The following is a 226,638-nucleotide window of genomic DNA, read 5'->3' on the forward strand; positions in this document are numbered from 1 at the left end:
GCCGCCGATCCGGCCGCCTCGCACGACGCCCGGCTGGCCGCCGCCTGTGAGCGGATCGAGGCCGCCGTACACGAACTGGTCGCCCCCGGAACGGAGTTCGCCCTTCCTGGGGCGGCCCCGCTCGTCTCCCCGTATCTGTCCCACCATCCCGGGGCCGAGCGCGCGCTGGCCCATCTGCACGGCCTGGAGCGGGCGCTCACGGGGCTCTCCGCGCCCCTGCGCACCTCACCGCGCGCCCCGCTCGTACCCGCCTGATCCACCCGTAAGGGCGCACCGGGGCCGGGATCCGGCCAGGACGGCCTGCTACGGTTCGGCCGGACGATCGGCGGGGCGTTCGGCGGGCCGGTTCGGCCGGACGACCGGAAGGCCGGGCCGCGGGGCGGGACGAGAGGGCACACACGGTGGGTGGCGACAGCGGCGGACGCGACCGCGGACGGGCCTTCATCGGGTCGTTCACCTCGGCAGGGGGCCTCGGCGTCATCGCCGCCGCCGTGGACGCGCGGACCGGGGCGCTGACGGCGCGCGGCGCGACGGACGCCGTGCCGGATCCCTCCTGCCTCACGCTCTCACCGGACGGCACCGTGCTCTACGCCGTCTCCGAGACCGACGAGGGCGCCGTGGCCGCCTTCCGTACCCCGGACACCGACGCCGCGGGGCACGCGGCGCCGCGCCTCCTCGCGGACCCCGTGCCGGTCGGCGGCTCCGGCCCCACCCATCTCACCCTCGCCGCCGGGCATCTCCTCACGGCCAACTACGGCTCCGGCAGCGTCTCCGTCCTGCCCGTCGCCGCCGGCGGACGCCCGGGTCCCGTCACCGGGCTGCTCCGGAACCGGGGCGCCGGGCCGCACCCCGACCGGCAGCGCGGACCGCACGCCCACCAGGTCATGGCGGCCCCCGGCGGACGCTGGATCCTCAGCACCGACCTGGGCACCGACACCGTACGGATCTGCACCCTCGACACCGCCGCAGGCGCGCTGGTCCCGTACGGCGAGACCGCGCTGCGCCCCGGCACCGGCCCCCGCCACCTCGCCTTCCATCCGGCGGGCGGCCATGTCTACGTCCTGGGCGAGCTGGAACCGGTGCTCACCGTCTGCCGCTGGGACCCGGCGAACGGCGTGCTCGAACCGGTCGGTGAGGCGGCCGTCCTGCCCGACGGCGTGGGCGGCGCGAACTTTCCCTCCGAGGTGGTCGTGGCGCCGGACGGACGGTTCCTCTGGGTCGCCAACCGGGGCCACGACAGCATCGCCGTCCTCGCCCTCGACCCGACGTACGAGAAGCCGGAACTCGTCACCACCGTGCCGTGCGGCGGGCACTGGCCGCGCGATCTCGTGCTGGACCCGACGGGCCGCAGGCTGTACGCCGCGAACGAGCGCTCCGGCGACGTGACCTGGTTCGACATCGACCCGGCCACCGGCGTCCCGGCCCCGGCCGGCGCCCTGGAGGCGCCCGCCGCCTCCTGCGTGATCTTCGGCTGAGGCCCTGAGGTTTCCCCACCTTTCCCCGCCCGCCGCACGCACGGGAAGGGCCCGCCCCGGAGCGATCCGGTGCGGGCCCTTTCCACACGTACGGGCGCGAGAACGGAGCCTCCGTCCGTACGCGGGCGCGTGTCAGTGCGCGGGCGTCCCCTGCGGCTGCGGGGTGATGCCCAGCGTGGTGGCGTACTTCGACAGCACCAGCTTGCCGATGGCCGGGTACGCGCCGAGCGGCTCGGCCGTGGCGCAGTCGGCCTCCTTGACGGCCGTGTCGAGCAGGCCCGCGGGCAGCTCGGGGCCGACCAGGTACGGCGCGAGCGCGAGCTGCGTCGAACCCGACTCGCGGAGCTGCTCGGCGATCGCGGCGACGGAGCCCTCCGTGTCGAGCGCGGCGGCCATCACCGGTACGGCGAGCCGCGCGGCCAGCAGCATTCCGGTGATCCCCGCGGTCTGGACCGCCTCCTCGCCGCCCACCGTGGCCAGGATGATCCCGTCGGCCGCCGTGGCGACCGTGAAGAGCCTGGCGCGGTCGGCGCGGGCCAGACCGGCCTCGGAGAGGCGTACGTGCAGGCCCTCGGCGAGCAGCGGGTGCGGGCCGAGGACATCGGTCAGCTCCGCGGCGGCGCCGCTGTCCGTCACGGCCTCGCTCATCCGCTCGATCAGCGCGCCCTCCGGGCCCGCCAGCAGCGGTACGACCACGGCGGCGGGGCCCTCGGGCTCCGCGACCTCACGGCCGGCGGCCTTGGCCATCTCGTAGCGCTCCGTGCGCAGCGCGGCGGTTCCGGCCAGTACGGCCTGGAGCGTCGGGTACTCGGTGTCGTCGCCGTCCAGGTAGCCGATGTAGGCGTCGAGGCCGGGAAGCTCGGAACGGGCGATGCTGACGACCTCTTCGGCCAGCCCGCGGACGGCGCTGGACGGGGGTCCGGGAACGGCGAGAACCAGCGCGGGCGCACCTTCGGGGGCCGCGACCGGTTCGGGACGGCGGTGGCGCCCCGACTGGCGGGGTCGCGGCATTCGTACAGGCAGGCCGGATGCGGGCCCAGTGGGGGTGCTCATGGCGTCGAATGCTACTGGTTTTGTGGGCGCGGCTGTTCGGGGAGGGGGCGGCTGCGAGCCATCTGTCCTTATATATCCGTTAGGTATTTTTCAGCTCATCTGTGCTGTTCTGTCGAGACGTTCAGTAGTCGCGGTTCGTGCGGCAGCCGGAGCGAGCCGGTGGCGAGCGCCGCGGCGATGAGCAGCGCCCCACCCAGCGGATCCGTGGCCGCGGAGACCGCCGCGGCATGCGGGAGGCGGGCGGACAGCTCGGCGCGCACCGGGCCGAGGAGCGGTTCGCCGAGTTTGAACAGACCCCCCGTGAGGGCGACTTCACATTCACCCGATGGTGGGCAGACGGCCACGGCGGCGTCCGCGATGTGCTCCGCCGCCTGCGCGAGAATCGACCGTGCGACCGGATCGTCGGCCGCGTGTCGGGCCACTTCCGGAGCGAACGAGGCGAGCACCGCCGGCCGGTCGGAGCGGGGATAGAGCAGTCCGGGCAGGTCGCCCGCCGGACCGAAAAATGTCTCCATGCCGGACAGGAGCGCGGCCGATCCACCGCGCCGCCCGTCGTGCGCCCGCAGGGCGGCCTCCAGTCCCGCGCGGCCGATCCAGGCGCCCGAGCCGCAGTCGCCGAGGAGATGGCCCCAGCCGTCCGCGCGGTGCCAGCCCGCCGGTGTCATGCCCAGCGCGATCATGCCCGTACCCGCGGCGACGACGGCGCCGGGGCGCTGGCCGAGCGCGCCCGCGTACGCGGTGACCGCGTCGGCGGCGAGCGCGAGGCGCCGTACCCCGAGGGAGCGCTCCAGCGCGGCGGGCAGCGCGGCGCGGAGCCCGTCGCCCAGCGTCGCCATTCCGGCGGCGCCGACCGCGACCGCCGACAGGCCCTCCGTACCGGCCGCCGCGCCCGCCCCGGCCAGCAGTGTCCGCGCGGCGGGCAGCAGCAGGGCGAGGAACTCCTTCGGATCGATGCCCGCGGGTCCCGTACGCACCGGCTCGGTGGAGTGGGTGGACGAGATGGCCGTGACCGCCCCGCCCGGCTCCGCGGTGCCGAGCGCGAACCGTACGCCCGAGCCGCCCGAGTCGACGCCCAGGACCCAGCTCACCCGGGCTCCCGGCTCATCACCCGCGCCGGCTCACGGCGGTCGCCGGTCGGCTCACGGCAGTTGCCAGTCGACCGGCTGCGCGCCCTGGCCGATCAGCAGGTCGTTGGCCCGGCTGAACGGCCGTGAGCCGAAGAAGCCGCGGTCCGCCGACATGGGGGAGGGGTGGGCCGACTCGATCGCCGGGTGGTCGCCGAGCAGCGGACGGAGGTTACGGGCGTCGCGCCCCCACAGGATGGACACGAGCGGCTTGCCGCGGGCGACCAGCGCGCGGATCGCCTGCTCGGTCACCTCTTCCCAGCCCTTGCCGCGGTGCGCGGCGGGCTTGCGGGGCGCCGTGGTGAGCGCCCTGTTGAGCAGCAGGACCCCCTGCCGCGTCCAGGGCGTGAGATCGCCGTTGGACGGGCGCGGATGACCCAGGTCCGTGTGCATCTCGCGGAAGATGTTGTCCAGGCTGCCCGGTACGGGGCGCACTTCGGGCGCCACCGAGAAGCTCAGCCCCACCGCGTGCCCCGGTGTCGGATAGGGGTCCTGTCCGACGATCAGCACCCTCACCTCGTCGAAGGGCTGCTGGAAGGCGCGGAGGACGTGGGGCCCCGCGGGCAGATAGGTGCGCCCGGCACCGATCTCCGCCCGCAGGAAGTCGCCCATCTCGGCGATGCGCCCGGCCGCCGGGGCCAGCGCGTCGGCCCAGCCGGGCTCTACGATTTCGTTCAACGGTCGTGCTGCCACGGGGCGTCACTCTACCCGTCAGGTTCCCGGGGTCGGGCCTCCCGCATGTGGTTCCGTTCCGTCCGCCGTCAGGTTCCGTTCCATCAGCACGGTGTCGATCCACCGCCCGTGCTTGTACCCGACCTCCGTCAGCCGCCCGGCGTGCGCGAAGCCGAACCGCCGGTGCAGGGCGGCCGACGCGTCCTGGCCGGTGTCCGCGATGACGGCGACCATCCGGCGCCGGCCCGCCCGCGCGCACCGTTCCACGAGAGCCCCCAGCAGCGCGCCGCCCAGGCCCTTGCCGGTGTGGCCGGGGGAGAGGTAGATCGTGTCCTCGACGGTGTTCCGGTAGGCGGGCCGGGGGCGCCAGGGGCTCGCGTACGCGTACCCGGCCACCTCGCCGGCCACCTCGGCGATCAGGAACGGATCGTTCCGGGAGGCGAAGTCCTGGAGGCGCCGCAGCCAGTCGTCGGCGGTCGGCGGCACCTCCTCGAACGTGATCACGCTGTGGAGGACGTAGTGGGCGTAGATTCCGGCCACGGCGGGAAGATCCGCGGGCGTGGCCGGCCGGACGACGGTCTGCGGAGCCAACGTTCCCATGGCTCGTTCTCCTTGCTCGCGGGCTGTCCGGCCGGGCTGTCCGGCCGGACAGCCCGTGTCTCAGACGGCGCGGTGGTACTGCGGCGGAGTGTGCACCGTACCGCCCAGCTCACCGGCGGCGCGGCGGGCCCAGGACGGGTCGCGCAGCAGCTCCCGGCCGAGCAGCACGGCGTCGGCCTCGCCGTTGGCGAGGATCTTCTCGGCCTGCTCGGCGTCGGTGATCAGACCGACCGCCGCGACGGGCAGCCGGGTCTCGGCCCTGACCCGGGCCGCGAACGGCACCTGGTAGCCGGGGGTGACGGGGATGCGTACGCCGGCGGCGTTGCCGCCGCTGGACACGTCGAGCAGGTCCACGCCGTGCGCCAGTAGCTCGTCCGCGAGGCGCACCGTGTCGTCCACCGTCCAGCCGCCCTCGTCGAGCCAGTCGGTGGCGGAGATACGGAAGAAGACGGGCAGCTCGTCGGGCCACTCCGCGCGGACGGCGTCCACGACCTGGAGGGCGAAGCGCGCGCGGTTCTCGAAGGAGCCGCCGTAGGCGTCCGTACGCCGGTTGCTGTGCGGCGAGAGGAACTCGCCGATCAGGTAGCCGTGCGCCCCGTGGACCTCGACGACCTCGAACCCCGCCTCCCGGGCGCGCCGGGCCGCCGCCGCGAACTGGCCGACGATCCCCTCGATCTGCTCCACCGTCAGCTCGGCGGGGAGGAGATGGCCGTCGGCGAAGGGCACCGCGCTCGGTGCCAGCGGCTCCCAGCCGTTGGCGTCGGGGCCGACCGGGCCGCCGCCCTTCCACGGCCGGTCGGTGGATGCCTTGCGCCCGGCGTGGGCGAGCTGGATACCGCTGGTGGTGCCCTGTTCGGCGAGGAAGCGGGTGATCCGGCGGAAGCCCGCCACCTGGGTGTCGTTCCAGATCCCGAGGTCGGCCGGGCTGATGCGGCCCTCCGGGCTGACGGCCGTGGCCTCGGTGAGGATCAGCCCCGTACCGCCGACGGCGCGCGCCGCGAGATGGGCGAAGTGCCAGTCGCCCGGCACACCGGCGTCGGGGCCCGTCTCCTCGGCGCTGTACTGGCACATGGGCGCCATCCAGATCCGGTTCGGGACGGTCAGCGACCGCAGGGTGTACGGCTCGAACAGTGCGCTCACGGCAGGCTCCATTCACCACGTAGGGGAGGGGCCGGTACGGAGGGGGCCGGCCCACGCTTCGTACGGTACCCACCGTAGTACGGTAAATGTCAAACTACGAAGAGTCTCGTACCATGGAGGGACATCCCGAAACGAGTGGAGCCGCCGTGACCGCCGCGACCAGCACCCGTGAACTCGCCCACCCACCCTGTACGGAGATCCGTCTGGAGGGCGTGCTCCACGCGCTCGCCGACCCCCTGCGGCTGCGGGTCGTCCGCGACCTGGCCGTCGCCGACGGCGAGCTGTCCTGCTCGCACTTCGACCTGCCCGTCACGAAGTCGACCACCACCCACCACTTCCGGGTGCTGCGCGAGAGCGGGGTGATCCGGCAGGTCTACCGGGGGACGGCCAAGATGAACGGGCTGCGCCGGGACGACCTGGACGCGCTCTTCCCCGGGCTGCTCGGCAGCGTCCTGGGCGCCGCCGCCGCGCAGGAGGTCCGGCTCGGCGCTCCGGTGCTGTGAAGCCTTGCGCGCAGGTGTGGTGCGCCGGTGCTATGAGCCGACAGGGTGCCGTACGGACCGGCGCGTGCGCGCCATAACCATAGGGGCGGATTGCCTGATTAAGTTGTGAATGTGTCGGAACACAGACTGATGTCCGCCCAGGAACCCCCTGACCGCGACGCCCGCGAGTGGCCCGTGTGGGAAGTGCAGGGGCACGGCACGGTGACCGCCGTCGGAGACCCCCGGGACGGCGCCGAGCGGCGCGAGATCCTGCCGCCGTGGGTCGATGTCCGCCTGACGTTCCAGGACGGTGCCCGGATCGATGTCCTCGCGGTGGTACGGGACGGCCGGATCGCCATCGAGGACGCGCAGGCCGATCCGCCCCTGGCGCTCGACGGCTTCGCGGCACTGGCCGACGCGATCGAGGCACCGCTCCAGAGCGCCTGCCAGGTGGTCGCAGGGCCGCACAGACCGCCCGTACCCCAGCCGGCCGCCGCGGTCCCGTGCGAGACCTTGCCCGACGTGGTGGAGGCGATGGACGCGGTGGAGGTGGGGACGCCGCCCGAGGAGCCCCGCGTCACGCCCGGCTCCGGGGCCGGTCCCGGCTCGGGTGCGGACCTCGCCACGGGTCCCGGCCCAGGTCCCGGCCCCGACCTCGGCTTCGGCCCCGTTGTCGACCCCGCCACCGACCCCGCCCCCGACCCCGACCCTCACCCCGGCTCCGCGCCTCGGCCCGGCTGTGGGACCCGGCCCGAGCCGCAGGCCGTGACGGAACCCGGGCCCGCGCCCGCGGTGGCGGCCCCCGGGGCAGCTTCCGAGGGGCCCTCCGGCGGCGAGGAGCGGGCGCCCGCGGAATCCGGCCGCCACCGTGCCCGTACATCCGTTCCGCGCGGCGGGGCCGCCCGGCGTGGGGTCGCCGAGATCTACCGCGCCGCCCAGAGCGCCGGCCAGGACCCCGTACTCGCCGTCATGTCCGCCACCGGGTTCAGCCGCCGCAAGGCGCTCAGGCTGATCGCCGGGGCCCGCGACGACGGTCATCTCAGCCCCCGTCACCACCGCCGCTGATCTGACGCGGGGTCACCGGGCGCCGCCGGGGATCACATCGAGCGCATCCGGTTCATCTCGACGGTCTGCTGGGCGATGACCTCGTTGGCCATCTCCCCGACCAGGATGTTGTTGCCCTCGGAGACCGCCTCGGTCGCCATCGTGACCGCGCCCTGATGGTGAGTGATCATCAGCTTCAGGAACAGCTCGTCGAACGCCTTGCCCTTCGCCGCGCGCAACTGCGTGAGCTGGGCCTCGGTCGCCATGCCGGGCATCGTCGCATGGCCATGGCTGTGTTCCTTCTTTGCCCCGCCATTGTTTTTCAGCCACGCTTCCATGACCTCGATCTCCGGCTTCTGCGCGGCGGAGATCCGCGCCGCGAGCCGCTTCACCTGCGTCGAGTCGGCCCTCTCCGGGACGAGTTCGGTCATGTCCAGCGCCTGTGCGTGGTGGACGATCATCATCTGCGCGTAGGTGAAATCGGCCGAGTTGGGGGTGTCGTCGGGCGCGGCCTTCTTCGCCTCCTCCGGGGAGAGCGTCTTGGCCGGTTCGCCCGGTTTTCCGGGCGCCACCACGCCAGGGCCTTGCTCCGCCTTGGTCTCCGCGGCCTTGTCGTCCCCCGAGTCGCAGGCTCCCAGGGCGAGTACGGCGACGGCCACCGCCGCCGCGACGGCGGACCGGCGGGCCCGCGGATTCCGGTGGCGGATCAACACAGTGACCTCCTACAACACAGGGGCAGGACTGAACACGTTCCTAACACGCTTCCGCGTGAGAGTGATCAAAAACTTTCATTACGTCTCTGTTGCCATCTGTTGATATGTACATGGGAGGGACGATACTGCCGAGGTCCGAGACCCGTTCAACTCTGGACGGATACAAGGGAGGACGTAGTGACCTCGTTGCACACCACCCGCGTGCGGCGCAGACGTCTGGGCGTGGCGGCAGCCGCGGCCGGGCTCTTCGCGACGCTGCTGACCGCCGGGCCGGCGGTCGCCACCCCCGACCCCGGCGACGCCCCGGCCAAGGAGAAGATCTCCAAGAGCCAGGCCGCCGAGGTGAAGGAGGCCATCGCGCAGGGTGACATACCCGGCGTGGACGAAGTCGTCCACAGCTCCAACATCACCCACGTGACCAACGTCCCGAAGGACCTGATCACGGGGACCAACTCGGATCTGGCCTTCCAGGGCAAGTACGCCTTCTCGGGGAACTACGACGGCTTCCGGATCTTCGACATCAGCAACCCGAAGTCCCCCAAGACCGTCGCGCAGGTTCTCTGTCCCGGATCGCAGAACGACATCTCGGTCTCCGGCAACCTGCTCTTCCTCTCCACCGACTCCTCCCGCAGTGACAACTCCTGCAACAGCGTCGCGCAGTCGGCGGCGGTCAAGGAGTCCTGGGAGGGCATGAAGATCTTCGACATCAGCGACAAGCGGAACCCCAAGTACGTGGCCGCCGTCGAGACGGCGTGCGGCTCGCACACCCACACGCTGGTACCGAAGAAGAAGGACGTCTACGTCTACGTCTCGTCGTACTCGCCCAGCACGTCCTTCCCGGACTGCCAGCCGCCGCACGACGGCATCTCCATCATCAAGGTGCCGCGCAAGGCCCCGCAGAAGGCCGAACTCCTCAAGTTCGAGGTGCTGTTCCCCGAGGGCGGCAACCCGGGAGCACCCACCAACCCGGGTGTCTCGGCGACCACCGGCTGCCACGACATCACCGTGCTGCCCTCCAAGGACCTGGCGGCCGGTGCCTGCATGGGCGACGGCATCCTGATGGACATCAAGAACCCCGAACGCCCCAAGGTGATCGACCGGGTCCAGGACAACGTGAACTTCGCGTTCTGGCACTCGGCCACGTTCAACCAGAAGGCCAACAAGGTCATCTTCACCGATGAGCTGGGCGGCGGTGGCGCCGCCACCTGCAACGAGGCGATCGGTCCGAACCGGGGCGCCGACGGCATCTACGACATCGTCGGCAAGGGCGACCAGCGCAAGCTGGTCTTCCGCAGCTACTACAAGATCCCCCGGCACCAGGCCGACACCGAGAACTGCGTCGCCCACAACGGCTCGCTGATCCCGGTCAAGGGCCGCGACATCATGGTCCAGTCCTGGTACCAGGGTGGCGTCTCCGTCTGGGACTTCACCAACTCCTCGAAGCCGAAGGAGATCGCGTACTTCGAGCGCGGTCCGATCTCGGCCGAGACGCTGGTGGGCGGCGGCACCTGGTCCGCGTACTACTACAACGGCTACATCTACTCGAACGACATGGTCAAGGGCTTCGACGTGCTGAAGCTCGACGACCGTCTCACCGATCCCGCGAAGCGGGTGCGGATGGACGAGCTGAACGTCCAGACGCAGCCCGACTACTTCGGCGGCTTCGGCCACTGAAGGACGATGCCCTGAGACGTTCCGCCGGGCGGACTCACGCCCGGCGGAACGCCCAACTCCCAGTCGAGGTGGTAGCGGTCGAACAGCTCCGCCCGCAACCGGGGCAGCGGCATCGGCGCGCCCGGCATCAGCGCCGCGAAGACCGCGCCCATCAGCAGGGCACGCAGCATCGGATAGTCACTGTCCGGGTCCGCCGAGCCGTACCGCTCCACCGTCTCGCGCAGCAGCCCCGCCAGCCGCTGCTGCTCCGGGCACTGCACGAACCCCTCCGCCTGGAGGATGCCCGCCATATGGGTCCGCATCAGGACGGGGCTCTCCACCGTGAGCCCGAGGATCGCGTCGATCGCCCGCGCCAGCCGCTCCCGGCCGTCCTCCGGCACCGGTTCGCGCTCCAGGGCGGCGGCGAGTGTGCGGTGCATCAGCCGGTGTACGGCGGACTGGAGGAGCTGGCGCTTCCCCGGAAAGTAGTACGAGACGAGCCCGCGCGCCGAACCGGCCCGCTCGGCGATGTCCGCGAGCTTCGTGGCCTCGTAACCGCGTTCGGCGACCAGCTCCACCGTCGCCTGGAGCAGCCGCTCCCGTGAACGGCGGCGCAGCTCTTCATTGACCGACGCGCTCCGCGGGGACATGCTTGACTCCTGCGTTGACTGGCTCTGAGCCAGTATACTCAGGACGTCCCGCCGAGGGCCCCTGCGGGCCTGCCGTACGGGGCTGCCGCCGGTCTTGGGCGACGCGGGGGATCGTCCAAGACCGGCGGCGTCTTCTCCGGTTTCCCGGAAACCGGGAAGGACGGATGTGCGGCCCACCGGTACCTGATGGGGGATTACCGATCGGCGCCGATTCCGGGCTGACGGCACGTGGAAGAACGGGTGGGCGTCACGTCAGTTCCCTTCCCTCGTACGGAAATCGGCGGCCCACCGCGCCGTGGGCTTGAGCCCGCCGAAGGTGTAGAAGTGCAGCTTCAGAACGCCGTGGCGACGTCCGTCGTAGCCGTCGGCCAGGGCGTGGACGAAACGGTCGGGACCGGCGGTGCCCATCAGGTTGGTGATCGAGAATCCGTACTTCTTCGCGATGGCCGCGCTCGTGCCGACGCCGAAGCGCGCGGCGTACGTCATCAGCCGTCCGATCCCGGCGGGGCCGGGGACCCCGACACGTATCGGTACGTCGACACCCCGGGCGCGTACAGCCTCGATCCAGGCCAGGACCGGGGCGGCATCGAAACCGAACTGGGTGATGATCCCGCCGGACAGTCCGTACCGTGCGAGGTCCGCGGTCTTGTCCTCGATCGCCGACCAGAGCACCGGGTCGGCGATCGAGGGGTGTCCTTCGGGATAGCCGCTGATGCCGACGTGCCGCACGCCGTACTCCTGGAGGAGCCCGGACCGGATGAGCGCGAGGGCGTCGTGGTAGGGGCCGTGGGGTGTGGTGGGGTCGCCGCCGATGACGAAGACGTGGTCGGCGGTGCCGTCGGAGCGGAGTGCGGCGAGGAGTTCCTCCAGCTCCGGCCGGGAGCGCAGGCGCCGGGCCGAAATATGCGGTACGGGGGTGAACCCGAACCGCCGGACGGCGCGCGCCGCGGCCAGTCGCGTACCCGGGTCCTCGTTGCCGAGGAAGGTGATGTTGATCCGGGTGCCGGCCGGAATGAGGTCGCGGGCCTCTTCGAGCCTGACGATGTCCTTGCCCGTCATCTCCAGGGAGAAGTCATCCAGAAGAGGGGCGACGGCCGAGGCAGAGGCCGTGGAGGGGCAGTCCATGGTGCTCCTTGTTCGCGTGGTTCCTCCCGGGCACGGAGTGCCGCCGGGGCGAGGTGGGGCGCGCGGTCCCCGCGCACGGCCGTCGGGCGGCGCACGGGGACCGCTGCCGGGCGCTGAACCGGGGTGTCGCGCTCAGGCGTTGCGCCGGTACCGGGTCCGTGCGTGGTCGTCGTACGGCGCGGGATGGACGGTGGCGCGGATGCGCGGGAGGCCGAGGTGGGCGCCGGGGTCGGTACCCGGCCCCGGGTGGTCGCCCCACACCACCGACACCTCGGTCCCCGGTTCGGCGTACTCGTGGTCGACCAGTGCCAGGGAGAGGACCGTACCCGCCCGGTCGAGGGAGTCCGACTGGAAGGTGACGCCCGCCAGGGCGGAGCCGGTCTCCACCCGGTTGCGGGCGTAGGTGTGCACGAACCCAGGCTCCTGCCCGAGGGTGTTACGGAGATCCTCGGCGTCGAGGACGAGGGTGACCTTCGTACGCCGGACGCTGTCCCTGGCCGCGAGGAGTGCCTCACGGCCGATGAAGTCGTGGTCGAAGGAGATCGCCTTGCCGTAGCCCAACTCGTACGGCGAGCAGTAGAAGTCCTCGATGTTCTCGGAGAAGAAGCTTCCGTGCAGCGGCTTCTGCCCCTCGACCCCGTACAGGGGCAGGTACGCGCGGTAGTCGGCCAGATCCGGGTCCGTGTAGACGGCCGGGGTCGGTGTCGCGATCCAGCCGCTCTCCATACTGGCGGTGGGGTAGGCGAGCGCCCCGACATGGACGAGGCCGAACGGTCCGCCGCCGGTCATCAGCGCCTCCTTCACCGCCTTCGCGTGCTGCCACGGGCCGACGAACTCGAAGCCTGGCCGGCCCGCCATGCCGTGACGCAGTGCGCGGAAGCGCATCGGGCCCAGCGACACCGGGGTGGAATGGAAGAACTTCGTCGGCGGTATCGGACCGCCGAAGACCTCCTCCACGAGGGCGCCCGCCAACGGCCCCTGTATCTGGTAGCGGAAGAGCGTCGGGTCGCCCCCGTTCCGGAACGCCGAGGAGGGGTCGGTGACGAAGGTGACGTCGTACGCGCCCTTCCGGGCGTGGTACTTGACCCAGCTCTGCGCGGCGGGAATGCCGCTGAGCGTGTACGTGTGCTCCGCGTCGCGCAGCAGGATGCCGTCCGTGACGAGGTTGCCGTCCGGCGCCACGGGAACGAACTGCTTGGCCTGGCCGACCGCGAATCTCTCGTAGTCGTTCGCGCTCACCGCCGCCAGCAGACGGGTGGCGTCGGGCCCCTCGACGCGGGTGTCGGACATGTGGTGGGACAGGTCCGAGAGCGCCACAGCGGTGTGCCACGCGGCCTGCTCCTGCCGCCAGCCCACGTATTCGGGCTCGATGACCTCCGGCGTCCAGGGAGCGGGGTCGGGCTTCCACAGCAGCTTCACGGGCGAGCCCGCCCGGTCGATGCCGTTCTGGAGACTGGGTGCTGTCACGTTGTGTGCCTCTCGCTTTCGCCTGCCCGCGAGACGCGGCGCAGATGTGTTCTCCGGTCGGCCGTCGTCATCCGTGTCGCCACGCCTGGGCCCGGCCGCCTCCAGGGACGGCCCCGACCACATCGGTGGCCGCGGAAGTGGCGGAAGAGGCGGGAGACGGGGGAGACGTGGGATCGGGGGCGGGCCCCGAACGGGTCGCGTCAGCCGTGGCCGGGGCGGTGATCGGCTTGCGCGGGCCGCGCAGCAGGATCGCGGCGACGAGGGCGGCGAGCAGGGTGAGCGCCGCGGCGACGATCAGGCACAGGCGGAGGCCGTCGAGGAAGGCATCCCCCACGGCGGCGAGCGCCTGGCCTGTCCCGGCGTCCGGATTCATCCGGGCGACCGCGCCCAGGCCGCCCGCTTCGGCGGTCTCCACGATGTTCCGCCGGGCCGCTCCCGTGATTCCGGCGTCGGCGAGATGACCGGGGAAGGTGTCGAGGGCCCTGGCGGTGAGGAGCGAGCCCAGGATGGCCGGGCCGAGCGCGGCACCGACCTGCCGGAAGGCGTTGTTGCCGGCCGCGGCCATGCCGGCCAGGTGCGGGGGCACCGACGCGACCGCCGTGGCGGTCATGGGCGTCAGGACGCCGCCCATCCCGACGCCCAGCAGGGCCAGACGCCACATGATGGAGAGGAACGACGTGCCGGCGTCGACGCTGGTCAGCGAGAGCAGGGAGCCGGTGACGACGAGCAGCCCCGCAGTGATCAGCGTGCGGGTGGGGATCCGGTGCATGAGCCGCCCGACGGGGCCGCCGACGACGATGGCGGCCGCGGTGACCATGAGGAGCCGCCAGCCGGCCTGGAGGGTGTCGAGCTGCTGGACCATCCCGAAGTAGAGGCTCAGGAGGAAGAAGAAACCGATCAGCGCCAGGAAAGTGATCATCGCGACCAGCGTCGTGGCCGTGAATGCCGGGCTGCGGAACAGCGTCAGATCCAGCATCGGGCTGTCGCTGCGCCGTTCGACCAGGACGAAGGCGACCGAGCCGGCCACGGCGACGCACAGCGCGACCAGCACCTGGACGTCGCTGAAGGAACCGGCGCCGCCTTCGATCACGCCGTACACCAGCGCGGTGATCGACGGCGCGGCGGTGAGCTGGCCGGGCCAGTCCAGCTTCCGTCCGTGCGGGGCCCGCGAGTCGGCCGGCAGCCATGCGGTGAAGACCGTCGCGAGCAGCGAAACGGGAATGACCAGCAGATGGATCCACCGCCAGGCGGCGTGTTCCAGGATGACTCCGGCGATCAGTGGGCCGATGGCCAGCGCCATCAGGAGCGAGGTGGCCCACAGACCGATGAACTTTCCGCGCTCCCGGTGGTCGGGCACCACGTGACCGATCAGCGCCAGCGTCGTGGGCAGCAGCGAGGCGGCGCCCAGTCCGGCGAGGGCCTGGCCGACCCACAACGCCTGGATCGACTGAGCGGTCAGCGCGACGGCGGCACCCACGGCGGAGAGCAGCAGGCCCGCCTGGAACACCTTCTTGCGCCCGTGGACGTCGCCGATCACTCCGGCGGTCAGGATGAACGCGGCCATGGGCAGAACGAACGCGCTCTGCACCCAGGCCAGTTGGGACGTCGACGCGTTCAGGGCCGCCTGGATGGCCGGCAGGCTCACGGCGACGGTGGTCACCGGCAAGTAGGCGACGAACACGCCCAGACAGGCCATGACGAGCGTTGCCGCCCGCCGGTCGGTCGGCCCGCTCGCCGAAGGTGTGACGGTCACGAAAACACTCCCTTGCGGCGCACCGCGCCGCGATTGATGTCCAGCGGGTCTCGGCGGGATGCCGGCTGCCTCGGCCCCTTCGGCCCCTCGGCTCCCTCGGCCCCTCGGACGAAACCTGAGCCTCAGCATCGGCGAAACGATGCGGAATCAACGAAGCGACGGCTCATATTGAAGAGAAACCACTACCACCGTCCCGCCACATGACACACTTCCCCCGTGATCGACGATGTGGACAGGCAAATCCTCCGCGCGTTGCAGTGGGCACCACGCGCGCCGTTCCGGCTCATCGGCGAAGTGAGCGGAGTGTCGGAACAGACCGCGGCCCGCCGCTGTCACGCCCTGCGCCGCAGCGGCGTGATGCGCGTGGTGGGCCTGGTCAACCCCGCCGTGCACGGAGCGGCGCAGTGGGTCGCCCGTATCCGCTGTCGTCCCGACCGGGTCGGCCCGCTCGCCGATGCCCTCGCCCGGCGCCCCGACATCGCCTACGCCAGCATCGCCTCGGGAGGCTCGGAGATCATCTGCGTCATCCGCTCACCGCTCGACATCCGGCGCGAGGACATGCTGCTGCGGCAACTGCCCAAGTCCGCCTCCGTGCTCGACGTGAGCATCGATCTGCTCATCCATCCCTTCGGCGGCACGGACACCGCAGGCTGGACCGGCTACGGCGGACACCTCACTCCTGAGCAGAAACACGTGCTGACCGGCGGGCCGCCCTCCGCCCCGGTCGGCCCCCTGCTGACCCCCACCGCCGAGGACGCGCCGCTCCTCGACACCCTCGCCGAGGACGGCCGTACCACGCACACGCAACTCGCCGAGCTCACCGGCTGGTCCAAGGGGCGCGTCGCCCGTCGGCTGGACTCCCTGGAAGCCTCCGGAGCCCTCTCGTACGACATCGACCTGCTGCCCGAACGCCTCGGTTACCACCTCACCGCCACCCTCTGGCTGCGCGTCGCCCCCGCCCATCTGGAACGCGCGGGGGAAGAGATCGCCCGCCACGACGAAGTCGCGTTCACCGGAGCCACCAGCGGCGACCACAACGTGATGGCCATCGTCGTCTGCCGTGACACCGAGGACTTCTACCGCTATCTGACCACCCGCCTCGCCGCCACCCCCGGTGTCGACGCCTACGGGGTCAGCATCCGCACCCACCGCCTCAAGCAGGCCGCCTCCCTGATCTCCCACGGCCGTCTCGTCCGTCCCGCACCCGCGTAGCCTCAGCCCGATCCGTCTTCCGCGACCGACCGCTTCGTGCGTCCAGGGTGAAGTCCCGGCTCGGGTATGGACGGCCCTGAGCCCGTTCTCGGGAATGACGTGTTCGGCACCGGGACCACGGCCCTGCAGCGCGTCGAAGCCGCCGTTTCCGAAGTACAGATCAAGGGCGAGCGGTACACGGCCCAGCAGCAGAAGTCCATCAACCGGTAGGACGCCGGCCCCGGACCGACAGGGACGGGCCACAGCAGAGGCCGACTCGCGCGTGCACCAGCTACGGCGTTGACCCGCACGTTCGACTCGGCGAACTCCGCCGCCCAGGTACGGGTCAGCGATTCGAGCGCCGCCTTGGTCGCGCCGTAGACGGCCATGCCCGGCATGCCGAGGCCGGCCGCGGTGGAGCTGATGACGATGCTGCCGCCGCCGGCCGCCGCCATCTTCTCCGCGAACAGCGCGGTGAGCAGGAACGGCGTGCGCACGTTGACGGCGAAGACGGCGTCGCTTTCTGCCCTGCGCTCCCGACTCGGGGCGCTCCTGGCCGCCCCTGGAAAGAGGTCACATCACGGCGTCGGTCTGGAGCGGGCCCGCGGTGATGCGGAGCTCCCGGACGCGAACCGGCTCTTCCTGGTCGAGGTAGAAGATGTGCATGAACGGGGCGCGCACCACCCGGTCCGGCTCGCTCTTCTTGGCCATGGTCGCCTCGCCGCGAAGCAGGCGGACGCCTTCGCCGGCGGCCCAGTACTCCAGGACCTCATGGGTGATGTTCAGCGGTGCGTCGATCTTGACGAAGAACGCCTTGATGGCCTCGACACCGTGAATATGCTCGGTGCCGAAGTACATGTCGGTGTCCTCGGCCAGTGGCGCGAAGCCCTCATCGAAGTTCAGGGTGTCGATGGCATCCATGAACTTCAGGACCCAGTCGGGTACGGGAGTCGCGTGTGCGGTGTCTGTCATGGTGGTGGTCTCCTGATTCGGGCCGCGGCGGGCAGGGCGGCGAGGAACGCGTCGATCTCGGCATTGACGGCCTCGGGGTTCTCACCGGCGAACGCGTCACGCGCGGCCTTGGCGGCCAGCGGCGGCATTTTCGCGTGCAGTGAGAGGTAGGTGGACAGTGCGGTGGCCCAGATGCTCCGCCGACGCGGACGTTGACGAGTCCGAGCGAGGTGGGGGCCGGCTTCTCGGTGAGCCCTCGACCCAGTTGGTGGTCATGATCGGTCCTCTCCGCGGTCAAGGAGGAATAGAGTCTCCAGTAGCGTATTGCTACTAGTATCAAGATGCAACCACTGCCTTCTGTGTCGCATCGAGGTGATCAGCGAGGTCCGTCCTCGGCGGGTACCGGTCGCAGGGCAGATGCCTCGACCGGCCGATGACAGCTGCTGCACGCGAGGTACGGGTTGGTCGGATTCCCGCACTCCGTGTGCACCAGCAGGTGATGTGTGTCGCCGTCCGTCGCGTTGGTCTCGGCCCACCGTGTGATGGTCACAATGGCGGGGACGACGAGTTCGCGGGCGCTGTCGGTGAGCTGGTACTCGTACCACGGCTTGTCCGGCCGGTAGGCGTGCTTGGTGAGCAGGCCCAGTTCGGTGAGGCTGTTGAGCCGCGCGGTGAGGATGTTCGCCGAGATGCCGAGGGCCCGCTTCAGTTCGCCGAACCGGCCGACACCGAAGAACACCTCCCGCAGGATCTGGTAGTTCCAGCGCTCGGAGATCGCGGCCAGGAACTCCTGCCCGTGCTGAAAGGTGACGTGACTCGTGCGTTCGGACACGGCTTCTCCTCGTCGGTCATTCGGTAGTAGTGTTGAATTGCAAGTAGTTCTCCGATGTTACTAGTTGGCAGCCTGTCGGCAGCACGCGAGGTCCTGGCGCGACACGAAGCGGCCACCCTGCCGGGTGCCCGGACCTGTGGGAAAAGATCGACGCCCTGGAAACCGCCGTCCCGGAACTGCGGCGCTTCCTTCTCGACGTCAGGGCGGCCCGTCGGCAGACCGCATGGTCGGCTACCGGAACCCGGCGCTGCTCACCCTGCGAGCAGCCGCAGCACGATGCCACCGACGACGAGATCGCCGACGTCGTCAGCGTGGTCGCCGCCTACGCGGGCGCGCCGCGCACGGTCAATCCCGCCCGGGTCCTCGGCCGCCGACCCGCCGAGCTGCGGGCCACACGCCTGCCCGACATCAGTGGGCGGCGGCCTGGCCCAGGGGCCGGCTCCCGGGTAGGCACGGTCGGCGAGGACTGGTTCGGACCGTCAGCGACGCGGAAGACAGGCCGTCACCGCGGTCGCCCTCTGGCACCGGGCCGTTGCCTTCTTCGCCGCCCACGGCATCACACCGATCCGCCGCTGCCTCACCGACAAGGGCGCGTGCTACCGGTCCGCGACCTGGGCTGACGCGCTCGCCGCGACCGGTACGAACCCCAAGCGGACCAAGCCGTGCACGCCGCGCGCGAACGGGAAGGTGGAGAGGTGTCGCGGGACGCTCTCCCACGAGTGGGCGTACGTCCGCGACTGCACAACCGAGCGTGAACGCCGCGTCGCACCCCCGGAGTTCGTGAATTACTACAACCACGAACGGCCGCCCGCCGCGCTCGGCGGCCGACCGCCCGCGCCTCCCCTGCTGTGTCCTGGCCGAATCGTCCAAGACCGGCGGTGCGGGTCAACGGCGCGGAACGCGCTGACGCGCCGTCAGGGGCGAGCAGGACGCTCGCTCGGGACGAATGGGTGGGGCCGGTCGGGGGCGGTTGTCCATCCGGCTGGCACCCGTACGCGCACGGGCGTATCCCGGATGGCTGAGGGCCCCCGCCTTTCCTAGCCTCGGGGCATGATCCTTCGAACTCCGTGGATATCAGCGGTCGCGCTCGCGCTGGCCGTGTCGACGCTGCCGTCCGCCGCGGCCTCGGCCTCGGCCACGCCACGCCACTCCGCCACGAGTTGGTCCGTGCAGCGTGACGCCGACGCGCTGCGCGACACCGGGGTCACCGGCGTGGCCGTCCGCCTGGAGACCCCGCGCGGGACCGTCACGGCCCGCTCAGGGGTGGGCGACCTGGTCACGCGCCGCCCGGTGCCGAAGGACGGCTACCTGCGTCTGGGCAGTGCCACCAAGACGTATGTCGCCACCGTCCTGCTGCAACTGGTGGGCGAGCAGCGGATCTCCCTCGACCGGACGGTCGAGCAACTGCTGCCCGGGGTTGTGTCCGGAGCCGGAAACGACGGCCGGGCCATCACCGTCCGCGATCTGCTGCAACACACCAGTGGCCTGTACGACTACGTCTACGACGTCTTCCCCGACCCCGGTGCCCAGACCTACTTCGCCGAACGATGGCGCGCCTACCCGCCTGAGGAACTGGTCGCCCTGGCCATGCGCCATGAGCCCGACTTCCCGGCGGGCACGCGCTGGGCGTACTCCAACACGAACTACGTGCTGGCCGGAATGATCATCGAGAAGATCACCGGTCACACCTGGGAACAGCAGGTCCACACCCGTGTCCTGCGCCCACTCGGTCTGCAACACACCGACACCCCCGGCACCCGGCCCTTCCTGCCGCGTCCGCACGCGTCCAACTACCAGCAGTTCACCGCGGACGGCCCGATGGTCGACACCACGATCCCCTACCGTCCCTTCGACAGCGGGGCGGACGGCTCGATGACCGGCACGGCCCGCGACCTCAACCGCTTCTTCACCGCCCTGGTCGACGGACGGCTGCTGAAACCCGCCGAACTCGCCGCCATGCGGACCACCGTCCCGGTGCCGCCGGACAGCGGGCACCCGGCGGGCACCCGGGACGGACTGGGTCTCTTCTTCACCCCGCTGTCCTGCGGCGGCGGATACCTCGGGCACGGCGGAAGCGGGTTCGGATACGTGGTCCGGGCCGCGACCACCACGGACGGACGGCGCAGCATCACCGTCTCCGCGCACAGCCGCGCCGGGGATCCGCGGAGCGCGGCCCGGCAGGAGGACGCGCTGCGCGACCTCGTCGACCACGCCCTCTGCCGCACCGCCTGAACGACGGGGAACCTCCGAGTCGGGTTCCCGCCGTCCCCATCGAGTCAGACGGTGCCGAACAGCAGCTCGGCCAGCGGGTCCTCGCCCAGGAACGCGGCCAGTTGGGCACGGTCCGGTGCGGTGGCCGGGCCGCGGCGGCCCACCGCGTAGGCCGCCGCGGCGTTGGCGCCCCGCGCGGCTGTCAGGGGGTCCTGGCCCTGGGCGAGCAGGGCCAGGAACGACCCCACATGGGCGTCGCCCGCCCCGTTGCTGTCGACCGCCAGTACCGGGAAGCCGGGGACGTGCCGGGCGGGCTCCCCGGGGGCGGCCAGCCAGCAGCCGTCCTTGTCGGCCCGTACGATCACCCCCGCGCCCGGCGCCAGCCGGTCCCGCAGTGCCGTCGTGGCCGCCGCCGGGTCACCGTGGCCGGACAGCAGCCGGGCCTCGCGGGCATTGGCGCTGAGCCAGTCCGTACGGGCCAGTACCGGTGCCAGGACCGCGTCGGGAATGTCGGCGACCAGCGGAGCCGGGTCGAGACAGACCGTGACGTCCGGGCCCAGCGCGGCCGTGAAGCGGGACAACAGGGGGCCGCTGCCCGGAATCGCCAGGCCGTATCCGGAGAGCTGCACCAGGTCTCCCGGCCGCAGACGGTCGGCGACGGCCGCGGTGTCCGCCTCCGTGAGGTGCGCCTCGACACCGAAACTCGTGATGAAGGTACGTTCGCCGCCCGCGTCGATCAGGGCGACGGTGAAGCCGGTGTCCCCGTCGGCGCGGGCCGGCAGAAAGGCGCTGACACCTTCGGAGGTGAGTGCCTCGCGGACGAGGTCGCCGTAAGGGCCGGTGCCGTGGAGTCCGGCGAAGACCGCCTCCGTACCGAGACGCCGGGCGGCGGCGAGGGTGTTGAAGCCGCCGCCGGCGGTCAGCCGGGTTCGCGAGCCGATGACGTCCGCGCCCCGTTCGGGCAGCGCGGGGACCTCGATGACCAGGTCGGCGATGACGTTGCCCGCGAGGACCACACGGCGGCTCATCGGCCGGCCTCGTTCAGGGCGGACACGGCCGGGGCGTTGCGCGGGCTTTGGTCCAGGCGGCCGAGGAGCGCGTACACACCGGCGCCGACGGCCATCGAGATCGCCCAGCCCAGACCGTTCACACCGAGCCAGGTGCCGGCGAGGGGGCCGGAGAACCACACGTCCTTCTCGCTCGTCCCCGCCTCGGTGAAGAGCAGACCGGCCACGATGGCCACGGTCCAGCCGGTGACGGCCGGCAGATGGAAGCCGCCCGTGTACCAGTACCGGCTGCCCCGTGTGGTGTCCATCAGCGCCGCGGCGTCGTAGTCACGGCCACGCAGGGAGTCCATCGCGACCACCCCGATCCACGCGGAGACGGGCACGGCCAGAAGCGTCAGGAAGGTGGTGAAGGGGCCGTAGAAGTCCTTCGCGATCAGCATGAAGTACAGACCGCCGGCGAACATCAGCACGACATCGATGGCCACGGCCACCGGACGCGGCACCCGCAGGCCCAGCGTGATCATGGTCAGACCGGCGGAGTAGGTGGAGAGGTGGTTCGACATCAGCAGGCCGCCGAAAGCCGCGACGAGATACGGGACGGCCATCCAGGACGGCAGCATGGCGTTGATGGCCGCGACCGGGTCGGACGCGGTGGCGAGCGCCGGGTCACCGGCCGAGAGCAGCGATCCGAGCGAGATCAGCAGTACGAGAGGGACGCCCGCGCCGAACGCGGAGGCCACGACGAGGCGCCGCCCCGGGATCTCGCGCGGCAGATAGCGCGCGTAGTCGGCGCCCGCGTTCGCCCAGCCGATACCGGTGCCCGCGGCGATGAAGCCGATGCCCGCCACCACTCCGGTGGCCGGTCCCGCCGGTGCGTCCAGCACCTTCGTCCAGTCGACCGTCGCGACCAGGAAACCCATCACGATCAGATTGAGGACCCCGAAGACGACGGTCGCCCACTTGTTGATCCACATGATGGTGGCGTGCCCGAGACCGCTGATCAGCAGCGTGCAGACGATGAAGACCAGCAGACAGACCAGGGTGAGCACGGTGTTCCGGCCGACGCCGAACGCGATCGCCAGCAGCGCCAGCAGGGCGTAGGCCGCGGTGGTCGTCGTGATCGTCTCCCAGCCGATCCTGCTCAGCCAACTGATCAAGGTCGGGCCGGCGTTGCCGCGCTGCCCGAAGACCGCGCGGGAGAGGGTGAGAGCGGGCGCCCCGCCCTTCTTGCCCGCCAGGCTCAGCGCGCCGACCAGCGCGAAGGAGCCGAACGAGCCGACCAGGGCGACCAACGCCGCCTGCCAGATGTTCAGCCCACGGAAGGCGACGAGCGTGGCACCGAGCGGAAGCCCGAGGATGCTGATGTTGGCGGCGAACCAGGTCCAGAACATCTGACCCGCGTGGCCGTGTCGTTCGGCATCCGGGACCGGTTCGATCCCTCGGGTTTCCACGGAACCGACAACGTCGTGGGTTCTCGAAACGGTCATCACGGACTTCCTTGCGTGGTGCGAAGAGACGTGTGGGGCGGGTGCGTGCGGTGGACACCCGGAGGCCGACCCGTGGGAACGGGTGGGCGCTGACCGGGCGTGTGCTGACCCGGTGTGCGGTGGCCGGACGCGTGGTTGTCCGGCGTGCGGCTGCCGGGTGTGCGGCTCAGGCGGCCGGCGCGGGCGCGGGGCCGGATTCGCGGAGACCGAGGAGGCGTACCGTCAGCGGCTCCAGTTCGAGTGCGTTGACGGTACGGAGGGTCCGTACGGCCTCGGCGGGCAGCGCCGAGAGCCCGGCGACCGAGCCCGCGACCGCTCCGGCGATGGCGCCGATGGTGTCGCTGTCGCCGCCCAGACTGGCGGCCAGCAGCGCACTGCGCCACGGGTCCCCGCCGGCCACCGCGAGCACGGCGAACGCCGCGGGTACCGACTCCTGGCTGGCGACGCTGGTGCCTACCAGCGCGCAGATCCGGTCCAGGGCCTCGGCCTGCGGCAGGCCCTCCACCAGATGCCACGCCCACTCGATCCGGGCCGCGATGTCCGCCCCGGCGATCCAGTGCCCGCGCCGGGCGCCGGCCCGCGCCGCGGTGACGGCCGCGGCGACGGCCTGGTCCAGGGTGCCCCCGCCGACCCCGGTGCTCACCGCGGCGGCGACGGCCGCGGCTCCCGCGATGCCCACCGTCGTGTCATGGGTGACCTGGCAGGACTCCACGACCCGGTCGAGGAAGCCGGCCGACGGCTCGGCCGCGAAGGCGATGCCGACCGGGGTGACGCGCATCGCGGCGCCGTTGGTGGAGCCGTACCTGCCGGCCTCCGCGGCCGGTACGCCCCGGGCGACGGCGTCCAGGGCGGCCTTGGTGGACGGGCCGAGGAGGTCGAAGGACCCCTTGGCCTTCATCTCCTTCTCCCAGGCGAGGAGTTCGTGGGCGAGGCGGAGCGGATCGATCCTGCCGCGCCCCTCGGCGAGGAGCTTTCCGACGATGACCGCCTGGTCGGTGTCGTCGGTGACCGATCCGGCGGGCATGCCCGCGCTGACCGGGTTGTCGGGCAGGGCGGGTTCGAAGCCGGTGACGGTTCCGTAGACCCGTACGACGTCCTCCCGGGACATGACCTGGGTGGGCATGCCCAGCGCGTCGCCGAGGGCGAGTCCGTAGTAGGCGCCCAGGGCGCGGTCGAGCTGATCATTCACGAGTGGCCTCCTCGGCCCGAGCGGACGTGCAGTTGGAACCGGACCGGGTCGAGCAGGCTGGTGACCTGCTCGACGACCGAGCCGTCGGCGGCCCGGTACACCTGGGCCAGGTGGAGGAACGATTCGCCGGGGGAACGGTTCAGCAGGGCGGCCTCCGCCGCGTCGAGCCCCCGGACCGAGACCAGTCCCTCGCCGGAGTCGGTGATCCGGCCCGCGGCGACGAGCGCCGTGCTCAGCGAGCCGCCGCCGAGACCGCGCCGCGCGAGACCGGCCAGCTCGCCGACCGCGGGGACCCTGCTGCGTTCGTACGAGACGCCCCGGCCGTCGGAGAGGCGCCTGACCCGGTCGAGCGCGATGAAGGCACTCGACTCCAGGGCCAGTTCCCCGGCCAGTTCCCGGTCGGTCACCTCCTCGAAGCGCAGGATCTCGACGGGCAGCTCGATGCCCTGCTCGGCGAGCGCCTGGGCCCAGCCGAGGCGGTTGTCCAGGGGCGTACCGTCGAAGGTGACGAAGGAGCCGATTCCGGCGTGGGTGGAGATCAGCCCCTGCTCGCCGAGGACCTGCAATGCCTGCCGCAGCGTGGTGCGGCTGACGCCGAACCGCTGGGTGAGGGCGTGCTCCCCGGGCAGTCTGACGCCGTCCGAGTGCACGCCGGAGCGGATCTCGTCGGCGAGAACGCGGGCGATTCGATGATGCTTCTGTACCTGTCCAGGCATGTCCAGAACGTACGCGGACCTTCCCCCGCAGGTCCATGGCCGTGACCGAATCTTTGCGTACGGCGTTGGCGGGCCGACGTCGGCGCAGCGGCGTCGGGGCGGGCCGTGCGCCGGCCCCGACACCCGCTCACACGAGGGTGCGGGAGCGCGGCGCCGTCACGGCCCGGTGCACGGTCTCCGGATGTCCGAACAGCCCGGGAAGCCCGCCGGTGTGGCGAAACACACTGCGCTGACCTGGGCAGATGTCCCGATCCCGGACAGCGGCGAAGAGTCCGGCCATCGCGCGCCCGCTGTGGACGATGCCCTCGGCGGCCGCGGTCGTCCTCATCGCCTCCAGGGCGGGTTCATGCTCTGGCCGCCGTCGACCTAAGCGTCCGACACGTACGCCGAAGAACCGCCTCCGCTGATGCGGAGGCGGTTCCGCGTGTCTGTCCCGATGTCTGGATCCCACCCCCGTGACGGATCCCTTACATCGCTCCATCGCTACATCGCTGCGGCGCTCACCAGAGTGCCGGGCAGCTCCTCGGCTTGTCGTTGGCGCACAGTCCCCGCCTGCTTAGCGCAGCGTCCCAGCCCTGACCGGGTCGCCGACGGCTCCCGTTCGACGGAGCTCGCTCGGCGGAATGCCGTAGAGGGTGCGGAACGCGCGCGTGAAGTCGGCCGGGCGCGGAAAACCCCAGCGAGCGGCGACGGCATGGATCGGCATGGTGCGCAGAGTGGGGTCGGCCAGGTCACGCCGGGCGTTCTTGAGCCGCTGCTCCCGGATGTACGCGCCCACACTGAGGCCATCGGCCTGGAAGAGGCGGTACAGGTGGCTGCGCGAGATGTGGTGTGCTGCGGCGATCTGGTCGGGTGTCAGCTCCGGGTCTCCCAGATGCCGGCGGATGAATGCCTTGATACGCAGGACCAGGGTCCGACTGCGGGTCTCCGGGGGCATCAGGAGATCGGCGTCCAGAATGTGCGCGAAGACCGCGGTCACCAGATCGGCGACGACGGTTCCCAGCAGGGACGCGTCCTGTGGCTGATACGTGTCGGTGTCCGAGACGAACTGGGCGAGGAACTGCGACAACAGCGCGCCGACCCCCGCTCGGCCCGACACAGGGTGCCCGACCACCTGTTCGGCCCGCCGCCCGGGCAGCGCCACCAATGCCCGGGGGACCTCGACTCCGACGATGGTGACCGGTTCGGATCCGGTGAGTATCTCGTACGACCGTGAGGAGCTGTTGATGTGGATGTCGCTGTTCCGGTAGGTGGTCTCCTGCTTGTCCCAGGTCGCGCCGGCCTGCCCTTGCAGGAGCAGGGAGAGGTGGTAGACCTCGGGATCGGACTGGCGCACGAGCTTCGGTGTCCGGCGGAAGGCCAGGGAATCGAAGGTCGCCGGCCACACCGCCACATCGCCGAGTTCGATCAGGCGCTGGTGTGCGTGGTAGTCCGCCGCACGGTCACTGGACAGGTGCAGGGGAGCGTGTGTCCGGCCCATGCGCTGTGTCCACGCCTCGAAGCGGTCCTCCGTAGGCAGATCCATGGTGCGGAATACCGACTCGTGCAGCATTACGGCAGTCAATCACAGCGGACAGGGCGGCTTGGGTGAAGGAATCGAGGAGAGCGATCCAGTGCCTGCTGACCTGTGGAGGGGAGCCGCACCGACCCAGTGGTGATAAGCGTCCATGTCGACATTGCTGCCGCACACGATGACGACGACATGCCGGCCGGCGAAACGGTCACGGTCTTCGATGATCGCCGCGATGCCGAGCGCGGCCGACGGTTCGACGACGAGGCCGGCGTGGTCGAGGAGCATCCTCATACCGGCGGTGATCGACGCCTCCCGGACCAGGACGGCGTCGTCGGCGACCAGGAGGAGGTCGTCCAGGACGGCCGGGACGGGACGCCGGCCGGCCACGCCGTCGGCGATGGTGTCGGTCGAGTCGGTGGTGACGACACGCCGCTGGCGCCACGAGTGTGTCATCGCCGGTGCGCCCAGCGGCTGGACGCAGATCACCTCGACTCCGGGTGCCCGTGCCTTCACCACATGACCCACGCCGGTGGCCAGCGCCCCGCCACCGAGAGCTATCAGGACGGCGTCGAACGACGGCACCGTGTCCACCAGTTCCAGGCCGATGGTCGCCGCGCCCTCGCAGGTCTCGATGTCCAGGCTGTCCTCGACCAGCCGGATGCCGTCGTACCGCGCGATGGCCGCCGCCCGCTCGCGAGCCATCTCGTGGTCGCCGTCCACCAGCTCCAACCCGGCGCCCAACGCGCGGATGCGATCAAGCTTGGCCCGGGTCGCGGAGCGGGAGGCCACGACGGTGACGTCGAGCCCCCGGGCGCGGCCGGACCACGCGAGGGCCTGGCCCAGGTTGCCCGCGCTGGCGCACACCACGGCCGGCGAGCCATGGCGGGCGAGCAGACTCGTGACCACCTCGGTGCCGCGGGCCTTGAAGCTGCGGACCGGGTTCGCCGTTTCGAGCTTGATGCTCACCGCGCACCCGAGCTCGGGCTCCAGCGCCTCGCAGCGGTACAGCGGTGTGTCGAGAAAGACCGGGTCGATGACCCGGCGGGCCGCCCGGATCCGAGCGGTGTCGAGGCGCGTCTCCTGCACGGCACAGCAGCGTAGTGCCGTGCGCGCCGCTCCATCGAGTAATGGTCAATTCCCGCTGCCCCAGGTGGGATTCAGCCGGATGGGGAGCACCGTTCTACTCCCGGCGCGCCTGCCCCTGTACTCTCACCCGTAGCCATTAGCACACAATTCCCCCACCCAGGTTGCGCGCTGGCGCGGGCGACACCCACACCACTCTGCCCCACGCAGCCGGGTTCCCCATTCGCCGCCTCCAGGAGGGTCACGGTGAAAATTCGCACCAGAAGCTCGGCGATCATCGGCACCATCTGCCTCATTGCCTCCCTCGCTCTGACCACGGCCTCCGCCGACGAGCGGGCAGCCCCACGCGATGCGGCGGAGGTCGTGCTGAAGGAAGTGGCCACGGCCCAGAACCCCATCGCCGGTGCCGCCGGACCCGGCGACACGGTCTGGATAGCCGAACGCGCGGGCACCGTAAGGGTTCTGGACGATCAGGGGCTCGGCGAGCCCGTCCTCGACATATCCGGCGAGACCACCACCGACGGTGAACGCGGCCTGCTGGGAATCGCGTTCGACAAGGAGCTCGCGCACTTCTACATCTCGTTCACGAACCTCGAAGGCACCAGCACCGTGGACGAGTTCGCCGTGCGGGACGGCGAACTCCAGCCGGACACCCGGCGCACCGTCCTCACCCAGACGCAGCCGTACGCCAACCACAACGGCGGCGACATCCAGTTCGGCCCCGACGGCTACCTCTACATCGCGTTCGGCGACGGCGGCTCGGGCGGCGACCCGCACGACAACGGGCAGAACCTCGACACGCTGCTCGGCAAGATGCTGCGCATCGACCCGAGCGGCGGCGAGCCGTACGCGATTCCGCCGGACAACCCCTTCGTGGGCGTCCCGAACGCGAAGGGCGAGATCTGGGCGTACGGGCTGCGCAACCCGTGGCGCTTCTCCTTCGACGCGGGTACGGGGGACCTGCTGATCGGCGACGTGGGCCAGAGCGCCTGGGAGGAGATCGACTGGGCCCCGGCGGACAGCAAGGGCGGCGAGAACTACGGCTGGTCCGAGATGGAGGGCAACCACTCCTTCCGGGGCGGCACGGAGCCCGCGAACCACGTGCCGCCGGTCCACGAGTACGACCGTAACGGGCTGGGCTGCTCGGTGACCGGCGGCTATGTCTACCGCGGCGACGCGATCCCGGACCTCACGGCGCAGTACGTGTTCAGCGACTACTGCGACGGCACCGTCCGCGCTCTGCGGATGGAGAACGGCAAGGTGACCGGCGAGAGCGACCTCGGGGTCAACGCCGGCCAGGTCATCTCGTTCGTGCAGGGAGGCGACGGCGAGCTGTACCTGCTCGACATCGGCGGCCGCGTCTCCCGCATCGACCCGGCGTAGCGCGGAGGTAGCACGGAGGGGGCCTTTCGGGCCGGTGCGGGCAGCGCCATGCGTACCGAACCCGGAAGGCCCTCACCCGTTCAAGCCGCACGGACACGCCCGTCAAGGGCTACGTCGCAAGTCAGGGGGCGGGTTCCATCGAGGATGCGGCCGTCTGCTCGTCGTGCTCACGCGGCATGCGCATGACGGTGGCGGGCGACGGGTGTTGGCCCTTTTTCGAGGAGCGGATCTCCCCGGCGAGCTTCACCGCGGCCTCCAGCTCTGGGCGCCCGGTGGCGCGGGTGGGGATCTTCTCCGAGAAGACCCGCGTCATTCCGGCCTCGGAGAGGGAGTCGAGCTGCGCGTCCAGAGACTGCCGGGCGGTCGAGGCGCGGGCACGGCCGAAGCGGACGTGCCCGACCGGCTTGGCGCCGGCGCTCGCAGGCCGGGGCGCTTGAAGACGTCGCTCACGCCCCAGGCCGTTTCATGAGGGTGTTTCATGAGCGGCCAGCTATACGACAGCCGCCCGGGACCCAGGACCCAGCGGCCCAGATCACGGACTGTCAAGACTTCTGACAAGAAGATCGGTTTCTTACTCCGTTCCTACCGGGACCCCGGGTCGGCCGAGCCGGTGGTCGAGTGCGGCACCGACATCGGGGCAGTTCGTGCGGATGACGTCGAGGAAGGCGTTCAGTGCCGGGGAACGGTCCCGGGCGCTGAAGGACAGGACCAGATCGGGCAGAGGAGTGCGCGGGGTCACCTCGCAGAACCACGTGCCCCGTCGTGGGGCCGCCAGCATGCGGGAGGGCCCCAGGCCGACGCCCACCCCGCAGGCGGCGAGACCGATGATCGTGTGGATGTCCCTCGCGACGGTCGCGCCGGAGAGCGCTGGGGAGTCCTGCCCCATCAGGGTCCGCAGCCCGGTGGCGACTGCGGGCTCATCCTCGCCCGGCGCTACGATCAGCGGCTGTCGCCGCAGCCGGTCCACGTCCACCGACGGCTGCCCCGCGTACGGGTGCGTGCTGCTCACGACCGCGACCAGGTGGTCGTGCCCGATCGGCACCGACACCAGATGCTCGGCCCCGACGCCCCGTGGCCGGCCGAGGCCGATCGCCACGTCCAGTTCGCCGGCGACGAGCGCGGCCGTGCTGCGGCTGGTCGCCATCTCGTGCAGTTCCAACCGCACGTCGGGCCGTTCACGGCCGAACCGGCCAAGGACGTCCGGCAGGGGTTCGAGCAGCGCCGAGGCGATGAAACCCAGGCGCAGTCGGCCCGTCTCGCCGCGCGCTGCCCTGGCCGCGTCGACCGAGGCCGCCCTGATCTCGTCGAGCGCCCTGCGCGCCCGGGAGAGGAAGGCCGCGCCCGCGGCCGTCGGGAACACCCCCTGGCGGGTGCGATCGAACAAGCGGGTGCCCACCTCTCGTTCGAGGTCGGCGATCTGCTTGGACAGCGGAGGCTGCGCGATGCCCAGCGCACCGGCCGCCCGGCCGAAGTGTTCGTGCTCGGCGAGGGCCAATGCGTACCTCAGGTGCCGCGCCTCCATGCCATCCTCCCGCCATATTCCATAAGTATCGCCGACCAGCTTGTCAGATCTTTCACTGGATGACCGGGACCAGGGCGCGTGGAATGCGGTCATGACTGATTCTTCCTCCCCAGGCACCGTCTTCGTCTTCGTGCACGGGGCCTGGCACGGCTCCGGGCAGTGGGCGGCGACGCAGCGCGCACTCGCCGGACTCGGTGCCGCGAGCATGGCCGTCGACCTGCCGGGGCACGGCTTCGACGCACCGCTGCCCAGCGGATACCTACAGCCGGGCCAGCCGGGCCTGCTGACCGAGAAGTCCGCGCTCGCCACCACGACGATGGACGACAGTGCCGAGGCCGTGCTGGACACGCTGCGCCAGGCCCGCCACCACCGTCGTGTCGTGCTCGTCGCACACAGTGCGGGCGGCGGCCCCGCGTCACTGGCTGCCGAGCGGGCACCCGAACTCGTCGACGACATCGTCTACCTCTCGGCTTTCGTGCCCGCCGGACGGCCCCGATTCTTCGACTATCTCGGCTCGCCCGAGAACGCCACGGCACGGGGCCAGAGCCTCAATCTCGGCGACGCCGGGGAACTGGGCGCCGTGCGGATCAACCCGCTCTCACAGGACCCCGCCTACGTCGAGGAATTGCGGCAGACCCACTACCACGACACCCCCCTGGACCGCTTCGACCGCTGGCGCTCGGCACTGAGCCCCGATCTGCCGCTGGCGATCCCCACCACCCCGGTCATCGTGACCCCGGCACGGTGGGGGCGCGTCCCACGGACCTTCCTACGCTGCGCGGACGACCGGGCGCTGCCGACGGCGGTGCAGGATCTGATGATCGCGGAAGCCGACCGGGCCGTGCCCGGCAACCCGTTCACCGTGCGCACCCTCCCGGGCAGCCACAGCCCGTTCGCCGCCCGGCCCCGTGAGCTCGCCGCGGCTCTGCTTCCATGAGCGGCGGACGCCTCGTGCTGCCGGTGGTGCTCAGCGCCACCTTCGTCCAGTTGCTCAACGTCACTGTCGCCCAGGTGGCCGCTCCGGCGATCCAGGCCGGTCTGGGTGCCGGTCCTGGCGCTGTGCAACTGGTCCTCGCCGGATACACCCTGACGTACGCGTGCCTGCTCATCCCCGCCGCGCGGCTGGGCGACCGGTACGGCTACCGTCGGCTGTTCATGGTCGGCACCGTGGTCTTCACCGCAGGCTCGGTGGCCGGAGCATGCGCCCCCGACGCCGCGTCGCTGATCGCGGCCCGGCTGGTGCAGGGCGCGGGCAGTGGCCTGGTCGCCCCCCAGGTCCTGTCGCTCATCCAAGCCGCTACCCCCGCGGCACGCCGGCCGCGTGCCCTGGGTCTGTACGGCGCCACCATGGCCGTCGCGTCGCTGGCCGGGCCACTGATCGGCGGCCTCGTCCTCAGTGCCGATCTCTTCGGCCTCGGCTGGCGGCCGGTGATGCTCCTCACCGTGCCGGTGGCGCTCGCCTCGCTGGCCGGAGCGACCGCGCTGCCCCGCGCCCGCGGGGCGGACGGACTCCGCGTCGACAAGCTGGGGGCGCTGCTGGTCACCGTGGGAGCCGGCGCGTTGGTCATGCCCCTGGCGCTGGGGCGGGAAGCGGGCTGGCCCTGGTGGACATGGGCAGGTTTCGCCGTGGCTGTGGCCGCCCTCGGCCATTTCGTCCGGAGCCTCCCGCACCGAGCGGACCCGCTGATCCATCCCGCGGTGCTGCGTGACCGGTCGGCGCTCAGGGGCACACTGCTGGTGTTCGCGTTCAACACAGGGGTGCCCTCCTTCACCTACCTGCTCTTCCTCCACCTTCAGTCCGCCGTCGGGTACTCGGCGTTGTCAGCCGCACTGACCTCGGCACCGTTCGCCGCCGCCGCGGTTCTGGGCAGCAGAGCCGCACCCGCTCTCACTCGCCGTCACGGACCGACGGTGCTCACCGCCGCGTCGCTGGTGCTGGCCGGGATGTGCCTGGCACTGGCCCCGCTCGTCGGCTCGCCGGCGGGACGCCAGGCGGCACTGCCCGTGCTGGCCATCGGCGGAGCCGCGTTCGGCGCCTTCACCGCGTCGGTGTTCACCCTGGTCCTGGCCGAGGTACACGGCCCCGCCGCCGGTTCGGTCTCCGGGCTGCTGCCCACAGCACAGCAGCTCGGCGGATCCATCGGAGTGACCGCGGCCGGCCTCGCCTACTACGCCCCTGCCTCCGACGCGGACACCGCGTTCCGGCACGCCATGCTCTACCAGGTCGCCGCCTTCACGATCACCGCGCTGATCAGCCTCCGGCTCCGCGACCGGCCTGGCCCCAAGGCTCCGAGCAGCCACAGCAGCCACAGCAGCCACAGCAGTCACGGGAGAGGGGCACGTATGTAGAGCACGGTGCTGGACGGCGCAATACGTCGCCCGACCCGCTCGCCGAGCTCTGGACCAGATCCGCCGGGGTGGTTCCCGACCGGGAATCACCCCGCGTCCAACGTCCCCCGCAGAAGACGGCCGAGCCGCCGCTGATGGCACTCGTTGCAGCGGTGCGAAGAGTCAACCGGGATGCCGCCGGGCTGGGAACGCCGAAGTAGCGGATCAGCTCGTCCTTGCCGGTCGCGGGGAAGGACCGTAACCCCTCCAGCTCCTCCGCGTCACCGGCCCTGCGCGATCGGTGAGGTTTCGGCGCATGAACCGGACCGCGCGGAGGTAGGGATCTCGGCTGATGAGCAGGGCCCGGTGGGGGCGACCCGAAGGAGAGGTCTGGGCGATGGCGTTGATCATCAGCGGTGGGTGTGCCGACCGGGGCCGGGACACCGGGTGAACGCGCCGGATCCGTACGGGGCCACGGCGGTTCCGGGCCAGGAGGCCGAGCGGTTCGTGGCGGCCTCGGCCGTGCTGACGGGGTTCGACGCCGCCGAACTCGCCGCGACCGGCATGGCCGAGATCTACCGGGAGTTCGTGACCCGGCGGGTGGCGCCGCCCCTCTACGCAAGGCTGGTGGACCGGCTGGCCGGTGCGACGGCCGATGCCCACACGGCGCTGGGCGGCGATGCGGAGCTGGATGAGCTCGCGCGGGCCGTGTGCCACCTCTGGTACCTGGGGGAGTGGCCGGGGCTGGTGGGCGAGGACGGCGGGGCGGCGCCCTGCCTGGTGTCGGGGCGGGCCTACGCCCGTGGACTGGTCTGGCGCACCTTCGGCGGCCACGCGCCCGGCACGGGACGTCCCGGCTACGGCACCTGGGCCGATTCCCCCGCTGGAGTGACAGGGGGCGGGGGCCGTTGACCGGCGGTGAGGACTTCGACGTGATCGTGGTCGGCGCGGGTGTCGCGGGATCGCTGGTGGCACGGCAGTTGGGGGATCGCGGCTGGCGCGTCCTGGTCCTGGAGGCGGGGCTGGGCGGGGCGCCCGAGGCGGACGCGGAACGGTTCCGGTCCGCGCCGGTGAAGGTCCCCGGCGCCGCGATCGCGGACAATCCCCTGGTGCCGTCACCCGACGTACTGGACCTCGGCGGCCTGGCCGGTGGCGGGTACCGGGCCGACGGACACCTCGTCCAGAACGGCCGACTGCCGTACGCGAGCGGCTATCTCCGGGTGAACGGAGGTACGGGCACCGCGTGGACGGGGCTGGCCCCGCGGATGCATCCGGAGGACTTCCGCACCTCGGACTTCGGGTACGGCCGTGACTGGCCGATCGGTTACGAGGAGCTGGAACCGTACTACCGGGCCGCGGAGCGCGAGTTGGGGGTCGCGGGCGACCCGGAGGAACAGCGCGACCTGGTCGGTCTGCCGCTCGCGGACCGCTACACCTTCGCGCACCGCCCCTTACCCGCGAGCCACCTGGACCGGCTCATGGCCGAGCGGCTCGACGGACGGAAGATCACCGATCCCTCGTATCCGCACCGGGTCGAACTGCGGGTCGTCGGGACGCCCCAGGCCCGCAACAGCGAGACCACCGAGGAGCACGGCGCTGTCTGCGAGGGCAGCGCCAGTTGCATCCCCATCTGCCCCACGGGGGCGAAGTACACCCCGCTGCGGACACAGCGGCGCTGGGGACCGGGCGTCACCCTGCTCACCCGCGCGGTGGCCGGCCGTCTGCTGGCGGACCCGGCCGGCCGGATCACCGGAGTCGAGTACCAGCGCTACGACGACCCCGCCCGGCCCTCCTCGGCCACCGGGCACGTGGCGCGGGGGACCACGGTCGTGCTGGCCGCGCACGCCATCGAGAACGCCCGGCTCCTGCTCTCCTCCGGCCTGGCCAACTCCAGCGACCAGGTGGGCCGGAATCTGATGGACCACCCCGTCCTGCTCACCTGGGGCCTCATGCGGGAGCGGACGGGCCCCTACCGCGGGCCCGGCTCGACCTCCGGTCTGGAGGGATTCCGGTTCGGCCCTGCCCGCACCGCCCGTGCCCCCTTCCGTGTCGAGATCGGCAACTGGGGCTGGACCTGGGCCGTGGGCCCGCCCGGCCACGAAGTCGCCGCCCTCCTGCGCCCGGGGGATCCGGCGGCCACGGGGGCGGAGGAGCAGGGCAGGGGGCTGTTCGGCGCGGAGCTGCGGCAGGCCGTCGGGGACCGGGTCGGGCGGCAGTTCGCCCTGCAGTTCGAGATGGAGCAGAGCGCCGACCCCGCCAACCGTGTGACGCTCGACCCCCACCAGCGTGACCTGCTGGGCCATCCGCGCCCTGTTCTGACCTACGACCTGTCCGACCACGTGAAGAAGGGCATCGTCGCGGCCAAGGCCGTGTCCGACGAGATCTTCGCGCTTCTCGGGGCGGAGGATCACAGCCGGTACGCATCGGGCCCGTCCCAGCCCGGCTGGTTCGAGTACGGCGGCCGGCCCTACGCCTACCGCGGCGCGGGCCACGGCGCCGGCACGCACATCATGGGCGAGCGCCCCGCCGACTCCGTCGTCGACTCCTGGCAGCGCGCCTGGGACCACCCCAACCTCTATGTGGTGGGCTGCGGCAGCATGCCCTCCCTCGGTACGTCCAACCCGACGCTCACCATGGCCGCGATCACCCTGCGCAGCGCCGAGCGGATCCATCGCGACCTGTCCGCGGAGCGCGTCACGATCCGCTCGCAGGCCCCCGGGAACACCCCCGGCCACACCACTCCAGAGGAGACAGCCGCCCCATGACCGACGATCTCTCCCTGCCGCCCGTCGCCGCCCCGTACCAACTGCCCTTCCACTACGGGGCCCTGCACAACATCGGCCTCGACCACCTCGTCGATCCCGCCCCGGTGCACAAGGCGCTGGCCGAACATCATCCGGACCTGAGTGCCGCCGACTTCGACGGCCGGGCCTGCGTCACCCTCAACTACCAGCTCTACTTCGCCCAGTACCCGAACGGCGGCGGCATCACCCAGGAGATCGAGTACAGCATCGTCGCGTACCCCACCGCCGGCGCCGACCGCCTCGCCCGCCTGACGTACGAGGAGTACGCCCACGGCCACGACCAGACCAAGCTGCTCGGCATCGCCCGGCTGCATGTGCTGTGCGACAACCCGCTGGCCATCGAGGCCGGTACGAAGCTCTTCGGAGAGCCGAAGTACCCCGCCTGGTTCGAGACGACCCTGCCCTCGCTCAACGGCCCGGCCGGCGACATCTGGACCGTCGCCTGCAACCAGGCCACACACGCTCCCTCGGCCCCGGCCGTGGACCGCCAGGACCGGCCTCTGTTCTCGTTCCAGGCCGACCTGACCGGGCTGTCCCGTACCCCCGTCAACAACACGCCCATCACCGGGTACGGCACCGACCCCGCCGGCCGGCCACTGGCCGGTCCCATGAACGTCTACCAGCCCTACCAGTACGTTTCCCTGGCCGATGCGCCGGAGCGGGCGGAGCTCACGGTTCACGACCGGACCTCTTCCATCGGCGCCGACCTGACCGCCCACATCGGCACGGCCCCCGCCGCCGGGGTGTGGACGTACCAGTCGGCCCCCGTCGCCGCCCACAACCGCCCCTACTACGTGCCACGCGCGCGCTGAGCCCCGGCCTTCGCGCTCATGTCGCTCCGGGACCCCCGCTCGCGACGGCGCGGGCCCTGAGGGCGGCCAACTTGCCCGCGTCGGCCGAGCCCGGCTCGGTGGTGTAGATCAGCATCTTGAGATCGCCCTCGGGGACCGCCAGGACATTGCCGTCCATCCTCACCGGCCCGACGTCGGGATGGTCGACGATTCCGCGGCGTCGCTCGAACTTCGCGGTGGCCCCGCTCTGCCACAGGTCGGCGAAGGGCGCGCTCGCTGTGTGGAGCGCGGTGACCAGGGAAGTGAGGCCACGGTCGGACGGGTAGCGGCTGGCGGCCTCCCGTAGCTCGGCGACCAAGGACGCTTCGAACTCCTCGGTCTCCCGCTCCGACTCCACCTCGCAGTTGGTCGTGTTCGTGAAGTATCGCCACGCCATGTTGCGATCACGACGGGTGTACGGGGTGGGGTCGCCGCAGAGTGCGCTGCCCAGCGCGTTGTACGTCAGAAGGGTCCAGGTGGCGTCGAACACCGCGACCGGCACGCTCTCCAGGCGGTCGAGCAGTTGACGGGTGGCGGGGCCGATACGCCGATTGACCTGCCCCGGCTGCGCGATCGCGTGACCGGTGAGGATGCACAGGTGCTCGTACTCGGCCCGTGACAGGGCGAGTGCTCGGGCCACCGCGTTGAGGACCTGGAGCGAGGGGCGGGCGCGGCCCTGCTCCAGCCGTTTGATGTAGTCCTCCGACACCTTGCTCAACTCGGCCAGGTCCTCCCGCCGGAGGCCAGGGGTACGGCGGCGTGAGTCCGCGCTGCCACCGAGGGGCTCGGCGGGTGGCACCCGGCCGCGCCACTCGCGGAGCAGCGCACCGAACCGGCGGAGTTCATACATGGGTTCATTGTAGGAACTGGCGTACCCGCGCTCGGCCCGAGCGCCCCTGAGCCGCCTATGGCGTGGCCGCCGAGCTCATCACTCGGTCGAGCTCATCACTCGGACGGGGCGGTGGCGAGGAAGTCCTCGTCGTGATCGTCCCCGATCAGGTGCGCCACCTCGATGAGGCGGGCCACCCTGCCGCCGTCGATCCGCGCGAAGAGATGGGATTCGAAGGTCAGGGCCTGTCCGTCCGCCGGGACCATACGGAACAGGAAGCGGCCGGCGATCCCACTGCCCGTGCTGATCTGTTCCAGCACCTGCAACTCGCCTCCGCCTGTCACCATCTGGCGCATCTCGCGCACATGCGCGGTGTACTCGGCACGCCGGTACACCCGCCCGCTGATGCGCTGGACGAAGTCCGGGGTGATCAGCTTGTCCAGAGTCCGTTCGAGCGGCTCGGCGCTCTCGTCGCCGTACAGCAGCTCGGTCAACACGGCAGGCAGATCGAATACGTGGGTCATCGGTGATTTTCTCTTCTTGCTCAGTGGAATGGGGATGTCGGGGGACGGGAGCCCCGTCCGGCACGTCGTGGGCCGGGGCGCTCCACGTCCCGGCCCGGACACGACTCCATGGTGGCCCCGCCCGACCGTCCGCAACCAGGGCCAACCTGTCCCACCCAGGAGCCCCACCACGAGCGAACCGGCCGCCCCGGCACTTCCTCGGAGGTCGGGGCGGCGGTGGTTCAGTGGCTGCTCCCGGCTCGCGGCGGCTTGTGGTGGTCCTTGGGCTCCACCAGTCTGGTCAGTCCCCTGCGGAAGTCGCATTCAGCGGCCGACAGCCGGTCGGTGATGCCGTCGGCGAGGTCTTTGGCGTCGTCGAGCATGTTCTTCAGGAACTTGCCGAAGCCATGGGGCTTGTGTGGTTTGGTCACGGTCTCTCCTCCTGTGGGGGATGGCCGAGGTGTCCGGCCCGTGGTTCTCCTCCGACGTGGGTGTGGGAACTGGGGGGAAGCCTTGGGGCCGCGCCGGGAGGCGAGTTGAGGGAGTTCAGGGCATGCCCATGACAGTATGTGATGAACGGTTACGGCGCGTGCAGGTGGCACGGGGTCGGCGCGCGAAGCACGCCACGGTCCACAAAGTGCGCCCAGGCACACGTGGATGAGGGGCGCCTACTTGGACTCGACCCGTCCGAGCGGGTCGGGACCGGCCGTCAGCGCGTCACGCGCCGCCTGCCAGGCGTGGTCCCCGGGGTGGAGCTCCGTGCGGAGGTAGGCCCAGGTGAGCCGCTGGACCGCGGCCACCCGGGCGGGGTTCTCGTCCGTGGTCTCGGCGACGTCGTATCCGGAGACCCCGCCGAGCCCGTGCTCCGCGTCGAACAGGGTGAGCAGGGACTTGGGGCCGGGGGAGAGGGTGTACGGGTCGGCGTGCCAGTCCGGGCCGCGAACCGTCAGGTGGGTGGAGGCGTCCTTGTCGCCGGCGACCACGAGCGTGGGCGTCGTCATCCCGGAGAAGTCCGTGGTCAGGAAGGAGAGGTACCCCGCCGCGGACTCGCTGAGGGCGTCGCCGCCCCTGCCGGGCGCGGCGAGCAGTACCCCCGCCTTGACGCGGGGCTCGCTCAGGTTCACCTCCGTCCCGTCGTCCGGATCGGTGAGCCGGGCCCCCAGCAGCAGGCTCGCGGTGTGCCCGCCCATGGAGTGCCCGGCCACGGCGACCTTGCTGTGGTCCAGGCGCCCGAGGAGCTGCGGGACGGCGGCCTCGATCGCGTCGAGCCGGTCGAGGACGCGCTTCATGTCCTCGGCCCGTGACCGCCAGTACAGCGGGGCACCAGGGGTGCTGGGATCCAGGTGCAGCGTCGTGGAGCTCAGATGGGTGGGCTGGATCACGACGAAGCCGTGCGCGGCCCAGAAGTTGACGAGGGGGGCATAGCCGTTCAGTGAGGAGAGGTGGTTCGAGTGGCCCTGTCCGTGCGAGAGCAGGATGACCGGCAGGTCCGTCCCGGTCACGGGCGCGGAGACCCGGACCTCCAGGTCCACGGCTCGGTCGGGGGTCGGCAGCACCACCGGCGCGACGGAGAGGACGGGCGTGGGCGGGCCGAAGGTGCCGGCCGCGTAAGTCGATTCGCTCATGATGTGCACTTCCCTTGACTGGCCTCGGCGACGGCTTCGCCCATGCCGAAGCGGAACGCTGTTCCGATTACGATACGGATCAGCGTTCCGCTTTGTCAACGACCGTGGGAAGGGGTGAGCGGGCTCCTCGATCGCGCCGACGGCATGGACACGTCGTACGGGACGTGCCCATGCCGTCGGGGCGGGGTCAGGTGGGTTACGGAAGCGGGTCCGCGCCCGCGAGGGTGATGACCGGGCGCAGGCCCGCGGGGCGTTCCTCCACCGGGAGGTGGTCGACGAAGTGGACCGCGCAGCCGAGTTCGGCCGCGCCGCCGTCCGCGTCCCGGTCGTCGCCGACCATCAGGACGTCGTGCGGATCCTGGCCCAACTCCTCGCAGGCGGTCCTGAAGAGGCGGGCGTCGGGCTTCTGGATGCCGTGTTCGTAACTGAGCACGTACGCGTCCACGAAGGCGTCGAGGCCGTGGGCGCGGAAGACGGGGCGCAGGTCCCAGCCGATGTTGCTCACCACGGCGACGCCGATGCCGGCGCGCCGCAGCGTGCCCAGTACCTCGGCCGCGTCCGCGTAGGGGCGCCAGGCGTCCGGTGTCATATGGCGGTCGTAGAGCGCGTCGTACAGGTCGGGGCTGGGCAGCTCCACCTGCCGGGCGACTCCGGTGTACGCGGCGCGGTGCCGTTCGGCGCTCTCGTCGCGGGTCGCCCACAGCTCGGCCAGATCCGGCGGCACTTCCTGCGGGGAGGGCAGTCCGGGCAGCGCGCCCACCACGGCCAGCCGCATCGCGTATCGCCGTACCTCGATGGGGGATACGGCGACACCCGCCTCGTCGAGCACGGCGCGCAGCCATGAACTCGCGGATTCGATACGGAAGAGGGTCCCGGAAAAGTCGAAGAGCACAGCCTTGAAGGTCATGTACCCGATCCTTCCCGCGTCACGGCTCCCTGGACAAGGTCACGCGCCTGAACAGCGCGATCGAGAACGCGACGACGGCGCCACCGAGCAGCCAGCCGCCCAGAACGTCCGAACTCCAGTGCACGCCCAGCCACAATCGGGTGATTCCCACGCCGACGACCGACACCGCCGCGACCGCCACGGCCGCCCGCCAGGGCCACCGGCCCACACCGTGGCGCCGCATCAGCCACAGCAGCAGCCCGCAGGTCACCGTGGCCGCCATGGCGTGTCCCGAGGGGTACGCGGCGAAGTGCGCGGAGTCGACCGGGTCGGGCCACTGCGGGCGCTCCCGCCCCACGGCCCACTTCAGCCCCTGCGAGACGGCCGCCCCCAGCGCGCTCGCCGCCGCCACCCACAGTGCGAGCAGCCGCTCGCCGCGCAGCCACACCGCCACCACGGCCACCGCCGCCAGCAGCCGCATCGTCCAGGGGTCCCAGATCCAGTCGGTGAGCAGCCGGTTGGCCCGGGTGAGCCCCGGTTCGGCCACCGCCGGGCGGTGCAGTCCCTCCGCGACCGTCCGGTCGAACGCGATCAGCGGCCCCCACCGAGCCGCGACGAGCGCCGTCAGCAGCCCGGCGGCGACGGTGAGCAGCGCGGCCGTACGACCGGGTCCCAGCCACCGTGTCCTGCGTGGACGAGGCGAGGGCGGGGGAGCGGACGGGGGAGGGGAGGGGGTCCGGGCTGCGGAGGTCGGTGGGGGGTGCATGCGGTGATCCTCGCTGACGGAACCCCCGCCGGGCCACCCGGCGGGGGTTCCGGAGGTCATCCGAGCGCGCGCAGCGCCGGTACGAAGGCGATCAGCAGCGGGACGACCGGCACCAGCGAAGCGGCCGCCGTCAGCCGCAGCCGGCGCGCCGCGGTCAGCCGGGGAACGGGTGTCAGCAGCCGGTTCACCCGCTGCGGCACCTGTGCGTCCGGAGTGGTGCCGGGGCCGAACACCCCCCGGTCCTCGTTGAGTTCGACCAGGGCGAGGGCGATCGTCAGCCGGCCGAAGCGCCGTGAGGCGACATCGTCAGCGGCCAACTCGACCAGCCGGTGCATCTCGTCGCGGAACGCGGCGAAGACCGGGATCTGCGGGAAGCCGTTCGCGAGCGCCCCCGAGCAGTGCAGCAGCCAGTCGTGCCGCGCCCGCGCGTGGCCCTGCTCATGGGCGAGCACGGCATCGAGCTGACGGCCCTTCAGGCGGCGCAACGCGGCCGTGGTGATGACCAGTTGGGGCGCCGTGCCGGGCAGCCACCAGGCACCGGGGCGCTCGCCCTCCAGCACCACGAGCGGTTCACCGCCGGGCTCCTCGCCGGGCAGCACCGGGGCGCGTACGAGGAGTTCCCCGCGGCGCTGCCGGCGCCTGCGGCGGGCCCGGTGGATCTCGCGGGTGAGCATCGCCACCGTCCACAGACCGCCGCCCGCCAGCAGGACGGCGAGCACGGCGGACCACGGCCGGTTCGGCCCGAAGGCGTACGCCTCCACCACGCCGCTCGGCGCGGGCGCGAAGACATGGCCCCGTACGGCCAGCCAGGCGGCGGCGGCGCTGAAGACCATGGAGAGCGCGAAACTCAGCAGGACGGCCCCCACGACGCACTGCCAGACCCACAGCGCCACCACGGGCTCACGCTCCGGCCATTCGGCGCGGGACAGAATCCGCGGCGCGACGACTGCGGCCAGTCCACCGATCAGCAGCAGCGCCAAGGAGACCATCATGGCGCCCAGAGTATGAGGGTCGTGCCGCCCAGGGGTATGACCTTGACCGGCAAGTGACCTACGACACGTTTCGCGGCCGGTCCGGGCGATCACAGGAAATCGGAGAGAACCGGCCGGAATTCAGAGCGTGAGCAGCATCGTCAGCATCGCGATCCCCATGGACAGCCGGCAGGCCGGCACCAACTCCGTCCGGTCGGCCCAGCCGACGGCCCCCGGACCGCCGGGACCCGGACCGGCGACCGCACCGGCCACAGCACCGGGAACGGCACCCCGCGCGGGACCGGACGCGGGTCCGGACAGGGCGGGCAGCGGCAGCAGCCGGGCGCCCGCCCACAGCACGTAACCGGCGTAGTAGATCAGCAGCGCGGCGGTGACCAGCGGCGTCCCCGCCGCCGTGTGCGCGGCGCCCGGCCCGCCCGTCACGGTGGCCATGGAGCCCGCCATGTAGACCATCGCGAGCATGCCCAGCAGATGGTGCACCTGGTGCGTCGAGCCGCGGTCCACGACGAGCGCGCGCAGCGCCGCCCCGCCGAAGACCACCGCGTACCCCAGCCAGACCCAGCGTGGTGGTGTCACCACCGTGGCGGGCACGGCCATCGCCGCCATCCCGAGCCCCATCAGCGCCTCACCGCCCGCCGGGCCGTGCCGGGCCGCGCCGCCGGCCCGCAGCCGGAGCAGGCAGTACCCCCCGGCCGTCGCGCAGAGCGCGACGAGCAGCCATCCGGCCGTCACTGATCCGTGCACCGCGCACCTCCCCCGTTCCGTGGTGTCGGCGAAGTGATGCCCGGCGCGGCGGGTGCGCAGACACGCGCAGAGGGACACGGGGGGCGCGCGGACCCGGCGGGGGAGATGGCGGGGACGACCGCGGGGAGCCGGCGGCGGAGGGGGACGCGTACCGCGCCGCGCCCCCCCTCGTACGAGCCGTACGGTGGCCGACGTACGGCTACCGCTCCACCGGATCGGGGCGGGCGCACCTGCTCGCCACCCGCAGCGCCCTGTCCTCCCGCGCCGCGTCGAGGAGCGTCAGCATGATGTCCAGGACGTGCCGCGCCAGCTCGGCGGAGGCCCGGTGCGGGCGGCCCTCGGCGAGCGCCCACGCCAGATCCGCGAGCCCCGTGCCGCGCTCGGCCCCGGCGTACCCCGCCGAGACCGGCAGGGTCTCCCACTCCCCGCCGGGCCGGTGGAGTTCGACGGGCCCGTCGAAGCCGTTCGGGTCCGGTACGGAGAGGGAGCCGCCCGTGCCGTACACCTCGATGCGGGGGAGTCGCGCGGCGTGGATGTCGAAGCTCATCACCAGTGTGGTGAGCGCCCCGTTCGCGTGCTGGAGCACCCCGCTGACATGGGTGTCCACCTCGACGCCGAACCGCTCGCCGGCCCGTGGCCCGCTGCCGATCTCCCGTTCGGCGCGGGGCCGGGAGGCCGCGCCGGTCACCTTCACGACCGGGCCCAGGAGATGGACGAGCGCGGAGAGGTAGTACGGGCCCATGTCGAGCAGCGGTCCGCCGCCGGGCCGGTAGTAGAACTCGGGCGCCGGGTGCCAGCGTTCGTGTCCCGCCGTGGTCATGAAGGCCGTCGCGGCGACCGGGGCGCCGATCAGCCCGTCGTCGACCGCCTTGCGCGCCGTCTGGACCCCCGTACCCAGAACGGTGTCGGGCGCGCAGCCCATCCGCAACCCGCTGCCGACGCCCGCGTCCGCGGCGGCGGCGAGCAGCGCGTCGGCCTCCTCCCGGGTGGTGGCGAACGGTTTCTCCCCGTAGACGTGCTTGCCCGCGGCGAGCGCCGTCAGGGCGACGTCCGCGTGGGCCGCGGGGATCGTCAGGTTGAGTACGGCGTCGACATCGTCCCTGGCGGCCACTTCGGCGGCGGAGCGGGCGACGGCCGCTCCCGGCACCCGGGCCGCGACGGCCGCGGCACGGGCGGGATCGAGATCGGTGACGGCGGTGAGCGTCACGTTCTCCAGCCGCTCCAGGGTGTCCAGATAGGCGCCGCTGATCGTGCCCGCGCCCACCATGCCGATTCTCAGCGGCTCGCCCACAGCAGTCCCCTCTCGGTGAGTGTCCGTACCTCGGGTACGTCGAAGTCGTCGGGCTTGTGGCCGACGGCCGAGACGAAGACCCGTCCCGCGCCCCAGTTCCTGGTCCACACGGCGGGCATGGTGACCGGCCGCGCGCGCTCCTCGTCCGCGGCGAACCCGACCGTGGCGAGTACGTCGACGAGTGGATCGGTGGCCAGCCAGTACTTCTCCGTGTGGACCCGGAAGGCGCCGAGGCCCGCCATCACCGGGTGGTCGGCGCGCTCCCCGACCGGGGTGATCTCGTGGTCGGAGAAGCCGGCCGGGTGCATCAGGAACTGGCCGCCGGTCAGAAGCTGGTAGCCGAGGTCTCCACGGAAGGAGTCGACGATCCCGCCGTGCCAGCCGGCCAGCCCGGTCCCGGCGCGTACGGCGGCGGCGAGTCCCGCGCTCTGCTCCCCGGTGATCTCACCCATCGTCCAGCACTGGACGATCAGATCGGTGGCGGCGAGCAGTTCGGCGTCGGCGTAGACGTCCAGGGTGCCGGAGACCCGTACGTCGTAACCGTGGGCGCGCAGGAAGGGCAGGAACAGCTCCGTGATCTCCACGGGGCGGTGTCCCTCCCAGCCGCCCCGGACGACCAGAGCCCGTCGTGCGTCGGATGTCTCGGGTGTCACAGTCGTTGCACACTCCCATCGGTGTCGCGGGCCCGTCGGTGGCACGGGGCGGGGCGATACGTCCGAACCGGCCCGTACCGCCGCCCCCTCGCACCCCGTTGTGCCCATCCGTACCCGCGTTAGGCTGCTGCTGCCCCCCCACCGGCTCACCGGCCCACCGGCCGTCCGCGAGGAGACAGCGCACCATGGACACCGTCCCGAGCCCCGTCGGAGCGCTCACCTACCGCGACGCCACGGCGGCCGACGCCGAGGCCCTGGTGGCGCTCATCGAGTCGGCCTACCGCGGCGACAGCAGCCGCACGGGCTGGACGACGGAGGCGAACCTCCTGGAAGGGCAGCGGACCGACCGGGAAGGGGTGCTCGCGGTGATCGAGGCGCCCGGCAGCCGGCTGCTGGCCGTCGAGCGGGACGGCCGGCTGATCGCCTGCTGCCAGCTCGAACACCGCGACGAGGCGGCCTACTTCGGCATGTTCGCCGTGTCGCCGGGGGCGCAGGGCGGCGGACTCGGCCGGCTGATCATCACGGAGGCGGAGCGCACGGCCCGCGCGACCTGGGGCGTGCGGGAGATGCACATGACGGTGATCTCGCTGCGGGAGGACCTGATCGCCTGGTACGAGCGGCGCGGCTACCGCCGTACGGGAAAGCGGTTCCCCTTCCCGTACGGCGACGAGCGCTTCGGTATCCCGCTCCGGGCCGACCTGGAGTTCGAGCTGCTGGTCAAGCCACTGACCGAGCTGTAGCGACCCCCGCGGGACCCGCGCCGTGCTCAGGCGGTGAAGCGGCCGGTGCGCCGGATCTCCGGGTGGTCGGTGGTCACGGCGTTCAGCTCGAAGGCGCGCGCGAGCCGGAGCTGCTCCTGCGTGTTCACCACCCAGCCGATGACGCCGAGACCCCGCCCGTGCGCGCGCTCCACGACCTCCAGGGTCAGCCTGCGCAGGTTCAGGGCGAGCGAGGCGGCGCCCACCGCCGTCGCCCGCTCCACCACGTCCTCGCCCCAGCGACTGGCGATCAGCACCGTCCGTACGCCCGGCACCAGCGCGGCGATCTCGGCGACCGCCTCGTCGTGGAACGACGACACCTCGACGCGCTCCACGAGACCGCGCTCCCGCATCACCCGGGCCAGCGCGCGGGCCGCCGCCACGTCCTTGATCTCGGCCTGGAGCGGCGACCGTACGGCGTCCAGGACCTCCTCGAAGACCGGGACGCGCTCGCCGTCGCCCGCGTCCAGCTCCCGCAGCTCGGCGAGCGTCCGCTCGGCGATCGCGCCCGTTCCGTCGGTCGTACGGTCCACTTCCGTGTCGTGCATGACGACGAGGGCGCCGTCCTTGCTCAGATGCAGATCGAGCTCGATGGCGTCCATACCGGCACGCTCCGCGTGCGTGAAGGAGCGCAGGGTGTTCTCCGGTTCGACACCCATCACTCCACGATGACCGATGATCTGGAAAGTCAAGACAGTCTCACTTTCGTCGACAGCGGCTCCCGCGCGCAGCCTAGAGGCGATGGGCGGCCCTGGCTCCCCCCGCCGTCCCCATGCCAGGTGAAGTTTCCGGGGCTACGCTGAATCAAGGCGTCAAACCCGGAAACCGCAGGAAAATCAGCGGTGGCCAGGGGGTATCGGCAGGACGATTTGTTTGATCTTCGCTTGTGGTGGAGATCAGGACACCTATACAGTTCCTTGACTGTCTTGACGCCAAGATATTCTGCGGAGGAAGTGACATGACGGAAATTCTTGTGCAGGACACCCCTGGGCCCGGCATAAATGACGCCGACCGCGTGATCGCGCACCCGGCGTGGCCTCAACTCAAGAGTGCCGTCGAGGAGATCCGCCCCTGGCAGTCCCCGGACGGCTCGATCGACTTCGACGCCGAGGGCGCCCCGGCGCGCGCGCTCGTCGAGGGGACACTCGACCGGGTGATCGCCGCGGTCGAGCGGCTCTCCCCGCTGCTCCCGCACGACGCCGCCTACCACGCGGCCCTCGTTTCCGACCTGCGCCGATGGGCCGACGACGGCTTCGCGGTCCCGGACTTCCTGGACTCGCTGCTCGCCTTCCGGCCCGCCGCCGACCGGACGGACGGCCGCCAGCACCTCGCCGTCTTCCCCATGTACACGCAGAACGGCAACCCGGACCGGAACCTCGAAGCGGTCGTGCTCCGCATGGTCTGGCCCGAGTGGCTCGCCGAGCTGGAGCGCACGCGCTACGACAACCCGCTCTTCTGCGGCATCACCTTCGGGGACTTCACCGCCGGGTACGACACCAACTCCGCGGTGTTCTTCCCCGAGACCATCGCCGTGCGCGAGGCCCCCGAGCGGTTCACCTGGGGCGGGATCTTCTGCGACCGCGAGGCCGCCCGCTTCCGCCGGGTCATCGACGCGGCCGTCGACACCCTCGGGGTCGAGCTGCCCGACGACATCCGCGCGCTCGTCGCCGACCAGGGCCGCTGCCAGCAGGCGTTCGTGCTCTGGGACATGGTCCACGACCGCACCCACAGCCACGGCGACCTGCCCTTCGACCCCTTCATGATCAAGCAGCGCCAGCCGTTCTGGATGTACGGCCTGGAGGAGCTGCGCTGCGACCTCACCGCCTTCCGCGAGGCCGTACGGCTGGAGGCGGACGGCTTCCCGCAGGGCCGCGACGTCCAGTACGCCGTGCTCTTCGACCGGCTGTTCCGCTTCCCCGTCACCGGTGCGCGCGAGCGCAACTACGACGGTCTCGGCGGCCAGCTCCTCTTCGCCTACCTCCACCGGCACGACGTGGTGCGCTGGACGGACAACACCCTGCGCATCGACTGGGAGCGGGCGCCCCAGGTCACCAACCAGCTCTGCGCCGAGATCGAGGAGCTCTACCGGGCGGGGATCGACCGGCCGAAGCTGGTGCACTGGTTCGCGGCGTACGAGCTGGTCTCGACCTATCTCGCCCCGCACCCCGGATCCCGCTGGGCCAAGGGCCCCGACGCCCTGGACCTCTCGCAGCCGCCCAGGAAACTCGTGGACGACGTGCTTCCCGACGAGTTTCCGCTGAGCATGTTCTACGAGGCGCTCGCCAAGAAGCTCAAGCACGTGATCGCCTCGACCCGGGGTATCACCGCGGAAACCCCTGAGCCCACGGAAACCCCTGAGCCCACCGACACCACCGGAACCGCCGGAACCACGGCGACGACGGTGGCGACCGACCGGACGGCGGCGTGAGCGCGCCGAGGCAGGAGACGGCGCCCATGACGGCGAAGCGGGAAGCGAACACCGAGCCGGCCCCCGGCACACACACGGACGGGCGCGGCGCCCTGGACGGCGCCGTCGTCGCCGTGGCGGGCGCCGGCGGCCCCGCCGGGCGGGCCACGCTGCTGCGGCTCGCCGAGGCCGGCGCGACCGTCATAGCCGCGGACGCGGACCCCGAGCGGCTCGCCGCGTCGGTGGACGCCGCCCGGTACGCGCACGGCGGGGCCACGGTCACCGGCGACACCGTCGACCTCTTCGACCTGGCCGCCACCCGGGCGTGGGCGGCCAGGACCGAGAAGGAGTTCGGGCGGATCGACGGGCTGGTCCACCTCGTCGGCGGCTGGCGCGGCAGCGCCACCTTCGCCGAGACCGACCCGGCCGACTGGGAACTGCTGGAGAAGCTGCTCATCCGTACCGTCCAGCACACCTCGCTGGCCTTCCACGACGGGCTCCTGCGCAGCGACCGGGGCCGGTATCTGCTGATCAGCGCCGCGGGCGCCTCGAAACCCACCGCGGGCAACGCCGCGTACGCCGCCGCCAAGGCCGCCGCGGAGGCATGGACGCTCGCCCTCGGCGACGCCTTCCGCAAGGCGGGGGGCGAGGAGGGGCCCCGGGCCGCGGCTGCCATCCTGGTGATCAAGGCACTGGTGCACGACGCGATGCGCGCCGAGCGGCCGAACGCGAAGTTCGCGGGCTTCACCGACGTCACGGAACTGGCTGAGGCCATCGCCGGGGTCTGGGACAGGCCCGCCCGGGAAGTGAATGGAAACCGCCTGTGGCTGACCCCAGGACCGTGAGGTCCCGTACGACGGACGCGCGCCGCCACCACGACCCCGAGGTACGCGGCTTCGCCAGCGACAACTACGCGGGCGCCCACCCCGAGATCCTCGCGGCGCTCGCCGTGGCCAACGGCGGCCACCAGGTCGCGTACGGCGAGGACGAGTACACCGGCCATCTCCAGCGGATCATGCACAGCCACTTCGGCCCGACGGCGCAGGCGTTCCCCGTCTTCAACGGCACCGGCGCCAACGTCGTCGCGCTCCAGGCGCTCACCGACCGCTGGGGCGCCGTGATCTGCGCCGAGTCCGCGCACATCAACGTGGACGAGGGCGGCGCGCCCGAACGCGTCGCCGGGCTCAAGCTGCTCACCGTACCGACGCCGGACGGCAAGCTCACGCCCGAGCTGATCGACCGGGAGGCGTACGGCTGGGACGACGAGCACCGTGCCATGCCGCAGGCCGTGTCGATCACCCAGAACACCGAACTGGGCACCGTCTACACGCCCGACGAGATCCGCGCCCTGTGCGCGCACGCCCACGGGCTCGGCATGAAGGTCCACCTCGACGGCGCCCGGATAGCCAACGCCGCCGCGTCGCTGGACGTCCCGATGCGGACCTTCACCAACGCCGCCGGTGTGGACGTCCTCTCCTACGGAGGCACGAAGAACGGCATGCTCTTCGGCGAGGCCGTCGTCGTGATCAACCCGGACGCCGTACGGGCCATGAAGCACCTGCGGAAGTTCTCGATGCAGCTCCCGTCCAAGATGCGGTTCGTCTCCGTGCAGTTGGAGGCGCTGCTCGCCGGTGACCTGTGGCTGCGCAACGCCCGGCACGGCAACGCCATGGCCCGGCGGCTGGCGGACGGCGTCCGCGCGGTCGACGGGGTGGAGATCATCCACCCCGTCCAGGCCAACGCCGTCTTCGCCCGGCTGCCGCACGCCGTGAGCCTGCGTCTCCAGAAGCGGTTCCGCTTCTACTTCTGGGACGAGAACGCCGGGGACGTCCGCTGGATGTGCTCCTTCGACACGTCCGAGGACGACGTCGACGCGTTCGTGCAGGCGCTCAAGGAGGAGATGGCCGCGTAGGCGCCGCGCGGGGGCGCGAGGGGCGGGCTCCGGGCCGGCCTCCGGCGCACGGGCCGGTTCGCGGGGGTCAGGCGCCGGACGGGCGGTCCCCGGCCACCGCCCATTTCGCCCGCGTGGACAGCCGGCTGAGCGCCTTCGCCGACTCCTTGCCGATCGTGCCGAGCAGGAGCCTGGTGTGTGCCATCGTCGCCCGCGCGAGTTCCGTGTCACCCGCCTCGACGGCGGCGAGCACCAGCTCCAGATGCTGCTCCGTGATCAGCCGGCCGAGCCCCCGGCGGTGCCACTCGACGACCGTCGCGTCCGGCGTCCCGCCCCCGGCGCCGACCGCGGCCCTGGCCTGCTCCAGCGCCCGCCCGGCCGCCGCGAGATCGCCCTTGCGGCGCTCCAGGCGCGCCAGGGCGTACGCCGCCGAGGCACGGTCCCGCGCCGTGTCCCGCAGCGCCAGCAGGGCGGACTGGGCGCGGGCCGCCTGGGCGTGGTCGCCGACACGCTCCAGCGCCCGGCTCAGCTCCCGGAGCCGGTCCGCGTCCGGGCCCGTGTCGTCCAGCAGACGGATGAGGGCGATCCGGGCGTGCTCGCCGAGCCCCTGCCGAACGGCCTCCTCGATCCAGGTGAACTCGTCCTCCGCGCCCGCCTCTTCCGGTGCGCCGGAGCCGAGGACGACCTCGCGCAGGGGCCGCCGGCAGGACTCGTCCAGCCGGTACGCGCGCAGCTCACGGGAGTTGAGCAGGACATGGTCCGGATCGGTGCGCAGGGCGGCCGACTCCGACCGGGCGAGGAGTTCGGTCAACGGCCGCTCCGGCAGGCCCAGCCCGCGGATCAACGCCGCCCGCCACGCGTCCAGTTCGGGGGCGAACTCCTCCCGCGCCGCGTCGTCCGCCGCACGGACCGCGGCGAGCAGGTCCTCCTCGCCCAGGCCGGCGGAGAGGTCCTCGCACCACCAGGGCAGCCGGACGAGGACTTCGAGCGCTTCGCCGACACTGTCCGCGAGCAGCACGGCGCTCCCCTCGGAGGAGGCGTGGAGCACGGCCGTTCCCCCGCACAGGAAGTACGTGCCCCCGGTGTCGTCCCCGGCGATCGGCTCCAGCGACGCACCGGACGCCAGATGCACCGCCTCGACGTGGTACGCCCTGTTCACATCGAAGTCGAAGGGGAACGCCGCCAGATCCGCCAGCTCGGGGCGGGCGCGCAGGACTTCCAGAAAGCGGTCGGTCATACGGCCGCACCCTAAGGGCTGCTCCCCGGTCTCCCCGGAGGAGGAGCGGCTGGCCTGGACCGTACGGCCGGAGTTCAGCGAGGTGGACTATTCGGTACTCTACGATGCACCGCATCCCGCTGTGCCGGGGGCGCTGAAAGCCGCCTCGGACCGGAACCACCCGGGGCGGACGCTCCCCACGGTTCTCTGACCGCATCCGGTCCTGCCTGCCAGGACCACGGAAGACTCCAAGGCAAGGCAGACGAAGACCATGACCGGCCTGACGCTGACCGTGTCCGACGAGGTACGCGCCCTCGCCCCCGGCTTCACCCCGCTCGTCGTGGAGGCCCGGGGCCTGGTGAACGGCCCCAGCAGCGAGGCGAGCGCCGCCCTGCTGGACGACGCGTCCCGCCGGCTCGCCGCCCGCCTCGGCGGACGCGCCCCGCACGAGGAACCGCACCTCGCCGCCTGGCGTGCCGCGTACACCGCCTTCGGGGCCAAGCCGTCCCGTACCCGCAACTCCGCTGAGGCGCTGGCCCGGCGCGCGCTGACCGACGCCGGGCTGCCGCGGATCAATCTCCTCGTCGACCTCTACAACGCCGTGAGCGTCGCGCATCTCGTGCCCGTCGGCGGCGAGGACACCGACCGGATCGCGGGCGCCATGCGGCTCGTACGGGCCACGGGCGAGGAGCCGTTCCTGACCGCCGCGGACGGGGCGAGCGCCGTCGAGCACCCCGAGCCCGGCGAGGTCGTCTGGCGCGACGACGAGGGCGTCACCTGCCGGCGCTGGAACTGGCGCCAGGGGGTACGCACCCGGCTGGCCGAGGAATCGGTGAACGCCGTCTTCCTGCTGGAGGGCCTCGCCCCCATGACCGCCCCCGAGCTCGACGCGGCGGGCGCGGAACTCGCCGAGAACCTGGCGAAGCTCAGCCCCGGGGCCCGGATCACGGTACGCGCCGCCCACTGACCCCGGGACGACGTACGGCGCCGAGCCCCCGAGACCCCAGCAGAGACGTTTCCTCGCTCGGCGCCGCTCAGCTCAGCTCGGCCGCGCGCGCCTCGGCCGGGGTCGGCGCCGTACCGCCCAGATGTGCCGGCACCCACCAGGTGTCGCTCGCGTCCTTGGGACGTACGGGATAGGCCCGCTGTGCCGCCTCCAGCAGCTCCTGCACCCGGTCGCGCAGCCGCCGCGTGATCGCGCCCGCGTACTGGTCCGCCGCCGCCTCGATCTGCTCGCCGACCCGGATCGTCACCGGGATGTGGCTGCGCTTGAAGTTGCGCGGCTTGCCCTTGGTCCACACCCGCTGGGTGCCCCACAGCGCCACCGGGACCAGCGGGACGCCCGCCTCCTGCGCCAGCCGCGCCGCACCCGACTTGAAGCTCTTGAGCGTGAAGGACTGGGAGATCGTCGCCTCGGGGAAGATCCCGATGATCTCGCCGGCGCGCAGCGAGTCGAGGGCGTGGGCGTATGCCTGCTCACCCTGCTTGCGGTCCACCGGGATGTGCTTCATGCCGCGCATCAGCGGGCCCGAGACCTTGTGCTTGAACACCGCGTCCTTGGCCATGAAGCGCACCAGCCGCTTCTGCGGGAGCGCCGCGAGACCCGTGAAGATGAAGTCCAGATAGCTGATGTGGTTGCTCACGAGCACGGCGCCACCGGTGCGCGGGATGTGCTCGGAGCCCTGCGTGTCGATCTTCAGGTCCAGCGCCTTGAACATCGTGCGAGCGGCGCCGATGACCGGCCGATAGACGAGCTCTGCCATCTGGGGAGGACCCTTCTGTTCCGGGGAGGGTTCTCCCGGCGGAAGTTACGCAGCCGTAGGTTTTCGGCATTGCGCCGATGTTGCCGTATCAGACGCCTGGTGGCCAGTCCTGGTGTATCCGCGGGGCGAGATTCTCGTCACGTCGCCGTGAACACCACCGTAGACGCCGGGCCCCCGGGCCGGCCAGGGAGAACGCGCGAGCGCCCCCGGGAGCGGACCTCGCCCCCGGAATATTTCCCGGCCACGCGGACGCTGCTCCCGGCGGTGACGGCGGTCGGGAGGGCGCGCCGCCGGGACGACGGGAGGCAGAAGGTGCGGACGGACGACAGGGGCGGTACGCCGCCTGCGGACGACGGCGACGACGGGGGCGCCCGGCGGCTCGGTGCGGCCGAGCTGGGCGCGGGGCTGGGGGAGCGGGCCACGCTCGTCCAGTTCTCCAGCGCGTTCTGCCAGCCCTGCCGGGCGACCCGGCGCACGCTCGCCGAGGTGGCGGAGATGGTCGAGGGGGTCGCCCATGTGGAGGTGGACGCCGAGGAACGGCTCGCGCTCGTACGGGAGCTGGGCATCGTCACGACCCCGACCGTGCTCGTCCTGGACGCCGATGGCCGGATCGTCCGCAGGGCCGCCGGGCAGCCCCGCAAGGTGGATGTGATCGCCGCGCTGGGCGCGGCCGTGTGACCCGGCACCGTACGCGGCGCTGTGACCCACGCACTTGACGGTGTGTACCGCCCGTGGTCACCCTGACGAAGTGCCCCAGGAACTCCTTCTCCACGGGCGGGCCGATGTCGACCTGGCCCGCAACGCGAGCGCGCGCTGTCCGGCTCTCTGAGCAGCCACGGACCCGTTCGTCACCCCTCGCAGAAGGATCTTGCCATGACGGCGACCCCTGACCTCGGCACGCACCGGCTTGCCTCCCCCGACCTGCTCCGCTCCGTCTTCCGGCAGCACGCCGCGGGCGTCGCGGTCATCACCGCGCGGGGCGAACACCCCGTCGGCTTCACCGCCACCTCGCTCAACTCGGTCGCCGCCGAGCCGCCGTTGGTCTCCTTCGGCGTCGGAGTCTCCTCGTCGAGCTGGCCGGTCATCGCCGAGGCGGAGCACGTCGGCGTCCACATACTCGGGGAGCACCAGGCCGGGCTGGCCGCGACGTTCGCGCGCAGCGGCGCCGACCGCTTCGCGCCGCCCACCGCCTGGCGGACCGGACCCGAGGGCGTGCCCCTGCTCGACGGCGTACTGGCCTGGCTGGTCTGCCGGGTCGTCGCCCGCGTCCCCGTCGCCGACCACCGGCTGGTCGTCGCCCAGGCCGTCGTCGGCGACCCCTCGGGGGCGGGCCGGCCGCTCCTCTACCACCAGGGTCGCTTCAACGCGCTGCGCGACTGAGAGTTCCCTGGCCCGGCCCCTGTCGTACGTTGGCCATGTCACAGTTCCAAGCGCTTGCTCAGCGGGCACGCTCTGGATGTACTGGTGAGTAATATTAACTCCGTGGCTCCGGTCCTCCCGACCGGAAACAGCCCGGCAGGGCGCCTATGCTGCGTGCAACAAGGCAGCCAGAAATGACGATGCGGTAGGAGAGCCGGCGTGAGCCTGAGGATCGTTGTCTGTGTGAAGTACGTGCCCGACGCCACCGGCGACCGGCACTTCGCCGATGACCTGACCGTCGACCGGGACGATGTGGACGGCCTGCTGTCGGAGCTGGACGAGTACGCGGTCGAGCAGGCCCTCCAGATCGCCGGGGAGTACGACGGGGACGGCGACGCGGAGATCACCGTACTGACCGTCGGCCCCGAGGACGCCAAGGACGCGCTGCGCAAGGCGCTCTCCATGGGCGCCGACAAGGCCGTCCACGTCGAGGACGACGACCTGCACGGCACCGACGCGCTCGGCACGTCCCTGGTGCTCGCCAAGGCCGTCGAGAAGGCCGGTTACGACCTGGTCGTCTGCGGCATGGCCTCCACCGACGGCACGATGGGCGTCCTGCCCGCGCTCCTCTCCGAGCGGCTCGGCGTCCCGCAGGTCACCCTGCTCTCCGAGGTCTCGGTCGAGGGCGGCACGGTCAAGGGCCGCCGCGACGGCGACACCGCGAGCGAACTGCTGGAGGCGTCCCTGCCGGCCGTCGTCTCGGTGACGGACCAGTCGGGCGAGGCGCGTTACCCCTCCTTCAAGGGCATCATGGCCGCCAAGAAGAAGCCGGTCACCTCCTGGGACCTGGAGGATCTGGAGATCGACGCCGACGAGGTCGGCCTCGAAGGCGCCTGGACCCTGGTCGACTCGGCGGACGAGCGCCCGGCCCGCACGGCGGGCACGATCGTCAAGGACGAGGGCGAGGGCGGCAAGCAGCTCGCGGCCTTCCTCGCGGAGCAGAAGTTCATCTGAGCCCCGGTCACCACCGCCTTCGGCGCCCCGGTCACCCGCCTTCGGGCCCCGCGGGCACCAGATCCTCACGACCCCTCGCATCCGCAGGAGTGCAATCCCATGGCTGAAGTTCTCGTCTATGTCGACCACGTGGACGGCGCCGTCCGCAAGCCCACCCTGGAGCTGCTGACGCTCGCCCGCCGGATCGGCGAGCCCGTCGCCGTCGCGCTCGGCGCCGGTGCCGAGGCCACCGCGCCCACGCTCGCCGAGCACGGCGCGGTGAAGGTACTCACCGCCGACGCCGCCGAGTTCACCGACTACCTCGTCGTACCGAAGGTCGACGCGGTGCAGGCCGCGTACGAGGCCGTCTCGCCCGCCGCCGTGCTCTTCCCGTCCTCCGCCGAGGCCAAGGAGATCGCGGCGCGCCTCGCGGTCCGTATCGGCTCCGGCATCATCACCGACGCCGTCGACCTGGAGGCCGACAGCAAGGGCCCGGTCGCCACGCAGTCGGCGTTCGCCGCCGCGTACTCCACCAGGTCCCGGGTCTCCAAGGGCACCCCGGTCATCACCGTGAAGCCCAACTCGGCCCCGGTCGAGGCCGCCCCGGCCGCGGGCACCGTCGAACCGCTCTCCGTGAGCTTCGGCGACGCCGCCACCGGGACGAAGGTCGTCTCCCGCACCCCGCGCGAGTCCACCGGCCGCCCGGAGCTGACCGAGGCCGCGATCGTGGTCTCCGGCGGCCGGGGCGTCAACGGCGCCGAGAACTTCGCGGTCATCGAAGCGCTCGCCGACTCGCTCGGCGCGGCCGTCGGCGCCTCGCGCGCCGCCGTGGACGCGGGCTGGTACCCGCACTCCAACCAGGTCGGCCAGACCGGCAAGTCGGTCTCGCCGCAGCTCTACATCGCCTCCGGGATCTCCGGCGCGATCCAGCACCGCGCCGGCATGCAGACGTCCAAGACCATCGTGGCCGTCAACAAGGACGCCGAGGCGCCGATCTTCGACCTGGTCGACTACGGCGTGGTCGGCGACCTCTTCGAGGTCGTCCCGCAGCTCACCGACGAGGTCAAGGCCCGCAAGGGCTGAACCGACCCCTCCGGTACGCCCCGGGGCCGCGCGGTGGACTCCACCGGGCGGCCCCGCGCCGTTTCCCGGCCGTGGTTCCGGGCCGCCATTGACGCGGCCGGGACCTGCGGCTTAACTTCCGGCAACGGATTGTTGATTCCGCAGGGCGGAAAAGAAGAAGGGTGCGGGAATGGGCCAGCACGAAAAGATCGCCACGAGCCTCCCGGCGGCGGTCACCGAGGCCGTCGGCGCCTCCCTCGCGGGCGTCGACGCCGAACTGGCCCGCCGCTACCCGGGCGACCCCGGCACCCGCCAGCCCGTCCACACCGTCTACGTGCCCGCCGACGCCTACACCGCGGGCACCGTCCGCTCCTGGGGCGACCAGGCGCTCGCCGCACTCGACGAACACGCCCCCGACGCAGCCTCGCTGGCCCGCGTCCTCGGCCTCTCCGACGAGCTGGCCGGTCCGGTGTACGAGCGTGTACGGGACAAGCTGGTCCGCGAGCCCGTCGAGGATCTGCGGATCGACTTCGAGGACGGCTACGGCCCCCGCCCGGACGCCGAGGAGGACGAGGCCGCGGCCCGCGCCGCCCGGCTCGTCCACGAGGCGTACGCCACCGGCACGGCGCCCCCGTACACGGGCATCCGCGTGAAGTGCCTGGAGGCGGCCGTACGCGAGCGTTCCATCCGGACCCTCGACATCTTCCTCAGCGGGCTCATGGCGGCGGGCGGCCTCCCGGACGGGCTGGTGCTGACGCTGCCCAAGGTGACGTACGTGGAGCAGGTCGCCGCGATGGCCCGGCTGGCCGGGGAGTTCGAGACGGCGCACGGTCTGGCGCCCGGCCGGATCGGCTTCGAGATCCAGATCGAGACCAGCCAGGCCATCCTGGCCGCCGACGGCACCGCCACCGTGGCCCGGATGATCGACGCGGCGGGCGGCCGGGCCACCGGACTGCACTACGGCACCTTCGACTACAGCGCCTGCGTCGGCGTCAGCGCCGCCCACCAGGCGAGCGACCACCCGGCCGCCGACCACGCCAAGGCCGTCATGCAGGTCGCCGCCGCCGGCACCGGCGTCCGGGTCAGCGACGGCTCCACCAACGTCCTCCCGGTCGGCCCGACCCCCCAGGTGCACGAGGCGTGGAGGCTGCACTACGGCCTCACGCGGCGCGCCCTCGCCCGCGCCTACTACCAGGGCTGGGACATGCACCCCGGCCATCTCCCGACCCGCTACGCCGCCGTGTACGCCTTCTACCGCGAGGGCCTGGAGCCCGCCGCCGCCCGGCTGGCCGCCTATGTCGCCAAGGCGGGCGGCGCCGTCATGGACGAGCCCGCCACCGCCAAGGCGCTCAGCGGCCATCTGCTGCGCGGGCTCGACTGCGGCGCCCTCGACCACGACGAGGTCACCCGGCTCACCGGGCTGACCCGCGCCGACCTGGAGGGCTTCACGCTCCCGAGGGACCGGGCCTGACCCCGTGACGGGTCAGCCGTCCGCCGGCGGCGGGATCTCCCCGGAGCCCCGGGCGATCAGCCGCGTCGCCAGGACCACCTGGGACGGCGCGTCGGCCGCGCCGTCCAGCCGGTGGAAGAGCCGCTCCGCCGCCGTACGGCCCAGGGTCGCCGCGTCCTGCGCGACGACCGTGAGCCCCGGGGCCAGCAGATCGGCCAGTTCGATGTCGTCGAAGCCGACCAGCGCGACCGGCCGGTGATGGGCCGCCAGGACCCGTACCACCGTCACCGTGACGCGGTTGTTGCCGGTGAAGATCGCCGTGACCGGCTCGGGGGCGGCGAGCATCGCGACGACCGCCTCCTGGACCCGGCGCGGCGCCGTCGTGCCGAGCGAGACCCAGCCGTCGTCGATCGCGAGACCGGCGTCCGCCATCGCGGTGCGGTAGCCGCGCAGCCGCTCGCCCGCCGTGTGGATCCCGGGCTGGTCGCCGATGAAACCGATCCGGCGATGGCCGTGCGCGATGAGGTGGGCGGTGCCCGAACGGGCACCGCCGAAGCTGTCGGAGAGCACCGCGTCCGCGTCGATCCGGCCCGCGGGCCGGTCCACGAAGACGGTGGCCACCCCGGCCTTTATCTCCGGCTCCAGATAGCGGTGGTCGTCCCCGGCGGGGATCACGATCAGCCCGTCCACCCGGCGCGCGCAGAGCGCCAGCACCAACTCCTGCTCGCGGTCCGGGTCCTCGGCGCTGGAGCCGTTGATCAGCAGCGCGCCGTGGGCGCGGGCCACCTCCTCGACGGCCCGGTTCAGCGGACCGTAGAACGGGTCCGCCAGATCCTCCAGGACCAGCCCGATGCTCGCCGTACGGCCCTTGCGCAGCACCCGCGCCGAATCGTTGCGGCGGAAACCCAGCGCGTCGATGGCCTCCTGCACCCGCCGCTCCGTGTCCGCCGTGACCCCGGGTTCGCTGTTGACCACCCGGGAGACCGTCTTGAGCCCCACGCCGGCCCGTGCGGCCACGTCCTTCATCGTGGGCCGGTTCCCGTAGCGGGGTTCTGTGCGGCGGGCGGTATCGGCCACAGTGCGCTGTCCTGTCGTCGTACGGTCGGCGGGTCGCCCCGGGGGCGCCGACGTGCGCCGACCGGGCCGTGCGGACGAGCATAGGCCCTGGACAACGTTGTCAGGGGAATGGAGACTGTTGGTCGACGCCGCGAACCCGTATCCGCTCCGCGCCGTCCCCACGGGGGACGCCTCATTCCCAGGAGATTCCACACCGATGCATACCGACTCCGTCGCCGCACTCGACATCGGCGGTACCAAGATCGCCGGGGCGTTGGTGGACGGCAGCGGCAGAATCCTCGTACGGGCACAGCGCCCGACCCCGGCGCGCGAGGACGGCGAGACGGTGATGCGCGCCGTCGAGGAGGTCCTGGCCGAGGTGGCCGCCTCGCCGCTCTGGGCGACGGCCACGGCGGTGGGCATCGGCAGCGCCGGCCCCGTGGACGCCTCCGCCGGGACGGTCAGCCCGGTCAATGTCGCGGGCTGGCGCGGATTCCCGCTGGTGGAACGGGTACGGGCGGCCACCGGCGGGCTGCCGGTGAAGCTGGTCGGGGACGGCGTCGCGATGACCGCGGCGGAACACTGGCAGGGCGCCGCCCGCGGCTACGACGACGCGCTGTGCATGGTGGTCTCCACCGGGGTCGGCGGAGGGCTGGTGCTGGGCGGGAAACTTCACCCCGGCCCCACCGGCAACGCGGGCCACATCGGCCACATCAGTGTGGATCTGGACGGCGACCTCTGCCCGTGCGGCGCGCGCGGCTGCGTGGAGCGGATCGCCAGCGGCCCCAACATCGCCCGCAGGGCGCTGGAGGGCGGCTGGCTGCCGGGCCCCGACGGCGACAGCTCGGCCGCGGCCGTGGCCGCCGCCGCACGGGCCGGCCACCCGGTCGCCATCGCCTCCTTCGAACGGGCCGCCCGGGCGCTGGCCGCCGGCATCGCAGCGACCGCCGCGCTCACCGAGATCCGGATCGCGGTCATCGGCGGGGGTGTCGCGGGCGCGGGCGAGGTCCTGTTCGCGCCGCTGCGCCGCTCGCTGCGGGAGTACGCGACGCTCTCGTTCGTCAGGCGGCTGACGGTGGCCCCGGCACTGACCGGGACGGACGCCGGCCTGGTGGGCGCCGCGGCGGCGGCCCTGCTCGGACAGCGGGACGACACGGCGGCGCCGGTGGGCGGCTGACGGAGCGGGGCGGGGGCGCTGACAGGCGCTGACGGCGCACCACGCGGCCCGATCCCCGGTTCCAGGACTCCGATCCCCGGTCTCCGGCCGTGGCGACCGGAGGCGCCGGTCAGTGGGTGGTCTGGCAGGCGAGACGTTGGCTGCCGCGGAACTGTACGCACAGCTCAGTACCGCTCCCGGTGTCCCCGGCCGGCCAGGTGTGCGTCAGCGCCTTGCCCGACCGCGTGGCCGTCGCCGTGTCCACGAGCCGCCCGTCCCGCAGCAGCGACACCGGGTGCGAGGCGAGATCGTCCGGCGGGTTGGTCCAGATCCCGGTGACGGAGTTCCTGGCGCCGCGCCCCTCCAGCCGGATGCAGATCTGCGGCCCCGAGAAGTGATGGGTGCAGGCGCTGCTGTCCGCCGCTGCGGGGGTGGCGGTCAGCGGCACGGCGATCCCCGCCAGGGCCAGGGACAGGGCGAGGAACAGGGCGTCGGCGCGTACGGCCGGTGTTCTGGGCATCTCGGGCTCTCCACGTCGTACGGTTCGCGGGGCTGGGGCGCCGGCGGGGCTCAGGAGGCGGGGTCGGGCGCCTGCTGCTGCGGTACGACGACCAGGAAGACGTCGGAGTCGAGATCCATCACGACCTCGGCCGGAGTCCCCTCGTCCCGCCGCGCCCGCGCGAACTCCTCCGCCGGCCAACTCCCGCGCGGCCCGCCCGCGGGAAACTTCTCCAGTACCGTGCGGCGCATCCCGTACCCCCTTGTGACATCGAGCGTTCCAACGACGCGCCAGGGGTTTCTGTTACGGCCCGGCGTTCATCAGGCACGTGCGCTGTCGGGCAACGAGGTGTCGGGCAACGAGGTTTCGGCTGCTTTCGGCCGTGGGGGCACCCGACGGGTGCTGACCTCTCCCGAGCCCGGATCACTGGCGAAGCCGAGAACGGTACTCGCTCGGGGCCGTGCCCCGGGCACGTCTGAAGGCACGGCTGAAAGCGTGCGGGGAGCCGTATCCGACCGCGCCGGAGATCGACTCGACCGGCTCGTCGGTGTCGCGGAGCCGGACGGACGCCAGGTCGATGCGCCACTGCGTCACGTACGCGCCCGGCGTCTGTCCGAGGGCGGACCGGAAACGCCTGGACAGCGTCGCCCGGGAGACGCTCGTCGCGGCGGCCAGGGTCTCCGTGGTCCAGGGGTGTTCCGGTTGGGCGTGGACACATGCCAGAGCGGCGCGTACGACCGGATCACGCATGGCTCCCAGCCATGAGCCGGACCGCTCCTGCGGGTGGCGGGCCAGCCAGGCGCGTACGAACTGGACGAGCAGAAGGTCGACGATGCTGTTGATGGCGGCGGTGGTGCCGATCTGCGGCTGCGCGAGCTCGGCGGCGAGAAGTTCGACGGCCCTTCTGAGCTGCGCGTTCTCCTGGGCTGTGACGTGCATCGGCCGAGCGAGGGAGGTAAGCACCGGTGTGCGCACCTCCGGGTCCTGCTCATAGTGCAGGACGATCACTTCCGTCTGTACCGGCGCCGAGCCCAGCCGCAGGGCCCGGCCGTCGCCGAAGGCTCGGGCCGCCGCCTCACGGTCGCAGGAACCCATCGTCACGTCGGCGCCGCCGGCTATCCCGTGTGCGGTGCCCGGCGACACCAGGACGGCGTCTCCGGCCTGCACCTGAAGCGGTTTCTCGCCTGGGACGTGGAGCCACATGGTGCCGCGGGACACCACGTGCAGTGCCGCTCCTGGAGAGGAGTCCAGCCGCAGGCCCCAGGTTCCTCCGGCCTTCAGCATGACCCCGAGCGCCCCACGCGCACCCGAAACACGCAAGACCTCCGCCAGCACATCCATGGGTCCATTCTCGTCCACCACGGCGAACCGCCCACCGGCGGGCGAGGTGCGTGTGTCCTCGTCCACAGCGTCAGGCCACGTCAAGAATGACCTTTCCGTGCACCTTCCGCGCGAACAGCGCCCGGACGGCGTCGTCCACGTCCTGCCAGTCGCCTCGCAGTCCGACCGGTGCCGAGAGCTTTCCGGCGGCCATGAGGCCCAGCAGGTCCGTCAGTTCCCCGCCGGTCGGCGTCATGTCGCCGTAGGTGGCGATGGTGCGGGGCTCACCGAAGCCGAACAAGGCCCCTGGCGGGAAGGTGGTCTCCTGCCCCGAGGAGTAACCGACCAGGTGGATGGTGCCGCCCTCGGCGAGGGAACTCCACGCCTGGGCCACCAGCGGCCCGCCGACCGTGTCCAGGACGAGGTCGAACCGGTCCCCGGTCTCGGCCAGGTCGGTCAGGACCTGGTCGGCGCCGAGTTCACGGAGCCCGGCGGTCCGCTCCGGCGAACCGACGAGTGCCGTCACCCGGGCGCCCGCCAGCGCCGCCAGTTGGACGGCGAAGTGCCCCACGCCCCCGCTGGCGCCGGTGATCAGAACGTCGCGCGCCAGCAGGGAACGCTTGCGCAGCACCCGGAACGGGGTGACTCCGGCGATCCCCAGCGCGGCGGCGTCGGCCAGGTCCACGCCCTCGGGGACGGTGCCGAGCGAGGCGGGGCTGACCGCCACCCGCTCCGCCCACGCGTGGGGAGCCATTCCCACCGCGACGCGGGTACCTTCGGGCGGCCCCGAGCCGTCGGATGCGGCGCGCACCACGACGCCCGCCGCGTCGTGACCGTGCACGGCGCCGGCCGGCCACTGGTCCACGTAGTTCAGCTCTCCGAAGTTGAGACCGATGTGCCGTATCTCCACCAGCGCCTCACCGGTGGACGGTACGGGCTCATCGACATCGGCGAACCGGACGGGTCCGGCCTCACTGTGATCGACCACAAGGGCGCGCATAAGGGGTGTGCTTCCTTCTCTCGTGGGTGCGCCTGAACACTTGGCGCGGCAGCAGATCGAGTGCGCGAATGCCGCACTGCCGCCTTCTGGAAACCCTACGCAGGACCGGGACAGCGACCAGACCCGTGAGAATCAATCAGTTGACGATCTGTGTCAGCGTGGCTCGCGGCGCGTCGAGCCCTGCGCCCATCCTGTGGCTGACGCTGTGACGGGCGGACACGCCCGGCACCGCGTGAACCGCGTCCACAAGAACCGGCGGACACATCGACCGGAGCGGCGCTCTGATCCCGCGCGGGTTTCCGTGGCAGGGTGTTGCGGGCAGTCCACTGGGGGCTTTCGCGACACGCCCAGGCCCTACGGAAGAGGGGGAACCGTGATCGTCTGGATCAACGGTGCGTTCGGAGCGGGCAAGACCAGTACCGCACGCGAACTGATCGACCTGATCCCGCACTGCACGCTCTACGACCCCGGGCTGATCGGCGGGGAACTGGAACGGCTGCTGCCGCAGAAGAAGCTCGCGGAGGTGAGTGACTTCCAGGACCTGCCGATCTGGCGGCGGCTGGTGGTCGACACGGCGGCGGCCCTGCTGGCCGAGGTGGGCGGGGCGCTCGTCGTCCCCATGACCCTGCTGCGCCAGGAGTACCGGGACGAGATCTTCGGCGGGCTCGCCGCGCGCCGCATTCCCGTACGGCACGTGCTGCTGTCGACGGATGAAACGATCCTGCGCGGGCGTATCGCGGCACGTGAGGACGCCGCCGACGATCCCGAGACGAACGAGCGCAACCGCCGCTGGGCCTACGAGCACATCGAGCCCTACCGGACGGCGCTGGGCTGGCTGACCGGGGACGCCCACGTCATCGACAACACCGTGCTGACGGCGCGGCAGACCGCCGAGTCGCTGGCCGAGGCGGTACGGGACGGTGCGGCGGGGGTCTGCGAGATCGTCCAGACACCCGAACCGACCGCCGAGACCGTCGCGGCCGGGGTGCTCCTCTTCGACGAGCAGGACCGGGTGCTGCTCGTCGACCCCACGTACAAGCCGGGCTGGGAGTTCCCCGGCGGCGTGGTCGAACGGGGCGAGGCGCCCGCCCGCGCCGGGATACGGGAGGTCGCCGAGGAGATAGGCATCGAACTCACCGAGGTGCCCAAGCTGCTGGTGGTCGACTGGGAGCCGCCGCGCCCCCCGGGGTACGGAGGGCTGCGGCTGCTCTTCGACGGCGGCAGGCTGGCCGCCGAGGAGGCCGGAAGGCTGCTGCTGCCGGGACCGGAGCTACGGGGCTGGCGCTTCGTCGACGAGGAGGAGGCGGCGCGGCTGCTCCCGCCCGTCCGCTGCGCGCGGCTGCGCTGGGCGCTGCGCGCCAGGGAGCGCGGGACGGTCCTCAACCTGGAGGACGGAGTCCCGGTCGGCTGACCCGCCGGCGCCCCGGCTCCTGGTGTCCCGGCTCCCTGGCCTCCCGGTGCGGCTCAGGCGCGCCGGGAAGCGGCGTAGTTGACCAGGAAGTGCGCCTCGGCCACGGACAGGCGCTCCAGCTCGTCCGGGGAGACGCTCTCGTTCACCGCGTGGATCTGCGCCTCCGGCTCGCTCAGCCCGATCAGCAGGATCTCCGCCTTCGGGTAGAGCGCGGCCAGGGTGTTGCAGAGCGGGATGGACCCGCCCTGGCCCGCGATCTGCATGTCCTGGCCCGGGTACGCGACCCGCATGGCGTCGGCCATCGCCGCGTACGCCGGGCTGGAGGTGTCCGCGCGGAACGGCTGCCCCTGGCCGACCTGTTCCACCGCGACCCGCGCGCCCCACGGGGTACGGGCCTCCAGGTGCGCCCTCAGCAGCTCGGTGGCCGCCGCGGCGTCCTGCCCCGGCGGTACGCGCAGGCTGACCGTGGCCCGCGCGTGCGCCTGGACGGACGGCGTGGCGCCCACGACCGGCGGGCAGTCGATGCCGAGGACGGTCACGGCGGGGCGCGCCCAGATCCGGTCGGCGACCGAGCCCGCGCCGATCAGCCCGACCCCGTCGAGCACCTTGGCGTCCTTGCGGAAGTCGGCCTCCGCGTACTCCAGCCCCTCCCAGACCGCGTCGGCGGCCAGCCCGTCCACCGTGGTGGACCCGTCCTCGGCGCGCAGCGAGTCCAGGACCCGGATGAGAGCGGCGAGCGCGTCCGGCGCCGCGCCGCCGAACTGCCCCGAGTGCAGGTTGCCTTCGAGGGTGTCGACCGCCACGCGCAGCATCGTCATACCGCGCAGCGTGGCCGTCACCGTGGGCAGACCGACCCGGAAGTTCCCGGCGTCGCCGATGACGACGGTGTCGGCGGCCAGCAGTTCGGGGTGCTCCTCGGCGTACCGCTCCAGACCGCCGGTGCCCTGCTCCTCCGAACCCTCCACGATCACCTTGACGTTCACCGGCACGCCGCCGTTCGCCTTCAGCGCGCGCAGGGCGAGCAGATGCATCAGCACGCCGCCCTTGCAGTCGGCGGCGCCGCGCCCGTACCAGCGTCCCGCGCGCTCCGTCAGCTCGAACGGCGGGGTCAGCCAGGCGTCCTCGTCGCCCACCGGCTGCACGTCGTAGTGGGCGTACAGCAGCACCGTCGGCGCGCCCTCGGGGCCGGGGAGCAGACCGTACACGGACTGGGTCCCGTCAGGGGTTTCGAGGACCGCGACATCCTGGAAGCCCTCGGTGCGCAGCGCCTCGGCCACCCAGTCGGCGGCGGCCTCGCACTCGCTCCGCGGCGAGACCGCCGGGTCCGCCACCGAGCGGAAGGCCACCAGTTCCGCGAGCTCCGTACGGGCACGGGGCATGAGGGACGCCACGGTCCCGGCAATCGGATTCGCGGTCATGGGCACGCTCCTGGTGGGTACATCGTTGTCTCAGTCGGATGTATGTCGAGCTATGTCTGCGGTGTCGAGGGGTCTTGTCGATCCTCCCACAACGGGCCGGGCGCGCCAGCGCCGTAGGATGCCGTTCGACAGCAGGGGCCACCGGTCGGATCAGGAGCAGAAGCACATCGTGAGCAGCGAGAACGCAGACGCCGGAAGCGTGCACGACGAGCCGGTGTGGGATGTCGTCGTGGTGGGCGCAGGACCGGCGGGAGCCTCCGCGGCGTACGCGGCGGCGGTCGCGGGCCGTCGGGTGCTGCTGCTGGAGAAGGCCGAGTTGCCGCGCTACAAGACCTGCGGGGGCGGGATCATCGGTCCCTCGCGGGACTCGCTGCCGCCCGGCTTCGACCTGCCGTTCAAGGAGCGCGTGCACGCGGTGACGTTCTCCCTGAACGGGAAGCTGACCCGCACCCGCCGCTCCAAGCGCATGCTCTTCGGGCTCATCAACCGCCCGGAGTTCGACGCGAGTCTGGTGGAGCACGCCGAGAAGGCCGGGGCGGTCCTGCGTACCGGCGTGACCGTGTCCCGCGTCGAACAGCACGGCCCGGCCGTGCCGGACCGCCGTACGGTCGCGGTCGTCCTGTCGGACGGGGAGACGGTGCTGGCGCGGTCCGTGGTCGGCGCCGACGGCAGCGCCAGCCGTATAGGCGCCCATGTCGGCGTGAAGATGGACCAGGTGGACCTGGGCCTGGAGGCGGAGATCCCGGTACCGCCCACGGTCGCCGAGGACTGGGCGGGACGGGTGCTCATCGACTGGGGCCCGCTGCCCGGGAGTTACGGGTGGGTCTTCCCCAAGGGCGACACCCTCACCGTCGGGGTGATCTCGGCGCGCGGCGAGGGGTCAGCCACCAAGCGCTATCTGGAGGACTTCATCGCCCGGCTCGGGCTCGCCGGGTTCGAACCGTCGGTCTCCTCCGGCCATCTCACCCGCTGCCGCAGCGAGGACTCGCCGCTGTCCCGGGGCCGGGTGCTGGTCTGCGGCGACGCGGCGGGGCTGCTGGAGCCGTGGACGAGGGAGGGCATCTCCTTCGCGCTGCGGTCCGGTCGGCTCGCGGGGGAGTGGGCGGTACGGATCGCCGAGGCGCACGACGCCGTGGACGCCCGCCGTCAGGCGCTGAACTACGCCTTCGCGATCAAGGCGGGCCTCGGCGTGGAGATGGGGGTCGGGCGGCGGATGCTCGCGATCTTCGAGCGCAGGCCGGGGGTGCTGCACGCGGCGATCACGGGTCTGCGCCCGGCGTGGAACGCGTTCGCGGACATCACCCGCGGTTCGACGACCCTGGCGGGCATCGTACGGACGCGTCCGCTGGCCCGGCGCGCCCTGGACGTGCTGGACCGCCGGCAGACGTCCGGTCAGCCGGAGCCGGCCGCGCGCGAGGAGGGCGCTCCGGCGGAGAGCGACCCGACGGGCGTCCCGGAGACCGGCGCGCGGGAGTGACAGACGTACGGGAGTCAGACGTACGGGAGTGACGGCCGTACGGGAGTGACGGATTCGTCGGGGCGTGACGGGCGTACGAGGTCGGTCCCGTGGGGCAGTGACGGCGTAGGGGAGTGACCTCGCACCCCGCTGGGGGGCATGCGGATCCGCATGCCCCCAGAGCCGCGTCAGGTCGACTTCCGGCCGTCGAGTGTCTCGCGCAGGATGTCCGCGTGCCCGGCGTGCTGGGCGGTCTCGGCGATGAGGTGCGCCAGCACCCGGCGCACGCTGTACGTCCCTCCCTGTTCGTTCCAGGGGGCCTCCGGCAGCGGGTGCGTCGCGGACAGGTCGGGCACGGAGGCGATGATCTCCTCGGTGCGGGCGGCGACCCGCTCGTAACGCGCGACGATCCCGGCCAGCGTGTCGCCGGGCAGCATCCGGAAGTTGTTCCCGTGGTCGATCACCCACTGCGGGATCTCGCGAGCGGTACCGGCCTCGATGTCGGCCCAGGTGACACCGTCGGGCAGGTCGTAGCGGAGCGCCGACGGGCCATCGACGACGAAGCGTGTCCATCCGTCCTCGATGGCCGCGGCATGTTTGACCAGCCCGCCCAGGCTCAGCGCGCTGACCGTCGGGCGCACGCCCGCGCGTTCGTCGTCGAGCCCGCGTGTCGTGTGGATCAGGGAGCTTCGCGCGGTCGCGAGCGCGGCGAGCAGGTCGGCCCGCTCGGCGTCGAGGATCGAGGGGGGTGCGGTGGTGGTCATGGCGTTCGGACCTTTCGCGTCGTTCTCGTTGTCCTGCACGAGAGGACAGTCGCAGGAGAAGCGGCCAGGGTGTGGCCGCTTCTCCGGGCAGGATGGAGCCATGCAGAAGACCTCTGCGCGACTGCTGTCCTTGCTCTCGCTCCTCCAGGCACGCCGGGACTGGCCGGGGGCGCTCCTGGCCGAGCGGCTGGACGCCAGTCCGCGCACCGTGCGCCGCGACATCGACCGCCTGCGCGAACTCGGCTACCCCATCGTGGCCTTCAAGGGGCCCGACGGCGGGTACCGGCTCGACGCCGGCTCGGAACTGCCCCCGCTGCTCTTCGACGACGAGCAGGCCGTGGCCCTCGCCGTCGCACTCCAGGTCGCCGCCACCACCGGCGCCGGCATCGGGGAGGCCGCGGCCCGCGCGCTGAACACCGTCCGCCGGGTCATGCCGGCCCGGCTGCGCCACCGCATCGACATCCTTCAGGTCACCGCCGTCGAGCGGCCCGCGAACCGGTCGGCCCCCCAGGCCGACAGCGGCGTGCTCATGGCGCTCAGCGCCGCCGTCCACGCCCGCGAGGTGCTGCGCTTCGACTACGTCCCCGTAACCCGGCAGGAAGGCCCCGACGACGGCCCCGAACCCCCTCCGCGCCGGGCGCAGCCCCACCACCTCGTCACCTGGAGCGGGCGCTGGTACCTCGTCGCCTGGGACCTCGACCGCGAGGACTGGCGCACCTTCCGCGCGGACCGGATCACCCCGCGTACCCCCACGGGACCCCGTTTCACCCCGCGCGAGGTCCCCGGGGGCGACGTGGCGGCCTTCGTCGCCGGCCGGTTCCAGAGCTCCGACGGCTCGGGGGAGTGGCCCTGCCGCGGCGAGGTGATCCTCGATCTGCCCGCCGCCCATGTGTCCCGCCACACCTACGACGGGCTCGTCGAGGAACTCGGCCCTGACCGCTGCCGGCTGGTCATGGGCTCGTGGTCCTGGCCCGGTCTGGCCGCCACCATCGGCAGGTTCGACGCCGGCATCGAGGTCGTCGGGCCGGCCGAGCTCAAGGACGCCTTCGCGTATCTGGCCCGCCGCTACGCCGACGCCGCGACCCGGTCCGACTCGTCGTGACCGGGTCCGACTCGTCGTGCCCGCCTACGCGTCGGGGTGGGTACGACCGGCCAGACCCGGCCGGGGCGCGGTCCCGTCCGGGGTCCCCGGGGTGAAGCGCCACAGGACCTGGACGACACGCGCCACGAAGGCGAGACACCCGGCGACCCCGCCGATCCGCAGACCGGCCGCCGACAGGTCCAGAGACCACGCGGTCCCGGCGACGAGCCCGAACACCAGCGCCGCCGCGAAGGCCCCCGTCACGACCGCGAAGGCGATCTCGACAGTGACAGCGTCCCGTTCGGCCCCGCTCCGTGTCCCCATGGCCCGAGTCTGACCGAGGCGCCGCCGTGGTGCAAGGAGCGTCCCGGGACGCCGGTGGTGGCGCCGGACGGCGGAGGTCACGCCTCGCGGGGGTGCCCGGTCGCGGTGGTCGGGCGGTGACGCAGCAGCCGTACGAAGGCGCCTATGGCGACCGCCTGGACGAGGACGGAGACGATCAGCGCCGGGTAGAGGAACCCGGCGGAGGAGGCGAAGCCCTCCCCGACGGCCCCGCCGCCTATGAGGAAGACGAAGACGGTCGGTGCCGCGAGGGAGAACAGCCACACCCCGGCGAACGAGGCGTCCTCGTGGTGCACGAAGAGGGTGTCGACCGTGACGAACACCGTCGCGGCGGCGACGAGGGCGAGATAGACCTGGGAGGCACGGTTCTTGAAGGCGAGTCGGGCGAGTCCGGTCAGCCGTTCTGAATTCATCATGTTCTCCCTGGAGTTCATGGCTCTTTCCCTTGAAGTGGAGTGCTCGTGCGACGCGGGGTGCTCGTGCGTCTCCTTCCAGGGTGCGGGAGTTCGAACGGCTGTGCCTGAGTACTCCTACTCATCCTTCTCGGGTGTGGACCGCGGGGCCGTTCGCCGAGGCGTCGCGGGCCAGGTGGGCGATGAGGGCCGCGGCGCCCGCGAGCAGCGCCACCGTGGTCAGGGCGAGCGGCAGCGAGAACCAGTCGGCGAGGAAGCCGATCGCGGGCGGCCCCAGCAGCATCCCGCCGTAGCCGAGGGTGGACGCGGCGGCGACCCCGCCGGGCCCCGCCAGCGCGCCCGCCCGGCCGATCGCGACGGGGAAGATGTTGGCGAGGCCGAGTCCGGCCACGGCGAACCCCGCCAGGGCGAGCCAGGCGGTGGGCGCGAGGGCGCCGAGCAGCATGCCGAGGGCGGCCGTGACCCCGCCCAGGACCAGGGCGCGGGTCTGGCCGAGCCGTTCCACCAGGACCGTGCCGGAAAGGCGTCCCGCCGTCATCGTGAGGGCGAAGAGCGAGTAACCGGCCGCGGCCACCCCGGGGGTGGCGTCGAGGTCCTGGGTGAGGTGGAGGGCGCTCCAGTCGGCCATCGCGCCCTCGCCGTACGCCGTGCACAGCGCGATCACGCCGAAGAGGGCGACCAGTCGGCGGGTGCGGAGGCCCGGCCCCCGTCCGTCCGGGTCGCGCTTTTCCGCACCCGTACCCGTACCCGCACCCGTACCCGCACCCGTACCCGTACCCGCACCCGCACCCGCACCCGTGCCCGTGCCCGTACGGTCGGCCGTGTCCGTACCGGCCGTGACCGGTGCCGGGAAGCGCAGCAGCGTCCGGCCGGCCGTGGCGCTGACCAGCAGGCCGGCGGCCGACAGAAGGGCCAGGTGGACGGCGGGGGACAGGCCGCCGGCGAGCAGCCCGCCGAGCCCCGCCCCGACCATGCCGCCCAGGCTGAACGCGGCGTGGAAGCTGGAGATCACCGGGCGTCGCAGGGCCGCGACGAGATCGACGGCGGCGCTGTTCATCGCGACGTTCAAGGCACCGTAGGCCCCGCCGAACGGGAGCAGCACCAGGCCGAGGGTGAGCGCCGAGTGGGTCTGCGGCGGCAGCAGGACGCTCAGCGAGAGCAGCACCGCGCAGCCGACCGTCACGAGGTGGCTGCCGAACCGGCGGCAGAGCGCGCCGGTGACCATCATGGTAGCCACGGCGCCCGCGGAGACACCGAGCAGGGCGAGGCCGAGCTCGCTCGCCGACGCCCCGGTCTGCTGCTTGATCGCCGGGATACGGACCACCCACCCGGCGAACAGGAAGCCGTCGAGGGCGAAGAACACGGTCAGGACGGTCCTGAGGCGGGTGAGCGGGGAGCGGGCTCGGGGTGGTCCCGCGGCGCTGCCGGAGAGGGCCGTCCGCATTTTGTTTAGAAGCGGCACAAAGTGAGGATAGGGGCCCGGAGCCGTCCGTACAAGGCGCCGTGGGGCGTCCCGCACGGCGCCGTGGGGCGTCCCGCGGAGTCCGCCGTTCCTCCGGATCATGGGAGACTCGCCCCCATGAACGGCAAGGGGACCACGGCCAGGACACGGCTGGAGAGAGGCCGCGGCGCGCTCGGCCCGGCACTGGAACTGGTCCACACGGGCCGCGCGCCCACCCGCGCCGTCCTCACGGCGGAGTTGGGCGTCACCCGCGCCACGGCCGGCGCGGTCGCCGCCGAACTGGAGGCCCTCGGCCTGATCCGGGTGGACTCCAGGCCCGGCGCCGCCGCCGGCTCCCAGGGCCGCCCCTCGCACCGGCTCTCCGTCGACGAGGCGGGCCCCGTCGTCCTCGCCGCCCAGGTCCACGCCGACGGCTTCCGGGCCGCGCTGGTCGGGCTCGGCGGCCGGATCGTCGCGACCGCCCCCGGACGCGGTACGGCCTCGGCGGACCCGGCGCAGGTCCTCGGCGAGGTCGTCGAGACGGGCGCCGGGCTGCTGCGGGCCGCCGGACGGCGGTGCGTGGGCGCGGGCCTCGCCGTGCCCTCCGCGGTCGCCGAACCGGAGGGCACCGCGCTCAACCCGCTGCACATCGCCTGGCCCGTCGGCTCCCGGGTACGGGAGATCTTCGCCGAACGGGTCCGCGCCGCGGGCATCGAGGGCCCCGCCTTCACCGGCAACGACGTCAATCTGGCCGCGCTCGCCGAGCACCGGCACGGCGCGGGACGCGGCGCCCAGCACCTCCTCTGCGTCGCCACCGGCCACCGCGGCGTCGGTGGCGCGCTCGTCCTCGACGGCCGTCTGCACACCGGCAGTTCGGGCCTCGCCCTGGAGGTCGGCCATCTCACGGTCAACCCCGAGGGGCGCTCCTGCTACTGCGGCAGCAAGGGCTGCCTGGACGTCGAGGCCGACCCGCTCGCCTTCCTCACCGCGGCGGGCCGCGCCCCGGGCCCCGAGAGCTCGCTGCTCCAGCAGTCGCGCGACCTGCTGCGCACGGAGCACGCCGACCCGGCGGTACGGGGCGCAGCGGCGGAGCTGATCGACCGGCTGGGCCTGGGCCTCGCGGGCCTGGTCAACATCCTCAACCCCGACCGGATCATCCTCGGCGGACTCCACCGCGAACTGCTGGACGCCGACCCGGACCGGCTGCGCGCCGTCGTCGCCGACCGCAGTCTGTGGGGCCGCAGCGGCGGGGTGCCCATCCTGCCCTGCACGCTCGACCACAACAGCCTCGTGGGGGCGGCGGAGTTGGCGTGGCAGCCGGTGCTCGACGACCCGCTCGGCGCGCTCGGCCGCTGACGGCGCTCGGCCGCCGACGCGAGGGCGGCTGTCGACGCGAGCGGGCGCTCCCCGATCCGGCCGCTGGTCCGGCCGGATCCGGCCGGAAGTCCCGGCCGCTGGTCCGTTCGGGTGACTCTGCGCCCGGGGGCACGGCTCGGCCGTACGAACCGGGTGTACGCCGGTTCGTACGGCCGAGCCGCGGATCCGGTCAGCCGACCACGGCCGACCGGACGGTGCCGGGGGCGTACGTCCCGGCCACCATGCCGAACTCCCTTGCGGGGAAAGGGCCGTCGGTGGTCGCGCCGTACACCGGACGCAGGGGCAGGGTCAGGGCCACCGGCGGGGCGGGCAGCGTGAACCAGATGCTCTTGCCCGTATCGCCCCGGGGATGGATGCCCCAGCTCTCGCTCACGGCCGCGATCAGCGCGAGGCCGCGGCCACCGGTGTCGGACAACTCGGCGTGGTGCACCGTCGGCAGGCGCGGATCGTGGTCACTGACCGAGACCGTGAGCCGTTCGAGCAGCAGCTCGATGTCGACGGTGCATCTCTTGTCCGGCTGTGCGTGCCGGTGGACATTGGTCAGCAGCTCGGTCACCCCGAGAGCCGCTGGGTCGATGAGAAGATCGAGGTGCCAGTAGCGCAGTTGCGCGGAGATGATTCTGCGGATCTGACCGATCCGTGACGGCAGGGCCTGGAGCTCCACCGTGCAATGCCTGCTGGGCTGGCTGATCACGGCTGCGACTCCCCGAATGAGGTCCGGAAGAAGACGAGGGTGCGGAACCAGCGACCGGCTCGCCGCCGTTTCCCGCCCGGCGGGGCTGGGTCACAGTGTCACCGCCGGGAAACACTGAGTGATGTGTGACCAGAGTGAACCCGGGGACCCGGCTCCGCAACTCGCGGCGGACCGCCTGCGTGGCAGGGGTTTCGCAGCCGTTCATGACCTCGGCGTCGGGTGCCGTGCCGACGCTCCTCCCGACGCCCGCGCGCCTACGGCTTCGAGTGGCCGGCCCTGCTGACCGCCTCCATGATCCGCCCGGTCAGCGCCGTCGCGTCCGGACGGCGCCCCCGCTGCCCCAAGGTCAGCCGGTAGCGGGTCCCGTTGACGGTCGCGACCATGCTGCCGCTCCCCGCGAACCACGGCCGGGCCGCCCGGACGGCGCGCAGCGGCGCGCTGTCGATCACCCGGCCGTAACTGGTCAACAGCGCCAGCCTGCCGTCCTTCACCAGAACCTGACCGGCCCTGGTGAGCGAGCGGGGCCACCGCTCGATCCGCACGCCGCGCACGTCGAACTCCGGTTCACCCATGGCGTTTCAGCCCCCTCCGTACCCATTCCCCGTACGTCCCCTCAAGGCAGTTTGCACAAGTATGGCGCCCGGCACCAGAGCGCATGGAGCGCACTCGCCAGAAGCGATTCCTATGGATACCCAAAGCAAGCGTTTACGCAGGTGGTGGGGGTACGGTGCGGCTGGGGGCCGGTGCGGGGACAGCGAGGAGCGGCACGCATGAACGGGCGAGAGACGAGCGGACGGCCGGAAGAGCCGACGGAACCGGCGGACGGGCCCCCTCCCGGGACCACCGGCGCACCGGCCACGCCGACCCTCGACGTGGACCGCAGCGACCCCGGCTACCGCGCCTGGCTCAAGGAAGCCGTACGCAAGGTCCAGGCCGACGCCAACCGTTCCGCCGACACCCATCTGCTGCGCTTCCCGCTGCCCGAGGAGTGGGGCATCGACCTCTACCTCAAGGACGAGTCGACGCACCCGACCGGCAGCCTCAAACACCGGCTCGCCCGCTCCCTGTTCCTGTACGGCCTGTGCAACGGCTGGATCAGGCGCGGCAAGCCGGTCATCGAGGCGTCCAGCGGCTCGACGGCCGTCTCCGAGGCGTACTTCGCCAAGCTGATCGGCGTGCCGTTCATCGCGGTCATGCCACGCACCACCAGCGCGGAGAAGTGCCGGCTGATCGAATTCCACGGCGGCCGATGTCACTTCGTGGACGACGCGGGCATGATCTACGAGGAGTCCGCGGGGCTGGCGGAGCGGACCGGCGGCCATTACATGGACCAGTTCACCTATGCGGAGCGCGCCACCGACTGGCGCGGCAACAACAACATCGCCGAATCGATCTATCAGCAGCTCCGGCTGGAGCGCTACCCGGAGCCCGCGTGGATCGTCGCCACGGCGGGTACGGGCGGCACCTCCGCGACCATCGCGCGCTACGTCCACTACATGCAGCACGACACCCGGATCTGTGTGCCCGACCCCGAGAACTCCTGTTTCTTCGACGGCTGGACGCGCCACGACGACCAGGCGCGCAGCGACCCCGGCTCCCGGATCGAGGGGATCGGCCGGCCCCGGATGGAGCCGAGCTTCGTGCCCGGCGCCATCGACCGGATGATGAAGGTCCCGGACGCCGCGAGTGTCGCCGCCGTACGGGCGCTGGAGCGGGCCATCGGACGCAAGGCGGGCGGCTCCACCGGCACCGGACTGTGGAGCGCCCTGAAGATCGTGGCGGAGATGGTCGCGCGGGGGAGCACCGGCAGCGTGGTCACCCTGCTCTGCGACCCGGGCGACCGCTACCTCGACAAGTACTACGCGGACGCCTGGCTCGCCGAACAGGGCCTGGACATCGCCCCGTACACCCGGACCCTCGACCGCTTCCTGGAGACCGGGGTCTGGCCGGACTGACCCCCCACGCCGCCTCACCGCCGCCGCACGCCCTGACCGCGCAGCAGCCGGTCGACGGCCCGGCCGAACACCAGGCGTCCGGCGCGCGCGGTGAGCGGGTCGAGGCGGCGGGGGAGCGGTCCGATACGCAGCTCCTCCTCCCAGCGCACCCGGGCGGGGCCACCGTACGCGTCCTCCTCGGCGTCCTGGCGCACCTGGATCTCGGCCCAGCCCGTGACCGCCCTCCCGCGCTTCTCCAGGCGGCAGTGGCCGGGGCGGCCCGGCGCGGGCGGCTGCCAGCGGACGACCTCCATCGGGTCGTCGAACGCGGCGCGGCCGAGCCCGGTCCGCGCGACGAAGACCGTTCCGGTACGGGTCGGGCCCGGCGTCAGTACGGTGATCCGCGTCAGCGGCACCTGGGCGGCGTGCGCGGGCCAGTCCGTGAGCCGCCGCCAGGCTTCCTCGGCGGAGAGCGGGGTGGTCCGGTCGATACGGAAGGCGCTCATCCGGTGATCGTAGGCCGGGAGGGGCGGGGCAGGCGTGACGCCGCGTCAGGCGTGGTCCGGCCCCTTCGCGGATCCGTCGCCCTTCGCGGACCCGTGACCCTCCGCGGAACCGTCGCCCTCCACGGACACCTCACCCGCCTCGGACCCGTCACTCTCGGCGGGCTCGTCCCGGTCGCCCGCCACCACCAGCCCCGGCAGCAGCTCGGCGATCTCCGCGCGGTCCCGCGCCGACAGCCCCGCGTCCGTCACCAGTGTGTCGACCTGGTCCAGCGTCGCGAAGGAACTCAGACCCACCGTGCCCCACTTGGTGTGGTCGGCCACGACCACCACCCGGCGCGCCGACCCCACCAGCCGCCGGTTCGTCTCCGCCTCGCCGAGGTTGGGGGTGGAGAGCCCGGCCTCCACCGAGATGCCGTGCACCCCGAGGAAGAGCACATCGAAGTGGAGCGAGCGGATCGCCTGGTCGGCGACGGGGCCGACCAGCGAGTCCGACGGCGTCCGCACACCGCCCGTGAGCACCACCATGGCCGCCCCGGGGCGGCCCGCACCGCCCGGCTCCGTCTGCCGCGCCGTGTGGAACACATCGGCGACCCGCATCGAGTTCGTCACCACCGTCAGATCCGGCACGTCCAGCAGCAGATGCGCCAGCGCGTAGGTCGTCGTCCCGCCGGAGAGCGCGATGGCGCTGCCGGGCACGACCATCGCCGCCGCCGCCCGCGCGATGTCCTGCTTGGCGGTCAGCTCCAGCGCCGACTTCGCCTCGAAGCCCGGCTCGTGCGTACTCGCCTCGGCCACCGGCACCGCGCCGCCGTGCACCTTCTCCACGACGCCCTGCCGGGACAGCGCGTCGAGATCCCGGCGCACCGTCATGTCGGACACATTGAGCCTGCGGGTCAACTCGTTGACCCGCACCCCACCCCGCCGGCGCACCTCGTCCAGGATCAGCGCACGACGCTGCTCCGCCAGCAGGTTCAGGTTGTCGCTCACCGCCGCGCCGGCCTTCCGTCTCGTCGTGGACCACCGCCGTGCACCGGCATCGCGCGCCCCCGTCCTGTCCGTTGTGGAACCCATCCTCCCACGGGGGCCGGACGGCCGCCCCGGTGGCCGCAGGACGAGGGAGCCGGGGAGATTCGGTGACGGGACGGCGTCGAACTGCCACAATCCGGGACTCTGGATCCCGCACGGGTTCCCCGCACCGTTCCCCGTCCGCCCACGCGAGAGAGAGCATCGAAGTGTCCTCACCAACAGCGGAGCCGCACGGTGGCGGAGCCGCACTCGAACTGCTGGTCCACGGCGTCGGCGGGGCCACCCCGCAGGAGATGCTCGACGACCCGCGCACGGTCAGGGTCACCGGCGACAAGACCGCCGCGGTGTACCGGCGGGCCGACGACGCCGACGCCGAACGGCACCCGGCGGACTACCGGGACCGGCCGATCCCCGAGGCGTACTGCTGGTCCAACCTCACCTCGGGCAACGGCTCCCGCGCCCTGTGGCTGCTGCTCCTGCCCTTCATGGTGGTCAACCTCGCCCACTGGATGCGCCCGGCCACCAAGGGGCTCGGCAGGTCCCAGCGGCTGTACGGCCTGCTGGTGCGCCTGGTCGCCCTCACCCTCACCGTGCTGCTCACCGCCGCCGCCTGCGAGGTCGCCCTCGATCTGACGGCGTGGCAGTGTGCCGGCTCGGCGGCCTGTGTCGAACAGCGCTCCTGGCTCGGCTTCCTCTCGCCCGAGGCCCACGGCTGGTGGTCGCAGCCGGGCCGGCGCCTCGCCCTCGCCGCCGTCGTACCCACCGCACTGGTCACGCTGTTGTGGTACCTCTCCAACCGGACCTGGAGCGCGTACGAGGCACAGCGCCCGCCCGTCCACGGCACCGCCGCCCCCGAACCGTCCGCCCGGGACGCGGCAGCCGCCGACGCCGCGGAGGCCGCCCGTACCGCGGACGTCCCCGATGCCGCCACCGACGACGACGGGCGGGTGAAGGTGCGCCCCGCGCTCGGCAGGCCCGGCTTCTGGTACGGCCGCCGCCTCGTCGCCCGGCTGCGCGCCGCGCACACCGCCGCCGGGTTCCTCACCGTCGCCGCCGCCCTCGTCGCGGCGGGCGCCGACCACGACCGGCGCACCGGCGTCCAGCCGCTCGAACCGCTCGGTCCGCTGCTCCAGATGGCGCTCGTCGCCGGCCTCGGCGCGGTGCTGTACGTCGTGTGCAGCCGGGGCCGCAGCGAGCGCCGCCGCGACGGCTCCCTCGACCGGATGGTGACCGGCGGACTGCCCACCGGCTCCCTCGTCGTGCTCGCCCTGGCCGTGGTGTACGCGGGCTGGTCCAGACCCGGCTGGGTCTCCTCCGGCGCGCTCCCCGGCAATCTCTCCTTCCGGGTGCTCTCGCTCGCCCAGGTCGCCCTGATCGTCGCCCTCGCCGTCACCGCCCATGTGCTGTACCGCCGCGCCGCCCAGCCGCGTACCGCGCTGCGCGGACTCGCCGGGCCCGCCGTCGCGATGCTCGCCTGCGCCCTCGCCGGTGTGATGACCGGTGGCGTCGCCCAGCGCGTCGCCGACTGGCTGGACGGTGACGCCACGCCCGGCATGGGCGGCGGCGCGATCGCCGGCCCTCCGGCGCTGCTGAGCTGGCAGGCGTCGGTCATCCCGGTCCTGCTGGTGCTGCTGGTGATCCCCGTCGCCGTCCTGTGCGTCCGTACCGTACGCACGACGCGGGCCCTGACACCGGCGGTGGAGAAGGAGTACGGGGAGGACGCCCCCGACTCCCCGCGCACCCGTCATGTCGCGGGCGCCCGCGCGCGGGCCGAACTCACCGACTTCGTACCCCGGCTCGTCGGACTGGTCGCCGGCGCCGCCCTGTTCCTCGGCGCCGGCGCGGTCGCCGGATCCTGGATCAGCGGCCAGGTGCCGGGCAAGGCGATGCTGGGCACCTCGTCGTTCCTGGAGTCCGCGGCGCAGACCGCGCAGGCGCTGGGCTCCTGGTTCGTGGGCCTCGGCTTCATACTGCTGGTCACCTGGGGCCGACGGGCCTACCGCGACCCCTCGGCCCGCCGCACCATCGGCATCCTCTGGGACGTCGGTACGTTCTGGCCGCGCGCCGCCCACCCGTTCGCGCCGCCCTGCTACGCCGAGCGCGCCGTCCCCGACCTCACCTGGCGCATCGCGTCCTGGACCGAGCGCACCGGCGGCCGGCTGGTCCTCTCCGGCCACTCGCAGGGCAGTGTGCTCGCCGCCGCCGCCATCTGGCAGCTCGCGCCCGCCACCCGCCACCGGGTCGCGCTGCTGACGTACGGCTCCCCGCTGGAGCGGCTCTACGGCCGCTGGTTCCCCGCGTACTTCGGAGCCCAGCAACTCAGCGACCTGAGCGCGGAGTTGCACTGCTGGCGCAATCTGTGGCGCGCCACCGACCCGATCGGCGGCCCGGTGCTGGTGCCCGCCGACGGCGACGGGTCCCAGGTCGACCGGGGCCCGCTGAAGGACCCGCTCGCCTACGGCCGTACGGTGCTGCATCCGCTGCCCGAGCCGATCCTCGGCCACTCCGAGTACCAGGCCGACCCCGTCTTCGCCGAGGAGCGCGCCGAACTCCTCGACCGGTTGCCGCCGCTGCTCCCGCCGCAGCGCACCGACGGGACCCGGGCCCGGCTCGTGGGGCCACCGGCCGACGGTGGGGGTCAGGGCAGCTCGGGCAGGTCGTCGGCGTAGAGCAGGGTCAGGTCGTCCGTGCTGGTCTCGGGGAGCTGGGCGACCCGGCCCGCGTGCCGCTCCACCATCGACTCGAACGTCTGGCGCGCGGTACGGCCGTTGCCGAAGGCGGGTCCCTTCGGCAGCTCCGTGAAGTACGTGAGCAGGGCCTCGGCCGCCCCCTCGCCCAGCCGGTACTCCTGGTCCTCGGACTGCTGCTGGACGATCCGCAGCAGCTCCTCGGGGACGTAGTCGCTGAAGGTGATGGTCCGTGAGAAACGGGACGCCACACCGGGGTTGACGGTGAGGAACCGCTCCATCTCCGCGGTGTACCCGGCGACGATCACCACGACCGCCTCCCGGTGGTCCTCCATCAGCTTCACGAGGGTGTCGATGGCCTCCTTGCCGAAGTCACGCCCGGAGTCCTCGGGGGAGAGCGCGTACGCCTCGTCGATGAACAGCACACCGCCGCGCGCCCGGTCGAACGCCTCCTGCGTACGGATCGCCGTCGACCCGATGTGCTCGCCGACCAGGTCCACCCGGGAGACCTCGACGAGGTGGCCGCGCTCCAGCACCCCGAGGGAGTGCAGGATCTCGCCGTACAGCCGTGCCACGGTGGTCTTGCCGGTGCCGGGGGAGCCGGTGAAGACGAGATGACGGCGGACCGACGCCGCCTTGAGGCCCGCCTCCTTGCGGCGCCGGCCGACCTCGATCATGTCGGTGAGCGCCCGTACCTCGCGCTTGACGCTGTCCAGGCCGACCAGCGAGTCCAGCTCCCCGAGGACCTCCTCCGAGCCGCGTACGGGCTCGGTGGTGGCGGTGACACCGGGCGGAGTGGCGGGTGCGGGCGGCGCCAGGACCGGCCCGAGCAGCCCGGGGGACTGGGTGGCCGTCAGCTTCGCCGTGGCCTCCGCGGACGGCGACGGCGCGGCCAGCACACCGCTCTCGTCGCTGGTGCAGTCCTCGGCGGTCGGCCCGTCCTCCGCGAAGTCGTAGCCGCCGCGCGCGCAGCGCTCCGTACGGCAGCGGGTGAGCGTCGTACGGCAGCCGTCCATGACGTGGAAGCCGTAACCGCCGCTGCCCGTCACCCGGCAGTTGTGGAAGGTGCCGCGGCCCTCGGCGGACACGTAGAAGCCCGCCTCGGCCGGCGAGGTGACCGTACAGCGCTCGATGGTCGGGTCGGCGCCCTTGGTGACGATGACCCCGGTCTGGACGGCGTCGATGGTGCAGGAGCTGAGGGTGCCGCCGCTGCCGTGGTCGCGGAACCAGGCGCCCGTGGATGCCTCCCTGATCCGGCAGTCGTCGAGCTGGGCGGTCGCCCCGTCGCTCACCGACACGGCCGTGTTGCGCACCTGGGAGATGTCGCTGTCGACGACGTCGGCGCGCGAGCCCCGGTCGAGGACGAAGAGCGCGTCGGGCACGTCGTGGAGCCGGCAGGAGTCGAGCACGACGGTCGCGCCGTCGCTGACCCAGACCGCCGGGTAGTCGCCGGTGCTGTCGTGGATCTCGCACTGGTTGGCGTCGACCCGGGTGCCCGGGTCCCACACGGAGAGGCCGTTGCGGCCGAAGCGGCGCACGGTGGAGCGGGTCAGCGTCAGCACCGAACGGGAGCGCAGGTCGACCGCGTTCTCCGGGATGTCGTGGATGTCGCAGTCGGAGAGCGTGAGGACGGCGTCGGTGTCCAGGGTTATCCCGTCCGCCGAGGTGCGGTGCACGGAGGAGTCGGTGAGGTGGACCGCCGCGCGGGACGCGATCTGCACACCGGTGCCCTTGATCTCGTACACCTCGCAGCCGATCGCCTCCAGACCGCTGCCCTCGCCGGTGACGGCCAGACCGGAACCGGAGGCGTGGTGGATCCGGCACCGCTCCAGCCGGGGGTGGGCGCCGCCGTGCACCGAGATGCCCGCCTGGCCGGCCGCGACGATCTCGCACTCCTCGAACACCCCGCCGGCCCCGTCGAGCACGGCTATGCCGACCCCGGCCGGATTGTCGACCGTGCACCGCCGCACGGTCGGGCGGGCCGCGCCGCGCACCTCCAGCCCGGCCGCCGAGCGGGTCACGATCCGCAGATCCGTCAGATCCGGGGTGCCGTCCTCCACGAGCAGCGCGGGCGCCGTGGCGTCCTGGCCCTCCACGTGGAGGTCCTGGACGGTGGCCGAGGCGCGCACGATCAGCGGGACGCCGTCGACGGGAGCGATCCGTACGGAGCCGAGCGAGCCCTCGGCACCGCGCAGCGTGACCGCCCGCGTGACGACCAGATTCTCCCGGTAGGTCCCGGGGGCAATGGTGAGGATGTCGCCGTCACCGGCCGCCTCAAGGGCGGCGGCGAGGGAGGCGTACTCGCCCGTGCGCCGCCGCCAACGCGATGTTCCGGTGTTGGTCACCTGGACCGTGCCCTGTGCCATGGCGTTGTTCTGTCCCCACCTCGTGCGTGTGCCCGTGTCGTGCCGTCCCGGGTGCCGGCCCCGGCCCCCGGTCAGTGCGGCGTACCGGGCGGCACCACCGTAGCGCGCGTGGCGGCGCCGGGTTGACGCGAACAGCGGGTCCGGAAGGCCGCTTTCCGCCGTGCCCCGGACATGGCGGACAACTTCCCGGTCGCGCCACCGGCCCCGGACCTGTGCCAGGGCCGTGCCAGGGGGAACGGGAGGTCCTAACGGGAGGTCCTAACTCCCCGCCCCGGTACGGCCCCAGTCGGGACCGGCCGCGGCCCACGCGCGGTCGAGCCGCTGGTACCGCCGTTGTACGAGCCGCCATACGATCAGCCGCCTGACCCCCTCGACCAGCCCGGCGGCCAGGACGGCGAAGCCGAAGCCGGCCAGCACGGCGTGGGCGCGCCCCGCCTCGGCGTTCATCGGGGCCCGTACGTGCCTGCCCCGCTCGTCGGCCCAGATGGCGAAGGTGTCGCCCGCGTGCGGGGTGCGCAGCGAGGTGGGGACCGTGCCCGTGCGTGCCGTGCCGTCGGGCGCGCGCCAGTTCGCGACCACCCGGGTGCCCGTGTTCTGCTCCGTGACCGCCTCCGCGTCGTACGCCAGGAACGGCCGCTCCGGCGCCGGGGAGACGACCGCGGCGGTGGTTCTGTGCCGCTGTTCGTGCTGGACCCGTACGGTCTCCCGCAGCGCCGCGTCGACCCGGTCGCCGCCGAGCCAGCCGATGGCCGGCGCCGCCAGCGCGAAGAGCAGCACCGCCGTCAGCGCGACCCATGCCTCGGCCAGATCGGTGCCCCGGCGCAGGGGGTTGCGCCGCCAGCGCCAGAGTCCCACCATGGTGCGCACAAGTGCGCACCCCCTTTCCGTGTCCTTCCCCGTCCTTCTCTGTCCGTCTTGGCAGGGGCGGCGCTTTCCACGCGTCGTCGGCGGGAAGAGAGAGCAAGCTCACTTCGGTGCCCTATGCACCGACATGCGCCCGCCCGCTCAACGGACGGGCCGGTACGCCGTGTTCCCGCGAGCGCGGGGCGTCGCGGCACGGAGGGGACTTTTCGGCCGTACGGAGGGTCCCTCGGGTCACTCCAGCACCGTCACCGGATCGCCCACCCGGACCGTGCCGGTCGACTCGGGGACCAGGTTCTGCCCGAAGACGAGCTTTCCGTCGATGCGGCGGTGGCGCCCGAGTGTCCGCAGCGGCTCCCGGCCGCGCTCCGCCGTGCGCTGGTCGGTGGTGGTGATGACACAGCGACCGCAGGGCTTGGCGATCCGGAAGGTGACCTCGCCGACGGCGAGGCGCCGCCAGCCGTCCTCGGCCCAGGCGTCCGTGCCCGACACGACGAGATTAGGCCGGAACCGGTCCATCGGCAGCGGCCCCTCGTCCGGGTGGTCGCCGTGCGCGATCAGGGTGTTGAGGGCGTCGAGCGACGCCGTGGTGGTGACGAGCAGCGGGAAGCCGTCGGCGAAGGAGACCGTCTCGCCGGGGCGGGCGAAGAGCGGGTCGACCGGGCGGCGCGTGGCCGGGTCGTCGAGATGGACGAGCCGGACCTCCTCCCCGAGGTACGCGCTCAGCCGGCGGTCCACCTCCCACGAGGCCGGACCGGCCGGCACCGACTCGACCTTCGTCCCGAAGATGTCCGCCACGACGAGGACCGCGCCGTGCGGCTCGGGAACCTCGATGTCCACCGGGCCGGGACCGGGCCCGCTCAGCCGGATCCCGCCGCCCGGCAGCGGCTCCGCGCGGACGAGCGCCAGCCCCGGACGCTGGCGCTGCGTGACCACCTTCCCCGTACGGTCGACCAGGGCCCAGCGACGGTCCCCGGCGAGCCCCCAGGGCTCCACCACGGCGCTGCCGGGCGTACAGCCGGCCATCGACTTGACCGGATGGACCCCGAGGGCGTGCAGGGCGGCGTGGAGCGGCTTCGGCATGAAGCCATCCTGCCAGCCGCCGCCCGTACGACGGATCCTGTCCCCGGCCCCGCCGGCGGCCGGACGCCGCCGGTTGTTCCTTCCCCGCCTCCTGCCGATGCCTCCGACCCGGAAGAGGCTGTCTCAGTAACCCCGGCTCTGGTAGGGCCGGTTGTACGGGTCCTCGTACTGCTGCTGCTGCGGCGGGGCGGGCGCCGGGCGGGCCGCCGCCGGACGCATCGCCTCGTACCCCGTACCGGGCATCGGGCGCTGCGGCTGGGGCTGCCCGTACTGCTGGGGCGGGGCCGCCTGGTAGCCGCGGGGCGCCGCGGCCTGCTGCGGGATGTACGGAGCCGGCGCCTGCTGGAGCGGCATCGGCTGCGGCATCTGCTGCATGGGCTGCTGCTGCGGGTAGCCGCCTCCGTAGGACGGGGCGGACTGCGAGGGACCCGCCGGGAGGGCGGGCAGCGCGGCGGGCAGGGCCGGCAGATAACTGTTGCCGGAGTCGTAGGCGGCGGGCACTCGGATCGGCGCGATCTGAGGCGTGCCCCGCTCCGCGACCAGGGAGTCGTAGATAGGGGTGTCCGGGAACGCCGGGGCGGTGTAGTAACCGCCGCCGTAGGTGGCGCGGGGGGAGGTCATGGAACATAAGTTAAGCCCAGGACGCGTCGGTTGGGGAGTCGGGAAAGGGGGTTCTTTGGGGAGCTCTGTGCTGCTTCGCATCCCCAATGCGAGCGAACTTGGGAAAATCGGTCGTCCTGAGGCGTTGAGATCGTGTAAAAGGCAAGTTCGCGGGGGGTTACCAGTGGGTCCCGCGGTGTTCACGCTGTCTGCGGTGTCCGCGCTGTGAGCGGGTTCACCGCGGCGACGGCTCGATTAGGTTTGACGGGACCGAATCCTCGGACTCAGCGACGCGCGATGGGGGCGAGCATGTCCATGCTTAAAGGAGCCAATCTTCCGGTGACGGCGTCCGCCGTTCGCGTCGAATTGGGATGGCGTTCAGGACCGGGGGTGCCGGACGTCGACGCTTCGGCGCTTCTGCTCGTGTCCGGAAAGGTCCGCTCGGACGCGGACTTCGTCTTCTACAACCAGCCGCGGCACGCGTCGGGGACCGTACGGCACGAGGGCAAGAAGCCCGGCGGCGCGGAGGTCACCGACACCCTCGGGGTCGATCTCGCCCGGGTCGAACCCGCCGTCGAGCGGATCGTCCTCGCGGCCTCCGCCGACGGCGGCACCTTCGGCCGGGTACCGGGACTGCGGGTACGGCTGCTGGACGCGGCCACCGGCGCCGAGATCGCGCGGTACGACTCCACGGACGCGACCGTCGAGACGGCGTTCGTCCTCGGCGAGCTGTACCGGCGCCAGGGGCAGTGGAAGTTCCGGGCCGTCGGACAGGGCTACGACAGCGGACTCGCCGGTCTGGCAACGGACTTCGGCATCTCGGTCGACGACCCGGCCCCCACTCCCACTCCCGCCCCCACGCCGCCCCGGGCCGCGCCCGCCGCCCCGCCCGCGCGCCCGGTGCGGGCCGCGCCTCCCGCGGCCCCCACGCGGCCCAGCCGCCCCTCACCGGCCCCCGCGCCCGCCGCCCCGACCATGCCGTCCGTCTCCGTCCCTCCCGTTCCCGTCACGCCGCCGCCCCCGGCCCCGGCCCCGGCGCCCGCCCCGCAGGCGACGCCCGCGACGCCCGTACGCCTCAGCAAGGTGACGCTGACGAAAGAGGCGCCCTCCGTCTCCCTCGCCAAGCAGGGCGGAACCTCGGGTGCGATGCGGGTGAACCTCAACTGGCAGGTGCGTAAACAGTTCAAGGGCTGGGGCGCCAAACTCGGCCGGGCCGTCGCCATGCACGCGGATCTCGATCTCGACCTGTGCGCCCTCTACGAACTGACCGACGGCCGCAAAGGCGTCGTCCAGGCGCTCGGAAATGCCTTCGGGGCGCTCAACCAGCCGCCGTACATCCATCTCGACGGCGACGACCGCACCGGCGCCGTCTCCAGCGGCGAGAACCTCACCATCAACCTCGACCACAAGGACCGGCTGCGCCGCGTCGTCATCTTCGTCACCATCTACGAAGGCGCCCGCAGTTTCGCCGATCTCGACGCGACGGTCACCCTCCAGCCCCAGCACGGCGCCGCGATCGACTTCTCGCTCGGCGAATGCACGGTGGCCTCGACGGTCTGCTCACTCGCGCTGATCACCAATACCGGTTCCGACCTCGTCGTCCAGCGCGAGGCGCGCTTTCTCGTACCGGAACGCGGCGTCAGCCCGCAGCGCACCATCGATTACGCCTATGGCTGGGGCATGAACTGGACACCCGGGAGGAAGTGACTACGCCGGTGGCGGACCTGCCGGTCCGTCAGGGGCCGGGGGCGGTCCGGAGGCGGGGGCGGTCCGGGGGCGGCTGTACGTCCGCCCCTTCCAGGCCGCCCCGCGCCCCCGGTAGTGCTGCACCGCGGAGTCGACCGTCATCAGCAGGTAGAGCAGCGCGGTGAACGGCAGCAGCGGGGCCAGCCACAGGGACAGCCGGTAGTAGCGCAGTATCGGCACATACGTCCCCGTCATCACCGCCCACGCCGCGAACCCCAGCCACCCCGCGGCCCCGTTCCCGCCGAACGCCCCCACGAACAGCGCCACGGGCGGCGCCAGATAGACCACCACCATCCCCGCCACCGTGCCCAGGAGCAGCAGCGGATTGTGCCGGAGCTGGGCGTACGCGCTGCGCGAGACCATCCGCCACAGATCGGCCAGCCGCGGGTACGGCCGCACACTGTCCACCCGCTCCGCCAGCCCCAGCCAGATCCGGCCGCCGCCCCGCCGCACCGCGCGGGCCAGGGACACGTCGTCGATCACGGCCTGGCGGATCGACTCCGGCACCCGGGCGCGTACGGCGGTCTCCGTACGCAGCAGGACACAGCCGCCCGCCGCCGCCGAGGTCCGCGCGCCGGGACGGTTGATCCGGCGGAACGGATAGAGCTGCGCGAAGAAGTAGACGAACGCGGGGACGACGAGCTTCTCCCAGCCGCTGGTCACCCGCAGCCGCGCCATCTGCGAGACGAGGTCGAGATCCTGCGACCGCGCGGAGGCCACCAGCTCCCGCAGACTGTCCGGCTCATGGGCGATGTCCGCGTCCGTCAGCAGCAGATACTCCGGGTCCCGGGCGCGGGCCAGCGCGATGCCGTGCCGCAGCGCCCACAGTTTGCCGGTCCAGCCGGGCTCGGGCTCCCCGGGCGACGACACCGTCAGCGGCAGCCCGCCGTGGCGCGCGGAGAGGTCACGCGCCAGAGAGCCGGTCCCGTCCTGGCTGCCGTCGTCGATCAGGAAGATCTCCGCCTTGCCGGGATACACCTGGGCCAGCAGGGACGGCAGGGACTCGGGCAGTACGGCCGCCTCGTCCCTGGCCGGTACGACCAGGGCGACCGACGGCCAGCACCGGCCGTCGTCCCCCTCCCGGCCCTTGGAATTCTCCCGGTACTCCTCGTGCTCGGGCAGCCGTTGATCCGTACGCCAGAAGAACCCCTGACCCAGCAACAGCCAGCCCCACGCGGCCAGCGAACCCACGGCGATCCAGACAACGGCGCTCATTCGCCGCAGTCTGCACCACATGGGGAGGACCGCAAGGGCCGTCGACTATGGTGACCGGGTGAAGATCGCGCTCATGGACTCCGGCATTGGCCTTCTCGCGGCGGCGGACGCGGTACGGCGGCTGTGCCCCGACGCCGATCTCGTCCTCTCCTCGGACCCCGACTCGATGCCCTGGGGACCCCGTACCCCCGAGGACGTCACCGAGCGGGCCCTCGCCGTCGCGCGCGCCGCGGCCGAACACCGCCCCGACGCCCTGATCATCGCCTGCAACACGGCCTCGGTCCACGCGCTGCACACGCTCCGCGCCGAACTGGAACCGGGGCTGCCCGTCATCGGCACCGTCCCGGCGATCAAGCCCGCGGCGGCCGACGGCGGCCCCGTCGCGATCTGGGCCACCCCGGCCACCACCGGCAGCCCGTACCAGCGCGCCCTGATCCGCGACTTCGCCTCCACCGCCGAGGTCACCGAAGTGCCGTGCCCGGGGCTCGCGGACGCCGTGCAGCACGCCGACGAGGCGGCGATCGACCGCGCGGTGGCCGCAGCCGCCGCACTGACCCCCCGGGACATACGGGCCCTCGTCCTCGGCTGCACCCACTACGAACTGGTCGCCGGGCGCATCCTCGCCGCGGTCCGCAGGGCCGGTCTGCCCGAGCCCGCGCTGTACGGCTCGGCCGACGCGGTCGCCGCGCAGGCGCTGCGCCGTATCGTCGGGGCCCCCGCCGGAGCCGGGCGCTCCGACGCGGCGCCCTCGGGCGCCGCAGGGCGGCTCACGGTCCTGCTGGGCGGGCGCGAGTCCGCGCTGCCGCCGTCCGCGCTGGCGTACGCGGAGGGACGGGCCCTCGCGGGCCTCGTACGGGCCGAGTAACCCGTTCGGCGTATCCGCCGGCCGCTGTCCACAGGGACTCCCCGACGCGCGGAATCTGAGTACGCTGCATGGCATGAAGGACCATCCCGGGCCCGAGGGCCAGGTGGCCCCTCCCCCTCCGGAGACCTGGAGCGGGCGCGCCACCAATCGTGTGCAGTGGCTGCTGGCAGCCGCGGGCGCGGCGTGTATCGCGCTCGGTGTCGAGCTGGCCGTCGAGTCGAACTGGCACAGCGGGCCGGTGGCCCTGCTGATGTCCGTCGTCGGCTGTGTGGCGGCCGGCCTCCTGATCCTCTTCGGCACGCTGGCCTTCGTCCACGTGGCGGTCAGCGTCGACGAGGAGTGTTTGGAAGTGCGCTGCGGCCATATAGGGCTGCCGCGCCGCCGTATCGAGTTCGCCCAGGTGGTGGACGCCGACTTCGCGCCCCGGGTCACCCCGCGCCAGTGGGGCGGCTGGGGCTACCGCTGGCGCCCCGAGATGGGCACGGCGGTGGTGGTACGCCGGGGCGAGGCCCTGGTCCTCAAGCTGGGCGACGGCAGAACGTTCACGGTCACCGTGGACGACGCCGAGTCGGCGGTACGGATCATCCGCCACCGGCTGGGCCTGCTGCCCGCGACCGGGACCGGCACGGCCGGCGCCTGAGCACGGAGGCCCGCACCCGGTACGCCGCCGTTGTCGGAGTCACTGGAGTGGAGCAGGGCGAGCGCCCCGGTACGGACCGTGGCCGGCCGAACCCGGTGAGTGAGAGACCGGTTTCCGTCCCGCACGCCCGCGATGGCGGAAGTGCGCAGGTCTCACCCCCGGCACCCGGGGCGCCACCGTAGACTCCGCCGGGTGAGCGCCACCATGACCACCGTCGAACCCCCGCAGCCCGCCGCCCCGACCGGTCCCGGGCGGTCCCTGGCCCGACGGTTCGCCCGACCGGCCGGAGCGGCCGCGTCCGGTCTGCTGCTCTACGCGAGCTTCCCGCCCCGCACCCTGTGGTGGCTGGCCCTGCCCGCCTTCGCCCTGCTCGCCTGGAGCCTGTACGGGCGCCGGCCGCGCGCGGGCCTCGGCCTGGGCGCTCTCGCGGGGCTCGGCTTCCTGCTGCCGCTGCTGTACTGGACCGGCGCCGAGGTGGGACCGGGCCCCTGGCTCGGCCTCGCGGTGGTCGAGGCCGTCTTCATCGCGTTCACCGGGCTCGGGATCGCCGCCGTCAGCCGACTGCCGCTGTGGCCGGTCTGGGCCGCGGCGGTCTGGATCCTCGGCGAGGCGGTCCGTGCCCGGGTGCCGTTCGGCGGCTTCCCCTGGGGCAAGATCGCCTTCGGCCAGGCGGACGGCGTCTTCCTGCCGCTCGCCGCGGTCGGCGGCACCCCCGTGCTCGGCTTCGGCGTCGTGCTCTGCGGCTTCGGGCTGTACGAGGCCGTCCGCCAGGCCCTCGTGTACCGCAGGACCCGCACGGTGCCGCGCGCAGCGGTCGCCGCCGCTGCGGCCACCGTCCTCGTACCGGTCGTCGCGGCGCTCGCCGCGCTGCCGCTCGTCAGCGACACGGCCGAGGACGGCACGGCGACCGTCGCCGCGATCCAGGGCAACGTGCCGCGCGCCGGTCTCGAATTCAACGCCCAGCGCCGGGCCGTCCTCGACAACCACGTGCGCAGGACCCTGGAGCTGGCCGCCGATGTGAAGGCGGGCAAGGAGCCGAAGCCCGACTTCGTGCTGTGGCCGGAGAACTCCTCCGACATCGACCCGTACCGCAACGCCGACGCGTACGACGTGATCGACCGGGCGGCCAAGGCGATCGGCGTGCCGATCTCCGTCGGCGCCGTCGTCACGCCCGACTCCGGTCCGCTGTACAACCGGCAGATCCTCTGGGACCCCGAGCGCGGCCCGACCGCCACGTACGACAAACGGCAGATCCAGCCGTTCGGCGAGTACCTTCCGCTGCGCTCCGTGCTGAACCGGATCACCCCCGGCTACGCGGAGATGGTCCGCAGGGACTTCGGGCGCGGTACCAGGACCGGTGTCTTCGACCTCGCGGGCACCGAGGTCGGCCTCGCCACCTGCTACGAGGCGGCGTTCGACTGGACCGTACGGGACGTGGTCACACACGGCGCCCAGCTCATCTCCGTACCCAGCAACAACGCGACCTTCGACCGCAGCGAGATGACGTACCAGCAGCTCGCGATGAGCCGGGTGCGGGCCGTCGAGCACAGCAGGACCGTCGTCGTCCCGGTCACCAGCGGGGTCAGCGCCGTCATCCAGCCGGACGGCACGATCACCCGGCGGACCGGGATGTTCACCCCGGACGCGCTCGTCGCGAAGGTCCCGCTGCGTTCCTCGCTGACGCCCGCGACCCGGCTCGGCACGCTCCCCGAGGCGCTGCTGGTGGCCGTCGCGGTCGCCGGCCTCGGCTGGGTGGCGGTCGGTGCGGTACGCGCCCGGCGCGCCCGTACGGCGGCCTGACCCCGGTTAGGGTCGGTGGCATGGGAACCCCTGACTTCATCCGTGAGATCCGGGCCGACGCCGGCCACCAACTGCTCTTCCTCCCGGGCGTCAGCGCCGTCGTCCTCGACGACGAGGGGCGCGTCCTGCTCGGGCGGCGCGCCGACACGGGCGGGTGGTCGATCATCGGGGGGATCCCCGAGCCGGGGGAGGAGCCCGCTGTCGCGGCGGTGCGCGAGGTGGAGGAGGAGACCGCCGTACGGTGCGTGGCGGAGCGGGTCGTGCTCGTCCAGGTGCTGAAGCCGGTCGTCTATCCCAACGGCGACAAGTGCCAGTACATGGACATCGCCTTCCGCTGCCGGGCGGTCGGAGGTGAGGCGCGCGTCAACGACGACGAGTCGCTGGAGGTCGGGTGGTTCCCCGTGGACGGGCTGCCCGAGCTGGAGGAGTTCGCGCTCTTCCGGATCAAGCAGGCGCTGAACGACGAGCCCACCTGGTTCGCGCCCGCCGCTCTCGACTGACACCACCCTTCCGCCCCGGACCCGCGCGGGCCCGTACCGGCGCCCGCGCGGACGGGTCTCAGCGGGTCGCCCCCCGGGTGAAGCCGTTGTAGATGTAGCGCTGGAGGAAGAGGAACGCCACCAGCGTCGGGACGATGACCAGCACCGCGCCCGCCGAGATGTTCTCCCAGTGCGCCCCGAAGGGCCCCTTGAAGCGGAACAGCGACGTGGAGATCGTCCCCAGTTCCTCGGACGGCAGGTAGAGGAACGGGATGTAGAAGTCGTTGTAGACGGTGATGCCCTTGATGATCACCACGGTGGCGACGGCCGGTTTGAGCAGCGGGAAGATGATCTTGCGGAAGATCGTGAAGGAGTTGGCGCCGTCCAGCCGCGCCGACTCGTCGAGCGAGACCGGGATCCCGCGGATGAACTGGAGAAAAATGTAGATCGAGACGATGTCGGTGCCCATGTAGAGCACGATCGGCGCCCAGATCGAGTCGAAGAGCCCGAAGCTGTTGACGATCTGGAAGGTCGCCACCTGCGTCGTCACCCCGGGCACCAGCGTGGCGACCAGGAAGAGCGCCACCACCAGCGCGCGGAACCGGAAGGCGAAGCGGTCGATGGCGTACGCCGTCATGGAGCCGATGACCACCGTCCCGGTGATCGCGAAGAGCAGGATGAACGCGGTGTTCCCGAAGGCGCCGAGCATCTTGCCGTCCGAGAACGCCGTCGCGTAGTTCGCGAAGTTGAGCAGGTCGCCCGGTAGCGCCAGCGCGCCGCTGCCGTCGGCCATCTCCTTCTCGGTCTTGAGCGAGGTCAGGAACACCACCCCGAGCGGCAGCAGGACCACCACAGCGGCCACCACCAGGGAGAGGTACTTCAGCGAGCCGGCCAGCCGCGCACGGGCGCTCATACGAGATCCACCTTGTCGTCCGGGACGAGACGGCGCTGCACCCAGGTCACCGCCAGGATGATCAGCAGCAGGACGACGGCCGCCGCGGAGGCCAGCCCCGTCTTGTCGAACTGGAACGCCAGCTTCACGGTCTGGATCACAAAGGTCTCGGTGCCGGTGGCCCCGCCGGTCATGATGTACGGGATCTCGAAGACCGAGAGCGAACCGGAGACCGCGAGGATCACACTGAGGCTCAGGACCGGCCGGATGCCCGGCGCGATGATGTGCCGGAACTGCTGCCACCGGCCCGCCCCGTCGAGTTCGGACGCCTCGTACAGCTCACCGGGGATCGACTGGATCGCGCCGAGGAACAGCACGAAGTTCAGCCCCATGAAGCGCCACACCGAGACCCCGGCCAGGGAGATGTTCGCCGAGGTGGAGGAGGAGAGCCAGGCGTGCTCGCCGGAGGCCCCGACGAGCCGCAGCACCGAGTCGAGCGTGCCGCCGTCCTGGAAGAAGTAGAGGAAGACGAAACCGATCGCGACCCCGTTGATCAGGTACGGGAAGAACAGCACGCCCTTGAAGAAGGCGCGGAAGCGGGTGTGGAAGCTCAGCACGGTCGCGAAGTAGAGCGCGGCGGCGATCTGCACCACCGACGCAGCCAGGTAGTAGCCGCTGACGAAGAAGACCTGGAACAGCTCGGGCCGGGTGAAGATCTCCACGTAGTTGCCGAGCCCGGTGAACGTGAGCTCCGGGCTGACCCCGTCCCAGTCCGTGAAGCTGTACGCGACCATGTTGACGACCGGGGCGTACGTGAAGACCACCAGCAGCGCCAGCGGTACGAGCAGGAAGAGCCAGGGCGTCACCTCCCGCCACAGCCGCTGCCGCCGGGGCCGCCGTGCGGCCGGGGGAGCAGCCCCGGGGTCCGTCCGCGCCGGTTCCGGTACGGAGGCGCCCCGCCCGCCCCGTAACGCCTTGTCCGTCGCGCCCGTCATCGCGAGCCCGCGCTCTTCTCCGCCTCGGTCCAGCGCCGGGAGAGCCCGGCGAGGAAACCGTCCAGATCGCCCTGGGCGGCGCCGCGTGCCACATCGACGAGGTCCTGCCGGTAGTCCGGCTTCTGCAGGCCGACCTCGGCCGCGTTGTCGATCTCGTTGACCCGTGCCGCGTCCTTCTGGTCCAGCTCGATGAACTTCACGCCCCGGTCCGTGTACGGCTTCAGGACGTCCGGCAGCGCGGCGCCCTGGAGCGGCGAGAGGGCCAGGTTGTCGGCCGCGTACCCGGACTTCTCGGTGAACCAGTCGATCCAGGCGCGCGCCGCCTCCTTCCGCTTCGAGTGGACGTTCACCGCCTGCGCGTAGTCCGGCGAGGCGACCGCGCAGTACGCGCCGTCCACCTGGGCGGGGAAGGGCATGAAACCGATGTCGTCGGGGTCCGTGCCGGCCTGCTCCGCCGCGGCCCGGAACTGGGTGACCGCCCAGGAGCCCAGCCACATCGTGGCGATCTCCCCCTTGGCCAACTGAGGCTTGGAACCTTCCCAGTTGGTGGTCGACGGGTCCTTCTCCACCAGCTTCTCGTGCACCATGTCGTACAACAGCGTGTCGATGGTGCGCAGTTCGGACCCCTTGCGCCACGGGTCGCCCGTCGCCAGCAGGTTGTTCGCCTGGACGTCACAACTCACCGAGCCCAGCGCGTTGGTCCACGAGGTGAGCGGCCACATGTCCTTGAAGTTGGTGTAGTACGGCACCGCGCTCGTCCTCGACTTGATCGCCTTCAGATCGTCGAGGAAGGCGGCGGGGGTGGTGGGCCAGTCGGTGATCCCGGCCCGTTCCCACACCTTCCTGTTGTAGAGGAAGCCGGGGGTCACACCGATCGGGCTCTGCCCGTAGACCTTGCCGTCCACGGTGGAGAAGGCGGTGAACCGGTACTTCTTCTCCCGCTCGGTCCGGCTGCCCAGGGAGGCGAAGAACCTCGGGTAGTCGTTCCGCTTGATCGCGCCCGGGATCATGAGGACGTCGCCGTAGTTCTCGGTGTTCATCCGGATCTTGACCTCGCCCTCGTAGTCGGTGATCCCGTCGAACCTGACGGTCACCTTGGGGTAGATCTTCCGGAAGGCGTCGGCGTACTTCTTCATCGTGCCGTCCTGCACCCAGTCCGTGCGGTGGGTCAGGACGGTGATGGTCCCCGAGACCTTCGACGGATCGTCGGCCGCCCTCGCCTCCTCGCCCCGGGAGGCGGCCCCGCCGCCGGTGCAGCCGGCCACCAGCAGCGCGCCGGCGACGGCGATCAGACTCACGGAGGACGGCTTTCCGCGGCGTGCGCGCACGGTGGTCACGGTCGGTACGGTCATGTCGGCCCCTTGGCTCGGTCGTACGACGGCTGTGAGGCCGGGGGTGGTCCGCACACCTTCCGGCGCCGTGAAATTAAGGGCGCCGCAAAGCGAGTGTCAATGCCGGTGCATTGCTTTTCTCGACTTCCCTGGTAAACGATGTGCGAGGGCCGGGTTTTCCTTCCGGACCGATTCGGCCATATTCGCCACCGGGCCCCGTCCGGGGAAGCCGCCCGTACCTGCGGAGAAAAGCGAGGCACCTCACCGTGAAGCGCCCCACCATGGCCGATATCGCCGATCGGGCCGGTGTCACCAAGGCCGCCGTCTCGTTCGCCCTCAACGACCGCCCCGGTGTCTCCGAACCCACCCGGCGGCGCATCCGGGCCATCGCCCAGGAGCTGGGCTGGCAGCCCAACAGCGCGGCGCGGGCGCTCTCCGGGGGTACGGCGGGGGCGTTCGGCCTGGTCATCGACCGCCCGGCGCACACCCTCGGCCTCGAACCCTTCTTCATGCAGCTCATCTCAGGGATCCAGGCCGAACTGATCGCCGACGCGACTCCGCTCGTCTTCACCATGGCCGAGGACCGGACCACCGAGATCGCCCTCTACCGCTCCTGGTCGGCCCGGCGCCGGGTGGACGGCGTCTTCCTGGTGGACCTGAAGGTCGACGACGCCCGCGTCCCCGTACTGGAGGAGCTGGGCCTGCCCACCGTGGTGATCGGCGCGCCCGTCGGGACCCGCAGGCTGCCCGCCGTGTGGAGCGACGACGCCGCGGCCGTCACCACCGTCGTGCGCCACCTCGCCGGCCTGGGCCATCGCCGCCTCGCCCGGGTCGGCGGCCCGGCCCCGCTGCGTCACACGGCGATCCGTACGGCCGCCTTCGACGCGGCCGTCCTGGACCTGGGGCTGACCGGCAGGACCGTGGAGGCCGACTACAGCGGCGAGGGCGGCGCGGCGGCCACCCGCGCCCTCCTCGGCGCGGACCGCCCGCCCACGGCGATCCTCTACGACAACGATGTGATGGCCGTGTCGGGCCTGACCGCCGCGCACTCCCTGGGCGTCCGCGTCCCCGCGGATCTCTCCCTCGTCGCCTGGGACGACTCGGCCCTGTGCGAGCTGGTGGACCCGCCGCTGACCGCGCTGAGCAGGGACATCGTGGCCCACGGGGCGCGCGCGGCCCGGATGCTGCGCGAGGTGGCGGGCGGGCTCGCGGTACGGGACCTCCAGGACCCGGCGCCCCGCCTCACCGTGCGCGGCAGCGTCGGGCCGCCGCCCGCGACGGACGGCTAAACCGGTTTACGGCACGCGGGCGGGGTTGACCCTAAACCGGTACAGCGATTCACTGGAAAAGGCGTGGCGCCGTCCGTCCGCACCGGAGCCACGGCCGATACTCCGCGACGCCTCTCACGCGCACCTCACGCACGCAGGTATTTCATCAATCCCCGTTCTAGGGAGAGTACGAAGATGCCGCGTCCCGCTGCCCGGATTTCCGCCGGAGGCCACCCCGTCACCTGGATCGGCGCCAATTTCTGGTCGCGTACCGGAGGGCCGCTGATGTGGCGCTCGTACCGTGGCGAGGTGGTCGACGAGGAACTGCGGGTGCTGCGCGACCACGGGCTCAACATGACCCGGTCGTTCTTCTACTGGCCGGACTTCATGCCGGAGCCGGACAGGATCGACGAGCGGCTCTGCGCCCACTACGCGGACTTCCTGGACCGCCACCACGACCTCGGCATGACCACCGTCCCCACCTTCCTCGTGGGCCACATGTCAGGGGAGAACTGGGACCCCGCCTGGCGGGGCGGCCGTGACCTCTACACCGATGTCTGGCTGGTGTCCCGGCAGGCGTGGTTCGCCCGGGAGATGGCGGCCCGCTTCAAGGACCATCCGGCCGTGGCGGGGTGGCTGGTCTCCAACGAGATGCCGATCTACGGACGGGCGGGCGCCGCACGGGAGGAGGTGTACGCCTGGGCCCAGCTCGTCGTGGACGGCGTACGAGCCTCGGGCGCCCGGCAGCCGGTCTCGCTCGGCGACGGCGCCTGGGGCCTGGAGAACTCCGGCCACGACAACGGCTTCCGGCTGCGGGACTGCGCCGCCCTCACCGACTGGCTGGGCCCGCACGTCTACCGGATGGAGGACGACCCCGTCCGCCAGCACTACGCGGCGGCCTGGGTGTGCGAGCTGACCGGCGGTTTCGGACTCCCCGTCGTCCTGGAGGAGTTCGGGCTCACCTCCGACTTCGCGTCAGGACCGCACGCCGCCCGCTACTACCGCCAGGCGCTGCACAACAGCCTGCTGGCCGGTGCCACCGGCTGGATCGCCTGGAACAACACCGACTACGACACCCTGCGCGAACAACCGCCCTACTCGCACCACGCCTTCGAGATGCACTTCGGCCTTACCGACAGCGCGGGCACCCCCAAACCCCAGCTCGAAGAGGTCCACGCCTTTGCCGAACTGCTGGAGCGCGTCGACTTCGGCCACTGCGTCCGGCCCGGCACCGACACCGCGCTGGTGATCTCCTCGTACCTGGACACGCTCTACCCCTTCACCCGGGAGGAGGACCGCTCGTACGTGGAGCGGACCGGGCGGCAGGCATGGATCGCCTCCCGGCTGGCCGACGCCCCCGCGACCGTCGTACGGGAGAGCGACGGCATCGTGGACGGCCACCGGCTCTATCTGCTGCCCTCCACCAAGCAGTTGCTCTCGCCGAGCTGGTACCGGCTGGAGGAGCTGGCCCGCGGCGGCGCGACCGTCTACGTCTCCTACTCGCCCGGCGCCCACGAGGAGCAGCGCGGCCCCTGGTACGCGCATCTCGACCGGCTCTTCGGGGTCCGGCACACCCTGGAGTACGGGCTGGTCGACCCGATCGAGGACGACACCGTCGAACTCACCCTCACCCGGCCCTTCGGCACCCTCGCCGAGGGCGACACCCTCTCCTTCCGTACGGCCGGCACGGCCAGCAGCCGGGTCTTCCTGCCCGTGGAGCCGTACGGCGCCGAGGTGCTGGCCACCGACGGCCGGGGCCGCCCCGCGCTGCTGCTGCGCGAGACCGGCGCGGGCGCCGTGGTGCTGTGCACCTATCCGCTGGAGCACATGGCCTCCGTCACACCGCGTGTCAACCCGGAGCAGACGGTACGGCTGTACGACGCGCTCGCCGCGTACGCGGGGGTGCGCCGCCCGGTGACCGTGGACGACCTGAGGGTGGCGGTCGACCTGCTGGACCACGAGGACGGCCGGCGCTACGTCTGGCTGGTGAGCCAGGGCCGGGAGGAACTGCTGGTCAAGCCCGCCGTCGAGGCCGGGCTGCGGCTGACGGAGCTGGACGGCTCGGCCGCGGACGAGGTCACCCTGGAGCCGTACGGGGTACGGGTGCTGCGGCTGGTCGGGGCAGGCTGAGCGGGGTGGCGGTGGGCTCACTGGGCTCATACAGGTTCGTCGTCCATACTTCCTGCCGTGGAGCAGCGCATAGATCCGAAAATCCAGACCGAGTTCGCCGCGGGGACAGACCCGGCGTACATCCCCGGTCTCGTGGCCCCCTCCCCGCCGAGGCAGGCGGAGACGGACCCCGGGCGGGCCGAGGACGAGAGCGAGGAGACGGCCACCGACGACGACGCGACCGCTCCGGTGACGGCGGAGAAGGGAGAGGAGCAGCCGGAGGAGAAGGAACAGGACGAGCAGGACGAGCAGGACGAGCAGGAAGCGAAGGACGGTAAGGACGGTAAGGCCGAGAAGGCCGAGAAGGCCGGGGCCGACCCGGAGGGCGACACCGCCCCGGAGGACGGGCCCGTCTTCGAGGTCAGCGACCGCCGCGGCTCGATCACCGCGGACCGGGAGGGCGTCCGGTTCCGGCTGGACGACCAGGAGGCCGAGTTCGACTGGGACGAGATCGGCGCGGTCGAGGTCAAGACCCCCCGGTTCGGGCGCCGGTTCACGGTCACGGTCCACATCTCCTCCCGCCGCTGGTTCGACGCCGAGGTGGAGGCGCCGTCCAAGAAGCTCCTCACCGAGTGGGAGGCGGAGCTGGACAAGGTCCTGGACGCCTACTTCGAGGAGTCCTGACCCGCACACCCGCACCTGGTCCCCGACGGCCGCCCGCCCGCACGGGTGGGCGGCCGTTTCCGGGGCGCCGCCGCCCCGGAAGGGCCTCAGCCGGTGAGGACGCGCAGCGGAGCGCCCGCGTGGAACGCCGCGATGTCCTCGGCCGCCTGACCGTAGAACACCTCGTAGGTGGCCTCCGTGACATAGCCGAGGTGCGGGGTCAGGACCGTACGGGGGAGCGTGCGCAGGACGTCGTCGGCGGGCAGCGGCTCCATGTCGTACACGTCGAGGCCCGCCCCGGCGATCCGGCCGTCGCGCACGGCCTCGACCAGGGCGGCGGTGTCGATCAGCGGGCCCCGTGAGGTGTTGACGAGCAGGGCCGTCGGCTTCATCCAGGACAGCTCCGGGGCGCCGATCAGCCCCGTACTGCGCGCACCGAGCTTGTAGTGGACGGTGACGACATCGGCCAGCGAGAACAAGGTCCGCTTGTCGACCGGCTCCACGCCCGCCGCCACGGCCCGCTCCGCGTCCAGATTGCTGCTCCACGCGAGGACCCGCATCCCGAACGCGGCGCCGATCGCGGCGACCCGGGAACCGAGCCGCCCCAGGCCGACGACGCCGAGCGTACGGCCGTGCAGATCGCGGCCGATCGTCGTCTGCCAGCCGCCCTCCCGCATCCCGGCCGACTCCGCGGGGATGTTCCTGGCCAGCGAGAGGATCAGCCCCCAGGTCAGCTCCGCGGTGGCGTGCGGCACCGCCTCCGTACCGCAGACCGTCACCCCGTGCCGCCGGGCCGCCGCCAGATCCACCGACGCGTTCGCCATGCCCGTGGTCACCAGCAGCCGCAGCGCGGGCAGCCGGTCGAACAACTCGGCGGTGAACGGCGTGCGTTCCCGCATGATGACCACCACGTCGAAACCGGCCAGCGCCGCGCTCACCGCGGCCACGCCGGCCAGCGGCTCGTGGAAGAAGACCACCTCGCCGCCGAGCGCGTCCCAATCGGCGAAGCGACGGGCGGCCCGCTGGTAGTCGTCGAGGACGGCGATACGCATGGATGGCTCCTTCACACGGAAACTCGGGCCGGTCCCGGCTCGTACGGGACCACGGGTACGGCGTGCCGGGTACTGGTCGGCAGTCAACACGATGCGCCGGGGCCGCGCCGGACCGGCCGGGCGCCATGGCGGGGCGCTGAGCCCTCCTCCGGTCCGCGCGGAGGAGGAGAATGGCTCCATGAGGGCCGATCGCCTGGTGGCGACGCTGCTGCTCCTCCAGTCGCGTGGACGGGTGACCGCGACCGAGGTGGCGGCGGAACTGGCCGTGTCCGAACGTACGGCGCGCCGCGACCTGGAGGCGCTGGCGACCGCCGGGATCCCCGTCTACCCGCAGCGCGGGCGGGGCGGCGGCTGGGCGCTGGTGGGCGGGGCGCGGACGGACCAGGGCGGGCCGACCGTCGGCGGGCTCCGCGAGCTGTTCCTGCTCACGGACGGGCCCGGTGTGCCGCCCTCCCCGCACAAGGGCGGCACACCGCACCTCAGAGCGCTCGAACGCGCCGTCGTGGACGGGACACAGGTCCGCCTCGGGTACGAGCGGCCCGAGGGGCCGCCCGACGAGCGGATCGTCCATCCGCTGGGCCTCGCGACCAAGGCCGGGGTCCGCTACCTCGTCGCGGGCACCGGCGCCGGCCGGGGCGCGGGCGGCCTGCGGATCTTCCGGCTCGGCCGGGTCACCTCCGTCGAGCCGACCGGCGCCCCTGTCGTCCGCCCGGAGGGGTTCGACCTCGCCACGGTCTGGCGCTCCCTCGCCTCGACGGTGGAGGAGCGGATGCGCGCGGCGACCGTACGGGCCAGGGCCGAGCGCGGCGCCGAGGCCGCCCTGCGCGCGCTGTTCGCCGGGCGGCTGCGGCTCGGCGGACCGCTGGCCCACGGCTGGATGGCGTTCGAGGTCGACGGCCCGTCGCCGGAGGCCCTGGCCGCGCAACTGGCCGGGCTGGGCGCCAGGATCGAGATCCTCGCGCCCCAGGAGGCCCGGGAACACCTGGCGCGCCTCGCCGCCGAACTCGCCGCGCTCTACGGGCCGCCGACCGCGCCCCGCGCCGGGTGACGGCGGACCGCACCAGGTAACGAGTCGATTTCCCGGGTTAATTTCCGCGCACAAGGGGTTGGCGGGGGAGTGATGCCTGGCTATCGTTCACGCACTTCACCCAATCGTTCAGCGGAACGAATCAATGCGAAGGGTGTCCGGTACATGTCCGACACTTACCGACGAACGGCCCCCGGGGCGGCAGGCCGGGCCGGGAACGCCGGGGCAGCCGGACCGCCCCGGCGCTCACTGCTCACCGCCGCGGCGGCCGGCGGCGCGGCCCTCGGCGCCTCCTGGCTGCTCACCGGCTGCTCCGGCGGCGCCGGATCCGGTACCGCGACGGGCGCCGTACCCGACGCCGCGCCCGCAGGACGGCCCGACCGCGGCGGCACCCTGCGCATCGCCAGGCCGCCCGCCTCCGAGGCCGAGACCCTGGACCCGGCGAGCGCGCTCTCCGCGTACGAATACCTCGGCGCCCTCTACAACCGGCTCGTCCGGGTCGGCCCCGACGGGCTGCTCGCCCCCGACCTCGCCGAGTCCTGGGAACCGGACGACCAGGCCCGTACCTGGACCTTCCGGCTCCGCCGCGGCCTCACCTTCCACGACGGCCGCGCCTTCACCTCCGCCGACGCCGCCTACACCCTGCGCCACATCCTCGACGCCGCGACCGCCTCGCCGCAGGCCGCCGTCCTCGCCCCGCTCATCGACCCGAAGACGCTGCGCACCCCCGACGCGCACACCCTCGTCGTCCCGCTGAAGACCCCGAACGCCGAGTTCCCCAGCCTGCTGACGCACTACAACTGCTATGTCATCCCCGACGGCAGCGCCCGCTCCATCGGCCGTACCGGCATCGGCACAGGCCCCTTCAAGCTGACGTCCTTCACCGCCGCCGGACCCGGCCGCGTCACGGCCTCCGCCGAGCACTGGGCCGGCCGGCCCGTCCTCGACGCCATCGAGTTCTACTCCGTCGCCGACATGCAGGCCCGCTCGAACGCCCTGCTCGCCGGGCAGGTCGACCTGCTCTCCCAGACCAATCTGGACTTCGCCACCGCCCGGGTCGTCGCCGCCTCCGACCGGGCCACCATCGCCCGCGTCAAGGACGCCCAGTGGTACGTCCTGCCGATGCTCACCACCGAGAAGCCCTTCACCGACGTCCGCGTCCGCCAGGCGATGAAGCTCGCCTACGACCCCGAGCACGTCCTCAAGGTCGCCCTCCAGGGCGCCGGCACCCTCGGCTGGGACAACCCCGTACCGCCCAGCGACCCCAACCACCTCGCCGACCACCCCGTCCACGACCCGGAGAAGGCCCGGCACCTCCTCAGGAAGGCGGGCCAGGAACGGCTGGCGGTCGACCTCTACACCTCGTCCTACGACCCGATCTTCACGCCCATGGCCCTCGCCTACCAGGAGTCCGCGAAGCGGGCCGGCATCCGGATCAGGGTCAAGACCGCGTCGGCGGACTCGTACTACACCCAGATCTGGATGAAGAAGCCGCTCATGGCCACCTACTGGTTCACCGGCCGCCCCGTCGACCAGCTCCTCAACCAGGTCTTCCGCGGCGGCTCCGGCTACAACGAGACCGCCTGGTCGGACAAGGCGTTCGACGCGCTCCTCGACCGGGCCAGGCGCGAGACCGACGACGCGCGCAGGCGCGAACTGTACGGCGAGGCCCAGACCTTCGTCATCGACCGGGGCGGGGCGATGACCCCGATGTTCGCGGACCGGCTCGTCGGCATCTCCCGCGCCGTGCGCGGCTACGCCGAGCACGGCTTCGAGTTCGACTACCTCGGCATCGGCCTGAAGGGAGCCTGAGACCACCGTGTTCACCTTCGTGGCCCGCCGCGTCGTCACCGCGATCGGCACCCTCCTGCTCTCCTCCGTCCTCGTCTTCCTCGCCGTCCAGGCGCTGCCCGGCGATGTCGCCACCCAGGTCCTCGGCAAGGACGCCACCCCCTCCGCCGTCGCCGCGCTGCGCGACAAGCTCCATCTCGACCAGCCCGCCTGGGAGCGCTACCTCGCCTGGGTCAAGGGCGCCGTCCAGGGCGACTTCGGCAGCTCGCTCGTCTCCGGCAAGGCCGTGGGCGGCGAGGTCGCGCAGTACCTCGGCAACTCCCTGCTGATCGCCGCCGTCACCGTCCTCTTCGCCGTCACCGGCTCCCTCGTCCTCGGCGTCGTCGCCGGGTACTACCGCGACCGCTGGCCCGACCACCTCATCTCCACGGTCAGCCTGGTCGGGATGAGCGTCCCCGAGTTCGTCGTGGCGACCGTCCTCGTCCTCGCCTTCTCCGTCGCCCTCCCGCTCTTCCCCGCGGTCGTGCTCTACGGGCCCGGCGCCACCACCGGACAACTGCTGCCCGCGGTCTGGCTGCCCGCCGCCTCGCTCGCCGTCGTGATGGCCGCGTACATCGTGCGCATGGCCCGCACCTCCGTGATCGACGTGATGGCGAGCGAGTACGTCACCACCGCCCGCCTCAAGGGCCTCTCCTCCTGGCGCGTGGTCACCCGGCACGCCCTTCCCGGCGCCCTGCTGCCCACGCTCCATGTGATCGCCCTCAACGTGGCCTGGCTGCTCGGCGGTGTCGCCGTCGTCGAGAACGTCTTCAACTACCCGGGCATCGGCAAGCTGATGCTCTCCTCCGTGCAGAACCGCGACCTGCCCGTCCTCCAGGCCATCGCCCTCATCAGCGCGGTCGGGTACGTCCTGTGCAACCTCGCCGCCGACCTCGGCGCGATGGCCCTGAACCCCAAGCTCCGTACCCGCGGCGGGAGGACTCGATGAGTGAGGACCCGATGAGTTCCGTGAGTTCCCCGAAGCCCGCGGGCCCTGTGAGTTCCGCGCAGCCCGCGGGCTCCGTGAGTTCCGCGCAGCCGCCCGTGCCGGCGGACGCGCCGCCCGTACGACCGGGCTTCGCGGCCCGCGCCTGGCGGACCGTACGCTCCTCCCGCGCCGCCTCCATCGGCCTCGCCGTCGTCGCCGTCCATGTGGCCGTCGCCCTGCTCGCCCCGCTCCTCACCTCGTACGCGCCCACCGTGGGCGACTCCTCGCGCGCCCTGCTCGGACCGGGCGCTGACCACTGGGCCGGCACCGACCAGTACGGGCGCGACGTCCTCACCCGCGTGCTGTACGGCGGGCGGTACGCGCTCGGCGTCTCCGTCGCCGCGACCCTGCTGACCGTCGCCCTCGGCACCGTCCTCGGCTGCGCCACGGCCCTGCGCGGCGGCCGGCTGGACGACGCGCTGATGCGGGTGCTGGACGCCGTGCTCTCCGTCCCGTCGATCCTCGCCCTGCTCGTCATCGTCACCGCGCTCGGCTCGGGCCCGGGCGTCATCGTGCTGGCCGTCGCCGTCGTCTACGTACCGCAGGTGGTACGGGTCGTGCGCGGCGCGGCCCTCGCCGTCGTCCCCGCGGACTACGTCACCGCCGCGCGCGCCCGCGGCGAGTCGACCTGGGCGATCCTGCGCCGCGAGGTGCTGCCCAACATCACCGACGTGGTGTGCGTCGAGTTCGCCATGCGCGCCTCCTGGGTCGTGCTGCTGATCAGCTCCCTGTCCTTCCTCGGCTTCGGCGCCAACCCGCCCACCCCCGACTGGGGCCTGATGGTCGCGGAGAACCGCACCGCCATCACCGTCGTACCGATGGCCAGCCTCGCCCCGATCATCGCCCTGGCCACCCTCGTGGTCGGGCTCAACCTCGCCGCCGACGGCCTGTCCAAGGCGTGGGGCGTCGACCGGATCCGGGAGGGTTCCTGATGACCACGCACGCGACCGGCGGCGCCACCGCCCGTACGACCGACCGGGGCGCCGCGCTGGTCTCGGTGACCGGCCTCCACGTCGCCTACCGCTCCGGCGGCGGCGTTGACGTACCTGTCGTCCACGACGTCACCCTCGACGTCCTGCCCGGCCGGACCCTCGCCCTGGTCGGCGAGTCCGGCAGCGGCAAGTCCACCGTCGCCGCCACGCTCCTGGGCCACCTGCGCCACGGGTCCCGGATCACCGCGGGCACCGTACGCGTCGACGGACAGGACGTCTTCGCGCTGCCGGCCCGGGAACTGCGCCGGCTGCGCGGCGGTACGGTCGCGATGGTCGCCCAGAACGCGGGCCACGCGCTCACCCCCTCCATGCGCGTCGGCCGGCAGGTCGCCGAGGCGCTGCGCGAGGAGGACGCCGCCCGCCACTCGGTGGCGGACCTCCTCGAACAGGTCCGGCTGCCGCGCGCCGCCGACCTCGCCCGCCGCTATCCGCACGAACTCTCCGGCGGACAGCAGCAGCGCGTCGCCATCGCCATGGCCATCGCCGCCCGGCCCCGGGTCCTGGTCCTGGACGAACCGACGACCGGCCTGGACGTCGTCACCCAGCGCGGGGTCCTCGACCTGATCGGCGCCCTGCGCGACGAACTCGGCCTCGCCGCCGTTCTGGTCAGCCACGACCTCGGCGTGGTCGCGCACATGGCCGACCAGGTCACCGTGTTGCGCGCGGGCCGCGTCGTGGAGAGCGCGCCCACGCACCGGCTCTTCGGCGAGCCCGCCCAGCCGTACACGCGCCGGCTGCTCGCCGCCGTCCCGCGCCTCGCGGACGACGGCCTGGCGCTGGTCGGCGAGGACGGCACCCGGGAGATCCGCCCCCGGGCCGTGCTGCCCGCCGACGCCCCCGAGGCCGTCGCCGTACGGGACGTCACCATCGACTACGGGGCCGCCCGCGCCGTCCACGGCGTCTCGTTCCGGGTACGGCGCGGCGAGATCGTGGCGCTCGTCGGGGAGTCCGGCAGCGGCAAGTCCACGCTCGCGTGGTCGCTGGCCGGGCTGCGCGCCCCGTCCGGCGGCACGATGACGGCGGCCGGCGGCGAGGACGGCCCGCGTGATGGGGGCCCGGGTGACGGAGGCCAGGGCGACGGGGACCTCACCGCGCCGTCCCGCAGGCGCCCCCGCGACCTGCGCCGCAAGATCCAGCTCGTCTTCCAGAACGCCGACACCTCGCTCAACCCCCGCCGCTCGGTGGGCGACGCGGTACGCCGCCCGCTGCGCGTCTTCGGTACGGCGACCTCCCGCGCGGACGCGGCGGTACGGGCCCGCCGCCTCATCGCCGACGTACACCTTCCCCCGGAGTTCGCCGACCGGCTGCCCGCGCAGCTCTCCGGCGGCCAGCGGCAGCGGATCGGCATCGCGCGGGCGCTGGCGGGCGAGCCCGACGTGCTCATCGCGGACGAGATCACCACCGCGCTCGACGTCTCCGTCCAGGCCGAGGTCCTGCGGCTCCTGGACGACCTGCGCCGGGAGCGCCGGCTGGCCTGTCTCTTCATCAGCCACGACCTGGCGGTGGTCCGCGGCATCGCGGACCGGGTCCTGGTGCTGCGGCACGGCGTGGTGGTGGAGGAGGGCCCCACGGACGCGGTGTTCACGGCGCCGGCCCACCCGTACACGCGCCGTCTCATGGCCGCCGCGCTGGAGCCCGACCCGGAGGCGGAGCGGCCGGAGGTGCCGGAGGAGGAGTGGCAGGACGCGGCGTCCGGGGACGAGGTCTGGACGGAGATCACCAGCCGCCACCGCATCCGCCGCTGGCGCCCGGCGGACGCCTGACCCGGGGGCCGGGCCCCCCGGGGCCCGGCCCTCACAGCCAGAGAGACAAGAGGTGAACACCCATGCGGTACCGCGAGACGTACGACCGGCGCATCCACACCGAGGACGTCTGGATCCCCACCCGGGACGGCACCCGGCTGCACGCCCGGATCTGGCGGCCCGTCGACGCGGTCGCCGATCCCGTACCCGCCCTGCTGGAGTACCTGCCGTACCGCAAGAGCGACTGGACCGCGCCCCGGGACGCCCAGCGCCACCCCTGGTACGCCGGGCACGGCTACGCGTCCGTACGGGTCGATCTGCGCGGCAGCGGGGACTCCGAGGGCGTCATGCTCGACGAGTACACCGAGACCGAGCTGGCCGACGGCGTCGACGTCGTCAACTGGCTGGCCGCGCAGGACTGGTGCACCGGCAAGGTCGGCATGTTCGGGATCTCCTGGGGCGGTTTCAACTCCCTGCAGATCGCCGCCCTGCGCCCCGAACCGCTCAAGGCGATCGTCACCGTCTGCTCCACCGACGACCGCTACGACAACGACGTCCACTACATGGGCGGCGCCGTCCTCGGGATCGACATGCTCGCCTGGGCCGGCACGATGCTCGCGTTCACCGCCCGGCCGCCGGACCCCGCGCAGGTCGGCGCCGACCGCTGGCTGCCCCTGTGGCGCGAACGGCTCGACGCGATCACCCCGTACCTCCACACCTGGCTGGACCACCAGGAGCGGGACGACTACTGGCGCCACGGCAGCGTCTGCGAGGACTACTCCGCCATCGACGCCGCCGTCCTCGCGGTCGGCGGCTGGGCCGATCCGTACCGGGACACCGTGCTGCGGCTCGTCGAGCGGCTGGACGCGCCGGTACGCGGACTGATCGGCCCCTGGTCGCACCAGTACCCCGACCGGGGCCTGCCGCCGGGACCGGCCATCGGCTTCCTCCAGGAGACGCTGCGCTGGTGGGACCAGCACCTCAAGGGCGCCGACACCGGGGTCATGGCCGAGCCCGCCCTGCGCGCCTGGATCAACGACCCCGTCCCGCCCGCCACCTCGTACGCGACGATGCCGGGCCGCTGGGTCGGCGACGACTCCTGGCCGTCACCCGCCGTCACCTGGGAGGAACGCCCCCTCGGTGACGCCGGGGCGGCCCCCGTGATTGTGCGCTCGCCGCACCACACCGGGCTCGACGCGGGCCGCTTCTTCCCCTTCGGCAACCCCACCGACCTGCCGCCCGACCAGCGGGAGGAGGACGGCCGCTCCGTCTGCTTCGACTCCCCGCCGCTGACCGCGCGCACCGAGATCCTCGGCCGGCCCCGGGTCCGGCTGCGGCTCGACTCCGCCACCCCGCGCGCCCATGTCATCGCCCGGGTCTGCGATGTCGCGCCCGACGGCTCGTCCACCCTCGTCACCCGGGGCGTGCTCAACCTGCTCTCCCGCCACGGCCGGGACCGGGCGGACGCGTGGGTGCCCGGCACCTTCGAGGACGTGGAGTTCGAACTGAACGCCACCGGCTACGCCTTCCCGCCGGGCCACCGCGTCCGCGTCGCCGTCTCCGACACGTACTGGCCGTGGGTCTGGCCGCACGGCGAGCGCGGGGCCCTGACCGTGCTCCCCGGCGAGAGCGCCGTCCTGCTGCCCGTACGGGACCCGGCGTACGACGCGGGCCGCGCCCCGATCAGCTTCGAGGAGCCGGAGCAGGCCGTGCCGCTCGCGGTGACCGTCGACGCGCCGGACCCGGCCGCCCCGCCGCGCCCCGAGCGGGTCGTACGGCACGATGTCGCCACCGGCGAGTGGACCCTGGAGGTCGACCCGAACTACGGCGGGTCCAGGACCTACCCGGACGGTCTGCGGTACGAGGAGAGCGCCCGCGAGGTCTACCGTATCCGTGCCGATGATCCCCTGTCGGCCGTGGCGGCCTCCCGGTGGACGATCCGGCTGCGGCGCCCGGACGGCTGGGACGCCTACCTCACGACCAGTACGGAACTACGCGCCACGGCAACGGAGTTCATCATGGACAGCACCCTCGTAGCGCGGGCGAACGGAGAGACAGTGGCCGAGCGGTCATGGCACAGGACCACCCCCAGGACATCCGGATGACGGGCAGAACGCCACGGCGGGCCGTCGCCGCCGCCAGCCGGACCCGCCAGCCGACCGAGGTACGCCGCCGCCTCATCGCGGAGGCGGCGGTGCCGCTCATCGCGGAGCGCGGCTCGGCGGCCGTCGGGGTACGGGACGTCGCGGCGGCGGCCGGGGTGTCGGTCGGCACGGTGACGTACCACTTCGAGAGCGTGCAGGAAGTGCTCTCCGAGGCGATGGTGCTGCACATCGAGCGCTACTACGCCGCGCTCAGCGCCTCCGCGGACCAGGCGACCCGGGCGGCGGAGGGGCTGCGGCTGCTGATCGACGCGCTCTTCACCGACCACACCGACCGGCACTGGCGCATGTGGTTCGACTACTGGAACGCGGGCGACCGGGACCAGGCGTTCGCGCGCGGCCAGGCGGCGCGGTACGAGAGCTGGCACGGCGAGATCCGCGCCCTGGTCGAACGAGGCCGGGACGAGGGGGACTTCACCTGCGAGGACCCGGCCGACTTCGCCGTGCGCTTCGCCGCGCTCGCCGACGGACTCGCGCTCCAGCGGCTGCGCCAGTCCCCGCCGCTCACCACACCGGACGCACGCCGCCATCTCTACCGGCTGGTCGAGGTGGAGCTGGAGCGGGGGTCCTGACACCGCCGTCGTCGTCGTGGCGGTCGGGCCGGGGGCTCAGAGCGCGGGTTCCGCGGCGGCCTCGGCCACCGGCTCGGACCTCCGCGCCCGGTACGCCATCCACGCGGCGACCAGCGCGCCCGACACGTTGTGCCACACCGAGAACACGGCGGCGGGCAGCGCGGCCAGCGGGCTGAAGTGCGCGGTCGCCAGCGAGGCGGCGAGCCCGGAGTTCTGCATGCCGACCTCGAAGGCCATGGCCCGGCTCGCGGGCGCGCCGAGCCCGGCCAGCTTGCCCGCGCCGTAACCGAGCGCCAGCCCGAGGCCGTTGTGCAGGACGACGGCGACGAACACCAGCAGGGCCGCGGACTTGATCGCGGCGGAGCTGCCCGCCACCACGACCGCGACGATCACGGCGATCGTCGCCGCCGACAGCCAGGGCAGCGCCCCCAGCATCCGGTCGACGTACCGGCCCGCCAGCAACCGGACCGCCAGCCCCGCGAGGACTGGCAGCAGCACGGTCTTCAGAATGTCGGTGACCATCGAGCCCGCGTCGACCGGCAGGAACTCGCCCGCCAGCAGCAGCGTCAGCGGCGGGGTCACCAGCGGCGCCAGCACCGTCGAGACGGTGGCGACCGAGACCGAGAGCGCCACGTCGCCCCGCGCGAGATACGTCACCACGTTCGACGCGGTCCCGCTCGGCGCACAGCCGACCAGGATCACGCCCGCCGCCAACTGGGGCGGCAGATCGAGGGCGTTGGCGATCAGCCAGCCGAGCCCCGGCATGATCACGTAGTGCGCGACCAGGCCGAGCCCGACCGCCCACGGCCGCCTGGCCACCCCTTCGAAGTCCTTCGGCGTCATGGTCAGCCCCATGGCGAACATGACGACGCCCAGCAGGTACGGCACCGATACCGACCAGCCGGCGAAGGTGCCCGGGGTCAGCAGCCCCAGGGCGCCCGCGGCGAGTACGAGGACGGGGAAGACGGTGACCGCGCGCCGCGCCGCCCGGTCGGTGGCGTCGGCGGCGCCGGTGACCGGCGGGGCCGGGGCGGCCGGGGCCTCGGAGGTGGTTTCGGTGGGGGAGTCTGGTTCGGATCGCACGGCGCGATGCAACGCCTCGGCGCCGCCCCGCGCAACACCGTCTCGCCATGTGGTCAGGAATGACCACGGAGCGGGACGGTATCGGGGGTGACGGCCGGTCCGTACCGGCGGTCAGGTGTACTGGTTGGCGGGCTCCCAGGGCTGGGTCAGGGGGGCGGTGTGGTGCCAGTGGCTGACGATGCCGTTCCAGTCGGTCTGGGTCGCCGTGGAGCTGTCCCACGAGGGGGTGTGGGTCGAGATCTGCTGCCAGGTGATGTCGTCGTTGTTCCGCGGGTACGGCACCGCGTGCCCCGGGGCCGCGCCGGGGGCGTGGCCGCCCAGCTCCGTCTGGGTGACGGCGTCGAGACGCCGGTGCCGGCCGGCCCGGTCCTCGTGCGGCGTGGGCTGGTTGAGCCGGCCCTCGGCGGAGAGCCGCTGGGCCCGGGCGACGAGATGGGCCAGTTCGAGGCCGAACTCCGAGGCCAGCGCGGTCAGATCGAGCCCGGTGTGCCAGCCGCCCACCAGGACCGCGTCCAGCGCGGCCGACCAGGCGGAGTCGGCGACCGGCACGGTGGCGGTCGGGGTGTGCGCGGAGAGCGGGGTCTGGGTGGGCGGCGGCGGGACCGTCTGGTCGGCGGCCTGGTACTCCGTCGGGTGCGGGCCGAACCCGGTGGCCGAGGGCCCGGCCGGGGATTCGGCGGGCGCGGGGCCCGCCGTCTGGTGGTCGTCGGGCGACACGGTGAGGAGGTGCTTGGCGACGGTGCGGGCGTCGTCCTTGCCGACGGTGCGCCGGGCGATCCGTACCTCGCGCTCGTTGAGTCCGAGGAGGTTCGCGACGGCGCAGTCGCTCCCGACGGTCACGGCGAACGCCGCGAGCATCCGGGTCCGCCCGGCCTGCGCCTCGTCGAGAATGCCCTGCGCTTCCCGGACCTGGTCGTCACTGCCGCAGAATGCCGCCGCCAGCACGGAGTGACGCTCCCACAACTCTCTGGGTTCCATGACGTGATCAACGGCCATTGGCATCTTATGGGTCGATTTGCCGCTATAGATCACTACATCGAGTGGTATTTGGTTCAACCACTTATCCCGGGCCGGTCCGGAGCCGAAAAGCGGCCCCGGACCACCCCCCTGCGGTACGGCCTCGGGCCAGGTCAGGCGAAGGCGCCGCTGTACGCGTTCAGGGCGGGCTGGCCGCCCAGATGGGCGTAGAGCACCGTCGAGTCCTTGCCGATCTCGCCCGTACGGATCAGATCCATCAGCCCGGCCATCGACTTGCCCTCGTACACCGGGTCGATGATCATCCCCTCCAGGCTTCCGGTGAGCCGGATGGCGTCCATCGTGGACTCGACGGGGACGCCGTAGTAGTCGCCCGCCCAGCCGTCGAGCACGCTGATCTCTTCGTCGCGCAGCTCGCGCCCGAGACCGATCAGCTCCGCCGTGTGGCGGGCGATCCGCTCCACCTGGTCCCGGGTCTCCTCGATCCTGGCGGACGCGTCGATCCCGATGACCCGCCGGGGCCGGTCCTGCCCGGCGAACCCGGCGATCATCCCGGCGTGCGTGGAGCCCGTGACGCTGCACACGACGATCGTGTCGAAGAAGACGCCGTGCTCGGCCTCCTGGCGCTCCACCTCGTACGCCCAGTTGGCGAACCCGAGGCCGCCGAGCCGGTGTTCCGAGGCGCCGGCCGGGATCGCGTACGGCGTACCGCCCTCGGCGCGGACCTCGTCCAGCGCCTGCTGCCAGGAGTCCTTGATGCCGATCCCGAAGCCCGCCGAGTCGAGCCGGACATCGGCTCCCATGATGCGGGAGAGCAGGATGTTGCCCACCTTGTCGTTCACGGAGTCGGGCCAGTCGACCCACTTCTCCTGGACGAGCCGGGCCTTCAGCCCGAGATGGGCGGCGACGGCGGCCACCTGGCGGGTGTGGTTGGACTGGTATCCGCCGATCGAGACCAGGGTGTCCGCGCCCTGCTCCAGGATGTCGGGGACGATGTACTCCAGCTTGCGGGTCTTGTTGCCGCCGTACGCGAGCCCGGAGTTGCAGTCCTCGCGCTTGGCCCAGACGGCCGCGCCGCCCAGATGGCTGCTCAGGCGCTCCAGCTTGTGGATCGGGCTCGGGCCGAAGAGCAGCGGATAGCGTGCGAAATCCTCGATCGCCACGGGGGTGTTCCTCTCGCTCGGACTGGGGTGGGGCGTGGGGTGGGTGTGCGGGACGGGCGGGGTGCGGGTGCCGTCGTAGGGGGTGCCGACGTACGGGGGTGCCGTCGTACGGAGGTCGCTCAGCGGGCGAGGACCAGGCCGTGACCGCCGGACACGAACGGGGAGGCGGGGTCCTCGTCGGCGAGGGTCATCCAGGTCGTGTGCGCGACGGCCGCGGCGGTGGCCGCGTCCCCCGCCGCGCAGGCGTCGATCATCCGGTCGTGCAGGGCTACGGAGCCGAGGCCGGCCTCGGAGGAGAAGCGCACCCGTTCGATGCGGCGCAGCAGCGGCGTGTACTGGTCGAGCACATCCGTGACGACGGTGTTGGACGCGGCCGTCACACAGATCCGGTGCAGCGCGTCGTCGGCCGCCAGCGCGCCCGTCACGTCGCCCCGCTCCAGCGCCGCCGCGAACGCCTCGTTCTCCGCCCGCATCGCCTCGATGTCCGCCGGGGCGAGTACGGGGACGGCGAGCCGTACGGCCAGCTCGTGCAGGGCCGCCACCACCGGCTGGGCGTCCTGGACCGCCCTGGCGTCGAGCGCGCTCACCCGGGTCGACCGGCCGGGCTTGCTGACCACCAGGCCGCTGCGCTCCAGCCGCATCAGGGCCTCGCGGATCGGCGTACGGCTCACCCCGATCCACCGCTCCAGCTCGCTCTCCCGGAGCTGCTCGTCGGGCCGGAGCGTGCCGTCGACGATGGCGTCCCGCAGGGCGGTGAAGGCGCGGTCCCGCAGCAGGACCCGGGAGGTGAGCGAGGTATCGGGAATCGGCATGCAATATATTGCATGCGGCGAAGGGGGGTGCTGTCAAGAGCGGTGTGGTTCAGGACGGCCGCTGGTCCGTACCCGGCTGTCCGCCCGGGGCGGTCGCGGGGGGCCAGACCCCGGGGGCGAGGACGCCCGTCACATAGGCGCGCGCGACCAGCGCCGCCCGGTTGCCGACGCCCCAGCGCCGGGAGATCCGGCCCAGGTGGTAGGTGACGCCGTCGACGGTCAGCCCGACCGCCCGCGCGATCTGCGCCGTCGTACGGCCGCCCGCCACGAGCGCGAGGATCCGTGCCTCGGTCGCACTGGCCCCGCCGCCCCGTACATCCGGCGCGACGGGATCCGGGCGGGCGGCGGCGCGCTCCCCGCCCACCCGCAGCACGAGCAGCAGGACGGGGTGGGCGGCCGGGTTGTCGGCGAGCAGGTCGATCGTCAGCTCTCCGTACCGTTCGACGCCCCCGGCGGCGGACCAGGACACCTCGACGGGATAGCGCGACCTGCGGCCGTGCCGTACCGCCTCCGCGACGGCGTGGAACCGGTCCGTGCCCGGCGTGCGGAAGAGGGCCAGCGCGCTGAGCCCCCGCAGCCGGCCGGGCAGCTCGCCCCACTCCGCGGCCATCGCCGGATTGGCCATCAGCACGTCCCCGTTCGGGGAACAGAGCGCGATCGGCACGGGAAGGCGGTCGAAGAGCAGAAAGGTCCGGTTGCGCCAGGCGACCGCGTCACCTTCCCACTCCATGGGCTCCTGCCCGTGCGTCACCGCGCCGCACCTTTCTCACAACCCGACGGCCGGAGCAACCCCGTCCCGTGATCCGACACTACATAAACATGTAGGGGCGGAGCGGTCCAACGCGGCCGGGCCGGGCCAGGGTTGAAGGAGCCGCCGCAGGCTCTCCGGCACCGGCCGGGAGCCCGCTCCACATCAGCGGAAGGTGATCCCGCACATGACCGAGACCGTGCTCCCGACCAGGACCGCAGCCCCCGACAGCGCCGCGACCGCCGCGGCCCCCGGGACTCTCGATCCCGCCCTCGACCCCGTTCCCGTCGACGATGTCTCGGAGGGCTTCGCGGGCGCCCTCCCCGTCCATGTGCAGATGGAACTGCTGCGCCGCCACGGCCCGCTCGTCGTGCAGCGCAGGTACGGGCGGGACCTCGTCATGGCGGGCGGCGTCGATGTCGTCACGGAGCTGGCCGACGAGCGGCGGTTCGCCAAGTACGTCGGGGCCGCGCTGGAGAACGTCAGGGAGTTCGCCGCCGACGGACTGTTCACGGCGTACAACGACGAGCCCAACTGGGCCAAGGCGCACGACATCCTGATGCCCGCCTTCTCCCTCGGCTCGATGCGCACCTACCACCCGGTGATGCTGAAGGTCGCCCACCGGGTGACCGGCGCCTGGGACCGGCACGCCGCCGCGGGAACCCCGGTCGACGTCGCCGACGACATGACCCGGATGACCCTCGACACCATAGGGCTGAGCGGATTCGGCTTCGACTTCGGCTCGTTCGAGCGGGACGGTACGCACCCCTTCGTGGACGCCATGGTGCGCTGCCTGGACTGGTCCATGAACCGGCTGCTGCGCGCGCCCGACGCCGACCACAGCGCGGCGGACGCGGCGTTCCGCGCCGACGCCGCCCATCTCGCCTCGGTGGTCGACGAGGTCATCGCGGCGCGCACCGACGCCGGGGGAGCCGACGGGCAGGAGACACCAGGGGACCACGAGTCCCAAGGAGCCCAGGAGGCCCAGGACCTGCTGGGGCTGATGCTCACCGCGCCCCACCCCTCCGACGGCACCACCCTCTCCCTGGAGAACATCCGCAACCAGATCATCACCTTCCTGATCGCCGGTCACGAGACCACCTCGGGCGCGCTCTCCTTCGCCCTCTACCACCTGCTCAAGGACCCGACCGTGCTCCGCCTGGTCCAGAGCGAGGTGGACGAGCTGTGGGGGGACACCCCCGACCCCGAGCCCACGTACGAGGACGTCGGCCGGCTCCGCTACACCCGCCAGGTCCTCAACGAGGCGCTGCGGCTGTGGCCCACGGCCCCCGGCTTCCAGCGGCAGGCGCGCGAGGACACCGTCCTCGCCGGACGGCTGCCGCTGCGCGCGGGGGAGGGCGTCCTCGTCGTCGTACCGATGCTGCACCGCGACCCCGCGGTGTGGGGCGACAACCCGGAGCTGTTCGACCCCGCCCGCTTCTCCCCGGAGGCCGAGGCGGCCCGTTCCCCGCACGCGTACAAGCCGTTCGGCATCGGTGAACGGGCCTGCATCGGGCGGCAGTTTGCCCTGCACGAGGCCACGATGCTGCTCGGGATGCTCGTGCACCGCTACCGGCTGATCGACCAAGACGACTACCGGCTCACCCTGAAGCAGTCACTGACCATCAAGCCCGACGGCTTCACCCTCACCCCCGTACGGCGCACCCCCGCCGACCGGGCGGCGGGCCGCGCGGCCCTGCCCGCCGGTTCCGCGGGCGCGACCGGCCCGAGCGGCGCCACGGGCGAGGGGCACGGCCCGGCGCGGGAGACGGAACTTCCCGTACGGGTCCGGCAGGGCACCGGCGTGCTCCTGCTGCACGGCACCAACTACGGCACCTGCCGGGACTTCGCCGGACAGCTCGCCACCGTCGCCGACGGCCTCGGCTGCGCCACCGACGTCGCGCCGCTCGACGCGCACACCGCCGCCCTCCCCACCGACCGGCCCGTCGTCATCGTCGCCGCCTCCTACAACGGACAGCCCACCGACGACGCGGCGGCCTTCCTCCGCTGGCTGGAGCAGGCGGAACCCGGCGCCGCCGAAGGGGTCCGCTACGCCGTTCTCGGCGTCGGCGACCGCAACTGGGCCGCCACCTACCAGCGCGTCCCCACGCTCATCGACGACCGGCTCGCCGTGCTCGGCGCGACCCGGCTCACGGCGCGCGCCGAGGCCGACGCCTCCGGCGATCTGACCGGGGCCGTCGACGCCTTCGGCGAGGCGCTGCGCACCGTACTCCTGGAGCACCACGGCGACCCCGAGGCCACCGGGGGCGCCGCGCGGACGGCCGCCGACGACGCCCCCGCCTACACCGTCACCGAGGTCACCGGCGGCCCCCTCGACCCCCTGACCGCCCGCCACGGACTGGTCCCGATGACGGTCACGGAGACCGGGTCCCTCACGGACCCGGCGCATCCCCGGGTCAAGCGGTTCGTCCGGCTGGCCCTGCCCGACGGTGTCACCTACCGCACCGCGGACCATCTCACCGTCCTCCCCGCCAACGCCCCCGGCCTGGTCGACCGCGCCGCCGCGCTGCTCGGCGCCGACCCCGGCACCGTTCTGAACATCGTCGCCAACCGACCCGTGCGGGGCGGGATCACCGTCGACCGGCCGCTGACCGTACGGGAACTCCTCACCCGCCACGTCGAACTCCAGGACCGCCCCACCGCCGCCCACCTGGCCACCCTGGCCGCGCTCAACCCGTGCCCGCCCGAGCGGGCGGCGCTGCGCGCGCTCGCGGACGACGAGGACGCGCGGGCCGCCGACCACCGCACCCTGCTCGACCTGATCGAGGACCACCCCGCCCTGCGGGAGACCCTCACCTGGCCGGTGCTGCTGGAACTGCTGCCGCCGCTGCGGCCCCGCACCTACTCCCTCTCCTCCTCGCCGTCGACGAGCCCGCACCACGCCGACCTGATGGTCTCGCTCCTGGACGCCCCCGCCCGGTCGGGGCGCGGCGGCCACCGCGGCGTCGGCTCCGGGTATCTCGCCTCGCTGCGGCCGGGGGAGACCGTGCTCGCCCGGGTCCAGCCGTGCCGGGAGGCGTTCCGCGTCCCGCACGACGGGACGACCCCGGTCATCATGATCGCCGCCGGTACCGGTCTCGCGCCCTTCCGCGGCGTCATCGCCGAGCGGCGCGCTCTCGCGGAGGGCGGCGCCCGACTCGCCCCCGCGCTCTGCTACTTCGGCTGCGACAGCCAGGACGCCGACTACCTGCACGCCGACGAACTGCGTGCGGCGGAACAGGCCGGGGCGGTCAGCATGCGCCCCGCCTTCAGCCACACCCCGGTCGGCGGCCGGCGCTTCGTCCAGCACCGCATCGCGGACGAGGCGGACGAGGTGTGGGCCCTGCTGACCGCAGGCGCCCGTGTCCGGGTCTGCGGCGACGGGTCCCGGATGGCGCCCGGGGTCCGGAACACCCTGCGCGAGCTGTACGTACGGCACACCCCCGGCGCCGACGAGAGCGCGGCCCAGCAGTGGCTCCAGGAACTCACCGCCCAGGGCCGCTACGCCGAGGACGTCCACACCGGCTGACACCCCCGCCGTCGGCCGGACGTGTCCGTCGAGTCAGCCGGGTCAGCCGGATCGGCCGGATCAGTCGAGCAGGCTGCCCAGTCTGCCTTCCAGCAGCACCAGCAACTCGCCGAGCGAATCGGCGAGTTGGCTGTGGCTCCCGGCGTCGAGGCCGTCCAGCAGGGACGCGTCGTACGCCACCTGCTCGGGCAGCAGCCGGTCGAGCAGGCGGCGTCCCTCCTCCGTCAGGGAGAGATGGGTGACCCGGCGGTCCCGGTCGTCGAGGCGCCGGGCGATCAGTTCCCGGCCCTCCAACTGCCGCAGCCGCTTGGTGACGGCCGCGCCCGACGCGAAGGTCTCGCGGGCGATCCGGCCGGGGGTCAGCTCCCGGTCCGTCCTGCGCAGCGCCCCCAGGATGTCGAACTCCGGGCGGGTCAGCCCCTCCCGCCGCAGCGGCGCGTCGGCGGCCTGCTGGAGCAGTGCGGCACAGCGGTTGAGGCGTCCGATCACCGCCATCGGCGCGGTGTCCAGACCGGGCATCACCTGCTCCCACTGCCGCATCACCCCCGCGACGGCGTCCTCGGTGTTCTCGGCCACACGCACACTCCTTCGTTCCGGTCGGGCCGATTCTGCCCTCCGGGTCCGGGCGCTCAGGACACCGGGACCCGTGGCGCGGCGCGGCGGACCAGCCGGGCCAGCGTACGGTGGCCCTCGCGTTCGGCTGCGGCGACCCGCTCGGCGGGCAGGGCGCGCTGCCACCACTCGCCCGAGGCGACCTCGAACGCCTCGCGCAACTCGACGAGGGAGAGCGCGAGCCGGTCCCGGGCCCAGCCGGCCTCATGGTCACCGTCCGGGCTGTCCGCGCGGTCCCGGCTGTCCGCGCGGTCCGGGCCCTCACCGTCGCCGAGATGGCGCAGCGCCGCGCTCCGCGCCGCCGTGACGCGTGCCAGCGCCTCGTCGATCCGGTCGGTGGCCCGGCGGTTGGTGACCAGCGCGCAGCAGGCCAGCGCCACCGTCACGCCGACGACCGTGTCGATCAGCCGGTCGGCGATCAGTGTCCTGGCCGGCAGATGGCCGCCGAACTCCGTGAGCAGCAGCGCCATCGGGGTCACGCACACCGAACCCAGCCAGTAGTTACGGGTGATGAGGGCCTCGGCGCCGACCTGGAGCGCCAGCGCGAGCAGCACCATGGCGAGCGGCCCGACCCGGATCAGCGGCAGCAGCGCGAAGAAGAGGATCAGCCCGAGCACATTCCCGAGCACCCGCTGGAGGCCCCGCTGCCCGGAGAGCGTGGTGTTGGCCTGGTGGACGGAGGCCGCGGAGACCACCGCCCAGTACGGATGCCCGACCCCGGCGGCCAGTGAGACCCATCCCGCCAGGGTGCAGCCGACGGCCACCCGGACACCGATCGGCAGCAGCGGGGAGCCGGGCCGCAGCCGCGCCAGGACCGCGCGTACCCCCGTGGCGCGGTCCGGCGCCGGACGGCGCGGCGCCTCCGGAGCAGTGTGTTCCGCTTCCCTGGCGGCCACCGTCTCCGCCTTCGCCCCCGCTTCCACGGCGACCCCGGCCAGTCGGCGCGCCTCGTCGGGCGTCGGGCCGATCTCCGGCAGGGCGCCTCCGCGCCGTACCGCCCGGGCCAGCGCGGCGCACCGCTCGGCCTCATGGGCCGGGGTGTGCGGACGCCCCTCGTGTGTACGCCCCTCGTGTGTACGCCTCTCGTGTGTACGCCTCTCGTGCGTACGTACCTCGGGGGAGGGCGCGGCGAGCGCCGACTCCGCGTGCGCCAGCAGGCGTTCGAGCCGGTGGCGGGCGGCGCCGGTGCCCGGGACCAGGAAGAGCGTGTGCCAGGCGGAGTTGACCGCGCCTGCCGTTGCCTGACGTACCGTCAGCTCGGCGTCCAGGCGTGCCGTGTCCGGGCGCCCCCGTGGCTCCGTCCCGTCCCGCCGGACCCGCCACAGCGCCGCCGCCGACTCCAACGCCCGTGCCACCGCCACCCGTTCGGGGCCGTGTGGTCGTACCAGGCCGGGCGCCATGCAGACGAGCCAGGCCACCGCCCCGGCGGCGAGCGCCAGGGCGAGATGGAAGGGCACCTCCCCGAGCCGCTGCGGCATGAAGAACGCGGACGAGGAGATGAACGTGAGGATCAGATTGCCCGGCGGCCCGACGCGTGTCGCGTCGCAGACCGTCTTGTGCGCGGCGGCGACCAGCGAGGCGCCCACCACCAGCACGGCGGGAGAGGTGGTCAGCGAGGCGGCCGTCAGCGCGACCCCCAGGCTCACGACCATGCCCAGCACCACCCACAGCAGGGTGCGGGCGCGGGCCGCGTACGGCAGCCCGTGTGCGTACAGGGCGCACATCGCCCCCGCCGACGTGTACAGGATGAGATCCAGCCGCCCCAGCGCCAGCAGGGTCAGATCGGGCACGGCGAGCGCCACCGCCGCGCTGAGCGCGGGCTTGTGCCAGGTGTCGACGGGCCGCCGTAGCCGTACGGCGCTCGTGAGGTGCTTACCCATACGAAAAGATTAGCAGGTGTTTTATCTGTAAACGAATTTTCGATGCCCGGCGACTGCTACACAAAAGCGTGGAAAGCGAGCAAACTGGGGTTGTTACGGCTCGATGCCGTACATCGCGGTCAGACTTGCACGAAATGAAGGAGGCGAGTCGTATGGCCGACGTCTCACATTCGAGGGGCGACCTGTCCAGTCACCCCGATGTTCCCGAGATGCGCGCGAGGTACGCCCGCATGCTCGGCGGGCGCGGTGCGGCGCTCCTGGACGGGCCGGTGTTCCTCGTCGGCCTGTTCTGTGCTCTGTCGCCCTGGATCATCCACTTCACCGGGAGCCAGCCGGCTCTCGCGACACACAACCTGATCATGGGGATCGCGATCGTCGTGATGGCGCTCGGCCTCACCCTCGCCCCGGTGCGGATGGCCGGGCTGAGCTGGGCCCTGTGCGCCATGGGTGTCTGGCTGGTCATCGCTCCATGGATCGTCGGCAGCAGTCCTGACGCGGGCGTGATCTGGACCAACGTCGTCATCGGCGCGCTCACGTTCCTGTTCGGACTGGCGTGTGCCGGTACGGCGATGAGAGCCGCCCGGAAGGTGTGAACCACGCGGAGCGCGGCCGGCCCGTCCCGAGCGGGCGGGCCGCGCTCCGTTCCCGCGCTCCGTTTCCGGCTCCGTCTCCGGCCCCCGTTCCCGGTGGGTCCCGGGGGTGGGATCATGGCGCGATGACGCTGATCGACCATGTGGACGCCCTGCTCGAATCCGCCGGCACGCCGCCCGTCGTCGCGGCCGGTGACCCGGTCCTGCGGCGCCCGGCGGCCCCGTACGACGGGCAGTTGGGGGACGAGCGGCTGGCGCGCCTGGTCCGGCTGATGCGCGCGACGATGCACGCCGCCCCCGGTGTCGGGCTCGCCGCGCCCCAGATCGGGATCCCGCTCAGGCTCGCGGTCGTCGAGGACCCGGCCCAGGCGCCGGACGAGGTCCTCGCGGCCCGTGGCCGGGTCCCGCAGCCCTTCCAGGTGCTGGTCAACCCGTCGTACGAACCCGTCGGCGAGCAGCGCGCCGCCTTCTTCGAGGGGTGCCTCAGCGTCCCCGGCTGGCAGGCCGTCGTGGCCAGGCACCAGGCGGTCAGGCTCCGCGGCCAGGACGAACGGGGACGGGAGATCGACGAGGAGTTCTCGGGGTGGCCGGCCCGGATCGTCCAGCACGAGACGGACCATCTCGACGGAACGCTCTACCTCGACCGGGCCGAGACCCGCTCCCTCTCCGCCACCCACCACCTCACCGAGCGCTGGTCCCAGCCCACCCCCGCCCTCGCCGCCCGGGAACTGGGCTTCCCCCTCCCCGCCGACGCCTAGGGATCCACGGGCCCTCGGGACCCCCGCGTACCCCGTCTCACCGTTCGGGAGGGGGCGCGGTGGCGGGGCTGCCTGAGGTACGGTGCCTGCCATGGGTAGGCATTCTCAACTCCGTGCGGTGGAGTCGCGTCTCGGCGACGTCCACGGCGAGTGTGCGCCCCGCGGCCTCAGCTTTCTGCGCCGCCGCGGCCGGGTGGGTTCTCCCCCGGCGCTCCGCTGTCCCTGCCGCTGACCCACGCCGCAGGCCGGTACCCCCGTATCTCCGTAGCCGCTGAGCCCGTACGGCCCGGCCGGCCTCGCCAGGCCCCACTCCACGCGTGTCCCGTCGCACCCCCTGTGCTGTGCCGATCTGAGGAGCCCCGTGACCACCACCGCCGAACCCGCGGCAGCCGAACCCACCACCGCCGTCCAGCCCCTGCTGCGCGACCACCGCATCCCCGCCGACGGAATCTACGAAGGCCACCGGGAACTGCGCCGCCTCCCGGAGGGGTGGCCGGAGCGGCCGTACGAACTCTTCGGCCTCGTGCCGCAGGCGCGCACCATCGGCGCCGAGATCCGCGGCCTCGACCTCTCCCGACCGCTGTCGGCCGGGGTGCGCGCCGAACTCGACCGCGCCCTGCTGGAGTGGAAGGTGCTCTTCTTCCGCGGCCAGCACCTCACCTCCGAGGCGCAGCGTGACTTCGCCCTGAACTGGGGTGAGTTGGAGACCAACCCGCTGCTCGCCACGGCCGGCGCGCCGGACGTCGTCCGGTTCGACCGCTCCGCCGTCCCCACCTTCGAGAACGTGTGGCACACCGATGTGACCTTCCGGGAGCGGCCCGCGCTCGGCGCCGTCCTGCAACTGCGCGAGGTGCCGCCGTCCGGCGGCGACACGATGTGGGCCGACATGGCCGCCGCGTACGACAACCTCCCGCAGGACGTGAAGGACCGGATCGACGGCGCCCGCGCCGTCCACGACTACATACCGGGCTTCTCGCGCTTCTACTCCGCCGAGCGGCTGGCCCCCTTCCAGGACGAGTTCCCGCCGGTCGAGCACCCGGTGGTGCGCCGCCACCCCGACACCGGCCGGCGGATGCTCTTCGTCAACGCGTCCTTCACCACCCGCATCGTGGGGCTGGAGCGGGCGGAGAGCGACCGGCTGCTGCGGCTGCTGTTCCAGCAGGCCCATGTGCCCGAGTTCCAGGTGCGGTTCCGCTGGGAGGCGGGCGACATCGCCTTCTGGGACAACCGTGCCACCCAGCACTACGCGGTCAGCGACTACGCCCCGCACCGCCGGGTCGCCGAACGCGTCGCCATCGCGGGGGACCGGCCCTTCTGACCGGCCGCGCGACCTGACCGGATCCTCGGGCCCGTCCGCCGCGCCGGCCGGGCCCGAAGGCTTGGTGGATCACCCAGGACCGCCAGGACCGTGCGAGATCCCTGTTCAGACTCTTGACAGTTCCGGTTCACGCAAATCAGGATGCCCGGGTGAACCTGTCAGACAGCCAGACAGCCGGGGGCGTGCCCAGAAGGATCAGCGCGATGGAAGCCGTGCTGAACCATCTCCGGAGCGCCATCGAGCGGAGCGAGTACGCGGTGGGGGAGAAGCTGCCCTCCGAGGCTGAGCTCTGCCGCCGTCTCGAAGTGAGCCGGCCCGTCCTCCGCGAGGCCCTGCGGGCACTCCAGACGATGGGACTGACCGTCTCACGTACCGGAAAAGGCACCTTCGTCGTGTCCAACGGTCCGGTGGAGGATCCCACCTTCGGCGACTACTCGGCGAGCGACCTCCTGGAGGTACGCCGCCATGTGGAGATCCCGGTCGCCGGGTACGCGGCCACCCGCCGTACCGCCGAGGACCTCGATCACCTCACCCATCTGCTGGAGCGGATGGAACACGAGACCGACACCACCGCGTGGGTGGCGATGGACACCCTCTTCCACCTCTCCGTCGCCCAGGCGGCCCAGAACCCGGTCTTCCGCCGGGTCATAGAGGAGATCCGCGACGCGCTGGCCCGCCAGTCCGCGTTCCTCAACGAACTCGGCGGACGGCGCGAGCAGTCCAACCTGGAGCACCGGGCCATCGTCGAGGCCGTCGTCGAGCAGTCCGCGAGCGACGCCGTCGACGCCATGACCCACCACCTCGCACGGGTCGAGTCGACCCTGACCACCATCGTGCGGTCCCCCCACCGAGCGATCCCCCACGAAGAAGGCGAAGAGCAGGCGTGAGCGAGCAGTCCCTCCAGACAGAGCAGCAGGCGTGTCAGCCGGAGAAACCGCCGGTCCCTCCGGGCGGCCGGAGCGCCCATGTCGACGCCGGCGACGCCGGATACAGCAAGGCCCTGAAGTCCCGGCACATCAACATGATCGCCATCGGCGGGGCCATCGGCACCGGGCTCTTCCTCGGCGCCGGCGGCCGGCTCGCCAGCGCGGGCCCCTCCCTCGCCGTCGCCTACGCGGTCTGCGGCCTCTTCGCCTTCCTCGTGGTGCGCGCCCTCGGCGAGCTGGTCCTGCACCGGCCGTCCTCCGGGGCGTTCGTCAGCTACGCCCGTGAGTTCATGGGTGAGAAGGGCGCCTTCGTCGCGGGCTGGATGTACTTCCTGAACTGGGCGACCACCGGGATCGCCGACATCACGGCGGTGGCGACCTACACCCACTACTGGGGCATGTTCTCCGACATACCGCAGTGGGTGCTCGCCCTGATCGCCCTCGCGGTCGTGCTGACCGTGAACCTCATATCCGTGAAGATCTTCGGCGAACTGGAGTTCTGGTTCGCGATCATCAAGGTCGGCGCGCTCGTCGTCTTCATGCTCATCGGCATCTTCCTGCTGGTCACCCAGCACCCGGTTGACGGCCACACCCCCGGCCCCTCGCTGATCACCGACAACGGCGGCCTCTTCCCGGCCGGGATGCTCCCGATGCTGCTGGTCATCCAGGGCGTCGTCTTCGCGTACGCCTCGGTCGAGCTGGTCGGTGTCACGGCGGGCGAGACCAAGGAGCCGGAGAAGATCATGCCCAAGGCGATCAACTCCATCATGTGGCGCGTGGCCCTCTTCTACGTCGGCTCGGTCGTGCTGCTGACGATGCTGCTGCCCTGGAACGCGTACTCCGCCGGTGAGAGCCCCTTCGTCACCGTGCTCTCCAACATCGGCATCCCCGCGGCGGGCGACGTGATGAACCTCGTCGTCCTCACCGCCGCGATGTCCAGCCTCAACTCCGGCCTCTACTCCACCGGACGCATCCTGCGCTCCATGTCGATGTCGGGATCGGCGCCGAAGTTCACCGGGGTGATGAGCCGCAGCCAGGTGCCGTACGGGGGCATCCTGCTCACCTCCGGCATCTGCGTGCTCGGTGTCGGCCTCAACTACGTCGTACCCAGCAAGGCTTTCGAGATCGTCCTGAACTTCGCGGCGCTCGGCATCCTCTCCACCTGGTCCATGATCATGATCTGCCACCTGCTCTTCTGGCGGAAGACCCAGGCCGGGCTGCTCTCCCGCCCCGGCTACCGGCTCCCCGGCTCCCCGTGGACCGAGATCATCACCCTGCTCTTCCTCGCCTCCGTACTGGTCCTGATGTACGCGGACGGCGGCGCGGGCCGTACGACCGTGCTGTCCCTGCCGCTGATCGGCGCGGCCCTGGTCGGCGGCTGGTTCCTGGTACGGGGCCGGGTCGGGACCATCCGGGACGCGGCGGACCACCGGCGCGCCGCCGCCCCCTCCGAGGCCCCCGGCACCACCGAGGCCCCCGGGACCTCCGGCACCCCCGGCACCCCCGGCACCACCGACCGCGACCAGAACACCGAGAGCTGACCCATGGACGACCTCATCACGCCGCGCCGCACCCCGGGCGAGCCCCCCGCCGTCCGCGCACCGGGCCATGTCCCCCTCGCCCATGTCGTACGGGGAGGCGTCGTCGAGGGCGTCCACCACGGCTCGGTCGTCGTCCTGGCGGCCGACGGCAGCGTGGAGTTCCTGGCCGGGGACATCGAGGCCGCGTTCTACCCGCGCTCCGCGCTCAAGCCGCTCCAGGCGGTCGCCCTGCTGCGCGCCGGACTGCCGCTCCCCGACGACGAGGCGCTGGCCCTCACCGCGGCCAGCCACTCCGGCGAGGAGATCCACCTCGCCGTCGCCCGGCGCATCCTCGACTCCGCCGGGCTCACCGAGGACGACCTGGGCAACACCCCCGACCTGCCGTACGGCGCCGTACAACGCGACGCGTGGCTGCGCCGCGGCCTCGGGCCGAGCCGTCTCGCGCAGAACTGCTCGGGGAAGCACGCCTCCATGCTCAGGACGGCCCTGACCCGCCAGTGGCCGCTGACCGGCTATCTCGACCCGGGCCACCCGCTCCAGAAGGAGATCGCCCGGACCGTGGAGGACCTGACGGGGCAGCGCATCGCCCGGGTGACGGTCGACGGCTGCGGTGCCCCGCTGTTCTCCGTCTCCCTGCACGGGCTCACCCGGGCCGTCGCCCGGCTGGCGACCGCTCCCCCCGACACCGACGAGGGCCGGGTCGCGCACGCCATGCGCGCCCACCCGGAGCTGGTCTCCGGCACCGGCCGGGACGTGGCCGCGCTGATGCGGGCCGTGCCGGGGCTGCTCGCCAAGGACGGCTTCGAAGGCGTCCAGGTCGCGGCGCTCCCGGACGGCCGGGCCGTCGGCGTGAAGATCGCCGACGGCGCGGACCGCGCCAGGATGCCGGTGACCGCCGCGGCCCTCGCCCTGTGCGGGGTCGACCCCGATGTCCTCGCCGCGTTCGCCCGTACCCCCGTGATCGGTGGCGGCCAGGAGGTGGGGAGCCTGCGGGCGGCGGGCGCGCTGGCTCCCGTGACGACCCGTTGAGCCCGCCCCCTCAGCGGCCCCGGGCCGCGCAGGCCCTGTCCGGCCGACCTCCCACCCTCACGAAGGAACCCGCCCCATGACTGCCGGCCACCGCTCCGAACACGATCTGCTCGGCGACCGCGACATCCCCGCCGACGCGTACTGGGGTGTGCACACACTGCGCGCCTCGGAGAACTTCCCCATCACCGGTACGGCCATCTCCGCCTACCCGCACCTCATCGACGCGCTCGCCGCCGTGAAGGAGGCCGCGGCCCGCGCCAACGAGGACCTCGGGCTGCTCGCGGGGGAGAAGGTCGCGGCCATCGCCGCCGCCTGCCGGGAGATACGGGAGGAGGGCAGGCTGCACGACCAGTTCGTGGTGGACGTCATCCAGGGCGGCGCCGGCACCTCGACCAACATGAACGCCAACGAGGTGATCGCCAACCGGGCGCTGGAACTCCTGGGCCACACCAAGGGCGACTACGCGCGTCTGCACCCCAACGAGGACGTCAACCTCAGCCAGTCCACGAACGACGTCTACCCGACCGCCGTCAACGTGGCCACCATCATCGCCGTACACGAACTGCTCGACGCGATGACCGTCCTGCGCGAGGCGTTCGCCGCCAAGGCCGAGGAGTTCCACGACATCCTCAAGATGGGGCGCACCCAGCTCCAGGACGCCGTGCCCATGACGCTGGGCCAGGAGTTCTCCGCGTACGCGGTGATGCTGGAGGAGGACCAGAGCCGGCTGGCCGAGGCCGTCCTGCTCATCCACGAGATCAACCTCGGCGCCACCGCCATCGGTACCGGGCTCAACGCCCCCGCCGGCTACGCGGAGGCCGCCCGCCGCCATCTCGCCGACATCACCGGGCTGCCGCTGGTCACCGCGGCCAACCTGGTGGAGGCCACCCAGGACTGCGGCGCGTTCGTCCATCTCTCCGGGGTGCTCAAGCGCATCGCCGTGAAGCTCTCCAAGAGCTGCAACGACCTGCGGCTGCTCTCCTCGGGCCCGCGCGCGGGCTTCGCGGAGATCAACCTGCCGCCGGTCCAGGCGGGCTCCAGCATCATGCCCGGCAAGGTCAACCCGGTGATCCCCGAGGTCGTCAACCAGGTCGCCTTCGAGGTGATCGGCAACGACGTCACCATCACCATGGCCGCCGAGGCGGGACAGCTCCAGCTCAACGCCTTCGAGCCGATCATCCTGCACTCCCTCTCGGAGAGCATCACCCATCTGCGGGCCGCCTGCGTCACTCTCGCCGAGCGCTGTGTCTCCGGCATCACCGCCAACGTCGAGACGCTGCGCGCGACCGTGGAGAACTCCATCGGGCTCGTCACCGCGCTCAACCCGCACATCGGCTACACCGCGGCGACCGAGATCGCCAAGGAGGCGCTGGCCACCGGCCGGGGCGTCGCCGAACTCGTCCTGGAGCGCGGCCTGCTCCCGGCCGACCGGCTCGCGGCGCTGCTGCGCCCCGAGGTGATCGCGGGGACGGGGCCCCGCCCCGTCTCCTCGTAGTCCCCTCGCGGGGCGCCGGGCACGATCCGCGGGGCGCGCCGGTCCGTACGTACCTCAGTGGTACGGGACCGGCGCGCCGTTACGGTGGGGTCGCGCGCCCGGTTCAGACGGACTGCACGCCCGGCCGGCCCGCCTCGGTGACGAAGGACATCCGGGTCGACACGGGGGCGCCGGGGGTGGTGACGTACGGCAGGACCCGGAAGTCGGCGCGGCAGGTCTGCGGGGTGAGGGAGCAGCGGACGTAGCCGCGCTGGTAGTTGGTGAACTTGATGTGCTCGTTGGCGGCCAGCAGGTTCGCCCCCGACGGGTCGAGGTCCATGCCGTCCATCTTGGTCGAGATGGAGGTGCCGACGAACTCGACCCCGATGGTGGGGGAGTCCGGGTCGTCGAAGTTCCGCTTGAGGTCGGCCGCGAGATGCCGGTGCATGTCGCCGGTGAGAACGACGGGGTTGGACACGTTCCGGCGGTCGATCTCCTTGAAGAGCCGTTCGCGCGAGGCGACATAGCCGTCCCAGAAGTCCATGACGAAGGACTGTCCCGGGCCGGGGTCGGTGTCCACCTGGTTCATGGCGATCTGCTGGGGGATCAGGTTCCACTTCGCGTCGGAGCGCCCCAGACCGCGGTAGAGCCAACGTTCCTGCTCGGCGCCGAGGATGGTGCGGTCGGGTTCGAGCCGCTCCTCGCAGCCGGTCTTGGTGCCGTCACCGCACGGCTGGTCGTCGCGGTACAGCCGGGTGTCGAGGATGTGGAACGTCGCCATCCGCCCGTAGCGCAGACTGCGGTACATCCGGGCGTCGAAGCCGCTGGGCTGCTGCGGCAGCCGCAGCGGAAGGTGCTCGTAGTACGCCTGGAACGCCGCCGAGGCGCGTTCGCGGAAGACCGCCGGGTCCACGTCCGGGTGCTTGGAGCGGTCGCCCGCCCAGTTGTCCTCGACCTCGTGGTCGTCCCAGACGACGGCGAAGGGATGGGCCTGGTGGGCGGCGATCAGGTCGCTGTCGAAGCGGTGCAGCGCGTGCCGGTTGCGGTACTGCGTCAGGTCCATCGGCTCGGGGCGCAGTTCGGCGGCGACGGGGGTCTTGCGTACGCCGCCCATCGCGTCGATGGGGTTCTCGTAGATGTAGTCGCCGAGGTGCAGGATCAGATCGACGTCCTCCTCGGCGAGATGCCGGTAGGCGGTGTAGAACCCCTCGAACCACGCCTGGCAGGAGACGAACGCGAAGTTCAGCGAGCGGGGGTCGCTGGTCGGCGAGGGGGCGGTGCGTGAGCGGCCCACGGGGCTGAGCACCCCGCCGGCGAGGAAGCGGTAGAAGTACTGCCGGCCCGGCTTGAGCCCGCTGACCTCGACATGGACGGAGTGGGCGAGTTCGGCCACCGCGCGGGTCCAGCCCCGGCGTACGACACGCCGGAAGCGCTCGTCCTCCGCGACCTCCCATTGGACCTTGACCGCGCGCGGGTCCATGCCACCGGTGCCGTCGGGGGCGAGCGGGTGCGGCGCGAGCCGGGTCCACAGGACGAAGCCGTCCGGCCAGGGGTCGCCCGACGCGACGCCGAGGGTGAAGGGGTCCTCGTGGAGGCGGCGTTCGGCGGCGCCCGCCCGGCCCGCCGACAGATTGCCCGCGGCGACCGCCAGTGCGACCGTTCCGGTGGCGCCGAGCATCGCCCGTCTTCCGAAGCCTGAGGCTGTGCTGATCCCACTGTTCATACGCATGAATCCTGGTCCGTTCGTCGTGCGCGATCCCCGCGTGACCCGAGGCGGAAATGACGCGTGATTTAACGTCCGTTCATGTTGTAATCACACGGTGAATATCACACGTATTCACCCGTCACAAGACCACCCGCCGCCAGGTCGACAACGCCTGTCGCAGGCGACTGTACGGCGGCGTCGGGGCGAAGACCGGTCGCGCCATGGGGTGTCCAATCAGCACCTGTGTAACACCCTTGACACTCCTCGCGGGCGGCTCATAGTGTCCACGCCACAGAATTCACGTTAGATTTCACATGGAGACGTGTCGTCTTCACGCCGGGTGGGTGGTGAACGACGGCGTAGGAACGATGGTGATGCGCCGTTAGCCCGGCGCGCAGGAAGGACGTGTCCGTGTCCGGTCCCTCCGCAGCGGGGCACTTGCGCCCCTACGGTCTGCGCTGCGACCACCGCGTCACCCCGCTGGGAATCGACGAGGCGCAGCCCCTGCTCTCCTGGCGGCTCGCCTCCGACCGGCGGGGCGACGACCCCGTCGCCCACCGGGTACGGGTGGCACGGCGGCCGGAGGACCTCGCCGCGGGCGGCACGGGCGGCGAACCCCTCTGGGACAGCGGGCCGCTGACGGACCCGCACGCGGTCGGCGTCCGTTACACCGGGCCCGCGCTGGAGCCCCGTACGCGCTACCACTGGCAGGTCACCGTCCACCCGGCGGGCGCGGCGGAACCCGCCGAGGCCGCCTCCTGGTTCGAGACCGGCCTGACCATGGCGCCTTCGGCCGACCCGCCCGACGACGACGGCTGGCGCGCCGCGTGGATCACCCACGACCCCGACCCGATCGGCGTGATGGACGCGCCGACCGAGGGCGAGGCGGCCCTCGACCACCACGGACTCGCCCCCTGCCCCGTCCTGCGACGCGCCTTCCCCGGCACTCCCACCCCCGTCACCCGCGCCCGGCTGTACGTGAGCGCGCGCGGGCTGTACGAGGTCCGCCTCAACGGCACCCGGGTCGGCGACGCGGAACTCGCCCCCGGCTGGACCGACTACCACCACCGCGTCCAGTACCAGACGTACGACGTGACGGAGCTGGTCCTCAGCGGCGAGAACGTGCTCGCCGCGACCGTCGCCGACGGCTGGTGGAGCGGGTTCGTCGGCTTCGAACCCCGCAGGGCCGGCGCCCACTACGGGACCACCCCCCAGCTCCTGGCCGAACTCCATCTGGTCGACGCCGAGGGACGCACCACCAGAATCCTCACCGACCACACCTGGCGCACCCGCACAGGAACGATTCGCCATGCCGACCTGCTCATGGGCGAATGCCACGACCTGCGCCACTGTGCCGACGGCTGGGACCTGCCCGGCTACGACGACCGCGACTGGTCGCCCGCGCGGGTCACCGACGCCGACCACCGGCTGCTCGTCGCCGCCCCCGACGAGCCCGTACGCGCCACCGCCGAACTGCCGCCCCGTACGGTCACCCGGCTGCGCGAGGGCGTCCATGTCGTCGACTTCGGCCAGAACCTCGCCGGGCGCGTACGGCTGCGCGTCGACGGGCTCGCCCACGGAGCCCGGGTGACGCTGCGCCACGCCGAAGTACTGGACGAGGACGGACAGCTCTACACGGCCAACCTGCGCACCGCCGCCGCCACCGACCTGCTGATCGGCGACGGCCGCGCCCACACCGTCTTCGAGCCGCGCTTCACCTACCACGGCTTCCGCTACGCCGAGGTCAGCGGCCTCGCAGAGCTGGCCGCGCCGGACATCGTCGCCGTGGCCCTGCACAGCGACACCCCGTGGGCCGGCTCCTTCGACTGCTCCGACCCCGACATCCGGCGGCTCCACACCTGCGTCACCTGGGGCCAGCGCTCCAACTTCGTCAGCGTGCCCACCGACTGCCCGCAGCGCGACGAACGCCTCGGCTGGCTCGCGGACGCCCAGGTCTTCCTGCCCACGGCCGCCCTCAACGCCGACGTCGCCGCGTTCTTCACCAAGTGGCTGCGCGACGTGGACGACGCCCGTACCCCCGACGGCGGCTTCACCAACGTCGCCCCGCGCCTCGTGGGCGTCGCCGACGAAGGCGCCCCCGGCTGGGCCGACGCGGGCGTCATCATCCCGTGGCACCTCTACCGCACGTACGACGACCCGCGCTTCCTCGCCCGCGCGCTGCCCGGCATGTGCGCCTGGGTCGAGCTGATCCGCCGTCACAACCCCGACCTGATCTGGCGCCACCGCGTCGGACCGCACTTCTCCGACTGGCTGGCCCCCGGCACCCCCACTCCGCGCGACGTCGTCGCCACCGCCTACTTCGCGCACAGCGCCCACCTCACCGCACGCGCCGCCGACGTACTCGGCCACCACGACCTCGCCCGCGACCACCACCGGCTGGCCGCCGCCGTACGGGCCGCCTTCACCGACCGCTTCGTCACCTGGACACCCGGCGCGGACGCCGGCGCGAACGGCGGAACGGACCGGAGTGCGGACCGGGGTACGGACACCCTGCGGATCGAGGGCGACACCCAGACCGGCTACCTCCTCGCGCTCGCCTTCGGCCTGCTGCCCGAGGAGCACACCGGCGCCGCCGCCCGGCGCCTCGCCCACCTGGTCGAGGCCGCGGGCCCCGGACTCGTCACCGGCTTCCTCGGGGTCGCGCTCGCCGCGCCCGTCCTGGACGCGTACGGCCGCGCCGACCTCGCCCACGCCCTGCTGCGCCGTACCGAGGCGCCCTCCTGGCTCTTCCCGCTGCACCACGGCGCCACCACGATCTGGGAGCGCTGGGACGGCTGGACCCCCGACGCCGGATTCCGTGCCCCGGCGATGAACTCCTTCAACCACTACGCGCTCGGCTCGATCGGCGAATGGCTCTACCGGGGCGTCGCCGGACTCGACCAGAGCGCGGAGTCCACCGGCTACCGGCGGCTGACCGTACGCCCCGCCCCCGGCGACCTCACCCACGCGAGCGCCCGGTACGAATCGGTCCGCGGCACCGTCGCCGTCCGCTGGGAACGGCGCGGCGACACCTTCGCGCTCCGCGTCCGGGTCCCCCCGGGCGCCACCGCCGAGGTCCACGTACCCACCACCGACCCCGCGTCGGTCCGCGAGTCCGGCGAGGTGCCCGTGGACGGCGCGCACCTCACCCTCGCCGGGACCGGCCCCGGCCGTGCCGTCTACCGCGTGGCCTCCGGTGTCTACCGCTTCACCGCGGCCTACGTACCGGCTGCCACCACGGCGAGCGGCCCGCGGCCGTACGCCGCGCACCTCAGCACACCAGGTCCGGCGACGCCGTCGTACGCCGGCCCCCACGAGGAGGACACGAAATGACCACGGGTTCCCGCACCCCGCCCCTCCCCGGCACAGTCGGTCGCCGAGGCTTCCTGCGGATAGGCGGCGGGGCCGCGGCGCTCGCCGCGCTGCCCCCGGCTCTCACCGCGTGCTCGGGTTCGAGTGGTTCCGGCAACGGCAAGATACGTATCGTCGGCGTCGCCGACCAGCAGAAACCCGTCGAGGAACTGCTCGCCGCCTACCGCAAGAGCCACCCCGACTCCACGTTCGCCACCTCCTTCGCCCCCACCGACCAGGTCCAGACCGTCGTACGCACCCAGCTCGCCGGCGGCAACGCGCCCGACGTCCACGTCCTGTTCCCCGGCAGCGGCAGCGCCATGTCCATGGTCGAGCTGGCCAAGGCGGGACTGCTCACCGACCTCTCGGCGCAGAAGTGGACCCAGGGCATACCCAAGAACTTCGACGCCGCCTACCGCTACGAGGGCAAGACCTACCTCTACTCGGCGGGCAGCAGCGTCATCGGCGCCATCTACAACAAGAAGGCGTTCGCCAAGGCGGGCGTCCAGCCGCCCACCACCTGGAGCGAACTCCTCGACGTCTGCGCCACGTTGAAGGCCAAGGGCATCGTGCCGATCGCCCTCGGCGCGCAGACCCCCTGGGTCACCCAGCTCATCTCGTACGCCCTGGTCCCCAACGCGGTGTACGCGGAAACGCCCGGCTTCGACGCCGACATGGCCGCCGGACGCGCCACCTTCGCCGAGTCCGGCTGGGCCGACGCGCTGGGCAAGTACAAGGAGCTCCAGACCAAGGGCTACTTCAACGACAACCCCAACGGCACCACCTTCGAGCAGCAGACCTCCCTCGTCGCGAGCGGCAAGGCGGCCATGGCCGTCCAGGTCTCCGCCGTGCTCTCCACCTTCCGCGACGCCACCCGGACCCCCGACGACCTGGGCATGTTCCCCTTCCCCGGCGGCGACGACGCGGCGAAGCTGTGGATACCCGCGGGCATCGTGGTCGGGCTCGGCGTCGCCGCCCACGCCAAGAACCCGGACCAGGCCAAGGCGTTCGTGGAGTTCCTCGGCCGGCAGGAGAACATCAACGCCTGGGCCACGGCCGTCTCCGCCATCCCGTTCCAGCGCGACGCGTCGACCAGGATCGACCCGGTGCTCGACGGCTTCCTGCCGATCATCGACTCCGACCGCGCCGTCCCCTTCATGGACCAGGCATGGCCCAACGCGGAGGTGCAGCCGGCCCACTTCGCCGCCGTACAGGACCTCCTCGCGGGCAAGACGGACGTCAAGGGCGCGCTGGGACAGATGGACACGGCCTACGGAAAGAAGTCGTGAACACCCTGCCCGAGCGGACCACGTCCGAGGGGCCGCCGGCGCCCGCCGCCGACACCCGGAAACGTCCCGCCGCCCGCGGTCCCGCGCGTACCACCAAGTGGCGGCGCGACGGCACCGTACCGCCGTGGGGCTTCGTCGTCCCCGCGCTCCTGGTGTACGCCGTCGTCGTCCTCTACCCGAGCCTCGCGGGCGTCGTCTACGCCTTCACGGACTGGTCCGGCATCGGCGGCTTCTCCTTCGTCGGCCTGGACAACTTCCGTACCCTGCTGGACGACCGGCGTGCCCTGGAATCCGTCCGCAACACCCTGCTGCTCACCGTCGCCGTGGTCGTCGTCCAGAACGCCGTCGGACTGCTGCTCGCGCTCGGCGTGCACGCCAACATCAGATCGCGCTCCCTGCTGCGCGTGATCTTCTTCGCGCCCGCCGTGGTCAGCCCCGTCATGGTCGCCTTCCTGTGGAAGTACGTCTACAACCCCGACGACGACGCCGGACTCAACGGGATCCTCGGCGCGGTCGGGCTCGGCGGGCTGCGCCAGGACTGGCTCGGCGACCCCTCTCTCGCCCTGTGGTCCGTCGCCGCGATGGTGGTGTGGCAGTACGCGGGCTACTCGATGGTCATCTTCCTCGCGGGGCTCCAGGGGGTGCCCGCCGAACTCCACGAGGCCGCGCGGATCGACGGCGCCGGTACGTGGCAGCGCTTCCGCTATGTCACCTGGCCGCTGCTCGCCCCGGCGCTCACCATCAACCTGATGCTGTCGACCATCGGCGGCCTGAAACTCTTCGACCAGGTGTACGCGGCCACCAACGGCGGCCCCGGCACCTCCAGCGAGACCCTGTCGACGGTGCTCTACAAAGAAGCCTTCGTCTTCGGCAAGTTCGGCTACAGCACCGCCGTCGCGCTGGTCCTCGCGCTGTTCGTGGCCGCCGTCTCCCTGGTCCAGCTCCGCTATCTGCGCGCCCGGGAGGTCACCGCGTGAGCACCACCGCCCCCGCCCCGCAGGACGTCCGCCCCGCGGGACGTCCGCCGAAAGGGTTCTCCCGCTACAGCGGTTACCTCCTGGAACTCGTGATGATCGCCGTCGCGGTGGTCTTCCTCTTCCCCGTGTACGCGCTGCTCACCCTGGCGATGAAGGACCCGCGGCAGATAGCCGAGTCGCCCCTGTCGCCGCCCGCGCCGCCCACCTTCGCCAACTTCGGGGACGCCTGGTCCTCCGCGTCCCTCGGCCCCGCCCTGGTCAGCAGCGCGGTCATCACCACCGTCAGCCTGCTCCTGCTGATCCTCCTCGGCTCCACCGGCGCCTACTACCTGGCCCGCCGGGCGCGCGGACTCGGCTACGGGCTCTACGTCCTCTTCCTGCTCGGGATCGTGCTGCCGTTCCAGCTCGGGATGATCCCGCTCTACAAACTGGTCGACAGCCTCGGCCTGCTCGGCACGTACCAGGGCATGGTCCTGTTCTACACGGGCATCCAGCTCCCGTTCACCGTCTTCCTCTACACCGGCTTCATCCGCGCCCTGCCCGCGGACTACGCGCAGGCGGCGCTGATCGACGGCTGCGACCACCGGCAGGCGTTCACCCGGATCGTCTTCCCGCTGCTGCGGCCCATCACCGGCACCGTGATCATCCTGAACGCGGTGTTCATCTGGAACGACTTCTTCACCCCGCTGCTCTACCTCGGCGGATCCGGCAAGGAGACCGTGCCGGTGGGGGTGTTCGCCTTCGTCGGCCAGTACGTCTCCGACTACGGCCTGGTCTTCGCCGGCCTGGTGCTGGCCGCGCTGCCGATCCTGCTCGTGTTCCTGCTGCTCCAGCGCTATGTCATCAAGGGGTTCGCGAGCGGCCTCAAGGGCTGAGGTCCGGGAGGGCCGGGCGCCTCGACGCCCGTCCCTCCCGGGACGGCGCCCGGCTCTCCGGGCGCCCTCCCGGCTCACATGGTGCCGTCCGGGCCGCGCCACCGGGCCCGCGCGCTCTCCACCCGGAACAGGTAGTCCACGTACGCCTCCTCGTAGAACGCCACGCCCTCCGGATCCGGGTCGACGACCGCCTCCGGCGCCGTCCACGCGGCGACGTCCAGCTCCCGGCCCAGCCGCTCGCCCCGGGCCGCGACGGCGGCCAGCACGGCGCCGCGCGCGCCCGGCTCCGGGCCGCGCGCCACCCGCAGCGGCCGTCCGATCACATCGGCGAACAGCCGCAGCCAGGCCGGGCTGCGCGTCCCGCCGCCGCACACGGCCAGTTCACCGGTGAGGCCCGCCGCCTCCAGGCAGTGCCGGGCCGCGAAGGCGATCGCCTCGCACATGCCCCGTACGAGATCGGCGCGGGAGGCCCGCAGATCGAGGCCGGTGAACTCGGCGCGCGCGGTGTGGTCCACGAACGGGACGCGCTCGCCCGAGGGGGAGAGATAGGGGAGCGCGGCCACCCCCCGGGCGCCGCGCGGTGTTCCCTCCAGCAGATCGGAGAGCTGGTCGTGCGAGGTGCCGGTGACACCGAGCACCCAGTCGAGCGCGACCGTGCCGGTCATCGCGGGCAGGGCCCGCATATGGCGGTCCGGTCTGGCCAGCGCGAGATGGAAGCCCACCGGCTCCTCCTCGAACGCGACCCGTTCGACCACGACCTGGCACGCCAGCGTCGTACCGACGATGAGCAGCCCGTCCCCCGGCTCGGTCACCCCCGCGCCGATCGCGCACGCGGGCAGGTCGTACGGGCCCGAGGTGACCGGCGTCCCGTCGGGCAGCCCCGGGAGGCTCCCGCGCGCCTCCCCGTACGGCAGGGTCGCCGCGATGGGCGGCAGCAGCCCCGCACGGTGGCCGACGCCGAGGGCGGCCAGGGCCTCGGGGGAGTAGGCGCGGGTGCGCGGGTCGAGGAAGGGGACGGAGGCGTCGGAGAGATCGGTGGAGCGTTCGCCCGTCAGCCGCAGATGGAGGATGTCCTTGCAGCACGCGGCGGTCGTGGCCGCGTCCAGGGAGCGCGGCTCGTTCCGGTCCAGCCAGGCCAGCAGCGGCCCCGGGGAGCCCGGGAACAGGACGTTCCCCGTGCGCCGGTACATCTCCCGCGCCGTACCGTCGGCCATCCACCCGGCGACGAGGGCGCCCGCGCGGCCGTCCATCCAGGACAGCGCGGGGCGTACGGCCCGGCCCCGGTCGTCGGCCAGCCACAGGCCGTCGCCCTGGCCGGTGAGGGCGACCAGGGCGGGGGTACGGCCCGCGGTCACCGCGCCGACGACGGTGCCGGCGGCGCGTACCACCTCCTCGATGTCCTGCTCGACGTGGTCGCCCTGCCCGCCCAGCGAGATCGGGACCGACTCCACGCCGAGCGGCGTCCCGTCCTCCGCGAAGGCGACCGCCTTGGCGACCGAGGTACCCATGTCCACTCCGACGAACACCGTGTCTCCTCTTGCCGATTCGATTCGATGTGCTGTGCCGCTCGATGTGCTGTGCCGCGCGGGCCGTAGATCGTCAGGCGACGCGGTGCGCGAGCGGCTCACCGCGCAGGAAGCGGCCCACCTCGGCCGCCGCGATCCGCGCCGCGTTGTGCGCGACGGCGGTGTTCGCGCCCGCCAGATGGGGCGTCATGACCAGCCGGGGAGCGGTCCGCAGCCGAGACGCGGGCGGGGGCGGCTCCACGGCGTACACGTCGAGGCCCGCCGCGCCGAGCCGCCCCGACTCCAGCGCGTCGCACAGCGCCTCCTCGTCCAGCAGGGCGCCGCGCGCGCAGTTGACCACGACGGCGCCCTCGGGGAGCAGCGCGAGTTCGCGGGCGCCGAGCAGACCCCGGGTCTCCGGTGTCAGCCGCGCGTGCAGCGACACCACGTCGGAGCGGCGCAGCAGTTCGTCCAGGTCGGCGACGGGTGTGCCCGCCTCGCGCAGCGCTTCCTGGTCCGCGTACGGGTCGTACAGCAGGACCCGCGCGCCGAACGCGGTCAGGGCGCGCGCCACCCGGCTGCCGACCGCGCCGCAGCCGACCAGTCCGACCGTCGCCCCGTCCAGGCCGGGGCCGCAGTTGCCGTACGTGTAGAACTCGCCGGCCCAGCGGCCGGCGGCGAGCGCGGCGGACGTCTCCGGGATGCGGCGCATCGCGGCGAGGAGCAGGCCCACCGTGTACTCGGCGGTGGCGGCGGCGTTGCGTCCCGGTGTGTTGCAGACCTGGACGCCGTGCTCCTTCGCCGCGTCGAGATTGACGTTGACGGGTCCGCCCCGGCCGACCACCACCAGCCGCAGTTCGGGGGAGGCTTCGAGGACCTTGCGGGTCACCGGGGCCATCTGGGTGACGCAGATCCGCGCCCCCTCCAGCGCGGCGAGGACGGTCTCCTCGTCGCCCGACGCCTCCACGACCTCGCCGACCGGGCCGAACGGGGTCAGCGGCCAGTCCAGCAGCAGCTCCGCGATCGTATGACCGCGGCCGATCTCGGCCTCCAGTTCCCGGGTGAACAGGTCGGGGGCGACGAAGTGGTCGCCCGCGGCGAGGATTCTCATCGGCGCGGTCTCCTTCGGCTGGACTCGGCTGGATCCGGCTGGACCCTGCTGGTTCCGGCTGACGACACGTCAGGCGGCGGCGATCTGGGCGATCTCGTAGGGGACACCGCGCTCGTCGAGGGAGCGCAGCACATCGGGCGGGGTCCGGTCGTCGATCAGTATCAGATCGAAGGTGGTGAGCGGGGTCAGCCGGTGCAGCGCGGTGCGGCCGAGTTTCGAGTGGTCGATCATCAGGACGCTGCGCCCGGCGGCCTTGAGCATCGCCCGCTTGACGGCGACGATGCGCTGTTCCTGGTGGAAGGCGTAGTCGCCGTAGACGGACGAGGTGGAGACGAAGCACAGGTCGACGCGGAGCGCCTCCACGGCCTCCACGCAGGGGACGCCGAGGAACGAGTCGTGCAGCGGGTCGTAGTCGCCGCCCAGCGCCATGAGATGGAGGCCGCGTTCGTCCGCGAGGAGGTTGAGGACCTCCAGGAAATTGGTCACGACGGTCAGCGGCTCGAAGCGGGGGAGCAGTCGGGCCAGCTCCAGCGCGGTGGTCGAGTCGTCCAGCATCACCGACATGCCGGGCTCGATCAGCGTCGCCGCCCTGGCCGCGATGGCCTCCTTCTCCAGCCGCATGGACTTCTTGCGGAACGCCACATTGCTCTCGAACACGCCGGAGGGCTGGACGGTGACCCCGCCGCGGAACTTGCGCAGCACGCCCTCGCGTTCCAGCTCGTCGATGTCGCGGTAGATCGTCATCACGCTCACGTCGAACCGCTCCGCCAGATCCGACGCCGACACCGAACCCTCGGTCAGTACATGGTCGGAGATCTCGCGGCGACGCTGGAGGGGGCCCCGCCGGCTCTTGTCCTGTGACATTCCTCGGTCCTGTTCCAGCGACACCTCAGTAACATCAAGCTCTGAGGATATAACATTGTTTGTTGATGTACCGTCGGCAGTGTTCACCACGGACGGCGGGCGGGTCAACCCGTCGGCCGACCGGGCGGAGCGTTCCCCACCAGGCAGGACACGGGAGATCCGGGTCGCGGCCGGCTGCCGGGGCGTCAGTCCCGAGGCGTGGGCGCGGGTGTGAAAAGCGCCGTGGGGTCACGCGTCGTGAGATCAGCGGGCATCGCTGTACAACGACGGGAATGACGGGAACGACGGGAAGGCGGGAGCTTGTGACGGACCCACGCCACGGAGACGTGTGGATCGGAATCGACCTCGGGACCCAGAGCGTGCGCGCGCTCGCCGTCACCGACGACGGCCGGGTGGCCGGCCGCGGCTCCGCCCCCCTCACCGGCCACCGCGAGCGGGACCGCCACGAACAGCTCCCGGCCGACTGGTGGTCGGGCGTCCGCGACGCGCTGCGCGGAACACTCCGTACCGTCGCCGCCACGCGGGTACGGGGCCTCTCCGTGTGCGGCACCTCCGGTACGGTCCTGCTGACCGGCCCCGACGGCGCGCCGCTCACCCCCGCGCTCATGTACGACGACGGGCGCGCCGGAGCCGAGGCGGTGCGCGCCCAGGAGGCCGGCGCCGACGTGTGGCGCTCGATGGGGCACCGCATCCAGCCGAGCTGGGCCCTCGCCAAACTCCTCTGGCTGACCGGGGCGGGCGCGGTGCCCGGCACGGCGCTCCGCGGCACCCGCGTCTGCCACCAGGCCGACTTCGTCACCGCCCGGCTCGTCGGACACCCCGTACCGACCGACACCAGCCACGCGCTGAAGACCGGCTACGACCTGTCCAGCCGGTCGTGGCCCGTCGCCGTCCACGACCGGCTCGGCCTCGCGGAGCTGGACTTTCCAGCCGTCGTGCTCCCCGGCACCCCGCTCGGCACGGTGTGCGCCGAGGCGGCCGAGGCGACGGGGCTCGCCGTGTCCACCCCGGTCGTCGCGGGCATGACCGACGGCTGCGCCGCCCAACTCGGCTCCGGCGCCTGGGACATCGGCCAGTGGAACACCGTCCTCGGCACCACGCTCGTCCTCAAGGGCGTCACCGCCGCCCCGCTCCACGACCCCGCCGGGGTGCTCTACAGCCATCTCTCCCCGGACGGCCACTGGCTCCCCGGCGGTGCCTCCAGCGTCGGCGCGGGCGCCCTGACCCGGGCGTTCCCCGGGGCCGACCTCGCCCACCTCGACCGGCTCGCCGCCCACCGCGAACCGGCGGGCGCGGTCGCGTACCCCCTGGTCTCGCACGGCGAGCGCTTCCCCTTCCTGGCCGCCGACGCGGAGCCCTTCGTGCTGGGCACGCCCCGCGACGACGCCGACCACTACGCCGCGCTGCTCCAGGGCGTCGCCCTCGTCGAACGGCTCTGCCTGGCGTACGTCGGCCAACTCGGCGCCCCCGTCGACCGGGCGGTCACCTTCACGGGCGGCGCCACCCGCAGCGCCTACTGGAACCAGCTCCGCGCGGACGTCCTGGGCCGCAGGGCCACCGTCCCCGCGCAGACCGACTCGGCCCTCGGCATGGCGGTGCTCGCCGCCCACGGGGTACGGCGCGCCGCCACGGACGCGGGCCGGGCGGGACCGGACGCTCCGCTCTCCGACCTGCGCGCGATGGTCCGCGTCCGTACGGTCCTGGAACCGCGCCCCCGGGTCGGCGCGCGGTTCCAGGAGCCTTTCGTCACGCTGGTCGACGCGCTGGAACAGCGCGGTTGGCTGCCCGGACCGACCGCCACCTACGCACGGGAGCACGGATGAACCCCGACCCGACCCCTCTCGCGCCGACGTCCCCGGCGCCGACACCCCCGGCGCCCGCGACGCTCTTCCTCGCGCGCCACGGCGAGACCGTCTGGCACGCCGAGAACCGCTACACCGGCGTCAGCGACATCGAGTTGACCCCGCGCGGCGTCGAGCAGGCCGAGGAGCTCGGCGTATGGGCGGGCGGCGCCCGGCTCGACGCGATCGTCACCTCCCCGCTCTCCCGGGCCCGGCGCACCGCCGAACCGGCCGTCCGTACGACCGGGCTGACGGCCGTCGTCGAACCGGAGCTGGTCGAGCTCGACTTCGGGGTCGCCGAGGGGCGCACGATCGCCGAACTCCACGCGTCGCACCCCCGGGAGACGGCCGCCTTCCTCAGCGACCCGGCCGCCCATCCGCTGCCCGGCGGCGAGGACCCGAAGGCCGCCGCCGGCCGTGGCGCCGCCGCGCTGCTGCGCCTCGCGGAGGCGGGGCCCGGCCGGCGGGTGCTGGTCGTCGCGCACAACACGCTCTTCCGGCTGGTCCTGTGCCGGCTGCTCGGGATCCCGGAGAGCGAGTACCGCAGGGTCCTGCCGGGGCTGCGCAACTGCGCGATCACGGAGGTACGGGTGACGGCGGGGCAGCCCGCGCTCCTGTCGTACAACGTGCCCACGACGCCCGCGCGGTGACCGCGGATCGGCGGGCGTCACCCCATCGGGTCGGGGAACGTGCCCTCCGGCGCTTCCGCTCGTTGTATCGATCATGAACGTGCAACGGATTCTCACCGCAGCCGCCGCCGGTTCCGCGCTCCTCGCCGCCGTCGCCCCCGTAGCCCAGGCCGCCGACCTCGGCTCCACGCTGAGCAGCACGGCGAAGACCGCCGCCGCCCTCGGCCAGGAGGCCAAGCCCGTCGTCGAGGGCGTCACCGGCAACAAGGTGGGCAAGAAGGTCGGCGCCGTGAAGAAGGCCGTCCAGGCCGGAACGGACGCGGTCCAGGCAGGCAATGAACTGATCAACTGACCCGACGAGCGTATGTACGGGGCGGGGCGGTGCCGACAGGCGCCGCCCCGCCCCGCGTTCTGCCGTCCGCGTGTTCCGAACCCCTTTGTATGCCGAACTCCCCAGGCGTGGTTGCCCGTTGGCGTCCCGACGTCAACAATGCCCATGACAAAACACCGAAGGAACTTCGGTCACAGAGGGGACACCACATGAGAAAGCCTCTCCTCGGCGCGCTTCTCGCCGTCCTGCTCCTCGGGGCAGGCGCGGCACCCGCGATGGCCACAAGCCATGACGCGGGCGCGCCCACGAAGGCTGTACGGGCCGACGCGGCGATACGCGTCGCCGATCCGGCACCTCGAACCCAGCTCGCGGCGGTCGACTTCGCGGGAACGGTCGCGCTCAGCAACTGCTCCGGCTCCGTCGTCCGTACACCCCAGTCGCAGCCGACCGACCCCGCGCTCGTCCTGTCCAACGGGCACTGCCTGGAGACCGGCTTCCCGGCCGCCGGACAGGTCATCGTCGACCGGGCGTCCACCCGGACCTTCACCCTGCTCAACTCGGCCGGCACCGGCGTGGGGACCCTGCGGGCCAGCAAGATCGCGTACGGCACGATGACCGACACGGACATCTCGCTGTACCAGCTCACCAGCACCTACGCCCAGATCCAGAGCACGTACGGCATCACGGCGCTGGAACTCAACGCCGCGCGCCCCGTACAGGGCACCGCGATCAAGGTCGTCTCCGGCTACTGGAAGCGCATCTACAGTTGCAGTATCGACGGCTTCGCCTATCTGCTGAAGGAGGGGAGCTGGACCTGGAAGGACTCGGTCCGCTACACCTCCGCCTGCAACACCATCGGCGGCACCTCGGGCTCGCCCGTGATCGACGACGCCACCGGAAAGGTCGTCGCCGTCAACAACACGGGCAATGAGGACGGCGCGCGCTGCACGCTCAACAACCCCTGCGAGGTCGACGCGAACGGCACCGTCACCGTGCGCCAGGGCATCAACTACGCACAGGAGACCTACGGGATCGTCGCCTGCGTCTCCACCGGCAGCAGGATCGACCTGAGCGCCGCGGGCTGCACCCTGCCCAAGCCGTAACGCCGCTGGTAACACCGGTAGTAGCGCCGGCCGTACCACCCCGAACGCGCGACGGCTGCCGTCCGGACCCGCTCCGGACGGCAGCCGTTCCCTGCCGGGCGTCCGGCTACCGCTGGGCGGAACTCGCCTGCCCCGTGCGCCCCTTGAGGGGGCCGACCGACTCCAGGGTCGGGATCACCTGGTTGATCGTCCCGTCGGCCGCGAACGTCATCCGGTCCAGGGTGGTCTCCCGGTGCATCCCGTCGCCGCGCGGCTTGCCGGGGCCCGGGACCGCGAAGCGGTGGTACGCGATGTACCAGTCGTCCGTGCCGGGGACCTGTACCACCGAGTGGTGTCCCGTGGCCTTGATGCCCAGGTCGGGGCGCTTGGAGAGGATCACGTCACGCTTGGTCCAGGGGCCGAGCGGCGAGGGCCCGGTGGCGTACGCGACCTGGTAGTTCTCGCTGCGGGTGTCGTCCTCCGACCACATCAGGTAGTACGTGCCCTGCCGCTTGACGACGAAGGTGCCCTCCCGGAATCCGCTCGGGGTGATCCGGCGGATCTGTGCGGGGTCGTACGACACCATGTCGTCGTGGAGCGGGACGACATACGCGTCGCCGTTGCCCCAGTAGAGATACGACTGCCCGTCGTCGTCGGTGAACACCGACGGGTCGATCATCTGCCCGCTCAGCCCACCGCCCTTGGCGACCAGCGGCTTGCCGAGCGCGTCCTTGAACGGACCCGCCGGGCTGTCCGCCACGGCCACCCCGATCTGCTGCTCGGCGCAGAAGTAGAAGTAGTACTTGCCGTCGCGTTCGGCCGCCGCGGGCGCCCACGCGTTGCCGTCCGCCCAGCTCACATCGGGGCCGAGGTCGAGAATCACCCCGTGGTCCCGCCAGTTGACCAGATCGGCCGACGAGTACGCCCTGAACCGGGTGCCGCTCCACCCCGCGAAGCCGTCCGACGTCGGATAGATGTAGTAACGCCCGTCGAAATACTGGATGTCGGGGTCCGCGTTGAGTCCCGGAAGCAGCGGACTGCGCATGTGCAGCGCGGTGACGGTCCAGGTCCTGCGGGTGCCGTCGGCGGCGGTGACGGTGTACCTCTGCGGGGTGCGGAAGTCCCGCCGGGTTCCGGAGGGCGGGCTGATCCGCGCCCCCTCGGAGAGCCCGAACCTGGGTGCCAGACGCGCGAGTTCGCTTCCCGGCTCCATCGGCAGGGTGACCTTCGCCGCCGCGTCGTCGACCAGGGCGTACGCCTTGAGGCCGGGGCTCGTCGCGTCCGCGACCGACGCCTTGGGGACGTACGCGCCGAGCAGCCGGTCGTACTCCGCCTGGGTCACCGGCAGGACGGTGCCGTGGCGCGGGCTCGCCGGGAGTTCGTACGTCTCCGACATGGTCCACCTGCCGGAGTCGAGGTCGGTGGTCTCGAAGGGGATGTAGCCCCGGTCCCCGAACTCGTCGATGAACAGGTACCACTTCTCCTCGGTGTTGGACTTGAAGACCGTCGGCCCCTCGCCCCGGGAGATCGAGCCCCGGCCGATGCAGTCGGCGACGAAGTCGTACGAGGGGGAGCGCAGGTCGTCGGACTTCTCGGCGGTGATGAACTTGGCGCACGGGGTGGACGAGGAGCCGTCCCGCTCGTCCTTCGTGAACCGGTAGTAGCTGCCGTCGTGCCGGATCACGGTCGAGTCGATGACCGAGTAGCCCGGGTCGTTCCACACCTTCGCCTCGCTGAAGGTACGGAAGTCGCGCGTCGTCGCGTACATCATCTTGTTGTACGTCGAGCCGGTGTGCTGCGGGTCGTCGGCCGCGTAGATCTTCGAGGCCCAGAAGACGACGTACGCGTTCAACTTGTCGTCGTAGTACGCCTCGGGGGCCCAGGTGTTGCCCGCGGTGTCCGGGGCGACCTTCACCAGCCGCTGGTCGGTCCAGTTCACCAGGTCGGTGGACTCCCACACCATGATGGACCTGCTGCCGGTGCGCTGCACCTGGTCCCAGTCGCCGTTGCCGTACATCCGGAGGTCGGTGGCGATCTGGTAGAACTTGTCGCCCTCGGGGGAACGGATGACGAACGGGTCGCGCAGCCCCTTCGTACCGAGGTCCGAGGAGAGGACCGGCTTGCCGCCGTTCAACTCCCGCCAGTGCAGCGGGTCGTTGCCCCGGCTGAGCGCGGTACGGATCTGCTCGCCGTTCGCGGTGCCCTCACCGGTGAAGTAACTGAAGGCGTAGCCCGTGTACTTCTGCTCGGCGGGCAGTTCGCGGACGGTGGCGGGGAACGCGCGGGTGGTTCGGGCCTTGCCGCGGGTGACGGTCGCGGTGAGCCGTACCGACCGCGCGCCGGAGCCGTGCCGGGGGCGGTGGACCAGACCGGTCGCGTCGATCACCGACGGCTTGTCGGACTTCCAGCGCACGGAGGTGGAGCCGGTGCCGGTCTCCGGCAGGGTGAGATGGCCGCGTACGTCGTCCAGGCCGTCCACGGCGAGCTGTTGGGCGGCGAGCCTGGTGGCGGCCTTGTCGCTGTCGCCCGGGGACTCCGCGTGCGCGGGGCCTCCGGGGACGGCGAGCAGTCCGAGCAGCAGGGCGAAGAGTGGAACGAAGCCTCTGCGTGCGGTGCGGGGGCGCATGGAGGTCCTCCCCGGACGGGATGCGATGTGAGGTATTGCGCGTTCCTGTTGGAACGGGCCGTCTCGAAGTGTTGTCACTTGTGCGACACAGCGTCAATGGTTGTGCACGGATCGGCCGCACCGGAATTCCTCCGGTGCGGCCGGCGGCGTGCGGTGTCGCGTGGGCCTCACTCCGCGCCGGGGGCCGTCCCGCCGGTCGTCAGGCGTGTGTCGGGGTGAGCGCGAGGAGCAGACAGGCCGGTGCGGCCGGCAGCTCGACGGTCAGCTCCGCGCGCTCCGCCCGCCAGCGCGCCCTGCCGGAGGAGGCCAGGGGATGCAGGATCTCCACGCGCGCCTCGACGCCCGCGAGATGCGGTACGGACAGGGTGCGCGTGGCCTCCGCGTCCCTGCGCCAGAGCGACAGATAGGTCGTACCGCCGGACGGGTCCGGAGAGCCGCCGCCGGGGCGCAGCCCCAGCGCGATCCAGGCGTCGGTCCACCCCGGCAGCCCCAGCGGCCAGAAGGGCACGGCGGTGGGCAGATCGCCCCGCAGCCTCTTGTACGTGGCCACCGCCTGCTGGACCAGGGCGAGTTGGGGCGGCGTCATGTGGTCCAGATGTCCGGATAGATGGATCCGGCCCAGCAGCGCGCTCCCCAGCGTGAAGGAGATCTCCTCCGGGGTGAACCCCGGCTGCGGATAGGCCCACACCGCGCCCTGCTCCGGCGGAACGGCGGTGGGCGCCGAGGCCGCGATCGGCGGGTAGTACAGGGGATCCTGCTGGTCGCTGGTGGACTGGAGCTGGCTGACGGCCAGGGACGCGCCGTCCATCCGCATACCGCCGGACGCGCAGTTCTCGACGACCAGACCGGGATGGCGGTCCAGCGCCGCGTTCAGCCACTCCAGATAGGCCCGGGAGTGGCCGAGCAGGCCGCCGCCGGGCGAGGTGTCCCCGTCGCCCTGGGTGCCCGGCGCCACACTGATGTTGTAGTCGAGCTTGAGATACCCGACCCCCCACTCGCCGACGATCCGGTCGACCGTCGCGTCGAGATGCGCGCGGGCCGCCGGATGGCGCAGGTCGAGCTGGTGACGGCCGTGTTCGGTGATCCGGACACCGTCGCGCCGGAAGAACGCCTCGGGCGGCAGGGCCTTGGCGACCGGGCTGCGCACCCCCACCACCTCGGGCTCCAGCCAGAGCCCCGGGACCATGCCGCGCGAGCGGATGTGGTCCAGCACCGCCTGGATGCCGCCGTCCGGGAAGCGGCGCTCCGAGGGCTGCCACTCGCCGACACTGTCCCACCAGCCCTTCGCGTGGTCGTCGTACCAGCCGGAGTCGATGCAGAAGTACTCAGCGCCCGCCTCGGCCGCGGCGTCGACGAGCGGCAGCAGGCGCTCGGTCGTCGGGTCGCCCATCAGGGTGTTCATGTAGTCGTTGAAGACCACCGGCAGCGCGGTGTGGTCCGGGTGCGGGCGGCGGACGGCGCGGCGGTACGCGGTGAGGTGGCCGAGCGCGTCGTCGAAGTCCGAGCCCAGTGCGATCACCGCGGGGACCGTGGTGAACTCCACGCCGGGGGCCAGCCGTTCACGCCACTGATGCTCGGCGTCGGTGGGCCCGTTCAGCGCCAGATACGCCGCGCCGGCCCGCTCGCCGGTGTCCCAGCGCCACCCCGCGGCCGACTCGATCTGCCAGAGCAGCGAGCGTCCGGTGGCGCGGTCGGTCAGCCCGCCCATCGGCAGATGGCCGTCGCTGGGCCAGCTACCGCGCCCCGCGAGGGCGAGCGCGGCCCGGCTGTCGTGCTCGTGGGCCGCGTGGTTGAGCCCGGCGACCGTCTCGCGCAGCGGGGCACGATACCAACGGCACTCCGCCAGCCAGTCGTTGCGCGCGCGGTGCACGTCGAGCACATCGGGGGAGGGCAGCCCGCCCAGGAGCAGGCTGCTGACGGACTGCACGACGAGCGGCTCCACCCCCTCGTTGACGAGCCGCACCTCACCGCGGAGCACGGCCACCCCGTCGGGCGAGGAGAGCCGTACCTCGGCGGTCAACCCGCTGAGCGGATCGTGCAGTTCGACGGTGAGCCGGTGCCAGTCGCCCTCGCGTACGGAGCGGTGCGCGCGGTGCCGCAGCCGCGAGCCGAGCGCACCGTCCAGGAAGCGCTGCCCCGACCAGCCGCTGCCGTGGCCGAGCGCCGACACCTCGACGAGCGGCAGCGGCGCGGAGGCGTCCGGGAGGGCGTCCCCGGCGGCGTCCGACGGGGCGCCGGCGCTCCCGCCGGGGCGGGACAGTCCGGTCATCCGCAGCGTGCCGTCGGCGGCGGTGGCGAACTCCGCCCGGAGCGCCGCATGCCCCCAAGTGAACGTCTCCCGCGTGCTGTTCGCTGGCTGACCGGTCAACGTGTCCCCTCCCGATCCGCCGGAGTCGGCGGTGTGCGTCCGGCGCGTGAATCCTTCGTTACGGTCTCTTGACGCGTCCTGTGTGACCGGTCACAATCCTGGCATGAATGTGACCGGTCACACAAGGAAGTCGGCCAAGGCGGGCGCGAAGGCGGGCCCGAGCATCCGGGATGTCGCCGCCGCCGCCGATGTCTCGTACCAGACCGTCTCCCGTGTGATCAACGGCCATCCGAGCGTCAAGCAGTCCACCCGCGAACGGGTCCTCGCCACCATCGAGGAGCTGGGGTTCCGGCGCAGCGCCACCGCGCTCGCACTGGCCAGCGGCCGGTCCCGGTCCGTCACCGTACTCACCGCGAACACCACGCACCACGGCTACGCGGCGATCCTCCAGGGCATCGAGGAGGCGGCGCGCGGCGCCTCCTACGCCGTGGGGATCGGGGTGCTGGAGTCGGCCGACGAGAGCGCCGTACGGGCCGACGTCCAGCGCGCCGCCGACACCGGCGGCGGGCTGATCGTGATCGCGTACGACCCGGCCGGGGTGGCGGCGCTGAGCGCCGTCCCCGCCGGACTGCCGGTCGTCGGCGTGGTCGAGACGCCCGCGAGCCCGCCCGGCGACGAACTGCCCTGGGTGTGGACCGACGACCGGAGGGCGGCCCACGAGGCCACCGGCCATCTGCTCTCGCTCGGCCACGAGACCGTGCACTACGTGGCGATCCCCTCCAGCACCCGGCGCACCGCGCCCCGGACGGCGGGGTGGCGGGCCGCGCTGCGCGAGGCGGGGGCGCCCGAGCCGCGCCCGATCCAGGGCGGCTGGGGTCCGGCCGGCGGGTACGCGGCGGGGCGGAAGCTGGCCGCGGACCCGGCCGTCACCGCGATCCTCTGCGGCAACGACGATCTCGCGCTCGGGGTGCTCCGGGCGCTGCACGAGACGGGCCGGGCGGTCCCCGGCGAGGTGAGCGTGGCCGGCTTCGACGACGCGCCGGGCTCCGCGTACCTCACCCCGTCGCTCACCTCCGTACGACTGGACTTCACCGGCCTGGGGCGCGCCGCCTTCGGGCTGCTGCACGGGGTCGTCGAGGAGTCGGCGCCGGTGGCGCCGCGCCCGCTCTCCGTACCGGAGCTGGTGGTGCGGGAGAGCTCGGGCCCGCCACCGGCCGCCGCCACTCGGGAGCCATGACACCCACTCGGAGCCAGGGCACCCACCGCCACGCAGGAACCCGTCCCACGCCGGAACGCACCGCCGGAGCGCCGCCCCCCAGTCCCTCTACGCAGTGAGGCAGAGCCCCCGATGAAGAGAGTTCTCCCAGCCCTCGTCCTGATATGCGTGACCGCCCTCACCGCCACCGCGTGCAGCGACCCCACGGCCGGTGACGGCGGCAGCGGCGGCGCGGACTCCGGCTCCGGCGCCCGGGTCGACCCGACGGCCAGGCTCGACGGTGTGAAACTGACGATGTGGACGGCGCAGAACACCGTCAACGCGCCCCGGCAGGTCATCGACGCCTTCGAAAAGGCCACCGGCGCCACGGTCGACACCCAGGCCATCCCCGACCTGTACGAGCAGAACGTACCGACCAAGCTCGCCTCCGGCGACAAGCCGGACCTGATGTTCTGGCAGCCGTCCATCTCCACACTGCCCTTCGTCCAGCCCCGGCAGAACCTCCTCACGCTCGACAAGGAGCCGTGGGTCGACAAGCTCGGCGACACGGAGAAGTCCCTCGGTGTCATCGACGGCAAGCGGTACGCCGCGATCGTCACCAGCCCCGCCATGCTCGGCGTCTACTACAACAAGGACGTCTTCCGGAAGGCCGGCATCACCGAGGACCGGTTCCCCCGGAGCTACGCGGAGTTGCTGAAGCTCGGCCACACCGTCAAGGACCGGACCGACGCCGCCGCGTTCTACGAGTCCGGCGGCGACAAGTGGCCCCTGCAGTGGCAGATGCAGGTACAGCTCACCGACCTCGACCGGCAGTGGTGGGACGGGCTCAACACGAACAGGAAGAAGTGGACCGACCCGGTCGTCGTCAAGGCCGTCACCACGTACAAGGACCAACTGCTCGGCGCCGGACTCGCGCAGAAGAACTACCGGACCGGCACCTTCACCGGCTCCGCCGACGCGCTCTGGAACGGCGACGCGGGCATGGTCCTCAATGTCACCTCCTTCCAGACGCAGTTGCAGGCGAAGCACAGCACCGCGGAGATCGACCGCAGGATCGGCTGGTTCCCGGTCTCGAACTCGGACGCCACCGGCCTGTACTCGCCCGACCAGACCAACGGGGTCGTCGCCTTCAGGACCGGCGACGAGAAGCGGCAGAACGCCGCCCGCCAGTTCCTCGCCTTCTGGCTCGACACGGACTACGCGGACTACATCAAGGCGATGAGGATCCCGTCCGTCCAGCCCGCCGTGGACAGCCCCGACGGCCTGCCCGAGACCTCCCTCGCCCAGCTCAAGGCGCTGCCGACGGCGAACGGTGTGTTCCAGGCCAAGGCCGTCGTCGCCCCGGACACCCACCTCTACCTCGCCGACATGATCTACGGCAAGAAGACCCCGCTGCAGGTGGCCCAGGCCATCCAGGACCAGTTCGCCCAGGTGGCCAAGGCGCAGGCGGCACCCGGTTTCTGACGAACAGTCAGCTCCGTCGCCCCATCACCGAACACGTCAGGACCGATCACGTCGGAACGAGGGATGCCAGCCGTGGCGCAGACAGCCATACGCTCACGCAAGGCGGCGCCGTCCGCCCGCGGGGAGAGGAAACCGGTGGGGCGGCTGCCCCGCGCGGCGGTTCACCACCCCTGGTGGTTCGCGCTGCCGGCGGTCGTGCTCTTCGTCTCCTTCTTCCTGGTGCCGAACCTGCTCAACTTCTACTACCCGTTCACCAATTGGTCCTCGTACCACCCCGACATCGCCTTCACCGGCCTCGACAACTTCGCCACGATCGCCGACGACGGCTCACTGCTCAGAGCCATCAGGACCACACTCCTCTACGCGGCCCTGGCCGCCCTCTTCCAGAACGGCTTCGGGCTCGGCCTGGCCCTGCTCCTGGAGCGGGACTCCCGCTTCAACCGCTTCTTCCGCGCCGTGTTCTTCCTGCCCGTGCTGATCTCCGCGCTCGCCGTCGGCTATGTCTTCCAGGCCCTGCTCGACCAGGACGGCGCGCTCAACTCCCTACTCGGTACGGACATCCCCTGGCTCGGCTCCACCACCTGGACCCTCGCCCTGGTCTCCGTCATCCACGGCTGGAAGTGGATGGGCCTGTCCATGCTGATCTACCTCGCCGGACTCAAAGGCATCCCCGGCGACATGCTGGAGGCCGCGAAGGTCGACGGGGCCGGGCCCTGGCGCACCTTCCGCTCCGTGCGGTGGCCGATGCTCGCGCCCGCCCTCACCTTCAATGTGACGACCGCGCTGATCGGCTCGATGAACACCTTCGACATCGTCCAGGCCACCACCGGCGGCGGCCCGGCCGCCTCCACCGAGGTCTTCAACATCTACATGTTCCGGATCTTCGGACAGGGCCTGTACGCCCAGGCATCCGCGATGAGCCTCGTCCTCTTCCTGATCGTCGTCGCCATCGCGATCCCCCTCGTCATCGGGCTGCGCCGACGGGAGCAGATGCTGTGACCACCGCTCATGCCCTCCGTACGGCCGCCCGCGCTCCGGCGCACGGGCGGGAGTCCCGCGCCTGGCGTCTCGGCCGCCCCGTCCTGGTGGTGCTGCTCGCCGCCGTCGCCGTCGGCGTACCCCTGTGGCTGGTCCTCGTCACCTCGGCCAAGCCGCAGGGCGAGGCGGTCCGCCCCAACCTCGATCCGCCGCGGCACTGGCAGCCCGCCGACAACTACGCCGACGCCGTCAGCCAGGGCGAGATGCTCCGGGGGTTCGTCAACTCCCTTCTGGTGGTGGTGCCTTCGGTGGCGCTGGTGCTGATCCTCGGCGCGGGCGCGGCCTGGGTCTTCGCGCGCCGCTCCTCCCGGCTCGTCTCGGCGGCGTACGCGCTGACCATCAGCGGACTGCTGCTGCCGCCCGCCGTGATCACCATCGTGATGGAGCTGCGGCAGCTCGGGCTGGCCGGCACCCGCCCCGGCATGATCGCCGTCTACACCGGGATGTACCTGTCCACCTCGATCTTCTTCATGACCGGGTTCGTCCGCACCATCCCCTACGAGCTGGAGGAAGCGGCCCGCATCGACGGGGCGAAACCGCTGCGGATCTTCCTGAGCCTCGTCCTGCCGCTGCTGCGGCCGGTCATCGCCACCGCGACGATCATGGTGATGCTCTACGCCTGGAGCGACATCTTCTACGCCTTCTTCGTCCTCGGAGGCTCGGACGCGGCGACCCTGCCCATCAACCTGTACCAGGTCGCCGGAGCACAGCTCTACCTCAACAACTGGCATCTCGTCTTCGCCTACGTGGTGGTGATGAGCCTGCCCATGGTCGCCATCTTCCTGGTGGCCCAGCGAAGGATCGTGTCCGGAATCACCAGTGGAGCCGTCAAGTAACCCTGATCAAACGGAGGTTCAGTGAGTACGACCCGCATGTTCCGTAGGTCCCGCACGCCGGGCAGGACCAGACACCGAGCGTCCACCGTCGTCGGAGCCACCTTGCTGGGAGCAGCGTTGACCGCAGGATTCCTTCCCGCCGCCCAGGCGGCCGGACCGACCGGAACGGTCGCGGCCCAGCGCCTCACCGTCGACCTCGCCGCCCCCGAGGGCAAGGTCATGCTCGGCGCGAACGGCGCGCTCTACGGGCTGGGCGACGACGGGGTGCCGAGCGATGCCGCCCTGGCACCGCTGAAGGTCACCAGCGTCTCGCAGAAGCCGGAGGGCGGCGCGCAGCACCCCAACGGCGACGCGATATCGGTGTCGAAGTCGTTCTTCCGCAACGGCGGCACGGACGTTCTCGTGCTGATGCAGGACATGTACGCCAAGTGGCCCTACGAGGACCTCGGCATCGACGACTACCTCACCAAGGTCGACAGGATCACCGCGGACATCGCCGCCGCGCCGAACAGCGGGCGTTTCGTCTACGTGCCGTTCAACGAGCCCGACCAGATCTGGTACAACCTGGGCGTCGCCGACCAGGCCACGTACCAGGCCAACCGCGACCGCTTCCTCAAGGACTGGAAGACGGTGTACCAGCGCATCCGCGCCGTCGACCCGGACGCCCGGATCGCGGGCCCCAACGAATCCTCGTACCACACACGGCTGTTGACGGACTTCCTCACCTTCGCGAAGAGAGAGAACGTCCTGCCGGACGTCACCACCTGGCACGAACTCGGACCGTCCTCCCTGCGGGACTTCCAGGCCCACCACGACACCTACCGTTCCATCGAGAAGAGCCTCGGTATCGGCCCGCTGCCCGTCAACATCGACGAGTACGCCAACCGCCGCGATCTCTCCGTGCCGGGCCAACTGGTCCAGTGGGTCTCGATGTTCGAGCGGAACAAGGTCTTCGCGAACCAGGCGTACTGGGACGCCGCCGGCAACCTCAGCGGCAATGTCGTCCACACCAACATCCCCAACGGCGGCTGGTGGTTCTTCCGCTGGTACGCGGGGATGACCGGTCGGACGGTCAAGGTCACCCCGCCGTCGGCCAACACCGTGGACACCCTCCAGGGCCTGGCCTCGCTCGACACCGCGCGCAGGCAGGCCCAGGTCCTGCTCGGCGGCTCCGCGGGCGACGCGGACGTGGCCGTGCGCAACGTCGACCCGAAGGTCTTCGGCACCTCCGTCACCGCGACCGTCGCCGAGGCCGCCTGGTCCGGTTACGAAGGGCAGCACGCCACCCCGCGCGTGCTCTCCCGTACGAAGCTGAACGTGGCCGCCGACGGCACCGTGACCGTACCGCTCACCGGCCTGGACCAGATGTCCGCCTACCGGATCCTGCTCACCCCGGCGGGCTCCGGCACGCCCGCCACGGCCGCCGTACCGTGGTCCGCGTCGTACGAGGCGGAGAGCGCCAGGATCACCGGTGGCCAGGTCTACACCCAGGGCACCGTCGCCAACGCCAACGGGTACGCGGCCTCCGGCACCAAGGACGTCGGCTCGCTCAACACCGCCGCCAGCAAGGTCGACTTCACCGTCGACGTCCCGGCCAGCGGCACGTACGACCTGTCGGTCCTGTACGGCAACCAGTCCGGCGCCCCGGCCACCCAGACGCTCTCCGTCGACGGCGGGGCGGCCCGTACGGTCGGCTATCCCTCCACCCAGAACTGGCTCTACCGGGGGAAGCAGGACGTGACGGTCGAGCTGACCGCAGGGCGGCACACCGTCACCCTGGCCAAGGGCACCGGCGAGGTCACCCTGGACCGGATCGACCTGACGGCGCACACCACGCCTGCGGCCTCCTACGAGGCCACGTTCGCCGACATCTCCGGCAGTGTGTCGTACGACTACCGTGACGCGACCGGCACCGGTACGGGCGCGCTCGTCCTGGGATCCGGGGGCAGGGCCGTGCTCGACGTGTACGCGCCGCGCGACGGCTACTACACGGTGACCTCACGCGCCTCCGCGCCCGTACAGCTTGCGCTGCACGGCGAGAACGTCACAGCCGCCCCGAACCAGGCGCTGAAGCTGTACCTCGTGGCGGGCAACAACCGCGTCACCGCCTCGGGCCCGGCGGCGCTGCGCTCCCTCGACGTGGCGGGCGCGGGCACCTCGGCCGGCTCCGTCACCTACGAGGGCGCGCAGGCCACGCTCGCGGGCGGCGCCCGGCTCGTGGACAACGCGGGCGCGTCCGCGGGGACGTACATCGGCTGGCTCGGCAACAGCGCCGCCAGCACCGCCGGATTCAGCGTCACCGCGCCGCGTGCGGGACAGTACGTCCTCGTGCTCTCCTACAGCCACAACGACCGCCGCGACAACGGCCACGCCTACAACACCGACATCATGTCCCGCACCGCGGACGTCACGGTCGGCGGTGCGACCCGGAAGGTGACCTTCAAGAACACCTGGAGCTGGGACGACTTCTGGACCATCGGGGTCCCGGTCACCCTGAAGCAGGGCGCCAACACCCTCACGATCGGCAACGCGTCCGCGTGGGCGCCGAACATCGACAAGATCGAACTCGCCCCCGTCCGGGGCTGATCCACCACGGGCGCGCACCAAACACGCGCTCCACACACGCGCTCCACACACGCGCTCCACACACGCGCACCACACACGCGCTCCACCCGCACCACGACCGAGGACCGGCCCTCAGGGCCGGTCCTCGGCTTCTTCCCGCAGCTTCTTCCCGCAGCTTCTTCCCGCGCTGCCGCCTATGTCAGGCCGGTGACCCTCCAGCGCTGGTTCGTACCGGAGTTGGGCGTCCACACCGAGACCCGCGAGCCGTCCGCCGTGGCCTGGCCCGGGACTTCGAGGAGCTTGCCGCTCTCCGCGCCGACCAGGGTGTAAGTGCCGTCACCGGTGGTGGACAGGACCCACTGGGCGGCCTGCCCGGCCCTGCCCCGGTCCGGTTCCAGCACCGCCGCGCCGTCCCGTACCGCCAGCCGGAGCTTCCGCTCCGCGTTGCGCACCACGTAGCGGTCCCGGTTGCCGGTGCCGTTCGACACCTTCTCGATCCGCCACCGCTGGCCGGTGTCGGCCGTGTCGGTGGTGCGGATGACGGTGCCGGTGGCGTCGTCCGAGACGTCGAGCGACTTGCCGCTGCCCACGCCCGTCAGGGTGTAGGTGTGTCCCCGCTGGAGCTCCGCGGCGTCCTTCGCGACCCCGGAGACCCCCGTGACCAGCAGACTGGTCACCGACTGGGCCGGTGCGGTGACGGTCGCTCCACCGCCCTTCACGGCCACCGGAGCCCCCTTGACGAGAGCGCCGCTCGCGTCCGTGACCACCGGGGTGACCTTCGCGTCCCGGGAGATCCGGCCGAAGCCGGAGAGGTCCACGGTGACGGCGCGCGCCGCCGCGGTGTCATTGACGTGGACGACGGTGGCGCCCCGTCCCGAGGCGGAGACGGCCGCGGCGCTCGCGGTGTCGTCCGTCTTCACCAGCCGGTCGCCGGGCTTGATGAAGTGGGTGAAGTTCCGCGCCGTGTTGAACTTGGTGTTGGTCCGGACCGGGCAGGTCTCCAGGGTGTCCTTCGCGGTGCAACTGAACGGCACCTGGATGGAGCCCCAGTTGCCGCCCTTCGCGGACTCGCCGCCCGGCTTCATGTTGTCGTAGTCCTCCACCGGCTGCCAGAACAGCCAAGCGGTGGGCTCCAGTTCACGCAGGTCGTCCACCACGTGCCTGGCGAGCCCGAGCCCCGGCTTCATGCTGGTGAAGTCCTGGCCGTCGCCCCAGTCGCCGTCGACCTCGCTCATCCACAGCGGCTTGTCGGCCGCCTTGGCGATGTCCCGCGCGGTGGTCCTGCCGCCGGTGCCGTACGTGTGGACGTTGAGCTGGGAGACCAGGTCCCGTACGTCCTGCGGGTAGGACTCCCAGTTGCGGGCGAACGTCGTCGGGTTGGTCTCGTCCATCGCCGAGATCACCGCGTCGGTCCTGGACGTGCCCAGCTTTTCCGCGAGCGCCTTGATGACCTGCTGCTGACGCTCGGGGCCGACGTGGGCGCCCTCCTGCCTGCCCCCGATCGGCTCGCCGTCCGGTCCCAGGGTGGTGCCCCAGTAGGACGTGTTGGGCTCGTTGAACGGGTCGATGGTGTCGACCTTGATCCGGCTCGACTTCTCCAGCCGCTCCACGGCGCCCGTCAGATACGCGGCGAAGTCGTCCACCGACTCCGGCTTGAGCTGGTCCTGTCCGGCCTGGAAGTTGCCGGAGACGTAGCCGCTCTCGGTCATGAACCACGGCGGGGAGTTGGAGAACGCCTCCCAGTGGGTGATGTCCTTGGCGATCCGGTTCACCCACCAGCGCTGGGTGGCGTCGGCCCGGGGGTTCCAGTCGGCCGGGTCGTCCGCCGACCACCAGGTGGTGTCCTCGCGTGTGGTGCCCTCCGGCGCGTTCCACCAGCCCTGCACGGCGCCGCCCGCGCGCAGGTAGTCCTTCACGTCGGGGGCGTTGCCACCGCCGATGTTGTACCGGGCGATGTTCAGCGCGAGACCGTCGTCGCCGAAGACCAGCTCGGCGAGCTTCTCGCGGATCTCCGGGGGATAGCCGCCGGTCGCGTTGGCGAACCAGACCAGGCTGGTGCCCCAGCCCTCGAACTTCTGTCCCTGGTACGAGGGGTCCGGCCGTACGGTGACGGCGGAGCCCGGCTCGGCCGCTGCGGCGGCCGGCAGCGGTCCGCCGGCCAGCACACCGCCGGTGGCCAGGACGACGGCCAGGGCCGCCGGCAGATACCGGATGGTACGTGGTCGCTTCATCGTGGGGTCTTCCCTTGTCCTCGTCGCGTCATCGGGGGAGAACTGCGCACGTGCCTGTCACGGTGGTCGAGGTCGTACGTCCCTTCTCTTCGCTGCGGGGGACGGCCCTCAGCGGCGCACCACCGCCACGCCGCGCGGGCCGAGAACGAGGGGCTGCCCGGCCGAGCGCTGGTCCGCCCCGGCCGTCAGCGCGAGCAGGGTCCCGTCCACACCGGGCAGTTCGACGGGCTCGTCGGTGCGGTTGACCAGGAACCAGTAGTCGGTGGCGCCGTGGCCGCGCACCGCCAGTTCGACCCGGCCGCGGGCCGGCGCCGGCAGTTCGCCGCTCACCCCGGCGCCGTCCAGCAGCCGGGCGAGCACACCGCGCACCCCCTCGGCGCCGAGCCGGGTGGAGACGTACGCGGCGGACCCCCGGCCCACCGCGCGCCGGGTGATCGCGGGCTGGCCCGCCCGGTCACCGGAGGTGTACGAGGCGAGCACCTCCACCGTGTCGTCGGTGAGGGTGATCGGGTCCGTCCACAGCGTCCCGGTGGAACCGTCGTCCAGGGTGACGCTCCGGCCGTCGGGCAGCGGGGCGAACTCCTCGATCCTGATGCCCAGCAGATCGCGCAGCGCGCCCGGGTAACCGCCCAGCCACGCATGGTCGTTCTCGTCCACCACACCGGAGAAGTAGGTGGTGACGAGGTGGCCGCCGTTCTCGACGAAGCTGTTCAGCTCCTTGGCGAGGGTGCGCGGGACCACATGGAGCACCGGCGCCACCACCAGGTCGTAGCCGCCGAGTTCGGCCCCGGTGTGGACGACGTCGGCCCGTACCCCGAGGGCCAGGAACGCGGAGTACCAGTCGAGCGCCTCCTGCCGGTAGCGCAGTAGCGAGGACGGGTGGGAGTCCTGCTCGCTGGCCCACCACGACTCCCAGTCGAAGAGGATCGCGGCCAGCGCGGGGCGCCGGGTGGACCCCGCGACCTCGGACAGGTCGCCCAGCAGCGCGCCGAGCCGGGTCACCGAGCGGAACACCTCGCTGTCGGGACCGGCGTGCGGCACCATCGCCGAGTGGTACTTCTCGGCGCCCGCCGCGGACTGCCGCCACTGGAAGTAGCAGACGGCGTCGGCGCCGTGCGCCACATGGAGCAGCGAGTCGCGCGCCAACTCCCCTTCGCGCTTGGCCAGGTTGACCGGCTGCCAGTTGACCGCGCTGGTGGAGTGCTCCATCAGGAACCATGGATGCCCGCCGGCGATCGAGCCGGTGAGGTTCGCCGAGAACGACAGCTCGTCCAGGCCCTGCGGCCCCGGATGGACGTAGTGGTCGTTGGAGACGAAGTCCACCTCGCGCGCCCAGTCGGCGTAGTGCATGCCCTTGGTCTCGCCCATCACCATGAAGTTGGTGGTGACCGGAACCTCGGGGGTGAGCCGGTACAGCACCTCGCGCTCGGCGCGCAGATGCTCCTTCAGGGCGTCCGAGGAGAAGCGCTTGAAGTCGAGCTGCTGGGTCGGGTTGGGGTGCGAGGCGGCGAGCCGGGGCGGCAGGATCTGTCCCCACTCCGTGTAGCGCTGGGACCAGAAGTCGGTGCCCCAGGCGTGGTTGAGCGCCTCGACCGTGCCGTAGCGGGCGGCCAGCCAGATCCGGAAAGCGCGGGCCGCGTCGTCGGAGAAGTCGTAGATGTTGTGGCAGCCCAGCTCGTTGGAGACATGCCAGGCGACGAGCGCCGGGTGATCGCCGTACCGCTCGGCCATCTTCGTGGCGAGCTTCAGTGCGTACGTACGGAACACCGGGGAGGTGGGCCGCCAGTGCTGGCGGGCGCCCGGCCACACCGTCTCGCCGTGCGGCCCCACGGGAAGGATCTCGGGGTGCAGGGTGGTCAGCCAGGGGGGCGGGGACGCGGTGGCGGTGGCCAGGTCGACGGATATCCCGCCCGCGTGCAGGAGATCCATGATCTCGTCCAGCCAGCCGAACTCCCATACGTCCGGGGCGGGTTGGATACGGGCCCAGGAGAAGATGGCGAGGGACACGATGTTCACACCGGCCTCGCGCATCAGCCGGATGTCCTCGTGCCACACCTCGCGCGGCCACTGCTCCGGGTTGTAGTCGGCGCCGTAGGCGAACCCCGGTGCGGGGGCGTCGTGCGGCCGGCGCAGCCAGCGGGGCGACGGGGCGCGGGTCATCTTGCTCCTCGGGAAGATCGTGCCGGATCCGCGCGGTCCGGGCGGACCGCGGGCACCGGGCGATGACGGGCGGCGAGGTCGCCGCCGCCCGTCACCCCCGGCCGGCCGGTGTTACTTGACGGTGAAACCCTGCTCCGTGCCGTAGGCGCGGGACTGCTTCTGCCAGTTGGCGAGACCTTCCGACAGCGGTGTGCCGGAGACGTACGCCTTGCCGACGGTGTCGTTGAAGATCGAGTTCGCGTAGACCTGGAAGGGCAGGTACGACCAGTCGGGCACGACCTCGGTCGCAGACTGGGAGAAGACCTTGTTGATCTGCTGGCCGCCGAAGTAGTCGAACTTCGTGTCCAGGAACTCCTTCGACGTGAGATCGGCGGTGGTGGCCGGGAACGCGCCGTCCTTGATACGGGACTTCACGCCCGCGCCGGCGGCGGCGTACTCGGTGAAGGCGTAGGCGAGCGCCTTGTTCTTGCCCGCGGAGGGGACGGCCAGCGAGCTGCCGCCGCTCTCCGCGCTGGCCTTCGCGCCCGCCTTCCACTGCGGCAGCGGGGCCACCCGCCAGTCGCCCGCGGCCGCGGGCGCGCCCGTCTTGAGGTTGGTGGGCATCCAGGCGCCGGTGGCGAGGGTGGCGATGGTGCCGTCGCCCAGCCCCTTGAACCACTCGTCGGTCCAGGAGGTGACGGGCGCCAGCAGCTTGCCGTCGATGAGCTTCTGCCAGGTCTTCGTGAACGCGGTGCTGCCCGCGTCGGTGAAGTTGATGCTCACATCGGTGCCGTCCACCGTGTACGGGTGTCCGCCGGCCTGCCAGATGAGGCTGGTGGCGAAGCCCGCCTCGCCGGTGTCGGCGGTGATGAAGACCTTCGGGTCGGCCTTGTGCAGCTTCTCGGCCGCGATGACGTACTCGTCCCAGGTGGTCGGGACCGCGATCTTGTGCTTGTCGAAGACCTTCTTGTTGTAGTAGAGCGCCATCGGGCCGGAGTCCACGGGCAGCCCGAAGACCCCGTCACCGGTCCTGACCGCGTTCCACGGGCCGGGGGAGTAGGAGTCGCCCAGCTTGTCAGCGCCGTACGGGGCGAGGTCGGCGACGGACTTGGAGAGGGAGAACTGGCTCAGCGCGAAGTACTCGATCTGCGCGACGTCGGGGACGCCCTTGCCCGCCGCTATCGCGTTCTGGAGCGCGGTGTACTCGTCCTTCGAGGTGCCCGCGTTGACGACCTTGACCTTCACCTTGGGGTGCGCGGCCTCGAAGTCCTTCGCGACCTGGGGGATGGTGCTGTCCCAGGTCCAGACCGTCAGGTCGCCGCCCTTGTCGAGGGCGGCCTTGACGTCCTCCGGGCTCCCCGAGTCGCCGCCACCGCCGCTGTCGTCGGAGGAGCCGCCGCAGGCCGTCAGGGTGAGGGCGAGGGCGAGTACGGAGGCCAGACCTGCGCCGCGCACGGTGCGGCGCGTTGTGTTGAACATCAGAGTCATCTCACTTCGTTGTCAGAGAACTGCCGAAAGCGGGGAGAACGCGGGAGAGTCGGGAAACGGGGGAGCGCGGTGGGGCGGACGTCACTCCTTGACGCTTCCGGCGGCGAGCCCCGACTGCCAGTACCGCTGGAGCAGCAGGAACGCGGCGATCAGGGGCACGATGGTGAGCAGGGAACCGGTGATCACCAGGTTGAAGATGGCCTCGCCCCCGTTGGTCTGGGCCTGTGCGTTCCAGGTGTTGAGCCCGAGGGTGAGCGGGTACCAGTCCGGATCCTTGAGCATGATCAGCGGCAGGAAGTAGTTGTTCCAGGTCGCGACCACGGTGAACAGCAGCACCGTCACGATGCCGGGGGCGAGCAGCGGCAGACTGACCGTGAAGAACGTACGGATCTCACTCGCGCCGTCGATCCTGGCGGCCTCCAGCAGCTCGGTGGGGATCGCCTCGGCGGCGAACACCCACATCAGATAGAGGCCGAACGGCGAGATCAGCGAGGGGATGATCACCGCCCAGGGGGTGTCGGTCAGCCCCATCTTGCTGAACATCAGGAAGGTCGGGACGGCCAGCGCCGTACCGGGGACGGCGACGGCACCGATCACCACGGCGAAGACACCGCGCTTGCCGGGGAACTCGAACTTGGCGAGGGCGTAGCCGCCGAGCACCGCGAGGAAGGTCGCGCCGCCGGCTCCCACCACGACGTACAGCAGTGTGTTCAGCAGCCAGCGGACGAACACACCGTCGTTGTAGGTGAGAGTGTCGGCGATGTTCCCGAAGAACGCGAAGTCGCTGTCGAACCAGAGGCCCGAGGAGCTGAGCAGGCCGTTCTGGGTCTTCGTCGAGTTGATGACGAGCCAGACGAGCGGCACCAGCGCGTAGACCAGGACCAGACCGGTCAGCACGGTGAGCAGCACACTGCGGCGCGGGCGGTTGACACTGTGCCGCTGTCCGGACCGGGGGGTGCGCAGCCGGGTGACGGGGCGGGGCGCGCGCTTCTCGCCCGGGGCAACGGGGGCAGGGGCGGTGGCTCCCATCGTCACGCTTCCTTTCGCATGCCGCGGAGCTGTACGGCATAGGCGATGATCATGGTGAAGACCCCCATGATGATCGCCACCGTGGCCGCGTAGTTGTGCTGCTGGCCCGAGAAGGCCAGCGAGTAGGTGTAGAAGTTCGGCGTGAAGTCCGTGGTGATCGTGTTGGGCGCCAGGTTCTTGAGGATGCTCGGCTCGTTGAAGAGCTGGAAGCTGCCGATGATCGAGAAGATGGTGGCGATGACCAGCGCGCCCCGGATGGCGGGCAGCTTGATCGCGCCGATGATCCGGAGCTGTCCCGCGCCGTCGATCTCCGCCGCTTCGTAGAGCGAGTGCGGGATGACCCGCAGCGCCGAGTAGAAGATCAGCATGTTGTAGCCGACGAACTCCCAGGTCACGATGTTGCCGATGGAGGCGAGCACCAGGCCGGAGGAGAGCGGGTCGGGCAGCGAGACCCCGAAGGCGTCGTTGATGTTGCCGACCAGGCCGAAGCGGGTGCCGTACATGAAGCCCCACATCAGGGCGGCGACCACGGCGGGTACGGCGTACGGCAGGAAGATCGCGATCCGGAAGAAGTTCTTGCCGTAGAGCCTGCCGCTGTCGATGGCGAGCGCGACCAGCAGCGCGATCCCGAGCATGACCGGTACCTGGACGGCCAGGAAGAGGGTCACCCGGCCCAGCGCCGCCCAGAAGTTCGGGTCCTCCAGCGCGCGTTGGTAGTTGTCGAACCCGACGAAGGAGGTGCCGCCGACGAGTTGGGTCCGGAAGACGCTCAGATAGATCGAGTAACCGATCGGCGCGAGGAAGACCAGGGCGAAGACCGCCATGAACGGGCCGATGAAGCCCCAGCCGATCAGGGCCCGCCTGCGTCGTGGGCCCCGTGGCAGGGCGGGGCCTTCCGCTGTGGAGGGCGGTGACAACGTCGTCATGGCTGTTCCTCGCTGGTCGTCGGCACCCGGCCGCCGGGTGGAAACGTCCGTATCGAGCCGTGGCCCGAAGCGGGTCGCGGCGCTGATGTTTACGTAAACATCGATGGATGGGATGCTTGCATCGGCCCCGGTGGGGCGTCAAGATTTCGGCTGGTCTCAGTTGAATCAAGCAGGTCGCGGTGGTTACGGCGACGGGAAGCGCGGGAGCGGGAGTGGCGGAGACGGTGGAGGGCGCCCAGCGGGCGGCGGAGTCGGACGAACCGCCGCCGCGGGCCGAAGCGGGCCAGGGGGCGCGGGGCCGGCGGCGCCGGGTGTCCATGGCGGACGTCGCCCGGCGGGCGGGCGTCTCCTCGCAGACCGTCTCCCGGGTCTCCAACGGCCACCCGGGCGTGGTCGACACGACGCGCCAGGAGGTGCTCGCCGCGATGAAGGAGCTGGGCTACCGGCCCAACAGCGCGGCCCGCGCCCTGAAGAGCGGCGAGTTCCGCACCATCGGCATCATCCTGTTCACCCTCTCCACCACCGGCAACGTCCGCACCCTGGAGGCCATCGCCACCTCGGCGGCGCAGCAGGGGTACGCCACCACGCTGCTCCCGGTCGCCATGCCGACCCAGGACCAGGTACGGGGCGCCTTCACCCGGCTCGGCGAGCTGGCCGTGGACGCCATCATCGTGATCATGGAGGTCCATCTGCTGGACGCCGCCACGGTCACGCTGCCCCCCAACGTCGGTGTGGTGGTGGCCGATTCGAACGCCGGTGACCGCTACAGCGTCGTCGACACCGACCAGGCGGGCGGCGCCCGCGAGGCGGTGAGCCATCTGCTCGGCCTCGGACACACCACGGTCTGGCATCTCGCCGGGCCCGAGGAGTCCTTCGCCGCGCAGCGGCGGGCCGACGCCTGGCGGGCCACGCTGCGCGAGGCGGGGCGCCCGGTGCCCCCGCCGCTGCGCGGCGACTGGTCGGCGGAGTCGGGGTACCGGGCGGGGCTGCGGCTGGCCGAGGAGCCGGAGTGCACCGCGGTCTTCGCGGCCAACGACCAGATGGCGCTGGGCCTGTTGCGCGCGCTGCACGAGTCCGGCCGCGCGGTGCCCGCAGAGGTGAGTGTGGTCGGCTTCGACGACATCCCGGACTCCGGTTCGTACATGCCGCCGCTCACCACCGTCCACCAGGACTTCGCGGAGGTGGGACGGCGCTGCGTCGAGGGCGCGCTGCGCCAGATCAACACCCACGAGGAGGAGCGCGGCACCACCCTCGTCCCCACCCGGATGGTGATCCGCGGATCCACCGCGCCGCCGCCCCCACCGGGGGACTGACCCGGCGGCGACGAGGGAGGGGCCGGGCGCGGTTGCCGGCCGGGCTCCCCCGGGCAGGGATTAGCATGCAGCGATCATCACGGTGATGTGACGAGCGAGAGGGGCGGGCATGCGCGCGGAGCAGTGGACCGGAGTCGTCACCTACCACGGGGAAGGCCCCGGATGGGACCCCGGGACCGGGCGGTTGAGGGTGGTCGACATGCTCGCCGGGGACCTGCTGACCTTCGGCGCCGACGGTACGCAGGCTCCCGGACGCCAGCACCTCGGCGAGGTCGCGGCGGCCTGGCGGCCCCGTACCTCCGGCGGCCTCGTGGCGGCGGTCGAACGCGGCTTCGCGCTCATCGCGCCCGACGGGACGGTGACCCGCGGCGAGGAGCTGTGGAGCGACCCCACGATCCGGATGAACGAGGGCGGCTGCGACCCGGCCGGCAACTTCTACTGCGGGTCGATGGCGTACGACACCCGCCCCGGCGCCGGCCGCGTCTTCCGGCTCACGCCCGGCGGCGAGACCTCCGTCGTCCACACCGGCGTGACCATCTCCAACGGTCTGGCCTGGTCCCCGGAGGGCGACTTCGCGTACTACGTCGACACCCCCACCCAGAGCATCGCCCGGGTGACGGTCGACCCGGAGAGCGGCCGGTTCGCCACCCCCGAGCCCTGGGTGCGCGTCGACCCGGCCGACGGCGCGCCCGACGGCATCACCGTGGACGCCGAGGGGGGCGTGTGGGTCGCGCTCTGGGGCGGCTCCGCGGTCCGCCGCTACACGGCGAAGGGCGTGCTCGACACGGTGGTCGAGGTGAACGCCCGCCAGGTCAGCGCCTGCGCGTTCGGCGGCGACGACTACCGGCGGCTGTTCATCACCACCTCGCGCGAGAACGTACCCGACGGTGAGGACCCGGCGGCGGGCGCCGTGTTCACCGTCGAGCCGGGCGTCACGGGACGCGCGCCGCTGCCGTACGCCGGATAGCGCTCACAGCCCCGGCGCGCCCCACACGGGGAACCAGCGCGCGAGGTCGGGCTCGATCCGCAGATCGTCCCCGAGCACCGCTCTGACCTGCAACTCCCGCTGATTGTCCCGCTTCTCGGCGTCGCCGGGGAGCGGGGCGAACGGATAGAACGTGCCGCGCTTGTAGAGATAGACCAGGGCCAGCGGCCGTCCCTCGGCGTCCCGGAAGCCGACCAGGGAGCACAGGAGCTGCGGCCCGAAACCGCCGTCCTGGAGCAGTGTGTTGACCGCGTGCAGATCGTTGACCAGCGCGGCCGTGTCGTCAGGGGACCGCTGCGAGAGCAGCCAGGTGTAGCCGTACGGATCCTGGCTGAACGTGACGGGGACCCCCGCCCCCTGCCGCGCCGTGTCCGCGTCCAGCAACTCCCGCACGTCCTGCCGGATCCGCGCGAATCCGCCACCCTCGACGCCCGCGAAGCAGACCGAGCCGAACCCGGTGGGCACGTACCCGGCGCCCGCTTCGAGGGTGAGCGCGGCCGACGGGAGGGAGAAGAGCTGATCGAGTTGGGGGCGGACCGGCTTGCTGCGGCCGAGGATGGTGTCGAGAAGGCCCACGGGCCAGCTCCTTCACGTACGGGGTCGGTCACGGGCGGGCGAGTTCGGCGGAGATACGGGCGAGCTGCTCCAGCCGCTGTTCGAGCGTCGGGTGCGAGGAGAGCAGCCGGCCGAGGCTCTCCTTCGAGGAGAACGCCGGGACGAAGTAGAAGGCGTTGTACGGCTCCGCCTTCCGCAGGTCCTCCGTCGGTATCCGCGCCATCTGGCCGCTGACCTTGGTCAGCGCGGACGCCAGCGCCGAGGGCCGGCCGGTGAGCAGCGCGGCGGCCCGGTCCGCAGACAGCTCGCGATAGCGGGAGAGCAGCCGGGTCAGCAGAAAGCCCACCGCGTACACCACCGCGCTGACCAGCGGGATCAGCATGATCGCGATCCCGGCCGGGCCGGCGTTGCGGGCGTTCCTGGCCAGCCCGCCCCACAGCGCGATCCGGGTGATCAGCCCCGCGAGCACCCCGAGGAACGAGGCGATGGTCATGACGGCGACATCGCGGTGCGCGACATGGGACATCTCATGGGCGAGGACGCCCTCCAGCTCCTCGGGCTCCAGCCGGCGCAGCAGCCCGGTCGTGGCGCAGATCAGCGCGGTGCGCTCGCTGCGCCCGGTGGCGAAGGCGTTGGGCAGGTCGCTCTGCGCGATGGCGACGCGGGGCTTGGGCATGTCGGCCAGCGCGCAGATCCGGTCGACGGCGCCGTGCAGGGCGGGCGCCTCCTCGGGCGTCACCTCGCGGGCGCCCATGCTGAAAGCCGCGATCTTGTCGCTGAACCAGAACTGCGCGACGAACAGGCCACCGGCGAAGATCAGGATGATCGGCCAGGCGTGGTTCAGCACCGCCAGCAGCACACCGACCAGGACCACGTACAGCAGACCGATCAGGAACATGGTCGTCACCATGCGCGTGGTCAGACCGCGGTCCGGGGTGTAGCGGTTACGTGTCATCGTCCCTCCACTCACTCTCTCTCCTGCCATTTTCCTCCTTTCCTCGCCAAACGGGATAAGGGGTGTGTATGGGTACGCGCGGAGGGGGCGCACGGTGGCGCACTGCTGTACAGGGGGGCTCGCGCGGGCGGAGAAAGTGCCCCCTGTGCTGCCACGCGGCGCGTTCTCTCGGGATCGATCCGGGCGTTGGCCTGTATACGACAGGAATAAATGACCATCATTTCTCTGGGTAGACGAAGGAAATGTAGAGGGTGGAATAAGGAGGTGCTGCATGATCCGGGTTCTTGTGGTGCACGGGGTGGGGCTGTTTCGTTCGGCGCTGGTGGCGTTGTTGCGTACCGAAAAAATGTTCGACGTGTCGTCGGCGTCGGGACGCACCGCATTGCGTGGTCCGTACGGTGTTCCCCCTCATGTCTACGTAGCCGATATCGACTGTCCGGCTTCCTCGGCGTACATCGAAAGAGCCACGTCCACCCGCGATGAACTGGGCTGTCAACCGGCCCTCCTGGTCCTGGCCAGCGCGCAGAAGCCCGGATCCCTCCGTAAGGCTTTTGACGCGGGGGCGCTCGGATATGTCGACAAGGACGGGGAGCCGGGACGTTTAGCGGACGCCATCCGCAACGTCGCGCGCGGTGAGCGATTCATTGACGAATCACTCGCTTTCGATTTTCTCCAGGCCGGGAAGATGCCGCTGACCCCGAGGGAACTCAGCGTCCTCGGCCTGGCGGCGGAAGGCGCGCCGATCGAGGAAATCGCGAGATCCCTGCACCTGTCCAACGGCACGATTCGGAACTACCTGGCCGCCGCGATAAGGAAGACCGGCGGCAGAAACCGGATGGACGCCGTCCGGATTTCCCAGGGCGCCGGCTGGCTCTGAGGGGGGGAGGGCCCCGGGCTCCGGGAGGAGGCCCGCGGCTCTGAGGGGGAGGTCCCGGCTCAGCCGGTCTGCCAGTGGCCGGTGAGATCGCGGTAGAGGGCCGATCCGGACAGCAGCTCGCCGTGGGTCCCGCACTCCGGCCTGGTGCCGTCCAGGACGAGGACCCGCCCGGCGCGCCGTGCCGAGGACAGCCGGTGCGCGACGACGACGAGCGCGCCGGGACGCTCCGCCAGCGCCTCCTCGGCCCGTGCCTCGGCGGCCGGGTCCAGATGGCAGGTGGCCTCGTCCAGCACCGTCAGGGCGGCGGGGGAGACATAGGCCCGGCACAGGGCCAGCATCTGGCGCTCCCCCTGGGAGAGCACGCCCGGCTCCACCGCCCCGTCCAGCCCGCCGAGCCGGCCGACCAGCTCGTCCGCGTGCAGCGCCTCCACCGCGCGCACCAGCTCACGCGTCGAGGCGTACGGACGGAGCTGGCACAGGTTCTCCCGGACGGTCCCGGTGAACACGTACGCCTGCTGCGGGATCAGCACACGCAGCCCCGCCAGATCGCGCGCGGTCCGGCCCGCCACGGGCTGCCCGGAGAGCAGGACGGTCCCCTCGTCGGGGGCGAGCAGCCCCGCGAGCACACTCGTCAGGGTCGACTTGCCGATACCGCTCGGCCCCACCACCGCGAGGTGCTCGCCCTCCGGGACGGTGAGATCGAGCCGGTCCAGCACCGGCGGCGCGCCAGGGCCGTACGCCAGGGTCACGGACCGCAGCTCCGCCGCGGGAGTCGGGCGACGCGCCCCGGGCACGGACCGCGCCCCGGGCACGGACCGCGCCGCAGGTACGGGGCCCGCGGCAGGTACGGATCGCGCGCCAGGTACGGCTTCCGGCTCCCAGGGCGCGGACCCCGCCGCTCCGCCCGTTCGGCCCGCTCCGACCGCTCCGTCCTCGAATCGCTCAAGCACCACCAGCAGCCGGGTACCCGCAGCGCCGAGCGCCGTCATCAGGGTGTGCAGGGCGGGCAGCAACGACTGGACGAGATACGCCAGCGCCCCCATCAGGGCCCCCGCCGTCACCCCCTGGCGCAGCAGCCAGGGCGTGGCGGCCAGCAGCAGGATCACCGGCAGTTGGCCCGCGACCCCCAGCGCCAGCGTACGGACGGCCGCCCACCGTGCCAGCACGCGCGACGCCCGCGCGCCCGCGCCGATCAGCCGCGCCGCGGAGTCCGCCACCTCCGTCTGCGTCCCGCACGCGACGATGTCGCGCAGCCCCGCGCCGATCGTGCCCGCCCGGTCGGCGACGGCCTCGTCGAGGTCGAGGAACGCGCGCTGGGCGGCGGCCATCGGCGGCAGGGTGGCGAGGAACAGGGCGAGTCCCAGGACCAGCGGCGGCGCCACGATCAGCAGGAACTGCGGGGCGAGGGCCAGCAGCCCGGCCAGCGCGCCCACCGCGGTGAAGACGAAGGACCGCGCGGTGAGCACCAGTCCGGCGAAGCTGTCCCGGACGATCTCGCTCTGGTGGGTGAGCCGGGAGACCGCCGTACCGTCAGCGCGGGCCGGATCGGCCACCGCCGCGTCCAGCGCACGGGTCACCGCCCGGCGCACCAGACCGTCCCGCAAGGGCTCGACCAGCGCGGCGAGTTGGGCGAACACCCCCCGCACGAGCGGCCCCCCGGCAAGGATCGCCACCGCCGCCACGGCCAGCCAGCCCAGGCCGGTCCCGGTACGGCCCGCGAGGAACCCCTGGTCGAGCGCGCGCGCCAGACAGTAGCCGCCGAGGAAGGTCTGCGCGGACTCCAGCAGGGACCATCCGGCGAGCTTGACCAGGACCCCCTTCCTGCGCAGCAGAAAACGGCGGCCCGGCGGAAGGACCCGGCGCAGCGTGCCCCGGCCCTCCCGCGCGGGCCGCCCCGCCGCCTTCCGGCTCGTCCCCGCCCGTACCTCCGTGGCCGTCACGTGGGACCTTCCGGCGCGAAGACGGCGCGGTACTCCGGGGACCGCCACAGCTCCGCGTGCGGTGCCACCGCCCGTACCCGTCCCTCCTCCAGCCAGACCACCACATCGGCGCGCACCGCCGACGAGAGCCGGTGGGCGATGATCAGCTTGGTGGACGCCCGGACGTCCCGGGCGAGGGCGCGCTCCACCTGACGCTCGGTCACGGTGTCCAGGCTGGACGTCGCGTCGTCCAGGATCAGCAGCCGCCCCGCGTGCGCGAAGGCGCGGGCCAGCCCCAGCCGCTGGAGTTCGCCCCCGGACAGCGGCGCCCCCGTCCGCGGCGTGTCGTACCCCTGCGGCAGCAGCCGTACGAAGGTGTCCGCGCCCGCCGCCCCGGCCGCCGCCCTGGTCCGGTCCGCCGGGGCGCGCTCGGCGCCCCAGGCCAGCGCCTCGCCGATCGTGTCGCCGAAGAGGACGGGCCGCTCGAAGGCGTAGCCGACCTCGCGGCGCAGCTCCGTACGGCCGAGGGTCTCCAGCCGCACCCCGTCCAGCAGTACGTGGCCCGCGTCCGGGTCCGTGAGCCGGCCGGCGACGGCGGCCAGCGTCGACTTGCCCGCCCCGGAACGCCCCACCACGGCGGCCGTGACCCCGCCGGGGAGCTCCAGGTCCACGTCGTGGAGCAGCCGCCGGCCGTCCCGTACGATCCGGACCCCCCGCAGGGTGAGCGTGCCGGCCCCGCCGGCCGGCAGCGAACCCGTGCCGTGCGCCAGGGCGGGCAGCGCCACGAGTTCGGCGGTCCTGCGGGCCGCGGCCCCGCTGCGGATCAGCGCGCCCAGCAGCCCGGCGCCCGCGCCCACCCCGGCGGCCAGGGCGGCGTACCGGGAGACGGCGAGGAGTTCGCCGACGCTGATCGCGCCCGAGGCGAGCCGGACGCCGCCGACCGCCAGGACCCCGGTCGTCAGCAGGGGCATCAGCACACCGCTGCGGGCCACCGCCCGGCCGTGCACCCGCCACATCCGCCGCCCCTGGACGCCCAGTTCGGGCAGGGGCGCCAGGACGCGGTCGCGCTCGCGGTCGGCCGTACCGGCGGCGGCGATGGTCCGCGCCCCGCCGAGCGCCTCGACGAGCCGGGAGGCGATGTCCGACTGGACCCGCTGGTAGCGCGCCACGCTGTCGGACGAGCCGCGGGCGAAGGCGCGCACCACCAGGACCAGCAGCGGCAGCCCGGTGAGGAAGGCCAGGGCGGTCCACCCGTCGATGAGGAACAGCGCGACGAGCGCTCCGGCCGGGGCGAGGAGCGACGCCGCGAGGGCCGCCGCGCTCACCGGGGCCGTACCGGCCTCCGTCGCGTTCGCGGACAGCCTGGTCGCCACATCACCGGGCGCGAGCTGCCCGCCGCTCCCCGGCGATGAGGCGAGCAGCCCCGTCAGGGCGCGCATCCGCAGCCAGGCGGTGGAGCGGGCGCTCGTGACGCCGCCGATCAGTGCGACGAGGGCGTCGAGGAGGACCTCCGCCGTGACCACCGCGGCACACAGGACGAGCCAGGCGTCGGCTCCGTACCCGGCACCGGGGGAGCGGGACAGCAGCAGGTCGAGGGTCCGGCCGACCACGGCGGGCGCCGCGAGGGCGGCGCCGGCGGACGCGGCCGAGCAGACCAGGACGGCGGCGGTGCGGCCCGCGCTGTGCCGGGCGGCGCCGCGCAGCAGCGCGGGTCCGGTCGCCGCCGCCTCGCGGACTCCGCGACGGGGGAACACCATCGGGAAGGCGTCCTCCTCACCACCGGGAGCCCGGCGAGATCCATGGGACGGGGCCCGGGCGGTGGACCGCCCGGGCCCCGGGTGTCTCCCGGCCGCGGCTCTCACGAACCGCGGCCGGGAGGCGGACATCCGTGGGACGGGATGTCAGTTACAGGTGGTGACGCTCAGGCTGCTGTCACCACAGAGCAGCAGGCTGGCACGGCTTCCCGTGGCCACGTCGCCGGTCGCCTCTTCCTTGGGGGTCTCCAGCGACTGCAGGTCGAGAAGGTTCATCGTCGTTCCTCTCATTCATGGGGACGGTGTGCTGGTCACGGCTCCAGGACGGAGCCGGCTCGTGGGCCGCGTGGGCGGCGGGAGGAACGGCAGGTGGGCCGCTCCCTCATACGGGGGCGAGGCGGCGGCCAGCGCCAGGAGACAGCCGGCGGTGCCGGTCGCCAGATCCATGGACAGCCGCATCATCTGCTCGCCGGGAAAGGCCAGTTGGCCCTGGTACGTCATGGCGTGCCAGGCCAGGGCGTCGATCTGGCGGCGTACGTCGGCCGCCTCGGTGCCCGGCCCGCCCGCCGTGGTGCGGCTGAGGTGGAGGACCATGCCGGCGGCGCCCCGGAAGAGTCCGGGCTGCGCGTAGAACGTGGCCTGCGCCGCCCGGACGATCTCGCCGCGCGCCCGGTCGAACGCTTCGTCGGGCCGGTGGGCGAGATAGTCGTCGAGCACCATCCCGATCCCCACACTGCCCGCGCCGAGATACGGCATGGTGCGCCAGCCCTCGTCGACCTGGAGCGTGCCGCCCGCGCCGTGCGTGCAGCGGGCGAGATCACGGCGCAGCGCGTCGGCCGCGAGATCGAGCAGCGCCGTGTCCCCGGTGCGCTCGTAGAGCCGTACGAAGAGCAGGGCGGCGCCGGACGCCCCGTACAGCAGCCCGGCGCGGGAGAGCCCGCCCGACACCGTACGGGCCGCCGACTCCGCGCAGCGCAGGGCCGCTTCGCGCAGCCTCGGCTCACCGGACGAGGCGGCCAGGGAGTCGAGGGCGAGGCCGAGTCCGGCCGCGCCGCTGTGCAGATCGGCGGGGATCTCGTCCCACGGCTGGTCCAGCGTCAGCTCGGCCAGCTCCATGGCCCGCTCGCGGTGGCCGAGCCGGTCGAGTGTCCAGGCGAGCCCGGCCAGTCCGTCGTAGAAGCCGAGCGGGGTGCCCGAGGCGGGCTCCTTCGCCCGCAACAGCAGCCACTCCTCGGCGACTTCGCACCGCCCGGCCCCGGCGGCGTCCAGCGCGTACAGCACCCCGGCCGTGCCGTAGCCGAACGACAGACCGCCGCCGGCGACGGTGAACTGGGCGATGTCGCCCGGGAAGCAGCGGTCCTCGCGGTCCGGGGTCGCCGAGGCGAGGACGGCCCGCGCCAGGGAGTCCCGGCTGCGCGGCCAGTCGCCCGGTTCCACCGGGAGATACGGTTCCACCGGGAGCCGCGGTTCCGGCGAGGGCCGGGACCCCCGCGTCCCCGGCCCTTCGCCGGGCGCCGCCGGGTCACGGAGGATCTCCGCCACGGCCTCGTCGAGGAACGCGCGCTCCACCGGGAACTGCCGCGCCACCACGTCCGCGAGGTGCCGGGCCTTCGCGCGGTCCACGGCGAGAAGACTGGTCAGCGGGATGAAGAGGGCGAGGCGCAGACAGGCGAGGGCGTACCGGTCGACATCGAAGCCGCGCCGGTCGGCGGGGGCCACGAAACCGGGGTTGGCCACGGTCTGGCGCCCGTTGTCGTCGATGTGCGCGGCGGCCTCGAAGTCCAGCAGCACCACCGAGGTCTCGTCCTCGGAGACCATGATGTTGAACAGGTGCAGATCGTTGAAGACGATGCCGCGTCCGTGCACCGCCGCGACGGCCTTCTCGACCAGACCGTGGATCCGCAGCGCCCACGCGGTGTACTCGGCGAGCCGCGCCGCTCCGGGCTCCGCGTCGATCAGCGGGTGCCTGCGGGCGAAGAAGGTGTTGAGGGGCTTGCCCTCGATGTGTTCGAGAACCAGGAAGCGGTGGTCGCCGAGGACGAAGCTGTCGCGTACCTCCGGGGTGCAGCCCAGCCCCGACAGCCTTTCCAGGGCATCCTGTTCACGCTTCAGCCGGGTCACGGCGTCCGCACCGTCGGCGGCCAGACCGGCATGCGGTCTCGCCTCCTTCAGCACCACCTTCTCGCCGGTGACGCTGTGCCGCCCGACATAGACGCCGCCACCGTTGGAGAAGTGCAGCGCCCGCTCGATCCGGTACGGCAGCTCCGCGACGGTCGTCGCGTCCCGCGCGTCGAGATGGGGCCGGAGAAACGCGGGCGGTGTGATCCACGAGGGGATCTGGAAGACGGGGCCGCGCAGATCGGGGACGAGTCTGCCCCGGTCGTCCTCGACGGCCGGGCGCAGCTCCCCCTCCGCGTCGTAGCAGTGCCGCTGGGTGAAGCTGCCGTACCGCAGGTGGACGGGGCCCGCGCCCCAGCGCAGATCGCTGAGGATGTACGGCCCCGGCTCGCCCGCCAGCAGCGCGTCGAGGTCCTCGGCGATGGTGCGGCAGTGTGTGTCGTCGGCCGGGTAGACGGTGAGGAACTTGCCGCTGGCCGAGCGGTCCGCGTACTTGGCGTTGCGGGTGTGGAGCAGATAGCGGCTCGGTACGAACTTGAAGGCGATACGCCGTGCGAGGCAGTAGCCCATGACCCGGTCGAGCACGGACTCGGCGTTGCCGAGACAGGCCGACACATGGATCTTCCAGCCCTGCGAGGGCAGTTGGACGTCGAGGGGGCGTAACGCGAGCCAGTCGCCGGTGCGATGGCGCTGCCATCCCGTCGGGACGGGCCAGCGGGCGGCCTCGTACAGCGCCTCGCGGTCCGTGGAGCCGGTGGTGGACAGCCGGTGCGGTGCGTCGTAGAACTGCCGGTCCGCATCGCAGAATACGGCGTATCCCTTGTTCACACGGACTCCCTCGGGCTCCCTCGGACGGCGACAGAGCCCACCGTGTCACGCCCGCCGAAACCCGAAACAGTCGCCGATGTCACCTTCCGGCCGTGGAGTCTGCACGGGTTACCGGTGGGAAAGCAGGGGACCGGCGGACCCCTGTCGGGATCCGCCGGCCCTGTTCCGCGTGCGTCGGACGCGGGTGTGGTGTGCGGTCGTGGTGCGAGGTTGTGGTGCGAGGGTGCGTGTGGTGCGGGAGTGTTACAGCGCCGGGTAGGCGTTCTTCAGCAGCTCCTGGAACTGCGCGGAGAACCAGTCACCCGAGAGCGGTGCGTTGGGCAGGGCGCCCGACATGTGGTTGTTGTTGCGCGGGTTGCCCGTGTACGTCGGGTCGCACATCTGGTCGAAGCCCTTGCCCTGGTCGTTCGGGATGACCTTGCTCGCACCGTCGGACTCGCCCGGGGGCTTCATCCAGACGTACGCGTCGATCCCGGCGGCGGGGGCGGCCTTCGGCCGTTCACCGAGCCCGGCTCCGGACTGGTTGCACCAGTTGCCCAGGTGGATCCTGCGGTCGTAACGCCCGCCGTCCACATAGGTGTCCACCGTGGTCTGCGCGCCGGGCCCGGCGGGCCTGGCGCTGCCGCCCCAGCCGTTGCGCGAGGTGTCGATCAGCATGCCGATGCCCGACGGGAAGCCGACACCGACCAGTTCCTGGCGGAACGCCTGGGCGAACGACTGCTCGTCGACGTAGCGGTTCCAGTCCACCCACTTCGACTCACGGACCGACTTGCCGGCCACGCTGTCGTTGATGGTGAAGTTGTTCTCCTTCGTCGCACCGTAGTTGGCGGTGTTGACGATGAAGCCGGCGACCTTGTCGACCGTGCTGCCCTCGGCGGTCGCGGCCTGCTTGAAGATCTGCGCCGAGGCGTTGAAGTTGTCGTCCCAGCCGATCCAGCCGTGGTGTCCCGCGTCCACGTAGTTGTAGACGTTGGCGACGGCGCCCAGCTTGTTCAGGGCGTAGCCGACTCCCTTGATGTAGTTGCCGTTCGCCTTCATCACGTCGCACTGCGGGGTGACGGTCGGCCGCGGCGAGACGTTGGTGACGAGGTTGGGCAGGGAGTCGATCTCGACGGTCGTCACGATCCGCAGGTTGGCGTACTTGGTGTCCCCGAGGATCGCGGCGATCGGGTCGATGTACTCCTTCTGGTAGCGGGTGATCTCCGTCGGGCCCAGCTCCCCGTTGGAGGCGAGCGCGGCGCAGTCACGGCCCGGCAGGTTGTAGATCACGAGCTGGACGACGAACGGGTTGCCCGCCGCCTGCGTCAGGGCCGCGTCGAGATGGGCCCGCAGCCCCATCCCGCCGTTCACCCCGTTGATGGCCGCGATCCGGTCCAGCCAGACCCCGGTCGGCTGGTTGGAGACCTTGGTGCCGCCCGGCTCGGCGGCCGCCTTCCGCGACCACTCCGGGTTCACGTACACCCCGGCGCCCGCGTACGGGTTGTCGACCCTGGCGCTCGATCCCGGGGGCGGGGTGGTCGGCGGATCCGTGGGGGTGCCGCCGCCCGGCACGTTGCAGGTGACGCCGTTGAGCTTGAACGTGGTGGGGACCGCGTTCGTGCCGGTGACGTCCGCGTTGAAGCCGAAGGACGTCGAGGCGCCGGTGGCCAGTGTGCCGTTCCAGGAGGCGTTGGTGGCCGAGACCGCCGTACCGCTCTGGGTGATGGTGGAGCTCCAGCCCTGGGTCACCTTCTGGTTGCCCGCGAAGGTCCACTCCAGCTTCCAGGAGCTGACCGCGTCACCGGTGTTGGTCACGGCGACGGCTCCGGAGAAGCCACCGCTCCAGGAGCTCTGGATCTTGTAGTCGACCGTGCAGCCGGCCGCCGCCGCGGAGGCGGGCCCTTCCAGCACGGTGGCCGTGCCGGCCGCGGCGGCGACGAGCGCCAGCGCGGCGAGCACCGCCGTCCGTGCTCGGCGCGGAGGGGTGATGGTGCGGCTCATGAGAGTCCCTTCAGATGGTCACGGAGTCCCACGCCGAAGGAGGTCGGCGTGCCGTTGTAGTCGCTGATCAGAGAGGGGCCTGCGGAACAGTCCCAGGTGTTCCAGGTCCAGCCGAGGTAGGAAGCGCCCCGGCCGTCCAGCCAGGCCATGACCCGGTCGATGTACCCGTGCGAGCAGGTGTTCTCGCCGATCTCGCCCGCCACGAGCGGCACTTGGGCGATCACCGGCGCGAGCTGCTCGTTCCAGCAGCTCTCGTTGGAGCAGGTGTTGAAGTTGTACGTGTGCCAGGCGGCGGCCGTGTTGCCCGCCGGATCGGTGGGCCGGTACTTCAGCCACTGGCGCATGTCGTTCGAGTAGGCGACGCCGGGGATCAGCACCAGGTTCTGGGCGCCGGTCGCCCGTACCGCGTTGACCAGGGACTGCATCCCCGCGACCTGGAAGTCGATGCCGGGGCAGCTCCCGCCGTCGCGCCAGCAGGTCCACGCGGCGTCCAGGTTGCTGGTGGCGCGGTCCGGGAAGGGCTCGTTGAAGAGGTCGAAGACCACGGCCCGGTCGTTCTTGAAGGTCTGGGCGACCGAGGTCCAGAACGCCGGTGTGTACTGCGCGTTCGGCATCGGCTTCTGGCAGGTCGCGTACTCGGTGTCCGGGCAGTGGCTGTCACCGCCGGTGTACTTGCCGTGGGACCAGTGCAGTTCGACGACCGGCGTGATGCCGTGCGCCTCCAGCCTGGCCACGTACCCCTTGATCGCCGCGATGTAGTTCGCGCCGGAGTAGGCCGCGTTCACATGCGGGAGCCCGAGCCAGCACTCCTCGTTGAGGGGGACGCGTACGGTGTTGACCTTCCAGTCCGCGATGGCCTGGACGGACGCGTCGTCCACCGGTCCGTCGAAGATGCCGTAGCCCTGGATGCACGCGAACTCACCGCCGGAGCGGTTGACACCGAGCATGCGGCGGGTGGCGCCGTTCTGGTCGACCAGCTTGTTCCCCGAGACGCGGAGCTGGGGCGGTGCGCCGCCCGGAGCGGGCGGGTCGGTCGGTGGATCGGTCGGCGGGTCCGTCGGGTCGCCGGGGCCCGTGTCCCCCTCGCACGCCACGCCGTTGACCTTGAAGGCGGTGGGCGCGGGGTTGGACCCCGACCAGGAGGCGGTGAATCCGGCGCTGACCGTGCCGCCGGTGGGGATCTTGCCGTTCCAGCTCTCGTTGACCGCGGTCACGGTCCTGCCCGACTGCGACCACTTCCCGCTCCAGCCCTGGGTCACCTTCTGCGTACCCGGGAAGTCGAAGGTGAGGGACCAGTTCTCGACCGGGGACCCGTGGTTGGTCAGTGTGACGTCGCCCTGGAAGCCGGCGTCCCACTGACCGGTGGTGCGGTACTCGACGGTGCAGCCGGCCGCGGTTCCCGACGCGGCCGCCTGCGTGGCGAAGGCTGATCCCGCGACGACCAGGGCCGTCGCGGCCAGCAGTGCACGGAAGCGCGGTGGTGCTCGCATGGAGCGACTCCTCGATGGCCCATACGTCGCCTGACACGGCGTATGACTGATGGAAGCGCTCCCACTGGTTGTGTTCGACGGTAGCGCCGAAGTGGCGTGAGTCAACAGTCCAGTTGAATTCTTTTATCTGCCAACTCGCCTGGACGTGCGTCTTGTTCAAAGTCTTGACAGGTCCACGGTCCCGCTCGACGCTTGGGAGCGCTCCCACTGGTTCGTATCCCCGCCCCCCCACCCGCACCGGACCGCGAGGAGGACCCCTCCATGCTCGGCATGTTCGGCTCACGAGGCTCCCCACCAGGCGCGTCATCCCCGCCCAGAAGGGTCCGCAGGCCGCGCGGCCCCCGTCGGATGCTCATCGCCCTCGCGGCAGCCCTCTCCCTGCCGCTCGGTCTGACCGCGGTCAACAGCACCCCCGCGCACGCCGCCGCGGTCCAGTGCGGCGTCGACTACAAGACGAATGACTGGGGATCCGGCTTCACCGCCGATCTGACGATCACCAACCGGGGTACGGAGGCCATCTCCGGCTGGACCCTCACCTACGGGTACGCCGGCAACCAGACGCTCACCAGCGGCTGGAACGGCACCTGGGCGCAGTCCGGCAAGAACGTCACCGTCAAGAACGCGGCGCACAACGGGTCCATCGCGCCCGGCGCCTCGGCCACCGCCGGCGCCAACTTCACCTACAGCGGTGCCAACGCCGCGCCCACCGTCTTCGCCGTCAACGGCGTGACCTGCACGGGCGCCCACCAGCCGCCCATCGCCGTCCTCACCAGCCCGGCCCCCGGCGCGCTCTTCACCGCGGGCGGCACCATCCCGATGGCAGCCACCGCCGCGGCGGCCGACGGAGCGGGCATCACCAAGGTCGAGTTCTACAGCGACACCACGCTGCTGGGCACCGACACCACCTCGCCGTACACCTTCAGCTACACGAACGTCCCGGCGGGCGATCTCTCGCTCTACGCCAAGGCGTACGACGGCCAGGGCGCCGCCGCCGAGTCCACCCCCGTAGGGGTACGGGTCACCTCCGGCCCCTCGATCGTCGCGACGCCCGGCCAGCTCGGCGTGCAGCAGGGCAAGACCGGCACCTTCGCGGTCAAGCTCTCCACCCAGCCGAGCGCGAACGTCGCCGTCGCCGTGGCCCGCACCGCGGGCAACACCGGGCTGACCGTCACCTCCGGCGCCGCCCTCACCTTCACCCCGGCCAACTGGTCGACCGCCCAGCAGGTGACCGTCACCGCCGCGGCCACCGGCACCGGCGCGGCCACCTTCACCGCGAGCGCCACCGGACAGGCCAAGGCGGAGGTGACCGTCACCCAGCTCGCGGCGTCGACCACGTACGACGCCCGGTTCCTGGAGCTGTACGGCAAGATCACCGACCCGGCCGCCGGATACTTCTCGCCCGAGGGCATCCCGTACCACTCGGTCGAGACCCTGATCGTCGAGGCGCCCGACCAGGGCCACGAGACGACCTCGGAGGCGTACAGCTATCTGATCTGGCTCCAGGCGATGTACGGCAAGGTCACCGGCGACTGGACCAAGTTCAACGGCGCGTGGGACATCATGGAGAAGTACATGATCCCCACCCATGCCGACCAGCCGACCAACAGCTTCTACAACGCGTCGAAGCCCGCCACCTACGCGCCCGAGCAGGATCTGCCCTCGCAGTACCCCTCACAGCTCAACAGCAACATCCCGGTGGGCAACGACCCCATCGCGGGTGAGCTGAAGAGCGCGTACGGCACCGACGACATCTACGGCATGCACTGGATCCAGGACGTCGACAACGTCTACGGGTTCGGCAACGCGCCCGGCAAGTGCGAGGCCGGCCCCGCCGATCAGGGCCCCTCCTACATCAACACCTTCCAGCGCGGACCGCAGGAGTCGGTCTGGGAGACCGTCACCCAGCCCACCTGTGACTCCTTCAAGTACGGCGGCACCAACGGCTATCTGGACCTCTTCACCAAGGACGCCTCGTACGCCAAGCAGTGGAAGTTCACCAACGCCCCCGACGCCGACGCCCGCGTGGTCCAGGCCGCCTACTGGGCCTCGGAATGGGCCAAGGAGCAGGGCAAGGGCGGGGACGTCTCGGCCAATGTCGCCAAGGCCGCGAAGATGGGCGACTACCTCCGCTACGCCATGTACGACAAGTACTTCAAGAAGGTCGGCGACTGCGCGGGCGAGACCGCCTGCCCCGCGGGCAGCGGCAAGAACAGCTCGCACTACCTGCTCTCCTGGTACTACGCCTGGGGCGGTGCCACCGACGCCTCGGCCGGCTGGGCCTGGCGCATCGGCTCCAGTTTCAGCCACAGCGGCTACCAGAACCCGATGGCGGCCTGGGCGCTCAGCTCGTACGCCGACCTCAAGCCGAAGTCGGCCACGGGCCAGCAGGACTGGTCCACCAGTCTCAAGCGCCAGGTGGAGTTCTACCGCTGGCTCCAGTCCTCCGAGGGCGGGATCGCGGGCGGCGCCACCAACAGTTGGCAGGGCCGGTACGCGACGCCCCCGGCCGGGACCCCGACGTTCTACGGCATGTACTACGACGAGGCCCCCGTCTACCACGACCCGCCGTCCAACCAGTGGTTCGGTTTCCAGGCGTGGTCGATGGAGCGCGTCGCCGAGTACTACAACCGTACGGGTGACACCGCGGCCAAGGCCGTGCTGGACAAGTGGGTCACCTGGGCCCTGTCCAAGACCACCGTCAACCCGGACGGTACGTATCTGATCCCGTCGACCCTCCAGTGGTCCGGCAAGCCCGACACCTGGAACGCCACCACCCCCGGCGCCAACACCGGACTGCACGTCACCGTCGCGGACTACACCAACGACGTGGGCGTGGCCGCCGCGTACGCCAAGACCCTCTCGTACTACGCGGCGAAGTCCGGCCACGCGGCGGCGAAGACCACCGCCAAGGCGCTGCTGGACGGCATGTGGGACCACCACCGGGACACCCTGGGCATCGCGGTCCCCGAGACCCGCGCGGACTACAGCCGGTTCGACGACCCGGTCTACGTCCCGAGCGGCTGGACCGGCACCATGCCCAACGGTGACCGGATCGACTCGAACTCCACCTTCGCCTCGATCCGTTCCTTCTACGAGAGCGACCCGGCCTGGTCGAAGGTCGAGGCGTATCTCAACGGCGGTGCGGCGCCGACCTTCACGTACCACCGGTTCTGGGCACAGGCGGACATCGCGCTGGCCCTCGGCTCGTACTCCGATCTCTTCGAATAGCGCCACCTCATGACCGCGGAGGGTCCCGGCTGTCGCCCGCCGGGGCTCTCCGCCCCATGCGTAACACTGCGTTCATTTTACGCGGGCCCCAAGTTCCGTTCGCTTAAGACCGTTTGATGCATTTATGGCGTACAGAATTGACAACACAAGGTCAAATCCTGGTTTCTGATCTGTCGGAACGCGTCTCCTGAGTGTCACTCTCTGGACGGCTCACCGCGCGTAGACGGAGATCACGCGGTGGGCCGGCTCTGGCACTCGCGCACCTCTCAGCACTTCAGGCGGCGGCTTCACCCACGGCCGCCGCTTCCCCACAGGGGACCGCTCACCGGCGGTCCGACACTCTTGGAGACTGAGTGAGACTCGTAGCTTCCACCCCCCGCGCCACCACCCCCCGCAAGGCCCTGCGCGTCGCGGCGCTCGTCGCCTCCGCCGCCATGGTCGTCGTCGGTGTCCAGTCGGGCCCGGCGAGCGCTCAGCCCGACCCCACCCGGGAGAGCGGCGCCACCGCGCTGGAACTGACCCCCGGTCAGCGCGTCGAGGCCATCAGGTCCGCCCAGGCGGACACCGCGAGCGAGGCGAGGACCCTGGGCCTCGGCGCCGCGGAGAAGCTGGTCGTCAGGGACGTCGTCAAGGACGCCGACGGCACGGTCCACACCCGGTACGAGCGGACCTACCAGGGCCTGCCCGTACTCGGCGGTGACCTCGTCGTCCACGAGACCCCGGCCGGCGAGCAGGACGTCACCAAGGCGACCACCGCCCGCATAGCCGTGGCCTCCACCGACGCCGCGGTGGCCCCCTCCGCCGCGAAGTCGAAGGCCCTGAAGGCCGCCTCGGCGGAGAAGACCGCCGAAGCGGCGGCCGAGGACGCGCCCCGCAAGGTGATCTGGGCCGCCTCCGGCACGCCGGTGCTCGCCTGGGAGACCGTCGTCAAGGGCGTCCAGCCCGACGGAACGCCGAGCGAGCTGCACGTCGTCACCGACGCGGCCACCGGCGCCGAGCTGTTCCGGAACGAGGCCATCGAGACCGGCACCGGCACCGGCAAGTACAACGGCACCGTCACGCTCGGCACCACCAAGAGCGGCACCACGTACAACCTCACCGACGGCGGGCGCGGCGGCCACAAGACGTACGACCTGAACCAGGGCACCTCGGGCACCGGCACGCTCTTCACCGACGCCGACGACGTCTGGAGCGGCGGCCGGCAGACCGCGGGCGTCGACGCCCACTACGGCGCCGCGGAGACCTGGGACTTCTACAAGGACGTCGTGGGCCGCAACGGCATCAAGAACAACGGCGTCGCCTCCTACTCCCGCGTCCACTACGGCAACAGCTACGTCAACGCGTTCTGGAGCGACTCCTGCTTCTGCATGACGTACGGGGACGGCTCGGGCAACGCCAACGCGCTCACCTCGCTCGACGTGGCCGCCCACGAGATGACCCACGGCGTCACCGCGGCCACGGCCAACCTGAACTACAGCGGCGAGTCCGGCGGCCTGAACGAGGCCACCTCCGACATCTTCGCCACCGCCGTCGAGTTCTACTCGAACACCGCGAGCGACCCGGGCGACTACCTCATCGGCGAGAAGATCAACATCAACGGCAACGGCACCCCGCTGCGCTACCAGGACAAGCCCAGCAAGGACGGCGCCTCCAAGGACTACTGGTCGTCCACCCTGGGCAACCTCGACGTCCACTACTCGTCGGGCCCCGCCAACCACTTCTTCTACCTGCTGTCCGAGGGCAGCGGCGCGAAGACCATCAACGGCGTGAGCTACAACAGCCCCACCAGCAACGGCGCCACGCTCACCGGCATCGGCCGCGACAAGGCCATCCAGATCTGGTACAAGGCGCTCACCACGTACATGACGTCCACCACCAACTACGCGCGGGCGCGCACCGCGACGCTCAGCGCGGCGGGCGCCCTGTACGGCACGACCAGCACCGAGTACAAGGCGGTGGCGGCCGCCTGGACCGCCATCAACGTCGCCTGACGGCCGCCCTCACGGTCCCGCGGCCGGGGTAGCCCGGTGACCGGGCGGTGATCGAGGGGCACGGCCCGCGCGTTCCTCCCGCGCGGACCGTGCCCCTTCGCCGTAGGGTGCGGTCCATGGCCGGACATAACGGGCGGGACGCAGGTGCTCCCGCCGACCCGACGGGCCCGGGGGTCCCCGCCGCTGCCGCCGCGCCGGACCCGCGCCGGTGGAAGGCGCTGGCGGTGTGTCTGGTGGCGGGGTTCATGACGCTGCTGGACGTCTCCATCGTCAATGTCGCCCTGCCCTCCATCCGCGAGGGACTCAGCACCCCGGTCTCCGACCTCCAGTGGGTGGTCTCCGGGTACGCCCTCGCCTTCGGGCTCTTCCTGATCCCCGCGGGCCGGCTCGGGGACGCCCGGGGACGCCGCCCGGTGTTCATGTGGGGGCTCACCCTCTTCGTCCTCGCCTCCGCCGCCTGCGGAGCCGCGCAGTCCAGCCTCTGGCTGGTGCTCGCCCGGCTGGTGCAGGGGCTTGCCGGCGGCCTGGTCTCCCCGCAGATCTCCGCCCTGATCCAGCAGCTCTTCTCCGGCCGGGAACGGGGCCGCGCCTTCGGCATGTTCGGCACGGTGGTGGGCATCTCGACCGCGGTCGGCCCCCTGCTGGGCGGTCTGATCATCCAGGCCGCCGGAGCGGACGAGGGCTGGCGGTGGGTCTTCTACGTCAACCTGCCGCTCGGCGCCGTCTGTCTGTTACTGGCCCACCGGCTGCTGCCGGACACCCCGGCGGCCGGCCGGGTCACCCCGCGCGACCTCGACCCCGTCGGCGTCCTGCTGCTCGGCTGCGGCGTACTGGCGCTGCTGCTGCCCCTCGTCCAGTCGGAGCAGTGGCACGGCAACGGCAAGTGGCTGCTGCTGGTGGTCGCCGCGGCGCTGCTGGCCGGTTTCGTACGGTGGGAGTCCCGGTGCCGTACGGCCGCCACCCAGCCGGTCCTGGACCTCTCCCTCTTCCGGATCCGCTCCTTCCGGCTGGGCTGTCTGCTGATCCTGCTGTACTTCGCCGGGTTCACCACCGTCTTCTTCATCAGCACGCTCTACCTCCAGAGCGGACTGCACTACACCGCCCTCCAGGCGGGGCTGGCCATCACCCCCTTCGCCCTGGGCTCGGGAGCGGCGGCCGCCCTCGGCGGGCGGCTGGTCGGGCGCTTCGGCCGGCCGCTCGTCGCCGTCGGGCTGATCATGGTGGCGGCCGGTCTGGGGCTCACCGCCCTCGCCGTACACCTGGTGCCGGGGCGCGGCGTGGGGTGGGCGACGGCGGCGCCGCTGCTGCTGGCCGGGGTGGGCAGCGGACTGGTCATCGCGCCCAACCAGACCCTCACCCTCGCCCAGGTGCCGGTGGTCATGGCGGGCAGCGCGGGAGGCACCCTCCAGACGGGGCAGCGGGTGGGTTCCGCGATCGGGATCGCCGTCGTGGGCTCCGTCTTCTTCGCCCAGGTGACGGCCGACGGCTGGGCCGCGGCGTTCGACCACGGCCTCGTCGTCGCGGTCGGGTTCGTGGTCGCGGCGCTGCTGGTCGCGCTCGCCGACATCGCCGTCGCCCGCCGCGAGGAGAACCGGCTCCGTACGGGGAACCGGCCCGGTACGGGGAACGGGCTCCGTACGGAGGGAAGACGACGACCAGGACCAGGAAGGAACCAGCGATGAACCCACCCACCGACACCGAGGGCAACGCCGCGTACGGGAAGAAGCCCTTCAAGCGTTCCCGGAGCCACTTCGCGGACCGGATCACCGCCGACGGCGCCGACGGCTGGCCCGTCGAGGCGGGCCGCTACCGGCTCGTGGTCAGCCGCGCCTGCCCCTGGGCGAGCCGCGCCCTCGTCTCGCGCCGGCTCCTCGGCCTGGAGGACGCCCTCTCGCTCGCCGTGGCCGACCCCATCCAGGACGACCGGAGCTGGCGCTTCACCCTCGACCCGGACGGCCGGGACCCCGTTCTGGGCATCCGCTACCTCGCCGAGGCGTACGACGCGCGCGAGCGCGACTACCCGGGCGGCGTCAGCGTCCCCGCGATCGTCGACGTGCCCAGCGGCCGGCTCGTCACCAACGACTTCCAGCGGATCACCCTGGACCTCGCCACCGAATGGACGGCGCTGCACCGTGACGGCGCGCCCGACCTCTACCCCGAGCCGCTGCGCGACGAGATCGACGAGGTCATGGAAGGCGTCTACCGCGACGTCAACAACGGCGTGTACCGCGCCGGGTTCGCGTCCGGGCAGAGCGAGTACGAGGACGCCTACCGCGCCGTGTTCCACCGGCTCGGGCTGCTCTCCGAGCGGCTCGCCGACCGCCGCTACCTGGTGGGGGACACCCTCACCGAGGCGGACATCCGGCTCTTCACCACACTCGTACGCTTCGACGCCGTCTACCACGGACACTTCAAGTGCAACCGCTCGAAGCTGGCCGAGGACCCGGTGCTCTGGGCCTACGTCAGGGACCTCTACCAGACCCCCGGCTTCGGCGACACCGTCGACTTCGACCACATCAAGCGTCACTACTACCAGGTGCACACCGGTATCAACCCGACCCGGATCGTGCCGCTCGGCCCCGACCTCTCCGGCTGGCTGACGCCGCACCACCGCGCGGAGCTGGGCGGCCGGCCGTTCGGCGACGGCACCCCGCCGGGGCCGGTGGCGCCGGGCGAGGAGGTCCCGCCGGCGGGGCGCCCCTGAGCGACGTACCTCCGAGGGCGCGGGCGAGGCGGTACCGCGTCAGGCCCCACCGGGCGGATGGCGCAGTACGTACAGCCCGACGCACGCCGCGAGCACCACCACACAGGCCGAGAACGTCAGCCCCGCGACCGTGAGCCCCAGCCACAGGGTCAGCGCGCCCACCCCGACGACCGGCAGCGAGATCCCCGTGTAGGCGACGACGAAGAAGGCGGAGATCGTGGCGCCCCGGTGTTCCGGCGGCGCCACGCCGCTGATCGCGGTCATGGCGGCGCGGAAGGCCAGCCCCTGGCCGAGCCCGCCGCAGAGCGCGCCCGCCACCAGCAGCGGCAGCGACCGCGCCGCCAGCGAGGCGGCCACCAGCAGCAGCCCGGCCACCAGGACCAGACAGCCGCCGGGCAGCGCCACGCGTACCCCCAGACGCCCCATCAGCACCTGCCCGGCCGTCGAGGCGAGAAAGACGGAGAAGACGACCGCGCCCGTCACCGCCAGGTTGTCCACCGCCAGGGTCTCGGCCAGAAAGCTCGGCGCGACCGCCGTGAACAGCCCCAGCAGCGCGAACCCGGCGAACGCGGCGAGCGCCGAGGGGACGAACACCCCCCGGATCCCGGGCGGCAGCGAGAGCCCCCGGGGGCGCAGCCGCGGCCGCTGCCGGGCGGCGACGGTCTCCGGCAGGAACCAGGTCAGTACGGAGGCGACCACCACCAGCGCGAGATGCGTCAGGAACGGCAGGCGCAGCGGCCACGGCGCGTACTGCGCGAGCACCCCGGAGAGCAGCGGACCGCAGCCGAGCCCGCCCATGTTCGCCGCCGTGGCGGCCAGCCCGGCGCGCGCCTCCCGTCCCGGCGGGGCCAGTTCGAGCACACACGCGGTGGCCGTACCGCTCAGCAGACCGGCCGCGAAGCCGGAGAGCAGCCGCCCCGCGAACAGCGCCGGCAGGCCGCCCTCGAAGAGGAAGCACAGGGCGCTGGCCGCCGAGAGCCCCAGCGCGCAGAGCAGCACGGGCCGCCGTCCCACCTGGTCGGAGAGGTCGCCCGCCAGCAGCAGTACGGCGATCACCCCGAGGGCGTAGACGGCGAACACCACCGTCACCATCAGCTCGGAGAAGCCGAGCTGCTCCCGGTAGAGCCCGTACAGCGGCGTGGGCAGGGTCGTGCCCGCCATCCCGACGGCGAACACCCCCGCCGCCACCGGATATCCCAGGTGCCGGTGCGTGCGAACCGCCATACGACCCTCCGCCCGAACGGACGCTTTCCCCCTATGAAGGGCCACGGGGGACGGAGGCGCCAGGCGGGGACGGCCGTCGGAGGGGGTGGTCCTGCCCGGCGGCGGTCGCGAGCCCGGCCTCGACCTCGTCCAGCGCGCGGCGTGCGGCGGCGATCCGCGCGAGCAGCACGGCCCGCGCCTCCTCGGGGCCGCCCTGCGGCGCCGCCGTCTCGTGCGCCCGCTCTTCCTCCTCCAGTTCGCGCGCCTCCTCCAGCGAGTTGATGACCACGCCGATCAACAGGTTGACCAGCAGGAACGACCCCAGCAGCACGAACGAGGCGAAGTAGACGATGGTCCAGCGGGAGACCGCGAGACCGCCCCGCACCGCGTCGCCGAGCCCGTCGAGCGTGATCAGCAGGAAGAGCGTGAGGGCGGCGCGGCCGAGCGAGCCGTAGTGCTCGGGGTCGGCGCGCGCGAAGAAGACCCAGCCGAGCATGGCGTACACGTACAGCAGCAGCGCGCCCACCAGCACGAAGCTCGCGGTGCCCGGCAGGCTCTTGCCCACGGCGACGATCACGATACGGAGCTGCGGCAGGAAGCGGGCCGCGCGCAGCACCCGGGCGAGCCGCAGCAGCCGCAGCAGGGTCGTGTTCTCGCGGGCGAAAGGCGTGAGGGCGAGCGTGACGACCGCCAGGTCGAAGATGTTCCAGGGATCGCGGAAGAACTCCTTGGGGCGGTCCGCGCAGGCGGCGGCGCGCAGCAGGATCTCCGCGGTGAAGGCGGCGAGGAACAGATGCTCGGCGAGCTTCAGTTCGTCGCGCCACTGGTGCACGGCGCCGGTGTACGTCTCGATGCCGAGCAGGCACGCGTTACCGACGATCAGGCAGAACACGGCGCTGCTGAAGGCGGTGGATTCCACGATGCGCCGGCTGTGCGCGGCGAGAGCCACCGGCTCTAATCGACTCGTCCCGTCGGACATCGGAGGACACTCGTTTTCTCTTGCGCGTACCGATACGAACGTAAAAAGGGGAGCAGGGTGAGGGGGTGTCGGCAGCGGCCGGTGCCCGGGGCGGGGCACCGGCCGCTCTCGCACCGTCCGGCCGCAGGGAAACGGCCGGCGCGGGCGGTTCTCATGGCGCGTCACGCGCCGTTCTCGTGGCGCTCCACGCGCCCGTTTCTATCCGGCGGTCGGCGGCCCCGTGGCGGGGCCGACCAGCTCCTCCAGGACGTCCTCCATGGTGACGAAGCCGATGACGGTCCCCTTGTCCCCGGCGACGGCGGCGAGGTGCGTACCCGCGGCGCGCATGGCCGTCATCGTGTCGTCGAGCGGGGTGTCGATCTCGACCCGGATCACCGTGTGCAGCGCGCTCCGCGGGAACGGCTCGGTGCGCTCGTCGACCCCGAGGGCGTCCTTGATGTGCAGATAGCCCAGGATCGTGTCGTCGGGTCCGGTCACCGGCAGCCGGGAGAAGCCGGACGACGCGGCGGCGCGCTCCAGCTCCCGCGGGGTGATCCGGTGGTCGACGGTGACGGTCCGGTTCAGCGGGACCATCACCTCGCCCACCGGCCGGGTGCCCAGCTCCAGCGCGTCGCGCAGCCGCTCCCCGTCCGCCGGGTCGAGCAGCCCCGCCTCGCTGGAGTCCTTGACCAGCCGGGCGAGTTCGTCGTCGGTGAAGACGGAGGCGACCTCGTCCTTCGGCTCGACCTTCAGCAGCCGCAGGATGGAGTTGGCGAACGCGTTGATCCCGAAGATCACCGGGCGCAGCGCGCGGGTCAGCCAGACCAGCAGCGGTCCGAGCGCGAGCGCGGTGGGCGCCGGGGCGGCCAGCGCGATGTTCTTCGGCACCATCTCGCCGACCAGCATGTGCAGATACGTCGCCAGGGTCAGCGCGATCACGAACGCGATCGGGTGGATCAGCGCCTCGGGCACCCCGATCGCCTCGAACGGCGGCTCCAGCAGGTGCGCGATGGCCGGTTCCGCGACCGCGCCCAGCACCAGCGAGGAGATGGTGATCCCGAGCTGCGCGGTGGCCATGGCCGCCGAGAGGTGCTCCAGACCCCACAGGGTGTTCTTGGCGCGCCGGCTGCCCTTGACGGCCAGCGGCTCGATCTGGCTGCGCCGTACGGAGATGAGCGCGAACTCGGCCCCGACGAAGAACGCGTTGGTGAACAGGGTGAGCACGCCGATGGCGAGCTGCAGGCCGGTCATCGGGCATCCTCCGTGAGGTGTGCGGCCGGGGCGGGCGCGGTGACGCCCACCCGGTCCGCGCGATGGTGCTCGACGCGCAGGACGGTGAACCGCCAGCCGTCGATCTCCAGGGTGTCCTCGCGTACGGGCAGCCGCTCCAGCCGTGTCGCGAGCAGCCCGGCGAGGGTCTCGTACGGACCGTCCGGCGCGGTGAAGCCGATCGCTTCGAGCTGGTCGAGCCGGACGGAGCCGTCGGCCTCCCACACGTCGCGGCCTTCGGCGTCCGGCCGTCCGGGGGCCAGGTCGGGGGTCTCGTGCGGGTCGTGTTCGTCGCGTACCTCTCCGACGACCTCCTCGACGATGTCCTCCACCGTGGCGACGCCGGCGGTGCCGCCGTACTCGTCGATGACGACGGCCATCGTCCGCGACGCGCGCAGGCGCCGCAGCAGCCGGTCCACCGGGAGGGAGTCGGGCACCAGCATCGGGCTGGTCGCCAGTTCGGTGACGGGGGTGTGGTCCCGCCGCTCCTCGTCCAGGGCCAGCACGTCACGGATGTGGATCGTGCCGATGACCTCGTCGAGGCTGTCCCGGTAGACGGGGAAGCGCGACAGGCCGGTGGCCAGGGTGAGATGGGCGGCGTCCGTGGCGGTGGCGTGCGCCTCCAGGGCCCGGACGTCGACCCGCGGGGTCATCACGTTCTCCGCGGTCAGCTCGGCGAGGTGCAGGGTCCGGACGAACAGCTCAGCGGAGTCCGCCTCTATGGCGCCCTCCCGCGCGGAGTGCCGGGCCAGGGCGACCAGCTCCTCGGGGGTGCGGGCGGACGCCAGCTCCTCCGCGGGCTCCAGGCCGAAGCGCCGTACCAGCCGGTTCGCGGTGTTGTTGAGGTGCCGGATCAGCGGGGCGAAGGCGGCGGTGAAGCCGCGCTGCGGCCCCGCCACGACCTTGGCGACCGCGAGCGGGCTGGAGATCGCCCAGTTCTTCGGGACCAGCTCACCGACGACCATCAGGACGACGGTGGAGAGCGAGACGCCGAGGAGGGTGGCGACCGTGGGGACCGCGCCGCCCGGCAGGCCGGTGGCCTCCAGCGGGCCGCGCAGCAGCACGGCCAGCGACGGCTCGGCGAGCATGCCGATGACCAGGGAGGTCACCGTGATGCCGAGCTGGGCCCCGGAGAGCTGGAAGGTGAGCCGCTTGGCCGCCTCCAGGGCGCCGGCGGCTCCGCGCTCACCGGCGGCGGCGGCGCGCTCCAGCTCGCCCCGCTCGATCGTGGTCAGGGAGAACTCGGCCGCCACGAACACCGCACAGGCGAGGGTGAGCGCGAGGGCGAGGAGCAGCAGGAGCACTTCGGTCACCGTGCCACCTCCGTCCCATGGCTCGACGGGACGGGAATGGCACGGTTCGTACTGGGAGGCTCACCCATTGCGGGACCGTAGCTCCTTCTTGGATCAGTTGGTTCGACTCGTACGTCAGGACGGTGAGGCGACGGGGAGGCGACCCCGTCGCTCAATGGTAAAGGAATCGCAAAACAACGCAACGTGGTGTTCGGTACCGGTCGACGCGTACGTCATGGCCAGGGTGTGTCCGAGCGGCCCGGAGAGTCATCGCAGGGCCTGGAAATCCTCGCCCACGGTCAGGGTCACCACGCCCGGCGTGGCCGCCGCGTCCTGCCGTGCGGCGCTGCCCGGCAGCCGGGAGGCGAGCACCTCGGCCGCCGCCCGGAGGTCCTGCGGATACCCGACCGTGGTCCGCTTCGCCGACTCGGGCGCGTTCCCGACCGACGAGACGGTGAAACCGGCCGTACGCAGGGTCTCGGCGACATCCGCGGCGCGTCCCTGGGTGCCGGTGCCGTTGAGTACCTGCACCCGCACCGTGGCCGCGTAGACCGGGTTCTCGGTGTCGGCCTCCAGCTTCTCCTTGTCGGTCTCCTTGTCCCGCGCCATGGCGGTGAACAGGTTTCCGGCCTGCGGATACTGCCAGACGACATTGGCCTTGTCGGTCGGTACGTCGGCCTCGCGGGGGTAGTTCGGCACGGTCAGGAACGTCAGCCGGTCGCTCGGCACGGCCTTGATCTCGTTGGCGAGGGAGGTGAGCGGCTTGATGCCCGCCAGCTCCTTGTCCGTGGTGAGGGACTTGGTCGCCGAGTCGAGGAACCCGTACAGCGCGCCGGGGCTGGTCAGTTTCTCCTGCGCCTTGGCCGCCACGGCCTCCATGAACTCCTGCTGACGCCCGATGCGCCCGAGGTCGGAGCCGTCCCCGACGCTGTAGCGGGTACGGACATAGCCCAGGGCCTTCTCGTCCTTGACCGTCTGGCACCCCGCCTCCAGGTCGAGACGGGCCTTCTTGTCGTGGATCGCCGTCTCGGGGCAGACCTCGATGCCGTCCAGCGCGTTGACCATGCCCTTGAAGCCCTGGAAGTCCACCGACATGAAGTGGTCGATGCGCAGCCCGGTGTTCTGCTCCACGGTCCGGATGGTGCAGGCGGCGGCGTCGACGACCTTGCCGGTCGCCCCGCCGATCGCGAACGATTCGTTGATCTTGAAGTGGTGCGGCTTCGACGTGGACCCGTCGCCCTGGTCGCAGGACGGGATGTTCACCCAGGAGTCGCGGGGGAGCGAGACCACCGTGGCCCACTCCCGGTTGGCGGCGAGATGCATCACCATCAGCGTGTCCGACTGCATGGTGGACAGGCCCTTGCCGTACTTGCCGTTGTCGCCGTCGCGCGAGTCGGAGCCGACGACCAGGATGTTCTTCGAGCCCGGACTGGAGTTGACCGGGCGGTCGCCGCCGATCTTCCCGTCGAGGTCCGCGCCGTGGATGTTGCCGTCGAGGCTCTGGTAGATCCAGGTCCCGGCGCCCGCCACACCGATCAGCGCCACGGCGAGCACCCCGCCGGTCCAGACGGCTATTCGCCCCCGCCGCGTCAGCCGGGCGCGGCCCGTTTCCCGGGCGGCGCGTCGCCCGCCGTCCGCCGGTGGGCGGGCGCGCCGCCCCCTGGATCGACTGCCCACGCTGGTCCTCCGTGCCCCGTTCCCGGCCCCGCCCACGCATCGGGCGGGCCGGTTCGCCGCACTGTGCGACGCGTGCACTCTACTGGTTCTACAGGGGTGTAGAGCACGCTGGGTGGACCGGACCGGGCGCCGGGGCCGTCACAGCGGGGTCGCCGCTTCCAGGACCAGGAAGAGCGCGGACGCCGCGTTCAGCGCGGAGACGGTGGACGCGGCGGTCCCCGCGGCGGCGACGTACGCGGCCATCCCCGCCCGGGTCAGCGCGGGTGGCCAGCTCCTGCGCGGCGGTACGGGGCCGAGCAGCGCCGCCACCCGGCGCGGCACCGGGCCCGCCGAGGCGAACGCCGCGAACCCCGGGGGCGGCGCCTGGTGCGAGAAGAGCGCGGCCTTGCCGACCGCCCGCGCCGTCGTACGCCGGTCGCCCGTCGCGTACGCGGCCTCCTCGTCCGCCCAGCGCTCGGTGCTGTACGTCACCGCCGCCGCCAGCGGACGGAGGAACGGGTTCGCGCACCCCGCCAGCCGTACGGCCAGCAGCAGCCGGTGGTGGCGCCCGGCGAGATGGGCGTGCTCGTGGGCGAGCAGAGCGGCGCGTTCGCCCTGGTTCAGGCAGGAGAGCAGGCCCGTGGAGACGACGATCCGCCCGGGGGAGCCGGGCAGGGCGTACCCGTACGGCAGTTCGTCGTCCAGGATCGCGAGCCCGGGCACCGCGCCGTACGCCGACGCGTACGCGGGCACGTCCGGGAGCCCCACCAGCGCGCGGTGGGCGCGCGAGCGGAAGCGCAGATGACGCCGCACGGTCCGCGCGCACGCCACGACGACCAGGAGCAGCGCCACGATCGCGGTCTTGCCGGCCACCTCGTCGTACGGCACGGCCTCGCGCACCTCCGGGTCCGACCAACTGTCCGGCAGCGGATTACCGGGGAGCTGCGCGGTCCCGACCACCACGAGCAGCCCGAGACAGAACGTGCTGCACGCCGCCAGGACCACGGCGACCGAGGTCAGCAGCCGCGCGGCGCTGCGCGGATGCAGATGCTGCTCGGCCAGGCGCGCGATGGGCAGCGCGGTCAGCGGCAGGACCAGGGGGAGGAAGACGAAGACACCCATCGGTCAACTCTCCGCCTCGCCCGCGGCCGACCGTACCGCCGCGCCTGCGTCGCCTGCGTCGTCGGTGGCTTCAGTGGCATCGGTGCCGTCGACATCGTCGGCGGAGCTGAGCAGCGAGCGGAGCACCCGCTCGTCGTGCGGCGAAAGGGCCGACACGAAGCTGGAGAGCACCGCGTCGCGGTCGTCGCGCTCGTCGAGCAGCCGGCGCATCCGCAGCGCCGTGAGCCCCGCCTCGTCCGCCACCGGCGTCCACAGGAACGAGCGGCCGGAGCGGGTGCGGGTCACGGCCTGCTTGCCGAGGAGACGCGTGAGGATCGTGATCACGGTGGTGTAGGCCAGCTTCCCGTCGAGCCGCTCCCGCACCCAGGTCGCCGCCACCGGGCCGGTCGCCGAGCCCAGGACGGCCAGCACCTGCGCCTCCAACTGCCCCTGGCCGCGCCTGCGGGTACGGGAGCCCCGCTCGCCGTCGTCACCGCCGACGCCGTGTCCGAGGTGCCCGACGTGCCCGATGTCTCTGGTGTTCCCGGCGTTCCCGGCGTTCCCGACCACGGAAGTGGCCTCCTCCCACGCTGCCGCCCCAGCAGCCCTGGCGCCGGGGCATCCTAACCACCAGCTCATTTCTACAGTGTTGTAGATTTACGATGGTGTCATACGGCGCCGTGGCCGCCGGTACGTCCCGTACGTCCGGTGTGCCCGGTTCCGGACGCCTGCCGGTTCCGCACGGAGAAAGGAAGCAACATGGGTGTGAGCCTCGCCAAGGGCGGCAACGTCTCACTCAGCAAGGAGGCCCCCGGCCTGACCGCCGTTCTGGTCGCTCTCGGCTGGGACGTGCGGACCACCACCGGCGCCGACCACGATCTGGACGCCAGTGCCCTGCTGTGCGACGGCTCCGGCAAGGTCGTCTCCGACCAGCACTTCGTCTTCTACAACAACCTGAAGAGCCCGGACGGTTCCGTCGAGCACACCGGCGACAACCTGACCGGCGAGGGCGACGGCGACGACGAGACCGTCAAGGTCGACCTCTCCGCCGTGCCCGCCGACATCTCGAAGATCGTCTTCCCCGTGTCGATCCATGACGCCGAGTCCCGTGGCCAGAGCTTCGGTCAGGTGCGCAACGCGTACATCCGGGTGGTCAACCAGGCGGGCGGCGCCGAGCTGGCCCGCTACGACCTGAGCGAGGACGCCTCGACCGAGACCGCGATGGTCTTCGGTGAGCTGTACCGCCACGGTGCCGAGTGGAAGTTCCGCGCGATCGGCCAGGGGTACGCCTCCGGGCTCGCGGGGATCGCCTCCGACTACGGCGTCAACGTCTGACCCGCGGGTCCGACCCGCCCCCGCACCCGGCCCCAGCCCTCCGGCGACCGTGTCAGGAGTCCGCGCCGGGGCCGTGCCGGCACCAACCATCAGGAGTGAACGATGAGTGTCAACCTTGCCAAGGGCCAGCAGATCAGCCTGACCAAGTCCGGCGGGGGTGAACTCACCGTCGTCCGCATGGGACTCGGCTGGCAGGCCGCCAAGAAGGGGTTCTTCGCCCGGATGACCGCCCGGGAGATCGACCTCGACGCCTCGGCGCTGCTCTTCGCCGGCAAGGAGGCCGTCGATGTCGTCTTCTTCCAGCACCTGACCAGCGACGACGGCTCCGTGCGCCACACCGGTGACAACCGGGTCGGCGGTGCCGGCCAGGGCGGCGACGACGAGTCGATCATCGTGGACCTCCAGCGGGTCCCCGTCCACGTCGACCAGATCGTCTTCACGGTCAACTCCTTCACCGGCCAGACCTTCGAAGAGGTCGAGAACGCCTTCTGCCGGCTGGTCGACGAGACCAACGGCCAGGAGCTGGCCCGCTACACGCTCACCGGAGGCGGCAGCCACACCGCCCAGATCATGGCCAAGGTGTACCGATCCGGCAGCGGCTGGCAGATGGCCGCCATCGGCACCCCCGCCGCGGGGCGCACCTTCCAGGACCTGATGCCGGCCGTCGCGCCGCACCTCTGAGCACCTCCGACCCCGGCGGTCCGGCCGACCGGACCGCCGTCTCCACCACCTGTCCGACCCGCCATCCGACCGACCAGGAGAAGCCACGTGGCCCTGTGGGACCGCATCAAGGATTCCGCGTCATCGATGCAGACGCAGCTCAACGCGAAGAAGAACGACCTCAAGAGCGGCGCCTTCCGTGACGCCAGCATGGCCATGTGCGCGCTGGTCGCCGCCGCCGACGGCTCCATCGACGCCACGGAGCGCCAGCGCGTCGCCGCGCTGATCATGAGCAACGACGTGCTCCAGAACTTCCCCGCAGAAGACCTCCAGGCACGGTTCAACGACTACTGCCAGAAGCTCACCACCGACTTCGACTTCGGCAAGGTCGGCATCCTCCAGACCATCGGCAAGGTCGCCAAGAAGCCCACCGAGGCCCGCGCGGTCATCCAGATCGGCATCGTCATCGGCGGCGCCGACGGCGACTTCGACAAGACGGAGCAGGCCGTGGTCCGCGAGGCGTGCTTCGCCGTGGGCATCGCGCCGAGCGAGTTCGACCTCTGACGGTCGCTCTCCCCGGGCACCGCTCATGAGCCGGGGCGTGCCGCGCGACAGCGGGCACGCCCCTTCGGCCGGCGGTACGCCGCCCGGGCACGCGGTGGTACGCCTCCCGGGGCGCCCGCCGTCAGTCGTCCCGCGCGCCGGGGTCCGGGCCCGGAGCGGGGGCCGGTCCCGCCGCGAGCACACGGTTCAGCCGCAGATGGGTGCGGTGCTCATGGAAGAGACGGCCCACCAGCGCACCGCCGTAGACGACGAACCCGACGCCGACCAGCCAGGACTGGAGCACCAGCACGGTACCGAACGGACCGTACGTGACGGCGTTCGAGGCGATCAGCGGCGAGAAGACGACCCGCGAGAACACCCGCAGCCCCAGCAGGCCCAGGGCGATCGCGACGGCCCCGGGCATCAGCGCCCGCCAGCGCACCCGCCCGGCGAGCAGGACGTGCTGGGACCACCAGAAGAAGAGAAACGTTCCGATCAGATCGCCGGTCGTGACGAGTGTCAGCTCGACGAGCGAGTCCGACGTCACCGGCGTATTGACGAACACCACCAGGAAGACGACGAGCACCGCCAGCCACACCACATGGCGCCACATGGTGTGCCAGCGGGCCGTCGGCAGCTCCCAGACCCGCTCGTACCCCGTCTGCACGGCGGCGCCGAACGTCAGCCCGAACGCGGCGAGCGCCGCGAGCCCGAACGCCGTCGTCCGCTGCAGCGCCTGCCCCGGCCGGCCGAACAGCTCCTGGATCTGCTGCTGCGACGACGCGGAGACCCCGAGCCCCTGCCCCAGCCAGCGCGCGAACCCCTGCCCGCTCGCCGGGTCCGCCGCCGCGACCAGGATCAGCAGCGGGACCAGGGTCAGAAAGCCCAGTGCGGCGAAGCTGGTGGCCCGGTGCATCAGCTCCATCTGGCGCCCGCGGTTCCAGGCGAGCACGGTGTACGACGCCATCCGCCGGGGCAGGACCGCGAGCCGGTGCCTGGCCTCCGGCGCACCGAAACGTCGACGGGTCATGTCACGTCCCTACCCCGGTTCGGGGCGCTGGGGTGCGGCGCGGCGCCGACGGCCCCCGGATGGCTCCTCAGCGGCGGCCGAGCCTGCGCTCGCCGCCCGCGCCGGTGCTGTACGGAAGCCCGTAGTGAGCGAAGATCTCCGGCTCGTTCTCCGCGAGCAGTTCGCCGTCCGTGTCGATCGAGGGGGCTTCCTTCGCCAGCTTCCTGTCCCACGGGACCTTCAGATATCCCGGTCCGACCGTGGCCCCGGCCAGCGGTACGAAGACCAGCCGCCGCTTGGTCGGCAGTCCGATGGTGACCGTGGCGAACGACGGGGTGTCCGTCGCCGTGTCGACGTAGACCGCCTCCAGGGAGCCGATCTTCCGCTTCCCGGTGTCCACCACGTCGTGGCCCCGCCACTCCCGGATGTCTTCCGCTTCGAACATGTCCGTCCCGCCTCTTCGTCCGCCGGCCCGCTGGGTGGGTGCGGCGCACGCCGCCCGGCTCCCGCGTACCCCAGATTTCCAGGACCAGCGCCGGATCAGCGGTGCGAACCGCCGATGCCCGAGCGAAAAAGCACTGGTGGACGCACGGGTCGTACCGGCATCCTGTCCCTATGTTGATCAGGGAAGCCACCACCGAGGACTGGCCCGCCATCTGGCCGTTCTTCCACAAGATCGTCGCCGCCGGCGAGACCTTCACCTATCCGACCGGGCTCAGCGAGACCGACGGCCGCGACTGGTGGCTGCAGGTGGCGCCGAACCGTTCCGTCGTGGCCGTGGACGAGGCCGGTACGGTCGTGGGCACGGCGAAGATGAACGTCAACCACCAGGGCAACGGCTCGCACATAGCCGGCGCCAGCTACATGGTCGACCCGGCGCGGGCGGGGCGCGGCGTGGGCCGGGCGCTCTGCACGTACTCCATCGACTGGGCCCGCGCGGCCGGCTTCCGCGCCCTGCAGTTCAACGCCGTGGTCGAGACCAACACGTACGCGGTGAAGCTGTACCGGTCGCTCGGCTTCGAGATCCTCGGCACGCTCCCCGAGGGGTTCCGCCACCCCACGGAGGGCTATGTCGGCCTGCACATCATGCATCTCAAGCTCTGACCCCGCGGCGGGACCACCACTCCGTGGGATCAGCGCTCCTGGAGGACCGAGAGGATGTTCCCCGCCGGGTCCGTGAACCACGCGATGTACGGGCCGCCGCCCCGGAAGACCCCCTGGTCGTCCGCGTCCATCCCGGGGTAGCGCTCGAAGCGCACGCCCCGGCCGGTGAGTTCGGCGACCGCCGCGTCGATGTCGTCCACCGGGAAGTTGAGGATCGTGAACGTCGCCGGGGTGTGGCCCGGCTTGGGGTAGACCAGCACGGTCGCGCCGCCGGCCAGCCCCAGGTGGAGCATGCCGTACTCCTCGGTGACCGCCAGCCCCAGCGTCTCGCCGTAGAACCGCCGCGCCGCGTCGATGTCGTCGACGGCGAATCCGCTGAACGCCTTGCTGCTGCCGAACATGGCCCTGTCCTTCCCTCGCACGCTTCGTTCCCGTCGTAGGGGTAGACACCGCCGGTCCCCAGGACTCATCGGACGGCGGCGCGCCGCTTGTCAGGGCCCGGGAACCGGCCCCTGACCAGGGTCGCCCCGAGGCCGAGCCAGACACCGGCGAACAGCCAGCCCCCGAGCACATCGGTCGCCCAGTGCACCCCCAGATAGATCCTGCTGAGCCCCACGGCCACGGCCCAGCAGCCGAGGAGCACCATGAGCGAATACGCCGTGGGCAGCCACCCGGCGGCCCGGCCGCCCGCGCGGGCCCCGCGGCGGCTCGCCCGGGCCACGCCCCAGATCAGCACCCCCGCCACCAGCGCCGACGTCGTGGTGTGCCCGGAGGGAAAGGCGTAGCCGGAGGCGTGCGTGGCCCAGTCCTCCACCGGGGGCCGGGGGCGGGCGATCGTCCGTACGAGGCCGTACCGTACGGCCTGCCCCGCGAGCAGGAAGAGCAGCGCGCCGGCCGCCCCGTACAGCCGGCGCCGGGTGCCGCTCCCCGCGAGCACCCCGCCGACCACGGCGCCCAGATAGGGGAGGGGCCCGGTGCCGCTCGCGGTGACCGCCCTGGCCAGGGCCTTCACCAGTGGCGGGCGGTGGTCCACCGACCAGGTGAGCGCGCTCCGGTCCACCGGGAACGGTGCGCCGTGCCGGCCGGCCACGGCCACGGTCAGCAGGGCGAAGGCCACGGCGCAGAGCACGGCGACGACGATCGGCGGCGGCAGCCGCCACCGGGTCCGCCGGTCCACCGTCGCCGGTCCGCTCACCGCTTCGCCACCGGCGGACGCAGCCGCGTGGCCTGCAGCCGCTCGGCCACCGGCGAGGCGGCGCGGCGCGCCCCCGCCATCAGGGCCCCGGCCACGGCGGCCCCCACGACCAGCCCGAGCACCACGTCATGCGGATAGTGCGCCCCGACCCAGACCCGGGAGGCCGCCATCGCCACGGCCGCCGGTACGGCGAGCGCGGCGAGCCTGCGGTCCGTGAACAGCAGCGTGGTGGCGACCGCCGCCGCCAGCACGGCGTGGTTGCTGGGCAGCGACCAGTCACCCAGGGCGGGACACGCCTCGACGGTGACGGTGCGCAGGGTCTGGCAGGGGCGCTGCTCCCGCAGCAGCGCCTTGAGCGCCGTACTGACGACGAAGGCCGCCACGACGACCAGGGGCGCGGCCAGCGCCAGGGCCGCCCGCGCCGGATCCACCGGACGGGCGCGCCACCACGCGGCCATGAGCAGGGCGCCGAGGAGGACGAGGCCGTACGTCGACCAGAGGGAGACCGCGGTGTCCAGCCAGCCGGGGGAGCGGTGGGCCAGTTCGTTGACGGAGGTGTACAGCCCGTCGTCGAACCAGTGGTCGCCGCGCGGGAGGGACGAGGAGGCGGGTGTCATCACCGCGGCCTCTCTTCCGCCGTGCCGCTCGCGGGCGTCCCTTCCCCGGCCGTCCGGCGGGAGCGCCGCACCTCCAGGGCCACCGGGATCAGGGAGACCAGCACCACGAGCGCCACGAGGGGCAGCAGATAGCGGTCGACGTTCGGCACGGACGAGCCGAGGGCGTACCCGGCGAGGACGAGCCCGACGGTCCAGAACGCGCCGCCGGCGATCTGCCAGAGGGTGAAGACCCGGGCGGGCACGTTCAGCGCGCCGGCGAGCGGGTTCAGCACGGTCCGTACGACGGGGACGAAGCGGGCCAGCACGATGGCCTTCGCATGGCCGTACCGGTCGAGCAGTTCCTCGGCACGGGCCACCGCCTCGTGCAGCTTGCGGGCCCGGCTGCGCGCGAGCAGGGCCCGGCCACCGCGCCGGCCGATCCAGAAGCCGGTCTGCGCGCCGATCAGCGCTCCGGCGACGGAGGCGACGAGCACCTGCTCCAGCGCGAGGTGCGCGGAGGAGTCCGCGCCCGGGACGCTGAGCAGCCCGGCGGTGAACAGGAGCGAGTCGCCGGGGAGGAAGAAGCCGACCAGAAGGCCGGTCTCGGCGAAGAGGACGACGGCGATACCGAGGGCGCCGAACGCGGAGAGCAGGGATCCCGCGTCGAGGAGGTTCACGGCCTGCGGCATCGTCGCGAACGCGGATACGGCCATAGAGGGGCTGCTCCCATAATGGTGGACAGGGATGTCCTGCATGACGATCTGATTGACTACAGATCTGTAGACGGTCTACTTCACTGTAGACGAAAGAAGTGGGAGGAGCGTTCCCATGGGCGAGGAGAGCCCGGAGCGGCGTCCGGCGGGCGAGCTGGAGGCCGGTGTGCTGGCGGCGCTGTGGGCCGCGGACGGGCCGCTCACGCCGGGCAGGGTCCAGAAGGAGCTCGGCGGGTCGCTCGCCCGTACCACCGTGACCACCATCCTGTCGCGGCTGTACGAGAAGGGCAGCGTCACCCGGGTCAGGGCCGGACGCGGCTACGCGTACTCCCCGACCGAGGACGCCCCCGGACTCACCGCCCGCCGGATGCACTCCGAGCTGGCGAAGGACGAGGACCGCGGCGCGGTCCTGGCCCGGTTCGTCTCCCAGCTCAACGACGAGGACGAGCGGCTGCTGCGCTCCCTCCTGGACGGCGGCGCCGCGTGATCGCCTTCACCTGGGTGCCCCTGCTGATGCCCTTCCTCGCGGTGCCCGCAGCCCGCCGGGCCGCGGCGCTCCTCGCCCCCCGCCCCGCCGCCTGGCTGCTCACCGCTGCCGCGCTCGTCCTGGCCGCGAGCAGTACGGCCGCACTGGCGCTGCTCGTCGTCCCCGGCGCGACCTACCTCCCCGCCGTGGCCGTCCTCGGCGACCTGGTCCGCCCGCTGGCGGAGGGGCCGCCTGCCGTGACCGTCGCGCTCGCCTCGGCCGCCACCGGCCTGCTGCTGTGGCGTACGGCCGTCCTCGGCGCCGCGATCCGCCGTAACCGAGCCGAGCTGCGCCGGGCCAGGGCCGCAGCGGGCGAGGGGGGCGCGGAGCTGGCGGTGCTGCGGGACGAGCTGCCCGACGCCTACGCGCTGCCCGGCCGCCCCGGCCGGATCGTCGTGACCACCGGAATGCTGCGCGCCCTGGAACCGGCCGAGCGCGAGGCGCTGTTCGCCCACGAACGCGCGCACCTGCGCGGCCGTCACCACGTCCTCCTCCAGACCGTGGAGCTGGCCGCCCTCTGCCACCCGGCCCTGCGCGCCCTGCGCGAACCGCTCGGCTACGCGCTGGAGCGCACCGCGGACGAGGCCGCCGCGGCGGCCGTGGGCGACCGGCGGCTCGCGGCCCGCGCCATCGGCCGCGCCGCCCTGGCCACCCGCGGCGCGCCGGCCACCGGGGCGGCCAGGCCGCGCGCCGCCCTGGCCGCCGCCGCGGGCCCGGTGCCCCGGCGGGTCGCCGCGCTGCTCGGCCCCGCCCGGCCCGGCGGGGCGGGCCTCACCCCGGCCGGCCGTCTCGTCGCGGGCGCGCTGCTGGTCTGTCTCGCGGTGTCCGGCGCCACGGCGGTGGGGGCGGCGGACGATCTGCACACGCACATCGAGATCGCCCAGGGGGAGATCCCCGGGCGCTGACCGGCCCTCCCGCCGACCGGGGCTCAGCCGAACAGCCTCCCCAGTTGCAGGGTGTCGCCCGGCGACCCCCCGGGCGCCCGGTACTCGTGCAGCGCCGCCGGGTACGGGGAGCGGAGCGCGGGCTCGCGGTGCGCCGGTCTCTCCGGTCCAGGGGCCCGCGCGCCGAGCGTGGGCAGCGCCCGGTCCATCCGCAGCGCGTCGACCGACTCGGCGAGCAGTTCGTACTCCGTCGTGTCGTCGCGGGTGGCCACGCGGATCAGCCGGCCCGCGGCGAGATGCTCCGCGATCATGTCCTGGTGCGCCACGTCGTCGCGCCAGGCGCGGAGCGTGGTCGGTACGTCCGGCACCCCCCGGCCCACCGGCGCGAGCGCCTCGGCCGGAAAGTGATGGTTCTCGGGGCTGGGATCGAGTCTCTCCGCGATCCAGGTCGCGCGATCCCGCAACCACCACAGTGCAAGTGCCAGAGTGGGGGCGCGATAGGTGCCCAGAGGAACGCCGATACGCTGTCCGCCGCATACGCCGTACGCGGTGACATGGCACAGGAATTCGTCATGCACGGCCGCTCTCCTTGCGCCGTTCTGTGGGGCCGGGTGGCCTGGGCCGCAGTGCTGGGGCGGTGCTGAGGATGGTGCCGGGGCGGTGCTGTGGGGGGCGTGCGCGGGTGGAGCGCCGGGCGGATCCGTGAGGCCGTTCTCCCGTGCCGCGGGGGCCGCCCCTTCTGTGGCTCTCATACCCGAACTTCCAACTATGCGCGCTGTGTTGACTGGTTGTCACCATGCGGTTCCGGACAGAATCCGGAACCGTGTGCGACGCGCCCGTACATAACCGTGCGGCTATATGCCTGGCGAGGTATATTGGGGTCATGCCCATACCGTTCGATGTCCTCGCCGAGCCGAACCGGCGGAAGATCCTCGACCTTCTCCTGGAGCGCCCGTACACCGTGGGCCAGCTCACGGAGCGCCTCGGGCTGAGCCAGCCGGGCACCTCGAAGCATCTGCGCGCGCTCCGCGAGGCCGGACTCGTCCGGGTCAGGCAGGAGGCCCAGCGCCGCTGGTACGAGCTGCGCCCCGAGCCCCTCGCGGAGCTCGACGCCTGGCTCGCCCACTACCGGCATCTGTGGTCCGGCGCGTTCGACGCGCTCGAACGGCATCTCGACGCGATGGAGGACGACCCCTCATGAACACGACCCCGCACGACTCCACGCTGACCACGGCCGACGGCCGCAGCGCCCTGCGGATGGAGCGCAGGCTCCCGCACCCCCCGGAGAAGGTCTGGGCCGCGCTCACCGACCCCGCGGCGCTGCGCCGCTGGTTCCCCTCCGAGGTCACGGTGGACCTCACCCCGGGCGGCGCGATGGGCTTCCATTTCCCCGGCGTCGCCGGCGACCCGGGGATGACCGGCACGGTCACGGACGTCGAGGAGCCCCGCCTCTTCGCCTTCACCTGGGGCACGGACCATCTGAGCTGGACCGTCACCCCGGACGGTGAAGGCTCGCTCCTCACGCTCGTCCACACCTTCGGAGACCGGCCGGGCGCCGCGAGCTTCGCCTCCGGCTGGCACCTCTGCGTCGGCGCGCTCGCCCGCTTCCTCGACGGCGCCCCGGGCGGCATCGACCGGGACGAAGGCGCCCTCCACGAGTCGTACATCGGCCGGTTCGGGCTCGACCGGGGGATGGTCGAGCCCGTCGGTCCCGACGGCTCCGAGGGGTGGCGGGTCCGCTTCGAGCGGCAGCTCGTCCGGCCGGCCGAGAAGGTCTGGGACGTGCTCTCGGCCGGGATCGAGCCGGTGGCCGGACTGCCCGTCCCCGAGGGCTTCACCGCGGGGACGGCCCCGGCGGGCCCGGTCACGGAGGTACGGGCGCCCCGGTCGCTGACGTACGCCGTCGAGCCGCACTCCTCGGTGACCTGGGAGCTGGGCGAGGGCACGGGGCACGGCGCCCGTCTCGTCCTCACCCAGACCGGGCCCGCGGGGTGGGACACGGAGGGCGCGCTCGCCGCGTGGCGGACCCGGATCGAACAGCTCGCGGCCGCACTCGTGGACGTCTGACGTCCGCCGCCGCTCTCCGGTCGCGTGCCGCCCGGCGCCACCCGATTGGAGAGACGGCGGGGTGCCTCGTTAGGGTGCCCTGATGTTTGCTCCGCACTTTCCCCCCACGAACTTGCCAAGAGGCGTACGCGCCGCCCCGGGTTCCCTCCGGGAGGCAATGTGACACAGACAACCGAACAACTCACAGGTCGGACACAGGACGTACACTCCCCGCCGGACGGGGAGGCGGCCTCGGCGGCGCCGCCTCAACCGGCCAGGAAGCGCGACGCGTTCTTCGACAATGCGAAGTACCTGGCGATCGTCCTCGTCGCCATGGGGCACGCGTGGGAGCCGCTGCGGGACGACAGCCGGGCGGTGTCGGCGCTCTACATCGTCGTCTACAGCTTCCACATGCCGGCGTTCATCATCATCTCCGGCTACTTCTCCCGCAGTTTCGACTTCCGCCCCGACCGGGTGCGCCGTCTGATCACCGGCGTCGTCGTGCCGTACGTCGTGTTCGAGATCGCGTACAGCCTCTTCCACCGGTGGGCCGCGGACGACCCGTCGATGCCGATCAGTCTGCTCGACCCGTGGTACCTGACCTGGTTCCTGCTCGCCCTGTTCGTCTGGCGGATCACGGCGCCGATCTGGCGGCTCGTCCGCTGGCCCGTCCCGGTCGCGCTGTGCATCGCGGCCCTCGCGACCACCTCACCGAACATCGGTGACGACTTCGACCTCCAGCGGGTCCTTCAGTTCCTGCCGTTCTTCGTGCTCGGACTGCGGCTCAAGCCCGAGCACTTCCAGCTCGTACGCCGGCGCGAGGCGCGGATCCTGGCCGTCCCGGTCGCCGCGCTGACCGTGGTCTTCGCGTACTGGGCCGTCACCCGGATGAACATGGGGTGGTTCTTCCACCGCGACAGCGCGCAGGAACTGGGCTCCCCGTGGTGGGTCGGTGTCCTGATGACGTTCGCGCTGTTCGGCTGCTCGCTCGTGCTGACCGCCTGCTTCTACGCCTGGATCCCGGGCCGGCGCATGTGGTTCACGGCGCTGGGCGCGGGCACGCTCTGCGGCTATCTGCTGCACGGCTTCCTCGCCCAGGCCGCGGGCACCTGGGGCTGGTACGGCGCGGAGTGGCTGCACACCCCGCAGGGCGCGGTCTTCGTGACGCTCCTCGCCGGGGTCGTCGTCACCCTGCTCTGTACGCGGCCGGTCCAGCGGCTCTTCCGCTTCGCCCTGGAGCCGGAGATGGCCTGGGCCTTCGAGAAGGATCCCGTGGAGCGGCACGGGAAGTAGCTCGCTGGGGGGGAAATGGCGAGGGGCGGGGCGGTGGCCGACCACCGCCCCGCCCCTCTGCGCTCAGGACCGGGGGGTCTCAGAGGTCGAACTCGTGCGGCGGCAGGTCCAGCGCGAAGCACGCCTCGCGGACCATGGCCCGCTCCGTCGCGTCGAAGTCGCCGTCGGCGCCGCCGATGACGATGCCGATCTGGACGACGGCCCGCGCCTCGGCGGGCTTCTTCTTGGCCTTGGCGACCTCCTGGAGGACGTTGACCTTACCGAACGCGAAGTCGGCGGTGAGCTGGTTCAGATAGCCGTCGAAGCGCCGCTGAAGGTCCTCCGCCGGGAAGTTCTGAAGCACCTCGTTGGAGGCGATCAGCGCGGCGACCCGCTGCCGCTCCGACGGGTCGACGGAGCCGTCGGCGGCGGCGACCAGGGCGCACATGGCCATGCTCGCGTCGCGGAAGGAGCCGCTCTTGAGATCGTTCTTCTTCGCCATGAGCTGCGTCTGCATCGTCGCGGCGGATTCCTTGAACCGGTCCCACAGGGCCATTCGTTCATCTCTCCTCAGGTGTCACACAGAACACTCCGTCAACGTCCGGCAGGACCGTGACGTGCCCGTACGGGCGAGCCGGTTCATTCCGTACCGCCGGGTGCCCGGTTCTGTGCCGGTACGGCCGGCTCCATGCCGGTCTCCACGCCGTTCTCCATGCCCGTCTCCACGCCCGTCCGGTACTGCTCCGACTGGAGCGAGAACAACTCCCGGAAGACCCCGGGGCCCTCGTGGTCCCGGGCCATCAGCGTGGCGAAGTCGCCGCACTCCACCAGTCGGCCCCGGTCCAGCACACAGATCAGGTCCGCGGACCGCACGCTGTGCAGCCGGTGCGTGACGAGGATGACCGTCTGCCCGCCGCCCGCGAGCCGCCGGATCTGCTGGAACGCGGCGATCTCGGCCGCCGGGTCCATGCTGCTGGTCGGTTCGTCGCAGATCAGGACGGCGGCCCGCCGGTAGTACGCGCGGGCCAGCGCCAGCCGCTGCCACTGCCCGCCCGACAGGTCCACCCCGCCCTCGTACCCCTTCTCGCACAAGGTGTCCCAGCCGCGCGGCAGCTCGCCGACCACGGTGTGCGCGTCGGCCAGGGCCGCGGCCGTCTCCAGCCGTTCGGGGTCGTGGATCTCGGAGGGCCGGCTGATGGCGACATTGGCGCGCGCCGTGAACGGCCACCGCTGATAGTCCTGGAGCACCAGCGCCACCTGGTCGAAGAGCTGGTCCCGGTCGAGTTCGCGCACATCGGTGCCGTCCCAGCGGATCTGCCCACGCGACGGCAGGTAGAGACCGGCCAGCAGCTTGCTGAGGGTGGTCTTGCCACTGCCGTTGACCCCGACGAGCGCGACCGTCTGACCCCGGCGGATCGTCAGGGACACCGAGTCCAGGGCCGGGTCCTGCCGACCCGGATAGGCGAAGGAGACCTGGTCGAACTCGATCAGCGCGGGCGCCCCCGGCACCGGGACGCCGCCCGCGGGGATGGCCCGGAGCCGGGCCTCGTCCCCCGCCTTGATCAGGTCGGTCATGAACAGTGACTGCTCGTAGAGGTGATGGATGTGGGTGACCATCCGGCGCAGCCCCGCCGTGCCGTTGGAGAGCGCGAGGGCCGCCGTCGCGCCCGAGGCGAGCGGCATGTGGCCGTGGGTGAGCAGCCAGGCCAGTAAGGCGTACGTCGCCGCCGCGGTCAGCCCGGAGAGCGCCGAGGTGCCCAGATCCGTGGCCGCCTCGCGCTGCGCGAGCCGGGTCTGCTCCTCGGCCGCCTCGACGCCCATCCGGTCGAACTGCTCCAGCAGGAAGGGCCCGGCGCCGTGCACCCGCAGCTCGGGACCGGCCTTCTGGGAGATCATCAGCCGCCGCAGCTCGCTCTGCTGCCGTACGTGCTCGATCCAGACCTGGATCGACTCGTAGGTACGGCGGGCCGCCCTGACCGTGCCCCACGCCTTGGGCACGACGACGGCGACCAACAGGGGCAGCAGCACCGGATGCAGCACCGCGAGGACCCCGCTGACCGCGATCAGCGCCATCAGGGAGTCGACGATGCCCAGGGTGTGCTGGATCAGCCGGCGCGCGGCGATCTGGCCGTGCTGCCCCGAGTCGAGGATCTTGTGGAAGTCCGGCTGTTCGAGATGCTCCATCTCGACCCGGATCACGGGCGTCAGCATGGTCAGCGCGGCGAGCCGCTCGACCTTCGGCTCCAGTCGGCCGGTGCCGCCGAAGGAGACCGCGCGCAGGGTGGCCGCGAGCGCGCCGGCGCCGCCCACCCAGAGCAGCGAGGGCAGCGCCGCGCCGATCCGGTCGGCGGTCGGGCCCGCGGCGAAGAGACTGACCAGGACCCGGTTGGCGGCCAGCAGCCCGAAGACGGTCGCCAGCGCCTGGCCGAGCTGGGCGAGCGCCACCACGATCAGCGCGGGACGGTCGGCGCGCCAGGCCAGGGCGACGGTGTGGCCGATGAGCCGGGGGATCTGCCGCAGGATCGTCAGGAACGAGGTCCGCAGCCGCGCCCCCTCGTGGGTGGTCCACCCCCAGGAGCCCTTGAGCCGGCCGCCGAAGAGCAGTTGTTCCGGCGGGGAGTTCTGGACGTACGGCTTGGGGCCGAAGCGGCGGGGGCTCATACGGCGACACCGCCCTCGGCGTCAACCGGGCGTACGGCGCCCCGGGGAGCCCGGCGGCCGTACTCGAACGCGGCGGACCCGGCGGGGGAGCCGGAGGGAAGGGGAACGGGGAACATGTGTCCTCCTGAAGTGACGGCAACGGATGCACGCGCCCGGACAACTGACCTGATCAAGCCGGTGTAACGGGGTACGCAGGGCGAACCGTCGGACGGAGTTTCGAGCGGGGCGGGGCGAACCCGTGGGGGCCGGGCGTGTCCGGCCGTCGGCCCGCGTTCGAATCACCCGGGAGGGGGGAGTTCGCCTGACCGGGGGATTGAGTTGCGCCCGTGAAGCCGTGCTGCGCAGGGGGTGCCGGGCGGTGGCGGGGCCGGGGCCGCGACGGCCTTCGCCCCCTTGCGAAGGCACAGGCTCACGCGCGTCCGGGCGCCGCGGAGGTGCGCCGCCGGAGGCGCCCGCCCGTGCTGATTGAAGATTCAATAATGGTGGGGCGTAAGGTGCGTACGGATGCGACGGCGGCGCGTCGCGCGTCCTCGGGACGCGTCCCCGGACCGGCCGCGGCCCGCACACGGAAGAGGGAAGTACCGCCACGATGCCCCACACGGACCACACCCCCCTGGTCGTCTCCTGGTCACGGGCGGAGGCCGACCGCGAGGGCACACCGCTGCTCGTGGCGCTGCACGGCCGCGGCTCGGACGAGCGGACCTTCGCCGAGATCGCCCCGTACCTCCCCGAGGACACCACCCTCGCCTTCGTCCGCGCCCCGATCGCCGAGGGCGGCGGCTACGCCTGGTTCGCCAACCGGGGGATCGGACGGCCCGTCGCCGCGTCCCTGGCGGCCGGCACCGCTCAGCTCCTCGACTGGCTCTCCACCGTCGCCGCCCGGCACCGCTCCGTCTCGCTGCTCGGCTTCTCCGGGGGCATGGCGATGGCGGGCGGACTGCTGCTCGCCGAGCCCGCGCGGTTCGCCTCGGCGGTCCTGCTCTCCGGCCCCCTGCCCTGGGACGCCGGACTGCCCGAGGAGCCGGGACGGTTCGACGGCGTCCGGGTCTTCTGGGGGCGCGACGACGCCGACACGGTCATCCCCGCCGACCTCGTGACCCGTACCGGACAGTGGCTGCGCGAGAAGTCCGGCGCGGAGCTGACCGAGCGCGTCTATCCGGCGCTGGGCCACGCCGTCGGAGCGGCGGAACTCGACGACGTACGGGCCTTTCTCACCGGAACGGACCACTGACCCCGCCGCCCCGCCGGAGCGCCGCGCGGACCCGGCTTCGCCCGCTTCCCTACGATCCCCCTGTCACCGCCCGGCCCGCCTGCCACCGCCGCCCCGGGGTGACGCGCCCGCCGACCACGGACCGAACCCGATACCACCGACCGAACCCGACACCACCGACCTACAGCCTGCTGGGAGCACCGTCATGCCGACCGAGCCGACCCTCCAGAACGTCTCCTTCCCGAGCGCCGGGACCACCGCGTACGGCTATCTCGCCGTACCGCCCGCCGGACACGGCCCCGGCATCATCGTCATCCAGGAGTGGTGGGGCCTGACCGCCCACATCAAGGACATCGCCGACCGCTTCGCGCAGGCCGGCTATGTCGCGCTCGCCCCCGACCTGTACGGCGGCCAGGTCGCCCACGACTCCGACGAAGCCCTGCGGATGATGATCGAACTGCCCACCGCGCGGGGCGTCGAACTGCTCTCCGGAGCGGTCGGCTACCTGCTGGAGCGCCCCGAGACGGAGGGCGGCACGGTCGGCACCGTCGGCTTCTGCATGGGCGGCGGCTTCGTCCTCAGCCTCGCCGCCGCGGACCCGCGCGTCTCCGCCGCCGTGCCGTTCTACGGCGTCAACAAGGACGGCGTGCCGGACTTCTCCGGGCTCAAGGCGGAGATCCTCGGCCACTACGGCGAGCGGGACGACAGCGTGCCGGTCGACACACTCGCCGAGCTGAAGGAGACCATCGAGGCGCAGTCCGGCATCGTCCCGGTCTTCCACGTCTACGAGGGGGCCGGCCACGCCTTCTTCAACGACGGCCGCCCCGAGGCGTACCACGCCGAGGCGGCCGGCCGGGCGTGGGACCGTACGCTCGCCTTCCTCGGCGCCCGGCTCGGCTCCGCCTGACACGCGGGCGGGGGAGCGGGGGGACGGCGGCGCTTCAGGCGAGCGCCGTCCCCCGCCACAGCAGCAGCGCCACATCGACCACCGCGACGAGCACGGCGGCCAGGAACGGCGCCCTCGGCCGGTGACGCCCCAGCAGCGCCCCGCCCGCCGCCGTGACCAGCGCCACCGCCAGGGCGAGCACCCCCGCCGCACCGGGGCCGCCCAGCGCCAGCAGCGCCGTGGCCGCCACCAGCGGGGCCGGCAGCAGCAGCCGTACGGCCGCCGGGCCCAGCCGCTGCGGCCAGCCGCGCACCCCCGCCGCCAGGTCGTCCGCGATGTCCGGCAGGACATTGCCGAGATGCGCCCCGACCCCCACCAGCGCCGCCGCGGCCACCACCCACCAGGCGGGCGGCGGCCGTCCCGGCAGACCGAGCGTCACGAACGCGGGCAGCGAGGCGAACCCGATCGCGTACGGCAGCCAGGACGCCGCCGTCGCCTTCACCCCCAGGTTGTACGCCCAGCCCGCCGCCACGCCCACCAGATGCACCACCCCGGCGAGCGCCCCGTACAGCAGCGAGAGCGGTACGCACAGGGCCAGCGCGACCAGCGCGGCGCCCCGTACGGTGCGCGCGGTCACCGCCCCGCCCGCCACGGGCTTGGCCGTCCGCCCCGCCGCGCCGTCCCGTACCGCGTCGACCGCGTCGTTGCTCCAGCCGATGGAGAGCTGCCCCGCCAGCACGGCGGCGGTCACTAGGACACAGCCGGGACCGTCCTGCCCGGCGGCCACCGCGAGCCCGGCCACCAGCAGCGTCACCACGGCCGTCGGCCCCGGGTGACACGCCCTCAGCAGCGCGCCCGCGGAGCGCGGCCACCGCTCCGGCACCCCGCCGAGCTGGCCACCGACCACGATGCCCGATTCGTCCCTCACGTCCACGGGCCCATCGTAGGGCCGACCGTCCCGCCGGCGGGGGGCCGTACAGGCGACTTCGCGTGTGGCGCGGCGGTGCGGGGGCAGGGATTGCACGTCAGTCGCCCTCCGACCCCGGACCGCAGATGACCCGCATCGCAGCCGTCCACGGAGCCCTGGCTCCCCATCAGCACAGCCAGCCCGACCTCACGGACACCGTCGCCAAGAGCTGTCTGCCCGCGGGGGCCGACCGCCGGGTGCTCGACCGGCTGCACCGCGGCGCCCGCGTGACCACCCGTCATACGGCCCTGCCGCTCGACCGGTACGGCGCCCTCGAAGACTTCGGCGCGGCCAACGACGTCTTCATCGAGACGGCCGTCCCGCTGGGCGCCGAGGCGGTCGCCGGCGCGCTGGACGCCGCGGGGTTCTCCCCGCGCGATGTCGACCTGCTGATGTTCACGTCCGTCACCGGCATCGCCGCGCCCTCCGTGGACGCGCGCCTGGTGGGGCGGCTCGGGCTGCGCCCCGACGTCAAGAGGGTGCCGGTGTTCGGCCTCGGCTGTGTCGCGGGAGCGGCCGGGATCGCCCGGCTGCACGACTACCTGCTGGGCCACCCCGACGACATCGCCGTGCTCCTCTCGGTCGAGCTGTGCTCCCTCACCTTCCAGCGGGACGACCCCTCCACGGCCAACCTCGTCGCCTCCGGGCTCTTCGGCGACGGCGCGGCGGCCGTCGTCGCCTGCGGCGCCCGGCGCCGCGCCACGGGCCCCGCCGTCGTCTCCACCCGCAGCCATCTCTACCCGGGCACCGAACATGTGATGGGCTGGGACATCACCGGCTCCGGCTTCCGGATCGTGCTGGACGCGAGCGTTCCGGACGTCGTACGCAAGAATCTCGCCGAGGACGTGGACGGCTTCCTCGCCGGCCACGGGCTGGGGCGCGAGGACATCACCGCCTGGGTGTGCCACCCCGGCGGGCCGAAGGTCCTGGAGGCGATCGAGGAGGTCCTCGCCCTGCCGCCCGGCGCCCTCGACCTCACCTGGCGCTCGCTGGCCGCCGTGGGCAACCTCTCCTCGTCCTCGGTCCTGCACGTCCTGCGCGACACCCTGGCGCAGCGCCCGCCACCGGCCGGTACGGCGGGGCTGCTGCTCGCGATGGGGCCCGGATTCTGCTCCGAGCTGGTCCTGCTCCGCTGGTAGCCGCGGTGCCACGAGGACAGAGAGGCAGGGGAAGAGATGATCTGGTACACCGTGCTCGTCCTGGCCGTCGGCGCGGAGCGCGTCGCCGAACTGGCCGTCGCCCGCCGCAACGCCCGCTGGAGCCTGGCGCGCGGCGCCGTCGAGCGGGGGCGTGGCCACTATCCGCCCATGGTCGTCCTCCACACCGGCCTGCTGTTCGGCTGCCTCGCCGAAGTGGCTCTCGCTGACCGGCCGTTCACGCCCGTGCCCGGCTGGACGATGCTCGCGGTCGTGGTCGCCGCGCAGGCGCTGCGCTGGTGGTGCATCCGGACCCTGGGACCGCGCTGGAACACCCGTGTCCTGGTCGTGCCGGGGCTGCCCCTGGTGACGGGCGGCCCGTACCGGCTGCTGCGCCACCCCAACTACGTGGCGGTCGTGGCCGAAGGCGTCGCGCTGCCCCTGGTGCACGGCGCCTGGCTGACCGCGCTGGTGTTCACCGTGCTCAACGCCGGTCTGCTGACGGTCCGGATACGGTGCGAGAACGGCGCGCTGCGCAGGGCCGAGGCCGGGGCCCTGCCGTGATCGACCTGCTGGTGGCGGGCGGCGGCCCGGCCGGACTCGCCACCGCCGTGCACGCCGCCCTGGCCGGTCTGGAAACGGTGGTGATCGAGCCGCGCCCCACCCCGGTCGACAAGGCGTGCGGCGAGGGCGTGATGCCCGCAGGGGTGCGCGCGCTGGCGGAGCTGGGCCTCGAAGGGCCGGGCGGCCACGCCCTGCGCGGGATCCGGTACGTCCACGGCGCGCACCGCGCCGAGGCCGCCTTCGACGCGGGCCCCGGCCTCGGCGTACGCCGCACCGCCCTGCACGCGGCGCTCGCGCGGCGGGCCGAGGAGACCGGCGTACGCACCGTCACCGGCCGGGTCGGGGACATCGGGCAGAGCGCCGACGGGGTGACCGCGGGCGGGCTGCGGGCGCGCTGGCTGGTGGCCGCGGACGGGCTGCACTCACCGGTACGCAGCGGCCTCGGCCTGGAGCTGCCCGGCCGGGGGCCCCGGCGCTACGGGCAGCGGCGCCACTACCGCGTCGCGCCGTGGACGGACTTCGTCGAGGTGCACTGGTCGGCGACGGGCGAGGACGGCGAGGCGTATGTGACACCGGTGGCCGGTGATCTGGTGGGGGTGGCCGTGCTGAGCACGGTGCGGCGCGGTTACGACGACCATCTCGCCGCCTTCCCCGACCTGCGGGCCCGGCTCGCGGGCGCGCCCGCCGGAGCCGTACGCGGCGCGGGCCCGCTGCGCCGCCGCGTACGCCACAGGACGGCGGGGCGGGTGCTGCTCGTGGGGGACGCGGCCGGCTATGTCGACGCGCTCACCGGCGAGGGCATCGCGCTCGCGCTGGCGTCGGCGCGGGCGGCGGTGCGCTGTCTGCGGGCGGGGCGGCCGCAGGCGTACGAGGGGCAGTGGCGCGCGCTGACCCGCCGCCACCGGCTGCTGACGGAGGGGCTGCTGCGGGTCGCGGGCCGTCCGGCGGGCGCCCGGCTGCTGGTCCCCGCGGCGGCGCGGGCCCCGGCGCTCTTCAGGGCGGTGGTGCGCGCCCTCCAGTGACCGCCCCGCGCCCGCGGTTCAGGGGGACAGGTCGGCCGACGGATCCGTCACCGGCGGGGCCAGCGCGGCCACCGCGTGGGGCAGCACATGCGCGAGATAGTCCTCGATCGTCGCCTCCAGGCCGATATCGCGCCCGGCCGCCTCCGACAGGTACCAGCGGTGCTCCAGCACCTCGTGGTAGATCTGCGCCGCGTCCATCTCGCCGCGCAGCTCCCGCGGTACGGCCCGTACCGTCGGCCGGAACACATCACGCACCCAGCGGTGCGCCAGCACCTCGGGCCTGGCCCCCAGCGGATCGCCCGGGGCGTAGTCGTCCTCGCCCGCCATCCAGCTCTCCAGGTCGTTGAGCAGCCGCCGCGCCTGGTTCTCCTCGGCGTCGAGACCGGTCAGCCGCAGGAGCTGGCGCTGGTGGTGGCCCGCGTCCACGACCTTCGGCAGGAACGTGACGGTGTCGCCCTGCGGGGAGCGCTCGATCTGCATCTCCGCGACGTCGAACCCGAGATCGTTGAGGCGCCGGATCCGCCGGTCGATGTAGTGGCGCTTGTCCACCGGATACACCGACTCGCGTGTCACCTCGTGCCACAGGTCCTCGTACCGCCGCACGATCGCCGTACCGAACGGCACGGGGTCGACGGAGGGGTGCAGCGCGCCCGACGCCTCCAGGTCCATCAGCTCGCCGGCGATGTTGACCCGGGCCAGCTCGATGTCGTACTCGCGCTGGCCCCGGCTGAGGTTCTGCTGGAGCTGACCGGTCTCGGCGTCGACCAGATAGGCGGCGTACGCCCCGGCGTCCCGCCGGAAGAGCGCGTTGGACAGTGAGCAGTCGCCCCAGGCGAACCCGGCGAGATGCAGGCGTACGAGCAGCACGGCCAGCGCGTCCATCAGCCGCTTGACGGTGGTCGGGCGCATCGTCGACTCGAACATCGAGCGGTAGGGCAGCGAGCCCTTGAGGTGGCGGGTGATCAGCGTCGGCTCCAGCGGCGCGCCGTCCGCGCCCACCCGGCCGGTCACCACCGCCACCGGGTCCACGGCGGGGATCCCGAGCCGGTGCAGATCGCGCAGCAGCCCGAACTCGCGCACCGCGCCCCGCTCGGATATCTCCTTGACCGCCACGACCTCGGGGCCCGCCGACGCGAAGCGGACCACATGGCGCGAGATGCCGCGCGGGAGCGCGACCAGGCAGGCGTCGGGCCACTCGTCGAGCGGGATGTTCCAGGGCAGGTCCAGGAGTACGGCCGGCTGCTCCGGATTGGTCGCGCTGATCTGGAGCGCCATCGTGCCTCCCACGGCGGTCGTCGAGCGGTCGTCGGGCGGTCGTTCGGGCGGTCGTCGGGCCGGGCACCGGCTCCCCGGCCGCCGAGGACAGTGTGCCGGGTCGGATTGTGTCACCCGGAGGCAGGACGAGGGGAACGTCTGTACGTCTTCGGTGCGACGGAGGGGTGCACATGTGTTTACCCTGGGGGTGAACGCTTGTGCACCCTTGTCGGTCTCCCACCGTACGGAGCGAGATGTCCGAAGCGATACCCGTGACCGACCCCGCCGGGCCACCGGCCGATCCGCCCACCGAGCCGGCCGCGGAGGCCCCGCACCCCCGGTTCCTCGTCGCCGTCCTGGCGTTCTGCGGGGTGGTCGTCGCCGTCATGCAGACCCTCGTCGTCCCCCTGCTCCCGCACATCCCCGCGCTCACCGGCGCCACCCCGACCGCCGCGAGCTGGCTGGTCACCGTCACCCTGCTCACCGGCGCCATCTGCACCCCCGTACTCGGACGGGTCGGCGACATGTACGGCAAGCGCCGCGTCCTCATCGCCTCCCTCGGCGTGCTCGCCGCCGGGTCCGTGCTCTGCGCCGTCAGCTCCCACATCGGCGTACTGATCGCGGGACGGGCCCTCCAGGGCGCCGCGCTCGCCGTCGTACCGCTGGGCATCAGCATCATGCGCGACGAACTGGCGCCCGAGCGCGTCCTGTCCTCCGTCGCGCTGATGAGCTCGACCCTGGGCATCGGCGCGGCCGTCGGGCTGCCCGTCGCCGCACTGGTCGTCGAGCACTACGACTGGCACACCATGTTCTGGGCGTCCGCCGCGCTCGGGCTCCTCGACATCGCGCTCGTCCTGCTCTGCGTACCGGAATCGCCGCGCCGCTCGCACGGCCGGTTCGACGCCCTGGGCGCGCTCGGCCTGTCCGCCGCCCTGGTCAGCCTGTTGCTGGCGGTCACCCAGGGCGGCGACTGGGGCTGGACATCGGTCCGTACGCTCGGACTGCTGCTCCTCGCCGTGGTGATCGGGCTCGTCTGGGGCCGCCACGAGCTGCGCGTCACCTCACCCATGGTCGATCTGCGGGTCTCCGCGCGCCCCGCCGTACTGCTGACCAACATCGCGGCCCTGCTGATCGGCTTCGCCTTCTACGCCAACTCCCTGTCCACCGCGCAGATGGTGCAGGAACCCAAGGCCACCGGGTACGGCCTCGGCGCCTCGATCGTCGTCAGCGGGCTCTGTCTGCTCCCCGGAGGTCTGTCGATGGTCGCGCTGTCGCCCGTCTCCGCGCGGATCTCCACCACGTACGGCCCGAGGACCACCCTGGCGCTCGCCTCCGGCATCCTCGCCGTCGGCTACGGCGTGCGCTTCTTCACCAGCCACCGGCTCTGGACGATCATCCTCGGCGCCACCGTCGTCGCCGCGGGCACCGCGATCGCCTACTCGGCCCTGCCCGCGCTGGTGATGCGCGGGGTGCCCGTCGGCGAGACCGGGGCGGCCAACGGCCTCAACACCCTGATGCGCTCGGTCGGCCAGGCATTCTGCAGCGCCGCCGTCGCCGCCGTACTCGCCCATATGACCTTCGAGGCCGGCGGGCGCACCGCCCCCACCCTCGGCGCCTACCTGCTGATCTTCGTACTCGCCGGTACCGCCGCGCTGCTCGCGCTGGCCGTCACCCTGTGTCTGCCGCGCCGGCCGGGGAGGACCACCGGTACTGTCGGCACCGACCCCGCGAAGTCGCTGGCCCAGGAGGGCACATGAACGGGCGGACGACGGACGCGCCGGCAGCCGCGGTCCCCGACACCGGGACGGGCCGGGACGCGATCCTGCGCGCCGCGCGCCGCGCGTTCGCCTTCCGCCCGTACGCGGAGGTGACCCTGCGGGGCATCGCCGCCGACGCGGGCGTCAGCGCCTCCCTGATCGTCAAGCACTTCAGCACCAAGGAAGGGCTGTTCAACACGGTCGCGGATTTCGGCCCCGCCGCCGACCGGCTCTTCGCCGCGCCCCTGGACACGCTCGGCCGCCATCTCGTCCTGACACTGGTACGCAGCCGCCGTGAGCAGCAGGGGGACCTGCTGCTGCGCGTGGTGTTCTCGCTGGGCGACGATGACGAGCGCACCCTGCTGCGGGAACGCTTCGACCAGCAGATCACCCAGCGCCTCGCCGCACTCCTGACCGGCCGTGACCGCGCCCTGCGCGCCGAGCTGGTCGCCGGACAGCTTCTCGGCCTCGGCGCCGTACAGAGCCTCTACCGCACCGGCGCCGTCACCCACGCCACCCCGGAGGCGATCGCCGACCTGTACGCCCCCGCAATCCAGCGCCTGATCGACGGCTGACCGGCGACCGGCGCGGGGGACCGGTGGCCCCGCGGCGTCAGCGGGTCAGCAGCAGCTCGGTGTTGCGGTCCGTCGAGGTGCCCGCCGGAGCCGTGGTGGAGCCCGGCGCGTTGTGCGACAGCTCCCGGTAGAGCGCCGCGAGCCCGGTCTGCGAGAGGTCCGCGAAGTCGGTGCGGTGCGGCGCGGACGACTCGATCAGGGTGGTGAACAGCGACAGCGTGCCGTCCTTGTTGTCCGCGATCTCGATGACCCGGGCGAGCTGCGGGAAGTCGATGTGCGACGCCGTGGAGATCTCCCAGAAGCCGTCGCGCGGCGCGACCGCGTTGCGGTGGCTGTGCCCGTTCACCCAGGCCAGCACCTGCGGACTGCGCCCGAGCAGCTCCAGCACCTCGTCGCCGCTGTGGCGCGCCTCGCCGGGGTGCGCCGGGTCGGGGTGGGTGTTGGTCATCGTCCAACTGTTGTGGTGGCTGAACACCACGACGTAACTGTCCTTGTACTCCTTGAGCGTCCGCTTCAGCCAGGTGAACTGGGCGGTGTTGAGCGAGCCCGTGAAGTGCCCGCCCCGGTCGGTGGTGTCGAGGCTGATCCCGGTGACGTTCTCGCCCATCGGGAACGTGTAGTACAGCTTGTCGCCGTCGAGGTTCGCCGCCGTGTAGCCGTGCCCGGCCGGACCGGCCCCGGCACGCGCCGGATCGAGGTGCGCCTTCAGATAGTCGCGCGGACCGAACGGCGCCCGCCCCGGGTCGGGCGTGATGGTGCGCATCCGCCGCTTCGAACGCTGCAGCAGATCGATCAGCTTGGCGCCGGAGGGGTCGCCGCCCTTGGAGAGCAGCTTCAGCATCTCCTTGGCCTCGGCGTCCGGGATGCCGTACAGCTTCTTCGCTCCGACGGCGAACTCCGCGAGATATCCGCTCGGGTCGGCCATCGCGCCGCTCGCCAGACCGTCGTGGTTGCCGACGGTCGAGTACCACGGGATCCGCAGCCCCGGGCTGTTCACCGAGCCGATCGCGGCGTCGAGGAATCCGTCGATACGGGGGTAGCCGAGCCGCTTGTCGGTGTCACGCAGGGCGTCCTCGGGGTGCCAGAAGAGCCGTTCGCCGGAGTTCTGCACCCCCTCGTAGCGGCGCGGGTCGCCGGTGTTGGGGGAGATACGGCCCCCGCTCATCACCGTGAGGAACCAGTCGAGTTCCGCGTGCGAGTTGTTGTCGGTGTTGTCGCCGGTCGTCACGGCGAAGGAGAGCGGCGCCCCCGTGGCGGGGCCGTTCCTGAGCGCGTTGATCTGCTCGATCAGGGCCACCGCGCCCGGCACCGTCAGCGCCTCCTGCGGGCGCCACCCCGAGAGCTGCTGCGAGCGCAGGTACTCGGTGCGCACGGGGTGCTGGACATCGACCAGATGCAGATCGGTGAGCTGTACGAAGGAGGTGAGGACGGTACGCCGCCCGGCGCGCCCGGCCCGCGGGGCCGCGAGCTGCTCCCGTACGACCCGACGCCACCCCGGACCGTCGCCGAGCCGGCGGAAGGCCGCGGCCGTGTCGCGCGGCGCGGCGACCGTGTCCAGGGTCGTACGGGCGGGCACGGTGGGGGTACGGACCGGGGCCACCGTGGCCGTCGGGGCCACCGGGCCACGGGGACCCGGTACGGAGGACGCGGCGGATGCCTCCCCCGAACTGCCGCCGGCGCCGAGGGCCAGCCCGATCCCCGCCGACACACCGACGGCTCCGGTCGCGGTGAGGAAGGAACGGCGGTCGACGGCGGTGACTGCGGAGCGTATGCGTGTCATGGTCCGGTCTCCCGAGTACGAGCGCGTCAGCGAGCGCGCCGGGGGACGGCCCCCTGGCTGCCCTTTGATGCTTGACATCGGGCGTGGCCTGCGCGTGAACGACGTTCCAACGTCCGACACCCATCTCCGCACAGGGATCACCGCGGCGGCGAAGCGTCGCCGTACCCTCGGCCGCAGGACCGGAAGAGGTCACTCACCGTTCACCGCGCGGGGAAGGGGGCGGAGCGGCGCACGGACACCGGGGCCGGAAAACCTGGCCCGCGTCGGACGCATACGTGGCGCGGGAGCGGGCACACGCATCATCGAGCCAAGCTCACGGCCCTTCCCCCTCGGCCGCATGAGCCTTCCCGGCCCCACCGGCGCACCCCCTCGCCGGTGGGGCCGCCCCCTTCTCCGCACGCGGCCCCCTTTTTTTCCGCACGTCCCCCCCTTTTTTCGCACGCGACCCCCTTTCCTGTTACGCGGCCCTGTGTACGTGGCCTCGTTCTGTACACGGCCCCGCGCGGCGTCGGTGAGGAGGCCGGAGGCATGTGCCGTCGTGTGCGCCTGCAATGCCGGGGCCGGGAACGGTCGTCCCAGGTCGGAGGCGGGGGAGCGGCGGCCCGCCGGCCCTTCCCGTGTCCGGAGTCCCCGCACAGATTCCGGTTGGGTCACAGTTCGACGCCGACGGCGTGGCCTGTTCGCCCTGCGCGGACGAACACCCCCTCCGCGCCGTGGGACACACACCGGCCGGGCGGTGGACGCCAAGCCCGCGCCTGGCGTGGCACAGATCACTGCGGTGCAGGTCAGAGTGGGAGAGCGGGCTCGGCGGGACCGGAGGCTCCCGGTGCGGACCGATCCGTACCGGCTGTGCCGTGGTGCTCCCGTTACGTCACCGTCATACGTGAGCGGAACAGCCCCGGTGGGACACAGGCGTAACCTCGCTTGATCAACGGAGAGTTGCGAAAGATCAGCAAAGTGTTCGAAGGGCCGGACCGAGCCCCTACACTGATCGCCGCAGCGGCAGGGTGCGCTCGATCAGCTCGCCCGGCCGGTGGGCGCGGTACGACCACGCCTTCGCATGACCCAGCCGGAACGTTTCACCCCCCACTGTCCTTGAGGATCTATGTCGACCATCCATTCATCCGGGAGCCTCTTCGGCGGTCTCCTGGACCACGGCACCTCCCGCCATCTCCGGGTCCCAGGACCACCAGGGACCGGGGTGGAGAGCCGGTGCTAGCCCCTTCCGCCCTCCAGCCCGCCCCCCAGTTCCCCTGCGCACGGACGGAGCCCAACCGGCGGACGGAGCACCACTGATGGCGAGTGAGAACTTTCGACCCGTCTACCATCCGGCCGGCCACGACAACGAGCTGCGCGCGGCCGTGCAGGAGTTGCGCACCGGACGCTGGGTCTCGATGCGCAACCTCCTTGCCGAGACCCGCGACTGGTCCCTGTGGACCCAGCGGACCCAGGTGCTGGCCGCCGTGGCCGCCGGATCCGACGCCGTACAGGCGTGGCGGAGCGAGGAGCCGGGCAGCGTCGCCGCGACCGTCATGCACACCCGTGTCCTGGTCGAACGCGCCGTACGCGCCCACCGCGAGGGCCACGCGCGCACCCAGGAGCTGTGGCAGCAGGCGTGGGAGGCGTGCGGCACCGCCGCCCGGCTGGCCCCCGACGATCCGGTGCCCTGGGTGTGTCTGCTGGCGCTGTCCCAACTCGACACCAAGCAGCGGCTGGAGGAGCACCGGCTGCCGCCCCCCGGGCCGATGCTGTTCCCCGGCCCCTGGGCCCTGCTGGCCGAGGTGGACAAGCGCGACCCGTACAACCGCGAGGCGTACCACCGGATGCTGCAGTTCGTGTACGCGCGGCGGACCGACGGCTCCCTCTCGGAAGCGGTCAACTTCGTCCAGTGGGCCGCCTCCTCCGCCCCCGAGGGCTCGCCGCTGCACGCCATGCCGCTGTTCGTCAGGACGGAGCGCTACCGCCGCGACAACGGCCATGAGAAGGCCCTCGACCTGCACTGGGTCACCGAGGACGCCACCCGCGACGCGCTGCGGGCCCTGAACCTCTGGTTCGACCGCGCCGTCCTGGCCGAGGTGTCCCTGCTCGACCTCAACCACCTCGCGCACGCCCTGTGGGGCGCCCTCCAATTCGGCGAGGCGGCCCGGGTGTTCGAGGCGCTCGGCCCGTACTACGTCTCACTACCCTGGGCGTACCGTACGCGCAGACCCGGCGACCCCGCCGAGGCCGAGGACGTGTTCCTGCGGGCCCGGAGCCGCTGTCTCAGCGCCGTACGCGAGCCCCGCAAGGGCCCGTCCGGCTGAGCCACGCCCCGTACCGCTCATCACCCTCTCTCCCCGCGGCCGTCCCCCTCCGTCCGCTCTGTTCCCGTCCCCGTTCGTGTGTTCCGTTCCGGAGGTAGTTCCATGTCCGTTTCCCCGCCGACCTGGTCGAAGACCGAGCCCGCGCCACCGGTGGACGAAGAGAAGCGGCTGCGTGAGCTGGGCTATCAGCCGGTGCTCGCCCGGCGTATGGGCGGCTTCGGCAACTTCGCCATCAGCTTCTCCGTCATATCCATCCTGTCCGGCTGCATGACGCTCTACGGCTTCGGCATGGGCACCGGCGGTCCGGCCGTGATGCTCTGGGGCTGGGCGGGCGTCGGACTCTTCGTGCTCTGCGTCGGCATGGCGCTGGCCGAGGTCACCAGCGCGTACCCGACCTCGGGCGCCCTCTACTACATGGCCGACCGGCTCGGCGGACGCAAGTGGGGCTGGTACACCGGCTGGCTCAACCTGCTCGGACTGCTCGGCGCGATCGCCGGAATCGACTACGGCGCCGCGCTGTTCACCGGGGCCTTCCTCAATCTCCAGTTCGGGTTCAGCCCCACACCCGGCTGGACCTTCGTCATATTCCTCTGCATCCTCTTCCTGCACGCCGTGCTGAACCTCTTCGGCGTCAGGCTGGTCAGTGTGCTCAACTCCATCAGTGTGTGGTGGCACCTGGCCGGTGTCGCCGTCATCGTCGGCGCCCTCGCCATCGTTCCGGACAGCCACCAGTCGCCCTCGTTCGTCTTCACCGAGTTCGTGAACGACACCGGCTGGCAGAACCCGCTCTACGTCGCGGCCATCGGCCTGCTGCTCGCCCAGTACACCTTCTGCGGCTACGACGCCTCCGCCCACCTCTCGGAGGAGACCTCGAACGCGTCCGTCACGGCGGCGCGCGGCATCGTCCGGGCCATCTGGGTCTCCTGGATCGCCGGGTTCGCCCTGCTGGCCGGTCTCACCTTCGCGATCCAGGACTACGCCGGCGCCCAGAACAGCGCCACCGGCGTGCCGCCCGCGCAGATCCTCATCGACGCCCTCGGCACCAGCGGCGCGACGGCGCTGCTCCTGCTCGTCATCGTCGCGCAGCTCTTCTGCGGCAACGCGGAGGTCGCGGCGGCCAGCCGGATGGTGTTCGCGTTCAGCCGCGACAACGCGCTCCCGGGCTCCGCGCTGTGGCGGCGCGTCAGCAGCCGTACGCAGACGCCCGTGCCCGCCGTCTGGCTGTCGGTCATCGTCGCCGGTGTGCTCGCCGTGCCCTCCCTGTACTCCGCGACCGCGTACGGCGCGGTGACGGCCATCAACGTCATCGGCATCACGCCCGCCTACGCCATCCCGATCTTCCTGAAGCTGCGCGCCAAGGACCGTTTCGAGCCGGGCCCCTGGACCCTGGGCCGCTGGAGCAGGCCCATCGGCTGGATCGCCGTGGTGTGGGTGGCCCTGGTCACCGTGCTCTTCTGCCTGCCCCAGAGCAACCCGGTGACCGTCGACTCCATGAACTACGCGGTGATCGCGCTCGCCGTCGTCCTGGTACTGGCGACCGTCTGGTGGTACATCGCCCGCGGCTCGTACAGCACCCCGCAGGCGTACGGCAACGCCCGCGAGCAGTCCGAGATCTCCGAGGGCATCGTCTGACCGAGGGACATCCCTCCGGGGGTGGTGGTGTGCGACGGGCTCCGGCCCGCACACCACCACCCCCTTCCTGCTGTTCTCAGTTCTCCCTGAGGAACTTGTTCGCCAGCTCGTTGCCGAGCCGTACGGCGGCGTCGTGGTCCTCAAGTGGGGAGACCTGGGAGTGCTTGAAGACGATGTACGTGACCCCGGAGGGGACCCCGCCCCCGGCCGGGTCGGTCAGGATGCCGAGACCGCGCGCCGCCGCGTGCGACGCCTCTCCGATGATCCCGGGCGGCCCGATGTCCCCGACGACGGCGTACTGCACCTTGTTGGCGTGGATGACGGCCGCGACGGACCCGCCGTGGATCCCCGACGAGGAGTGGTCCCAGATCGAACTCGTCATCGGTACGACGATGTACGGCAGCTTCTCCGCGTTGAGATGCCGGCCGTCGCTCTGGGTGAAGGCGGTCTGCTCCTGGTAGTACGGGTCCGCCTCGTGGTTGCACCGCGCCGTGAGCTGGCCGTCGCAGTCGATGTCCATGTCGGCCTTCCAGAACACCGCGCCCTTCGTGTCGCAGACGGCGACGGTGGGCGGCGTGTCGTCGCGGGTGCGGTAGAGCCCGTCCGAGATCCGGTCGCACTCCCCGGCCCGGGCGAGCAGCGCCGCCGCACTGGCCGTGCCCTCGGCGGGAGGCCCGGCCGCGCCCTGCCGCACGGGCGCCCGCGCGGCGGACGGGGCGCCCGACGGCGCGGTGGACGGCGCGGTGGACGGGAAGGCGGCGGACGGGAAGGCGGCGGACGACGGTTCGGCGGTGGGCGGCGGGGCGGGGAGCGGGCCCGTGGGTACGGCGAGGGCGGGCAGCACCGTGGCGGGGACCACCGCGGCGGCCAGCAGGGCGGTGCCGGCGGTGAGGAAGACATGCGTGCGTGGGTGCACGGAGAAGTTCCCTTTCCTGGATGTCCGGGGAGGGCGGGGGAGGGGCGGTGGCGCGTGCGGTGAAGGCTCACCGGCGGGGCGTGGCACACCGTGGGGCCGCGGGGGGCTCGTTGCCGGCACGGGCCCGGTGGCCCGCCCGGGGACGCGTCTCAGCCACCGGGCCGGGACGGGGGACGGCCGTCGGCTATGTACCGGCGCAGCCGGTCGAGGAAGACACGCTGGCCTGCCACCAGCGGCTGTACGGCGTCCGCCAGGGAGAACCAGGCGAAACGGTCCAGCTCGGGGAAGTCCCGCAGCACGCCGGAGCCCCGGGGCCATTCCATGGTGAAGGTGCCGGGCACGGCCAGGTCCGGGTCGAGATCTCCCTCGACGGCCCAGACGGTGACCGTCTTGCCACCCCGCTGCCGGGACTCGCCGAGCGGGATCCAGGGCCCCTCGGGCACCGGCAGCCCCAGCTCCTCCCGGAACTCCCGGCGCGCCGCCGCCTCGGGCGCCTCGTCGGCCTCGTACTCCCCCTTGGGGATCGACCAGGCGGCGTCCTCACGGCCGGACCAGAACGGCCCGCCCATGTGTCCGAGAAGCACGGCGGCACCGGAGTCCGTGACCCGGTGCAGCAGCAGTCCCGCGCTTCGTTTGCCCGACATGCCGTCAAGTCTGTGCACCCGCAAACCGGGTCGCCATGCGAACACCATGCCGAGAGCGCACGCGGCGGCGCGGATGGCTCGGGCGTGTCGCCCGCGTTTCCCCGGCGTGACGCGGTAAAGGAGGGTCCGGCGGTACGGAGGAGGGCGCCCCGGTCCTCGGATGACCCCATCGGTCCGATCGTATGAACGGTTGCGCTGTACGGGGGCGGTGCGGGCCGCGTCCGGCGGGGAGGAACAGGCGGTCGGTGCTACGGGACGGCCCCCTCCTCCTCGCCTTCCCGGCCCCGGATCAGCCGAAGTCCGGCGTCACGCCGGTCAGCCGGGCCGACACCTCCCACAGCCTCCCGGCCGTCGCCTCGTCCCGCGCCCGGGACGAGGACCGCGCGATCCCCGGGGCGCCCCGTACCTCCAGTGGCCCGCGCGGGCCGTAGTACTCCCCGCCCCGCGCGGCGGGATCGGTGGCCGACCGCAGTACCGGGAGCGCGCCGGCCGAAGCGGGCTGGGTGAACAGACGGGTGAGCCGCTCCGCCTTCGCGGCCAGCGGCTTGCCCGCCATGACGGGCCCCGCCTGGCCGAGTTCCGTCGCGGAGAGCCCGGGATGGGCCGCCAGCGCGTGGAGGTCACGCCCGGCGCGCCGCGCCCTGCGCTCCAACTCGGCCGTGAACAGCAGATTGGCGAGCTTGGCCTGTCCGTACGCGGGCCACTTGCGGTACCCGCGCTCCCCGGCCAGATTGCCGAAGTCGATCCCGCCGATCCGGTGCGCGAGCGAGGAGACCGAGACCACCCGGGACGGCCCCGACGCCCCCAGCACCGGCAGCAGCAGGCCGGTCAGGGCGAAGTGCCCCAGATGGTTGGTGCCGAACTGCATCTCGAAGCCGTCGGCGGTGTGGCGCAGCGGCAGCGCCATCACCCCGGCGTTGTTGACCAGCAGATCGAGCTGACCGTCCACGGTCCGCGCCAGGGTCTCCGCCGCCTCGCGCACGGACGCGAGATCGGCGAGATCGAGCCGGACGAGGCGGAGCTCGGCGCCGGGGACCGCCGCCCGTACCGTCGCCACCGCGCGTGCGCCCCGCTCCGGACTGCGGCAGGCCAGCACGGTCAGCGCGCCGGCCCGGGCCAGGGCGAGCGAGACCGCCGCCCCGATCCCGCTGTTGGCGCCGGTGACGACCGCGCTGGTGCCGGTCAGGTCGGGGATGTCGTCCGTGCTCCAGGCTCGCATGCCTCCTTCTTACTCCAGGGAATGGAACAGATGCACGGAGGGCGCACCCCGGAGCGGCTGTCGGCGCTCAGACGTGACGCGTTCGGACGACGGTGACCGAGCCCTCGGTCGACGGTGACCCTCGGGCGCGGGTGACGGGGGCCTCCGACACCGGGACGGCCGGGGCGTGTGGACGCGGCGAGTGGCCCTCGCCGTGGCTGGAAATCGATTATTCCATCGATAATCGATTATCTGTTAGGGTCGGCCCATGGCGGAACACGGATCACCCTCGGAGCGGCTCTACGCCACGCTGCGCGCGGCCATCCTGCACGGGGTGTTCGTTCCGGAGGAGCCGCTCAAGCCGCAGGAGCTGGCGAGCGCGGAGAAGGTCAGCCTCGCCGTCGCCCGCGAGACCCTGCTCCGCCTGGTGGGCGAGGGCCTGGCGGCCCGGCTGCCGAACCGGGGGTTCGCGGTCCCGGCGGTCGACGCCGGGCGCTGGCAGCAGATCGCGGAGGCACGTGCCGTGACCGAACCGGCGATGCTCCGGCTGTCCGTCGAACGGGGCGGCGTCGACTGGGAGGTACGCGTCCGGGCCACTCATCACCACCTCGCGCGCACGCCGTTCCGGGAGCCGGGGGGCACGTACGTCTCCGACGAGTGGTCCGAGGCGCACCGCCAATTCCACCGCGCGCTGCTGGAAGGCTGCGGCAACCCGGTCCTCCTGGACGGCTTCGACCGTCTGTGGACGGCGAGCGAGCTGGCCCGGCGCTGGTCCGGCGCCCTCGTCCCGGAGCGGGACGGCGTGAAGGAGCACGCCGCTCTGGAGGAAGCCGCCCTGAACCGGGACGCCGAACGCGCCACGGACCTGCTCGCCCAGCACGTCCTGCACACCGCCCGGAACCTGACCGTACGCGGGGACTGAACCCCGCGGCACCTCAGACGAATTCAGGAGACCCCCATGGAGATCACCCCGGGCCGTCGCTGCCACGGCGCCGTCAACCCCCTGCACTCGGCCATGTACTTCGCACCGGAGGTGGCGGAGGAGTTCGCCGCCCTCGGGCTGGAGCACAGGGCCATGGCCTACTTCGCGGGCCGCGTGGCCCCGCTCGGGCCGGTCGGCGCGGGCACCGTCACGGCGACGTTCTACAACTTCAACCACGACCACGTGGCCCGGCACATACCCGCCGCGTGGACGGTCACCACGCCGGAGGCGGTGCTCGCCGCGCGGCTGCGCGGCGTGGACCGGATGCTGCGGCGACTGCTCGGGGAGGAGGCCCTCGCGTCGAAGGAGCTGGCCGAGGCGGCCGAACTGGCGCTGCGCGCCACCGAGGCGTGTCGCCGCGAGGCACGGCCGCTGTACGCCGCGAACGCGGACCGTCCCGTGCCCGAGGAGCCGCACCTGGCCCTGTGGCACGCGGCGACCCTCCTGCGCGAGCACCGGGGCGACGGTCACCTCGCCGCCCTGGTGGTGGCCGGCCTCTCCGGGATCGAGGCGCTGGTCCTGCACAACGCCACCGGCAAGGCGGTGACATCGGCCGTGCTCAAGCAGACCCGCGGATGGTCGTCGGAGCAGTGGGCCGCCGCCCAGGACGGGCTGCGCGAACGCGGTCTGCTGGACGAGGCGGGGGACCCCACGGAGGAGGGGACGGCTCTGCGCGGCGAGGCCGAGGCGCTCACCGACCGCCTCGACGCCGCCCCGTACGACCATCTCGGCGCGGCGGCCACCGCGCGCCTCACCGAGCTGGCCGACGGCTTCACCCGGACCGCGGTGGCCGCGGGCGCCTTCCCCGCGCAACTCTTCGGCAAGGGCTGAGGCGCCCGGTCACTCCGGTGCCTGCCCGCCGTCCGCCGCGTCCGCCCCGACCGCCGCCAGGGCGTCCGTGACGGTGTCGAGGGAGCGGGCGTGCGCGCGGTGGCTGGACGGCGTCTCCGGGTTCCACGCCACGATCCGGGCCCGCTCCTCGATGGCCCGCCAGTGCGCGTTGTCCTGAAGCAGCTCGCGCGGCGCCGCGTTCGCGCGTACGTCCGCGAGAACGATGTCCGGGGCCAGCGCGGCGGCCTCGGACCACTCGACCGTACGCCAGTTGGCCCCGCCGCCCTCCTCCGGCGCGATGAGGCCGACGCCCAGCTCCGTCAGCGCCCGCAGATCGGGCCAGGTGTCCGGG

200 protein-coding genes and 2 pseudogenes (2 of these 202 only partly in view) are annotated in these 226,638 nt (G+C 72.2%); 94 read left to right on the plus strand and 108 right to left on the minus strand.

Annotated elements, in window-relative coordinates; genetic code table 11:
* A protein-coding gene (locus ACIO3P_RS24820; protein ID WP_401852312.1) for an FUSC family protein crosses the window boundary here: on the plus strand, positions 1 to 255 show its final stretch. It extends 1,254 nt beyond the left edge of the window; only the last 255 of its 1,509 coding nucleotides appear in the window; the start codon falls outside the window, past its left edge; its stop codon occupies positions 253 to 255.
* 146 nt (positions 256 to 401) lie between these two features.
* Positions 402 to 1,475: a lactonase family protein gene (locus tag ACIO3P_RS24825; protein WP_401852314.1), complete on the plus strand. Its 1,074-nt coding sequence runs from the start codon at positions 402 to 404 to the stop codon at positions 1,473 to 1,475.
* 132 nt (positions 1,476 to 1,607) lie between these two features.
* Here the strand turns inward: ACIO3P_RS24825 and ACIO3P_RS24830 are convergent, their stop codons facing one another.
* The 5 genes from ACIO3P_RS24830 to ACIO3P_RS24850 form a co-directional block, all read right to left on the minus strand.
* Positions 1,608 to 2,528: a sirohydrochlorin chelatase gene (locus ACIO3P_RS24830; protein WP_401790227.1), complete on the minus strand. Its 921-nt coding sequence runs from the start codon at positions 2,526 to 2,528 to the stop codon at positions 1,608 to 1,610.
* 95 nt (positions 2,529 to 2,623) lie between these two features.
* Positions 2,624 to 3,616, minus strand: a complete 993-nt coding sequence (locus tag ACIO3P_RS24835; RefSeq protein ID WP_401852316.1) for an N-acetylglucosamine kinase — start codon at positions 3,614 to 3,616, stop codon at positions 2,624 to 2,626.
* 51 nt (positions 3,617 to 3,667) lie between these two features.
* Positions 3,668 to 4,345, minus strand: a complete 678-nt coding sequence (locus ACIO3P_RS24840; protein WP_329825626.1) for a uracil-DNA glycosylase — start codon at positions 4,343 to 4,345, stop codon at positions 3,668 to 3,670.
* An 18-nt stretch (positions 4,346 to 4,363) separates the two neighbouring features.
* The gene (locus ACIO3P_RS24845; protein WP_401852319.1) at positions 4,364 to 4,924 is read right to left on the minus strand and encodes a GNAT family N-acetyltransferase; all 561 of its coding nucleotides are present in this window, start codon (positions 4,922 to 4,924) and stop codon (positions 4,364 to 4,366) included.
* Positions 4,925 to 4,984: 60 nt separating this feature from the next.
* On the minus strand, positions 4,985 to 6,064 hold the full coding sequence (locus tag ACIO3P_RS24850) for an NADH:flavin oxidoreductase/NADH oxidase (RefSeq protein WP_329825629.1): 1,080 nt from the start codon (positions 6,062 to 6,064) through the stop codon (positions 4,985 to 4,987).
* Positions 6,065 to 6,210: 146 nt separating this feature from the next.
* Here ACIO3P_RS24850 and ACIO3P_RS24855 point away from each other — a divergent pair, with 146 nt between their 5' ends.
* Together ACIO3P_RS24855 and ACIO3P_RS24860 are read left to right on the plus strand one after the other, a co-directional pair.
* Positions 6,211 to 6,567 carry an ArsR/SmtB family transcription factor gene (locus ACIO3P_RS24855; protein WP_401852322.1) on the plus strand — a complete coding sequence of 119 codons (357 nt, stop codon included), beginning with the start codon at positions 6,211 to 6,213 and terminating at the stop codon, positions 6,565 to 6,567.
* A gap of 111 nt (positions 6,568 to 6,678) precedes the next feature.
* Complete coding sequence (locus tag ACIO3P_RS24860) at positions 6,679 to 7,611, plus strand: DUF6214 family protein (protein WP_401852324.1); 933 nt, start codon at positions 6,679 to 6,681, stop codon at positions 7,609 to 7,611.
* 32 nt (positions 7,612 to 7,643) lie between these two features.
* Here the strand turns inward: ACIO3P_RS24860 and ACIO3P_RS24865 are convergent, their stop codons facing one another.
* Entirely contained in the window at positions 7,644 to 8,297 is a 654-nt protein-coding gene (locus tag ACIO3P_RS24865) for a DUF305 domain-containing protein (protein ID WP_401852568.1), read from the minus strand.
* 183 nt (positions 8,298 to 8,480) lie between these two features.
* On the opposite strand from ACIO3P_RS24865, the gene ACIO3P_RS24870 reads away from it, so the two are divergent.
* The gene (locus tag ACIO3P_RS24870; protein WP_329825632.1) at positions 8,481 to 9,977 is read left to right on the plus strand and encodes a hypothetical protein; all 1,497 of its coding nucleotides are present in this window, start codon (positions 8,481 to 8,483) and stop codon (positions 9,975 to 9,977) included.
* Here ACIO3P_RS24870 and ACIO3P_RS24875 read toward each other — a convergent pair.
* The 4 genes from ACIO3P_RS24875 to ACIO3P_RS24890 all read right to left on the minus strand — a co-directional run bounded on the left by ACIO3P_RS24875 (position 9,953) and on the right by ACIO3P_RS24890 (position 14,951).
* A complete protein-coding gene (locus ACIO3P_RS24875) occupies positions 9,953 to 10,606 on the minus strand; it encodes a TetR/AcrR family transcriptional regulator (RefSeq protein WP_401852327.1) in 654 nt (217 codons plus the stop codon). The genes ACIO3P_RS24870 and ACIO3P_RS24875 overlap by 25 nt on opposite strands.
* A gap of 252 nt (positions 10,607 to 10,858) precedes the next feature.
* Complete coding sequence (locus ACIO3P_RS24880) at positions 10,859 to 11,731, minus strand: methylenetetrahydrofolate reductase (protein WP_401852330.1); 873 nt, start codon at positions 11,729 to 11,731, stop codon at positions 10,859 to 10,861.
* 132 nt (positions 11,732 to 11,863) lie between these two features.
* Positions 11,864 to 13,198 carry an aminomethyl transferase family protein gene (locus ACIO3P_RS24885; protein ID WP_401852331.1) on the minus strand — a complete coding sequence of 445 codons (1,335 nt, stop codon included), beginning with the start codon at positions 13,196 to 13,198 and terminating at the stop codon, positions 11,864 to 11,866.
* A 67-nt stretch (positions 13,199 to 13,265) separates the two neighbouring features.
* Positions 13,266 to 14,951 carry an MFS transporter gene (locus ACIO3P_RS24890; RefSeq protein ID WP_401852332.1) on the minus strand — a complete coding sequence of 562 codons (1,686 nt, stop codon included), beginning with the start codon at positions 14,949 to 14,951 and terminating at the stop codon, positions 13,266 to 13,268.
* Positions 14,952 to 15,167: 216 nt separating this feature from the next.
* Between ACIO3P_RS24890 and ACIO3P_RS24895 the strand changes: the two genes are divergently transcribed.
* Positions 15,168 to 16,163, plus strand: coding sequence for an AsnC family transcriptional regulator (locus tag ACIO3P_RS24895; RefSeq protein WP_329825639.1), 996 nt, complete (start codon positions 15,168 to 15,170; stop codon positions 16,161 to 16,163).
* 2 nt (positions 16,164 to 16,165) lie between these two features.
* Here the strand turns inward: ACIO3P_RS24895 and ACIO3P_RS24900 are convergent.
* From ACIO3P_RS24900 to ACIO3P_RS24915, 4 genes and pseudogenes are all read right to left on the minus strand, one after another.
* Positions 16,166 to 16,660 (minus strand): annotated as a pseudogene (locus ACIO3P_RS24900) (SDR family NAD(P)-dependent oxidoreductase); the annotation flags it as partial.
* 55 nt (positions 16,661 to 16,715) lie between these two features.
* Complete coding sequence (locus ACIO3P_RS24905) at positions 16,716 to 17,114, minus strand: nuclear transport factor 2 family protein (RefSeq protein WP_329825641.1); 399 nt, start codon at positions 17,112 to 17,114, stop codon at positions 16,716 to 16,718.
* A complete protein-coding gene (locus ACIO3P_RS24910) occupies positions 17,111 to 17,242 on the minus strand; it encodes a hypothetical protein (protein WP_329825643.1) in 132 nt (43 codons plus the stop codon). Before ACIO3P_RS24910 ends, ACIO3P_RS24905 begins: the two co-directional genes overlap by 4 nt.
* A gap of 227 nt (positions 17,243 to 17,469) precedes the next feature.
* A complete protein-coding gene (locus tag ACIO3P_RS24915; RefSeq protein ID WP_329825645.1) occupies positions 17,470 to 17,925 on the minus strand; it encodes a helix-turn-helix domain-containing protein in 456 nt (151 codons plus the stop codon).
* Between the two features lie 564 nt (positions 17,926 to 18,489).
* Between ACIO3P_RS24915 and ACIO3P_RS24920 the strand changes: the two genes are divergently transcribed.
* Positions 18,490 to 18,966: an integrase core domain-containing protein gene (locus ACIO3P_RS24920; RefSeq protein ID WP_401852571.1), complete on the plus strand. Its 477-nt coding sequence runs from the start codon at positions 18,490 to 18,492 to the stop codon at positions 18,964 to 18,966.
* Positions 18,967 to 18,975: 9 nt separating this feature from the next.
* Entirely contained in the window at positions 18,976 to 20,157 is a 1,182-nt protein-coding gene (locus tag ACIO3P_RS24925; RefSeq protein ID WP_401852333.1) for a serine hydrolase domain-containing protein, read from the plus strand.
* 44 nt (positions 20,158 to 20,201) lie between these two features.
* Here the strand turns inward: ACIO3P_RS24925 and ACIO3P_RS24930 are convergent, their stop codons facing one another.
* The 7 genes from ACIO3P_RS24930 to ACIO3P_RS24960 form a co-directional block, all read right to left on the minus strand.
* Positions 20,202 to 21,164 (minus strand): PfkB family carbohydrate kinase, encoded by a 963-nt coding sequence (locus ACIO3P_RS24930; RefSeq protein ID WP_401852335.1) that lies wholly within the window; start codon positions 21,162 to 21,164, stop codon positions 20,202 to 20,204.
* Entirely contained in the window at positions 21,161 to 22,630 is a 1,470-nt protein-coding gene (locus tag ACIO3P_RS24935; protein ID WP_401852337.1) for a purine-cytosine permease family protein, read from the minus strand. Before ACIO3P_RS24935 ends, ACIO3P_RS24930 begins: the two co-directional genes overlap by 4 nt.
* Before the next feature lie 166 nt (positions 22,631 to 22,796).
* Positions 22,797 to 23,819, minus strand: a complete 1,023-nt coding sequence (locus tag ACIO3P_RS24940) for an ADP-ribosylglycohydrolase family protein (protein ID WP_401852340.1) — start codon at positions 23,817 to 23,819, stop codon at positions 22,797 to 22,799.
* Positions 23,816 to 24,535, minus strand: a complete 720-nt coding sequence (locus ACIO3P_RS24945) for a GntR family transcriptional regulator (protein WP_329825651.1) — start codon at positions 24,533 to 24,535, stop codon at positions 23,816 to 23,818. Before ACIO3P_RS24945 ends, ACIO3P_RS24940 begins: the two co-directional genes overlap by 4 nt.
* A gap of 127 nt (positions 24,536 to 24,662) precedes the next feature.
* The gene (locus tag ACIO3P_RS24950; protein WP_401852342.1) at positions 24,663 to 24,863 is read right to left on the minus strand and encodes a hypothetical protein; all 201 of its coding nucleotides are present in this window, start codon (positions 24,861 to 24,863) and stop codon (positions 24,663 to 24,665) included.
* Between the two features lie 228 nt (positions 24,864 to 25,091).
* Positions 25,092 to 26,087, minus strand: coding sequence for a helix-turn-helix domain-containing protein (locus ACIO3P_RS24955; protein WP_401852343.1), 996 nt, complete (start codon positions 26,085 to 26,087; stop codon positions 25,092 to 25,094).
* Positions 26,088 to 26,099: 12 nt separating this feature from the next.
* The gene (locus ACIO3P_RS24960) at positions 26,100 to 27,134 is read right to left on the minus strand and encodes a threonine/serine dehydratase (protein ID WP_401852345.1); all 1,035 of its coding nucleotides are present in this window, start codon (positions 27,132 to 27,134) and stop codon (positions 26,100 to 26,102) included.
* Between the two features lie 243 nt (positions 27,135 to 27,377).
* Between ACIO3P_RS24960 and ACIO3P_RS24965 the strand changes: the two genes are divergently transcribed.
* Positions 27,378 to 28,514: a PQQ-dependent sugar dehydrogenase gene (locus ACIO3P_RS24965; protein ID WP_329825656.1), complete on the plus strand. Its 1,137-nt coding sequence runs from the start codon at positions 27,378 to 27,380 to the stop codon at positions 28,512 to 28,514.
* A 121-nt stretch (positions 28,515 to 28,635) separates the two neighbouring features.
* Here the strand turns inward: ACIO3P_RS24965 and ACIO3P_RS24970 are convergent, their stop codons facing one another.
* Together ACIO3P_RS24970 and ACIO3P_RS24975 are read right to left on the minus strand one after the other, a co-directional pair.
* Positions 28,636 to 28,827: a hypothetical protein gene (locus ACIO3P_RS24970; RefSeq protein ID WP_401852347.1), complete on the minus strand. Its 192-nt coding sequence runs from the start codon at positions 28,825 to 28,827 to the stop codon at positions 28,636 to 28,638.
* 258 nt (positions 28,828 to 29,085) lie between these two features.
* On the minus strand, positions 29,086 to 30,036 hold the full coding sequence (locus ACIO3P_RS24975; protein WP_329825659.1) for a LysR family transcriptional regulator: 951 nt from the start codon (positions 30,034 to 30,036) through the stop codon (positions 29,086 to 29,088).
* Between the two features lie 91 nt (positions 30,037 to 30,127).
* Between ACIO3P_RS24975 and ACIO3P_RS24980 the strand changes: the two genes are divergently transcribed.
* The 5 genes from ACIO3P_RS24980 to ACIO3P_RS25000 all read left to right on the plus strand — a co-directional run bounded on the left by ACIO3P_RS24980 (position 30,128) and on the right by ACIO3P_RS25000 (position 35,980).
* A complete protein-coding gene (locus tag ACIO3P_RS24980; protein WP_329825660.1) occupies positions 30,128 to 30,973 on the plus strand; it encodes an alpha/beta fold hydrolase in 846 nt (281 codons plus the stop codon).
* Positions 30,970 to 32,385 (plus strand): MFS transporter, encoded by a 1,416-nt coding sequence (locus tag ACIO3P_RS24985; protein WP_401852350.1) that lies wholly within the window; start codon positions 30,970 to 30,972, stop codon positions 32,383 to 32,385. Before ACIO3P_RS24980 ends, ACIO3P_RS24985 begins: the two co-directional genes overlap by 4 nt.
* A 426-nt stretch (positions 32,386 to 32,811) precedes the next feature.
* Complete coding sequence (locus ACIO3P_RS24990; RefSeq protein ID WP_401852353.1) at positions 32,812 to 33,276, plus strand: hypothetical protein; 465 nt, start codon at positions 32,812 to 32,814, stop codon at positions 33,274 to 33,276.
* Positions 33,273 to 35,129: a GMC family oxidoreductase gene (locus ACIO3P_RS24995; protein WP_401852356.1), complete on the plus strand. Its 1,857-nt coding sequence runs from the start codon at positions 33,273 to 33,275 to the stop codon at positions 35,127 to 35,129. Before ACIO3P_RS24990 ends, ACIO3P_RS24995 begins: the two co-directional genes overlap by 4 nt.
* A complete protein-coding gene (locus tag ACIO3P_RS25000; protein ID WP_329825665.1) occupies positions 35,126 to 35,980 on the plus strand; it encodes a hypothetical protein in 855 nt (284 codons plus the stop codon). The genes ACIO3P_RS24995 and ACIO3P_RS25000 overlap by 4 nt, the downstream gene beginning before the upstream one ends.
* Before the next feature lie 16 nt (positions 35,981 to 35,996).
* On the opposite strand, the gene ACIO3P_RS25005 is transcribed toward ACIO3P_RS25000, so the two are convergent.
* The 10 genes from ACIO3P_RS25005 to ACIO3P_RS25050 all read right to left on the minus strand — a co-directional run bounded on the left by ACIO3P_RS25005 (position 35,997) and on the right by ACIO3P_RS25050 (position 44,287).
* The gene (locus ACIO3P_RS25005) at positions 35,997 to 36,848 is read right to left on the minus strand and encodes a helix-turn-helix domain-containing protein (RefSeq protein ID WP_329825666.1); all 852 of its coding nucleotides are present in this window, start codon (positions 36,846 to 36,848) and stop codon (positions 35,997 to 35,999) included.
* 95 nt (positions 36,849 to 36,943) lie between these two features.
* Positions 36,944 to 37,351 carry a hypothetical protein gene (locus ACIO3P_RS25010; RefSeq protein ID WP_401852359.1) on the minus strand — a complete coding sequence of 136 codons (408 nt, stop codon included), beginning with the start codon at positions 37,349 to 37,351 and terminating at the stop codon, positions 36,944 to 36,946.
* 221 nt (positions 37,352 to 37,572) lie between these two features.
* The gene (locus tag ACIO3P_RS25015) at positions 37,573 to 37,761 is read right to left on the minus strand and encodes a hypothetical protein (RefSeq protein ID WP_329825669.1); all 189 of its coding nucleotides are present in this window, start codon (positions 37,759 to 37,761) and stop codon (positions 37,573 to 37,575) included.
* Between the two features lie 237 nt (positions 37,762 to 37,998).
* Positions 37,999 to 38,955 carry an alpha/beta hydrolase family protein gene (locus ACIO3P_RS25020; protein WP_401852362.1) on the minus strand — a complete coding sequence of 319 codons (957 nt, stop codon included), beginning with the start codon at positions 38,953 to 38,955 and terminating at the stop codon, positions 37,999 to 38,001.
* Between the two features lie 196 nt (positions 38,956 to 39,151).
* On the minus strand, positions 39,152 to 39,862 hold the full coding sequence (locus tag ACIO3P_RS25025) for an HAD family hydrolase (protein WP_401790267.1): 711 nt from the start codon (positions 39,860 to 39,862) through the stop codon (positions 39,152 to 39,154).
* Between the two features lie 19 nt (positions 39,863 to 39,881).
* Positions 39,882 to 40,607, minus strand: coding sequence for a phosphatase PAP2 family protein (locus ACIO3P_RS25030; RefSeq protein ID WP_401852363.1), 726 nt, complete (start codon positions 40,605 to 40,607; stop codon positions 39,882 to 39,884).
* Between the two features lie 56 nt (positions 40,608 to 40,663).
* Positions 40,664 to 41,599 carry a M56 family metallopeptidase gene (locus ACIO3P_RS25035; protein WP_329825673.1) on the minus strand — a complete coding sequence of 312 codons (936 nt, stop codon included), beginning with the start codon at positions 41,597 to 41,599 and terminating at the stop codon, positions 40,664 to 40,666.
* A gap of 120 nt (positions 41,600 to 41,719) precedes the next feature.
* Positions 41,720 to 42,343: a DUF5134 domain-containing protein gene (locus ACIO3P_RS25040; RefSeq protein ID WP_401852366.1), complete on the minus strand. Its 624-nt coding sequence runs from the start codon at positions 42,341 to 42,343 to the stop codon at positions 41,720 to 41,722.
* A gap of 199 nt (positions 42,344 to 42,542) precedes the next feature.
* Positions 42,543 to 43,634: a Gfo/Idh/MocA family protein gene (locus ACIO3P_RS25045; protein ID WP_401852368.1), complete on the minus strand. Its 1,092-nt coding sequence runs from the start codon at positions 43,632 to 43,634 to the stop codon at positions 42,543 to 42,545.
* On the minus strand, positions 43,619 to 44,287 hold the full coding sequence (locus ACIO3P_RS25050) for a ThuA domain-containing protein (protein ID WP_401852370.1): 669 nt from the start codon (positions 44,285 to 44,287) through the stop codon (positions 43,619 to 43,621). The genes ACIO3P_RS25045 and ACIO3P_RS25050 overlap by 16 nt, the downstream gene beginning before the upstream one ends.
* A 185-nt stretch (positions 44,288 to 44,472) precedes the next feature.
* On the opposite strand from ACIO3P_RS25050, the gene ACIO3P_RS25055 reads away from it, so the two are divergent.
* Positions 44,473 to 45,027 (plus strand): GNAT family N-acetyltransferase, encoded by a 555-nt coding sequence (locus ACIO3P_RS25055; RefSeq protein ID WP_329825677.1) that lies wholly within the window; start codon positions 44,473 to 44,475, stop codon positions 45,025 to 45,027.
* Positions 45,028 to 45,053: 26 nt separating this feature from the next.
* Here ACIO3P_RS25055 and ACIO3P_RS25060 read toward each other — a convergent pair whose 3' ends face one another.
* Entirely contained in the window at positions 45,054 to 45,737 is a 684-nt protein-coding gene (locus ACIO3P_RS25060; protein ID WP_329825678.1) for a glycerophosphodiester phosphodiesterase family protein, read from the minus strand.
* 266 nt (positions 45,738 to 46,003) lie between these two features.
* On the opposite strand from ACIO3P_RS25060, the gene ACIO3P_RS25065 reads away from it, so the two are divergent.
* The 3 genes from ACIO3P_RS25065 to ACIO3P_RS25075 are packed head-to-tail and all read left to right on the plus strand — an operon-like array spanning position 46,004 to position 49,364.
* Positions 46,004 to 47,473, plus strand: a complete 1,470-nt coding sequence (locus tag ACIO3P_RS25065; protein WP_401852373.1) for a DUF6421 family protein — start codon at positions 46,004 to 46,006, stop codon at positions 47,471 to 47,473.
* A gap of 26 nt (positions 47,474 to 47,499) precedes the next feature.
* On the plus strand, positions 47,500 to 48,297 hold the full coding sequence (locus tag ACIO3P_RS25070) for an SDR family oxidoreductase (protein WP_329825680.1): 798 nt from the start codon (positions 47,500 to 47,502) through the stop codon (positions 48,295 to 48,297).
* Entirely contained in the window at positions 48,276 to 49,364 is a 1,089-nt protein-coding gene (locus ACIO3P_RS25075) for a threonine aldolase family protein (protein WP_401852376.1), read from the plus strand. The genes ACIO3P_RS25070 and ACIO3P_RS25075 overlap by 22 nt, the downstream gene beginning before the upstream one ends.
* Before the next feature lie 67 nt (positions 49,365 to 49,431).
* Here the strand turns inward: ACIO3P_RS25075 and ACIO3P_RS25080 are convergent, their stop codons facing one another.
* Positions 49,432 to 50,580 carry a hypothetical protein gene (locus ACIO3P_RS25080; protein WP_401852378.1) on the minus strand — a complete coding sequence of 383 codons (1,149 nt, stop codon included), beginning with the start codon at positions 50,578 to 50,580 and terminating at the stop codon, positions 49,432 to 49,434.
* Between the two features lie 250 nt (positions 50,581 to 50,830).
* On the opposite strand from ACIO3P_RS25080, the gene ACIO3P_RS25085 reads away from it, so the two are divergent.
* Positions 50,831 to 51,526 (plus strand): B3/4 domain-containing protein, encoded by a 696-nt coding sequence (locus tag ACIO3P_RS25085; protein WP_401852381.1) that lies wholly within the window; start codon positions 50,831 to 50,833, stop codon positions 51,524 to 51,526.
* Between the two features lie 67 nt (positions 51,527 to 51,593).
* Here the strand turns inward: ACIO3P_RS25085 and ACIO3P_RS25090 are convergent, their stop codons facing one another.
* The gene (locus ACIO3P_RS25090; protein WP_329825684.1) at positions 51,594 to 52,322 is read right to left on the minus strand and encodes a lysophospholipid acyltransferase family protein; all 729 of its coding nucleotides are present in this window, start codon (positions 52,320 to 52,322) and stop codon (positions 51,594 to 51,596) included.
* A 312-nt stretch (positions 52,323 to 52,634) separates the two neighbouring features.
* Between ACIO3P_RS25090 and ACIO3P_RS25095 the strand changes: the two genes are divergently transcribed.
* The 5 genes from ACIO3P_RS25095 to ACIO3P_RS25115 all read left to right on the plus strand — a co-directional run bounded on the left by ACIO3P_RS25095 (position 52,635) and on the right by ACIO3P_RS25115 (position 57,207).
* Complete coding sequence (locus tag ACIO3P_RS25095) at positions 52,635 to 53,000, plus strand: TlpA family protein disulfide reductase (protein WP_401852382.1); 366 nt, start codon at positions 52,635 to 52,637, stop codon at positions 52,998 to 53,000.
* Between the two features lie 195 nt (positions 53,001 to 53,195).
* Positions 53,196 to 53,702: a flavin reductase family protein gene (locus tag ACIO3P_RS25100; RefSeq protein ID WP_401852384.1), complete on the plus strand. Its 507-nt coding sequence runs from the start codon at positions 53,196 to 53,198 to the stop codon at positions 53,700 to 53,702.
* A 198-nt stretch (positions 53,703 to 53,900) separates the two neighbouring features.
* Complete coding sequence (locus ACIO3P_RS25105) at positions 53,901 to 54,695, plus strand: electron transfer flavoprotein subunit beta/FixA family protein (protein WP_329825687.1); 795 nt, start codon at positions 53,901 to 53,903, stop codon at positions 54,693 to 54,695.
* Between the two features lie 99 nt (positions 54,696 to 54,794).
* Complete coding sequence (locus ACIO3P_RS25110; RefSeq protein WP_401852386.1) at positions 54,795 to 55,757, plus strand: electron transfer flavoprotein subunit alpha/FixB family protein; 963 nt, start codon at positions 54,795 to 54,797, stop codon at positions 55,755 to 55,757.
* 169 nt (positions 55,758 to 55,926) lie between these two features.
* Entirely contained in the window at positions 55,927 to 57,207 is a 1,281-nt protein-coding gene (locus tag ACIO3P_RS25115) for a DUF6986 family protein (RefSeq protein ID WP_401790288.1), read from the plus strand.
* Between the two features lie 12 nt (positions 57,208 to 57,219).
* Here ACIO3P_RS25115 and ACIO3P_RS25120 read toward each other — a convergent pair whose 3' ends face one another.
* Positions 57,220 to 58,263, minus strand: a complete 1,044-nt coding sequence (locus ACIO3P_RS25120; RefSeq protein ID WP_401790290.1) for a LacI family DNA-binding transcriptional regulator — start codon at positions 58,261 to 58,263, stop codon at positions 57,220 to 57,222.
* 196 nt (positions 58,264 to 58,459) lie between these two features.
* On the opposite strand from ACIO3P_RS25120, the gene ACIO3P_RS25125 reads away from it, so the two are divergent.
* The gene (locus tag ACIO3P_RS25125) at positions 58,460 to 59,419 is read left to right on the plus strand and encodes an ROK family protein (RefSeq protein ID WP_329825691.1); all 960 of its coding nucleotides are present in this window, start codon (positions 58,460 to 58,462) and stop codon (positions 59,417 to 59,419) included.
* Between the two features lie 109 nt (positions 59,420 to 59,528).
* Here the strand turns inward: ACIO3P_RS25125 and ACIO3P_RS25130 are convergent, their stop codons facing one another.
* From ACIO3P_RS25130 to ACIO3P_RS25145, 4 genes are all read right to left on the minus strand, one after another.
* Positions 59,529 to 59,918 (minus strand): hypothetical protein, encoded by a 390-nt coding sequence (locus ACIO3P_RS25130; protein WP_329825692.1) that lies wholly within the window; start codon positions 59,916 to 59,918, stop codon positions 59,529 to 59,531.
* 50 nt (positions 59,919 to 59,968) lie between these two features.
* Entirely contained in the window at positions 59,969 to 60,148 is a 180-nt protein-coding gene (locus tag ACIO3P_RS25135; RefSeq protein ID WP_329825693.1) for a hypothetical protein, read from the minus strand.
* A 172-nt stretch (positions 60,149 to 60,320) separates the two neighbouring features.
* Positions 60,321 to 61,238, minus strand: coding sequence for a cupin domain-containing protein (locus ACIO3P_RS25140; protein WP_401852390.1), 918 nt, complete (start codon positions 61,236 to 61,238; stop codon positions 60,321 to 60,323).
* A gap of 70 nt (positions 61,239 to 61,308) precedes the next feature.
* Positions 61,309 to 62,217: a zinc-binding dehydrogenase gene (locus ACIO3P_RS25145; RefSeq protein ID WP_329825695.1), complete on the minus strand. Its 909-nt coding sequence runs from the start codon at positions 62,215 to 62,217 to the stop codon at positions 61,309 to 61,311.
* A gap of 373 nt (positions 62,218 to 62,590) precedes the next feature.
* Here ACIO3P_RS25145 and ACIO3P_RS25150 point away from each other — a divergent pair, with 373 nt between their 5' ends.
* Entirely contained in the window at positions 62,591 to 63,628 is a 1,038-nt protein-coding gene (locus ACIO3P_RS25150) for an NUDIX domain-containing protein (RefSeq protein ID WP_329825696.1), read from the plus strand.
* Between the two features lie 53 nt (positions 63,629 to 63,681).
* Here the strand turns inward: ACIO3P_RS25150 and ACIO3P_RS25155 are convergent, their stop codons facing one another.
* Positions 63,682 to 65,046: a dipeptidase gene (locus tag ACIO3P_RS25155; protein ID WP_401790297.1), complete on the minus strand. Its 1,365-nt coding sequence runs from the start codon at positions 65,044 to 65,046 to the stop codon at positions 63,682 to 63,684.
* A 169-nt stretch (positions 65,047 to 65,215) separates the two neighbouring features.
* On the opposite strand from ACIO3P_RS25155, the gene ACIO3P_RS25160 reads away from it, so the two are divergent.
* Positions 65,216 to 66,523, plus strand: a complete 1,308-nt coding sequence (locus ACIO3P_RS25160; RefSeq protein WP_329825699.1) for a geranylgeranyl reductase family protein — start codon at positions 65,216 to 65,218, stop codon at positions 66,521 to 66,523.
* A 167-nt stretch (positions 66,524 to 66,690) separates the two neighbouring features.
* Here the strand turns inward: ACIO3P_RS25160 and ACIO3P_RS25165 are convergent, their stop codons facing one another.
* The gene (locus ACIO3P_RS25165) at positions 66,691 to 67,266 is read right to left on the minus strand and encodes a DinB family protein (protein ID WP_401852393.1); all 576 of its coding nucleotides are present in this window, start codon (positions 67,264 to 67,266) and stop codon (positions 66,691 to 66,693) included.
* Between the two features lie 100 nt (positions 67,267 to 67,366).
* Here ACIO3P_RS25165 and ACIO3P_RS25170 point away from each other — a divergent pair, with 100 nt between their 5' ends.
* Entirely contained in the window at positions 67,367 to 68,368 is a 1,002-nt protein-coding gene (locus ACIO3P_RS25170; protein WP_401852394.1) for a helix-turn-helix transcriptional regulator, read from the plus strand.
* 24 nt (positions 68,369 to 68,392) lie between these two features.
* Here the strand turns inward: ACIO3P_RS25170 and ACIO3P_RS25175 are convergent, their stop codons facing one another.
* The 3 genes from ACIO3P_RS25175 to ACIO3P_RS25185 all read right to left on the minus strand — a co-directional run bounded on the left by ACIO3P_RS25175 (position 68,393) and on the right by ACIO3P_RS25185 (position 70,564).
* The gene (locus ACIO3P_RS25175) at positions 68,393 to 68,671 is read right to left on the minus strand and encodes a DUF6332 family protein (RefSeq protein WP_401852397.1); all 279 of its coding nucleotides are present in this window, start codon (positions 68,669 to 68,671) and stop codon (positions 68,393 to 68,395) included.
* Between the two features lie 77 nt (positions 68,672 to 68,748).
* Positions 68,749 to 69,123 carry an SCO4225 family membrane protein gene (locus ACIO3P_RS25180; protein WP_401852398.1) on the minus strand — a complete coding sequence of 125 codons (375 nt, stop codon included), beginning with the start codon at positions 69,121 to 69,123 and terminating at the stop codon, positions 68,749 to 68,751.
* Between the two features lie 100 nt (positions 69,124 to 69,223).
* Positions 69,224 to 70,564, minus strand: coding sequence for an MFS transporter (locus ACIO3P_RS25185; protein ID WP_401852399.1), 1,341 nt, complete (start codon positions 70,562 to 70,564; stop codon positions 69,224 to 69,226).
* 117 nt (positions 70,565 to 70,681) lie between these two features.
* Here ACIO3P_RS25185 and ACIO3P_RS25190 point away from each other — a divergent pair, with 117 nt between their 5' ends.
* On the plus strand, positions 70,682 to 71,899 hold the full coding sequence (locus ACIO3P_RS25190; RefSeq protein WP_401852401.1) for an ROK family protein: 1,218 nt from the start codon (positions 70,682 to 70,684) through the stop codon (positions 71,897 to 71,899).
* A 190-nt stretch (positions 71,900 to 72,089) separates the two neighbouring features.
* Here ACIO3P_RS25190 and ACIO3P_RS25195 read toward each other — a convergent pair whose 3' ends face one another.
* Complete coding sequence (locus ACIO3P_RS25195) at positions 72,090 to 72,614, minus strand: ATP-binding protein (RefSeq protein ID WP_401852403.1); 525 nt, start codon at positions 72,612 to 72,614, stop codon at positions 72,090 to 72,092.
* 254 nt (positions 72,615 to 72,868) lie between these two features.
* Positions 72,869 to 73,186 carry a hypothetical protein gene (locus ACIO3P_RS25200; RefSeq protein WP_329825707.1) on the minus strand — a complete coding sequence of 106 codons (318 nt, stop codon included), beginning with the start codon at positions 73,184 to 73,186 and terminating at the stop codon, positions 72,869 to 72,871.
* A 198-nt stretch (positions 73,187 to 73,384) separates the two neighbouring features.
* Here ACIO3P_RS25200 and ACIO3P_RS25205 point away from each other — a divergent pair, with 198 nt between their 5' ends.
* Positions 73,385 to 74,569, plus strand: a complete 1,185-nt coding sequence (locus tag ACIO3P_RS25205) for a PLP-dependent cysteine synthase family protein (protein WP_401852405.1) — start codon at positions 73,385 to 73,387, stop codon at positions 74,567 to 74,569.
* Positions 74,570 to 74,583: 14 nt separating this feature from the next.
* On the opposite strand, the gene ACIO3P_RS25210 is transcribed toward ACIO3P_RS25205, so the two are convergent.
* Together ACIO3P_RS25210 and ACIO3P_RS25215 are read right to left on the minus strand one after the other, a co-directional pair.
* Positions 74,584 to 75,054, minus strand: coding sequence for an SRPBCC family protein (locus ACIO3P_RS25210; RefSeq protein WP_401852407.1), 471 nt, complete (start codon positions 75,052 to 75,054; stop codon positions 74,584 to 74,586).
* A 45-nt stretch (positions 75,055 to 75,099) separates the two neighbouring features.
* Positions 75,100 to 76,041, minus strand: coding sequence for a DeoR/GlpR family DNA-binding transcription regulator (locus ACIO3P_RS25215; protein ID WP_401852409.1), 942 nt, complete (start codon positions 76,039 to 76,041; stop codon positions 75,100 to 75,102).
* A gap of 245 nt (positions 76,042 to 76,286) precedes the next feature.
* Here ACIO3P_RS25215 and ACIO3P_RS25220 point away from each other — a divergent pair, with 245 nt between their 5' ends.
* Positions 76,287 to 78,749, plus strand: a complete 2,463-nt coding sequence (locus tag ACIO3P_RS25220) for a hypothetical protein (protein ID WP_401852412.1) — start codon at positions 76,287 to 76,289, stop codon at positions 78,747 to 78,749.
* On the opposite strand, the gene ACIO3P_RS25225 is transcribed toward ACIO3P_RS25220, so the two are convergent.
* From ACIO3P_RS25225 to ACIO3P_RS25240, 4 genes are all read right to left on the minus strand, one after another.
* The gene (locus ACIO3P_RS25225) at positions 78,719 to 81,133 is read right to left on the minus strand and encodes a right-handed parallel beta-helix repeat-containing protein (RefSeq protein WP_401852415.1); all 2,415 of its coding nucleotides are present in this window, start codon (positions 81,131 to 81,133) and stop codon (positions 78,719 to 78,721) included. The genes ACIO3P_RS25220 and ACIO3P_RS25225 overlap by 31 nt on opposite strands.
* Positions 81,134 to 81,391: 258 nt before the next feature.
* Complete coding sequence (locus tag ACIO3P_RS25230; RefSeq protein ID WP_329825860.1) at positions 81,392 to 81,991, minus strand: hypothetical protein; 600 nt, start codon at positions 81,989 to 81,991, stop codon at positions 81,392 to 81,394.
* Between the two features lie 237 nt (positions 81,992 to 82,228).
* Complete coding sequence (locus tag ACIO3P_RS25235) at positions 82,229 to 83,077, minus strand: MOSC domain-containing protein (protein WP_329825715.1); 849 nt, start codon at positions 83,075 to 83,077, stop codon at positions 82,229 to 82,231.
* A gap of 123 nt (positions 83,078 to 83,200) precedes the next feature.
* A complete protein-coding gene (locus ACIO3P_RS25240) occupies positions 83,201 to 83,698 on the minus strand; it encodes a DUF6643 family protein (protein ID WP_401790310.1) in 498 nt (165 codons plus the stop codon).
* A 276-nt stretch (positions 83,699 to 83,974) separates the two neighbouring features.
* On the opposite strand from ACIO3P_RS25240, the gene ACIO3P_RS25245 reads away from it, so the two are divergent.
* Positions 83,975 to 85,384 carry a TerD family protein gene (locus tag ACIO3P_RS25245; RefSeq protein WP_401790312.1) on the plus strand — a complete coding sequence of 470 codons (1,410 nt, stop codon included), beginning with the start codon at positions 83,975 to 83,977 and terminating at the stop codon, positions 85,382 to 85,384.
* Here ACIO3P_RS25245 and ACIO3P_RS25250 read toward each other — a convergent pair whose 3' ends face one another.
* Positions 85,385 to 86,638 (minus strand): glycosyltransferase, encoded by a 1,254-nt coding sequence (locus tag ACIO3P_RS25250; RefSeq protein WP_329825719.1) that lies wholly within the window; start codon positions 86,636 to 86,638, stop codon positions 85,385 to 85,387. It abuts the gene before it with no gap.
* A 19-nt stretch (positions 86,639 to 86,657) separates the two neighbouring features.
* Here ACIO3P_RS25250 and ACIO3P_RS25255 point away from each other — a divergent pair, with 19 nt between their 5' ends.
* The 4 genes from ACIO3P_RS25255 (at position 86,658) to ACIO3P_RS25270 (ending at position 90,443) form a co-directional block, all read left to right on the plus strand.
* Positions 86,658 to 87,503 (plus strand): glutamate racemase, encoded by an 846-nt coding sequence (locus ACIO3P_RS25255; RefSeq protein ID WP_401852418.1) that lies wholly within the window; start codon positions 86,658 to 86,660, stop codon positions 87,501 to 87,503.
* A 73-nt stretch (positions 87,504 to 87,576) separates the two neighbouring features.
* Positions 87,577 to 88,143, plus strand: coding sequence for a hypothetical protein (locus ACIO3P_RS25260; protein WP_329825722.1), 567 nt, complete (start codon positions 87,577 to 87,579; stop codon positions 88,141 to 88,143).
* 192 nt (positions 88,144 to 88,335) lie between these two features.
* The gene (lnt, locus tag ACIO3P_RS25265) at positions 88,336 to 89,943 is read left to right on the plus strand and encodes an apolipoprotein N-acyltransferase (protein WP_329825723.1); all 1,608 of its coding nucleotides are present in this window, start codon (positions 88,336 to 88,338) and stop codon (positions 89,941 to 89,943) included.
* A 20-nt stretch (positions 89,944 to 89,963) separates the two neighbouring features.
* Positions 89,964 to 90,443, plus strand: coding sequence for an NUDIX domain-containing protein (locus ACIO3P_RS25270; RefSeq protein ID WP_329825725.1), 480 nt, complete (start codon positions 89,964 to 89,966; stop codon positions 90,441 to 90,443).
* Between the two features lie 58 nt (positions 90,444 to 90,501).
* Here the strand turns inward: ACIO3P_RS25270 and ACIO3P_RS25275 are convergent, their stop codons facing one another.
* From ACIO3P_RS25275 to ACIO3P_RS25285, 3 genes are read right to left on the minus strand one after another with little or no spacing between them, the layout of a single operon-like run.
* Positions 90,502 to 91,335 (minus strand): carbohydrate ABC transporter permease, encoded by an 834-nt coding sequence (locus ACIO3P_RS25275; RefSeq protein WP_329825726.1) that lies wholly within the window; start codon positions 91,333 to 91,335, stop codon positions 90,502 to 90,504.
* The gene (locus tag ACIO3P_RS25280; protein ID WP_401852421.1) at positions 91,332 to 92,309 is read right to left on the minus strand and encodes a carbohydrate ABC transporter permease; all 978 of its coding nucleotides are present in this window, start codon (positions 92,307 to 92,309) and stop codon (positions 91,332 to 91,334) included. Before ACIO3P_RS25280 ends, ACIO3P_RS25275 begins: the two co-directional genes overlap by 4 nt.
* The gene (locus tag ACIO3P_RS25285) at positions 92,306 to 93,661 is read right to left on the minus strand and encodes an ABC transporter substrate-binding protein (RefSeq protein WP_401852424.1); all 1,356 of its coding nucleotides are present in this window, start codon (positions 93,659 to 93,661) and stop codon (positions 92,306 to 92,308) included. The genes ACIO3P_RS25280 and ACIO3P_RS25285 overlap by 4 nt, the downstream gene beginning before the upstream one ends.
* Before the next feature lie 245 nt (positions 93,662 to 93,906).
* Here ACIO3P_RS25285 and ACIO3P_RS25290 point away from each other — a divergent pair, with 245 nt between their 5' ends.
* The 3 genes from ACIO3P_RS25290 (at position 93,907) to ACIO3P_RS25300 (ending at position 97,701) form a co-directional block, all read left to right on the plus strand.
* Positions 93,907 to 94,929 (plus strand): LacI family DNA-binding transcriptional regulator, encoded by a 1,023-nt coding sequence (locus ACIO3P_RS25290; RefSeq protein WP_329825730.1) that lies wholly within the window; start codon positions 93,907 to 93,909, stop codon positions 94,927 to 94,929.
* A 174-nt stretch (positions 94,930 to 95,103) separates the two neighbouring features.
* A complete protein-coding gene (locus ACIO3P_RS25295) occupies positions 95,104 to 97,038 on the plus strand; it encodes a cellulase family glycosylhydrolase (protein ID WP_329825731.1) in 1,935 nt (644 codons plus the stop codon).
* A gap of 57 nt (positions 97,039 to 97,095) precedes the next feature.
* Positions 97,096 to 97,701 carry a hypothetical protein gene (locus ACIO3P_RS25300; protein WP_401852428.1) on the plus strand — a complete coding sequence of 202 codons (606 nt, stop codon included), beginning with the start codon at positions 97,096 to 97,098 and terminating at the stop codon, positions 97,699 to 97,701.
* Positions 97,702 to 97,787: 86 nt separating this feature from the next.
* On the opposite strand, the gene ACIO3P_RS25305 is transcribed toward ACIO3P_RS25300, so the two are convergent.
* Positions 97,788 to 98,732, minus strand: coding sequence for a D-2-hydroxyacid dehydrogenase family protein (locus ACIO3P_RS25305; protein WP_329825733.1), 945 nt, complete (start codon positions 98,730 to 98,732; stop codon positions 97,788 to 97,790).
* Positions 98,733 to 98,910: 178 nt separating this feature from the next.
* Between ACIO3P_RS25305 and ACIO3P_RS25310 the strand changes: the two genes are divergently transcribed.
* The 7 genes from ACIO3P_RS25310 (at position 98,911) to ACIO3P_RS25340 (ending at position 108,045) form a co-directional block, all read left to right on the plus strand.
* A complete protein-coding gene (locus tag ACIO3P_RS25310; protein ID WP_401852431.1) occupies positions 98,911 to 99,780 on the plus strand; it encodes a helix-turn-helix transcriptional regulator in 870 nt (289 codons plus the stop codon).
* A gap of 144 nt (positions 99,781 to 99,924) precedes the next feature.
* Complete coding sequence (locus tag ACIO3P_RS25315) at positions 99,925 to 101,571, plus strand: ABC transporter substrate-binding protein (RefSeq protein ID WP_401852432.1); 1,647 nt, start codon at positions 99,925 to 99,927, stop codon at positions 101,569 to 101,571.
* Positions 101,572 to 101,578: 7 nt separating this feature from the next.
* Positions 101,579 to 102,538, plus strand: coding sequence for an ABC transporter permease (locus ACIO3P_RS25320; protein ID WP_329825739.1), 960 nt, complete (start codon positions 101,579 to 101,581; stop codon positions 102,536 to 102,538).
* Positions 102,535 to 103,509: an ABC transporter permease gene (locus ACIO3P_RS25325; protein ID WP_401852435.1), complete on the plus strand. Its 975-nt coding sequence runs from the start codon at positions 102,535 to 102,537 to the stop codon at positions 103,507 to 103,509. Before ACIO3P_RS25320 ends, ACIO3P_RS25325 begins: the two co-directional genes overlap by 4 nt.
* A complete protein-coding gene (locus tag ACIO3P_RS25330; protein ID WP_401852437.1) occupies positions 103,509 to 105,332 on the plus strand; it encodes a dipeptide ABC transporter ATP-binding protein in 1,824 nt (607 codons plus the stop codon). Before ACIO3P_RS25325 ends, ACIO3P_RS25330 begins: the two co-directional genes overlap by 1 nt.
* Before the next feature lie 62 nt (positions 105,333 to 105,394).
* Complete coding sequence (locus ACIO3P_RS25335) at positions 105,395 to 107,416, plus strand: CocE/NonD family hydrolase (protein WP_329825741.1); 2,022 nt, start codon at positions 105,395 to 105,397, stop codon at positions 107,414 to 107,416.
* Positions 107,413 to 108,045, plus strand: a complete 633-nt coding sequence (locus ACIO3P_RS25340) for a TetR/AcrR family transcriptional regulator (RefSeq protein WP_401852439.1) — start codon at positions 107,413 to 107,415, stop codon at positions 108,043 to 108,045. The genes ACIO3P_RS25335 and ACIO3P_RS25340 overlap by 4 nt, the downstream gene beginning before the upstream one ends.
* Positions 108,046 to 108,081: 36 nt before the next feature.
* Here the strand turns inward: ACIO3P_RS25340 and ACIO3P_RS25345 are convergent, their stop codons facing one another.
* The 5 genes from ACIO3P_RS25345 to ACIO3P_RS25365 all read right to left on the minus strand — a co-directional run bounded on the left by ACIO3P_RS25345 (position 108,082) and on the right by ACIO3P_RS25365 (position 112,829).
* On the minus strand, positions 108,082 to 109,128 hold the full coding sequence (locus tag ACIO3P_RS25345) for a bile acid:sodium symporter family protein (protein ID WP_329825744.1): 1,047 nt from the start codon (positions 109,126 to 109,128) through the stop codon (positions 108,082 to 108,084).
* 111 nt (positions 109,129 to 109,239) lie between these two features.
* Complete coding sequence (locus tag ACIO3P_RS25350; RefSeq protein ID WP_329825746.1) at positions 109,240 to 110,106, minus strand: hypothetical protein; 867 nt, start codon at positions 110,104 to 110,106, stop codon at positions 109,240 to 109,242.
* Positions 110,107 to 110,258: 152 nt separating this feature from the next.
* Positions 110,259 to 111,266, minus strand: coding sequence for a 1-aminocyclopropane-1-carboxylate deaminase (locus ACIO3P_RS25355; RefSeq protein WP_329825747.1), 1,008 nt, complete (start codon positions 111,264 to 111,266; stop codon positions 110,259 to 110,261).
* 119 nt (positions 111,267 to 111,385) lie between these two features.
* Positions 111,386 to 112,078 (minus strand): GntR family transcriptional regulator, encoded by a 693-nt coding sequence (locus ACIO3P_RS25360; protein WP_329825748.1) that lies wholly within the window; start codon positions 112,076 to 112,078, stop codon positions 111,386 to 111,388.
* Between the two features lie 49 nt (positions 112,079 to 112,127).
* The gene (locus ACIO3P_RS25365; RefSeq protein ID WP_401852442.1) at positions 112,128 to 112,829 is read right to left on the minus strand and encodes a helix-turn-helix transcriptional regulator; all 702 of its coding nucleotides are present in this window, start codon (positions 112,827 to 112,829) and stop codon (positions 112,128 to 112,130) included.
* A gap of 184 nt (positions 112,830 to 113,013) precedes the next feature.
* On the opposite strand from ACIO3P_RS25365, the gene ACIO3P_RS25370 reads away from it, so the two are divergent.
* The gene (locus ACIO3P_RS25370) at positions 113,014 to 116,355 is read left to right on the plus strand and encodes a cytochrome P450 (protein WP_401852444.1); all 3,342 of its coding nucleotides are present in this window, start codon (positions 113,014 to 113,016) and stop codon (positions 116,353 to 116,355) included.
* Between the two features lie 60 nt (positions 116,356 to 116,415).
* Here the strand turns inward: ACIO3P_RS25370 and ACIO3P_RS25375 are convergent, their stop codons facing one another.
* Together ACIO3P_RS25375 and ACIO3P_RS25380 are read right to left on the minus strand one after the other, a co-directional pair.
* Complete coding sequence (locus ACIO3P_RS25375; RefSeq protein ID WP_329825862.1) at positions 116,416 to 116,895, minus strand: MarR family transcriptional regulator; 480 nt, start codon at positions 116,893 to 116,895, stop codon at positions 116,416 to 116,418.
* Between the two features lie 89 nt (positions 116,896 to 116,984).
* The gene (locus ACIO3P_RS25380) at positions 116,985 to 118,847 is read right to left on the minus strand and encodes an FUSC family protein (RefSeq protein WP_401852446.1); all 1,863 of its coding nucleotides are present in this window, start codon (positions 118,845 to 118,847) and stop codon (positions 116,985 to 116,987) included.
* A 152-nt stretch (positions 118,848 to 118,999) separates the two neighbouring features.
* Between ACIO3P_RS25380 and ACIO3P_RS25385 the strand changes: the two genes are divergently transcribed.
* From ACIO3P_RS25385 to aspA, 7 genes are all read left to right on the plus strand, one after another.
* Entirely contained in the window at positions 119,000 to 119,440 is a 441-nt protein-coding gene (locus tag ACIO3P_RS25385) for an SPW repeat protein (protein WP_329825753.1), read from the plus strand.
* Between the two features lie 122 nt (positions 119,441 to 119,562).
* The gene (def, locus tag ACIO3P_RS25390; protein WP_401852449.1) at positions 119,563 to 120,195 is read left to right on the plus strand and encodes a peptide deformylase; all 633 of its coding nucleotides are present in this window, start codon (positions 119,563 to 119,565) and stop codon (positions 120,193 to 120,195) included.
* Positions 120,196 to 120,556: 361 nt separating this feature from the next.
* Positions 120,557 to 121,513, plus strand: coding sequence for a TauD/TfdA family dioxygenase (locus tag ACIO3P_RS25395; protein ID WP_329825756.1), 957 nt, complete (start codon positions 120,557 to 120,559; stop codon positions 121,511 to 121,513).
* Positions 121,514 to 121,662: 149 nt separating this feature from the next.
* Complete coding sequence (locus ACIO3P_RS25400; protein WP_329825757.1) at positions 121,663 to 122,400, plus strand: FadR/GntR family transcriptional regulator; 738 nt, start codon at positions 121,663 to 121,665, stop codon at positions 122,398 to 122,400.
* Positions 122,397 to 123,980, plus strand: a complete 1,584-nt coding sequence (locus tag ACIO3P_RS25405) for an amino acid permease (RefSeq protein WP_401852452.1) — start codon at positions 122,397 to 122,399, stop codon at positions 123,978 to 123,980. The genes ACIO3P_RS25400 and ACIO3P_RS25405 overlap by 4 nt, the downstream gene beginning before the upstream one ends.
* A gap of 3 nt (positions 123,981 to 123,983) precedes the next feature.
* Positions 123,984 to 125,009 carry an asparaginase gene (locus ACIO3P_RS25410; protein ID WP_401852455.1) on the plus strand — a complete coding sequence of 342 codons (1,026 nt, stop codon included), beginning with the start codon at positions 123,984 to 123,986 and terminating at the stop codon, positions 125,007 to 125,009.
* A gap of 76 nt (positions 125,010 to 125,085) precedes the next feature.
* A complete protein-coding gene (gene aspA, locus ACIO3P_RS25415; RefSeq protein WP_401852458.1) occupies positions 125,086 to 126,504 on the plus strand; it encodes an aspartate ammonia-lyase in 1,419 nt (472 codons plus the stop codon).
* A 103-nt stretch (positions 126,505 to 126,607) separates the two neighbouring features.
* On the opposite strand, the gene ACIO3P_RS25420 is transcribed toward aspA, so the two are convergent.
* Entirely contained in the window at positions 126,608 to 128,206 is a 1,599-nt protein-coding gene (locus tag ACIO3P_RS25420) for an alkaline phosphatase D family protein (protein WP_329825761.1), read from the minus strand.
* Positions 128,207 to 128,599: 393 nt separating this feature from the next.
* Between ACIO3P_RS25420 and ACIO3P_RS25425 the strand changes: the two genes are divergently transcribed.
* From ACIO3P_RS25425 to ACIO3P_RS25440, 4 genes are read left to right on the plus strand one after another with little or no spacing between them, the layout of a single operon-like run.
* A complete protein-coding gene (locus tag ACIO3P_RS25425; RefSeq protein ID WP_401852459.1) occupies positions 128,600 to 131,521 on the plus strand; it encodes a family 78 glycoside hydrolase catalytic domain in 2,922 nt (973 codons plus the stop codon).
* Complete coding sequence (locus ACIO3P_RS25430) at positions 131,518 to 132,828, plus strand: extracellular solute-binding protein (protein ID WP_401852460.1); 1,311 nt, start codon at positions 131,518 to 131,520, stop codon at positions 132,826 to 132,828. Before ACIO3P_RS25425 ends, ACIO3P_RS25430 begins: the two co-directional genes overlap by 4 nt.
* Positions 132,825 to 133,805 (plus strand): carbohydrate ABC transporter permease, encoded by a 981-nt coding sequence (locus ACIO3P_RS25435; RefSeq protein ID WP_401852462.1) that lies wholly within the window; start codon positions 132,825 to 132,827, stop codon positions 133,803 to 133,805. The genes ACIO3P_RS25430 and ACIO3P_RS25435 overlap by 4 nt, the downstream gene beginning before the upstream one ends.
* Positions 133,802 to 134,680, plus strand: a complete 879-nt coding sequence (locus ACIO3P_RS25440; protein WP_329825765.1) for a carbohydrate ABC transporter permease — start codon at positions 133,802 to 133,804, stop codon at positions 134,678 to 134,680. The genes ACIO3P_RS25435 and ACIO3P_RS25440 overlap by 4 nt, the downstream gene beginning before the upstream one ends.
* 74 nt (positions 134,681 to 134,754) lie before the next feature.
* Here ACIO3P_RS25440 and ACIO3P_RS25445 read toward each other — a convergent pair whose 3' ends face one another.
* The 3 genes from ACIO3P_RS25445 to ACIO3P_RS25455 all read right to left on the minus strand — a co-directional run bounded on the left by ACIO3P_RS25445 (position 134,755) and on the right by ACIO3P_RS25455 (position 138,160).
* A complete protein-coding gene (locus ACIO3P_RS25445; RefSeq protein ID WP_401852464.1) occupies positions 134,755 to 136,206 on the minus strand; it encodes an FGGY family carbohydrate kinase in 1,452 nt (483 codons plus the stop codon).
* A gap of 73 nt (positions 136,207 to 136,279) precedes the next feature.
* A complete protein-coding gene (locus tag ACIO3P_RS25450) occupies positions 136,280 to 137,296 on the minus strand; it encodes a 2-hydroxyacid dehydrogenase (protein ID WP_329825767.1) in 1,017 nt (338 codons plus the stop codon).
* A gap of 69 nt (positions 137,297 to 137,365) precedes the next feature.
* A complete protein-coding gene (locus ACIO3P_RS25455) occupies positions 137,366 to 138,160 on the minus strand; it encodes a DeoR/GlpR family DNA-binding transcription regulator (protein ID WP_329825768.1) in 795 nt (264 codons plus the stop codon).
* 272 nt (positions 138,161 to 138,432) lie between these two features.
* On the opposite strand from ACIO3P_RS25455, the gene ACIO3P_RS25460 reads away from it, so the two are divergent.
* The 4 genes from ACIO3P_RS25460 (at position 138,433) to ACIO3P_RS25475 (ending at position 142,064) form a co-directional block, all read left to right on the plus strand.
* Entirely contained in the window at positions 138,433 to 139,983 is a 1,551-nt protein-coding gene (locus ACIO3P_RS25460; protein ID WP_401852469.1) for an FGGY-family carbohydrate kinase, read from the plus strand.
* Positions 139,980 to 140,651 carry a histidine phosphatase family protein gene (locus ACIO3P_RS25465; protein WP_329825770.1) on the plus strand — a complete coding sequence of 224 codons (672 nt, stop codon included), beginning with the start codon at positions 139,980 to 139,982 and terminating at the stop codon, positions 140,649 to 140,651. Before ACIO3P_RS25460 ends, ACIO3P_RS25465 begins: the two co-directional genes overlap by 4 nt.
* A gap of 73 nt (positions 140,652 to 140,724) precedes the next feature.
* A complete protein-coding gene (locus ACIO3P_RS25470) occupies positions 140,725 to 140,982 on the plus strand; it encodes a hypothetical protein (protein ID WP_329825771.1) in 258 nt (85 codons plus the stop codon).
* Between the two features lie 188 nt (positions 140,983 to 141,170).
* A complete protein-coding gene (locus ACIO3P_RS25475) occupies positions 141,171 to 142,064 on the plus strand; it encodes a serine protease (protein ID WP_401852472.1) in 894 nt (297 codons plus the stop codon).
* A gap of 106 nt (positions 142,065 to 142,170) precedes the next feature.
* Here the strand turns inward: ACIO3P_RS25475 and ACIO3P_RS25480 are convergent, their stop codons facing one another.
* Positions 142,171 to 144,669, minus strand: coding sequence for a family 43 glycosylhydrolase (locus ACIO3P_RS25480; protein WP_401852473.1), 2,499 nt, complete (start codon positions 144,667 to 144,669; stop codon positions 142,171 to 142,173).
* A gap of 199 nt (positions 144,670 to 144,868) precedes the next feature.
* Positions 144,869 to 147,037: a glycoside hydrolase family 36 protein gene (locus ACIO3P_RS25485; RefSeq protein WP_401852475.1), complete on the minus strand. Its 2,169-nt coding sequence runs from the start codon at positions 147,035 to 147,037 to the stop codon at positions 144,869 to 144,871.
* 103 nt (positions 147,038 to 147,140) lie between these two features.
* On the opposite strand from ACIO3P_RS25485, the gene ACIO3P_RS25490 reads away from it, so the two are divergent.
* The 5 genes from ACIO3P_RS25490 to ACIO3P_RS25510 all read left to right on the plus strand — a co-directional run bounded on the left by ACIO3P_RS25490 (position 147,141) and on the right by ACIO3P_RS25510 (position 154,117).
* Complete coding sequence (locus ACIO3P_RS25490) at positions 147,141 to 148,214, plus strand: LacI family DNA-binding transcriptional regulator (RefSeq protein WP_401852477.1); 1,074 nt, start codon at positions 147,141 to 147,143, stop codon at positions 148,212 to 148,214.
* 111 nt (positions 148,215 to 148,325) lie between these two features.
* On the plus strand, positions 148,326 to 149,657 hold the full coding sequence (locus tag ACIO3P_RS25495; protein WP_401852479.1) for an ABC transporter substrate-binding protein: 1,332 nt from the start codon (positions 148,326 to 148,328) through the stop codon (positions 149,655 to 149,657).
* A gap of 72 nt (positions 149,658 to 149,729) precedes the next feature.
* Positions 149,730 to 150,656 (plus strand): carbohydrate ABC transporter permease, encoded by a 927-nt coding sequence (locus tag ACIO3P_RS25500; protein WP_401852481.1) that lies wholly within the window; start codon positions 149,730 to 149,732, stop codon positions 150,654 to 150,656.
* The gene (locus ACIO3P_RS25505) at positions 150,653 to 151,531 is read left to right on the plus strand and encodes a carbohydrate ABC transporter permease (RefSeq protein ID WP_401790363.1); all 879 of its coding nucleotides are present in this window, start codon (positions 150,653 to 150,655) and stop codon (positions 151,529 to 151,531) included. The genes ACIO3P_RS25500 and ACIO3P_RS25505 overlap by 4 nt, the downstream gene beginning before the upstream one ends.
* A gap of 36 nt (positions 151,532 to 151,567) precedes the next feature.
* On the plus strand, positions 151,568 to 154,117 hold the full coding sequence (locus ACIO3P_RS25510) for a CBM35 domain-containing protein (protein ID WP_401852573.1): 2,550 nt from the start codon (positions 151,568 to 151,570) through the stop codon (positions 154,115 to 154,117).
* A 173-nt stretch (positions 154,118 to 154,290) separates the two neighbouring features.
* Here the strand turns inward: ACIO3P_RS25510 and ACIO3P_RS25515 are convergent, their stop codons facing one another.
* The 5 genes from ACIO3P_RS25515 to ACIO3P_RS25535 form a co-directional block, all read right to left on the minus strand.
* The gene (locus tag ACIO3P_RS25515; protein ID WP_401852482.1) at positions 154,291 to 156,327 is read right to left on the minus strand and encodes an RICIN domain-containing protein; all 2,037 of its coding nucleotides are present in this window, start codon (positions 156,325 to 156,327) and stop codon (positions 154,291 to 154,293) included.
* Between the two features lie 108 nt (positions 156,328 to 156,435).
* Entirely contained in the window at positions 156,436 to 158,487 is a 2,052-nt protein-coding gene (locus ACIO3P_RS25520) for a beta-galactosidase (protein ID WP_401852483.1), read from the minus strand.
* A 111-nt stretch (positions 158,488 to 158,598) separates the two neighbouring features.
* Positions 158,599 to 159,945 (minus strand): sugar ABC transporter substrate-binding protein, encoded by a 1,347-nt coding sequence (locus ACIO3P_RS25525; protein ID WP_329825780.1) that lies wholly within the window; start codon positions 159,943 to 159,945, stop codon positions 158,599 to 158,601.
* A 90-nt stretch (positions 159,946 to 160,035) separates the two neighbouring features.
* On the minus strand, positions 160,036 to 160,983 hold the full coding sequence (locus ACIO3P_RS25530; RefSeq protein WP_329825781.1) for a carbohydrate ABC transporter permease: 948 nt from the start codon (positions 160,981 to 160,983) through the stop codon (positions 160,036 to 160,038).
* 2 nt (positions 160,984 to 160,985) lie between these two features.
* Complete coding sequence (locus ACIO3P_RS25535) at positions 160,986 to 161,909, minus strand: sugar ABC transporter permease (protein WP_329825782.1); 924 nt, start codon at positions 161,907 to 161,909, stop codon at positions 160,986 to 160,988.
* A 317-nt stretch (positions 161,910 to 162,226) separates the two neighbouring features.
* On the opposite strand from ACIO3P_RS25535, the gene ACIO3P_RS25540 reads away from it, so the two are divergent.
* Both ACIO3P_RS25540 and ACIO3P_RS25545 read left to right on the plus strand, forming a co-directional pair.
* Positions 162,227 to 163,222, plus strand: coding sequence for a LacI family DNA-binding transcriptional regulator (locus ACIO3P_RS25540; protein WP_401852576.1), 996 nt, complete (start codon positions 162,227 to 162,229; stop codon positions 163,220 to 163,222).
* Between the two features lie 109 nt (positions 163,223 to 163,331).
* Positions 163,332 to 164,189, plus strand: coding sequence for an SMP-30/gluconolactonase/LRE family protein (locus ACIO3P_RS25545; protein WP_401852487.1), 858 nt, complete (start codon positions 163,332 to 163,334; stop codon positions 164,187 to 164,189).
* A gap of 3 nt (positions 164,190 to 164,192) precedes the next feature.
* Here the strand turns inward: ACIO3P_RS25545 and ACIO3P_RS25550 are convergent, their stop codons facing one another.
* The gene (locus tag ACIO3P_RS25550; RefSeq protein WP_329825784.1) at positions 164,193 to 164,783 is read right to left on the minus strand and encodes a hypothetical protein; all 591 of its coding nucleotides are present in this window, start codon (positions 164,781 to 164,783) and stop codon (positions 164,193 to 164,195) included.
* Positions 164,784 to 164,811: 28 nt separating this feature from the next.
* Positions 164,812 to 165,717, minus strand: a complete 906-nt coding sequence (gene htpX, locus ACIO3P_RS25555) for a zinc metalloprotease HtpX (RefSeq protein ID WP_329825785.1) — start codon at positions 165,715 to 165,717, stop codon at positions 164,812 to 164,814.
* 271 nt (positions 165,718 to 165,988) lie between these two features.
* Between htpX and ACIO3P_RS25560 the strand changes: the two genes are divergently transcribed.
* Positions 165,989 to 166,594: a response regulator transcription factor gene (locus ACIO3P_RS25560; RefSeq protein ID WP_329825786.1), complete on the plus strand. Its 606-nt coding sequence runs from the start codon at positions 165,989 to 165,991 to the stop codon at positions 166,592 to 166,594.
* A 59-nt stretch (positions 166,595 to 166,653) separates the two neighbouring features.
* On the opposite strand, the gene ACIO3P_RS25565 is transcribed toward ACIO3P_RS25560, so the two are convergent.
* The 6 genes from ACIO3P_RS25565 to ACIO3P_RS25590 form a co-directional block, all read right to left on the minus strand.
* The gene (locus ACIO3P_RS25565; RefSeq protein ID WP_401852490.1) at positions 166,654 to 168,534 is read right to left on the minus strand and encodes an ATP-binding cassette domain-containing protein; all 1,881 of its coding nucleotides are present in this window, start codon (positions 168,532 to 168,534) and stop codon (positions 166,654 to 166,656) included.
* On the minus strand, positions 168,531 to 170,270 hold the full coding sequence (locus ACIO3P_RS25570; RefSeq protein ID WP_401852493.1) for an ABC transporter ATP-binding protein: 1,740 nt from the start codon (positions 170,268 to 170,270) through the stop codon (positions 168,531 to 168,533). The genes ACIO3P_RS25565 and ACIO3P_RS25570 overlap by 4 nt, the downstream gene beginning before the upstream one ends.
* A 144-nt stretch (positions 170,271 to 170,414) precedes the next feature.
* The gene (locus tag ACIO3P_RS25575) at positions 170,415 to 170,543 is read right to left on the minus strand and encodes a SapB/AmfS family lanthipeptide (RefSeq protein ID WP_329825788.1); all 129 of its coding nucleotides are present in this window, start codon (positions 170,541 to 170,543) and stop codon (positions 170,415 to 170,417) included.
* A 15-nt stretch (positions 170,544 to 170,558) separates the two neighbouring features.
* Positions 170,559 to 173,213, minus strand: a complete 2,655-nt coding sequence (gene lanKC / locus ACIO3P_RS25580) for a class III lanthionine synthetase LanKC (RefSeq protein WP_401852495.1) — start codon at positions 173,211 to 173,213, stop codon at positions 170,559 to 170,561.
* A gap of 243 nt (positions 173,214 to 173,456) precedes the next feature.
* Entirely contained in the window at positions 173,457 to 175,193 is a 1,737-nt protein-coding gene (locus tag ACIO3P_RS25585) for a glycoside hydrolase family 6 protein (protein WP_401852496.1), read from the minus strand.
* Complete coding sequence (locus ACIO3P_RS25590; protein ID WP_329825791.1) at positions 175,190 to 176,683, minus strand: cellulose binding domain-containing protein; 1,494 nt, start codon at positions 176,681 to 176,683, stop codon at positions 175,190 to 175,192. Before ACIO3P_RS25590 ends, ACIO3P_RS25585 begins: the two co-directional genes overlap by 4 nt.
* A gap of 348 nt (positions 176,684 to 177,031) precedes the next feature.
* On the opposite strand from ACIO3P_RS25590, the gene ACIO3P_RS25595 reads away from it, so the two are divergent.
* From ACIO3P_RS25595 to ACIO3P_RS25610, 4 genes are all read left to right on the plus strand, one after another.
* Positions 177,032 to 179,911 carry a glycoside hydrolase family 48 protein gene (locus ACIO3P_RS25595; RefSeq protein WP_401852498.1) on the plus strand — a complete coding sequence of 960 codons (2,880 nt, stop codon included), beginning with the start codon at positions 177,032 to 177,034 and terminating at the stop codon, positions 179,909 to 179,911.
* A gap of 434 nt (positions 179,912 to 180,345) precedes the next feature.
* The gene (locus tag ACIO3P_RS25600; RefSeq protein WP_329825867.1) at positions 180,346 to 181,902 is read left to right on the plus strand and encodes a M4 family metallopeptidase; all 1,557 of its coding nucleotides are present in this window, start codon (positions 180,346 to 180,348) and stop codon (positions 181,900 to 181,902) included.
* 116 nt (positions 181,903 to 182,018) lie between these two features.
* A complete protein-coding gene (locus ACIO3P_RS25605; RefSeq protein WP_401852500.1) occupies positions 182,019 to 183,584 on the plus strand; it encodes an MFS transporter in 1,566 nt (521 codons plus the stop codon).
* Positions 183,581 to 184,606, plus strand: coding sequence for a glutathione S-transferase family protein (locus ACIO3P_RS25610; protein ID WP_401852503.1), 1,026 nt, complete (start codon positions 183,581 to 183,583; stop codon positions 184,604 to 184,606). Before ACIO3P_RS25605 ends, ACIO3P_RS25610 begins: the two co-directional genes overlap by 4 nt.
* A gap of 39 nt (positions 184,607 to 184,645) precedes the next feature.
* Here ACIO3P_RS25610 and ACIO3P_RS25615 read toward each other — a convergent pair whose 3' ends face one another.
* From ACIO3P_RS25615 to ACIO3P_RS25645, 7 genes are all read right to left on the minus strand, one after another.
* Positions 184,646 to 185,830, minus strand: coding sequence for an MFS transporter (locus tag ACIO3P_RS25615; RefSeq protein WP_329825795.1), 1,185 nt, complete (start codon positions 185,828 to 185,830; stop codon positions 184,646 to 184,648).
* 31 nt (positions 185,831 to 185,861) lie between these two features.
* Positions 185,862 to 186,788, minus strand: coding sequence for an ion transporter (locus ACIO3P_RS25620; protein ID WP_329825796.1), 927 nt, complete (start codon positions 186,786 to 186,788; stop codon positions 185,862 to 185,864).
* A gap of 198 nt (positions 186,789 to 186,986) precedes the next feature.
* Positions 186,987 to 188,018: a hemolysin family protein gene (locus tag ACIO3P_RS25625; RefSeq protein ID WP_329825797.1), complete on the minus strand. Its 1,032-nt coding sequence runs from the start codon at positions 188,016 to 188,018 to the stop codon at positions 186,987 to 186,989.
* A complete protein-coding gene (locus ACIO3P_RS25630) occupies positions 188,015 to 189,349 on the minus strand; it encodes a hemolysin family protein (protein WP_329825798.1) in 1,335 nt (444 codons plus the stop codon). Before ACIO3P_RS25630 ends, ACIO3P_RS25625 begins: the two co-directional genes overlap by 4 nt.
* A 246-nt stretch (positions 189,350 to 189,595) precedes the next feature.
* Positions 189,596 to 190,921 carry an LCP family protein gene (locus tag ACIO3P_RS25635; RefSeq protein ID WP_401852578.1) on the minus strand — a complete coding sequence of 442 codons (1,326 nt, stop codon included), beginning with the start codon at positions 190,919 to 190,921 and terminating at the stop codon, positions 189,596 to 189,598.
* Positions 190,922 to 191,143: 222 nt separating this feature from the next.
* Complete coding sequence (locus ACIO3P_RS25640) at positions 191,144 to 192,106, minus strand: M56 family metallopeptidase (protein WP_401852506.1); 963 nt, start codon at positions 192,104 to 192,106, stop codon at positions 191,144 to 191,146.
* Between the two features lie 3 nt (positions 192,107 to 192,109).
* The gene (locus ACIO3P_RS25645) at positions 192,110 to 192,529 is read right to left on the minus strand and encodes a BlaI/MecI/CopY family transcriptional regulator (protein WP_401852580.1); all 420 of its coding nucleotides are present in this window, start codon (positions 192,527 to 192,529) and stop codon (positions 192,110 to 192,112) included.
* Positions 192,530 to 192,844: 315 nt separating this feature from the next.
* Between ACIO3P_RS25645 and ACIO3P_RS25650 the strand changes: the two genes are divergently transcribed.
* The 3 genes from ACIO3P_RS25650 to ACIO3P_RS25660 all read left to right on the plus strand — a co-directional run bounded on the left by ACIO3P_RS25650 (position 192,845) and on the right by ACIO3P_RS25660 (position 194,644).
* The gene (locus ACIO3P_RS25650; RefSeq protein ID WP_329825800.1) at positions 192,845 to 193,420 is read left to right on the plus strand and encodes a TerD family protein; all 576 of its coding nucleotides are present in this window, start codon (positions 192,845 to 192,847) and stop codon (positions 193,418 to 193,420) included.
* A gap of 102 nt (positions 193,421 to 193,522) precedes the next feature.
* Positions 193,523 to 194,101 (plus strand): TerD family protein, encoded by a 579-nt coding sequence (locus tag ACIO3P_RS25655; protein WP_329825801.1) that lies wholly within the window; start codon positions 193,523 to 193,525, stop codon positions 194,099 to 194,101.
* 87 nt (positions 194,102 to 194,188) lie between these two features.
* Positions 194,189 to 194,644, plus strand: coding sequence for a TerB family tellurite resistance protein (locus ACIO3P_RS25660; protein WP_329825802.1), 456 nt, complete (start codon positions 194,189 to 194,191; stop codon positions 194,642 to 194,644).
* A gap of 121 nt (positions 194,645 to 194,765) precedes the next feature.
* On the opposite strand, the gene ACIO3P_RS25665 is transcribed toward ACIO3P_RS25660, so the two are convergent.
* Both ACIO3P_RS25665 and ACIO3P_RS25670 read right to left on the minus strand, forming a co-directional pair.
* A complete protein-coding gene (locus tag ACIO3P_RS25665; RefSeq protein ID WP_329825870.1) occupies positions 194,766 to 195,590 on the minus strand; it encodes a YhjD/YihY/BrkB family envelope integrity protein in 825 nt (274 codons plus the stop codon).
* 130 nt (positions 195,591 to 195,720) lie between these two features.
* Positions 195,721 to 196,077: a PRC-barrel domain-containing protein gene (locus ACIO3P_RS25670; RefSeq protein ID WP_329825803.1), complete on the minus strand. Its 357-nt coding sequence runs from the start codon at positions 196,075 to 196,077 to the stop codon at positions 195,721 to 195,723.
* 170 nt (positions 196,078 to 196,247) lie between these two features.
* Here ACIO3P_RS25670 and ACIO3P_RS25675 point away from each other — a divergent pair, with 170 nt between their 5' ends.
* Positions 196,248 to 196,736 (plus strand): GNAT family N-acetyltransferase, encoded by a 489-nt coding sequence (locus tag ACIO3P_RS25675; protein ID WP_329825804.1) that lies wholly within the window; start codon positions 196,248 to 196,250, stop codon positions 196,734 to 196,736.
* Between the two features lie 29 nt (positions 196,737 to 196,765).
* Here ACIO3P_RS25675 and ACIO3P_RS25680 read toward each other — a convergent pair whose 3' ends face one another.
* From ACIO3P_RS25680 to ACIO3P_RS25695, 4 genes are all read right to left on the minus strand, one after another.
* The gene (locus tag ACIO3P_RS25680; RefSeq protein ID WP_329825805.1) at positions 196,766 to 197,137 is read right to left on the minus strand and encodes a VOC family protein; all 372 of its coding nucleotides are present in this window, start codon (positions 197,135 to 197,137) and stop codon (positions 196,766 to 196,768) included.
* A 65-nt stretch (positions 197,138 to 197,202) separates the two neighbouring features.
* Positions 197,203 to 197,931 carry a phosphatase PAP2 family protein gene (locus ACIO3P_RS25685; protein WP_401852509.1) on the minus strand — a complete coding sequence of 243 codons (729 nt, stop codon included), beginning with the start codon at positions 197,929 to 197,931 and terminating at the stop codon, positions 197,203 to 197,205.
* Positions 197,928 to 198,548 carry a phosphatase PAP2 family protein gene (locus ACIO3P_RS25690; protein ID WP_401852511.1) on the minus strand — a complete coding sequence of 207 codons (621 nt, stop codon included), beginning with the start codon at positions 198,546 to 198,548 and terminating at the stop codon, positions 197,928 to 197,930. The genes ACIO3P_RS25685 and ACIO3P_RS25690 overlap by 4 nt, the downstream gene beginning before the upstream one ends.
* Positions 198,548 to 199,240 (minus strand): DedA family protein, encoded by a 693-nt coding sequence (locus ACIO3P_RS25695; protein WP_329825808.1) that lies wholly within the window; start codon positions 199,238 to 199,240, stop codon positions 198,548 to 198,550. The genes ACIO3P_RS25690 and ACIO3P_RS25695 overlap by 1 nt, the downstream gene beginning before the upstream one ends.
* 115 nt (positions 199,241 to 199,355) lie before the next feature.
* On the opposite strand from ACIO3P_RS25695, the gene ACIO3P_RS25700 reads away from it, so the two are divergent.
* On the plus strand, positions 199,356 to 199,727 hold the full coding sequence (locus tag ACIO3P_RS25700; RefSeq protein ID WP_329825809.1) for a BlaI/MecI/CopY family transcriptional regulator: 372 nt from the start codon (positions 199,356 to 199,358) through the stop codon (positions 199,725 to 199,727).
* Positions 199,724 to 200,671 carry a M56 family metallopeptidase gene (locus tag ACIO3P_RS25705; RefSeq protein WP_329825810.1) on the plus strand — a complete coding sequence of 316 codons (948 nt, stop codon included), beginning with the start codon at positions 199,724 to 199,726 and terminating at the stop codon, positions 200,669 to 200,671. The genes ACIO3P_RS25700 and ACIO3P_RS25705 overlap by 4 nt, the downstream gene beginning before the upstream one ends.
* A gap of 164 nt (positions 200,672 to 200,835) precedes the next feature.
* Here ACIO3P_RS25705 and ACIO3P_RS25710 read toward each other — a convergent pair.
* Positions 200,836 to 201,228 (minus strand): annotated as a pseudogene (locus ACIO3P_RS25710) (hypothetical protein); the annotation flags it as partial.
* A 305-nt stretch (positions 201,229 to 201,533) separates the two neighbouring features.
* On the opposite strand from ACIO3P_RS25710, the gene ACIO3P_RS25715 reads away from it, so the two are divergent.
* From ACIO3P_RS25715 to ACIO3P_RS25725, 3 genes are all read left to right on the plus strand, one after another.
* Positions 201,534 to 201,851 carry a metalloregulator ArsR/SmtB family transcription factor gene (locus ACIO3P_RS25715; protein ID WP_329825811.1) on the plus strand — a complete coding sequence of 106 codons (318 nt, stop codon included), beginning with the start codon at positions 201,534 to 201,536 and terminating at the stop codon, positions 201,849 to 201,851.
* The gene (locus ACIO3P_RS25720; protein WP_401852514.1) at positions 201,848 to 202,717 is read left to right on the plus strand and encodes an SRPBCC family protein; all 870 of its coding nucleotides are present in this window, start codon (positions 201,848 to 201,850) and stop codon (positions 202,715 to 202,717) included. The genes ACIO3P_RS25715 and ACIO3P_RS25720 overlap by 4 nt, the downstream gene beginning before the upstream one ends.
* 159 nt (positions 202,718 to 202,876) lie before the next feature.
* Positions 202,877 to 203,989 carry an acyltransferase family protein gene (locus ACIO3P_RS25725; protein ID WP_329825813.1) on the plus strand — a complete coding sequence of 371 codons (1,113 nt, stop codon included), beginning with the start codon at positions 202,877 to 202,879 and terminating at the stop codon, positions 203,987 to 203,989.
* 79 nt (positions 203,990 to 204,068) lie between these two features.
* Here ACIO3P_RS25725 and ACIO3P_RS25730 read toward each other — a convergent pair whose 3' ends face one another.
* A complete protein-coding gene (locus tag ACIO3P_RS25730) occupies positions 204,069 to 204,524 on the minus strand; it encodes a tellurite resistance TerB family protein (RefSeq protein ID WP_329825814.1) in 456 nt (151 codons plus the stop codon).
* Between the two features lie 83 nt (positions 204,525 to 204,607).
* Positions 204,608 to 206,629: an ABC transporter ATP-binding protein gene (locus ACIO3P_RS25735; RefSeq protein ID WP_401852517.1), complete on the minus strand. Its 2,022-nt coding sequence runs from the start codon at positions 206,627 to 206,629 to the stop codon at positions 204,608 to 204,610.
* Between the two features lie 589 nt (positions 206,630 to 207,218).
* Between ACIO3P_RS25735 and ACIO3P_RS25740 the strand changes: the two genes are divergently transcribed.
* Together ACIO3P_RS25740 and ACIO3P_RS25745 are read left to right on the plus strand one after the other, a co-directional pair.
* The gene (locus ACIO3P_RS25740) at positions 207,219 to 207,860 is read left to right on the plus strand and encodes an alpha/beta hydrolase (RefSeq protein ID WP_401852519.1); all 642 of its coding nucleotides are present in this window, start codon (positions 207,219 to 207,221) and stop codon (positions 207,858 to 207,860) included.
* Between the two features lie 184 nt (positions 207,861 to 208,044).
* On the plus strand, positions 208,045 to 208,746 hold the full coding sequence (locus ACIO3P_RS25745; RefSeq protein ID WP_329825817.1) for a dienelactone hydrolase family protein: 702 nt from the start codon (positions 208,045 to 208,047) through the stop codon (positions 208,744 to 208,746).
* Between the two features lie 34 nt (positions 208,747 to 208,780).
* Here the strand turns inward: ACIO3P_RS25745 and ACIO3P_RS25750 are convergent, their stop codons facing one another.
* Entirely contained in the window at positions 208,781 to 209,653 is an 873-nt protein-coding gene (locus ACIO3P_RS25750) for a UbiA family prenyltransferase (RefSeq protein ID WP_401852583.1), read from the minus strand.
* 125 nt (positions 209,654 to 209,778) lie between these two features.
* Here ACIO3P_RS25750 and ACIO3P_RS25755 point away from each other — a divergent pair, with 125 nt between their 5' ends.
* The 3 genes from ACIO3P_RS25755 to ACIO3P_RS25765 are packed head-to-tail and all read left to right on the plus strand — an operon-like array spanning position 209,779 to position 212,414.
* A complete protein-coding gene (locus tag ACIO3P_RS25755) occupies positions 209,779 to 210,831 on the plus strand; it encodes a type III polyketide synthase (RefSeq protein ID WP_401852521.1) in 1,053 nt (350 codons plus the stop codon).
* Positions 210,832 to 210,867: 36 nt separating this feature from the next.
* On the plus strand, positions 210,868 to 211,392 hold the full coding sequence (locus ACIO3P_RS25760; protein ID WP_401852523.1) for an isoprenylcysteine carboxyl methyltransferase family protein: 525 nt from the start codon (positions 210,868 to 210,870) through the stop codon (positions 211,390 to 211,392).
* Complete coding sequence (locus ACIO3P_RS25765) at positions 211,389 to 212,414, plus strand: NAD(P)/FAD-dependent oxidoreductase (RefSeq protein WP_329825820.1); 1,026 nt, start codon at positions 211,389 to 211,391, stop codon at positions 212,412 to 212,414. The genes ACIO3P_RS25760 and ACIO3P_RS25765 overlap by 4 nt, the downstream gene beginning before the upstream one ends.
* 18 nt (positions 212,415 to 212,432) lie before the next feature.
* Here ACIO3P_RS25765 and ACIO3P_RS25770 read toward each other — a convergent pair whose 3' ends face one another.
* On the minus strand, positions 212,433 to 213,689 hold the full coding sequence (locus ACIO3P_RS25770; RefSeq protein ID WP_401852526.1) for a DUF4032 domain-containing protein: 1,257 nt from the start codon (positions 213,687 to 213,689) through the stop codon (positions 212,433 to 212,435).
* A 233-nt stretch (positions 213,690 to 213,922) separates the two neighbouring features.
* On the opposite strand from ACIO3P_RS25770, the gene ACIO3P_RS25775 reads away from it, so the two are divergent.
* Together ACIO3P_RS25775 and ACIO3P_RS25780 are read left to right on the plus strand one after the other, a co-directional pair.
* Positions 213,923 to 215,425 (plus strand): MFS transporter, encoded by a 1,503-nt coding sequence (locus ACIO3P_RS25775; RefSeq protein WP_401852529.1) that lies wholly within the window; start codon positions 213,923 to 213,925, stop codon positions 215,423 to 215,425.
* Entirely contained in the window at positions 215,422 to 216,000 is a 579-nt protein-coding gene (locus ACIO3P_RS25780; protein WP_401852531.1) for a TetR family transcriptional regulator, read from the plus strand. Before ACIO3P_RS25775 ends, ACIO3P_RS25780 begins: the two co-directional genes overlap by 4 nt.
* A gap of 37 nt (positions 216,001 to 216,037) precedes the next feature.
* On the opposite strand, the gene ACIO3P_RS25785 is transcribed toward ACIO3P_RS25780, so the two are convergent.
* Positions 216,038 to 217,780 (minus strand): TIGR03767 family metallophosphoesterase, encoded by a 1,743-nt coding sequence (locus ACIO3P_RS25785; protein ID WP_401852533.1) that lies wholly within the window; start codon positions 217,778 to 217,780, stop codon positions 216,038 to 216,040.
* A 1,295-nt stretch (positions 217,781 to 219,075) separates the two neighbouring features.
* Here ACIO3P_RS25785 and ACIO3P_RS25790 point away from each other — a divergent pair.
* Positions 219,076 to 220,083, plus strand: coding sequence for a hypothetical protein (locus tag ACIO3P_RS25790; protein WP_401852534.1), 1,008 nt, complete (start codon positions 219,076 to 219,078; stop codon positions 220,081 to 220,083).
* Positions 220,084 to 220,185: 102 nt separating this feature from the next.
* Positions 220,186 to 221,715, plus strand: coding sequence for an amino acid permease (locus tag ACIO3P_RS25795; protein ID WP_329825826.1), 1,530 nt, complete (start codon positions 220,186 to 220,188; stop codon positions 221,713 to 221,715).
* A gap of 76 nt (positions 221,716 to 221,791) precedes the next feature.
* Here the strand turns inward: ACIO3P_RS25795 and ACIO3P_RS25800 are convergent, their stop codons facing one another.
* The 3 genes from ACIO3P_RS25800 to ACIO3P_RS25810 all read right to left on the minus strand — a co-directional run bounded on the left by ACIO3P_RS25800 (position 221,792) and on the right by ACIO3P_RS25810 (position 224,494).
* On the minus strand, positions 221,792 to 222,631 hold the full coding sequence (locus ACIO3P_RS25800; RefSeq protein WP_401852536.1) for a glycoside hydrolase family 75 protein: 840 nt from the start codon (positions 222,629 to 222,631) through the stop codon (positions 221,792 to 221,794).
* 149 nt (positions 222,632 to 222,780) lie between these two features.
* Entirely contained in the window at positions 222,781 to 223,275 is a 495-nt protein-coding gene (locus tag ACIO3P_RS25805) for an NUDIX domain-containing protein (protein WP_401790407.1), read from the minus strand.
* A 289-nt stretch (positions 223,276 to 223,564) separates the two neighbouring features.
* Complete coding sequence (locus tag ACIO3P_RS25810) at positions 223,565 to 224,494, minus strand: oxidoreductase (RefSeq protein WP_401852537.1); 930 nt, start codon at positions 224,492 to 224,494, stop codon at positions 223,565 to 223,567.
* A gap of 247 nt (positions 224,495 to 224,741) precedes the next feature.
* Between ACIO3P_RS25810 and ACIO3P_RS25815 the strand changes: the two genes are divergently transcribed.
* Together ACIO3P_RS25815 and ACIO3P_RS25820 are read left to right on the plus strand one after the other, a co-directional pair.
* Positions 224,742 to 225,395, plus strand: a complete 654-nt coding sequence (locus ACIO3P_RS25815) for a GntR family transcriptional regulator (RefSeq protein ID WP_329825830.1) — start codon at positions 224,742 to 224,744, stop codon at positions 225,393 to 225,395.
* Positions 225,396 to 225,431: 36 nt separating this feature from the next.
* A complete protein-coding gene (locus ACIO3P_RS25820) occupies positions 225,432 to 226,286 on the plus strand; it encodes a hypothetical protein (protein WP_401852540.1) in 855 nt (284 codons plus the stop codon).
* A gap of 9 nt (positions 226,287 to 226,295) precedes the next feature.
* Here the strand turns inward: ACIO3P_RS25820 and ACIO3P_RS25825 are convergent, their stop codons facing one another.
* On the minus strand, positions 226,296 to 226,638 hold the 3' portion of the coding sequence (locus ACIO3P_RS25825; protein ID WP_329825832.1) for an ABC transporter substrate-binding protein. 563 nt of this gene lie beyond the right edge of the window; only the last 343 of its 906 coding nucleotides appear in the window; its start codon lies off the right edge, out of view; it ends in the stop codon at positions 226,296 to 226,298.

Origin of the sequence: Streptomyces sp. NPDC087310, from assembly GCF_044744405.1 — a bacterium.
Lineage (GTDB): Bacteria > Actinomycetota > Actinomycetes > Streptomycetales > Streptomycetaceae > Streptomyces.

What these genes read in the sequence shown, in the direction of transcription:
- ACIO3P_RS24830 (WP_401790227.1), bottom strand. Translation starts at nt 2,528, where the DNA reads ATGAGCACCCCCACTGGGCCCGCATCCGGCCTGCCTGTACGAATGCCG.
- ACIO3P_RS24845 (WP_401852319.1), bottom strand. Translation starts at nt 4,924, where the DNA reads ATGGGAACGTTGGCTCCGCAGACCGTCGTCCGGCCGGCCACGCCCGCG.
- ACIO3P_RS24875 (WP_401852327.1), bottom strand. Translation starts at nt 10,606, where the DNA reads ATGTCCCCGCGGAGCGCGTCGGTCAATGAAGAGCTGCGCCGCCGTTCA.
- ACIO3P_RS24880 (WP_401852330.1), bottom strand. Translation starts at nt 11,731, where the DNA reads ATGGACTGCCCCTCCACGGCCTCTGCCTCGGCCGTCGCCCCTCTTCTG.
- ACIO3P_RS24905 (WP_329825641.1), bottom strand. Translation starts at nt 17,114, where the DNA reads ATGACAGACACCGCACACGCGACTCCCGTACCCGACTGGGTCCTGAAG.
- ACIO3P_RS24910 (WP_329825643.1), bottom strand. Translation starts at nt 17,242, where the DNA reads ATGCCGCCGCTGGCCGCCAAGGCCGCGCGTGACGCGTTCGCCGGTGAG.
- ACIO3P_RS24925 (WP_401852333.1), top strand. Translation starts at nt 18,976, where the DNA reads ATGATCCTTCGAACTCCGTGGATATCAGCGGTCGCGCTCGCGCTGGCC.
- ACIO3P_RS24930 (WP_401852335.1), bottom strand. Translation starts at nt 21,164, where the DNA reads ATGAGCCGCCGTGTGGTCCTCGCGGGCAACGTCATCGCCGACCTGGTC.
- ACIO3P_RS24935 (WP_401852337.1), bottom strand. Translation starts at nt 22,630, where the DNA reads ATGACCGTTTCGAGAACCCACGACGTTGTCGGTTCCGTGGAAACCCGA.
- ACIO3P_RS24945 (WP_329825651.1), bottom strand. Translation starts at nt 24,535, where the DNA reads ATGCCTGGACAGGTACAGAAGCATCATCGAATCGCCCGCGTTCTCGCC.
- ACIO3P_RS24950 (WP_401852342.1), bottom strand. Translation starts at nt 24,863, where the DNA reads ATGAGGACGACCGCGGCCGCCGAGGGCATCGTCCACAGCGGGCGCGCG.
- ACIO3P_RS24955 (WP_401852343.1), bottom strand. Translation starts at nt 26,087, where the DNA reads ATGCTGCACGAGTCGGTATTCCGCACCATGGATCTGCCTACGGAGGAC.
- ACIO3P_RS24970 (WP_401852347.1), bottom strand. Translation starts at nt 28,827, where the DNA reads ATGACGCGGGTCTTCTCGGAGAAGATCCCCACCCGCGCCACCGGGCGC.
- ACIO3P_RS24975 (WP_329825659.1), bottom strand. Translation starts at nt 30,036, where the DNA reads ATGGAGGCGCGGCACCTGAGGTACGCATTGGCCCTCGCCGAGCACGAA.
- ACIO3P_RS24980 (WP_329825660.1), top strand. Translation starts at nt 30,128, where the DNA reads ATGACTGATTCTTCCTCCCCAGGCACCGTCTTCGTCTTCGTGCACGGG.
- ACIO3P_RS24985 (WP_401852350.1), top strand. Translation starts at nt 30,970, where the DNA reads ATGAGCGGCGGACGCCTCGTGCTGCCGGTGGTGCTCAGCGCCACCTTC.
- ACIO3P_RS25000 (WP_329825665.1), top strand. Translation starts at nt 35,126, where the DNA reads ATGACCGACGATCTCTCCCTGCCGCCCGTCGCCGCCCCGTACCAACTG.
- ACIO3P_RS25005 (WP_329825666.1), bottom strand. Translation starts at nt 36,848, where the DNA reads ATGTATGAACTCCGCCGGTTCGGTGCGCTGCTCCGCGAGTGGCGCGGC.
- ACIO3P_RS25010 (WP_401852359.1), bottom strand. Translation starts at nt 37,351, where the DNA reads ATGACCCACGTATTCGATCTGCCTGCCGTGTTGACCGAGCTGCTGTAC.
- ACIO3P_RS25020 (WP_401852362.1), bottom strand. Translation starts at nt 38,955, where the DNA reads ATGAGCGAATCGACTTACGCGGCCGGCACCTTCGGCCCGCCCACGCCC.
- ACIO3P_RS25025 (WP_401790267.1), bottom strand. Translation starts at nt 39,862, where the DNA reads ATGACCTTCAAGGCTGTGCTCTTCGACTTTTCCGGGACCCTCTTCCGT.
- ACIO3P_RS25030 (WP_401852363.1), bottom strand. Translation starts at nt 40,607, where the DNA reads ATGCACCCCCCACCGACCTCCGCAGCCCGGACCCCCTCCCCTCCCCCG.
- ACIO3P_RS25035 (WP_329825673.1), bottom strand. Translation starts at nt 41,599, where the DNA reads ATGATGGTCTCCTTGGCGCTGCTGCTGATCGGTGGACTGGCCGCAGTC.
- ACIO3P_RS25055 (WP_329825677.1), top strand. Translation starts at nt 44,473, where the DNA reads ATGGACACCGTCCCGAGCCCCGTCGGAGCGCTCACCTACCGCGACGCC.
- ACIO3P_RS25065 (WP_401852373.1), top strand. Translation starts at nt 46,004, where the DNA reads ATGACGGAAATTCTTGTGCAGGACACCCCTGGGCCCGGCATAAATGAC.
- ACIO3P_RS25070 (WP_329825680.1), top strand. Translation starts at nt 47,500, where the DNA reads ATGACGGCGAAGCGGGAAGCGAACACCGAGCCGGCCCCCGGCACACAC.
- ACIO3P_RS25080 (WP_401852378.1), bottom strand. Translation starts at nt 50,580, where the DNA reads ATGACCGACCGCTTTCTGGAAGTCCTGCGCGCCCGCCCCGAGCTGGCG.
- ACIO3P_RS25085 (WP_401852381.1), top strand. Translation starts at nt 50,831, where the DNA reads ATGACCGGCCTGACGCTGACCGTGTCCGACGAGGTACGCGCCCTCGCC.
- ACIO3P_RS25090 (WP_329825684.1), bottom strand. Translation starts at nt 52,322, where the DNA reads ATGGCAGAGCTCGTCTATCGGCCGGTCATCGGCGCCGCTCGCACGATG.
- ACIO3P_RS25100 (WP_401852384.1), top strand. Translation starts at nt 53,196, where the DNA reads ATGACGGCGACCCCTGACCTCGGCACGCACCGGCTTGCCTCCCCCGAC.
- ACIO3P_RS25110 (WP_401852386.1), top strand. Translation starts at nt 54,795, where the DNA reads ATGGCTGAAGTTCTCGTCTATGTCGACCACGTGGACGGCGCCGTCCGC.
- ACIO3P_RS25115 (WP_401790288.1), top strand. Translation starts at nt 55,927, where the DNA reads ATGGGCCAGCACGAAAAGATCGCCACGAGCCTCCCGGCGGCGGTCACC.
- ACIO3P_RS25125 (WP_329825691.1), top strand. Translation starts at nt 58,460, where the DNA reads ATGCATACCGACTCCGTCGCCGCACTCGACATCGGCGGTACCAAGATC.
- ACIO3P_RS25130 (WP_329825692.1), bottom strand. Translation starts at nt 59,918, where the DNA reads ATGCCCAGAACACCGGCCGTACGCGCCGACGCCCTGTTCCTCGCCCTG.
- ACIO3P_RS25135 (WP_329825693.1), bottom strand. Translation starts at nt 60,148, where the DNA reads ATGCGCCGCACGGTACTGGAGAAGTTTCCCGCGGGCGGGCCGCGCGGG.
- ACIO3P_RS25140 (WP_401852390.1), bottom strand. Translation starts at nt 61,238, where the DNA reads ATGGATGTGCTGGCGGAGGTCTTGCGTGTTTCGGGTGCGCGTGGGGCG.
- ACIO3P_RS25145 (WP_329825695.1), bottom strand. Translation starts at nt 62,217, where the DNA reads ATGCGCGCCCTTGTGGTCGATCACAGTGAGGCCGGACCCGTCCGGTTC.
- ACIO3P_RS25155 (WP_401790297.1), bottom strand. Translation starts at nt 65,046, where the DNA reads ATGACCGCGAATCCGATTGCCGGGACCGTGGCGTCCCTCATGCCCCGT.
- ACIO3P_RS25165 (WP_401852393.1), bottom strand. Translation starts at nt 67,266, where the DNA reads ATGACCACCACCGCACCCCCCTCGATCCTCGACGCCGAGCGGGCCGAC.
- ACIO3P_RS25170 (WP_401852394.1), top strand. Translation starts at nt 67,367, where the DNA reads ATGCAGAAGACCTCTGCGCGACTGCTGTCCTTGCTCTCGCTCCTCCAG.
- ACIO3P_RS25175 (WP_401852397.1), bottom strand. Translation starts at nt 68,671, where the DNA reads ATGGGGACACGGAGCGGGGCCGAACGGGACGCTGTCACTGTCGAGATC.
- ACIO3P_RS25180 (WP_401852398.1), bottom strand. Translation starts at nt 69,123, where the DNA reads ATGAACTCCAGGGAGAACATGATGAATTCAGAACGGCTGACCGGACTC.
- ACIO3P_RS25190 (WP_401852401.1), top strand. Translation starts at nt 70,682, where the DNA reads ATGAACGGCAAGGGGACCACGGCCAGGACACGGCTGGAGAGAGGCCGC.
- ACIO3P_RS25200 (WP_329825707.1), bottom strand. Translation starts at nt 73,186, where the DNA reads ATGGGTGAACCGGAGTTCGACGTGCGCGGCGTGCGGATCGAGCGGTGG.
- ACIO3P_RS25205 (WP_401852405.1), top strand. Translation starts at nt 73,385, where the DNA reads ATGAACGGGCGAGAGACGAGCGGACGGCCGGAAGAGCCGACGGAACCG.
- ACIO3P_RS25210 (WP_401852407.1), bottom strand. Translation starts at nt 75,054, where the DNA reads ATGAGCGCCTTCCGTATCGACCGGACCACCCCGCTCTCCGCCGAGGAA.
- ACIO3P_RS25225 (WP_401852415.1), bottom strand. Translation starts at nt 81,133, where the DNA reads ATGGCACAGGGCACGGTCCAGGTGACCAACACCGGAACATCGCGTTGG.
- ACIO3P_RS25230 (WP_329825860.1), bottom strand. Translation starts at nt 81,991, where the DNA reads ATGGTGGGACTCTGGCGCTGGCGGCGCAACCCCCTGCGCCGGGGCACC.
- ACIO3P_RS25235 (WP_329825715.1), bottom strand. Translation starts at nt 83,077, where the DNA reads ATGCCGAAGCCGCTCCACGCCGCCCTGCACGCCCTCGGGGTCCATCCG.
- ACIO3P_RS25240 (WP_401790310.1), bottom strand. Translation starts at nt 83,698, where the DNA reads ATGACCTCCCCCCGCGCCACCTACGGCGGCGGTTACTACACCGCCCCG.
- ACIO3P_RS25245 (WP_401790312.1), top strand. Translation starts at nt 83,975, where the DNA reads ATGGGGGCGAGCATGTCCATGCTTAAAGGAGCCAATCTTCCGGTGACG.
- ACIO3P_RS25250 (WP_329825719.1), bottom strand. Translation starts at nt 86,638, where the DNA reads ATGAGCGCCGTTGTCTGGATCGCCGTGGGTTCGCTGGCCGCGTGGGGC.
- ACIO3P_RS25255 (WP_401852418.1), top strand. Translation starts at nt 86,658, where the DNA reads ATGGGGAGGACCGCAAGGGCCGTCGACTATGGTGACCGGGTGAAGATC.
- ACIO3P_RS25260 (WP_329825722.1), top strand. Translation starts at nt 87,577, where the DNA reads ATGAAGGACCATCCCGGGCCCGAGGGCCAGGTGGCCCCTCCCCCTCCG.
- ACIO3P_RS25270 (WP_329825725.1), top strand. Translation starts at nt 89,964, where the DNA reads ATGGGAACCCCTGACTTCATCCGTGAGATCCGGGCCGACGCCGGCCAC.
- ACIO3P_RS25275 (WP_329825726.1), bottom strand. Translation starts at nt 91,335, where the DNA reads ATGAGCGCCCGTGCGCGGCTGGCCGGCTCGCTGAAGTACCTCTCCCTG.
- ACIO3P_RS25280 (WP_401852421.1), bottom strand. Translation starts at nt 92,309, where the DNA reads ATGACGGGCGCGACGGACAAGGCGTTACGGGGCGGGCGGGGCGCCTCC.
- ACIO3P_RS25285 (WP_401852424.1), bottom strand. Translation starts at nt 93,661, where the DNA reads ATGACCGTACCGACCGTGACCACCGTGCGCGCACGCCGCGGAAAGCCG.
- ACIO3P_RS25295 (WP_329825731.1), top strand. Translation starts at nt 95,104, where the DNA reads ATGCCGCGTCCCGCTGCCCGGATTTCCGCCGGAGGCCACCCCGTCACC.
- ACIO3P_RS25305 (WP_329825733.1), bottom strand. Translation starts at nt 98,732, where the DNA reads ATGCGTATCGCCGTCCTCGACGACTACCAGCGGGCCGCCCGTCGCTTC.
- ACIO3P_RS25310 (WP_401852431.1), top strand. Translation starts at nt 98,911, where the DNA reads ATGAGGGCCGATCGCCTGGTGGCGACGCTGCTGCTCCTCCAGTCGCGT.
- ACIO3P_RS25315 (WP_401852432.1), top strand. Translation starts at nt 99,925, where the DNA reads ATGTCCGACACTTACCGACGAACGGCCCCCGGGGCGGCAGGCCGGGCC.
- ACIO3P_RS25325 (WP_401852435.1), top strand. Translation starts at nt 102,535, where the DNA reads ATGAGTGAGGACCCGATGAGTTCCGTGAGTTCCCCGAAGCCCGCGGGC.
- ACIO3P_RS25330 (WP_401852437.1), top strand. Translation starts at nt 103,509, where the DNA reads ATGACCACGCACGCGACCGGCGGCGCCACCGCCCGTACGACCGACCGG.
- ACIO3P_RS25335 (WP_329825741.1), top strand. Translation starts at nt 105,395, where the DNA reads ATGCGGTACCGCGAGACGTACGACCGGCGCATCCACACCGAGGACGTC.
- ACIO3P_RS25340 (WP_401852439.1), top strand. Translation starts at nt 107,413, where the DNA reads ATGACGGGCAGAACGCCACGGCGGGCCGTCGCCGCCGCCAGCCGGACC.
- ACIO3P_RS25350 (WP_329825746.1), bottom strand. Translation starts at nt 110,106, where the DNA reads ATGGAACCCAGAGAGTTGTGGGAGCGTCACTCCGTGCTGGCGGCGGCA.
- ACIO3P_RS25360 (WP_329825748.1), bottom strand. Translation starts at nt 112,078, where the DNA reads ATGCCGATTCCCGATACCTCGCTCACCTCCCGGGTCCTGCTGCGGGAC.
- ACIO3P_RS25370 (WP_401852444.1), top strand. Translation starts at nt 113,014, where the DNA reads ATGACCGAGACCGTGCTCCCGACCAGGACCGCAGCCCCCGACAGCGCC.
- ACIO3P_RS25375 (WP_329825862.1), bottom strand. Translation starts at nt 116,895, where the DNA reads ATGCGGCAGTGGGAGCAGGTGATGCCCGGTCTGGACACCGCGCCGATG.
- ACIO3P_RS25380 (WP_401852446.1), bottom strand. Translation starts at nt 118,847, where the DNA reads ATGGGTAAGCACCTCACGAGCGCCGTACGGCTACGGCGGCCCGTCGAC.
- ACIO3P_RS25385 (WP_329825753.1), top strand. Translation starts at nt 119,000, where the DNA reads ATGGCCGACGTCTCACATTCGAGGGGCGACCTGTCCAGTCACCCCGAT.
- def (WP_401852449.1), top strand. Translation starts at nt 119,563, where the DNA reads ATGACGCTGATCGACCATGTGGACGCCCTGCTCGAATCCGCCGGCACG.
- ACIO3P_RS25410 (WP_401852455.1), top strand. Translation starts at nt 123,984, where the DNA reads ATGGACGACCTCATCACGCCGCGCCGCACCCCGGGCGAGCCCCCCGCC.
- aspA (WP_401852458.1), top strand. Translation starts at nt 125,086, where the DNA reads ATGACTGCCGGCCACCGCTCCGAACACGATCTGCTCGGCGACCGCGAC.
- ACIO3P_RS25420 (WP_329825761.1), bottom strand. Translation starts at nt 128,206, where the DNA reads ATGAACAGTGGGATCAGCACAGCCTCAGGCTTCGGAAGACGGGCGATG.
- ACIO3P_RS25430 (WP_401852460.1), top strand. Translation starts at nt 131,518, where the DNA reads ATGACCACGGGTTCCCGCACCCCGCCCCTCCCCGGCACAGTCGGTCGC.
- ACIO3P_RS25450 (WP_329825767.1), bottom strand. Translation starts at nt 137,296, where the DNA reads ATGAGAATCCTCGCCGCGGGCGACCACTTCGTCGCCCCCGACCTGTTC.
- ACIO3P_RS25455 (WP_329825768.1), bottom strand. Translation starts at nt 138,160, where the DNA reads ATGTCACAGGACAAGAGCCGGCGGGGCCCCCTCCAGCGTCGCCGCGAG.
- ACIO3P_RS25460 (WP_401852469.1), top strand. Translation starts at nt 138,433, where the DNA reads ATGACGGGAACGACGGGAAGGCGGGAGCTTGTGACGGACCCACGCCAC.
- ACIO3P_RS25465 (WP_329825770.1), top strand. Translation starts at nt 139,980, where the DNA reads ATGAACCCCGACCCGACCCCTCTCGCGCCGACGTCCCCGGCGCCGACA.
- ACIO3P_RS25470 (WP_329825771.1), top strand. Translation starts at nt 140,725, where the DNA reads ATGAACGTGCAACGGATTCTCACCGCAGCCGCCGCCGGTTCCGCGCTC.
- ACIO3P_RS25475 (WP_401852472.1), top strand. Translation starts at nt 141,171, where the DNA reads ATGAGAAAGCCTCTCCTCGGCGCGCTTCTCGCCGTCCTGCTCCTCGGG.
- ACIO3P_RS25480 (WP_401852473.1), bottom strand. Translation starts at nt 144,669, where the DNA reads ATGCGCCCCCGCACCGCACGCAGAGGCTTCGTTCCACTCTTCGCCCTG.
- ACIO3P_RS25490 (WP_401852477.1), top strand. Translation starts at nt 147,141, where the DNA reads ATGAATGTGACCGGTCACACAAGGAAGTCGGCCAAGGCGGGCGCGAAG.
- ACIO3P_RS25495 (WP_401852479.1), top strand. Translation starts at nt 148,326, where the DNA reads ATGAAGAGAGTTCTCCCAGCCCTCGTCCTGATATGCGTGACCGCCCTC.
- ACIO3P_RS25510 (WP_401852573.1), top strand. Translation starts at nt 151,568, where the DNA reads ATGTTCCGTAGGTCCCGCACGCCGGGCAGGACCAGACACCGAGCGTCC.
- ACIO3P_RS25515 (WP_401852482.1), bottom strand. Translation starts at nt 156,327, where the DNA reads ATGAAGCGACCACGTACCATCCGGTATCTGCCGGCGGCCCTGGCCGTC.
- ACIO3P_RS25520 (WP_401852483.1), bottom strand. Translation starts at nt 158,487, where the DNA reads ATGACCCGCGCCCCGTCGCCCCGCTGGCTGCGCCGGCCGCACGACGCC.
- ACIO3P_RS25525 (WP_329825780.1), bottom strand. Translation starts at nt 159,945, where the DNA reads ATGTTCAACACAACGCGCCGCACCGTGCGCGGCGCAGGTCTGGCCTCC.
- ACIO3P_RS25530 (WP_329825781.1), bottom strand. Translation starts at nt 160,983, where the DNA reads ATGGGAGCCACCGCCCCTGCCCCCGTTGCCCCGGGCGAGAAGCGCGCG.
- ACIO3P_RS25535 (WP_329825782.1), bottom strand. Translation starts at nt 161,909, where the DNA reads ATGACGACGTTGTCACCGCCCTCCACAGCGGAAGGCCCCGCCCTGCCA.
- ACIO3P_RS25540 (WP_401852576.1), top strand. Translation starts at nt 162,227, where the DNA reads ATGGCGGACGTCGCCCGGCGGGCGGGCGTCTCCTCGCAGACCGTCTCC.
- ACIO3P_RS25545 (WP_401852487.1), top strand. Translation starts at nt 163,332, where the DNA reads ATGCGCGCGGAGCAGTGGACCGGAGTCGTCACCTACCACGGGGAAGGC.
- htpX (WP_329825785.1), bottom strand. Translation starts at nt 165,717, where the DNA reads ATGACACGTAACCGCTACACCCCGGACCGCGGTCTGACCACGCGCATG.
- ACIO3P_RS25560 (WP_329825786.1), top strand. Translation starts at nt 165,989, where the DNA reads ATGATCCGGGTTCTTGTGGTGCACGGGGTGGGGCTGTTTCGTTCGGCG.
- ACIO3P_RS25570 (WP_401852493.1), bottom strand. Translation starts at nt 170,270, where the DNA reads ATGGTGTTCCCCCGTCGCGGAGTCCGCGAGGCGGCGGCGACCGGACCC.
- ACIO3P_RS25575 (WP_329825788.1), bottom strand. Translation starts at nt 170,543, where the DNA reads ATGAACCTTCTCGACCTGCAGTCGCTGGAGACCCCCAAGGAAGAGGCG.
- ACIO3P_RS25585 (WP_401852496.1), bottom strand. Translation starts at nt 175,193, where the DNA reads ATGAGCCGCACCATCACCCCTCCGCGCCGAGCACGGACGGCGGTGCTC.
- ACIO3P_RS25590 (WP_329825791.1), bottom strand. Translation starts at nt 176,683, where the DNA reads ATGCGAGCACCACCGCGCTTCCGTGCACTGCTGGCCGCGACGGCCCTG.
- ACIO3P_RS25595 (WP_401852498.1), top strand. Translation starts at nt 177,032, where the DNA reads ATGCTCATCGCCCTCGCGGCAGCCCTCTCCCTGCCGCTCGGTCTGACC.
- ACIO3P_RS25600 (WP_329825867.1), top strand. Translation starts at nt 180,346, where the DNA reads ATGGTCGTCGTCGGTGTCCAGTCGGGCCCGGCGAGCGCTCAGCCCGAC.
- ACIO3P_RS25605 (WP_401852500.1), top strand. Translation starts at nt 182,019, where the DNA reads ATGGCCGGACATAACGGGCGGGACGCAGGTGCTCCCGCCGACCCGACG.
- ACIO3P_RS25610 (WP_401852503.1), top strand. Translation starts at nt 183,581, where the DNA reads ATGAACCCACCCACCGACACCGAGGGCAACGCCGCGTACGGGAAGAAG.
- ACIO3P_RS25615 (WP_329825795.1), bottom strand. Translation starts at nt 185,830, where the DNA reads ATGGCGGTTCGCACGCACCGGCACCTGGGATATCCGGTGGCGGCGGGG.
- ACIO3P_RS25620 (WP_329825796.1), bottom strand. Translation starts at nt 186,788, where the DNA reads ATGTCCGACGGGACGAGTCGATTAGAGCCGGTGGCTCTCGCCGCGCAC.
- ACIO3P_RS25625 (WP_329825797.1), bottom strand. Translation starts at nt 188,018, where the DNA reads ATGACCGGCCTGCAGCTCGCCATCGGCGTGCTCACCCTGTTCACCAAC.
- ACIO3P_RS25640 (WP_401852506.1), bottom strand. Translation starts at nt 192,106, where the DNA reads ATGGGTGTCTTCGTCTTCCTCCCCCTGGTCCTGCCGCTGACCGCGCTG.
- ACIO3P_RS25650 (WP_329825800.1), top strand. Translation starts at nt 192,845, where the DNA reads ATGGGTGTGAGCCTCGCCAAGGGCGGCAACGTCTCACTCAGCAAGGAG.
- ACIO3P_RS25655 (WP_329825801.1), top strand. Translation starts at nt 193,523, where the DNA reads ATGAGTGTCAACCTTGCCAAGGGCCAGCAGATCAGCCTGACCAAGTCC.
- ACIO3P_RS25665 (WP_329825870.1), bottom strand. Translation starts at nt 195,590, where the DNA reads ATGGCGTCGTACACCGTGCTCGCCTGGAACCGCGGGCGCCAGATGGAG.
- ACIO3P_RS25670 (WP_329825803.1), bottom strand. Translation starts at nt 196,077, where the DNA reads ATGTTCGAAGCGGAAGACATCCGGGAGTGGCGGGGCCACGACGTGGTG.
- ACIO3P_RS25675 (WP_329825804.1), top strand. Translation starts at nt 196,248, where the DNA reads ATGTTGATCAGGGAAGCCACCACCGAGGACTGGCCCGCCATCTGGCCG.
- ACIO3P_RS25680 (WP_329825805.1), bottom strand. Translation starts at nt 197,137, where the DNA reads ATGTTCGGCAGCAGCAAGGCGTTCAGCGGATTCGCCGTCGACGACATC.
- ACIO3P_RS25690 (WP_401852511.1), bottom strand. Translation starts at nt 198,548, where the DNA reads ATGACACCCGCCTCCTCGTCCCTCCCGCGCGGCGACCACTGGTTCGAC.
- ACIO3P_RS25695 (WP_329825808.1), bottom strand. Translation starts at nt 199,240, where the DNA reads ATGGCCGTATCCGCGTTCGCGACGATGCCGCAGGCCGTGAACCTCCTC.
- ACIO3P_RS25700 (WP_329825809.1), top strand. Translation starts at nt 199,356, where the DNA reads ATGGGCGAGGAGAGCCCGGAGCGGCGTCCGGCGGGCGAGCTGGAGGCC.
- ACIO3P_RS25715 (WP_329825811.1), top strand. Translation starts at nt 201,534, where the DNA reads ATGCCCATACCGTTCGATGTCCTCGCCGAGCCGAACCGGCGGAAGATC.
- ACIO3P_RS25720 (WP_401852514.1), top strand. Translation starts at nt 201,848, where the DNA reads ATGAACACGACCCCGCACGACTCCACGCTGACCACGGCCGACGGCCGC.
- ACIO3P_RS25730 (WP_329825814.1), bottom strand. Translation starts at nt 204,524, where the DNA reads ATGGCCCTGTGGGACCGGTTCAAGGAATCCGCCGCGACGATGCAGACG.
- ACIO3P_RS25735 (WP_401852517.1), bottom strand. Translation starts at nt 206,629, where the DNA reads ATGAGCCCCCGCCGCTTCGGCCCCAAGCCGTACGTCCAGAACTCCCCG.
- ACIO3P_RS25740 (WP_401852519.1), top strand. Translation starts at nt 207,219, where the DNA reads ATGCCCCACACGGACCACACCCCCCTGGTCGTCTCCTGGTCACGGGCG.
- ACIO3P_RS25745 (WP_329825817.1), top strand. Translation starts at nt 208,045, where the DNA reads ATGCCGACCGAGCCGACCCTCCAGAACGTCTCCTTCCCGAGCGCCGGG.
- ACIO3P_RS25755 (WP_401852521.1), top strand. Translation starts at nt 209,779, where the DNA reads ATGACCCGCATCGCAGCCGTCCACGGAGCCCTGGCTCCCCATCAGCAC.
- ACIO3P_RS25760 (WP_401852523.1), top strand. Translation starts at nt 210,868, where the DNA reads ATGATCTGGTACACCGTGCTCGTCCTGGCCGTCGGCGCGGAGCGCGTC.
- ACIO3P_RS25770 (WP_401852526.1), bottom strand. Translation starts at nt 213,689, where the DNA reads ATGGCGCTCCAGATCAGCGCGACCAATCCGGAGCAGCCGGCCGTACTC.
- ACIO3P_RS25775 (WP_401852529.1), top strand. Translation starts at nt 213,923, where the DNA reads ATGTCCGAAGCGATACCCGTGACCGACCCCGCCGGGCCACCGGCCGAT.
- ACIO3P_RS25780 (WP_401852531.1), top strand. Translation starts at nt 215,422, where the DNA reads ATGAACGGGCGGACGACGGACGCGCCGGCAGCCGCGGTCCCCGACACC.
- ACIO3P_RS25785 (WP_401852533.1), bottom strand. Translation starts at nt 217,780, where the DNA reads ATGACACGCATACGCTCCGCAGTCACCGCCGTCGACCGCCGTTCCTTC.
- ACIO3P_RS25790 (WP_401852534.1), top strand. Translation starts at nt 219,076, where the DNA reads ATGGCGAGTGAGAACTTTCGACCCGTCTACCATCCGGCCGGCCACGAC.
- ACIO3P_RS25795 (WP_329825826.1), top strand. Translation starts at nt 220,186, where the DNA reads ATGTCCGTTTCCCCGCCGACCTGGTCGAAGACCGAGCCCGCGCCACCG.
- ACIO3P_RS25805 (WP_401790407.1), bottom strand. Translation starts at nt 223,275, where the DNA reads ATGTCGGGCAAACGAAGCGCGGGACTGCTGCTGCACCGGGTCACGGAC.
- ACIO3P_RS25810 (WP_401852537.1), bottom strand. Translation starts at nt 224,494, where the DNA reads ATGCGAGCCTGGAGCACGGACGACATCCCCGACCTGACCGGCACCAGC.
- ACIO3P_RS25815 (WP_329825830.1), top strand. Translation starts at nt 224,742, where the DNA reads ATGGCGGAACACGGATCACCCTCGGAGCGGCTCTACGCCACGCTGCGC.
- ACIO3P_RS25820 (WP_401852540.1), top strand. Translation starts at nt 225,432, where the DNA reads ATGGAGATCACCCCGGGCCGTCGCTGCCACGGCGCCGTCAACCCCCTG.